This window comes from Paraburkholderia hayleyella (genome assembly GCF_009455685.1).
GTDB classification, from domain to species: Bacteria; Pseudomonadota; Gammaproteobacteria; order Burkholderiales; family Burkholderiaceae; genus Paraburkholderia; species Paraburkholderia hayleyella.
In genome coordinates this window covers 57,672-288,357 of sequence record NZ_QPES01000002.1, presented here as the reverse complement: position 1 = coordinate 288,357, position 230,686 = coordinate 57,672, and the positions used below count along the sequence as shown (strand labels likewise).

At 59.3% G+C, this 230,686-nt stretch carries 185 protein-coding genes, 1 tRNA gene and 5 pseudogenes (2 of these 191 only partly in view); 82 read left to right on the top strand and 109 right to left on the bottom strand.

Annotation, left to right across the window (positions count from 1 at the left end; all coding sequences use genetic code 11):
• The 11 genes and pseudogenes from GH657_RS15655 to GH657_RS15610 all read left to right on the top strand — a co-directional run.
• Positions 1-1,139: the 3' portion of a glutamine synthetase family protein gene (locus GH657_RS15655; RefSeq protein WP_153101968.1), read on the top strand. Its footprint begins 196 nt before the window's first position; 1,139 of the gene's 1,335 nt are visible here — the last part of the coding sequence; its start codon lies off the left edge, out of view; the stop codon is at positions 1,137-1,139.
• Positions 1,140-1,202: 63 nt separating this feature from the next.
• A pseudogene (locus tag GH657_RS15650) lies at positions 1,203-2,641 on the top strand (aspartate aminotransferase family protein).
• A gap of 88 nt (positions 2,642-2,729) precedes the next feature.
• Complete coding sequence (locus GH657_RS15645) at positions 2,730-4,022, top strand: NAD(P)/FAD-dependent oxidoreductase (RefSeq protein ID WP_153101967.1); 1,293 nt, start codon at positions 2,730-2,732, stop codon at positions 4,020-4,022.
• Between the two features lie 564 nt (positions 4,023-4,586).
• Positions 4,587-5,393, top strand: coding sequence for an alanyl-tRNA editing protein (locus tag GH657_RS15640; protein WP_153101966.1), 807 nt, complete (start codon positions 4,587-4,589; stop codon positions 5,391-5,393).
• A 5-nt stretch (positions 5,394-5,398) separates the two neighbouring features.
• Positions 5,399-6,619 (top strand): MFS transporter, encoded by a 1,221-nt coding sequence (locus tag GH657_RS15635; RefSeq protein WP_246174231.1) that lies wholly within the window; start codon positions 5,399-5,401, stop codon positions 6,617-6,619.
• Between the two features lie 278 nt (positions 6,620-6,897).
• Complete coding sequence (locus GH657_RS15630) at positions 6,898-7,587, top strand: DUF969 domain-containing protein (protein ID WP_153101965.1); 690 nt, start codon at positions 6,898-6,900, stop codon at positions 7,585-7,587.
• Positions 7,584-8,564 (top strand): DUF979 domain-containing protein, encoded by a 981-nt coding sequence (locus GH657_RS15625; RefSeq protein ID WP_153101964.1) that lies wholly within the window; start codon positions 7,584-7,586, stop codon positions 8,562-8,564. The genes GH657_RS15630 and GH657_RS15625 overlap by 4 nt, the downstream gene beginning before the upstream one ends.
• Positions 8,565-8,574: 10 nt before the next feature.
• On the top strand, positions 8,575-9,591 hold the full coding sequence (locus tag GH657_RS15620) for a DUF2891 domain-containing protein (protein ID WP_153101963.1): 1,017 nt from the start codon (positions 8,575-8,577) through the stop codon (positions 9,589-9,591).
• A gap of 742 nt (positions 9,592-10,333) precedes the next feature.
• Positions 10,334-10,615 (top strand): hypothetical protein, encoded by a 282-nt coding sequence (locus tag GH657_RS18070; protein ID WP_174770000.1) that lies wholly within the window; start codon positions 10,334-10,336, stop codon positions 10,613-10,615.
• Between the two features lie 288 nt (positions 10,616-10,903).
• Complete coding sequence (locus GH657_RS15615) at positions 10,904-11,536, top strand: hypothetical protein (RefSeq protein ID WP_153101962.1); 633 nt, start codon at positions 10,904-10,906, stop codon at positions 11,534-11,536.
• A gap of 503 nt (positions 11,537-12,039) precedes the next feature.
• Positions 12,040-12,378: a Rap1a/Tai family immunity protein gene (locus tag GH657_RS15610; RefSeq protein ID WP_153101961.1), complete on the top strand. Its 339-nt coding sequence runs from the start codon at positions 12,040-12,042 to the stop codon at positions 12,376-12,378.
• Between the two features lie 14 nt (positions 12,379-12,392).
• Here GH657_RS15610 and GH657_RS15605 read toward each other — a convergent pair whose 3' ends face one another.
• The gene (locus GH657_RS15605; RefSeq protein WP_153101960.1) at positions 12,393-16,904 is read right to left on the bottom strand and encodes an autotransporter domain-containing protein; all 4,512 of its coding nucleotides are present in this window, start codon (positions 16,902-16,904) and stop codon (positions 12,393-12,395) included.
• A gap of 566 nt (positions 16,905-17,470) precedes the next feature.
• On the opposite strand from GH657_RS15605, the gene GH657_RS15600 reads away from it, so the two are divergent.
• The 7 genes and pseudogenes from GH657_RS15600 to GH657_RS15565 form a co-directional block, all read left to right on the top strand.
• Positions 17,471-19,798, top strand: a complete 2,328-nt coding sequence (locus GH657_RS15600; protein WP_153101959.1) for a TonB-dependent hemoglobin/transferrin/lactoferrin family receptor — start codon at positions 17,471-17,473, stop codon at positions 19,796-19,798.
• Between the two features lie 58 nt (positions 19,799-19,856).
• Positions 19,857-20,933 (top strand): hemin-degrading factor, encoded by a 1,077-nt coding sequence (locus tag GH657_RS15595; RefSeq protein WP_153101958.1) that lies wholly within the window; start codon positions 19,857-19,859, stop codon positions 20,931-20,933.
• A complete protein-coding gene (locus GH657_RS15590; protein ID WP_153101957.1) occupies positions 20,930-21,838 on the top strand; it encodes a heme/hemin ABC transporter substrate-binding protein in 909 nt (302 codons plus the stop codon). Before GH657_RS15595 ends, GH657_RS15590 begins: the two co-directional genes overlap by 4 nt.
• Positions 21,839-22,082: 244 nt before the next feature.
• A complete protein-coding gene (locus GH657_RS15585; protein ID WP_153102379.1) occupies positions 22,083-23,231 on the top strand; it encodes a FecCD family ABC transporter permease in 1,149 nt (382 codons plus the stop codon).
• Between the two features lie 32 nt (positions 23,232-23,263).
• The gene (locus GH657_RS15580; RefSeq protein WP_425495770.1) at positions 23,264-24,160 is read left to right on the top strand and encodes a heme ABC transporter ATP-binding protein; all 897 of its coding nucleotides are present in this window, start codon (positions 23,264-23,266) and stop codon (positions 24,158-24,160) included.
• Positions 24,161-24,297: 137 nt separating this feature from the next.
• Complete coding sequence (locus GH657_RS15575) at positions 24,298-24,990, top strand: lysoplasmalogenase (protein ID WP_153101955.1); 693 nt, start codon at positions 24,298-24,300, stop codon at positions 24,988-24,990.
• Positions 24,991-26,574: 1,584 nt separating this feature from the next.
• A pseudogene (locus GH657_RS15565) lies at positions 26,575-27,500 on the top strand (IS3 family transposase); the annotation flags it as partial.
• A gap of 83 nt (positions 27,501-27,583) precedes the next feature.
• Here GH657_RS15565 and GH657_RS15560 read toward each other — a convergent pair.
• From GH657_RS15560 to GH657_RS15550, 3 genes are all read right to left on the bottom strand, one after another.
• Positions 27,584-28,699 carry a TAL effector repeat-containing protein gene (locus GH657_RS15560; protein WP_153101952.1) on the bottom strand — a complete coding sequence of 372 codons (1,116 nt, stop codon included), beginning with the start codon at positions 28,697-28,699 and terminating at the stop codon, positions 27,584-27,586.
• Between the two features lie 272 nt (positions 28,700-28,971).
• Positions 28,972-30,321 (bottom strand): MFS transporter, encoded by a 1,350-nt coding sequence (locus GH657_RS15555; RefSeq protein WP_246174230.1) that lies wholly within the window; start codon positions 30,319-30,321, stop codon positions 28,972-28,974.
• Between the two features lie 150 nt (positions 30,322-30,471).
• On the bottom strand, positions 30,472-31,341 hold the full coding sequence (locus GH657_RS15550) for a shikimate dehydrogenase (RefSeq protein ID WP_153101951.1): 870 nt from the start codon (positions 31,339-31,341) through the stop codon (positions 30,472-30,474).
• A gap of 127 nt (positions 31,342-31,468) precedes the next feature.
• On the opposite strand from GH657_RS15550, the gene GH657_RS15545 reads away from it, so the two are divergent.
• Both GH657_RS15545 and GH657_RS15540 read left to right on the top strand, forming a co-directional pair.
• Entirely contained in the window at positions 31,469-31,804 is a 336-nt protein-coding gene (locus GH657_RS15545) for a hypothetical protein (protein WP_425495762.1), read from the top strand.
• Between the two features lie 168 nt (positions 31,805-31,972).
• Complete coding sequence (locus GH657_RS15540) at positions 31,973-32,278, top strand: hypothetical protein (RefSeq protein WP_246174188.1); 306 nt, start codon at positions 31,973-31,975, stop codon at positions 32,276-32,278.
• Positions 32,279-32,416: 138 nt separating this feature from the next.
• Here the strand turns inward: GH657_RS15540 and GH657_RS15535 are convergent, their stop codons facing one another.
• Positions 32,417-33,160: a response regulator transcription factor gene (locus GH657_RS15535; RefSeq protein WP_153101949.1), complete on the bottom strand. Its 744-nt coding sequence runs from the start codon at positions 33,158-33,160 to the stop codon at positions 32,417-32,419.
• Between the two features lie 474 nt (positions 33,161-33,634).
• Between GH657_RS15535 and GH657_RS15530 the strand changes: the two genes are divergently transcribed.
• Complete coding sequence (locus GH657_RS15530) at positions 33,635-34,957, top strand: MFS transporter (protein WP_153101948.1); 1,323 nt, start codon at positions 33,635-33,637, stop codon at positions 34,955-34,957.
• 45 nt (positions 34,958-35,002) lie between these two features.
• Here the strand turns inward: GH657_RS15530 and GH657_RS15525 are convergent, their stop codons facing one another.
• Positions 35,003-35,275, bottom strand: a complete 273-nt coding sequence (locus tag GH657_RS15525; RefSeq protein ID WP_153101947.1) for a hypothetical protein — start codon at positions 35,273-35,275, stop codon at positions 35,003-35,005.
• Positions 35,276-35,457: 182 nt separating this feature from the next.
• Entirely contained in the window at positions 35,458-35,928 is a 471-nt protein-coding gene (locus GH657_RS15520) for an RbsD/FucU family protein (RefSeq protein ID WP_153101946.1), read from the bottom strand.
• A gap of 653 nt (positions 35,929-36,581) precedes the next feature.
• Here GH657_RS15520 and flhD point away from each other — a divergent pair.
• On the top strand, positions 36,582-36,902 hold the full coding sequence (flhD, locus tag GH657_RS15515) for a flagellar transcriptional regulator FlhD (RefSeq protein WP_153101945.1): 321 nt from the start codon (positions 36,582-36,584) through the stop codon (positions 36,900-36,902).
• 14 nt (positions 36,903-36,916) lie between these two features.
• Complete coding sequence (flhC, locus tag GH657_RS15510) at positions 36,917-37,486, top strand: flagellar transcriptional regulator FlhC (RefSeq protein WP_153101944.1); 570 nt, start codon at positions 36,917-36,919, stop codon at positions 37,484-37,486.
• 252 nt (positions 37,487-37,738) lie between these two features.
• Here flhC and GH657_RS15505 read toward each other — a convergent pair whose 3' ends face one another.
• The 3 genes from GH657_RS15505 to pdxR form a co-directional block, all read right to left on the bottom strand.
• Entirely contained in the window at positions 37,739-38,653 is a 915-nt protein-coding gene (locus GH657_RS15505; RefSeq protein WP_153101943.1) for a cation diffusion facilitator family transporter, read from the bottom strand.
• Positions 38,654-38,732: 79 nt separating this feature from the next.
• Positions 38,733-39,821: a selenide, water dikinase SelD gene (gene selD, locus GH657_RS15500; protein ID WP_153101942.1), complete on the bottom strand. Its 1,089-nt coding sequence runs from the start codon at positions 39,819-39,821 to the stop codon at positions 38,733-38,735.
• A gap of 140 nt (positions 39,822-39,961) precedes the next feature.
• A complete protein-coding gene (pdxR, locus tag GH657_RS15495) occupies positions 39,962-41,548 on the bottom strand; it encodes a MocR-like pyridoxine biosynthesis transcription factor PdxR (protein WP_153101941.1) in 1,587 nt (528 codons plus the stop codon).
• Positions 41,549-41,677: 129 nt separating this feature from the next.
• Between pdxR and GH657_RS15490 the strand changes: the two genes are divergently transcribed.
• From GH657_RS15490 to GH657_RS15475, 4 genes and pseudogenes are all read left to right on the top strand, one after another.
• Positions 41,678-42,955 carry a 4-aminobutyrate--2-oxoglutarate transaminase gene (locus GH657_RS15490; protein WP_153101940.1) on the top strand — a complete coding sequence of 426 codons (1,278 nt, stop codon included), beginning with the start codon at positions 41,678-41,680 and terminating at the stop codon, positions 42,953-42,955.
• Positions 42,956-43,235: 280 nt separating this feature from the next.
• Complete coding sequence (locus GH657_RS15485) at positions 43,236-44,717, top strand: NAD-dependent succinate-semialdehyde dehydrogenase (RefSeq protein WP_153101939.1); 1,482 nt, start codon at positions 43,236-43,238, stop codon at positions 44,715-44,717.
• Between the two features lie 328 nt (positions 44,718-45,045).
• Positions 45,046-47,321 (top strand): annotated as a pseudogene (locus tag GH657_RS15480) (patatin-like phospholipase family protein).
• 479 nt (positions 47,322-47,800) lie between these two features.
• Positions 47,801-48,973 (top strand): metallophosphoesterase, encoded by a 1,173-nt coding sequence (locus GH657_RS15475; protein ID WP_153101938.1) that lies wholly within the window; start codon positions 47,801-47,803, stop codon positions 48,971-48,973.
• A 178-nt stretch (positions 48,974-49,151) separates the two neighbouring features.
• Here GH657_RS15475 and GH657_RS15470 read toward each other — a convergent pair whose 3' ends face one another.
• A complete protein-coding gene (locus GH657_RS15470; RefSeq protein ID WP_153101937.1) occupies positions 49,152-49,715 on the bottom strand; it encodes a phospholipase D-like domain-containing protein in 564 nt (187 codons plus the stop codon).
• 964 nt (positions 49,716-50,679) lie between these two features.
• Here GH657_RS15470 and GH657_RS15465 point away from each other — a divergent pair.
• The 3 genes from GH657_RS15465 to GH657_RS15455 all read left to right on the top strand — a co-directional run bounded on the left by GH657_RS15465 (position 50,680) and on the right by GH657_RS15455 (position 52,067).
• Positions 50,680-51,387 (top strand): MgtC/SapB family protein, encoded by a 708-nt coding sequence (locus GH657_RS15465; protein WP_153101936.1) that lies wholly within the window; start codon positions 50,680-50,682, stop codon positions 51,385-51,387.
• Between the two features lie 231 nt (positions 51,388-51,618).
• Complete coding sequence (locus GH657_RS15460; protein WP_153101935.1) at positions 51,619-51,879, top strand: GlsB/YeaQ/YmgE family stress response membrane protein; 261 nt, start codon at positions 51,619-51,621, stop codon at positions 51,877-51,879.
• Entirely contained in the window at positions 51,879-52,067 is a 189-nt protein-coding gene (locus GH657_RS15455; protein WP_153101934.1) for a hypothetical protein, read from the top strand. The genes GH657_RS15460 and GH657_RS15455 overlap by 1 nt, the downstream gene beginning before the upstream one ends.
• Here GH657_RS15455 and scpC read toward each other — a convergent pair.
• From scpC to GH657_RS15440, 3 genes are all read right to left on the bottom strand, one after another.
• Positions 52,025-53,533 (bottom strand): succinyl-CoA:acetate CoA-transferase ScpC, encoded by a 1,509-nt coding sequence (gene scpC / locus GH657_RS15450; RefSeq protein ID WP_153101933.1) that lies wholly within the window; start codon positions 53,531-53,533, stop codon positions 52,025-52,027. The genes GH657_RS15455 and scpC overlap by 43 nt on opposite strands.
• Before the next feature lie 930 nt (positions 53,534-54,463).
• Complete coding sequence (locus tag GH657_RS15445) at positions 54,464-54,913, bottom strand: copper chaperone PCu(A)C (RefSeq protein WP_153101932.1); 450 nt, start codon at positions 54,911-54,913, stop codon at positions 54,464-54,466.
• Positions 54,914-55,139: 226 nt separating this feature from the next.
• Positions 55,140-56,483, bottom strand: a complete 1,344-nt coding sequence (locus tag GH657_RS15440; protein ID WP_174769998.1) for a M23 family metallopeptidase — start codon at positions 56,481-56,483, stop codon at positions 55,140-55,142.
• Positions 56,484-57,252: 769 nt separating this feature from the next.
• Here GH657_RS15440 and GH657_RS15435 point away from each other — a divergent pair.
• Entirely contained in the window at positions 57,253-57,597 is a 345-nt protein-coding gene (locus GH657_RS15435; protein ID WP_153101930.1) for a hypothetical protein, read from the top strand.
• A 125-nt stretch (positions 57,598-57,722) separates the two neighbouring features.
• The gene (locus tag GH657_RS15430; protein ID WP_153101929.1) at positions 57,723-59,585 is read left to right on the top strand and encodes a hypothetical protein; all 1,863 of its coding nucleotides are present in this window, start codon (positions 57,723-57,725) and stop codon (positions 59,583-59,585) included.
• A 113-nt stretch (positions 59,586-59,698) separates the two neighbouring features.
• Here GH657_RS15430 and GH657_RS15425 read toward each other — a convergent pair whose 3' ends face one another.
• Positions 59,699-60,751 (bottom strand): hypothetical protein, encoded by a 1,053-nt coding sequence (locus tag GH657_RS15425; protein WP_153101928.1) that lies wholly within the window; start codon positions 60,749-60,751, stop codon positions 59,699-59,701.
• 414 nt (positions 60,752-61,165) lie between these two features.
• Entirely contained in the window at positions 61,166-61,576 is a 411-nt protein-coding gene (locus GH657_RS15420) for a hypothetical protein (RefSeq protein WP_153101927.1), read from the bottom strand.
• Between the two features lie 546 nt (positions 61,577-62,122).
• On the opposite strand from GH657_RS15420, the gene GH657_RS15415 reads away from it, so the two are divergent.
• Entirely contained in the window at positions 62,123-63,685 is a 1,563-nt protein-coding gene (locus tag GH657_RS15415; protein ID WP_153101926.1) for a hypothetical protein, read from the top strand.
• Positions 63,686-63,788: 103 nt separating this feature from the next.
• Here the strand turns inward: GH657_RS15415 and GH657_RS15410 are convergent, their stop codons facing one another.
• The 3 genes from GH657_RS15410 to GH657_RS15400 are packed head-to-tail and all read right to left on the bottom strand — an operon-like array spanning position 63,789 to position 65,032.
• Positions 63,789-64,289 carry a lysis system i-spanin subunit Rz gene (locus GH657_RS15410; protein ID WP_220094864.1) on the bottom strand — a complete coding sequence of 167 codons (501 nt, stop codon included), beginning with the start codon at positions 64,287-64,289 and terminating at the stop codon, positions 63,789-63,791.
• Positions 64,290-64,293: 4 nt separating this feature from the next.
• A complete protein-coding gene (locus GH657_RS15405; protein WP_153076881.1) occupies positions 64,294-64,605 on the bottom strand; it encodes a phage holin family protein in 312 nt (103 codons plus the stop codon).
• Position 64,606: 1 nt separating this feature from the next.
• A complete protein-coding gene (locus GH657_RS15400; protein WP_153101924.1) occupies positions 64,607-65,032 on the bottom strand; it encodes a glycoside hydrolase family protein in 426 nt (141 codons plus the stop codon).
• 187 nt (positions 65,033-65,219) lie between these two features.
• Here GH657_RS15400 and GH657_RS15395 point away from each other — a divergent pair, with 187 nt between their 5' ends.
• Positions 65,220-65,540, top strand: a complete 321-nt coding sequence (locus GH657_RS15395) for a transcriptional regulator (protein ID WP_153076879.1) — start codon at positions 65,220-65,222, stop codon at positions 65,538-65,540.
• Positions 65,530-65,817: a helix-turn-helix domain-containing protein gene (locus tag GH657_RS15390; RefSeq protein WP_153076878.1), complete on the top strand. Its 288-nt coding sequence runs from the start codon at positions 65,530-65,532 to the stop codon at positions 65,815-65,817. Before GH657_RS15395 ends, GH657_RS15390 begins: the two co-directional genes overlap by 11 nt.
• A 224-nt stretch (positions 65,818-66,041) precedes the next feature.
• On the opposite strand, the gene GH657_RS15385 is transcribed toward GH657_RS15390, so the two are convergent.
• From GH657_RS15385 to GH657_RS15340, 10 genes are all read right to left on the bottom strand, one after another.
• Positions 66,042-67,141 (bottom strand): IS3 family transposase gene (locus GH657_RS15385; protein WP_425495761.1). Its coding sequence is split into 2 segments (ribosomal slippage): positions 66,042-66,880 and positions 66,880-67,141, totalling 1,101 coding nucleotides; the frame shifts between segments, so codons are not numbered across the junction.
• 378 nt (positions 67,142-67,519) lie between these two features.
• Positions 67,520-69,190 carry a hypothetical protein gene (locus GH657_RS15380; RefSeq protein ID WP_153101922.1) on the bottom strand — a complete coding sequence of 557 codons (1,671 nt, stop codon included), beginning with the start codon at positions 69,188-69,190 and terminating at the stop codon, positions 67,520-67,522.
• Positions 69,191-69,779: 589 nt separating this feature from the next.
• Positions 69,780-70,745 carry a hypothetical protein gene (locus GH657_RS15375; protein ID WP_153101921.1) on the bottom strand — a complete coding sequence of 322 codons (966 nt, stop codon included), beginning with the start codon at positions 70,743-70,745 and terminating at the stop codon, positions 69,780-69,782.
• Positions 70,746-71,385: 640 nt separating this feature from the next.
• A complete protein-coding gene (locus GH657_RS15370; protein ID WP_153101920.1) occupies positions 71,386-71,787 on the bottom strand; it encodes a hypothetical protein in 402 nt (133 codons plus the stop codon).
• Positions 71,784-72,263, bottom strand: a complete 480-nt coding sequence (locus tag GH657_RS15365) for a phage protein NinX family protein (RefSeq protein WP_174769995.1) — start codon at positions 72,261-72,263, stop codon at positions 71,784-71,786. The genes GH657_RS15370 and GH657_RS15365 overlap by 4 nt, the downstream gene beginning before the upstream one ends.
• On the bottom strand, positions 72,260-72,589 hold the full coding sequence (locus GH657_RS15360) for a hypothetical protein (RefSeq protein ID WP_153101918.1): 330 nt from the start codon (positions 72,587-72,589) through the stop codon (positions 72,260-72,262). The genes GH657_RS15365 and GH657_RS15360 overlap by 4 nt, the downstream gene beginning before the upstream one ends.
• Complete coding sequence (locus tag GH657_RS18065; protein ID WP_174769994.1) at positions 72,586-72,882, bottom strand: nuclease domain-containing protein; 297 nt, start codon at positions 72,880-72,882, stop codon at positions 72,586-72,588. The genes GH657_RS15360 and GH657_RS18065 overlap by 4 nt, the downstream gene beginning before the upstream one ends.
• 167 nt (positions 72,883-73,049) lie before the next feature.
• Positions 73,050-73,265 (bottom strand): DUF3310 domain-containing protein, encoded by a 216-nt coding sequence (locus GH657_RS15350; RefSeq protein ID WP_153101916.1) that lies wholly within the window; start codon positions 73,263-73,265, stop codon positions 73,050-73,052.
• A 21-nt stretch (positions 73,266-73,286) separates the two neighbouring features.
• Positions 73,287-73,736, bottom strand: coding sequence for a hypothetical protein (locus GH657_RS15345; protein ID WP_153101915.1), 450 nt, complete (start codon positions 73,734-73,736; stop codon positions 73,287-73,289).
• Between the two features lie 19 nt (positions 73,737-73,755).
• Positions 73,756-74,307: a DUF1064 domain-containing protein gene (locus GH657_RS15340; RefSeq protein WP_246174186.1), complete on the bottom strand. Its 552-nt coding sequence runs from the start codon at positions 74,305-74,307 to the stop codon at positions 73,756-73,758.
• Between GH657_RS15340 and GH657_RS15335 the strand changes: the two genes are divergently transcribed.
• The 3 genes from GH657_RS15335 (at position 74,263) to GH657_RS18325 (ending at position 76,557) form a co-directional block, all read left to right on the top strand.
• Positions 74,263-75,018, top strand: coding sequence for a DUF2303 family protein (locus GH657_RS15335; RefSeq protein ID WP_246174185.1), 756 nt, complete (start codon positions 74,263-74,265; stop codon positions 75,016-75,018). The genes GH657_RS15340 and GH657_RS15335 overlap by 45 nt on opposite strands.
• Before the next feature lie 544 nt (positions 75,019-75,562).
• Positions 75,563-76,153 carry a hypothetical protein gene (locus GH657_RS18330; protein ID WP_246174184.1) on the top strand — a complete coding sequence of 197 codons (591 nt, stop codon included), beginning with the start codon at positions 75,563-75,565 and terminating at the stop codon, positions 76,151-76,153.
• Between the two features lie 38 nt (positions 76,154-76,191).
• Positions 76,192-76,557 (top strand): site-specific integrase, encoded by a 366-nt coding sequence (locus tag GH657_RS18325; protein WP_246174183.1) that lies wholly within the window; start codon positions 76,192-76,194, stop codon positions 76,555-76,557.
• Positions 76,558-76,629: 72 nt separating this feature from the next.
• Here the strand turns inward: GH657_RS18325 and GH657_RS15325 are convergent.
• From GH657_RS15325 to fdnG, 7 genes are all read right to left on the bottom strand, one after another.
• Positions 76,630-76,725 (bottom strand) — tRNA-Sec (locus GH657_RS15325).
• 35 nt (positions 76,726-76,760) lie between these two features.
• Complete coding sequence (gene selB, locus GH657_RS15320; protein ID WP_153101914.1) at positions 76,761-78,686, bottom strand: selenocysteine-specific translation elongation factor; 1,926 nt, start codon at positions 78,684-78,686, stop codon at positions 76,761-76,763.
• The gene (selA, locus tag GH657_RS15315; RefSeq protein ID WP_153101913.1) at positions 78,683-80,122 is read right to left on the bottom strand and encodes an L-seryl-tRNA(Sec) selenium transferase; all 1,440 of its coding nucleotides are present in this window, start codon (positions 80,120-80,122) and stop codon (positions 78,683-78,685) included. The genes selB and selA overlap by 4 nt, the downstream gene beginning before the upstream one ends.
• A 33-nt stretch (positions 80,123-80,155) precedes the next feature.
• Positions 80,156-81,085 (bottom strand): formate dehydrogenase accessory protein FdhE, encoded by a 930-nt coding sequence (gene fdhE, locus GH657_RS15310; protein ID WP_153101912.1) that lies wholly within the window; start codon positions 81,083-81,085, stop codon positions 80,156-80,158.
• Between the two features lie 259 nt (positions 81,086-81,344).
• Entirely contained in the window at positions 81,345-81,971 is a 627-nt protein-coding gene (locus GH657_RS15305; protein ID WP_153101911.1) for a formate dehydrogenase subunit gamma, read from the bottom strand.
• The gene (gene fdxH, locus GH657_RS15300; protein ID WP_153101910.1) at positions 81,961-82,911 is read right to left on the bottom strand and encodes a formate dehydrogenase subunit beta; all 951 of its coding nucleotides are present in this window, start codon (positions 82,909-82,911) and stop codon (positions 81,961-81,963) included. The genes GH657_RS15305 and fdxH overlap by 11 nt, the downstream gene beginning before the upstream one ends.
• A gap of 8 nt (positions 82,912-82,919) precedes the next feature.
• A complete protein-coding gene (gene fdnG / locus GH657_RS15295) occupies positions 82,920-85,991 on the bottom strand; it encodes a formate dehydrogenase-N subunit alpha (protein WP_153101909.1) in 3,072 nt (1,023 codons plus the stop codon).
• 167 nt (positions 85,992-86,158) lie between these two features.
• Here fdnG and GH657_RS15290 point away from each other — a divergent pair, with 167 nt between their 5' ends.
• Positions 86,159-87,466, top strand: coding sequence for a YihY/virulence factor BrkB family protein (locus tag GH657_RS15290; protein ID WP_153101908.1), 1,308 nt, complete (start codon positions 86,159-86,161; stop codon positions 87,464-87,466).
• A gap of 387 nt (positions 87,467-87,853) precedes the next feature.
• Positions 87,854-89,020 (top strand): porin, encoded by a 1,167-nt coding sequence (locus tag GH657_RS15285; protein ID WP_153101907.1) that lies wholly within the window; start codon positions 87,854-87,856, stop codon positions 89,018-89,020.
• A gap of 1,774 nt (positions 89,021-90,794) precedes the next feature.
• On the opposite strand, the gene ccmI is transcribed toward GH657_RS15285, so the two are convergent.
• The 17 genes from ccmI to GH657_RS15200 all read right to left on the bottom strand — a co-directional run bounded on the left by ccmI (position 90,795) and on the right by GH657_RS15200 (position 105,016).
• The gene (gene ccmI / locus GH657_RS15280; protein WP_153101906.1) at positions 90,795-92,078 is read right to left on the bottom strand and encodes a c-type cytochrome biogenesis protein CcmI; all 1,284 of its coding nucleotides are present in this window, start codon (positions 92,076-92,078) and stop codon (positions 90,795-90,797) included.
• Positions 92,075-92,632 (bottom strand): cytochrome c-type biogenesis protein, encoded by a 558-nt coding sequence (locus tag GH657_RS15275; protein WP_246174181.1) that lies wholly within the window; start codon positions 92,630-92,632, stop codon positions 92,075-92,077. The genes ccmI and GH657_RS15275 overlap by 4 nt, the downstream gene beginning before the upstream one ends.
• Positions 92,604-93,164, bottom strand: a complete 561-nt coding sequence (locus tag GH657_RS15270; RefSeq protein ID WP_153101905.1) for a DsbE family thiol:disulfide interchange protein — start codon at positions 93,162-93,164, stop codon at positions 92,604-92,606. The genes GH657_RS15275 and GH657_RS15270 overlap by 29 nt, the downstream gene beginning before the upstream one ends.
• Positions 93,161-95,155 (bottom strand): heme lyase CcmF/NrfE family subunit, encoded by a 1,995-nt coding sequence (locus tag GH657_RS15265; RefSeq protein ID WP_153101904.1) that lies wholly within the window; start codon positions 95,153-95,155, stop codon positions 93,161-93,163. The genes GH657_RS15270 and GH657_RS15265 overlap by 4 nt, the downstream gene beginning before the upstream one ends.
• Positions 95,152-95,646 (bottom strand): cytochrome c maturation protein CcmE, encoded by a 495-nt coding sequence (ccmE, locus tag GH657_RS15260; protein WP_153101903.1) that lies wholly within the window; start codon positions 95,644-95,646, stop codon positions 95,152-95,154. Before ccmE ends, GH657_RS15265 begins: the two co-directional genes overlap by 4 nt.
• Positions 95,636-95,806: a hypothetical protein gene (locus tag GH657_RS15255; protein ID WP_153101902.1), complete on the bottom strand. Its 171-nt coding sequence runs from the start codon at positions 95,804-95,806 to the stop codon at positions 95,636-95,638. Before GH657_RS15255 ends, ccmE begins: the two co-directional genes overlap by 11 nt.
• On the bottom strand, positions 95,803-96,546 hold the full coding sequence (ccmC, locus tag GH657_RS15250) for a heme ABC transporter permease CcmC (RefSeq protein WP_153101901.1): 744 nt from the start codon (positions 96,544-96,546) through the stop codon (positions 95,803-95,805). The genes GH657_RS15255 and ccmC overlap by 4 nt, the downstream gene beginning before the upstream one ends.
• Before the next feature lie 5 nt (positions 96,547-96,551).
• Positions 96,552-97,220 carry a heme exporter protein CcmB gene (gene ccmB, locus GH657_RS15245; protein WP_153101900.1) on the bottom strand — a complete coding sequence of 223 codons (669 nt, stop codon included), beginning with the start codon at positions 97,218-97,220 and terminating at the stop codon, positions 96,552-96,554.
• A 20-nt stretch (positions 97,221-97,240) separates the two neighbouring features.
• Positions 97,241-97,912: a cytochrome c biogenesis heme-transporting ATPase CcmA gene (gene ccmA / locus GH657_RS15240; RefSeq protein ID WP_153101899.1), complete on the bottom strand. Its 672-nt coding sequence runs from the start codon at positions 97,910-97,912 to the stop codon at positions 97,241-97,243.
• Positions 97,913-97,928: 16 nt separating this feature from the next.
• Entirely contained in the window at positions 97,929-98,546 is a 618-nt protein-coding gene (locus tag GH657_RS15235) for a NapC/NirT family cytochrome c (protein ID WP_153101898.1), read from the bottom strand.
• Between the two features lie 8 nt (positions 98,547-98,554).
• Positions 98,555-99,046 carry a nitrate reductase cytochrome c-type subunit gene (locus tag GH657_RS15230; protein WP_153101897.1) on the bottom strand — a complete coding sequence of 164 codons (492 nt, stop codon included), beginning with the start codon at positions 99,044-99,046 and terminating at the stop codon, positions 98,555-98,557.
• Positions 99,047-99,055: 9 nt separating this feature from the next.
• Entirely contained in the window at positions 99,056-101,539 is a 2,484-nt protein-coding gene (gene napA, locus GH657_RS15225) for a periplasmic nitrate reductase subunit alpha (RefSeq protein WP_153101896.1), read from the bottom strand.
• The gene (locus tag GH657_RS15220) at positions 101,511-101,873 is read right to left on the bottom strand and encodes a chaperone NapD (RefSeq protein WP_153101895.1); all 363 of its coding nucleotides are present in this window, start codon (positions 101,871-101,873) and stop codon (positions 101,511-101,513) included. Before GH657_RS15220 ends, napA begins: the two co-directional genes overlap by 29 nt.
• Before the next feature lie 59 nt (positions 101,874-101,932).
• The gene (gene napE / locus GH657_RS15215; protein WP_153101894.1) at positions 101,933-102,082 is read right to left on the bottom strand and encodes a periplasmic nitrate reductase, NapE protein; all 150 of its coding nucleotides are present in this window, start codon (positions 102,080-102,082) and stop codon (positions 101,933-101,935) included.
• Positions 102,083-102,366: 284 nt separating this feature from the next.
• Complete coding sequence (locus tag GH657_RS15210; protein ID WP_153101893.1) at positions 102,367-102,810, bottom strand: HU family DNA-binding protein; 444 nt, start codon at positions 102,808-102,810, stop codon at positions 102,367-102,369.
• Between the two features lie 255 nt (positions 102,811-103,065).
• Entirely contained in the window at positions 103,066-104,601 is a 1,536-nt protein-coding gene (locus tag GH657_RS15205; RefSeq protein ID WP_174769993.1) for a peptide MFS transporter, read from the bottom strand.
• Positions 104,602-104,695: 94 nt separating this feature from the next.
• The gene (locus GH657_RS15200; protein ID WP_153101892.1) at positions 104,696-105,016 is read right to left on the bottom strand and encodes a hypothetical protein; all 321 of its coding nucleotides are present in this window, start codon (positions 105,014-105,016) and stop codon (positions 104,696-104,698) included.
• Between the two features lie 344 nt (positions 105,017-105,360).
• Here GH657_RS15200 and GH657_RS15195 point away from each other — a divergent pair, with 344 nt between their 5' ends.
• From GH657_RS15195 to GH657_RS15165, 7 genes are all read left to right on the top strand, one after another.
• A complete protein-coding gene (locus GH657_RS15195; RefSeq protein ID WP_153101891.1) occupies positions 105,361-106,977 on the top strand; it encodes a peptide ABC transporter substrate-binding protein in 1,617 nt (538 codons plus the stop codon).
• Between the two features lie 17 nt (positions 106,978-106,994).
• Positions 106,995-107,933, top strand: a complete 939-nt coding sequence (locus GH657_RS15190) for an ABC transporter permease subunit (protein WP_153101890.1) — start codon at positions 106,995-106,997, stop codon at positions 107,931-107,933.
• Between the two features lie 2 nt (positions 107,934-107,935).
• Positions 107,936-108,856 (top strand): ABC transporter permease, encoded by a 921-nt coding sequence (locus tag GH657_RS15185; RefSeq protein ID WP_153101889.1) that lies wholly within the window; start codon positions 107,936-107,938, stop codon positions 108,854-108,856.
• Position 108,857: 1 nt separating this feature from the next.
• On the top strand, positions 108,858-109,871 hold the full coding sequence (locus tag GH657_RS15180; protein WP_153101888.1) for an ABC transporter ATP-binding protein: 1,014 nt from the start codon (positions 108,858-108,860) through the stop codon (positions 109,869-109,871).
• Entirely contained in the window at positions 109,868-110,869 is a 1,002-nt protein-coding gene (locus tag GH657_RS15175; protein ID WP_153101887.1) for an oligopeptide/dipeptide ABC transporter ATP-binding protein, read from the top strand. The genes GH657_RS15180 and GH657_RS15175 overlap by 4 nt, the downstream gene beginning before the upstream one ends.
• A gap of 164 nt (positions 110,870-111,033) precedes the next feature.
• Complete coding sequence (locus tag GH657_RS15170) at positions 111,034-112,527, top strand: OprD family outer membrane porin (protein ID WP_153101886.1); 1,494 nt, start codon at positions 111,034-111,036, stop codon at positions 112,525-112,527.
• 206 nt (positions 112,528-112,733) lie between these two features.
• Positions 112,734-113,939: an F-box protein gene (locus tag GH657_RS15165; protein ID WP_153101885.1), complete on the top strand. Its 1,206-nt coding sequence runs from the start codon at positions 112,734-112,736 to the stop codon at positions 113,937-113,939.
• On the opposite strand, the gene GH657_RS15160 is transcribed toward GH657_RS15165, so the two are convergent.
• Entirely contained in the window at positions 113,929-115,188 is a 1,260-nt protein-coding gene (locus tag GH657_RS15160; protein ID WP_153101884.1) for a flavin-dependent oxidoreductase, read from the bottom strand. The two genes, GH657_RS15165 and GH657_RS15160, sit on opposite strands and share 11 nt — an antisense overlap.
• 302 nt (positions 115,189-115,490) lie before the next feature.
• Between GH657_RS15160 and gtdA the strand changes: the two genes are divergently transcribed.
• From gtdA to GH657_RS15135, 6 genes and pseudogenes are all read left to right on the top strand, one after another.
• Positions 115,491-116,543 (top strand): gentisate 1,2-dioxygenase, encoded by a 1,053-nt coding sequence (gene gtdA, locus GH657_RS15155; RefSeq protein ID WP_153101883.1) that lies wholly within the window; start codon positions 115,491-115,493, stop codon positions 116,541-116,543.
• A 69-nt stretch (positions 116,544-116,612) separates the two neighbouring features.
• Entirely contained in the window at positions 116,613-117,311 is a 699-nt protein-coding gene (locus GH657_RS15150) for a fumarylacetoacetate hydrolase family protein (protein ID WP_153101882.1), read from the top strand.
• A 94-nt stretch (positions 117,312-117,405) separates the two neighbouring features.
• The gene (maiA, locus tag GH657_RS15145) at positions 117,406-118,053 is read left to right on the top strand and encodes a maleylacetoacetate isomerase (protein ID WP_153101881.1); all 648 of its coding nucleotides are present in this window, start codon (positions 117,406-117,408) and stop codon (positions 118,051-118,053) included.
• Positions 118,054-118,602: 549 nt separating this feature from the next.
• Positions 118,603-118,725: pseudogene (locus tag GH657_RS18575) on the top strand (ESPR-type extended signal peptide-containing protein); the annotation flags it as partial.
• Positions 118,726-118,998: 273 nt separating this feature from the next.
• Positions 118,999-124,485 (top strand): YadA-like family protein, encoded by a 5,487-nt coding sequence (locus tag GH657_RS15140; protein ID WP_425495769.1) that lies wholly within the window; start codon positions 118,999-119,001, stop codon positions 124,483-124,485.
• A 346-nt stretch (positions 124,486-124,831) separates the two neighbouring features.
• Positions 124,832-125,317 (top strand): MarR family winged helix-turn-helix transcriptional regulator, encoded by a 486-nt coding sequence (locus GH657_RS15135; protein WP_174769992.1) that lies wholly within the window; start codon positions 124,832-124,834, stop codon positions 125,315-125,317.
• Between the two features lie 74 nt (positions 125,318-125,391).
• Here GH657_RS15135 and GH657_RS15130 read toward each other — a convergent pair whose 3' ends face one another.
• On the bottom strand, positions 125,392-126,975 hold the full coding sequence (locus GH657_RS15130) for an ABC transporter substrate-binding protein (protein ID WP_153101878.1): 1,584 nt from the start codon (positions 126,973-126,975) through the stop codon (positions 125,392-125,394).
• Positions 126,976-127,377: 402 nt separating this feature from the next.
• Between GH657_RS15130 and GH657_RS15125 the strand changes: the two genes are divergently transcribed.
• Positions 127,378-128,457 (top strand): porin, encoded by a 1,080-nt coding sequence (locus GH657_RS15125; protein ID WP_153101877.1) that lies wholly within the window; start codon positions 127,378-127,380, stop codon positions 128,455-128,457.
• Positions 128,458-128,632: 175 nt separating this feature from the next.
• On the opposite strand, the gene GH657_RS15120 is transcribed toward GH657_RS15125, so the two are convergent.
• A complete protein-coding gene (locus GH657_RS15120; protein ID WP_153101876.1) occupies positions 128,633-128,899 on the bottom strand; it encodes a hypothetical protein in 267 nt (88 codons plus the stop codon).
• Between the two features lie 103 nt (positions 128,900-129,002).
• Between GH657_RS15120 and GH657_RS15115 the strand changes: the two genes are divergently transcribed.
• Entirely contained in the window at positions 129,003-129,227 is a 225-nt protein-coding gene (locus GH657_RS15115; protein WP_153101875.1) for a hypothetical protein, read from the top strand.
• On the opposite strand, the gene GH657_RS15110 is transcribed toward GH657_RS15115, so the two are convergent.
• The 16 genes from GH657_RS15110 to GH657_RS15040 all read right to left on the bottom strand — a co-directional run bounded on the left by GH657_RS15110 (position 129,208) and on the right by GH657_RS15040 (position 144,485).
• On the bottom strand, positions 129,208-130,179 hold the full coding sequence (locus GH657_RS15110) for a hypothetical protein (protein ID WP_153101874.1): 972 nt from the start codon (positions 130,177-130,179) through the stop codon (positions 129,208-129,210). The genes GH657_RS15115 and GH657_RS15110 overlap by 20 nt on opposite strands.
• A 75-nt stretch (positions 130,180-130,254) precedes the next feature.
• Positions 130,255-130,377, bottom strand: coding sequence for a hypothetical protein (locus GH657_RS18430; protein ID WP_281349416.1), 123 nt, complete (start codon positions 130,375-130,377; stop codon positions 130,255-130,257).
• 9 nt (positions 130,378-130,386) lie between these two features.
• The gene (locus GH657_RS15105) at positions 130,387-131,376 is read right to left on the bottom strand and encodes an ABC transporter ATP-binding protein (protein WP_153101873.1); all 990 of its coding nucleotides are present in this window, start codon (positions 131,374-131,376) and stop codon (positions 130,387-130,389) included.
• Positions 131,373-132,374, bottom strand: coding sequence for an ABC transporter ATP-binding protein (locus GH657_RS15100; RefSeq protein WP_153101872.1), 1,002 nt, complete (start codon positions 132,372-132,374; stop codon positions 131,373-131,375). The genes GH657_RS15105 and GH657_RS15100 overlap by 4 nt, the downstream gene beginning before the upstream one ends.
• Positions 132,371-133,360 carry an ABC transporter permease gene (locus GH657_RS15095; protein ID WP_153101871.1) on the bottom strand — a complete coding sequence of 330 codons (990 nt, stop codon included), beginning with the start codon at positions 133,358-133,360 and terminating at the stop codon, positions 132,371-132,373. Before GH657_RS15095 ends, GH657_RS15100 begins: the two co-directional genes overlap by 4 nt.
• 25 nt (positions 133,361-133,385) lie before the next feature.
• Complete coding sequence (locus GH657_RS15090; RefSeq protein ID WP_153101870.1) at positions 133,386-134,363, bottom strand: ABC transporter permease; 978 nt, start codon at positions 134,361-134,363, stop codon at positions 133,386-133,388.
• 196 nt (positions 134,364-134,559) lie between these two features.
• Positions 134,560-135,696, bottom strand: coding sequence for a histidinol-phosphate transaminase (hisC, locus tag GH657_RS15085; protein ID WP_153101869.1), 1,137 nt, complete (start codon positions 135,694-135,696; stop codon positions 134,560-134,562).
• A 72-nt stretch (positions 135,697-135,768) separates the two neighbouring features.
• Positions 135,769-136,533 carry an HD domain-containing protein gene (locus GH657_RS15080; protein WP_174769991.1) on the bottom strand — a complete coding sequence of 255 codons (765 nt, stop codon included), beginning with the start codon at positions 136,531-136,533 and terminating at the stop codon, positions 135,769-135,771.
• 94 nt (positions 136,534-136,627) lie between these two features.
• The gene (locus GH657_RS15075; RefSeq protein ID WP_153101868.1) at positions 136,628-137,296 is read right to left on the bottom strand and encodes a 4-carboxy-4-hydroxy-2-oxoadipate aldolase/oxaloacetate decarboxylase; all 669 of its coding nucleotides are present in this window, start codon (positions 137,294-137,296) and stop codon (positions 136,628-136,630) included.
• A gap of 46 nt (positions 137,297-137,342) precedes the next feature.
• Positions 137,343-137,993: an RraA family protein gene (locus tag GH657_RS15070; RefSeq protein WP_153101867.1), complete on the bottom strand. Its 651-nt coding sequence runs from the start codon at positions 137,991-137,993 to the stop codon at positions 137,343-137,345.
• A gap of 3 nt (positions 137,994-137,996) precedes the next feature.
• Positions 137,997-138,713 carry an RraA family protein gene (locus GH657_RS15065; protein WP_153101866.1) on the bottom strand — a complete coding sequence of 239 codons (717 nt, stop codon included), beginning with the start codon at positions 138,711-138,713 and terminating at the stop codon, positions 137,997-137,999.
• Between the two features lie 17 nt (positions 138,714-138,730).
• Positions 138,731-139,738 (bottom strand): DODA-type extradiol aromatic ring-opening family dioxygenase, encoded by a 1,008-nt coding sequence (locus GH657_RS15060; RefSeq protein ID WP_174769990.1) that lies wholly within the window; start codon positions 139,736-139,738, stop codon positions 138,731-138,733.
• Positions 139,739-139,783: 45 nt separating this feature from the next.
• Entirely contained in the window at positions 139,784-140,842 is a 1,059-nt protein-coding gene (locus GH657_RS15055) for an amidohydrolase family protein (RefSeq protein WP_153101864.1), read from the bottom strand.
• A gap of 58 nt (positions 140,843-140,900) precedes the next feature.
• Positions 140,901-141,686 carry a FadR/GntR family transcriptional regulator gene (locus GH657_RS15050; protein ID WP_153101863.1) on the bottom strand — a complete coding sequence of 262 codons (786 nt, stop codon included), beginning with the start codon at positions 141,684-141,686 and terminating at the stop codon, positions 140,901-140,903.
• A 10-nt stretch (positions 141,687-141,696) separates the two neighbouring features.
• Entirely contained in the window at positions 141,697-143,145 is a 1,449-nt protein-coding gene (locus tag GH657_RS15045) for an NAD-dependent succinate-semialdehyde dehydrogenase (protein WP_153101862.1), read from the bottom strand.
• A 29-nt stretch (positions 143,146-143,174) separates the two neighbouring features.
• Positions 143,175-144,485: an aromatic ring-hydroxylating oxygenase subunit alpha gene (locus GH657_RS15040; protein ID WP_153101861.1), complete on the bottom strand. Its 1,311-nt coding sequence runs from the start codon at positions 144,483-144,485 to the stop codon at positions 143,175-143,177.
• A 280-nt stretch (positions 144,486-144,765) separates the two neighbouring features.
• Here GH657_RS15040 and GH657_RS15035 point away from each other — a divergent pair, with 280 nt between their 5' ends.
• From GH657_RS15035 to GH657_RS15025, 3 genes are all read left to right on the top strand, one after another.
• Entirely contained in the window at positions 144,766-145,716 is a 951-nt protein-coding gene (locus tag GH657_RS15035) for a PDR/VanB family oxidoreductase (RefSeq protein ID WP_153101860.1), read from the top strand.
• A gap of 255 nt (positions 145,717-145,971) precedes the next feature.
• Complete coding sequence (locus GH657_RS15030) at positions 145,972-146,718, top strand: FadR/GntR family transcriptional regulator (RefSeq protein ID WP_153101859.1); 747 nt, start codon at positions 145,972-145,974, stop codon at positions 146,716-146,718.
• Positions 146,719-146,746: 28 nt separating this feature from the next.
• The gene (locus GH657_RS15025; RefSeq protein WP_153101858.1) at positions 146,747-148,201 is read left to right on the top strand and encodes a cytochrome P450; all 1,455 of its coding nucleotides are present in this window, start codon (positions 146,747-146,749) and stop codon (positions 148,199-148,201) included.
• A 9-nt stretch (positions 148,202-148,210) separates the two neighbouring features.
• On the opposite strand, the gene GH657_RS15020 is transcribed toward GH657_RS15025, so the two are convergent.
• Positions 148,211-149,632 (bottom strand): aminotransferase-like domain-containing protein, encoded by a 1,422-nt coding sequence (locus tag GH657_RS15020; RefSeq protein WP_153101857.1) that lies wholly within the window; start codon positions 149,630-149,632, stop codon positions 148,211-148,213.
• Between the two features lie 230 nt (positions 149,633-149,862).
• On the opposite strand from GH657_RS15020, the gene aptA reads away from it, so the two are divergent.
• Positions 149,863-151,191: an omega-aminotransferase AptA gene (gene aptA, locus GH657_RS15015; RefSeq protein ID WP_153101856.1), complete on the top strand. Its 1,329-nt coding sequence runs from the start codon at positions 149,863-149,865 to the stop codon at positions 151,189-151,191.
• A 195-nt stretch (positions 151,192-151,386) separates the two neighbouring features.
• Here the strand turns inward: aptA and GH657_RS15010 are convergent, their stop codons facing one another.
• From GH657_RS15010 to GH657_RS14985, 6 genes are all read right to left on the bottom strand, one after another.
• On the bottom strand, positions 151,387-152,742 hold the full coding sequence (locus GH657_RS15010) for an MFS transporter (protein ID WP_174769989.1): 1,356 nt from the start codon (positions 152,740-152,742) through the stop codon (positions 151,387-151,389).
• Positions 152,743-152,904: 162 nt separating this feature from the next.
• Positions 152,905-153,300 carry a 4-carboxymuconolactone decarboxylase gene (gene pcaC, locus GH657_RS15005; RefSeq protein ID WP_153101855.1) on the bottom strand — a complete coding sequence of 132 codons (396 nt, stop codon included), beginning with the start codon at positions 153,298-153,300 and terminating at the stop codon, positions 152,905-152,907.
• Positions 153,300-154,088, bottom strand: a complete 789-nt coding sequence (pcaD, locus tag GH657_RS15000; protein WP_153101854.1) for a 3-oxoadipate enol-lactonase — start codon at positions 154,086-154,088, stop codon at positions 153,300-153,302. The genes pcaC and pcaD overlap by 1 nt, the downstream gene beginning before the upstream one ends.
• 50 nt (positions 154,089-154,138) lie before the next feature.
• Complete coding sequence (locus GH657_RS14995) at positions 154,139-155,506, bottom strand: 3-carboxy-cis,cis-muconate cycloisomerase (RefSeq protein WP_153101853.1); 1,368 nt, start codon at positions 155,504-155,506, stop codon at positions 154,139-154,141.
• Positions 155,507-155,693: 187 nt separating this feature from the next.
• Positions 155,694-156,338 (bottom strand): 3-oxoacid CoA-transferase subunit B, encoded by a 645-nt coding sequence (locus GH657_RS14990; protein ID WP_153101852.1) that lies wholly within the window; start codon positions 156,336-156,338, stop codon positions 155,694-155,696.
• Between the two features lie 13 nt (positions 156,339-156,351).
• Positions 156,352-157,068 carry a 3-oxoacid CoA-transferase subunit A gene (locus tag GH657_RS14985; protein WP_153101851.1) on the bottom strand — a complete coding sequence of 239 codons (717 nt, stop codon included), beginning with the start codon at positions 157,066-157,068 and terminating at the stop codon, positions 156,352-156,354.
• A 485-nt stretch (positions 157,069-157,553) separates the two neighbouring features.
• On the opposite strand from GH657_RS14985, the gene folE reads away from it, so the two are divergent.
• Positions 157,554-158,189 carry a GTP cyclohydrolase I FolE gene (gene folE, locus GH657_RS14980; RefSeq protein WP_153101850.1) on the top strand — a complete coding sequence of 212 codons (636 nt, stop codon included), beginning with the start codon at positions 157,554-157,556 and terminating at the stop codon, positions 158,187-158,189.
• Between the two features lie 91 nt (positions 158,190-158,280).
• Here the strand turns inward: folE and epsC are convergent, their stop codons facing one another.
• Complete coding sequence (gene epsC, locus GH657_RS14975; protein ID WP_153101849.1) at positions 158,281-159,219, bottom strand: serine O-acetyltransferase EpsC; 939 nt, start codon at positions 159,217-159,219, stop codon at positions 158,281-158,283.
• A 707-nt stretch (positions 159,220-159,926) separates the two neighbouring features.
• On the opposite strand from epsC, the gene GH657_RS14970 reads away from it, so the two are divergent.
• Positions 159,927-160,631 (top strand): helix-turn-helix transcriptional regulator, encoded by a 705-nt coding sequence (locus tag GH657_RS14970; RefSeq protein WP_174769988.1) that lies wholly within the window; start codon positions 159,927-159,929, stop codon positions 160,629-160,631.
• Here GH657_RS14970 and GH657_RS14965 read toward each other — a convergent pair.
• Positions 160,615-160,944, bottom strand: coding sequence for a helix-turn-helix domain-containing protein (locus GH657_RS14965; protein WP_246174179.1), 330 nt, complete (start codon positions 160,942-160,944; stop codon positions 160,615-160,617). The genes GH657_RS14970 and GH657_RS14965 overlap by 17 nt on opposite strands.
• A gap of 164 nt (positions 160,945-161,108) precedes the next feature.
• Between GH657_RS14965 and GH657_RS14960 the strand changes: the two genes are divergently transcribed.
• Together GH657_RS14960 and GH657_RS14955 are read left to right on the top strand one after the other, a co-directional pair.
• Complete coding sequence (locus GH657_RS14960; RefSeq protein ID WP_153102366.1) at positions 161,109-161,699, top strand: acyl-homoserine-lactone synthase; 591 nt, start codon at positions 161,109-161,111, stop codon at positions 161,697-161,699.
• Between the two features lie 122 nt (positions 161,700-161,821).
• Positions 161,822-162,328, top strand: a complete 507-nt coding sequence (locus GH657_RS14955; RefSeq protein ID WP_153101847.1) for a universal stress protein — start codon at positions 161,822-161,824, stop codon at positions 162,326-162,328.
• Between the two features lie 104 nt (positions 162,329-162,432).
• On the opposite strand, the gene GH657_RS14950 is transcribed toward GH657_RS14955, so the two are convergent.
• The 5 genes from GH657_RS14950 to GH657_RS14930 form a co-directional block, all read right to left on the bottom strand.
• Positions 162,433-164,682 carry a TonB-dependent siderophore receptor gene (locus tag GH657_RS14950; protein ID WP_153102364.1) on the bottom strand — a complete coding sequence of 750 codons (2,250 nt, stop codon included), beginning with the start codon at positions 164,680-164,682 and terminating at the stop codon, positions 162,433-162,435.
• A gap of 197 nt (positions 164,683-164,879) precedes the next feature.
• Positions 164,880-166,280: a lysine N(6)-hydroxylase/L-ornithine N(5)-oxygenase family protein gene (locus GH657_RS14945; protein WP_174770025.1), complete on the bottom strand. Its 1,401-nt coding sequence runs from the start codon at positions 166,278-166,280 to the stop codon at positions 164,880-164,882.
• Between the two features lie 74 nt (positions 166,281-166,354).
• On the bottom strand, positions 166,355-167,398 hold the full coding sequence (locus GH657_RS14940; RefSeq protein WP_153101845.1) for a GNAT family N-acetyltransferase: 1,044 nt from the start codon (positions 167,396-167,398) through the stop codon (positions 166,355-166,357).
• Positions 167,388-172,457: a non-ribosomal peptide synthetase gene (locus tag GH657_RS14935; RefSeq protein WP_153101844.1), complete on the bottom strand. Its 5,070-nt coding sequence runs from the start codon at positions 172,455-172,457 to the stop codon at positions 167,388-167,390. Before GH657_RS14935 ends, GH657_RS14940 begins: the two co-directional genes overlap by 11 nt.
• Positions 172,458-172,468: 11 nt before the next feature.
• On the bottom strand, positions 172,469-182,632 hold the full coding sequence (locus GH657_RS14930; RefSeq protein WP_153101843.1) for a non-ribosomal peptide synthetase: 10,164 nt from the start codon (positions 182,630-182,632) through the stop codon (positions 172,469-172,471).
• A 440-nt stretch (positions 182,633-183,072) separates the two neighbouring features.
• On the opposite strand from GH657_RS14930, the gene GH657_RS14925 reads away from it, so the two are divergent.
• The 4 genes from GH657_RS14925 (at position 183,073) to GH657_RS14910 (ending at position 189,721) form a co-directional block, all read left to right on the top strand.
• Positions 183,073-184,884: a cyclic peptide export ABC transporter gene (locus tag GH657_RS14925; RefSeq protein ID WP_153101842.1), complete on the top strand. Its 1,812-nt coding sequence runs from the start codon at positions 183,073-183,075 to the stop codon at positions 184,882-184,884.
• A gap of 217 nt (positions 184,885-185,101) precedes the next feature.
• Positions 185,102-186,823: a methyltransferase regulatory domain-containing protein gene (locus GH657_RS14920; RefSeq protein WP_153101841.1), complete on the top strand. Its 1,722-nt coding sequence runs from the start codon at positions 185,102-185,104 to the stop codon at positions 186,821-186,823.
• A 195-nt stretch (positions 186,824-187,018) separates the two neighbouring features.
• A complete protein-coding gene (locus GH657_RS14915; RefSeq protein ID WP_153101840.1) occupies positions 187,019-188,191 on the top strand; it encodes an ankyrin repeat domain-containing protein in 1,173 nt (390 codons plus the stop codon).
• A gap of 219 nt (positions 188,192-188,410) precedes the next feature.
• Positions 188,411-189,721, top strand: a complete 1,311-nt coding sequence (locus GH657_RS14910) for an ankyrin repeat domain-containing protein (RefSeq protein ID WP_153101839.1) — start codon at positions 188,411-188,413, stop codon at positions 189,719-189,721.
• Between the two features lie 125 nt (positions 189,722-189,846).
• On the opposite strand, the gene GH657_RS14905 is transcribed toward GH657_RS14910, so the two are convergent.
• A complete protein-coding gene (locus GH657_RS14905) occupies positions 189,847-191,112 on the bottom strand; it encodes an ankyrin repeat domain-containing protein (protein WP_153101838.1) in 1,266 nt (421 codons plus the stop codon).
• A 341-nt stretch (positions 191,113-191,453) separates the two neighbouring features.
• Between GH657_RS14905 and GH657_RS14900 the strand changes: the two genes are divergently transcribed.
• Both GH657_RS14900 and GH657_RS14895 read left to right on the top strand, forming a co-directional pair.
• On the top strand, positions 191,454-192,860 hold the full coding sequence (locus GH657_RS14900) for an ankyrin repeat domain-containing protein (RefSeq protein ID WP_153101837.1): 1,407 nt from the start codon (positions 191,454-191,456) through the stop codon (positions 192,858-192,860).
• A 251-nt stretch (positions 192,861-193,111) separates the two neighbouring features.
• The gene (locus tag GH657_RS14895) at positions 193,112-194,650 is read left to right on the top strand and encodes an ankyrin repeat domain-containing protein (RefSeq protein WP_153101836.1); all 1,539 of its coding nucleotides are present in this window, start codon (positions 193,112-193,114) and stop codon (positions 194,648-194,650) included.
• Positions 194,651-194,822: 172 nt separating this feature from the next.
• On the opposite strand, the gene GH657_RS14890 is transcribed toward GH657_RS14895, so the two are convergent.
• From GH657_RS14890 to GH657_RS14860, 7 genes and pseudogenes are all read right to left on the bottom strand, one after another.
• Positions 194,823-195,941, bottom strand: a complete 1,119-nt coding sequence (locus GH657_RS14890) for an ABC transporter substrate-binding protein (RefSeq protein WP_153101835.1) — start codon at positions 195,939-195,941, stop codon at positions 194,823-194,825.
• Positions 195,938-196,753 carry a siderophore-iron reductase FhuF gene (gene fhuF / locus GH657_RS14885; RefSeq protein ID WP_153101834.1) on the bottom strand — a complete coding sequence of 272 codons (816 nt, stop codon included), beginning with the start codon at positions 196,751-196,753 and terminating at the stop codon, positions 195,938-195,940. The genes GH657_RS14890 and fhuF overlap by 4 nt, the downstream gene beginning before the upstream one ends.
• Positions 196,754-196,764: 11 nt before the next feature.
• Positions 196,765-198,942: a Fe(3+)-hydroxamate ABC transporter permease FhuB gene (gene fhuB, locus GH657_RS14880; protein WP_153101833.1), complete on the bottom strand. Its 2,178-nt coding sequence runs from the start codon at positions 198,940-198,942 to the stop codon at positions 196,765-196,767.
• Positions 198,939-199,871, bottom strand: coding sequence for an ABC transporter ATP-binding protein (locus GH657_RS14875; RefSeq protein ID WP_425495760.1), 933 nt, complete (start codon positions 199,869-199,871; stop codon positions 198,939-198,941). The genes fhuB and GH657_RS14875 overlap by 4 nt, the downstream gene beginning before the upstream one ends.
• Positions 199,871-200,877: pseudogene (locus tag GH657_RS14870) on the bottom strand (TauD/TfdA family dioxygenase). Before GH657_RS14870 ends, GH657_RS14875 begins: the two are co-directional and overlap by 1 nt.
• Positions 200,878-200,959: 82 nt before the next feature.
• A complete protein-coding gene (locus GH657_RS14865; RefSeq protein ID WP_153101832.1) occupies positions 200,960-201,244 on the bottom strand; it encodes an MbtH family protein in 285 nt (94 codons plus the stop codon).
• Between the two features lie 155 nt (positions 201,245-201,399).
• Positions 201,400-202,080, bottom strand: a complete 681-nt coding sequence (locus GH657_RS14860; RefSeq protein WP_153101831.1) for an RNA polymerase factor sigma-70 — start codon at positions 202,078-202,080, stop codon at positions 201,400-201,402.
• A 451-nt stretch (positions 202,081-202,531) separates the two neighbouring features.
• On the opposite strand from GH657_RS14860, the gene GH657_RS14855 reads away from it, so the two are divergent.
• Together GH657_RS14855 and GH657_RS14850 are read left to right on the top strand one after the other, a co-directional pair.
• Positions 202,532-203,614 (top strand): hypothetical protein, encoded by a 1,083-nt coding sequence (locus tag GH657_RS14855; protein WP_153101830.1) that lies wholly within the window; start codon positions 202,532-202,534, stop codon positions 203,612-203,614.
• Positions 203,615-203,691: 77 nt separating this feature from the next.
• A complete protein-coding gene (locus GH657_RS14850) occupies positions 203,692-204,879 on the top strand; it encodes a branched-chain amino acid ABC transporter substrate-binding protein (RefSeq protein WP_153101829.1) in 1,188 nt (395 codons plus the stop codon).
• A gap of 27 nt (positions 204,880-204,906) precedes the next feature.
• Here the strand turns inward: GH657_RS14850 and GH657_RS14845 are convergent, their stop codons facing one another.
• The 7 genes from GH657_RS14845 to GH657_RS14815 all read right to left on the bottom strand — a co-directional run bounded on the left by GH657_RS14845 (position 204,907) and on the right by GH657_RS14815 (position 213,784).
• Positions 204,907-205,680 (bottom strand): 4'-phosphopantetheinyl transferase family protein, encoded by a 774-nt coding sequence (locus GH657_RS14845; RefSeq protein ID WP_246174178.1) that lies wholly within the window; start codon positions 205,678-205,680, stop codon positions 204,907-204,909.
• A 36-nt stretch (positions 205,681-205,716) separates the two neighbouring features.
• On the bottom strand, positions 205,717-205,938 hold the full coding sequence (locus tag GH657_RS14840; RefSeq protein ID WP_246174228.1) for a DUF2783 domain-containing protein: 222 nt from the start codon (positions 205,936-205,938) through the stop codon (positions 205,717-205,719).
• Positions 205,939-206,062: 124 nt separating this feature from the next.
• Positions 206,063-207,553 (bottom strand): efflux transporter outer membrane subunit, encoded by a 1,491-nt coding sequence (locus tag GH657_RS14835; protein ID WP_153101827.1) that lies wholly within the window; start codon positions 207,551-207,553, stop codon positions 206,063-206,065.
• 32 nt (positions 207,554-207,585) lie between these two features.
• Complete coding sequence (locus GH657_RS14830) at positions 207,586-209,577, bottom strand: MacB family efflux pump subunit (RefSeq protein WP_153101826.1); 1,992 nt, start codon at positions 209,575-209,577, stop codon at positions 207,586-207,588.
• The gene (gene macA / locus GH657_RS14825) at positions 209,577-210,734 is read right to left on the bottom strand and encodes a macrolide transporter subunit MacA (protein WP_153101825.1); all 1,158 of its coding nucleotides are present in this window, start codon (positions 210,732-210,734) and stop codon (positions 209,577-209,579) included. The genes GH657_RS14830 and macA overlap by 1 nt, the downstream gene beginning before the upstream one ends.
• A gap of 192 nt (positions 210,735-210,926) precedes the next feature.
• Positions 210,927-212,738, bottom strand: coding sequence for an FAD-dependent oxidoreductase (locus tag GH657_RS14820; RefSeq protein ID WP_153101824.1), 1,812 nt, complete (start codon positions 212,736-212,738; stop codon positions 210,927-210,929).
• An 86-nt stretch (positions 212,739-212,824) separates the two neighbouring features.
• Positions 212,825-213,784, bottom strand: coding sequence for an MBL fold metallo-hydrolase (locus GH657_RS14815; protein ID WP_153101823.1), 960 nt, complete (start codon positions 213,782-213,784; stop codon positions 212,825-212,827).
• 320 nt (positions 213,785-214,104) lie between these two features.
• Between GH657_RS14815 and GH657_RS14810 the strand changes: the two genes are divergently transcribed.
• Both GH657_RS14810 and GH657_RS14805 read left to right on the top strand, forming a co-directional pair.
• Positions 214,105-214,950 (top strand): IclR family transcriptional regulator, encoded by an 846-nt coding sequence (locus GH657_RS14810; RefSeq protein WP_153101822.1) that lies wholly within the window; start codon positions 214,105-214,107, stop codon positions 214,948-214,950.
• A gap of 32 nt (positions 214,951-214,982) precedes the next feature.
• On the top strand, positions 214,983-215,951 hold the full coding sequence (locus tag GH657_RS14805) for an IclR family transcriptional regulator (RefSeq protein WP_153101821.1): 969 nt from the start codon (positions 214,983-214,985) through the stop codon (positions 215,949-215,951).
• Positions 215,952-215,955: 4 nt separating this feature from the next.
• On the opposite strand, the gene GH657_RS14800 is transcribed toward GH657_RS14805, so the two are convergent.
• From GH657_RS14800 to GH657_RS14790, 3 genes are all read right to left on the bottom strand, one after another.
• Positions 215,956-216,168 carry a hypothetical protein gene (locus tag GH657_RS14800; RefSeq protein WP_153101820.1) on the bottom strand — a complete coding sequence of 71 codons (213 nt, stop codon included), beginning with the start codon at positions 216,166-216,168 and terminating at the stop codon, positions 215,956-215,958.
• A 628-nt stretch (positions 216,169-216,796) separates the two neighbouring features.
• Positions 216,797-218,257, bottom strand: coding sequence for a hypothetical protein (locus tag GH657_RS14795; protein ID WP_153101819.1), 1,461 nt, complete (start codon positions 218,255-218,257; stop codon positions 216,797-216,799).
• A gap of 45 nt (positions 218,258-218,302) precedes the next feature.
• A complete protein-coding gene (locus GH657_RS14790; protein ID WP_153101818.1) occupies positions 218,303-219,496 on the bottom strand; it encodes an ankyrin repeat domain-containing protein in 1,194 nt (397 codons plus the stop codon).
• Positions 219,497-219,989: 493 nt separating this feature from the next.
• Between GH657_RS14790 and GH657_RS14785 the strand changes: the two genes are divergently transcribed.
• From GH657_RS14785 to GH657_RS14770, 4 genes are all read left to right on the top strand, one after another.
• Positions 219,990-220,472: a VOC family protein gene (locus GH657_RS14785; protein ID WP_153101817.1), complete on the top strand. Its 483-nt coding sequence runs from the start codon at positions 219,990-219,992 to the stop codon at positions 220,470-220,472.
• 121 nt (positions 220,473-220,593) lie between these two features.
• Positions 220,594-221,013: a DUF3564 family protein gene (locus GH657_RS14780; protein WP_153101816.1), complete on the top strand. Its 420-nt coding sequence runs from the start codon at positions 220,594-220,596 to the stop codon at positions 221,011-221,013.
• Positions 221,014-221,140: 127 nt separating this feature from the next.
• A complete protein-coding gene (locus GH657_RS14775; RefSeq protein WP_153101815.1) occupies positions 221,141-221,887 on the top strand; it encodes a DNA/RNA non-specific endonuclease in 747 nt (248 codons plus the stop codon).
• The gene (locus GH657_RS14770; RefSeq protein WP_153101814.1) at positions 221,880-222,140 is read left to right on the top strand and encodes a hypothetical protein; all 261 of its coding nucleotides are present in this window, start codon (positions 221,880-221,882) and stop codon (positions 222,138-222,140) included. Before GH657_RS14775 ends, GH657_RS14770 begins: the two co-directional genes overlap by 8 nt.
• Here GH657_RS14770 and GH657_RS18060 read toward each other — a convergent pair.
• Positions 222,131-222,775 (bottom strand): ankyrin repeat domain-containing protein, encoded by a 645-nt coding sequence (locus GH657_RS18060; RefSeq protein WP_174769987.1) that lies wholly within the window; start codon positions 222,773-222,775, stop codon positions 222,131-222,133. The genes GH657_RS14770 and GH657_RS18060 overlap by 10 nt on opposite strands.
• Between GH657_RS18060 and GH657_RS18055 the strand changes: the two genes are divergently transcribed.
• On the top strand, positions 222,770-223,021 hold the full coding sequence (locus GH657_RS18055) for a hypothetical protein (protein ID WP_174769986.1): 252 nt from the start codon (positions 222,770-222,772) through the stop codon (positions 223,019-223,021). The genes GH657_RS18060 and GH657_RS18055 overlap by 6 nt on opposite strands.
• 854 nt (positions 223,022-223,875) lie before the next feature.
• Here GH657_RS18055 and GH657_RS14760 read toward each other — a convergent pair.
• Entirely contained in the window at positions 223,876-224,172 is a 297-nt protein-coding gene (locus tag GH657_RS14760) for an acylphosphatase (RefSeq protein WP_153101812.1), read from the bottom strand.
• A gap of 156 nt (positions 224,173-224,328) precedes the next feature.
• On the opposite strand from GH657_RS14760, the gene hpnA reads away from it, so the two are divergent.
• Together hpnA and GH657_RS14750 are read left to right on the top strand one after the other, a co-directional pair.
• Positions 224,329-225,336 (top strand): hopanoid-associated sugar epimerase, encoded by a 1,008-nt coding sequence (hpnA, locus tag GH657_RS14755; RefSeq protein WP_153101811.1) that lies wholly within the window; start codon positions 224,329-224,331, stop codon positions 225,334-225,336.
• Positions 225,337-225,482: 146 nt separating this feature from the next.
• Entirely contained in the window at positions 225,483-225,962 is a 480-nt protein-coding gene (locus GH657_RS14750) for a hypothetical protein (RefSeq protein ID WP_153101810.1), read from the top strand.
• Here the strand turns inward: GH657_RS14750 and GH657_RS14745 are convergent.
• Entirely contained in the window at positions 225,959-226,507 is a 549-nt protein-coding gene (locus GH657_RS14745) for a transglycosylase SLT domain-containing protein (RefSeq protein WP_425495759.1), read from the bottom strand. The genes GH657_RS14750 and GH657_RS14745 overlap by 4 nt on opposite strands.
• Positions 226,508-226,852: 345 nt before the next feature.
• Here GH657_RS14745 and GH657_RS18145 point away from each other — a divergent pair, with 345 nt between their 5' ends.
• Positions 226,853-228,004 carry an ankyrin repeat domain-containing protein gene (locus tag GH657_RS18145; protein ID WP_220094863.1) on the top strand — a complete coding sequence of 384 codons (1,152 nt, stop codon included), beginning with the start codon at positions 226,853-226,855 and terminating at the stop codon, positions 228,002-228,004.
• A gap of 49 nt (positions 228,005-228,053) precedes the next feature.
• Here the strand turns inward: GH657_RS18145 and GH657_RS14735 are convergent, their stop codons facing one another.
• Together GH657_RS14735 and hpnC are read right to left on the bottom strand one after the other, a co-directional pair.
• Positions 228,054-229,256, bottom strand: a complete 1,203-nt coding sequence (locus tag GH657_RS14735) for a glycosyltransferase (RefSeq protein WP_174769985.1) — start codon at positions 229,254-229,256, stop codon at positions 228,054-228,056.
• Positions 229,253-230,119, bottom strand: coding sequence for a squalene synthase HpnC (gene hpnC / locus GH657_RS14730; protein ID WP_153101808.1), 867 nt, complete (start codon positions 230,117-230,119; stop codon positions 229,253-229,255). Before hpnC ends, GH657_RS14735 begins: the two co-directional genes overlap by 4 nt.
• Positions 230,120-230,601: 482 nt before the next feature.
• Between hpnC and ispH the strand changes: the two genes are divergently transcribed.
• Positions 230,602-230,686, top strand: the 5' end (the start) of a protein-coding gene (gene ispH / locus GH657_RS14725; protein WP_153101807.1) for a 4-hydroxy-3-methylbut-2-enyl diphosphate reductase. 860 nt of this gene lie beyond the right edge of the window; only the first 85 of its 945 coding nucleotides appear in the window; it begins with the start codon at positions 230,602-230,604; its stop codon lies off the right edge, out of view.

Below are 230,686 nucleotides of genomic sequence, written 5' to 3'. Positions count from 1 at the left end.
GCGTCACAGATCCAGACATGGTGTGCGTGCCCGACCCCTCCACCATTCGCCTGATTCCCTGGGCGGTCGATCCAACCGCCCAGGTGATTCACGACTGCGTGCATTTCGACGGCACGCCAGTGGCGATCTCGCCGCGCTGGGTATTGCGCCGGGTACTGGCGCTCTACAAGGCGCGGGGCTGGAAGCCCGTGATCGCGCCTGAACTCGAGTTCTATCTGGTGGATATGAACAAGGACCCGGATTTGCCGCTCCAGCCGCCCATTGGCCGCACAGGCCGGCCAGAGACTGGACGTCAGGCTTATTCGATCGAAGCCGTCAATGAATTCGATCCGCTTTTCGAAGATATCTACGAGTACTGTGATATTCAGGAACTCGAAGTGGATACGCTGATTCACGAAGTGGGCGCGGCGCAAATGGAGATCAACTTCATGCACGGTGATCCGCTTAATCTGGCTGACCGGGTGTTTCTGTTCAAGCGCACGGTGCGCGAAGCAGCCTTGCGTCACAAGATGTACGCGACCTTCATGGCCAAACCCATGGAAAACGAACCAGGCTCGGCGATGCACATCCATCAGAGCCTCGTCGATGAAGGAACCGGACGCAATCTCTTTACGGACAGCGAGGGGCAACCAACCGAGCTGTTTCATGGCTATATCGCGGGGCTGCAAAAATACACCCCTGCCCTGATGCCAATCTTCGCGCCCTACATCAACTCATATCGACGCCTGTCACGTTTCATGGCGGCGCCGATCAACGTTCAGTGGGGCTACGATAACCGCACCGTGGGCTTTCGCATTCCGCATTCGGGGCCCTCGGCGCGACGCATCGAAAACCGTATTCCTGGCGTAGACGCCAACCCCTATCTGGCGATAGCGGGTACGCTGGCCGCAGGCTACCTGGGCATGACCCAGCAACTCAAGCCGACGGAGCCGCTCTCCAGCGATGGCTACGAATTGCCTTACCAGTTGCCGCGCAACCTCGAGGAAGGGCTCACGCTCATGGGCGCCTGCGCCCCAATGGCAGAGATCCTTGGAGAGTCATTCGTCAAAGCTTATCTGGCACTGAAAGAAACGGAATACGAAGCATTTTTCCGCGTCATCAGCTCATGGGAGCGCAAGCATTTGCTGCTCCATGTCTAACTAACGGATCAATCAGCCCGGATACCGGGCTGCGCAAGCCGTACAACTGTAAAGAGGTCTCACATGAACCGGTTTGAACCAGACAGTGCCTATGTGCTTCCTGCACAAAGTGTGCCCAGCGCGGCCAGTACGGCGCCACAACGCAGTACCGCCGAATACCGGGCACTCGATGCAGCCCATCACGTTCATCCGTTTTCCGACATGGGCGCGCTGAACCGCGCAGGCAGCCGCGTCATCGTCAAGGCGAAAGGCGTGTATCTCTGGGATTCCGACGGCACACAGATCATCGACGGCATGGCCGGACTATGGTGCGTCAACGTCGGTTATGGCCGCAAGGAGCTGGCAGACGCGGCTTACCAGCAGATGCAGACACTGCCCTTTTACAACACGTTCTTCAAAACCACGCACCCGCCCATCATCGAACTCTCCGCGCTGCTGGCGGAACTCACACCCGCGCCGTTTACGCATTTTTTCTATTGCAATAGCGGCTCGGAGGGCAACGACACGGTATTGCGCCTCGTCCATCAATACTGGGCGACACAAGACCAGCGCAGCAAAAAGTACGTCATTTCACGCAGGAACGGCTATCACGGCTCAACCATCGCAGGCGGCACGCTAGGCGGCATGGGCTACATGCACGAGCAAATGCCCTCCCAGGTCGAACACATCGTTCATATCGACCAGCCTTACTACTTTGGCGAAGCCCAAACGGGTGAAACCCCTGAAGCATTTGGTCTGGCGCGTGCACAGCAGCTCGAAGCAAAAATTCTTGAACTGGGCGCGGAAAATGTCGCGGCTTTTATCGGTGAGCCTTTCCAGGGAGCGGGGGCGTGATCTTTCCACCGTCCACCTACTGGCCCGAGATTCAGCGCATCTGCCGCAAGTACGACATCCTGCTCGTGGCCGATGAAGTGATCGGAGGTTTTGGCCGCACGGGCGAATGGTTCGCTCATCAGCACTTTGGTTTCGAGCCCGATCTGATCACACTCGCCAAAGGCCTCACCAGCGGTTATATGCCGATGGGTGCGGTCGGGCTGCATCAGCGTGTGGCGCAGGCGATCATCAACCATGGCGAGTTCAATCATGGTCTGACGTACTCCGGCCATCCGGTTTCAGCGGCGGTCGCGGTGGCCAACCTCAAGCTGCTACGTGACGAGAAAATCGTCGAGCGCGTCCGGAATGACACAGGGCCTTATTTCCAGCAGCAGTTACGCGAAACATTCAGCCAGCACCCGCTGGTGGGTGAAATCGCGGGCGCTGGGCTCGTGGCGGGCTTGCAACTGGCGCAGGAGCGCAACAGCCGGAAACGGTTCGCCAATAGCGATGAAGTCGGTTCGCTGTGTCGTGATTTCTGTTTCAACAGCGGCCTCATCATGCGTGCCTCGGGCGACCGGATGCTGCTGTCGCCGCCACTCGTCATTAGCAAAAGCGAAATCGACGAGATTGTCACCAAGGCCAAAGGCGCGCTAGACGCCACCGCCCAGCAACTTGGCCTGGCGTGACAGACATGACACGTCGATGACGGCGGGCCAGGCGTCAGGCATAACGGCCGCGCCAGGCCCCGCCTTCAAGGATAAGAATCGTCAACTTATGCTTCCTTTCTCGAACCAGCCTCACGCCGCGTCGTACTACGCTGCAACGGCCAACGACTCCACGCGTCATGCTCCGCTCGATCAGGCGATCAGCGTCGATATCTGTGTGATTGGCGCGGGGCTCACTGGCATCTCAGCGGCGCTGAACCTGGCAGAACGGGGGTTTTCGGTTGCTGTGCTCGAAGCCTCCCAGGTCGGCTGGGCTGCAAGCGGACGCAATGGCGGCCAGATGATTGGAGGCTATGCCTGCGAGATCGCCACCTTTAAGCCGTACTTGTCACCCGACGAACTCCAACTGGTGTGGCGCCTAGGCCAGGAATCACTGAGCCGAATCCGCCAGCGTGTGGAGCGTCATCAAATTCATTGCGATTTAACTTCAGGCTATCTGAGCGTAGCGAATAAACCGCGTGATACGGTCGCGCTGCATCGCATACAAGACGAGGCGCTAAAGCACTTCGGCCATGACCGCCTGCGTTATGTCGAACGCGATAACCTCGGACACTACGTGCAGTCTGAACGTTATCTCGGCGGCCTGTTCGACCCGGACAGCGGACACTTGCATCCGCTCAACTACACGCTGGGGCTGGCGCGTGCCGCGGTCACATCAGGTGTGCGGATCTTTGAGAACAGTTGTGCGCTAAAGCTACTGAACGAAAACGGTGGACATCGTGTCGAGACGGCTCAGGGCAGCGTGCGCTCACGTTTCGTCGTCCTCGCCTGCAACACATGGCTTGGAGCGCTGGCGCCCGACATCGCCCGCAAGATCATGCCGGTGGGCACCTATGTCATCGCCACCGAAATGCTCGATCCAGCGCGCGCCCAAGCGCTCATGCCCGCACATGCAGCCATCTGCGATAGCCGTTTTGTCCTCGATTATTTCCGGCCACTGCCTGACAAACGCTTGCTCTGGGGCGGCAAGGTCAGTTATTCGACGCTTGAGCCCCGCCATTTAGGCCATGCCATGCGCCGCGACATGCTCAAGACATTCCCGCAATTGGCCGACGTGAAAGTGGACTATGCGTGGGGTGGCTTTGTCGATATCACCATGAACCGGGCACCTCATTTTGGCCGTCTCGCACCTACGCTTTATTTCGCCCAGGGGTTTTCCGGCCATGGGGTGAATATCACCGGGCTCGCAGGCGAACTGATCGCTGAGGCCATTCACGGTCAGGCAGAACGCTTTGATTTGTTCGGCCGGGTTCGTCATCGGGATTTTCCTGGTGGGCGCTGGCTCAGAACGCCTTTACTCGTTCTGGCGATGGCGTGGTACCGGATGCGGGACTGGCTATGAATACGGCTCCGTAAAGACTCGCGCAAAAGCTCGTCTGGCCGTGCAAGACTGTAATCCCGGCTCACGGCCATCTCATCATCTGACCATTCTCCCATCCAGAATCATTGCGCCCGCGAACGTCGCTAGCGGCCTTCGCTAGTGGCTTTTGCACGCCTTTATTCACATCCCGTCATTTGACAAAAATGGTCTGCCAAGTCATATTCATCAGTTCTGATTCCTATGCAAATTAAAGACATCTGAGATATTTCCTAACTTCACAAAAAGCCTTGAAACGCCGTACGCCATTCATTCCGCCCTAAATGGCTAGCGAAACTTAACTACCCCACTTCAGCCAGAATATCCCGCATCCTCCAACTCGGATAACGCCGCTTCGACTCTCATGCAAACTGCATTGATTGGACATTGATGAAGTGCATTCCGCCTGGAATGATCCGGATGGCCACTGCCCACCTCCTATTTGATGAAACATTTAATGTCGTGCTCAAGCCTGGAAAACAGGTCTTTCGTGCGGACCCTGGCTTCACGCACACTGAGCCAAAAAGCTTTTAAAAGGACTCTTCACTCATGCTTCCCTTTCCCCGCTGTACTGACCGTCTTTATTATTCGGATGCCTTTTTATATAAAACCAAAGCAAGCATTTCAAAAATCGGCAAAGACTACGTTGAACTGGACGCGACACTCGCCTACCCGGAAGGCGGCGGCCAGGAATCCGATATCGGCACATTGACGTTGCCCAACGGCACCGCAATCCGTTTTATTCACGTGCGGAAAATGTACGGGCAACGCGCCAACATCCCTGACTTCCCAGACATTCAGCTTGGCGGGGTTGTCGAACACCTCATTCATCCCGACGACCTCCCCCATCTTGCGCTCCTGAAAAATGGCGAACAGGTACAGATCAGCATCGACACCCTGCGCCGGGCGCAACTCTCCTTGAGCCACACTGCGTCACACCTGCTATATCTCGGCGTCGAACAGATCCGTCCTGATGCCACCGAGTGGACGCTTGGCTGTCATATCCGGCCCGATGGGGCACGCTTTGATTTCGGTGTCAGCCATCGCTTTACACCCGAAGAGGTGTTCGCTATCGAGCAAATCGCCAACGATTTGGTCACCCGCGGCAGCCCGGTTCTTACCTACGCCCATTCAGACCATATCGATGCCCGTTATTGGGAATGCGAAGGTCATATCATGCCGTGCGGCGGTACGCATATCGGCAGCACGGCCCCGATTGGCCGTATCGCGGTACGCCGCAAAAGCATGGGCAGCGGCAAGGAACGGTTGGTGTGCCAGTTCGATCATGCCCGCTTCGACACCTCGGCTTTCCACGCAACTTCATGCACCGACGCTTTGCCGGAGGCGTCATCGTGACACGCATGACCGGCCTTGATTTGAATTCAGGCGAACTAGAAAAGCTACCCGGCGGCACTTATCTTTTAACACTGTGCCAAGCTATTAACCTGACTACGGCTGTGGTGTCCGTCACTATTGCCGCGCTTGTCGGCAGCATGCTCGCACCCAGTCATACATGGGCGACCGTGCCATACGGCGTCCAGTTTGCCGCTGTCGCCATGGTCACTTACCCGGCTTCGAGTTTCATGCGGCGCTACGGCCGCAAACGCGGGTTCCTGCTCGGTGCTATCTGTCTGATTGCCGCAGGATGCATCGGCTACATGGCAGTCGTTCACTCCAGCTTCGTGCAGTTAATCATCGCGCACGGCTTACTTGGCATGTACGTCGCATTCGCCAACTTCTATCGCTTTGCCGCAGTCGATGGGCTCGTGCCCAAAATGCGCTCCAAAGGCGTGTCGCTCGTCGTTGGCGGCGGCATCGTTGCCGCCATAAGTGGGCCACTTCTATCGATTGGCCTTAAAGATGTGCCGGGATTTGCACCTTTTGCATTGTGTTATGCCTCGTTTATCGTTCTCGGGATCGGCACCATTGCCTTGATTGTCTTTTGGCGTCCCGTTGCATCCGTCAAGCCTGCTGCAGCGCCAGCCGAAACGCCTGCCGCAATCACGGCGGCCGCACCTGTTACGGTCGCCGTGATTGCGGCAGCGCTGAGCTACCTGATCATGAACATGATCATGATTCAGGCCTCGTTGCTCATGGCATCCATGTGCGTAGCCTTCGATACCAGTTCATTTGTCATTCAGGGGCACGTGATCGCCATGTTCGCGCCATCGTTCGTGACCGGCATGATTCTGCTCCGCGCAGGTCACCGAAATACCTTGCTAGCCGGTTATCTGTTTTTGGCTGGATCCGCGGTATTGGGCATCTGGGGATGGGGTTTAGGGGCCATCGTCTCAGGCCTCATCATGCTCGGCATCGGCTGGAATTTCGGCTATGTCGGCGGAGGAGCCTTGCTGGCCTGCTCGCTCACCGAACACAACCGCCATCGGCTGCAAGGGATCAACGATTTGATCATCGCTATCTTTGCGACGGCTGGCGCGTTTTTGCCCGCCATACTGCAAGCCACGATTGGCTGGCAAAACACCAACCTGTTGTGTCTCATTCTTTGCGTGGTGGCGGCCTGCCTGACATGGTTTGGCTTGAAGGCTCCCCCTTCTTCGGCTGGAAAGGCATTCGGCACATGACAGTCAATTTGGCAAACGAACTCATGGCGCCAGGAACTTGCACGGCGCAATAGCGAGCGGCGACATTATTCCCTCACAAACCACCGTAATCGGGAAGCCCCGCATCCATCTAAAACCAATATAACCAGAAGCCCTGCTTTTATAACGTAATCCTGATCTTGACTTACCCGTAATGATTGCGAGCTCATACAGGGCTGTTCAGCGTAGTTTCTCCGTGATAGATTTTTGCCGCAGAGTGCAAACCGTGCGGATAAAACGATTAAAGACGGGAGAAAGCCATGCTGGTGTTAATTGGCGTGCCGATCGTTGTGATCGGTTTTGCATTGCGCTTTAACGCGCTTCTGGTAGTCACGGTCGCGGGCATGGCTACCGGCCTCGCGGGTGGCCTCGATCTGGTCGGCATTATCAGCGCCTTCGGCAGCGCTTTCGCCGAAAACCGTTATATGGGCCTGATCTGGCTCACGTTACCCGTAATCGCACTGCTCGAGCGCAATGGGCTCAAGGAGCAGGCCAGCCGCTTGATCTCGCGCGTCCAGATGGCCACCACGGGCCGTGTGCTGATGCTTTACTTCGTGATTCGCCAGGTCACCGCAGCGCTCGGGCTGACCTCATTAGGCGGCCATGCACAAATGGTACGTCCACTCATCGCGCCCATGGCCGAAGCCGCTGCAACCAGCCAGCATGGTGAGTTACCCGGCAGCGTGCGCCAGCAAATCCGTGCGCATGCCGCAGCAGCCGACAACATCGGCGTTTTCTTCGGCGAAGACATCTTCATTGCGATTCAGTCGATTCTGCTCATCAAGGGTTTTCTTGAGCAAAACGGCATCACCGCCGAACCCTTGCATCTGGCGGTCTGGGCCATTCCTACAGCGGTCGCTGCGCTTGTCATCCACTGCACGCGGCTGATGCTGTTCGATCGGCACCTCGCATCGCAGCTCAGTCTCGCGGCACGGAGCGCCAGACGATGATTAAACTCGATTCGCTTTATCTCGTTGCCGGGCTGATGTTCACTGCATTTGCGTTCTATGGCCTGATGGAGCGCGCAAATGGACGGCGCTTCGTCAACTTTCTGTTCTGGGGCATTTACGCGGCAACATTCCTGCTGGGCAGTGTGCTGCCGCACTTCGTCACCGGCTGCATGGCGATTGCCCTCGCGCTCATCGCGGGTTCAGGCAAGCTGGGGCAAAGCGCAATCCGCAATGACGGTAACGACAGCCGGGTTGATCAGGCCGCAGCCAATGCGCTCATCACTCATCGGGAAAGACAGGCGCGCCGTTTCGGCAACCGTCTATTTATTCCCGCACTTCTGATTCCACTGGTCACGCTGGCTGGAACCTTCACGCTGAAATATCTGCCATTCGTCGAGAGCAAGAACGTCACCCTGATCTCGCTCGTCCTCGGCACGCTCGTGGCCTTCGGTGTCGCGCTGGCCATGTTGCGCGACTCGCCCACGCAAGCGCTCAAGGATGCGCGTCAAATCATGGATGCGGTCGGCTGGGCGGCAATCCTGCCGCAGATGCTGGCCGCGCTCGGTGCGCTCTTTGCACTTGCAGGCGTAGGGGGTGTGATCTCCGGGCTCGTACAGGCATGGATACCACTCAGTTCCGCATTTGCCGTTGTTCTCGCCTACGCGCTTGGCATGGCGCTCTTCACGATGATCATGGGCAATGCCTTCGCCGCTTTCCCGGTCATGACGGCAGGTATCGGTTTGCCGCTGATCGTGCATCAATTTGGCGGCAACCCCGCCATCATGGGTGCGATTGGCATGCTCTGCGGTTTTTGCGGCACGCTCATGACGCCCATGGCCGCCAACTTCAACATCGTCCCCGCCGCCCTGCTCGAGCTCCACGATAAAAACGGCGTAATCAAGGTGCAAATCCCAACAGCGTTAATGCTGCTAGCCGTCAACGTGGTGCTGCTCTACTTCCTCGTATTCCGTTTCTAGCGAGACTCTGATGACGACTCAACTCACTACGCGCATTGCCGCCCAGTTCGCCACGCTTGCGCTCGATCATCTGAGCCGCGAGTACCCCAACAAGCTCACCCATGCACTCGCGGGCCCCGAGGATGTCAAAAGCCCCCGTGCGCTTCATCCGGTGTTTTATGGCAGCTACGACTGGCATTCGTGCGTGCATGGCTACTGGCTGGTGCTGCATCTACTGCGCCGCTGTCCTGATCTGCCACAGGCAGCACGCATCATTGACGTGACGCAGGTGCATTTCACCGCGGCCAATATCATGGCCGAGCGGGCCTATCTGGATTTACCGCATAACCGGGGGTTCGAGCGTCCTTACGGCTGGGCATGGCTGCTTGCGCTAGCGGGCGAACTCGATACGCTCAAGCTATCGCTGCCGCAAGCCCGCGTCTGGGCCAGCGCGCTGGCGCCGCTCACCGAGGCCATCATCGAACGCTTTCTTGAGTTCTTGCCGAAGGCGACGTATCCGCTGCGTGTCGGCACGCACTTCAACACAGCATTTGCGCTAACACTGGCGTTCGATTTCGCCACTCAAACGCAGCATCGGGCGCTCACCCGCGTCATTGCCGAAACCGCCCGGCGCTGGCATGAACACGATCGCGCATGTCAGGCGTGGGAACCCTCGGGCGATGAGTTTCTTTCGCCGGCATTGATGGAGGCTGAACTGATGCGGCGTGTGCTGCCCACGGCCGAATTCATCGCGTGGTTCGATGACTTTCTGCCCGAGCTGGCGGTACAGCAACCGCGCACGCTGTTTGTACCCGTAACAGTCACCGATCGCAGCGATGGCAAGATCGCGCATCTGGATGGCCTCAACCTGAGCCGCGCCTGGTGCCAGCGGGCGCTGGCGCGTGCGTTACCTGAAAATGATCCACGCGCTGAAGTATTACGCGATGCAGCACAACGGCATCTGGCATGTGCCTTGCCGCACGTCGCAGGCGATTATATGGGCGAACACTGGCTTGCTACGTTTGCCACATTAGCGCTTGAGGCATAGTAAAACAAAAAAATACATTATTTATAGACATAGATATGCAGCATCTGGCAAATCGTATTTAACTTATTCTGCAATCTCCTCTAACCATGAATTAACTCAGGAGATTAATTATGCAAGGTATTCAATCAGCAACCCGTGTAGCCAGCCAGACATCGCAAGCTGATGCTCCTTCAGACAATTCAGGCAGCGCGCGTCGTGCCAGTGATACCCCTCCCATTCGCCGCGCCGATACCGACACTATTTCATCTCACACGAACATGCATGGCCCGGTTAAGGCGGAGATTCCTCCCTCCACGCCTTCCACTACCCCCACTTCCCCCAACATGCACGGCCCGGTTCAGGTAGATATTCCCGGACAGTCCTCAGGGAACAAACAGACGGATATCCCAACGACTCATTAAAATAACAAGCTGAAACAACGAGACTGCTGCAGATATTCTGCGGCAGTCTTGACGTCGGATCACGCGAAACCTGACGTCCACTTTTCCCGCCCCTTCGTATTCTTCCACTGCCATTACACGTCTGTTACCAACGACAAAATTTACATTAAGCAAACGATATATTTAAATGCAATACGGCATTTAAATATATCGTGCCAAGATTATCTCATTAAAACCACCGCATTCAAAAATGCGAGGCAGCAGTCGTATATAAATATCAAATATCTATGCGATATATGGCGGCTCTGAATAAACGTATTCTGTATACTCCTTTAATAAACCATTAACATAGGAGACGAATCATGCAAGGTATCCAATCCACACTTTTATCGGCTGTCCAGGCAGCGCAAGCTGAAGCCAACACTGATGCACCCGCGGCAAACGCATCAGGCGCGTGTAGTTCCGGTCAGCCAGCTATTTCACAAGATTCAAGCAACGTGGCGCCGGATAACCCTTCCCCTTCCTCTGCAGCAGGGAGCGATGCCCCAGCCGACAATAACCCGTCCATTCTGGACAAGTTGATGAGTAGCCTCTCAGCTGGGATGAGCACGCTGTTAAAGGGCTTGTTAGAGACCAAGGCTTGATTCCCAATAAACTACCGTAGTACCTCAATCACGACTTGAAACAACCGGGGCCCTGCAGAAGTTTTGTAGCGGTCCCGGCGTCAGGTCGTCGACGCTACCCAACACCGGCGTTTCGCACAGCCTTGTCGCCGGGTTCCCCTCTACCCATCTCAAACTCATGTCTGCTCCAGGGCATCCATGCGCTTTCATCGCGCTGCACGTCATTAGACATTTACAGCCCTAGCTATGTAGCATGCCAACACCCAAAAATCGCCTAGCATGAAGTCCCCGTTCAGTAGGAGACCCAACATGCAAGGTATTCGGCCAACCAAACCCTCGTCTCTTTACAACGTTCAGACCGATGACCCTGAACAGGCCAGTGAGCAACAGAACCATGCCACCAGGCATCCGGCAAAACCACCCCAGCAATCCTCATCCGACAACGGCACGATGGACTACCTGCGTGGCCAGCAGCCGCACTATTCAGGTAACCAGATCTCCATGACCACCAGCGATGGGCAGCGAATCAACATCAGCCTGAGCGGTGGTACGAACAAGGGCGCCGAGACTAAAAATAATCAGTGGTCTAACACGATTATTAGCAACGACGCCAATGGCACGAGCATCACCAGCAACAATGCCTTTGGCAGCACGTCCATCAAAAATAATTCTGACGGCACCACCATCATCAATAGCAGTACAAGTGGTACCACTGCGATCTGCAATCAGGGGCATAACGTCGGTGCTGGCAGCGAAGCAGCGTCTGGCAACCTGAATAACACAGCAGATGCGCATGGCCCTGCGAACACGAACACCGCCCAAACCCATAGTGAATTCAACCCCGCCTGGCTCCGGGCCGCCAGCGGTGATGACACACATGCCGGAATTGATAGAAGTGGCGCGAATAGCCTCGCCGATCCGGACAAGAAAGACTCCGTATAGAGCACGGTCCAAACAACGATGTGGGCACAAAACCATGAACCATGGCAGCGTGTATGGCCGAAACCCGCACTCGATGACAACCCCTTCATCGCAGTGATGCTCCTGGGCCGCGCATTCATCCAGCGCGGCCATTTTTATGGCTAGCGTTACACCCGGCTCAGGCGACCCGCTCAGGCAACCCGCTCAGGCAACCCATATTCTGTCTTGCTACGTTTGCCACATTAGCCTCAAGGCATAACACCCTGCAAAACAGACTATTTTTAATGGCGAACGATAGTCAATGGTCCGGGCCAAAACGTGGCAGGCAGGCAGGGCTCCAGGCCCACCGGGCAAAGAGGGGGATGTTTGCCGCAGTCCTGGCATCGAGGCCGCATGAACCCGAGCGGTTTTTTATTTTTGACTAGCCGCGTTTCAGCCGCACCGGCCACGCAATAAAAAGATGCGCTCATACGCTCCGCGCGTATAGTTTCCCGCACCTTTATTCAAGCGAAGCCGAAACCACGATGAAACGCCTCTCCTGTCTCGTTGCGCTCAGTTGCGCGCTGGTTTCCAGCGGCGTAGCCGCGCAAGGACTCGAAAACGCCGCGACGTTCTACAACGCCTGTAAAACCCCGGAAAACCTCGACCTGTGCGCGATGTTTCTCGCGGGCTATACCAGCGGTGCGCGCGTGCAAGCCGTGGTGAGCCGCCAGCGCGAGCTGTATTGCATGCCGCCTGACACCACGCACAAACAAAAACTCGACACGGTGCTCAGTTATATGAGCACCGTCCCCGCCGGGCAAACCCAGCCGACCGCATCGCTGGTCTACAAAGCCTTCGTTCGCGCATGGCCATGCCGCTAGAAGCGGTAGCGGTACTAGAAGCGGTATGTCAGCGACAGCCTGAGCGCCTGGCCCGACACATTACCGGTATGAATCAGCGTGTCGTAACCTGCGTTCAAATCGAGCGTCTTGCGCAGCGGCAGCTTCACCCCTAACCCCGCGCTCAGCATGCCGCGCGACGAGGTCGCCCCGGGCACGATAAAGCTTGTGCCATCGGCCGCCGTGACCGCCATCGAACGCGACGGATCAAGCGTTTCGTAGGCATAGCCCAGGCGCGCTTCCACCAGACCGGGCCGCTCCCCCAGCAGCATGAACGGATAGCCTGCGGTCACGCCCACATAAGGTTGCAAGCTCTTCAGGTTTTGCATGCCAACCACGAGATTCTGGCTGGTCGGGCCGGATTCATCGAACGCATGCCCATGGAAGTACTGATATCGCAGACCCGCACGCGGTGTCACGAGCAACGGGCCCACTGTCAGCGGCAGGCTGACCTGCGCACCCAGATGCATCTCGTCGCCCTGGCTATTGCCATCGGCATTGCCGAAGCTGCCAAAGTTACGGCTCGAGGCAAGAAAATCATGGGCATAGCCCCACGTCCCCGCAATATTCACCGGCCCGAGCGAGCGGCCACCGTAACCCGCGATGCGTAGCGTATCGATCTTGCCGCTACTACCCGTTTGCTGTTCCGTGATGTCGGCATGGCTATAGCCTGCCGCCACGCCGACTGTCCAGGCATTCACCTGGCGCTCAATCCCCGCGAGAAAACCATAACGGCGATCGGTATAACCTGGCGCGCCGCTGTTGCCGCCCACTTGCGCAATCGCGCCGGTCGTCTGTACCCACGCATGGCGGCCCAGAGGCAGGCAACCCGCAACGGACGCGCTGGCATCAGCGCACAAGCGGCTCATCCGCTCCAGTAGCAGATCGTTGACCTGCTGGCCCTCGCGCATCGCAGCCGAACCCAATGCGCCAAACAGCGTGGCATTCGTTGGGGCGACCACAACCGGCCCAGGCGGCGTATCGGGCGGGTTGGGATTAATCGGGGGCGTGGGTGGCCCCGGTGGATCCGGTGGATCCGGTGGATCCGGGGGCACCGGCGGAGTCGGCACGCCTAACGACAGCACCACCCCGGACTGGCTCAGATTGATGCTGCGTTTGAGGTTTTGCGGTTCGCTGCCGTTCGTGCTGACGTTGCTGAAATCGCCGCTCAAACCCTGTGAACTGACGATCTGATAGCTGATCGTGCGATAGGTGCCCGGCGCATAGAGCAGCGAGAGCGTGCCCCCCAGTGCCGCTGAGCCGCCCACCTTGAGTTGCGAGGCGCTCGTCGGGCTGACGTCGATTTGCAAAGTGCCGTTCGCGCCCTGCTGATAATTGCCGCCCACCGATAACGTACCGGTCGGGCTACCCGGCCAGACCAGGCCCTGGTTCACCACCGAGCCACCCACTGCGCCATAACCGCGTAATGTCCCAGCGGCGCTCACTTGCACATCGCCCGCCGTACTGGCATTCAGGTGGGTGATGTCGCCGATGGTCAGCATGCCCTGCGCAATGTTTGTGCCACCGGTATAGGTATTGATGCCATTGAGCGTCAACGCGCCGCTCCCCGTCTTGAGCAGCGTGCCGCCGCTGCCGCCATCGTTGATCGCGCCATTAATCACATCGTCGCGGTTCAGCCCACCCAGCGTCAACGTGCGGCTCCCCAGTGCCACCGAACCCTCACCCGCGAGCGATCCGATCGCCGTGCCGCTCGCCGTCAACGCACTAATATCCACGAAACCGCCCGCGTTATTCGTGACTGTCGCGCCTGGCGCCTGTGCCGCGCCCGCCAGCATCAGCCGTCCCTGAGCGTTGAGGATCAGTTGCGCGTTGCCCGCCACGCTATGGTCATCGAAGATCGTCGTGCTCCTCGCACCGGTGGTAATGGTCAAGCCATCCGCGCTACTGTTTCCCACGAAGCGCAGCATCGCGCTGGACGAGACGCCCGCCGCCACATTCACCGTGTTCAAGCCACCGCTTCCCACCCCGAGACCGTGATCGCTGCTATCGACAGTAAGCATACCGGCGCTGATCAACGTGCCGCCCGTGTAGAGGTTCTGCCCTGTCAGATAGAGTTCACCGTTACCTGTTTTGCTCAGCCTGCCCGCGCCGCTAATCGTCCCATTCCATGTCAGGGTTTCCGACGCGGTGTCGATCATGCCGCCCGTGCCGTTGAGCTGCAGCGTGCGGTTCGTCGAGAACCCGTTCAAGGTTCTCAGGATGCCGCTATTGAATGTCAAGCCGCCCGTCGCGGTACCCGCTGCACCCAGGTTGTTATCCGCACCGAGCTCGAGCGTGCCGCCGTCGAGCACTGTCCCGCCGGTGTAAGTGTTGTTGCCCAGCAGCGTGAGCGTACCCGCGCCAGTCTTGGTCAACGCGCCGTCCCCCGAGATCTCGCCATTCGCCGTCAGCGCGGTAGCAGCATGCGTGTCGATTGTGCCCCCGCCGCCTTGCAGGGCAATCGCGCGCGCCGTGGCAAAAGTCCCGCTGGTATTGAGCGTGCTGTCATTGAGTGTCAGCCCGCCAGCGCTGTTACCGAGGTTGGTGTCAGCGCTCACCGACACCGTGCCCTCCTGAATCACCGTGCCGCCCTCGTAGGTGTTGTTGCCCGACAGGGTCAGCGTGCCCGCACCCGTTTTGGTCAGGCTGCCGTCACCCGAAATCGCACCGTTGGCCGTCAGCGCGGTGCCCGAGTTGGTATCGATCGTGCCGTTTGCCTGCGTGATCGTGATCGCGCGCTGGGTCGCAAAGGTCCCGGTGGTATTGAGCGTGCCACCATTGAAAGTCAGCGTGCCGTTACTGTCGCCGAGGTTGTTATCGGCTCCGATCGACACCGTCCCCTCCTGCAAGACCGTGCCGCCGCTGTAGGTGTTGGCCCCGGACAGCGTGAGCGTGCCCCCACCGTTCTTGGTCAGGCGGCCGTCACCCGAGATCGTGCCGCTGGCCGTCAACGTGGTGCCCGCATCGGTGTCGATCGTGCCGTTTTCCTGCGTGATCGAAATCGCCCGTGCCATTTCGATGCTGGCGCGGGTATTGAGCGTGCCGCCATTGAAGGTCAATGTGCCCGAATCCGCGCCCAGGCTGCGATTCGCGCTGATCGACAACGTGCCGTCGTTCAGGGTCCAGGGCGTGACCTCAGTCGTGCTGCCGGTCAGCGTCCAGGTACCGGCGCCATTTTTCGCATATTGCTGAAAGCCGAGGTACTGGGCGCCAATATCCTCAACCCTGAAGGTTGCCGAGGTGCCGCTGTCGCCGCCTAACGCCAGGGTATTCGTGCCGCCCGACGCCGCAGTCGCATCGACATTGCCGATGACATTGCCGCCCGCATCCAGCTCGAACGTGTTGCTACCGCCCGTAAAGGTCACCGCATTGGCACGCCCGCCATCCGTGTTCACCCCTCCGGTGATCGTGCCCGCGTTGATGATATTCAGATTGGCCCCAGCAATGCCTGCGCCTCCCACGCCGTTTGGGGTCGTGGTTCCGGCGTCCCCTCCTGCCTGCCCGGCGCCGCCCGTGATCGTGCCGGTCTGGCCATTGTTAATGGTCGTGGGCTGGGTATTGCCGCTCACCCAGATCCCCGCTCCGCCATCACCGCCCGCACCCCAGCCCGGTGCCGTCGTTCCACCCTGGCCACCCTCGATGCTCCCGTTATTGTTCAACGTGCCGCCCGCCATGGCGACACCGTTGCCGCCCGCCCCGGCGCTCCCGCTAAAATATCCAGGTGACGAAGCGCCGTTTCCGCCAGCGCCCCCCTGAATCGAGCCGCTATTGGTGATCGTCACCGGCTGGCCTTCGCCTGTTCCGGTGGTCACCAGTCCATCGCCGCCCCCGCCTCCGTTGCCGCCGTTCCCGCCGATATCCCCGCCTGCACCACCGGCGCCACCCGCGCCACCCAGCACGACACCGTCATTGGTCACGGTTCCATAATCCAGCGCGATGCCACTGCCGCCCCCGCCCCCACCGCCTCCATTGTCGTGAACGCTCGCGCCCCCTGCGCCTCCCGCACCGCCCTCTGCTGTCGCTCCGGAAAGATTCGACAACGTCGTGCCAGACGTCTGAACCCAGATGCCGCCACCACCACCGCCACCACCGCCACCCCCATCGCCGCCACCGCTGTTATCCGGAGCCCCTGCGCCGCCGTTGCCGCCGGCCGATACCGTGCTGTTCTCGGCCGAACTGCCATTGATGACCGTACCCGCCGCGCCGTCCTCGCCATACGCCCAAGCCGCCTCTAGCGGCAGCATCAGGGCCGCGAGCAGAAAGCAGGTCATCACGGCGCCATGCCGTGGATGAAGTTTGATGAAGCGCGGCCGGGCCAGCGCCGCATTGCCCAGATGGGCGCGGCCAAAGTGGCGAACGCGGGCCAAACCTGAGGAACCGGTGCGGGTGCCGCCAACGCCACGCACACGCTTGCGTCCCGGCTTGCCACCCCGTGAACGAACCTGTTCAGAAGCGACCTGGAGCAAACGCAACGTGGAGTTCCAGACGACGCTGTAAATACGGTTCATAAATAAATTCTCTTCGAGCTAGCAGGAGATGAAGGTGTCAATGAGCAATGAGCCGCGGCATGGAAGGGAACAAGAACCTGGGGTTGGATAACCCGGCGAATAGCGCAAAAACGGCGCTGACCGGCAAAGCAGCAACAAGCAGCAACAAGCGATCCGTCCCAGCCAGCGGGCCATACCCTTCCGGCCCTCTATGCCTTTTGACTCGCCCTATAAGTAACAACACGTAACGCTTCGTTCCATCCGCGCCCGCCGTGCGAAAAAAAACCCCGCAACACCGCCATGGCACTGCATCGCAGCAGGAATTTTCCAAAATAAAAAACAAAAATTCCGATTAAAAAATAGGAACTTCCCAATGCATGACGCATTTCTTTCAATTGACAATGATTCTCATTCCAAATAGAGTGGCGCGTCCGTTGGTACTCGTCCTGTACTCATAGGCTTGCCGTGCAGCTGCACGCACAGGCCCACGGATTCCTAGCCAGGTGCCGTTTTTCATTCGCCCAGCCAATCGCTTTTGCTTTTTTCGTCGCAGCTATTGACAGATCATTTCGATCGGGAGAATTAACGTGCATCACATTCATCTGGCGCGGCGTCCGCTGTCCATCATGCTGTTTGGGGCGTTTGGCCTCTGGGCTGCGCCAACCCACGCCGAGAGCAGCACGGACAACACGGCTCCGGTTCAGGACACGTCCACGCAGCAAGTCGGCGCAACCGCCGGCATTCAGCCGTCCGCCGCCAGCAGCACCGGCAATCTCCCTCGCGCAACCAGCAACGGGGCACTGCTTGAGCCGGTCACCGTCACCGCCACGCGCACCGCCACCCGCGTCAGCCGCACGGCGGCGAGCATCTCGGTGATTACCGCTGAAGATCTGGAAGAGCAGCAAGCCAATAACATCAAGGAAGCCTTGCGCTACGAGCCGGGCGTCACGGTGCGCCGCACCGCCTACCGGCCCACCAGCGCGGCCACGGGCGGGGGGCGTGATGGCGATTCCAGCATCAATATCCGCGGCCTCGAAGGCAATCGCATCCTGCTGATGGAAGACGGCATCCGCATGCCCAGCGCGTTCTCGTTTGGGCCGCTTGAAGCCGGCCGCGGCGATTACGCCGACATGAGCACCCTGCAACGCATCGAAATCCTGCGTGGGCCCGCCTCGGCGCTGTATGGCAGCGACGGGCTGACCGGCGCGGTCAACTTCATCACGAAGAATCCCCGCGATCTGCTTGAGATTTACGGCAAGCCCACTTATTTCTCGGCACGCACGGGCTACGATTCCAGCGACCGCAGCGTGGGCGGCACGCTCACGGCTGCGGGTGGCAACGACCTGATTCAGGGCATGCTGATCCTGGATGGCCGCCTCGGCCATGAAACCGACAACAAAGGTTCGAACAATTCAGCCGGTCCCGCCCGCACCACAGCCAATCCGCAACACACCTATGCGGAATCGGCGCTGGGCAAGATCGTCATCACCCCCACGCCCTACGACACGTTCAAGTTCACGGTCGAAACCGTGCGTCAGCGCGTCAGCACCAATGTCCTGTCGGCAATCAAACCGCCCACTACGCTGGCCCTCGAAGCGAACGACAGCATGACGCGCAACCGCTACAGCTTCGATTACGACTTCAGGAACGACGCCGCGCGCTTCTTTCAGAACGCGCACGTACAGTTTTATTACCAGGAAGCGTCGCAAGACCAAAGCTCGTTCGAAACCCGTGGCAATGCGCCTTCGCGCAGCCGCTTTGGCACCTACAGCGAAAACATGATCGGCGGCTCGGCATTTGCCGAAAGCGGCTTTAGCACGGGCATCTTCAAGCACAAGCTGCTGTATGGCGGCGATGGCAGTCTCGATCGCATCTCGGCGCTGCGCAACGGCGCGGTGCCAGGGGTGGGCGAATTGCCTTTCCCCAACAAGCCCTTTCCCGATACCAACTACACCTTGCTCGGGGCCTTCATCCAGGACCAGATCAGCTATGGCGCGCTGAGCGTCACGCCCGGCCTGCGCTTCGACCACTACAACCTGGGCGCCAAAACGGGCAACAAGCAATACGCGGGCACGCCGGTATCCTCCGGCGATCACGCGCTGTCGCCGCGCGTCTCCGTGCTGTATGAAGTCTCGCCCGCGCTGGTGCCCTATGCCCAGTACGCGCACGGCTTTCGCGCGCCATCGCCGGATCAGGTCAATAACGCGTTCGCCAATCCGGTTTATGGCTATACCTCGGTCGGCAATCCGAACCTCAAGCCGGAAACCAGCGACACCTTCGAAATCGGTCTGCGCGGCAAGCTCGGCACCGGTTTGGGCCCGTTACGCTATAGCGCCGCGGCGTTCACCGGACGCTATAGCGATTTCATCGCGCAGCAGACCATCGGCGGTGCGGGCACACCCGGCAACCCGCTCATCTTCCAGTACGTGAATTTTTCGAAAGCCCATATCCACGGCTTCGAAGGCCGCGCGGAGTGGTTCCTGCCACAAGGCTTCTCGGTCAAGACCGCGCTGGCGTTCACCAAGGGCAGCGTCGACGGCAGCAACGTGGCCAGCCAGCCGCTCGATTCGATCAATCCATTCTCGGCGGTGTTTGGCCTGCGCTACGAGCCCAGCGAGCGCTGGTTCGCCCAGGCTGACCTGCTGTACCAGATGTCGAAAAAATCGAGCGATATCGGCACCAAATCATGCACGCCGGCACCGTGCTACGCCCCGCCGTCGTCATTCGTGGTCGACCTGCGCGCCGGGTACCGCTTCAACAAACACGTCATCGCCTATTTCGGCATCCTCAACCTGTTCGATCGCCGTTACTGGAACTGGTCCGACGTGCGCGGCATCGCCGATGCCTCACCGATCAAGGATGCTTACACCGCGCCTGGCCGCAGCGTCTCCGCCAGTCTGAAAGTTGATTTCTGATACTGGCCGCGGCTTTTGTTGCTTGATTAATGTTCTATTTCATTCCGAGGAAACTGACATGTTGACTTCCACGCTCCCCAACACAGCGGCACTGCAGCAGCTCCAGCAAGATTTTCTCAAGCTCAAGGAAACGCAAAAACTGCGCAACCGCGAGGCCGCGCATGCGCTAGGCATTAGCGAAGGCGAAGCCCTCGCCGCGTTTGTCGGCGACGAAGTGATACGGCTTGAACCGCGCTTCATCGAGATCATGGAAGAGATTCCACAGTTGGGGGCGGTGATGGCGCTCACGCGCAACGAGGCCGCCGTACACGAAAAAGACGGCCCCTACGAAAAAATGAGTCATGACGGCATGGTCGGCCTGGCATTGGGTGAGCATATCGACCTGCGGATTTTTTACCATAGCTGGGCCTCGGGGTTCGCGGTGCTCGAAGACACCCCGCGCGGCAAGCAAAAAAGCCTGCAGTTCTTCGATACCCATGGGCATGCCGTGCACAAGATCTACCTGCGCGAGCACAGCAACCACGCGGCCTTCGATGAGCTGGTCCAGCGCTGGCGCATGGCGGATCAGGTGGGCGGCCTGAGCGTGGTCCCCGCGCCTGAGGCCACCGCACTCAAACCGGATGGCGAAGTCGATGTCGCCGCCTTCCACGCCGAATGGGATGCGATGACGGATACGCACCAGTTCTTCGGCGTGCTGCGCAAGTTTGGCCTGGCGCGCACCCAGGCGCTGCGTCTCGCGCCGCGCAGCTATGCCCAGGAAGTCGCCAACGACGAACTGCAAGGCCTGCTCGAAAGCGCAGCGCAAATCGCTTTGCCGATCATGGTGTTCGTCGGCAACCGCGGCATGATCCAGATCCACGGCGGCCCCGTGAAGAACATTCGCGTAATGGACAACTGGCTCAACGTGCTCGATCCGGGTTTCAACCTGCATCTGCGCCAGGACCTGGTGGCCAGCACATGGGTGGTGCGCAAACCCACCAGCGACGGCATCGTGACGTCGCTCGAACTGTTCGACGCCAACGGTGAAAACATCGCCATGCTGTTCGGTGTGCGCAAGCCCGGCGAGCCGGAACTCGAAGGCTGGCGCGATCTGATCGCGGGCCTCGCCCCATTGCGCGAGAAGGCATTCGCATGAGCGCGGGCCACCTCGACCGGCAACGCCGGCGGCTATTGGGCAGCGGCAGCGCGTTGCTGCTGCTGGGTGCGTTAGGCCGTGTGGCGCAGGCCGCAACGGCTGAGCCGCGCGTGATCGTCGTCGGCGGCGCGCTGGCCGAAGTGGTCTATGCGCTGAACGCGCAAGGCGGCGCGCACGGCACGCTGGTCGGTGCAGATACCACTTGCACCTATCCGGCTGCCGCGCGGGCCTTGCCCAAAGTGGGCTATCAGCGGGCGCTGTCCGCTGAAGGGCTGCTCTCGCTGCGGCCCGACCTGATCCTCGCTTCCGCTGAAGCCGGGCCGCCTGCGGCGCTCACCCAGGTCAAACAGGCCGGCGTCAAGGTGATTTCATTTGCCGAGCAGCACAACGTCGAATCAGTGCTGGAAAAAATCACGGGTATCGCCCAGGCACTCGATGCCAAGGCGGCGGGCAACGCTTTACGCGAGCGCGTTGCAGGCGAGTGGCAGCAAGCCCGGGCTGAAGTGGCGCGCTCGTCGCTGGCAAGCCGCGCCAAGCCGCTCAAGGTGCTGTTCGTGCTGAACCATAGCGGCAACCAGCCGATGGTCGCCGGGCAGCGCACGGCGGCTGATGCCATGCTCGGTTATGCCGGGGTGCGCAACGCGATGCAGGGCTTCAACGGCTACCGGCCACTCTCGGCGGAAGCGCTGGTCAGCGCCATGCCCGATGTCGTCCTGACCACCGACGAGGGCCTGAGCGCCTCAGGCGGTGCGGCGAAGATGCTGGCTAGCCCAGGCTTTGGCGCAACGCCCGCGGGACGCGCCCAGCGCGTCGTCGCACTCGATGCGCTGTTTTTGCTGGGCTTCGGCCCACGCTTGCCGCAAGCGGTGATGACCCTGAACCAGCGTTTACAGCAAGCAGGTTGAACTTGAATCCCGCTTGGTGCCAGCTTGGTGCCAGCTTGGTGCCAGCTTGGTGCCAGCTTGGTGCCTGCCTGGTGCCAGCCTGGGTGCGCGGGCCTGGCCCACGCGAAACCGCCACTGCATTGCCGGACCCGATGCGCAGTGGCGCTTGTGCTGGCGCGCTGCAAGAACGCTCCCGCGCGCCCTGCCATGACGCTTCGTGCCGCGTAACCTCCTTGATGCCTCTCACGTGCCTTCGCCTTCTCCGATGAGCTTCGATACCGCTTCCTCCGCGCCCCCCTCCACGCCGCGCGTCACCGCCGCCCCGCCGTCCCCGCCCGCGACAGCCTCTACCCCTACCCTTGGCGACAGCCTGGCCGAACGGCGGCGGCGCGCGGCGTTACGGCTCTTTATCGGCCTGGGTGCGGCGCTCGTGCTCATCACCCTGGCGGCGATCTGCATCGGCGCTTACGCGCTCACGCCAGGCCAGGTCTGGAGCGCCTTCCTCGCCCGCGAGGCCGAGGTACAGGCCAGCCCCGCGCTGCAACAAGCCCAGGCCGTGCTGTGGCATATCCGCCTGCCACGCATCGTGCTGGCGCTGCTGGTCGGCGCAGGCTTCGGCGCAGCGGGTAGCGCCTTGCAGGCGCTCTTTCGCAATCCGCTAGCCGACCCTGGGCTCATCGGCATTTCGAGTGGCGCGGCACTCGGCGCATCGACGCTGATTGTGCTGGGGCCGATGCTCGGCGCGGCCACGCTCGGGCTGCTGCCGCTCGCCGCTTTTGCCGGGGCCTTGCTGGTGTCCGCGCTGGTATACCGCCTGGCCGCCGCGCGCGGCCGGCTCGCACTGCCCCTGCTGCTGCTCGCCGGAATCGCCATCAACGCGCTGGTGGGTGCGGCTATCGGCTTGCTGACCTACATTGCCGACGATGCGCAACTGCGCTCGCTCACGTTCTGGAGCCTCGGCAGCCTCGGCGGCGCGCAATGGCCGATGATCGCCACGATCCTGCCTTTCGTGCTGCTCGGCGTGGGGCTGATCGCCCGTCACAGCTACGCGCTCAACGCGCTGCAACTGGGCGAAACCGAAGCGCAGCATCTTGGCGTGCCTACCCAGCGGGTCAAACGCACGGTGCTGGTCGCGTCGGCGCTGGGCGTCGGCGCGCTCGTATCGTGCACCGGCATCATCGGCTTTATCGGCCTCGTCGCGCCCCACTGCGTGCGGCTGGCGTGTGGCCCCGACCAGCGCATCGTGATGCCCGGCGCGATGTTGCTCGGCGCGACGCTCACGGTGCTGGCCGACCTGGTCGCACGCACCATCGCCACCCCTGCCGAAGTACCGCTCGGCATTCTCACCGCGCTGCTCGGCGCGCCGTTCTTTCTCGTCTTGCTGTGGCGCAGCCGCAGCCAGCTTGGCCTGTAAGCCTGTAACTTCGACGGAGCCCGCCCCCGATGCTGAAGACTCTCAACCTGAGCGTGACACGCGGCAGCAAACCCGTGCTGCGCGACCTGTCGCTTGAAGTCAGGCCAGGCCAGCTCACCGCACTGCTCGGGCGCAACGGTGTCGGCAAAAGCACGCTGCTGAAAGTGTTGGCGGGCGAACTGAGCGCGCCCCCTGCCCCATCCCGGCCTGTGAGCAAAACCGGCAAAGCCACAACCGGGGGAAGCGTCTCCGGGGCCACGACGCTCAATGGCGAAACGCTCAGCGCCATCGGCCCGCAGCGCCTCGCCCGGTTGCGCGCGGTTTTGCCTCAGGCATCGCAGCCCGTGTTTCCCTTTAGCGTGGATGAAATCGTGCTGCTCGGACGCTATCCGCATATGGCCGGTGGCACGCCAACGCGCCAGGACCGCGAGATCGTCGGCGCAGCGCTCGCGCTCGCCGGTGCCGACACGCTCAGCGGGCGCGAAATCACAACACTTTCCGGAGGCGAGCTGGCGCGCGTGCAGTTCGCCCGGGTGCTGGCCCAGCTTTGGCCGGTAGCGGATGGCGCGACGGCTTCAGGCGCGACGTCAGCGGCCACGGCGCCTGGGTCATCTCAAGCAGCCGCACCGCGTTACTTGCTACTCGATGAACCGACCGCTGCGCTGGATCTGGCGCACCAGCACCGGTTGCTGGCCACGGTGCGCACGCTGACGCGCGATTGGGGTATTGGCGCGCTCACCATCGTGCATGATCCGAACCTCGCCGCGCGTCACGCCGACACCCTGGCGCTGCTGGCCGACGGCGCCATCCTCGCGCAAGGCACGCCGCACGAAATGATGCGGCCGGAGCTGATCAGCCAGTGCTTTGGTTTTACGGTGCGCATGATTGATACCGGGCACGGCAGCGCCCCGGTAGCGGTGCCCGCCTGAGGCTTCGTCCGAAATCTCAGGCAGCGCCTCTTGCAGCAAGACCACACGCGAAGTTGAAACGCCAGCGTGAATCTGCTGCCGCTGTCAGCGAGGCCTGTCGCGGCTGCTAGAATTCACCGGTTTTAGCCGCTGCCCCCATGAAAACGAAAAATAACCTCGCTGCGCCTGATACCGGCACGTTCTACACAGTGCTCGCACTGTGGCTGGTGGCGGCCTGTACCGCTGTGAACTATGGCAGCACGCTAGCAGGGACAGGGCTCGCGCCCGATCCCCGGCAGGCGATCGGCAAAGCCCTGCTGTGCGCGCTGTTGCTGGCCGCCACCGCGTGTGCCACGTACCGGCCCCGGCGCGAACGCCTGGGGCTGGGCCTCGGGCTGCTGGCAGCGATGGTCGGGGATGTCGTGCTGGCGTTACCGCTCAAATGGTCGTTGATCGGCGGCCTTGGCGCCTTCTTTATCACGCATCTGGCGTACTGCATGGTGCTCGCGCCGCTGCGCGGCCAACCTCGCCTCTGGCAACGCCGCGCGCGGCCCCTGCCATGGCTCGCGGCAAGTGTGTTGTATGTCCTGTTCTGGCCGCGCCTGCATGAGCTGACGGTTCCTGTCGCGCTTTACATCGTGGCGCTCTGCGCAATGGCCAGCCTTGCGCTATCTGCACGCCACGCACGGTTGTGGCTTGGCGCCGGTGCCGCGCTGTTCGTCGCCTCGGACGCGATGCTCGGCATCGAACGCTTTCTCACGGCATTTCCAGGCAGCACGCCTGCGATCTGGTTTGCCTATGCCGCGGCCCAGCTTTGTCTGGTGGCGGGCTTGCTGCGACGTCCTGACTGAGGCCGCCCGCTGCGCGAGGCTGCGATGTTCATTTGCCAGAACCTTTTGGCCGCAAAAGTTACCTAGCCTGCAGACAATCAGGCGATCAGCCAGACTTATCGTTTTAGCAAATTCATGACGATCTTCTTTTAATTTTTCTTAATTTATTTTTTTTATCTTAAAAATATGCTCTCTCTATTTCGAAAAATTTCTCCGGGCACTAATAATAACATTACCCATGAAACTACAGGCACTACGTCAGTCCAACTATTAACCAGCGGCGAGCCCAAAACAAGCCATTATTCGCAAAGATATTCCCAACGCCTCCGCGCTCCAAAACGGGAATACTCCATCGCTCCTTCTTCCTTTACCAATCATCCAGCCTGTCAAAATATACTTTATGGAGTAAACCACAGCACTTCTGATACCAGACAATCAGAATCTATGGAATTAATTTATTTTTTCCTTAAAGAAATGCCCCGTTTTTTCAAGGCACAAACACCCCCACAAGAAGAAATAAAATCGCCGGTTACCAAAAATATTTTCGTGGATATGCCGGTACCTGATCCGACAATCAAATCCGAGACCACAGCAACGCCAGCCGTGGAAAATCCTTATGATTTCGTTCTCGACCTGTATCCACAACTTGAATTTATCGAAACCCAGCTACTCCCCGAGCGTTATCAACTCGCCGATCTGGTCCACAATCGAAAGGCCGAGAGCAACAGAACCCAGATACTAGGCAAGATTCCCTCGAATCTGCGGCCCTCCATAAAACTCCAGCTATTCAATTCTAAAATTTACAATTTAAAAACAACAGGAGAATTCCTGGAAAAAATAATAAAAATCCACGATATATTTTCGACTGAATATATCGACAACATCAAAACCCAGAAACTGAGCGACGCCTTCGGAAATTTGCAGGACGATGACGCAAAGCTGCTCAACGCGGTTAAAGATCTCTATCTGAACATAAACCGTACCGCGACCCGCCTTCTGGCGGAAGCACAGATTACTTTTAATTTTCTTGAAAAAAAAGACGAAACCGAATCGAATCTTTTAATTTTTCAAGAAATCGCTGAATCATTCGGTCATATTGCAGAATACATCTTCACCGAGCCCGACGAAAACTTTAGCAAAAAAACCCGGGAAAATTTCCAGCAATCTCTCCAGGAATATAGCGGGGCCAAAGATCGATTTCCCGAGCAATTTAAAAAACTATATAACTACATTACACATCCGGACATTAAGCCCGAAGATATCTATCCGCTACTCATCTGCATCAGAAACCTGCTAACTTTTAAACTCGAGAATATTCAGACCAAAAAGCAATCCCACAAGGTCTATCTGTCAACGGATCACCTCAAACAAGCCATCGAAACGGCCCTCAAGCCTTTTAAAAACAGGGAAGAATTGATCGACGAAGCGGTTCTTGGCGCCTGCTATACGATGCTCCGGGTCATCAATAAATTAGTGTGTTTGCCGCCGCTGAATGCGGACAACATCACGCACTTTTCGAAAACCTCCACCTTTTCCCGCACCCAAAAATTCGAAAACTTATTGGCGAAGGCGCTCCTGTCCTCCAGGGAACGCAAAAAGGAATGGCGCATAAAGGAGCTGGAGGCGGAGAATGACCGGCTTCGCAAGATGTACATCGAGGAGAAGCTCAAGGCAGAGATTGCCTCGGAAGCACTGCAAAAAAAGTTCTGAAACCATCTCGTCGGCGCGAGATGGCAAAGCAGGTTGTGCAACAGCGCCGCGTGTCGATTCGTGTGGCGTGCGCGGTGTTCGGCATCAGCGAGTCGTGCTACCGGTACGAGGCGAAGTTGAACACGGAGAACGAAGAGATTGGCGACTGGCTGCTGCGTATCACGGGCTGCCATCGCAACTGGGGCTTTCTGCTGTGCTACTTCTACCTGCGCAACGTGAAGGGATTTGGCTGGAACCACAAGCGCATTTACCGGATTTACCGCGAGCTGGAACTGAACCTGCGTATCAAGCCGAAGAAGCGCCTGGTGCGGGAGACGCCACAGCCGCTGTCGGTGCCGCAGGCCATCAATGAAGTGTGGTCGATGGACTTCATGCATGACCAACTGGCGGACGGGCGCAGTATCCGGACGCTAAACGTAATTGATGATTTCAACCGGGAGGCGCTGGGCATCGAGGTGGATTTCTCGTTGCCATCGGAGCGGGTGATTCGCACGCTGAAGCAGCATCTGGAATGGCGAGGCAAGCCGAAGGTTATCCGGTGCGACAACGGTCCGGAATATCTGAGCGCGGCTATCGTGACGTGGACGCAAAGGCAAGGCATCCGGCTGGAATACATCCAGCCGGGCAAGCCGCAGCAGAACGCGTATATCGAACGGTTCAACCGGACTGCGCGATACGAATGGCTGCCGCAGTATCTGTGGGAAGACTTGGAGCAGGTGCGCGAAGCGGCGGCCGACTGGATGTGGACTTACAATCACGAGCGCCCGAATAGGGCATTGGGCGGTTTTACCCCGAAGCAGCGGCTGGCCATGGCCGCTTAGTTTCTACTTCTGCCTGCCTTGGAAAACGGGGGCATTACCGCAGGTCAAACCCTGTCCTAGCCGCCTCGCACCCATTGCGCGCCCTAGCCGCTCAACACGTACGCCGTCCGTAACGCATCCTCGCGCAGCACCGCCAGCTGCGCGATCTCATCGCGGTTGTAACCTTGCGCGCCCAAATCCGCGTGCACCTGCTTCACCTGACCCAGCGCAGATGCGCCGCCTTCAGCGGCCACCTTGACAATTTCGGCGCGCGTATAACCCAGCGCGATCAGCCCCGCATGCAGCACCCAGACCTTTTCCAGCGCCAGCGCCCCGCCGGATGCAATCTTCAGCACGCCGCTTCGGGTGTAGCCCAACGCAACCAGCGCATCGTGCATCGTCGAGAGTTGCTCCAGGGTGCGAGCGGAGCCAGGACGCACCGCGATTCTGACGATTTCAGCATGCGTATAGCCCAGTAGCCTGAGCGTCGCATGCAAGGTCCATAGCTTCTCCAGCGCCGCCGCACCACCCACGTTGCCCGCCACTGCCACAATCTGGAAGCGGCTATACCCCAGCGTCGTGAGCCCGGCATGCAGCGTCCGAACCTTGCCCAGCGCCAGCGCGCCGCCTGCGTTCCCCGCCAGCGTCACAATCTGCTCGTTCGAATAGCCCTGCTGCCCCAGCCCAGCGTGCAACGTGCGCACTTTTTCCAACGCGAGCACGCCGCCATCGTTGCCCGCGATGCGTAAAATTTGCGCCTTCGTCAGACCATACGGCGCCTGGGTCAGCAATGAGCCATGGCGGCTCAGCCAGTTCAATGCCATCCGCCCGCCAAAAATCGCCTCGATGGGTGCCCGCTCGGCCAGCGTCAAGGACAACCCGCCTGCAGGGCGACCCATGTCAGGCACCGCTAGCGTGTCCGTACTCGCGGCCGCATGCGCCAGCGCCATCAGCCCGGATTCGCCGCCTGGTGCCTGGGCGCCCGGTGTCATCCGGGGCGCGACATTGCGCGGCTGACCCGCCGGGATCTGCGCCTCACCCTGCAACTCGTGCGAGGCTGCCGCGCACTCGCCGCCCCCGGGTTGCAACCGTGGCGGCGCCAGCGCCGTATCCACTTCACCCCATTGTTGCTGGCAAACCGGACAAGCGGGCGAATGAGACGGTAAGAAACGGGATGGGCACGGTGTACCGCGATCCTCTGCGCCGGATGGCTCGGACATGAAAAAACTTCGCTATAAAACAGTACGGCCGGATGGCCGGCGATGGATATCGACCGTCATCTCACGCGGCGGGTTGATGGCTCGCGCAATGTCAGTGACGGCATGGCTTGGAAGTGCTGCTGTATTGCTGCGCACCTGGCGTGCAGCGAACACGGTGCGCTCACCTGACGTGACATCGCTAGGTAACCAAACGAGTCGCAAGGGTTCCATGCACGCTTGAATGGCGGCCGCCAAGGCGCGAGACGATTGAAGATCTGGCTTTGCTTCAAGCCTCAGGCTGCGTGCTCAGGCTGCACGTTCGTCAGCACGATCCGCTCGATATCGCCGACGACAAAGAGATAAGACAGCGCGCCGATCAGGGCGATCACGCCAATAAAGAACAACGCCCCGAAAAACGAGCCCGTCTGGGCGACGATCACACCGATCACCAGGGGCGTCACGATGCCCGCCAGATTCGCGGCGAAGTTGAAGATGCCCCCCGTCACGCCCAGCAACCCCTCAGGGGCGATATCCGACACGAGCGTCCAGCCGAGTGCCGCCATGCCCTGGGCGAAAAACGCCAGCGACAGGATCGCAATCACGAGCCCATCGTTATCCGCGTAGTTGGCCAGAATAATCGTCGAAGCCAGCAACAAGCCCGCGATAATCGGCAACTTGCGCGCGATATTGACCGAAATCCCCCGGCGCAACATCCAGTCCGAAACAAACCCGCCGAACATCACCCCCACCGAGGCCGCAATGAACGGCAACACGGCGAAAAAGCCCATCTTGAGCCAGCCCATGTGGCGTTCGGTTGCCAGATAAGTGGGAAACCACGTCAGAAAAAACACCAGGGTCGAATTGCCCGCGAACTGCCCAAGGCAAATACCGGCCAATTGCCGTTGCCGCAACAACTGGCCCATCGTGCGCCACTGAAAACCGTTGGCCTTGGGGGCCGCTGTGGCTGCACGTTCATTCCCGTTGTCTGGCGAAGGCTGCATCAGGCCACCGCCTGCCGCGATGTAATCGAGTTCCGCCTGGTTGGCCGCGGGATGATCGCGCGGTTCACGGTAACTGAACCACCAGACCACGCCAAACACGATCCCAGCCGCACCCACGACGTAAAACAGCGAGCGCCAGCCCAACGCCCCCATCAGCGCAAACAGCACGGGGCTGAAGAATGCCAGACCGATGTACTCGCCCACGGTATAGGTACCGGTGGCCATCGCCCGTTCGCTTTGCGGAAACCATGTGGCCACCACCCGGCTATTGGTGGGAAAGCATGGCGCTTCGGCCACACCGAGCCCGAGACGGCAGGCGAAGAGCGCGCCCACGCCATGCACAAAACCCTGTAGCAAGGTCATCAGCGACCACAGCGTCAGCGACAGGAAGTAAGTGAGCTTGCTGCCAAAGCGATCGAGAAAGAGGCCGCCGGGGATTTGCGCGGCGACGTAGCTCCAGGAAAACACCGAGAAAATCAGCCCCATGAGCGCGGCGTTAATCCCGAGCTCATGGGTCAGTTGCGGCGCGGCAATGCCCAGCACCGTGCGGTCGAGATAGTTGATCATCGTGCCCACGGCGAGCAGCGCGAGAATCTGGTAACGCGCTCTGGAGCGGCGTGGTACGGGTGTGGTGATGGTCATCGTAGTGCTCACCGTGGTGGCAGTGACACCCGTACCCGCATCAGGCATACCCGAGGAACCGGATGGCACGGAGGAGGGCATGTCTGCTCCAGGTCTATGAGTTTGACGGATCGGTTTGACGGAGCGGAACGGGCCGCGCTGGCCCCCGTGCTAGCACGGCAAGAGCGTCTGAAAATGGGCACTCATGCGTGCCGCGTCAGGCTCTTGCCGGGTGAACAGACGAAACGCATCCACCGCCTGAGCGACGGCCATGCCGCCTCCGCTCATGGTGAGACAGCCGAGTGCCTGAGCCGCCTCAAGCAACGCGGTACGCAGCGGAAAATAGACGATATCGGCCACCCACAAATCACGATGCAGCCACGCGGCAGGCAACGGCAAACCGGGGAGTTTCGCCATGCCTGTCGGGGTCGCGTGGATCAGTCCGCAGGCTCGCGCGAGGGTGCTTTCGAGCGCCTCGCCCGCGCGAACCTCAACGTCTGGAAAGCGCTGCTGCAAAACCTCGGACAGAGCGGCAGCACGCGCCGTATCGACATCGAACACGCTTAGCCGGCGCACGCCGAGCGTCAGCGCGGCATGCGCGACCGCCGCCCCCGCGCCCCCTGCTCCGAGCTGCACGACATGATCTAGCGCCACGCCTGGCAGCCCTTGCTGAAAAGCGCGGGCAAAACCCGAGCAATCCGTGTTATGTCCGATACGTTGCCCGTCACGCAGCAACACGGTATTCACCGCACCCAACGCTTGCGCCTCGGGCGCCAGGGAATCGAGCAAGGGAATCACACTTTGCTTGCAGGGATAAGTGATGTTCAGGCCATCGAAGCCCATCTGCTCCGCTGCCCGCAGCAGTTCGGGCAGCAGGTCAGGCCGCGTCCGGGCATCGCGCTGCAGCAAATCCAGGTCAATACGGCGATAGACGCACTGCAGCCCTAACTGCCGCGCTTCTTCTTCGTGCATCGCGGGGCTCAATGAGCCGCCGATACCCGCACCCATCAGGCCGAGCAAATATGATTTTTTTTCAGGCATGTTTGACTCTCCGGAATCGCTCACGGGTAAGCCGGTCCTCGGCAATGCACCGATATAATGCGACACCGCGAGTGTCCCATGCCGCACCTGAACTACATGAACTACCGGAGAAAAAATGAAACGAGTCATGATAACGTTCGTCACGCTATGCCTGCCATTCGTGCTGACAGGGTGTGCGTGGTGGCAAAACCCGGATGCGGGCCAGCCCATGATCGACACCACGACGCAAAGCCCGGTTGCCAACGTCATCGTCTGTCTGATCACCGAAGCGAACAAACATCACGCCAAGTTTCAAATCACTGGGATACCGCAAGGCTCGATGCTTGATTTCGGTGATTCGAACATCGTGAAAATTCGCAGCGACAACGACACGACCACTTACCGGTTCTATGCGGGCAAACGTCATCCCGGAAATTTATGGCTCGAAAATGCAGGAAAAACTTGTGCCCCTTCGGCCTCGTAATGCACCCTGAATCAAGTAAAGCCCAGTAACAAATCTCGCGGCAAACAGTAAAAAGGGGCGAATGAAGCCCGGGTATGATGGACGCCAGCCATTCTGCCTTGGCTCAACCTTGGTTCCGGGGCAAAATCCGCACGATTCATTTCACCCGAACTGCCGGAGATCCGCCCAATGACCGCTCCAGACCACACGTGCGCCGATCATCTTTCGGCGCCAGCCAGCAAAGACATAAAAAGCAAACGGCCCACGATCTTGCGCCGCCTGCTGAGCCACCATGAACTGGCAACCATGCTGCTGTTGCTGCACGCCCCCATCGACGCAGCGGCCAAACCTGAAATCCCGCTACTGGAAGAAGCCGGCCTGGTTGAAATGGCCCAAGCGGAGACCGGAAGCCCGGTCATTCGTCTCACGCCGGAAGGCAATGCAGTACTGCGTGGCCTGGGCGTCGTATCAGGCGATCGTCTGCACAACACCTGATCGTTGCAATGGGCCATGCAGGCCCTGATCTGGCATCAGACGCTGCAGCCTGTCTTTCGGGCGCTGCCTCAATGGCTAAAAACAATGGCTAAAAACAATGGTCAAAAACAATGCCAAAAAGCATGGCCAGATGACGCTTCAGGCAGCCCATTCTTCTTCGAGCGGCACGTGATCACCCGTTCCCGCGGTTTCGCCCTGACGCAGATGCAACAACCGGTAACCGCTCTTGTATACCGGTTGTAGATGAAAGCCGTTTTGCGGCTCGATTTCGAGCATTAAACGCAAACGCGACACATGGCTGTCAATCGTGCGGGTCGATTCCCGGAACTCACGCCCCCAGACCATGGCAAAAATATGATCGCGCGACAACACGCGACCAATGTTCGAGAAGAACAACGATGCCAGCCGGTATTGTGTGCCCGATAACGGCACGACCTCACCTCGCAGCTTCACCTGCTGGCGCGTGGAGTCAAACTGGTACGGGCCGACCTCGAAGCCTGAGGCGCCGCATAGATCAGGGTAGGCACGCCGCAGCAACGCGTTGATACGCTCACGAAACTCGGCGGGACGCATTGGCAAGGTCACGTAATCGTCCGCACCCAGCGATAAGGCGCGCACCGCGCTGTCTTCCGAGGCATCCTGCGACACGAACACCACCGGCACCCATTCGCCACCCACCGAACGAACCGCCTTCAGCACCTCCGTCCCAGACATCCGTGCGCCCTGCCAGTCAAGTACCAGTAAATCGACTGTTGAACGCGCTCGCGCCTTGGATAACGCGAGGCCGTCATCAAAGGCCACACAACTATGGCCTGCCTGTACCAGAACCTGCTTGATCAGCGCGCTCTGGTAAGGGTCGTTCTGAAGAATGGCAATACGCATGGAAGAACTCTCGAATCAACTGTAACTGGGTAACTGGTTGTCGATTCTCAAAGGGGGGTCTATTGCCGCACATAGGAACAATCTGAATTTAGCCGCGTGTTTTACCTATCTACTAAGACCCAGAAATTTCAACAAAATAACTAGGAATTTTCCATGCAAAAACAATTCCATTTCCTGCTCGCATACGGAGATTTCATACTCCATGCGGATTGACTCATTGCCTCGTTTGCACAACGTGGCATCGTGATGCTTTTCTCCCAGACAAGTGATTGTCAGATAGACCGGCAACAGCTGCTGTAAAATCGCGCGCTGGCCGTCGTCATGGGCGCGGGAGCCATTTTCTGCTGTCCTGCTGTCCTGCTGCCCTGCTGCCTTGCTTGCCCTGCTGCGCCATTGGCACTCGACGCATCCGACGACGCGCCTTAGCCCACGCCTTGCGCGTGGCTTTCGTGATTCCCTGATAACGGCATTGCAATGCAAGCGACAGAACAGCCCGACGCGCCTTCCGCGCGTCCCGCGCCCGCACCCCGCGCCCTTGGCCGGAGCGATTACAAAACCCTCGGCCTGGCGGCTTTGGGTGGCGCGCTGGAGTTTTACGACTTCATCATCTTCGTTTTTTTCGCCACCACCATTGGCCAGCTGTTTTTCCCGCCGGCCATTCCAGACTGGCTGCGCCAGTTGCAAACTTTTGGCATCTTCGCCGCGGGCTACCTGGCGCGCCCGCTAGGCGGCATCATCATGGCGCACTTCGGCGACCTGCTGGGACGCAAGCGGATGTTCACGCTAAGCGTGCTGTTGATGTCGGTGCCCACGCTGCTCATGGGCTTGCTGCCCACCTATGCCAGCATCGGCCTGCTGGCGCCTGTACTGCTTTTGCTCTTTCGTGTGATGCAAGGCGCAGCGGTCGGAGGAGAAGTGCCCGGAGCCTGGGTATTCGTCTCCGAACACGTGCCCTCGCGCCATATTGGCTACGCCTGCGGCACACTGACCGCCGGACTGACAGCGGGCATCCTGCTCGGCTCGCTGGTGGCATCGGCGGTGAACCGGCATTTCCTGCCGGAAGAAATCCTCGCCTATGGCTGGCGCGTGCCCTTCTTGCTGGGTGGGGTGTTTGGGCTCTTTTCGGTGTATTTGCGCCGCTGGCTGCATGAGACGCCCGTCTTTGCCGAAATGCAGCAGCGTCAGTCACTGGCTGCTGAAATTCCGTTGAAGGCCGTGCTGCGCGACCATGGCCGCGCGGTGATCGTATCGATGTTGCTAACGTGGATGCTATCCGCCGCGATCGTAGTCGTGATCCTGATGACGCCCACCCTGTTGCAAAAGCAATTTCACGTGCCGCCTGCCACCGCACTGCTCGCCAATGCGCTCGCCACGCTGTGCCTCAGCGTGGGCTGTGTCGTCGCGGGCACGATCGCGGGCCGCTTTGGTGCCCGCCGCACGATCTTTATCGGCGCGCTGCTGCTTGCCACGTCGTACTACCTGATGTTTCAGCAAGTCGCACTCGACGTCTCGACACTCTTGCCGCTTTATGCGCTGACGGGGTTTCTGGTCGGTGTGATCGGCGCGCTGCCGTTCGTCATGGTGAAGGCGTTTCCGGCCGTGGTCCGGTTTTCGGGCATTTCGTTTTCATACAACATTGCCTATGCCGTGTTTGGCGGGCTCACACCGGTAGTGGTCTCGCTCATGATGAAGTCGAACCCGATGGCGCCCGCGCTTTATGTCGCCGTGATCTGCGCGATTGGCGCGCTGACGACGTTTTTCTTCCGCGATGCGCCGGAGGATCCGGCTCATCGCTGAACGCCGGGCATCGCGCCTGGCGCCTGTTATCGCGCCTGTTGAATGCTAAAGCGCCGCTTCCTGGATCTGCCCGGTTTCGAGCGCGCGTTCGATCAAGCTTTCGTCACGCACCTTGACAATGGCGTTGGCGATCAGCTTCGCCGGTTCTTCAAACTCGACCTTAAGCGCGCCCAGCAAACCCGATGCATCGAGTACCACCAGCGTCTGCGCCGAGCCCGCCTCGCTAATGAGCACGCGATGGGGCGTCGCCCCCTCGCCGAGGCTCGCGCAAAACTGCATGGTCTTGCCGCCAATCGACTGTTCGAAATTTTGAATCATGATCTGCTCCTGGTTATGGCTTCATTCAATCGGACTGATTCAAGCCGTAAAACGTAAAACAATTCCGCGCTGCGCATACGGGCTGGCCACGCAAGCGGCCCTGGCGCGCGGCACACATGCCATCAAGATGGATCCATCCGGGAAGTTGCGGCGAAGATCGCAAAACGGTCTGCGCCGCCGGCCTAGCGGCTTGCAACGGGTGCATCCCGAGCCAGCAACACGCCTTTGCGCAAGATAAAGCAGCCGTAGCCGCGCTGCTCGCCCGTGACGATCACGCCATACGCCTTGCCTGCGCGCTCATAAAACGCAAAGCGCTCAAGCCCGGCCAGCTTCACGGCGCGGCCTTCGGCGGCTTCGATTTCAATCAGCGCTTCGCGCTGCACCTGAGGCAGCGTGTCCGGCTCGCCCACCACTTCCATGCGCCATGCCGGGCAATCGACGAACGTATCGAGCGGCAATACTGACAATACCGCCCGCAGCACTTCGACCGTGTTCGCACCATCAAGACGCAGTGCCTGCCCCACGACCGTGGAGCGAGCCACCGCGGCACCCGGAAAATTGGCGTCGCAGATCACGAGATCATCGCCATGTCCCATCGCACGCAACACGTGCAGCACATCGGCATTCAGCAGCGGATTCAGATTCTTCAGCATGGGGGGGTGTTCAGGGGCTCAAGGTTTGTCAGGTCGGCCAGTGTGGCCAATGAGGCCAATGTGGTCACGCAGCCATGGGGCGACGGCGCAAACGGAACGCGCCGGGCTTCACGATAACCGATCATCTGGCGCTCACCCGGGATGCCGTGCCACCGCGCAGGTTATTTGTAACAACACCACAGATTTTAATTACAACCGGCGATTCACGTTACATAGACTCAAAACTTGTATTTTTTACTTATTGAGCTGCTCAGGCCCTCCATGCAAACGTGGCAAAACGTATCAGATACCTCACAACCCGGCCCATCAAAGTTTGCATGCTTTTATACAAGATCCAATCAGCGTAAGCATCACAGGACTTTTTTGAGAAAAATCCCAAGCCTTGGAGAGTATTTTGAGAACACCATACATTACGCTGCAATTATTACCGTAATCTGACAAATAAATCGTTGAACTTTTTTGAGAAAATGATTGATTTCTCATAAATCGCTTCATACAATCGGCCGACGTGTTACGAATTGTAACGACCGTATTAAGCCGCTTCTTTCTGCCAAGGAAGCGTTCTAGCCCGGGTAGCGCACCACCCGGAAAGGCACAAAAAGCATAACGGCAGACAATGCTAGCAAGCCGTTTGGGGCTTCGGAAACGAAAAAATGGACCGTAGCAGCGAAACACTCGATTCAATCCGTGAAATCAACCTGTCCTACGTCATGCTGGCACAGCGCATGCTGCGTGAAGACAAGGCAGTGGGCATGTTCCGTCTGGGACTGTCGTCGGAACTGGCAGACCTGCTGGCCGGGCTCACGCTCGCGCAGTGCGTCAAGCTGGCTTCCTCGGGACAGCTTCTGTGTTTTTTCCGTCTGACCGATCACGCGATGCTCGCGGCGTTGACGCAAACCTCGCGGCATGCCGAAGTGGCGCCAACCCACACCGCGATTTTGCTGGCGGGCCAGCAAGTTGAGCAATTCGCCTGATGAAGGGGTCTCTCATGCTCAAGCGAAGCCTGGCCGAAGACGCCCAGGAAGTCTTCCGCGCGATCGCACTCATCGAGCTAGGCGCGCGTATGCAAGTGCTGGAAAGCGAGCTGACACTCTCGCGCGACCGGATGATTCGCCTCTACCGCGAGGTCAAGGGCGTCTCGCCGCCCAAAGGCATGCTGCCGTTTTCCGCTGACTGGTACATGACGTGGCTCGCCAATATCCACGCCTCACTGTTCTACAACATCTATCTCTTCCTCAAACATGAAGCGCAATGTTCGCATCTCGATGCCCTGACGAAGGGCTATCGCCTGTATCTCGAACATTGCCGCAACAGCGCAACCGAAGCCGTGCTCGATCTGACGCGGGCGTGGACGCTGGTGCGCTTTTTCGATGCGGACATTTTGCAGCTGACGGCTTGCTGCCGCTGCAATGGCAAGTTCGTCGCGCATCGTCATGATCTGCAACATAACATCGTGTGCGGTGCGTGCCAGCCGCCTTCGCGCGCGGGCAAAACCCGCAAGGCAGCCGCTGCGGCACGACAACAGGCGCTGGAACTCGCTGGCAGCGCGTCATCCTGAGGCCAACCTGATCCCCACCGCGAACGCTCCCTGGCCAATGCATTGAAGCTGGCCGAAACGGAGCGCCCCCTGTAGACGCCTGCGCGGATACAGATCCCGTCAGCCGGGAGCGTCTGCCACCGCGCTCCGCAAAAGGCCTGGATGTGACAAACACCCTGCCCGCGCGCGAACTATGAGTCAAACCCTTCGTCAGGAAGCCTGGAAACGCCCACCCTGGCGCAATAGCCGGCGTAAAGCAAAAGCCTCGCCCGGTTAGCCTCGTTCCTCGCGCTGCACCTCGGGCTCGAAGAACACCCATTTCACCTGGGGGAAGGCCTGCTGCAAATCCTCTTCAATCACATTGATCGCATCGATCATCGCGCGCCCGCTGGGGTAATCGGCCATTTCCGCCTGCACCGCCACCACCACGTGGCGCCCCCATTGCAACGTAATGAGATTGACGAGGCCGCGCACTTCCGGACGAGCGCGCAAATGCGCTTCGATGGCGCCCCGCACAGCGGGACTGGCGGATTCGCCGAGCAGCATCGATTTCACTTCACGGGCCACCGCGTAGGCGATCACCATCAACAGCAGCCCCACACCGATCGACCCCAGCGCATCGAATACCGGGTTGCCGGTCAGCATGGCCAGCAGCACGGCGATAAAGGCGATCACCAGCCCGGCGAGTGCCGCGATGTCTTCGCCCGCCACCACCAGCAGCTCGGATTCGCGCGTCTCGCGGAACCAGCGCCACAACGGCTGCCCCGGGTTGTGCCGGCGGATCTCGCGCAAGGCGCCCGCTAGCGACAGCGCCTCGAGCACGAGCGACACCCCCAGCACCAGCAACGCCACATAGGCATTCGACAGCGGCTCATGAGCCACGAGCCGGTGCACGCCCTCATAGACCGAAAAAGCCCCGCCGACAAAAAACAGCAGCAACGCAACGATCAGCGCATAGAAATTGATTTCGCGTCCCGCGCCAAGCGGATGCAGCGCGCTGGCAGGTTTGCGCGCGGCGCGCAGGCCCAGCAGCAGCAAGATCTGGTTGCCGCAATCGGCGCTCGAATGAATCGCCTCGGCAAACATCGAGCCGGAGCCGGTGAACGCGGCGGCCACGAACTTGCACACGGCGATGCCCATGTTGGCGGCCAGCGCGTAAATAATGGCTTTCGGAGATTCTTCTCGCATCGTTGGGAAACCCTGAATTAAACCGGCATGACGGGGGCATAGCCTGCATTCACATTCACACTGGCACTCAGATTGACACTCACACGACTTCGACCTGCGCCGCACCTGCGCGCATCTCACCGATCACGGTGGCAGCGGCGAAGCCTTGCTCATAAAACAGCGTCAGCACATCAGGTACCGCTTCGGGCGCGCAAGCCACGAGCAGGCCGCCCGAGGTTTGCGGATCGGTCAGCAGCGCCTGGGCGATAGCGGGCAAGCGGGGCGCGAGCGTCACGCCCGTGCGGTAAGCATTCCAGTTGCGCCCGGAAGCCCCTGTCGCAATACCCGCCTGAGCGAAGGCTTCGACGCCGGGCAGCCACGGCAAGGCGGCATAGCGCAAACGCGCGGTAAGTTGCGCGCCGCGCGCCAGCTCTAGCGTGTGACCGAGCAGGCCAAAGCCCGTCACATCCGTCAGCGCGTGCACCTGGGGCAGCGCAGCGAGCGCGATACCGGGCCGGTTGAGCTGGGTGGTGGTGGCGATCAGCGCGGCATAGCCTGCCGCATCGAGCTGGTTCTGTTTCAACGCCGCGGCGAGCACGCCGACACCAAGCGCCTTGCCCAGCACCAGCACATCACCGGCTTGAGCGGTGGCGTTGCGTTTGACATGCTGCGGGTGCACGAGGCCGAGCGCGGCCAGGCCATAGATCGGCTCAACCGAATCGATCGAATGCCCGCCTGCGATTGGAATCCCGGCTTCGGCGCACACGTCTTCGCCGCCGCGCAGCACGGCGGCAATCGTGTCATGCGGCAGCACGCTGATCGGCATGCCCACGAGGGCCAGCGCGAGAATCGGCGTGCCGCCCATGGCATACACGTCGGACAGCGCATTGGTCGCGGCAATGCGGCCAAAATCATAGGCGTCGTCAACGATAGGCATGAAGAAATCGGTCGTGGCGATCAGCGCCTGCTCGTCGTTGAGCCGGTAGACAGCGGCATCATCAGCGGTATCGGGGCCAACCATCAAATGAGGAAAAGCGGGCAGCGGCATATGCCGCTTGAGCAGGTTGGCCAGCACGCCGGGGGCGATCTTGCAGCCACAGCCCCCGCCATGCGAGAGGCTGGTGAGACGGGGCACGGTAGCCACCGGGAGGAAGCCGGCAGGAACGGCAGCGGAAGCGGATTCGGTCATGGCAGAGGTCCAGCAGATGAGCGTCGAATGAGCGGGGCCTCATTATGGCGAATCTACGGCTACCCGTACTTTTTCGGAGCACATAGGCATCCGTTCAGCGCGGACGCTCCGCAACCCGCCGTCGTGCCCCCGCGCCCCGCTTACCCCAGCCCAAGCCGCTCATCGAGCGCCTGGGAGAGGGTGGCGAAGGCGGGCACGATCTCTTCGTCAGGCACGCAGGCGTAGCCCAGCAAAAGCCCCGGCTGGGCCCGTGCCGCCTCGGCGTAATACCCCGACAACGCGCGCACGACGATGTTGCGCTCCAGCGCTGCCGCGGCTGCGGCCCGGTCATCCGCCCCCGGGGGCAACTGCAGCACCAGATGCAAACCCGCATCGCCGCCCAGCACCGGCAAGGTGGTGCCATAACGTTGCGCCACGGCCTCCAGCAGCGCGCCACGCCGCTGCCCGTATAGCGCGCGCATCTTGCGGATATGGGAAGTGAAATGCCCTTCCGCGATAAATTCGGCCAGCATCGCCTGTTGCAGCAATTGCCCTTCGCGGTAGAGCTCCGCGCTCGCGGTCGCAAAGCGCTCGGCCAGCGCGGCGGGTGCCACCAGATAGCCGATGCGCAAACCCGGAAACAGTGTCTTGCCAAAACTGCCGACGTAGATCACCTGCCCCGCGCTATCCAGCCCTTGCAACGAAGCCAGCGGCCGGCTGCCATAGCGAAACTCGCTGTCGTAATCGTCCTCGATGATCCAGCACTGATGCTGGCGGGCGTATTCGAGCAGCATGCGGCGGCGCTGCAGGCTCATCACCATGCCGAGCGGGTACTGATGCGAGGGCGTCACCAGCATCAGCTTCGGTGGCTGAAGCAGGTCATCGGGCCCGGGGTTGATTCCTTCGTCATCGACCGCGACCGGCCGGACTTCGAGCCCCGAGACTTGCAGCACGCTGCGCACGCCCCAGTAACACGGGTCTTCGGTCCAGATCACGTCGCCCACGTCGGACAGCAGCCGGACCGCCAGATCAACGGACTGGTGAATGCCGGTCGTGATGATGATCTGCTCGGGCGCGCACTGCACCGAGCGCGCCGTGCGCAGGTAATCAGCCAGCACGTGGCGCAGCCACGCCTGGCCGCCACCGGGCGCGTAAGTCAGCAAATCGGGACGCAAGCGCCGCCAGTATTTGTTCTGCAAGCGACTCCACACCCGCGCGGGAAAGCGTGTCACATCCGGCACGCCAGGCATGAACGCGCCACCTTGCCGCTTCGATACGCCCGCCCCCGCAACCAGCCGCGCGCCACGCCGCGAGAGGGCGCGCTCCGGCGCCAGCGGCGTGCCTGAACGGGCTAGCCGGGCTGAGCCAGGCGCAAACAGGGCTTGCCGTAACGCCGCGTCCGGCGCGCCGCGCGTGGCATCGGGGAGATTGGCGGCATCAGGAGCAGCGGAAGCATCGGGCGTGCCGATGATTTCATCGGGCGCGCTATCCGCGACGAAGGTGCCGCGCCCCGTCGCGGAACTCACATAGCCTTCCAGCACCAGTTGCTCATAGACCTGCGTCACCGTGTTGCGCGCAATCCCGAGTTCGGCGGCCAGCAGCCGTGAAGACGGCACTTTGCTGCCCGCAGGCAGCTCACGTGACAAGATGGCCTGTTGCAAAAGCCGGTGCAGCTGGCGATACAACGGCTGGCCGTTACCCCGGTCCAGATGCTGCGCCAGCCAGTCGGAAAGCACGCTCGCGCGCATGATTGGCCCCTAAATATTTATCGAAATGGCTCTAATTTTGAGAGCCAAACCTGATTATAGTCTCGGCACGAGCTGCTTTTCGCGCGCATCCGGCGCGCATCCAACAACCCAGGAGTGATGGAGCCCACCATGAAAAATACTGACCTGCAAAACCGTAAAAACGCTGCCACCCCGCGCGGGGTGGGTGTGATGTGCGATTTTTACGCCGAGCGCGCGGAAAACGCCGAGCTCTGGGACGTCGAAGGACGCCGCTTTATCGATTTCGCAGCAGGTATCGCCGTGTGCAACACAGGCCACCGGCACCCCAAAATTATCGCCGCGATCCGCGAACAGCTCGACCGCTTCACTCACACCGCATACCAGATCGTGCCCTACGCCTCGTATGTCGAACTGGCTGAAAAAATCAACCAGCGCGCCCCTGGCAAATTCACCAAAAAAACCGCGTTCTTCACCACGGGCGCGGAAGCCGTCGAGAACGCCATCAAAATCGCCCGCGCCGCCACGGGCCGCCCCGGCGTGATCGCCTTCACGGGCGGCTTTCATGGCCGCACGATGATGGGCATGGCACTCACTGGCAAAGTCGCGCCCTACAAGATCGGCTTTGGCCCGTTCCCCTCGGACGTGTTCCATGCCCCGTTCCCGAACCCGCTGCATGGCGTGAGCACCGCTGATTCACTCAAAGCCATCGACACCCTGTTCAAGGCCGACGTCGATCCCAAGCGCGTCGCGGCCATCATCTTCGAACCGGTGCAAGGCGAAGGCGGCTTCCAGCCAGCGCCGGCTGATTTCGTCCGCGAACTGCGCCGCCTGTGCGACGAACACGGCATCCTGCTAATCGCAGACGAAGTGCAAACCGGTTTCGCCCGCACGGGCAAGCTCTTTGCCATGGAGCATTACAACGTCACGGCAGACCTGATGACCATGGCCAAGAGCCTGGCGGGCGGCATGCCGCTGTCGGGTGTGGTGGGCCGCGCCGAGATCATGGATGCCGCAGCGCCTGGCGGGCTGGGCGGCACTTACGCGGGCAACCCGCTGGCCGTGGCCGCCGCGCACGCCGTGCTCGACATCATTGACGAAGAAGACCTGTGCCAGCGGGCCAGCGCCCTGGGCGACAAGCTCAAGACCAAGCTGGTCGCGCTGCAAGACAACGTGCCGCAAATCGCCGATGTGCGCGGCCCGGGCGCGATGGTCGCAGTCGAATTCTGCAAGCCCGGCAAGCAGGAACCCGATGCCGCATTCGCCAAGCTCGTGCAAACCAAAGCGCTGGAGCGAGGCTTGCTGCTGCTGGTGTGCGGGGTCTATAGCAATGTCGTACGTTTCCTGTTCCCGCTGACCATCGAGAACGCCGTGTTCGACGAAGCCCTCGCCATTCTCGAAACGGTGCTGAAGGAAACCGCGACCGCCTGATACGGTCCATGGTGTAAAGCCCGATGCTCACGGGCTCGCGTGGCGGCATCCTGCGCTACGCGGGCCGGGCCCAGCGCCAGGCAGGCTTATCGTTCATGTTTGTGCCTGATGTTTGTGCCTGATGTTTGTGCCTGATGTTTGTGCCTGATGTTTGTGCCTGATGTTTGTGCCTGATGTTTGTGCCTGATGTACGTGTCTGGTGTATGTGCCTGCATTTGCCGCGCCGCGGTCGTCGCGGGCGACGGCTTCCCGTTCACGCCCTCTTCTTTTCTTCGCCACCATGAACTCTTCAAGCGCTTCAATCGCCTCAATCGCATTGAAAGACCCCGCCCTGCTCAAACACCAGGCCTATCTGGCCGGGCAATGGCAGGCCGCGGACGACAACACCACGCTCGACGTCGTCAACCCGGCGACGGGTGCGCACCTTGGCACCATCCCGCGCATGGGTGCGGCGGAAACCCGCCGTGCCATCGATTCAGCCAACCAGGCATGGCCCGCGTGGCGCGCACTCACGGGCAAGCAGCGCGGTGCGATCCTGCGTCAATGGCACGACCTGATGCTGGCGCACGCCGATGATCTCGCGCTGATCCTCACCACCGAACAAGGCAAGCCACTGGCCGAAGCCAAAGGCGAAATCCAGTACGCGGCTTCGTTTCTCGAATGGTTTGCCGAAGAAGCCAAGCGCATCAACGGCGACACCATCCCGACCGTCGCCAGTGACCGGCGCCTCGTCGTGACGAAAGAGCCGATCGGTGTGTGCGCGGCGATCACGCCATGGAACTTCCCCGCCGCGATGATTACCCGCAAGGTCGGCCCGGCACTCGCCGCAGGCTGCCCGATCATCGTCAAGCCCGCCGAAGCCACACCGTTCTCGGCACTCGCGCTGGCCGTGCTGGCGGAGCGCGCTGGCGTGCCGGCCGGCATTTTCAGCGTGATCACCGGCGAGCCCAAAGCCATTGGCGGCGAGATGACCAGCAACCCGGTCGTGCGCAAGCTGTCGTTTACGGGTTCCACCGCCATTGGCCGCCTGCTCATGGCGCAATGCGCCCCCACCGTGAAAAAGGTCTCGCTCGAACTCGGCGGCAATGCCCCTTTCATCGTGTTCGAGGATGCGGACCTGGACGCCGCCGTAGCCGGTGCGATTGCCTCGAAGTACCGCAACAGCGGCCAGACCTGCGTCTGTACCAACCGCTTTTATATCCATGAACGGGTCTATGACGCCTTCACGGCCAAGCTGAGCGATGCGGTGAAACAGCTGAAGGTCGGCTTGGGCACCGACGCGGGCGTCACCCAGGGGCCACTGATCAACGAGGCCGCAGTGCTCAAAGTCGAAGCGCATATCGAAGACGCGCTCGCCAAAGGCGCGCGCATCGTCGTGGGCGGCAAACGTCACGCGCTAGGGCACGGCTTTTTCGAGCCGACCGTGCTGGCCGATGTCACCCCCGCGATGAAAGTCGCCCGCGACGAAACCTTCGGGCCACTGGCACCGCTCTTTCGCTTTTCGTCGGATGAGGACGTCATCCAGATGGCCAATGACACCGAGTTCGGCCTCGCGTCGTATTTCTACAGCCGCGATATCGGCCGCGTCTGGCGTGTCGCGGAAGCGCTCGAGTACGGCATGGTCGGCATCAACACTGGGCTGATTTCAAATGAAGTCGCGCCCTTTGGCGGCGTCAAGCAATCTGGCCTAGGCCGCGAAGGCTCACATTACGGCGTCGACGATTACGTCGTCATCAAATACATGTGCATGGGCGGGCTGTAAATTTTCACACCCAGCGGTGCTGGCGCAGACAGGCCTGCGTCACACCGCTGGCGGCAAAATATCAAGAGGCAACCGGTTGCGGCCACGTTACTATTCCTGCCGTTCACCTACTACATCCTGATTTTGCCGAACGGCGTGAAATTTACTGGATAGGACCATGAAGCCCTGTCACCTCTTGCCCTGCCTACTGCCTATCACGCCCCTGATACAAACGCAGCACCGTTTCAGCATGGCCTTTGCGGCCGCTCGTCGCCTCATTTCTGTTGTCGTTGCCGTTGCCGTTGCGGTTACCGTTGGCTTCCTGCTGCAACGCGTGCTCCAGTGGCGCATGCTGCCGTGGCTTGCCGGCATCCTCACTGCCTTTATCACTTTCACCACTTTCATCACCCCAGCGCAGGCGGCCGAACCAGCTTGCCCGGCAAGCGTCACCGGACAGCCGAGCGTCGGCCTGGTGCTATCGGGTGGCGGTGCACGGGGTTATGCGCATCTGGGCGTGCTCAAAGTGCTCGAAGACAACCGCATCCCCATTGACTGCATCGCCGCCACCAGCATGGGCGCGGTGGTCGGTGGCCTGTATGCCAGCGGAATGAACGCGCATGAGATGGAGCAGCGCCTCTCCGGCATCAACCTGAGCGATATCGCCTTCGACACCAGCGAACGGGCGGCGCTACCACAAGGCCAGCGCGAAGACGAGCGGCTTTACGTCAGCAGCCTCTCACTGGGTTTTGGGGCAAAAGGCATCAAATTGCCCGCCGGGCTAGTCCAAGGCAACCAGTTGCAAGCGCTGCTGCAAGACTGGACCCGTTCCGTGGCAGAAATTCATGCGTTTAACCAGTTGCCAATCCCGTACCGGGCCATCGCCACGGATTTGCAAACCGGTGAGAAGGTGGTGCTGGACCATGGCTCGCTGGCCCAGGCGATCCGCGCCAGCATGGCGATGCCCGGGCTCTATGCCCCCGCCCAAGTCGATGGCCGCACGCTCGTGGATGGCGGTCTGGTTAGCAACCTGCCGGTCGATACCGCCCATCAGATGGGCGCGAACGTGGTCATCGCCGTCGATATCAGCTCGCCGCTGCGGCCCCTGACTGACCTGGCGTCGCCCACCTCGGTCATGCAACAGATGATCGGCATCCTGATCAAGCAAAACGTGGCGCACCAGCTCAGCCTGCTCAGCCCACGCGACACCTTGATCGTGCCGGAGCTCGGCTCGCTCGGCTTCACTGATTTTTCCCAGCCCAACGAGGCCATCGCGGCAGGCGAAGCCGCCGCTCGCGCCATGTTGCCCCAGTTAAAACATCTGGCACTCACGCCCGTGCAATATGCGCAGTACCGTGCCATGCACACCCAGCCCTCGACCCCGCCCATGCGCATTTCCAGTGTCGAAATCACCTCGCATGGCGCGGTGCCGGAAAAGCATTTGCGTCATGCGCTCCACGTCAAGCCAGGCGACATCTACGATGCCAAGGCGATCGATAAAGACCTGCTGGCACTGACCACTGCGGGCACGGTCGAAAGCGCCAGCCAGCAACTCGTGCGCAGCGGCGACGACTATCGTCTGCTCATCGACACGCGCGATAAAAACTGGGGGCCCAACTTCCTGCTGTTCGGCCTCGGCCTGTCGAGCAGTTCAAGCGATGAAGGCGGCTTTCGTCTGCATCTGGGCTACCGCCGCCCGTGGCTGACCGAATCCGGGCTGGAGGGGCGTATCGACAGCACGCTTGGCAACAACCTGATTAATGTCCATGCCGAACTGCGTCAGCCGTTGTCGGACTCTCTGGGTTATTACGTCGCGCCCTATGTCGAATTCCAGCAGCGGTACGCCGATCTCTACGATAACGACACGAACCAGAAAGTCACGCAGCTCAAGATGCCCACCGAGCGGGCGGGCCTTGATTTCGGCTTGCCGCTCTCGCATCTGGGCAATTTCCGCATTGGCCTGGCCTACGCGCACGGCTCGGCCGCTTCGCAGTACAACCTGGGGGCGGACCGGCTTCTGAATTACTCCGGACACATGGTGAGCGCACGGGCACGTCTTGTCATCGACCAGCTCGACGATCCCCTTTTCCCGCGTAAAGGCTATTTCACCGAACTGCGCGGCGAACAGTCATTGTTCGCCTCTAAAACGGAACTGCGCGATGCACAGTCATCGGTCTCCTCTAGAAGTGGCTATACCGAGGTGTACGGCAAGGGCATGGTTGCCACAAGCTTTGGCCGCCATAGCCTGAATGCGAGTATCGAAGGCGGCACTGATTTCGGCGCGCCTAACCCGACCAATCTGCTCAACTTCACGCTGGGCGGGTTTCAGCATCTGTCCGCTTATGCTGCGGACCAGTTATCAGGCAGTTCGATGGCCTATGCCCAGGTCACCTATATGAATCGGTTGGCAACGTTTAGCTCGCAGCCTATCCGCGCGCTCTATGCCGGCGTCAGCCTGGAAGCGGGTAATGTCTGGAATCAGATCACACTGGACGGCAACTCGTCATTCAAGCGCGGCGTGACCGTTTTTACCGCAGCGACCAGCGCCTTCGGTCCGCTATATATTGGTGTCGCGTTCGCTCCGGGGGGCGCTACAACTTTTATTTCCAGCTGGGACGCACCTATTGACGGCCGGCGCCTGACGGCCATGCCTCTGGCACGGCCGGGCAGGATCACGGTGTTGGCGTCAATCGCCCGCGACCCGCGCAAACAACCGACGCTCATCCTCGGCTGGCAGAATCCGGAAAAGCATAACCGTTCGATGCAAACAAGAAACCGGTCTGTTATCTGGCGCCGTCTCCCGGCGCCGGTTCATTCAATCGTTGGCAATATGCCGTTAGCATGAACCGGCCTTGAAGCCTGCTTCAAGGCTATTTAAGAATATTCGCCGCCGAATTCGACAACCTTATGCGCATAAACTTTATTAATTTTTATTCTTATTTTCTACGCAACAATCCTTATTCACGATAGGCCTTACCGGGCAGGCCGTTAAAATAGCGGGCCCGTTCTGAAGCCACTAGCTCATCCACGCTCCCACGCTCAGCCCATCGTCCTGGCCCCACTCCGAAAGAGGGTGTCCATCCCCGTTCTGCTATTGCTATTCATTTATGCCCCGTCGCTCATTGATATTTCGCATCATCTGCATCGGTATCCTGCTGCATCTTTACGTCGGATTGCGGCTGATTCCCGATCTGCCTGGCGGATCTTTCAGCCACGGGCTCGCCGTTGCCTGGTTAGCGTTCTCATGCGCGCTGATTCCTGTTGGCATGCTGGCCCGCTCCATCGAACAGCAACGACTCAGTGCCCCATTCGCCTGGATCGGCTTGCTGGCGATGGGGTTTTTTTCCTCTTTATTGATTCTGACGGCGCTTCGTGACCTTGTGCTGCTCGCGCTGGGCGCCGTTAATCTCGTCTGGCCCCACACGCTTGACCTGGCAAGCTGGCGCAGCCGCTCGGCAACCCTGGTGCTGGGCCTGGCCGGGTTAGTGACAGCACTGGGCTTCGTCAATGCACGGCGTCGCGCTCGCGTCGTCGACGTCAAGGTACCGATTGCGCATCTGCCACCCGCGCTCAATGGCTTCACCCTCGTCCAGATCAGCGATATTCACGTCGGCCCCACCATCAAACGCGGCTATGTCGATGCGATCGTCACGGCGGTCAACGCGTTACAACCTGATCTGATCGCCATCACGGGCGATGTCATCGATGGCAGCGTGCCGCAACTCGCCCGCCATACCGCGCCATTAGGCCGCCTGCATGCACGCCATGGCGTTTATCTGGTAACGGGCAACCATGAGTACTATTCGGGAGCCAACGCATGGATCGCCGAGTTCAGACGTCTTGGCCTGACCGTGCTGCTCAACCAGCACGTGGTGATCACCCATGATGGCGCACAGGCCATCATCGCAGGCGTGAACGATTATTCGGCGGGCCGCTTCGATCCGGCGCACCAAAGCGACCCCGTCGCTGCGCTGGCACATGCGCCGCAGGACATCACGCTTAAGATCTTGCTGGCACATCAGCCGCGCAGCGCCGCAGCCGCGGCAAAAGCGGGCTTCACGCTACAGCTTTCGGGCCATACACATGGCGGCCAGTTTTTTCCGTGGAATTATTTCGTGCGTCTGCAACAGCCGTTCACCGCAGGCCTGGCCCGCTGGGATGCCCTATGGGTTTATACCAGCCGTGGTACGGGTTACTGGGGCCCGCCAAAGCGGCTAGGTGCGCCCTCTGAGATCACGCGGATCACACTCGTGCTGGATAGTGCTCACGATGCCGCATAAAAAAACTGCCGGTTAAAAGCGCCGCACTGTTTGCGACGACCTTTAACCGGCAAGCATAAGCCGCCCGGCAGGCATAAGCTGCGATACGAAGATCACCTGGCCACGTGGCCGCTAATGCTTATGCGTGACAGGAAAGTGACAGGAAAGCTTCACTGCGAGGCCTCACTTACTGCACGCCTTACTGCGCAAGCTCCACGGAAACCGACACTTTAGGCGCCGGCACGAGGATCAGTTGCATACCCGGCTGGAGGCTTGCCATCTTGAGCGGATCGCGGCCCTTGATGCGGGTCGCCGAGCCATCGGCCTTTTGCAGGACGACCACGCCCGAACTGTGATTGATGGACTGAATCAGCGCGAGCGTACTTTCGCTATTGCCCGGCAAACTGATCTTGGTTTGGCCAGCAGAGCCTTTCGCCAAGCCCAGAATGACCTCACGCGCCATCAGCAGGCGAACCTTGCTACCGCGTTTGATCTGCGCGAGATTGCCGCCATTCGGATCGATGTCGAACGTTGCTTCGTTATGCAGTTGCGGATCCGTCACGGTCACGCTGCGCCGGGCCTGGTTGACTGCCTTGACGATACCTGGGGCTTCGAGTGTCGACACGCCGACAAATGGCTCGAACACATCAATCTGAGCGACTGGGGCAGCCTGAGTGGCCTGGACCGAGGGTGCCGCCATGGCAAAACCCGAAGCCATCGGAATCAATGCACCTGCAATCATGCTCATTAATGTCTTGTTCATGCAAACCTCTATCGAATAGATTAAAAAAACCGGTTGACGACTGTCATGCCCTCATTCCAGTGCACGGCAAACCGTCGTAATAAAAATGGTTAGCATCCAGTCCAGCCTCCGCCGGAGTACGGTCACAATAGATGACCAGAAGAACAGGCCGGGAAGAACAGGCCAGAAATTGACGGTGCCCAACGCAACAGCTCAACAACGCAACCGCCGGAAACAGGCCCGAAACAGGCCGGAAACAGGCCGGAAAACCCGAAGCGGCCTGAAGAACAGAGCAGGCTGGCAAGCAACCTGGTGCCCTCGGCATGAGAGACGGTTCGAAATCACACACATGGCCCGATGCCAATGTGGCGTCCTGCTTGCACCACTTAACCAGATTTAATAACCGGCTAGTCTGTTTTTCAGGATGATCATTGTCAAGCATAGAAATACAGTTTTATATCAAGATAAAAAATCGTAATGATTAACTTCTGATTATTGATTTGCGGAATTTTTTCATCTGGCCTGCGTTTTTATCCTTTTTTATCCCCTTTATCTTCCTTTTATTCTGGCTTGTTCTGACGCATGAAGTCATGCGAGGTGATTGACTTCGAGGAAGGGCACCCCCTAAAATCCGGCGTCCATTTTGAGATGCACCGCGATAGTCCGTAAGTGGCCCCGCGTCATGCCCGACCGCGTGAAATACCCATGAAGCGGCCAATCAAGCAATAAGCAAGCGGAAAGCAAGAAAAAAGCAAGCGGCAAGACCGCCCTGCCCGCGCCATCCGCCCCGGTCTTGACTGTCAGGCAAACCACCTGTGCCGTTCGTGGTTCGTGTTGCCCCTCAGCCTGGCTCACCTTGGCCCAAGTCATGCCGCCCCGGCCGTGCACGACGCCTCAACCCGTCGCTGCGCTCACGCCGTGCACGATGCTCATGGCCAGTGCGCCCTAACCCGTGCCTTGCACACCTCACTGGAGACGCCTCACCATGAGCGTCGAATTCATCTTGCGGCTGCTCGCAGCCTTCTCCTGTGGCGTCGCCATCGGTATCGAGCGGCAAATGCGCCAGCGCATGGCCGGACTGCGCACCATTACCCTGGTCGCCAGCGGCGCGTGCCTGTTCGTCACGCTAGGCGTGCTCACCGGCAACGGCACGGCGGGCGTCACGCAGATTGCCGCCTATGTCGTGTCGGGCGTCGGCTTTCTGGGCGGCGGCGTCATCATGCGCGACAAGGGTTCCGTGCAAGGCATCAACACCGCCGCTACGCTCTGGTGCTCAGCCGCAGTGGGCGTGCTGTGCGGCTCGGGGCACTATGGTCCGGCATTCGCCGGCACGGCCACGGTCTTGCTCACGAACACCTTGCTGCGCGAGGTCAGCCGCCTGATCAACGCGAGCTCCGTGAGCAACGCCGATCTCGTGCGCGAATACGTGCTGACCGTGGTGTGCCGCGATGCCGACGAAATCCACATCCGCACGGCGCTATCAAACTCGATGTATGCAACGCCGCTGTCGTTCCAAAGCCTCACCAGCGAAGCGCTACCTGAGCAGGAGGCACGCGTGCGCGTGCGCGCACATCTGAAACTGCATCCCAAGGATCAGCCGAAGCTCGAGCGCATGGCCAGCCGCCTGAGCATGGAAAAAGGCGTTTCGAGCGTGAGCTGGGAAGCCAGCGAAGCCGAACCTGCTGCCGAATGACGCGTCATCCGGGCCCACGATGATGTCCCCTGCCCGCAGCGCCCCAGCCATGGCTGTACAACATGACAACATGAGAAACGCATTCAGCCAGCCACGATGAACATGTACTTGATGCGCGGCCCAGTGTGATCGCCGTTGCTCATCGGCAGGCGAAATCTGGACTCTGCGGGAGCCTTCGACTAAGCTCGGTCTTCGTGAAGAATCCTTCACGCTCAACCATGGAGGTTAAAAATGGAACATAGCATCATTGCCTGGCTCATCATCGGCGCAATCGCTGGCTGGCTAGCAGGTGTACTTGTCAAGGGCGGCGGATTCGGTTTGATAGTCGATATCATTGTCGGGATCGTCGGCGCTTTCATTGGCGGCTGGCTGGCGGGCGTCCTCGGCATCACGCTGGGCGGTGGCTGGATTGGCACCATCATTACCGCAGTCATCGGCGCGGTCATCCTGCTTTTTATCCTGCGGCTTTTCAAACGCGGTAGCAGCAGTTAATGCATCACGCCGGACGTGAACTCTCGTCCGGTGTTTTTCTGTCCGCCGCGCGTTTTATCGCACTCTTTATTGCGCTCTTTATTGCGCTCTTTACCGCGTTTTTCACGCTCCACCGCCGCCAATCGGCAGCACGTTTTTCGCGCTACTACACCGCGTGCAACGGCAGCATCGAACCCGTCTCGTTGTAGCGCATGTGCCATGCAAACGCCTGCTCCAGACAATGCGGGGTTTGGCCGCCACGCCGCTCACCCTCCTTGTAATAATCGCGCAGCAAATCACGATAAAGCGGATGCGCACAGGTGTCGATAATCCGCTTTGCGCGCTCACGTGGCGCAAGCCCGCGCAAATCCGCCAGCCCCTGCTCCGTCACCACCACGTCCACATCGTGTTCGTTGTGATCGCAATGCGGCACCATCGGCACCACACTCGAAATACGCCCGCCCTTGGCCATCGATTTCGTCGCAAAGATCGCGCATGACGCATTGCGCGAGAAATCACCCGAACCCCCGATGCCGTTCATCATGTGCGTGCCACCCACATGCGTCGAATTCACATTGCCGTAGATATCGAATTCGAGCGCGGTATTCAGCGCGACCAACCCCAGGCGCCGGATCACTTCGGGATGGTTGCTGACCTCCTGCGGCCGCAACACGAGACGCTCGCGGTAGCGCGCCAGGTCGCCAAACACTTGCTGCTGGCGTGCCGCCGACAGCGTGATTGACGCGCCCGAAGCAAACGTTGCCTTGCCCACATCGAGCAGATCGAACGTCGAATCTTGCAGAACTTCGGAGTAAATCGGAAAGGGTTCGAAGGGTGATTCGGCGAAGCCCGCCAACACGGCATTGGCGATTGTGCCGATCCCGGCTTGCAGCGGCGGCAATGGCGAGGGCATGCGTCCGTGCGCGATCTCGTGTTGCAGGAAGTCGATCAGATGCGCGGCGATCAGTGCGGTTTCCTCGTCGGCGGGCAACACCGTCGATGGGCTGTCCGGCATGTTCGTGATGACAATCGCGGCGATTTTTTCTGGAGGAATCGGTACCGTGATCGTGCCCACGCGGTCTTGTACCGACACAATCGGCAACGGCTCCCGGTGCGGCCGCTTTCCTGGAATCCAGATGTCGTGCAGGCCTTCCAGCGCCAGCGGCTGCGCCAGGTTGATCTCGACGATGACCTTGTCCGCGAGAATCGCAAAGCTCGCGGAATTACCCACTGAAGTCGTGAGAATCAGGCCGCCGTCTTCGGTAATGGCCGTGGCTTCGATGATGGCCACATCGAGCCGGCCCAACTGGTTGGCGCGCAGCATCTCGACGGTTTCAGACAAATGCTGGTCGACAAACATGACCTCACCGCGATTGATCGCCTGGCGCAGCGTCGTATCCACCTGAAAGGGCATCCGCCGCGCCAGCACGCCCGCTTCGGTCAGTGTCCGGTCCACGTCATGCCCTAGCGAGGCGCCGGTAATCAGTGTGATACGCAGCGGACCGGGTTCGGTGCGCGCCCGTTCCGCCAGCGCGAGCGGCACCGCTTTGGCGTCACCCGCACGGGTAAAGCCGCTGGCCCCGACCCACATGCCATCCTGAATCAGATACGCCGCTTCAGCGGCTGAGGTGATCTTGCTGCGTAAGGCAGGGCGACGAATCCGGTCTTCGTACATGGAGATTATCCTTGTGAAAGAAACGAAGCGATTCGCCGCGTGGGCCCAGAATGAATGTCCCGGTGCCGGCATAACGAACCACGAAAAGCCGGATTATCTCATCGGATTAACAAATTGTGATTTTGCGTTACTGGCTGACTGGTTTTCTCTAACTTGTCAATAGATATACGAGCGCCAGCCCCCTTTCCTGAAATTTTGTCAAAAAACAGACAAATCATGATTTCCGGCGATTCACTCAAGGCTCGGCCTGGATTTTTATTTTTGCGTCACTTTAATCTCGAATATTTTTATATCAAAAGATATATTTTATTATCCAGTAGCATAAGAAAATATAATTCCCCCCAGACGAATTTTTATCGACAAATCAATTTCAGCCATGCCTCATGGCAGGCCAGTATCGCCATACTCAAACCATTATTGCCATTAATTTTATTACCGCCACCACCTGCATCCCGATTTTATCGATTATTCTGTTCCAGGATAGCAGAGCCATGATTCTTCAATTGCAATCGGGGTAAATTATTTCGTTTATTGCGTTTATTTCGTTATTAAGCGGCTGCACGATTACACGCGAATAAGAAGGTGATATTTATTTTCGCAAACCACCCTGAAACAGCATGCTGCAATGCCTACAGGCGTCCAAGCGGCGACGGTATTTTTTAAACTGGAGTTCCACTCATACCCGTTCCATTAAAAAATTCGCCCGGCCATCCCAGATAATCTTTTTATATCCGGCGTATTCCATGATTCATGCCAGCAGGAAACGCCTGCCCCCGTGCCTGGTAACACATCTCCCTTCCGATGGGTGTGCCCTGCCGGGCGCACCAAAAAAATTGGCCCTCATCAAGGAGGGCCAATTCCGGCTACTTCTGATTACTTCCGGCTACAAAAGCGCTCGTCACCCGCGCCGAACCCGCTGCATTCAATGCGTCATTGTCCCATCGTCATCGCTGACTTGGCCTCGCAACTCACACTGACGCTGGAGTTGTTGTCGAAGGTCAAGGTCAGCGGCAGCATGCTGCCGACTTTCAGCGGCGGCGCGACAGGGTGTTCCAGCATCACGTGATAGCCCTTGGGCGCGAAGCTGACCGTGCCATTGGCGGGCACCGGCACCGAAGCCACATGCACCATCGTCGAGGTGCTGCCATTGGTCTGCGTCTGATGCATCATCGCCATGCCAAAGGCCGAAGATTTGACGCCCGTCAGCGTCCGCGTGTCAGAACTATCGTTATGCAATTCGAAGTAGGCCGCCGAGGGCACCGAGGCAGGCATCGCGCGAATCCAGCATCGTTCGACCCGCACATCCGCAGCCTGGGCGCTGAACGCCGCGCATGCGCCAGCCAGTACCGCGCCCAGTTGAATCAGCTTGTATCGTTTCATTTTCAATCTCTCCGTTAAAAATGCGGGATGACAGAGCAGCGCCAGCAAAATGGCAAAGATGCCTGCCAAACTACCCGTTTTTTGCCGGTAACGACGCTGCATGCCAAGGAAAACCGGAAGGAAAACCGCCCGGATTATGCCATGCGCGACGGGCATGCCGCGCACAACTTGGCAGGCAATACAGCCCAGGAGAGAAAGATCGACGCTACCCGCGAACTGGCACGGCTTAAAACTGCCCGGCGGCCGAATGCATGGCGCTATAAGCGGGCGGAACCGTCACCGCCGCCAGTTGCCGTCGTGAATGACCGGCGTCGAAGTTAAAGGCGATGAGTTGCTCGCCCTCCAGCGCGGGAGCCGCGAAACGCCCTGTCAGCCGCAATGGGCTGGTGGGTTCGTTATTCAGCCGCACTTCGAAATGCAGATGCGGCCCGGTTGCCGCCCCGGTGCTGCCCACGAGGCCCAGCCGCTGGCCCTGGCGCACGCGCTCGCCCACACGCAGGCCTTTCACGAACGCCGACAGATGTGCGTAGTACGTCGTATAACCCGACGCGTGACGCACCACGACGTATTTGCCATAGCCACCCTGCTCCATTCCGATGTATTCGACGATACCCGGCGCAGCGGCCAGAACCGGCGTGCCCTTCGGCGCGGCAAGATCGACACCAGTGTGGATGTGGCTTGTCCCGGTGATCGGATGCACGCGCATGCCAAAGCGCGAACTGATGCGCTGGTAACGAACGGGCATGGCAAAAGGCAGGGCGGCAAAGGGCTGGCCGTCAAACGCGTAGTAATCGCCATGGTCCTGACCTGGCGGCACGAACCACAACGCACGATAGGTCTTGCCTCCTGAGCGCACGTCGAACGCGGTCAGGCGAAACGGGTCTGCCGCCCCCGGCGTATCGTCGCGGCCGTAGACGATGCGATAACGGTCACCCGGATGAGCCTTCGCCATGGCGTTGACGCGGCCATGCAGAAGACTCAGGGCCTGCGCCCGCACTTCAGCAGGCAGGCGAGATTGCATCAGCGCCTTGTGCAACGTCTGCGTGATGGCGCCAGCGGCCACGGTGGTTCCAGCGCCTGCGGCTCCGCCTTGCAGCTCGAACGCCTGCGACTCGGAAAGTAATGCCGTATGCGAGCCGGCACGAGACGCGACGGCGGGCGCGGCGACTGCCATGGCGCTCGTCATGACGCGGCCGCTCCATTGATGAACCGGCACGGAAGGTTCAGCCGGCGTGCAAATAGAAGGATGAATCTGGCACATCGAGGCCAGCACGGATTCGTCAAGCGAAAGCGCAACGCGTGGCACGGCACGAAGATCTTCTGGTACAGCAGGCTTGACGTGATTCATCTTGAGCGAAATGGGATCGGCCTGCGTGCGCAAGGTGGCCCGTTCAGGCGCGAATGTCCTGTTAAGCTCTTGTGCCGTCGTGTCGGGCTGACCAAGACGGGCCATCGATGCGGCAAAATCGTTCGCCACGTTGCTGGCCTGGGAGGTGGATGCCGTCTGATCCAATTGGGCGGCCGGGCTGGGCGGCATATTCGCGGCATGAACAGAAGCCATGCCCAGCATGGCAACGGCGCCTGAAAGCGTAGCCGGCCTCAACAACGCACCCAAAGTAGTTTGACGTTTGCATGGCACGGCAAAGCCTGCAGCCACGGCAAACGCGCGCGTTGGTTCGCCTGCAGGAAGATCGCGTCGATATGACCTCATAAGGAAGAGTCTCGCAGTCTGGAACAAAAGGCTGCCAGCGTTACTGCTACGCCCAGAAAAACACAGCAGCGGCACCATTTAACCAGGGCAATTCGTATCACAAAGCCTGACGAATGCCCCTTTGCACCGGAAAAGTCTGACAACAGGAAGCCCGAGTTTAATGGCATCGTTTTATCTTAAAAATAAGATTAGTCTTGTTCTTTAAGAAAAATCGCGCTTACAAGATAGTTTCGGGCCAAACGCCTGGCCGCCCTGTCTTGCGACAAAATCCCTGTCAAATCAAGCCTTTTAAGAAGAGTCTCATTTCATTCGAATCCTGTGACTCCCACAATGCCGGCAGCCGTGCGGCCCTTTCACCACAGAACCCGTTCCCATGCATCAATCGACCCGTTTAGGATTCCCCAAGGTGAAAACAACCTGGCTTCATGGCTGCACCGGCGTGTGCCTGGTATTGCTGCTGTCAGGTTGTTCCTGGCCAGGCTTGGACGGGTTCAGCCCTCACGCTTCGAGCCCTGCGTCCGTGCCGCCTCGTCCAAACGGCACGCTGGCCGTCGCACCCGCCGCCAGTTTCGTCTACCTGCCTGCGCGAACTGGACGCGTCTCATCCAACCGCATCGCCAACAGCGCGATGACCAGCATCATCCTGAAACAGAACATTAATGCCGCCGTGCGTGATGCCGTGAAAGCCAGCCTCATGACGGTAAAGGTGCCCGTTGGCGGATCGGCGAAAAGCCTCAGTGGCCTCATCGAGCAGTTTTCAGTTGACGACGGGCATTTCCCTGCCACGTGGACGCTGAAAATACGCTATCTGGTCACCGACAGCACCACCCGGAAAGTCATCTATCAATCCAGCCATATCGTGCATCAGCGCAGCGCCAAGTTCACAAGCAACGAAGTCGCGTTGAGTGACGCGGTCAATCTCAGCGTAAAAAAACTGGTCAGCGACCAGGCTTTTCTTAACGCTATTCGCTAGAGCCCCGGGAGCGCGGGCGGCGAAAAGCAAGCAGTCATTGCCGGGCCGCGGTGCCCGGCTCATTGTCCAGGAACGACTGGACAGCAAATGTTACTTATCGTGCTCATTCCATTTGCATAAAAAAAATGACCACAATAAAACGCCTGCGTTCAAGCAGTAACAACAATCCTGCAACAAACGGCCAAACTAAAAAATACAAACAAGAAAACACGACGGACACGTCACTTTCAGTCCGGGCTCAAAATTTACCGAAATTGCCGCTAGAAATCGAAGATTTAATCTTTACCTACTTCATCGATCCGCATGATATCGGTCAGGCCCGCTCCCAGATAGATACGTTGCGTCAGGTTGATCACGACCTCGGCGGAACGCCAGGCAAACATTCATTTATACCCAATGATGCAAAAATCCATCGCCTGATCCGTAACCACACGAAACTGAAAACCACTCTTCTTGACTTCATTCTCAAACGCCAAATCAACAGGGCAATTTCAAGATGGAATGCAAACCTTGCAACCGACGACAAGCAAGTTTTTCCACTTTTACCAGCACCCGCCGCAATGCGCCCGCTATTCGTTGATGAAGACCTTACCGTGCTCAAGGATTCAATTATAAATTTCGGCGGAATTTATCTGAATTTTTTTAATTTTAGTCAATCCCATCTTGTCGAGATTTTTAATTTTATTAAAGACAATATCACTTGTTTCGACGGAAGGAGTATTTTCATTCGATACTCGATGGCACGGGATGATTATTGCCACATCCAAACACTAAATTCTCTTTTCAGATTATTTCATGAAAACTCTATAAAATTCAATAGCCTGAAAATTAACGCCCATCACCGCATAAATTTTACAGGCGAAACCTTCAACATTCTTGATATGCCGCCCCCCACATTTCTCACCATGTCCGACACCGTAAATTTCAGCGCCGATAATCTGGCGTACCTGAAAAAAAATGACATGATCAAAATAATCATGGAAGATGACTATCTGGCGCGCGCTGATTCAATCATAAATTATTGCACCAGCGGCGCCCCTATTATTGAAATGACAATCACATCGAGTCTTCTCGGCAAACTTTTTGCCACGCGAAATTTTTTACTCAATGACCCAGCCTACCAGCAACTCAGCGCCGATGAAGCGCTTAAACTCATTTCGCCAAGCCTTAAAAAACTAATTCTGAGTGGCATTAATTTCAAAGACTCTAACAACTTTTTTTCCAGCCTAAAAAATACCTCATGGATTACCCTGGATAGTTGCCAGCTCCAACTTTATAATTTTCATTCGCTTAAATTTAACACTCATATTCACCGCCTGGATTTATACAACGACCTGATAGTAGCAGGCATCATGGGCATCATCAGCAAAACCAATATCACTACCCTTTCATTATGCAACATTCAACCGGATTCAGCGGCATACCAGGCTAGCTATAATCAGGAAAATTCCCGCCCCGCTTTTATCTGGGCAAAAGAAGCCTCTCTGCCAAAGCTGCAGCAACTTAATCTCCTTGATATAGAAGTCAATCAAGAATTATCTGCCTGGATCAAAACCAATAAAAATCTCACCGAACTAACCATCAAATACTCAAAATATAACCAGAAAAATTCTATTTATCCATTCGAAATAGCGCAAGACACATCCCTCTCCAGGTTATCCATTAACTGCGCTGCACTGAGTTATTTTAATATCACCTGCCTGGCCCGCGCCTTCATTAAAAATTTATCGCTGACCGAGTGCAAGCTCACGAACAGTTTATTGGCTCTGCTGGCAAAAAATCCAACCCTTATAACGCTCGATGCAAGCGGCAATCCCGCACTGGATTCGGGCATTTTCAAGTCATTTGATAACAGCCGTAGCCCGATTAAATTCCTTGACGTAAGTGAAACAAAAATCACGCTTAAGGACGTCGAATACTGGCAGCAACAACGCAAAGCGCTCGGGCTGCCTCCCGTGTATGTAAAAGTTTCGCCAGAAGGGCCGTGATTTGGGCTCAGACAGCAGCGTGGCCGCTGACCGCCTGAATCAAGTTCAATCAGGTTACGATTAATCTGGTGCCAAAAATAAACCATCGCCCAGAATTACCTGAGCATGCCGGTTTAACCCAGGTTATATTTTTTCTTAATGTGAAACTCATCGCTACAGCGCCCGCTATCACGCAGCTTCTGTAACAGTGCAACCCGATGCGACGCTGTGGGCTCGATTTTAGATAACTGTGTCAAGTAGTCCAGTGTTGTCTGTTTTTCCCGATTACGCGTATTGACATGCTTGCCGCCATAAATAAAAGCGTCAACGAACCGAGAGTCAGCATGCAAACCATGTTGATCCAAATGGTCAATCACCGCAAACAGTAGTGGAGACACTTTGTAGTCCACCTCAATCATCGCTGGAGACATGACTTTTAAATAAACAAAAAGATTTTGTGGCTTTTCAAAAACAAAATCAAGTAACGAAATTTTGCCATTATCCTTTCTCTCCCGATGTTGAAATATCGGCAGTTTTGCCCCTGCGTTTAGCTTCTCATCCGCGAGGGAAAAATTATTGTTTTCCATGGCCTGATCAAATTCGGCCTGAATTTCATCCATTTCCCGCCCCCTGCGCTCCACGTCAAGAATATATCTTAGTGTTTCGCCCGAGGCTCCCACCCCTATATAATCAATATTTTCGTTTTTTGCTTTTTTAATAGCCGCCAAAATGATATTGTCGAATTTATCTTTTACCTTACAATCCCGGCAACACAAAAGAGCCATGTAATGCAACCCTGTGTGCGCCCCCGAACGCAAATTTCCATTAATTTTTGGCACGTTTTTAACATGGAAAAAATCGGGAATAGACAACAAGGAATTAATTAACTCACCGGTTACTACACAATTATTTTTATAAATATCATCTATTTTGTCGAATATAACGTGACCATTCCTGGAAAAATCCTCAAGCTGGACAGGGTTTTTTATTTCCTCATGAAAAAATACATTTTCTTTTTCATCTTTATTTCGCGGATTAGCAGAAGACTCTATAATTTCAAGAGAAATATTTCTATCGAGAAATTGACTGTCTTTTTCTCCCACTCCAAGCTTACAAGCAAGCTTATTTTTATCACTATTTTTATCACTATTTTTATCACTATTTTTTAAGCTGACAACTCTCACCATACACTCCAAATTTTGATTGAGCCTCCTTAAGTAACTAGCATGCCGGTTTAGTTCACTTAAAACCCCAGCGCGATCAAACTATTCCATCAAAATAAAATGACAGACTCACTGCCAACGCTTCATGCACTTCTTCCAGATCCCGGATCCCGCCTGGCTGACACAAATTAATTCTTAGCCAATATAGCTTCTACCCTTTCAGGCGTATAACCCTGGTTCATTCTTTCCAGCTGATCTGGTGGATGAGTCGATCAAAGGTAGCTCGCGGTGGTGCTCAAGAACCGGCGAGAACACGTGAGCGCCTTGAATGGCGGAAGGCAGCCGGAGTCGAGCCGACCAGGGAGTGTCTGACACCCCCTACTGGATTTGAAGACCGATACCACTGTACGAACAATCAGTTGACAGGCTTGACACCCCTTATTTCATAAGGGCGTCACCTTCTGACGACGCTGTAAATGCGTACAGTGGTACGCAATTTGACGGCAGAAAAACCCACACTTTTTTCCCGCGCTCGAAAAAGTTCGGGGCATTTTTTTCATCTGCGGAGCGCAATTCGCACCCCACCGGTTTCGCCAGCGCATCCGAATCCGCGAATTCAGGCAGCTCACCTAGCTCCAGCGCGACTTTTCCCGACCGGGCGCCTAAATGCAAACGATCCTGCCAGCTGACCCGTGCTCCGTTGCCATTCGCCCAGATGTTCAGCCACTCCACAAGATGGCCAGTGCGCAGCCACTCGCCTGTCCGCGCCCGCGCAACCAGCTGCCCCGCCACCAGGCAACACAGCCGTTCGGCGCGGGCTTCGTCGTCAAGGTTATTCAAACGGGTCATCTATCGTTCGCTACGTGGATGAATGAACAGCACGCGAAATTCTGATTCTACGTGCGCCAGGCACGACCTGACGGGCCATCCTTATCGATATTCTGCGTGTCTCTCGCCAGCGGCTGGCAAACTTCCGGAACGATCTGGATTGCCGGGTTACTCAGCCGTCACTTGCGAAGCAATACTGCCGCGATTTTTCGCGGTCCGGGTTTTTATAAAAACCACATCCAGCCTACAAATACCCCCATTTCCAGTTTTTAAGACTTCAACAAATATGACTAAAAAATGACTAAAAATTCGCCGAGCTCGAGCCGCCAACCATACGGTAGGGGCCGCTACGGGCCTTATACCTCCCCCCAGCAGGCGAACACCGGAGCGACGAACACCGGAGCACCACTTCAGCAGCGAGCCGGGACCCCGCCAGGGTTTGACGCCCTCTCTGGAAAGCCGTTATCAACTTGCTCCAGCGAAGCGCGGCCGTCCAATGTCCGAAGAAGTGAGACACGCGAAGTGTCTACGAACGTCGGGGAGGCTACGCCCGCGACAGGCCATAGTGTGAATGACCCCAAAAAACTGATGGAGCCCCCCTATTCGTTTACTCGAGTTGAATATCTCCAGATAAACAGCGCAGGCTGGGATGTGACGAATAGCGTCATGAACCACTACGCTCTGCTGAGGGAGCTCGGCTTCACGAATGCCAGTATTGCGAAGATGGTGGGGCAAAAAAGGGGCTGCACTATCCTGAGAGCCGTGATCCAACAGTTTCCGCACCTTCGCTATCTGGGCTACACGCCCGCCGACATTGAAAAGATCGAAACAGGCCAATATCGCGACAGTATTCGCGACAGTATTCTGGCGAATGTCGTAAAGCACCACGCTAGGCTCGCGTATCTGGGATACACGCACACTGATATTGTTGGCAAGGCGGCAGGGGAAAATCCACGCAAACAACTGGAGACGACCACCGAAAACCCGGAAGCAACTGCTGGTGCTGTCGACCGCAATGGGAACCCACTTCTCAGCCTGACGGATGACGAAATTGACAAGCTTCTGACAATCTCCGGAGGCAAATTCGCGCTTGATGTCATCTATATGCGTGGCTATGACCTCACCCAGCCGCCCCTGTCATTCACGTCCGCCCAGATTTTCAGGATCGCTTCAAGGCGGGCAGGAGGTCATACACTGGAGACGCTCTGGAATCGGCGACAGTCCCTTGTCGACAAGGGATATTCTTCATACCTGATTTATTCTATTTTGAAGAGTATGCCCTGTGGTGGTTCCGGCTTACTATATCGCCTTGATACTCGACACAGCGAATTTTTAGCGCTGGGTTATTCGATTGGTCACCTCGTCACAATAGCCAAACGGACTAACCACCCAGCCTCGCTTCAATCCATTCTGTCTAATAAGATCAATGCGGGTAGCGCCATTGGACAGCGCCTGATCAACGAAAACCTAACTGGGCTGGAGCTTAAAGCGCTGGTCGCCCCCCCGGAGCAGGCAAAAAAGCTGCTCACACAACAGCAAGAGGCGGCCACGCAACTCCCGTGGCCTGCGCTGCAGGTACAGGTCACGGACGAGCGACCCATGAACCTCGTCCCTTCAGCGGATCTTGAATCAAACGGCAATTTGACGTCGCCTGCAGACTATTCAGTACACCCTGCAAACAGGCACAAAGAAGCGCCGCACATCCCGGATAACCCCTATCAAGACGCGTTCCTGCCGACTCAAACCACGCCGCCTGTCGAGAACCAGCAAACCCGCCAGGGGGCGCTGAATGATGCATCCACATGGCCGAACTTGTCCGGGCAGCCTGCGCAAGAATATGATTTCTTGACGCAGTCATGGCTGACACCTGTTCTGCAGCCCAATGAACTGGTCACCCACCCGTTCTTACTAATGCCCAGTATTACAGACTATCAGCAAAGCAGCGCAGCACTGGTTCAAACAGATACGTTCAATGGCATGGTCACGCCACCCGGGGATATAACCGATCGTGCCTCACATTCACCAGACACGCCCCTGATCGGGTTCACGAATTCTGGGGTTTTTGCGGCCGACTCAGGAGACTGGCAGCCCATCGATAACTGGGAGCAGTTCATTGGCAACACGGAATAGGGCTTTCGTTCACGAGTCGCTGACACACCCTGAAAGTTGAACGGCGCACGCCCTATCCTGGTGGCGGAACCTTGATAAAGTTCATCAACCACCTTTCGCCCACCTATTGCCCGCCGCACACTCGCTGCGCTTCCCGCGCATAGGCCTGCAGCGCCGCTACTTTGCGCGCAGCCCGGTCTCCGTCTGCCGCGACGCCAAGAAGCGCGCCAGCACTCGCTGCGTCAAGTTCGGCGTTTCCGTCTCCATCAGCTCCGGCGGAGGCGCTGCCAGCACCGGGCACGCCACCGCCACCGGTTGAATCACAGCGTGCGGCGACGCGCAGCCGCACAGCACCAGCACGCACGTCGGCGCGCAACGCATCCATTGTCTTTTTCGCATCGCTATTTTCCCTCCGGTACTGGCTCTCGAGTGCTCCAATCTCCGCGGTTGCGCGCGCCGTTTCCCGCTGCGCAGCACCCGCTGCTGACACAGCCTCATCGGATATCGTCTTCATCACCACGGCATGCCGGGTGCGAATCGCCGCGAGCTGCGCACCCAGTCTCCATTGCTGGCCAACGCCCGCCACGATGCCGCCCACCACCGCCGCTGCGGCAAGTGCCATCATTGTTTTACCGGGCATCCGGCACCCCGCCCTTCTTGCCGGGCAACCTGCCGACGAACTTCTGCACCGCCGCCTCCAGCACAGACTGGCCCAGAATCCCGAGTGCGGAGGCCACCCCGGTCAGCGCGACTGGCGTCAGGTCATGAAACATCACGAGCGCCGCGCCAGCGCTGGTCGAAAGCGCAGCGCCAATGATCATTCGCCCCATCACGATGCGTGCTGACATGCGCTCGCCTCCCACCAGAAGCTTGCCGAGCGCAATCACGGCGCCAATGATGAACAGCGTCAGCAACTCCTTTTCGTTTTCGTTCAGCTGCATCTCACGTGCTCCCGTTTTTCATCATCGTGGCCAGGCGCTGCGCCCGTGCGCCTACCTGCACTGCCCACTTCGACGCCAGCATGCCGTCTGCCGCACGCCTGTATTCACCGTGCTGTGTCGCGGCAAGCATGCTGGTAAATGTCAGCAGGCCCGCGCCCAGGTTGAATGCCATGTTCAGCAGCACGCGCTGGCGCACCGCGTCGAGCTGGCGCCACCACGCCAGATTGCGGTCGAGCCATTCAGCCGTCCGGTCAACGTCAAGCTGCAGCATCGCATCACACTCAGCGTCCGAAATGCCGACGTCGGTCAGGTTTCGCCCAACGCCAATCGTCGTTTTGCCAACCGTGTCGAGATACGGCTTCAGTCGCCGACCTTCGTCGCGGTCTAGTTCCGCCAGCAGCATCGGCAAGTCAAATTTTTCAGGCATATCAGTCTCCAGATGTCATGTCGTAAATGAAAGAACCCGGCGCAGTGGCCGGGTTCGGTGGGGCAAGTCGAGATCATTTCATCGATTCGGGGCGTTCGCCTCCCTGCAGCTCAATCACAAAACTGCAAGTCGTAAAAAATCCACCCGGGCGGGTTGTTAAAATACGGCATTGCCGTATAATTTCGCTATGTTATTGACGATCATCGAGACCCAGACATTCCAGCACTATGCCGCTGGCATATGGCGCGAAAATGAGCGCCATGAGTTCATCAAATGGATTGCAGGCAATCCGCTAGCCGGAGATGTGATTCCGGGAACCGGCGGCTTGCGCAAGGTTCGCTGGGGGCGCGCCGGAATGGGAAAGCGTGGCGGTGCCCGCGTTATTTATTACAACCTGCTGGACGACGGAAAAATCTGGTTGCTCATTGTTTATACGAAGTCAAAATTTGACAACCTGCCAGCCGTTTTCCTGAATCAACTTCGCGAGGAAATTAACCATGGCGGATAAAGAACTGGAGCAGTTCAAAACCGATTTACTGCAATCGGTTCGGGATATGAAGGCAGGTCGCGCTGCTCACACCACTGTAGTTGAGCCGACTGTCGCTGCCCTTGCCCGTGCAAAAGCAGGTCTGTCGCAAAGCGCATTCGCGGCATTGCTCGGCGTCTCGGCGCGCACCCTGCAAGACTGGGAGCAGGGACGCCGCAACCCGACCGGAGCGGCTCAGACTCTTCTGCGTGTAGCGGTGAAACACCCAGAAGCGCTGCGCGACCTGATGCCCGTCTGATCACGAAAAAGACCTGCAAATAGAACTTGCACCGCTGCGCACCGACCTCACGCGTTTAAAGCGAATGCCCGGCGTCATCACGGCAGGCATCGCCGCGCTCGTTCTCAAAGCATTTTTCTGAATTTCAGGTGCCCAAAAAATGACCCCGGTCGCGCTCGCGTACCGGGGTTGCTTGCTGCGGCTCCGTGCCTGTGACCTCCCCCCGGATAACCGAGCACTTTGGCCTAGAGAGTTCCGGCTTCAAGGTGGGCAAGTCGGAACTCACCCGGAGTCAAATCGCCTAGCGAACTATGCGGTCTGAAGTCGTTGTAATCCTGTCGCCAGCCTTCGATCTTTTCTCGGGCATCGTCCAGTGACAGAAACCAATGCACGTTCAGGCATTCATCCCGAAAACTGCCGTTAAATGACTCGATGAACGGATTGTCCGTGGGTTTGCCAGGACGGGAGAAGTCCAACGTTACGCCATTTTCATACGCCCAGTGATCCAGCGCATGAGAAATAAATTCGCTCCCGTTATCGACCTGTATCCGTTTCGGGGCACCTCGCAGCGCTTTTAGATGTCCCATCGTTGCCACCACATCGGCAGCCTTCAAGGCGTAATCGACGGTAATCGCCAAGCTCTCCCGACTAAAGTTATCGACCACAGTTAAGGCCCGGATTTTCTGCCCGTTGAACAACGGATCGGCCACGAAATCCATGCTCCAGCACGCATTCACCGTAGAGATTTCGGGGCGCTCCATACGGTGTGCGGCAGCGACACGACGGCGAGGCCGCTTACGCCTCAGGTTCAGCCCCTCTTCACAGTAGATTCGGCAGGTTTTCTTGTGATTGATCAACCAGCCTTCGCGGCGCAGCAGAACGTGAATGCGCTCTACGCCGTAACGTATCCGAGTTTCGGCAATCTCCCGGATGCGCCGGCGCTCGGCACGGTCATCACGTGGGCTCGGCACATAGAAGTACGTGGCCTGGCGTAGCTGCAATAGTGCTGTCGCACGCCGGATGCTCACCCGATACGCTTGAATCAAAAAATCAGCCAGCTCGCGCTTACGGGCTGGCTTCACAGCTTTTTTTGCACCACCTCCTGAAGCATTTGCTTGTCGAGGCTTAGGTCGGCCACCATGCGCTTGAGTCGGGCGTTCTCCTCTTCGAGTTGCTTTAGGCGCCGCAACTCCGAAACGCCGAGGCCGCCGTACTTCTTCTTCCAGTTGTAGAACGTGGCTTCGGAAATACCCATCTTCCGACACACTTCTGCCACCGGGGTACCCAGTTCGGCCTGCTTCAGCGCGAACGCGATCTGCTCTTCCGTGTACCTGGATTTCTTCATGCAAACCTCCCGCCCGTCAGGGCTTCAAATTTGCCAGAAATCTCTACTTCTCGCCGCTACGTTTTTTCGGGGGGAGGTCAGGACGCAGCGGACGGACAGGCATCGCAAATACACCCGGCAGCAAGTGTTTCAGCCAGTAAAAAACCCGCATCGCTTGCGCTTTGCGGGCTACGGAGGCAGTGAGACAGCCTTTCAGAAAGAGTACGGAAAACAGCCCAGAGTGTATAGCGCTATTTTGTAGACAGATTGGTCTACAGGGTTAGCCCTTGCTACGTCCGCCGCCCTCAAGGACTGTGCGTAGAAACACGAGAGATGGAAACTTCTTCAAGCCGGACTGGATGAAACATTTCAAAGCATTGCTTTGGGCTGGTAAAGGCCTTAATTAATAGTCGTAAATTCGCAGCCCGCGTTAGAGAGCGCTAGCCCTGCTTCCGAGTCGGTGAGCCACTTCACCGTGGTGGCATCACCAGTCATGCGACGCAAATTTGGAAAAGGATTAAATCCGCTCGCAAGGACGGGGGGATGTTCCAAGTTTTGAGGTATAGTCGACGATATATATAGATCGGTTAAATTTGGCATTTGCAGCTCCCCGAGCTGACCATAGTCGGCGATTTGCATTGCAACACCTTCCAGACGACATGTCGTCATTTTTTGCATATTTCCAAGATTTTTTAACACATAGCGAGAGATACTTTTACCAAAATTTTCCGGAAGAACAAGGCTAAAATTTTCAAGACATTTCATCTCTTGAAAATTTCCGGAATAACAATTATCCTCGTCGTTAGAATTATCCAGGAAAGAGCGTCTTCCCGGAGGTTTTTGACAGATACTCAAGGATTTCAAAAATTTTGCATTGGGAAAATTTTCAAAATTTATCCGCCCCCCATCAACATAGTAACTCAAAGAATAATTTTTAATATTTTCAAACTTTTTATAACATCTTAATCCGAGTGTAAAATAATGGTGCCCGCCAGTGTCATCAAATTCCATTTTGAGACTTTCGAGCGACTTCATTTCTGAAATTTCAGTGGAAAATTTTCTTGGCAAACCGTTGTGTTGAAGCGTGGAAATACTCTTAATTTGATTAAAATTTTTCAAAGTTAAATTTTCGTCGTTAATTAAACTTCCGCCAAGTGTCAAACCAACAGATTTATCTTTTAAATGTACTGCAATGGCTTTAAGCAGATCAACTGAATTTATCACTTCCAAACCAAACTGAACATCAACCGGATATTCTATCAAACCAATAATTTCACACAGGGCGATTAAATTATTTCTATTTTGTGACTTCGCATAAGAAACACCCTCATCCGGTTTCACCGAAAATTCGACACGCAACTGGGCAGGTTCAGATTTTTTAGTTGCAGCGAGAAGCAGTTCGCCAAGACGCCGATTTTCGTCGCCAGGAAATACCGTGACAACAATTTCTTTCCCAGACAGATCGCCAAGCCAGGAAAATGGATTATTTTTAGAGTATTCTTCGTCGCTGCCGCAGTCTAATACAATCCTGACACAATTAAAATTATTAAAAATTTTTGCCATTTTAAAATTAGGTAACTCAGGAGCCGGTACATTATCAGGAGCCGGTACATTATTAAAAAAATTAAAAATTCTAGACAGGAATGGTAACCTGACCGTTTTTTTCAACACAGCCTTAGTCATTTTTTCCGTTATGGCAAGCTGGTCTTTTTTATCAAGAATCTTGCTTGAACGGGCGCTTATATTTTTGGTTAAAACTTGAAACGTTTTCCATTGCTCCATGGGCACTGAATTTTTATAAGTCGCATCAATTATTTTATCCAGCACTACACTGTTATGAAACACTTTCCTCACTAGTTCTTTAGATTTTTCAATTTGTCCATCAGGTATTTTTGAGTTTTCCACTCGCAACTCTTCCAGAATTACCAATTTTGCCGCTCTGCCCTCTAATTTTTCCGCATTTGATATTGATGCAGACTTATTATTTATTGAGGATGACCCATCATCATTGCCAGCACCAGAATTTATTAAAAGCGAATTATTGCCAATATTTTTTACAATTTTACTCATAATTTCCTCAAAAATATAAATTAAATAAAAACAAGGCAATATTACGGAATACAAATAATTTCACGAATTTTCATTCTAATTTCAATTAAAAAGCCGTACTACCAAATGATTATTTGGGTTGTTTGCCTCTCCTAGTCGCTAGGTAACAATTTTAATGTTTTAGTTCCATTTCGCCTCCTGTTACCCGAACCTGGAGTCATCTGCAGCCACTAACCGGGGTGATTATTCAGCGGGACGATCACTTGCGAACCGTCTTAACCCACGCAACCCTGTTCCCGCCCAGCGTGAGCGCCCCGCTTCATTCGCTCGCAGGCGGTATAGGCGTTCACCCTGAAGCGCTTCATCGCCTTGTAAAAATCATCCCGAGCTCACCGGCTCAAAGGCTTTCGCCTGGTTGATTCCGGCTGATTTTCTCAGCAAAACCTGGGCTATCCGCAGCCATAGAGTGAGCCTGTGCAAATCTCCGGCTAAACCTTTACTTTGTGTTCAGTTTCAGTTTCCGTGCCTTGCATAAAGCATGTTTTGCATGCGTGACGTTACCTTCACGCTCCTTCTGATATAACAAGCCGGGAACCATCCGGACGCGTCATCACCTCATTTTTATCGATGACAACATATCTTCACATGATTTCAGATCAGGAAATTCCTTAAGCACCTCAGCGCTAGAAAGAAACGTTGGCACCTCCCGAAACTTGGAGTCATCTAATGCTTTTTGAAAAGCAGATTTTGCGAGATTTTCAATCTTTTCCAGAACATCTCTATCACTCACACGACTTTCTTCCAGAGTCGCCGCATCAGAATCACTGTTCTTTAAAATCCGATCATAAATTTTAATAACACTAAAAAACCCAAAATACTTCAATCTGATTATTTTAATATTCATATTTTCCAGCGCCGAATCCAGAAAAACGCTGAAATTCACATTTTTTATTTCTAAGTCCAGTGCTGTTACGCTAGAAAGCACAGTCAAATTTAAATTTTTCGTAAAATCTTGATTCGTTTTGAGGCTGAGCACTTCAATGTTCGAATGTTTGACCTGACCAAGTAAATCTTCGGCCAATCTTTCGTTTCCAGGAAATACTTGACGCCCTCCCTTCTTTATCGACGAATTTTCCCCAAGCCTTGCAAAAATGACACTATCCGTTTTTTGTGAAAACTGGAATTCTTGCAATTTCTTCCAGTTTAAATAATCGCAAGGTATATTATTATTGCCACATAAAAATCCTCTATCGATAACTGAGATCGAAGAATAGGCAATTTCATCATTAAAATTAAATTCCTCGTCACCCCATTTATGGATAATGTCGACAGTCAGTTTACCCTTATGATTTTCGCCGGACCGCGGCGCGGAAAAAAATATCTCGTTCAAATCTTGTATTCCTGCACCTTTGGTCAAGCAACCCATCAGACTTAGATGAACATCGTCACAATATTCATATATACATTTCAAAACATATAAAGTATTTTTCTTTATTAAATCGGGTGATTTTTGACCGAACTTTTTTTCAATTAAACAAATCAATTCTCCACCAACAAAAGCGGAAAAAGTTTGCATCGATTTTTCATCTAAATATTCTTTGCAAATTTATGCAAAAAAATCTTTACGACATCTTTCCAATCTTATTTTTTTCTATCTCGTTATTCAAATATTTATTGTTCAGCACTTCCTTTATTAATTTTACTGCCCGATTTTGGTCGACGCCGATAGCTACGGTACATCCCTTACGAACAAGAAATTCCGATGCTTTTAATGCTTCCTTATCGGTAATATGCCGATGCTCACTTCCATCGGTTTTCTCGATTGATACGACTTTTTTTCATCGTTTACCGTTAATGAACCGTCACGATCCGATTGAATATTTCCAGACTGACCTGGCGAATTTGATACGAGGCTGGAACTGTCTATTCTGGTCATTGAAATACCTGCGCTGAGTCGTTGACTAAACTAACCAGAGCCACTAGAGGCGTGAATGCGATTCCTGTCTGTCCTGCAAACGGGTATCCCATTGAAAAATCTGTCTCCAGCGCCTGGTTTCAGCAGCGGCATAACCTCCAACGGTTTTGCTCTTTGCTAAATGCCAAGTAACAACTCCGGTCTTTTAGTTCCATCTCGCCCCCTGTTACCCGAACCTGGAGTCGTCAGCAGCCACTAACCGGGGTGATCATTCAGCGGGACGATCACTTGCGAACCGTCCTTAACCCACGCAACCCTGTTCCCGCCCAGCGTGAGCGCCCCGCTTCATTCGCTCGCAGGCGGTATAGGCGTTCACCCTGAAGCGCTTCATCGCCTTGTAGAAACCATCGCGCGTCATCCCGAGCTCACCGGCCATCCGTTTTGCTGGCCGGTCACGCCGGAGATAAAACGCGTGGAACGCCGCCCTGGCCGTGTCGTCAGGCTGCGCGTTCACCGCCGCATTGAACAGCATCATGTCCCGGTCAGCCAGCGCATCGGGTTCAGCCCCGCCGCCCGCAGTGTGCAGCCGGGCCAGCACGTTGCGCGGCGGAGGTGGCGCGTAAAACTTCCTCGTCCGGTGCCACTCGGCCCACTGCACACAAAGCAGGTTCAGCCCCACGTTATCGATGTCAGCATCACTCACCGCTCGCTCCCTGTCTGGTTTGCGCTGCCGTACCGGTCGCATACGTCCGATGCGTTCCCTACATCCGATGCATCCGCTGTGCGATCCAGCATGTACCGCCCGGCTGCCGCCTCGGCCACCCGCAGCAGGCAGACCGCCACGAGCGGCGACGCATCCCGCTCGATGCCGTAAAACACGGTGCTGGCCTGCGCCTCCGCAATCCAGACGCCATCCGGCACCAGCGGATAAAGCGTGTAGCGCTGTCTTGCCACCACCGGTCCCACCCGTTGCCACGAGATGCTCGGCTGGTAGACCTGCGGCCCGCTGCCATAGACGTCAATCACGCAAACGCACACCCCACCTATGGCCTGCACCCACGCGTCATAGCCTTCGGCCCGCGCCACCCGGTAGTCCAGCCAGGCAAGGTCCAGATTCACTGGGGGATCCCGCTTCGCTGTGCTGCCTGCAGTACCTGCCGCTGTGCTGGCGTCTCTCATGCCGCCTCCGGGATATCCCATTGCGCGTCACCACTGGCGAGAAACGGCGCGCGCGTCCGCTCATTGCCCCTGATCGCGGCCCGCGTTCGATACACCCCGGGCTCAACCCATCGCGGGTCCGTGGCGCGGATGCTGGCCCGGGTACCGTCCCGATAGCGCTCAGGAATCCAGGCATCGACCTCCACCCACTCCGGCGAGCCGGTGCGCCGGACGCGCCGCACCGTCGTACACAGCAGCCGGGTTTTCTCAAAGTCGGCAAACTCGCCCCGACCGCGATACCGCCGGTAATACGCCATGCCATCCGGGATGCGCACCGTCAGGATCATGCGTCGCCCTCCCCGCCCGCATTCACAACCGCGGCACCGGCACCATCACGCGCCGCCACCCAGCGTAAAAACGTCGCATCCCACAGCGCGCGGCGTTCGGCGCGCAGCAGCCGCCGCCCCTGGTCATATTCAGCATGGCATTCACCGCACGCGGGCACCGTCAGGCGATCTGGCGTCTTGAGCCCCAGACCCTTGCCCTCGTTGCGGTGCGTCGGCACGCTCGATGCGCCACCACCCGTACACACCCCGGCAATACGCAGGTAGCACGGCTGGTCGCGGCACGCGTGGCGCATACGCCTGTCGTCACCCGGCTTTGGCTTGCGGGCGCACCGCCTGAACGGCTGCATGAGCGGTGCCCTGAGCGCCGAACGGTGCAGCGCGGCTTTCCGGGGCACCAGCCGTGAGCACGGCGTGGCTCGCCTGCAGCGAAGTGCGGTGCGCGCCACGAGCGCAGTGCGCTTCATCGCGTCCGCTCCACCTCAATCCGGGCGATCTCGTCCTTCAGGTACTCACACGCCTTTTGCAGGTCCGTGAGCGCATCGCCCTTGAGTCCCGCCCGCCAGATGTACTTGATCGCGTTGCCCCGGTTGAAATTCATGTGCCGCACAATCTCGATGCACTCCACCCCGCTCGAGTGCTGGTGGTAATGCGCTACGCGCGATACCACCTCATTCATCGCCTGCTCCTCCGCGTCAGTTCAGTCACCCGATACTCGCTCAGCTCCCGCGCGACAACAATTGACCACTCGCCGCTGGACACCCGGGACACCCGAAACCCCCGGAGCCCGATCACGCTCCCCACCGCCTGCGCGTGACACACGCGCCATCGCATGCATGGCCGCGGCGATACCGGCCAGCCGCACACTGCGCGCCGCCCCCCGTGCCAGCGCTTTTGCCCGGGCGACCCGCCGTCTCGCATACACCGCGTTCAGCCGGTACGTTGCTGACGGCGCAAACGGCCTCCCACTCACCCTGAAGCGCAGCGGCCGGCGCGATTCCCCCGTCACCAGGTAGCCCCGCGCGACCAGCACCTGTGTCGCACACTTCACCCCGCTGCGGCTCAGCCCGCTCGCGCCAACCAGCCCGGCACGGGTCACGCCCGGATGCACCGCCACCCATTCACAGATCCGCCTGTGCCCCAGACTCATTGTTTGCACCTTCGCCATGTCAGACAACCTCCCTGATGGAAATCCGGTGAAGCCACAGCATCAGCTTTCGCTTGATGCCGTAGGCCGGGTTTTTTTGCGTAATCTTTGACTTGACGTCCTCCACGACCAGCCCGCCCGCCGCGTTCCGGTACGTGAAGTCCGCGATGTACCCGGTCTGGCGCTCTGCTGTGCCGTCCGCGTGCGTCTGCTTCGGAATCAGCGCGAATGGCACCTGGCACTGCAGCTCCGAGATCTCGCCTTTGGCCTGCATCACGACCAGCTCGTTGAAACGCTTGAGCTCGCGCCGGCTGTCGAACTTCTGCCCGTCCTGCTCGCACTTCGTGTTCCGGTACTTCGGCGGCTTCTTCGGCTTTGCTGGCTTCGGCAGCACAGTCGGCGGAGAGTTATCCACCCCTGCCGCAATGTCATCGAACTCGCTCGCCGGCTGAGCACCGAGGCGGCGCGCGAGATCAAACAGCCACTTGAGATCGGCTCGAACACTAACGCCGCGATTCGTCGCATCGGCGTGCCACCCGGCTGGAATCTGCGCGAATACGACGATTCGAAGCACCTCGCCACACCTCAGCGCAAGACGGCCTCGGTGCGCCTGCGGACTGCCGATGACTTTATCGGTTACGTGAAGCGCCACGGCTCGCTCACCGACTCGACAATCTGGTGCGAGGCCAACTATCCAAAGGGCGAAGTCGCCTTTACGTCCATCCTTAATGACAACGGTGAAAATCCCGAAGCCGCTGCGTGGCGAGACCACCGCGCCTATTTCCAGCCGGAATTCAGTGAGGAATGGCGGCGCTGGATCAGCGGCCACAAAAAAGCGATGACCCAGATCGAATTTGCAGCGTTCCTTGAAGAAAACCTGAAGGACGTCGCGGGCCCGTCCAGTGACGAAAATCTGCCGACTGGCGCACAGATGCTTGAAATGGCGCTGGCATTCGAGGCCACCCAGGACTTCCGTTTCAAAAGTGCAGTCCGCCTGTCAAACGGTGGCGTCAATCTCTCGTTCGTTCAGGACGACGATGGCGCGACGCTGCAACGCATGCAAATGTTTGAGAAATTTGCGATTGGTATTCCGGTATTTCGTAACGGCGATGCATACCACGTCGATGCGCGGTTGCGCTACCGGGTGCGTGACAGCAAGCTCACGTTCAATTACGAGCTTGTCCGCTTCGACAAAGTGCTCGAAGCCGCGGCAAACGGCGTCATTGCGACGATCCGCGAAAAAACTGGCAATCCATTCTTTTTTGGCGATCCGTTTTCCTCGTAATTCCTCGCTGCCGCGCATCAAGCGCGGTGCTTTAACGGGCGGCTGGCATAGCACCCGCTTTTTCCGGAGAAATTTAAATGAAAATAATTTTTGATCGAGCGGGGAATCGCTGTTGGCAGCGCTCAGCGCGGCAGCCCGCGTGGTCTGATTCGGGCCGACTGCGTCATCGGAAAATGGCGCAATTTGAACGACGCTGACCGAGGCAGTCCTGATGGAACGATGACTGGTGACATGCGACTCGGGCCGGTCGCAATTATGCTTCAAGGTGACGAATCGGATTATTCCATCGCCGATCACATCAACGATGCTCATAACGAATTCCCTGGGGCTTAAATGAACCTGAAAGCCACATATAAACATTGGGGTGAGGCATGGACATAGCAAGAGGAAAACAAATAAGCGCAACCGAGGCCACACAAATACTGGGTGTGCCGCGGTACGCGATCAGCCGGGTCGACGGTGCCTGCAAGATCATCAAGCGATACAAAATCGGGCACAAAACGCACGTCTACGAACTCGAATCACTCTATAAATTCCTCGCATCATGCCAACCGAAACCATCACAAAAAATGGATGCAAACGTTTCCGCTGGACGTTCGAGCGCGTCATTGACGGTACACGAATCCGCAAAACAAAACTCATCCCTGCAGGACTTTCTGCGCGCGAAGCTGATGAACTAGGCAGAACGTGGGACGCAGCAGCTTACGCCGTCTCTACAGGCACGCGAAAACCAATTTTCACTATCGGGGATTGCGTTCGAGTGCACGTTGCAGACAAAAGCGCAGGCTGGAAAAATAGAAAGATACGGCTTCAAGTTCTAGCACAATACGCACCGGAATATGAAAATCAGGACGCACAGGATTTGCACGCCTGGTCAGTTAAATTTTCTGGCTTCATGCGATCAAGCGTCAGTCATCAAGGATTCCGGAAAAACCCCAGTGCAGACGGGACGATTCACAATGTGCTCGGGTATCTTCGAGCTGCGATCAAATATGCACACAAAATCGGTAAGATCGAATACGACCAAACTGCAAAAATGGTTATCCCGAAGCAGAGCGACGAGCGACACGTATACAAAGCAAAGAGCGCCGCGAAATGCTGGAAATCGCAAAAGCATGTACCCACAAACAAGTGAGAGCGGCTATTCGAGTTGCGTTCTACTCGGGAATGAGAATGAGCGAAATTTTGCGTGCCGTCCCGACAAAGAGCGGATTTTCATTAGGACGAACAAAGAACGGGCAACCCAGACTGATTCCGATTCACCCGCGAATCGCCGTTATCGCGCGCCGAGTGAAATTTACGGTGTTACCGTGGAAAGTTAAATCAGAGTGGGTAAAAACGCGAAAAAAATCAGGACATCCCGACATTAGATTTCACGATTTGCGACACAGCGCAGCATCGGAAATGATTAATGCCGGAATAGATCTTTACACAGTAGCAGGCGTGCTGGGGCATAAAACAACGGCATCTACGAGAAGATATGCACATCTCGCAACCAGCAGCCTCGCCGCCGCCGTAAAAAAAATAGGTCAATCATAACGGGCAGAAAAACCCACACTATCACGCAATGAAGCGACGTCCGGCAGACCGCCGAAAACCCGCAAACCTCCATGGCGGAAGGCAGCCGGAGTCGAGCCGACCAGGGAGTGTCTGACACCCCCTACTGGATTTGAAGTCCAGCCGCACCACCCGATGCGTATGCCTTCCGATAAAGATGTCGGCCAGAGCCCCTGGCCTAAACGTCAAGCCTCGCTATAAAGCAGGCTATCTGTGCGCAAAACATGGACTTCACGCTGGAAGCGAGTATAGCCAACACGATCGAAGAACTCCAAAATCTGGATCGCGCGTTTGCGCCCGAGCCCGGTCATATCACGAAACGCCGCCGCGTTAAGCCCCGCGCCCTCATGGCGCTCAACCCATTGCGCGATCAGCCGCGCCAGCTCACATATCACCTCATGGGGATAAAACAGGTCGCGCACGACCTGATCCACCTCACCTTGCCGTGCCAGTTTGCGCAACAGCGCGCGCACGCGCTCCTCGGGTAGCGGAATCGCCGCCGCCAGATCACGTACCCATGGGGGATCGAAACGCCCTTGAAGCAGCAACGGCAACACGCTTGCGGCGAGCGTTTGCTCCGTAGCATCGAGCGTCACGGAATGGGCCGGCAAATGGAGCCATGGCCCGCTCCGGCTCACCTTGCGCGCGGCCAGCAAGGCTTCTACTGCCGCATGCCATAACGCTTCGGGCAGCAAAGGCGCGGTGCTGCGCCGCAGCCGTGCCATGTCAGCGCCAGGCTCGTCGGGAAAGCGCGTATGAAACTGCTGCAACGCCATCACGATGCGCTCGCCCCATGCCATCCAATGCGTCTGCAAGATCACTAGCGCATCCGCAGCGGCCTTGCCGTGCAGGGGGATTTCACGCGCCTCGCCCGGCAAGTTCAGTGAACCTGCGCCCTGTCCACTCAAGCGCATCAGCCGTGAACGCAACATGCCGCAGGGCGCCTGGGCTAACAAGCGTTCAAGGCGGCCATCATCGAGCCAGCCTTGAACAGCGTCGAGCCAGGCCCGCCGCTCCGGCGTGCGGCGCTTGCGCGCCGGAGCAAAGGGGTCGAGCACCCGGCCACCGCCTACGGTGCGGCTCGCCTGGGCATTGCGCACGATAAAACGGTCACCTGGCAGCGCGCAGAGCGGCGCGGAAAAAACCAGTTGAACGCGCGCCATGTTGCCCGCTTGCAGCGTATCGCCCTCAAGCAACGTGACATGAGCGACCTGATGTGTCGTCCCCAGATGCACGTGCAACGGCGTCCAGTGTTGCAACGTGAGCCCTGCATCGGGCAGTAGCCTGAGTTCGACATCGAGCCGCACGGAAGTCTCGCCCAAGGCCTCATCGACAATCCAGTCGCCGCGCGCGAGGGCCTCGCGCTCGATCCCCGCGAGATTGAGCGCGCAACGCTGTCCGGCATGACCGCTTGCGCTCGCACGGTTTTGCGCGTGCAGACTGCGGATTTTCACCCGCTTTCCGGCAGGCGCTAACAGCAGCGTCGCACCATGGGCCACCTGACCGGCGAACACGGTTCCAGTGACCACCGTGCCCTGGCCCGCGAGCGTAAACACACGATCCACCGCGAGGCGGAACAACCCGTCATCACGACGCGTGCGCATGCGCTGCGCGGCCTGGTGCAAGGCCTCGCGCAACCGTGATACGCCGGGGTCATCGGGCTGAGTAGCGCAGGTTTCGAACACGGGCGCATGCGCCAGCGGCGTTGCCGCCAGCCAGGCCTGTATTTCCGCACGGACTTGCTCACGGCGCGCGGCGTCGACCCGATCGGTTTTGCTCAGCGCCACCGCCCCTTGCGTGACGCCTAGCAATTGCAGGATCGCCAGATGCTCGCGCGTTTGCGGCATCACGCCATCGTCGGCGGCAATCACCAGCAGGGCGAAATCAATGCCGCAGGCGCCCGCGGCCATCGTATGCACCAGTTTTTCATGACCCGGCACGTCGATCACCCCGAGAACCTCGCCATTTTCCAGCGGCGTGTAGGCATAGCCCAGTTCGATCGAAATACCGCGTGTTTTTTCTTCCTTGAGGCGATCGGTATCGACCCCCGTCAGCGCCCGCACCAGGGTGGTCTTGCCGTGGTCAATATGGCCCGCGGTTCCGACGATCATCGCGTCACCGCTGCGCACTGGGCGATGAAGAGCGCTTCATCGCCGGATTCAAGGCAGCGCAGATCGAGCCAGAGCGTGTCGTCCTTGATGCGGCCCAGCACCGGGCGTGGCCACGCGCGCAATGTCGTTTCGGCCTCTAGCAGCAGACGGCCACCGCGTTTGCCTCCCGCCCGGCGTACCGCGAGGCCGTAGCTCGGCAGCAGGTCGACCGGCAACGCCCCGCTGCCGATCTGGCTCAGCATGGGCTCGACCTCCACCGTGAACCGCTCGCCTAGCGCGCGTTGCAACACCGGCTGCACACGCAGCGCGGCGGCCTGCATCGCAGAAGCAGGGCGTGTCAGCAAGCGCAAGGTGGTGAGCCGCTCGCCTAGCAGCTCGGGCGCGCGATACAGCTGCAACACCGGTTCCAAGGCGGCAAGTGTGAGCTTGCCCACGCGTAACGCGCGCTTGAGCGGATGGCGCCGGATTTTGCGAATCCATTCTTCGCGCCCGACGATCAATCCGGCTTGCGGCCCGCCTAATAGTTTGTCGCCGCTGAACGTCACCACATCAGCGCCCGCCGCAATCGTGTCACGCACGGTCGGCTCGCCTGGCAAGCCCCACTGCGTCAGATCGGCGAGCGTGCCGCTGCCAAGATCGACCACCACCGGCACGCCCTGCTGCCGTGCCAGCGGCACGAGTTCATCGAGTTCGACGCTTTGGGTAAAACCGTTGATCGCATAGTTGCTGCAATGCACCTTCATCAACAGCGCGCTGCGCGGGTTGAGCGCCTCGGCGTAATCGCGCAGATGCGTGCGGTTCGTCGTGCCGACTTCGCGCAGCCTGGCCCCAGCGCGGTTCATGATGTCCGGGATGCGGAAAGCGCCGCCGATCTCCACCAGTTCGCCGCGCGACACGATGACTTCTTTTTTGCTCGCCAGCGCGGACAGCGTCAGCAGCACGGCGGCGGCGTTGTTGTTCACCACGGTGGCGGCCTGGGCACCGGTCAGCTCGCATAACAGCGCTTCGACCAGATCGTCGCGCTCGCCGCGGCGGCCGGTTGCAAGATCGAACTCGAGGTTCAGCGGCTGCGTCAGCGCGGTCACGACAGCTTGCACCGCCACGTCGGGAAGCAACGCGCGGCCAAGATTGGTATGCAACACGGTGCCGCTCAGATTGAACACGCTGCGCAAGCGCGGCTGGGCGCGCACGCTCAGGTGCTGCACGGCTTCATTGAGAACGGACACCGCCTCGCAGGCGGCCGACGCCAACGCCGCCCCCGCCCGCCACGCATCTCGCCTGGCATCGAGCGCCGCACGCACTGCATCGAGCACCTGGCTGCGGCCATAAAGGGCAACGGGCTCGCTCGCTTCAGCGAGCGCCATCACACGTTCCACCGCAGGCAAACGGGCCAAACCGCTCAACTGTTCTTGTCGTTCAGGTGCTGCCTTGCTCATGCGCGAAGCCTTGTGCGGAAAGATTGCGAGGAATCAGGCGTCAGACGGCGCCTCAGGCCATAACAGCGGATTGGGCCCTGCGCGCTGATAACCGGCTTCATTCATCAGCAAGTCGAGCGTGAGGCTGGCAAGGTCATCCGCGAGCGGCTCGAAATCGAAGTCTTTTTCCTGGTAGCCGATCTTGCGATAGGTGTGGCATGCATCGCACGATTCGGCCTTGAGCGCTGCGTTCCCCCCTTCGATACCGTGATAAGCAATGCCCTTGGTCGAATCGCAAGCCGAACATTTGGCGCGCACGACATGCCACTCGCTCGTACACAAACCGCACTGAAGATAGCGATAGCCATCGTACTGAGCGCCGACACGCACGATGCTCGCCACCGGCGCGCCGCCGCAAACCGGGCACACACCGGGCGTCTCGGGGTAAGGCACCGCACGCGCGTCGAGCTGGCTTGCCAGATCGGTCCAGATTACCTGCAACGCCGCCATGATGAATGGCGCACTAGCCGGCTGGATCTCGCTGAAACGTTGCGCGAGCAGCGCGTCGGCTCTGGCGTTCAGTTCGGCGGCGGGCATCGCGCGCAAGTTGTCCAGCACGTTGGCGAGCGCGGGGGTCACGGCGCCCGCGGCCTCGATGCGATCGAGCAGGCGGGGCAGCACAGCGTGCCAGGCATCACTGCGCTCAGACGCCTGGGCGGCAAGGAGGGGCAGCGCATGCGTCTGGGCGGTGGCCATGGCGGCGGCAGGCAATGCTGCGCGGCTGTGCGCCAGCGCCTGCTGCTGCGCTTCGGCTAGCACCGCCATCAGGCGAACGTAACCGCCGATCGGGTTGCTGCCTGCCAGTTGACGCAGGCGCGCCGCGCGAGCCGCGAACACCGTGGCGCGCTCGGGCAGCCGAAGACGAGGGATCGCGGAGTGATCGAGCGCTTCTATCTGGCCCGGGTCGAGGATGCGTTGCACCATGGTTTGAATGAATCCTTAGGCGTTCTGGCGTTGCGGGTTGATCGGTGGGCGATGAGTTGCGCAGGGCCGCTGCCGCTGCCGTTATTGCTGCCGTTATTGCTGCCGCTACCGTTACCGTTGCGGTCGAAACGCCAGCGGCGCGCAAAAAAGCAAACGCCACTCAATGCAATTGTGCAATTGACACATTGAGTGGCGGCGCCAATCTTAAACCACGCGGCAATGAGCTGAACGGGGCAGAGCGGCCCGGCAAGCGCCAGGACTACTTCACCTTCTCGCGGAACCAGCGCACGTGATGCTTGCGTGCCCACCCAAGCGTGACCGTGCCGCGCACCATCGCACCAATCGAGCCCTTCACCCAAAACCCCGCATAGACGTGCACGACAATGCCGACGATCAACGCGAACGCGGCCACCGCATGTATGTCCGACGCCAGCCGCACGGCGTTCACTGGAAAATAGAACGAGAAGTACCGGCGCCAGATCACAATGCCGCTCGCCAGCAACAGCACGAGGCACAGCACCATTACATAGAACAGCAGCTTTTGTCCCGCGTTGTAGCGCCCTACTTCAGGCAGCTTCTCCTCGCGGTTCGCCAGCACGTCGCCGATCTGCCGCAGCCATTGCGCATCGTTGCGATCGAACGCGTTGTGGCGCCAAAAACGCAGCGCCAAAAGCAGAAACGAAACGAACATCACCAGCCCGACAAACGGATGCAGAATGCGTGTCCACTGTCCACCGCCAAAAAGCGTGCTGAGCCAGAACAGCGACGGATGAAACAGCGCCAGCCCAGAGAGCGCCAGCAGCACGAACGTGATCGCGGTGATCCAGTGATTCGTGCGCTCGTTCGGCGTGTAGCGCACGATCAGGTTCGGGTCTTCAGGTTTCATCAGCGTGCTCCTCATGTTGCCCTGCGCCACGTGCGCGGCGGCGGATCAGGTCGGCTTCGTCGCGTGCGGCCTGCTCCTCCGCCTCGCTCACTTCGTTCGGGCCCATGCGGGTGTAATGGAACAAGCCACCCAGCGCCGCCAGCGCAATGCCCGCCACCGCCAGAGGCTTGGCCAGCCCCTTCCATAGGCGCACCATCGGGCTGATCTTCGGGTTCTGCGGCAAGCCGTGATAGAGCGTCGGCTGATCCGCGTGATGCAGCACATACATCACGTGCGTGCCGCCGACACCCGCCGGGTCATACAGCCCGGCCTGAGCGAAGCCCCGTTCTTTCAGATCGTCGATGCGTTCGGCGGCGTGCTGCTTCATGTCCTCTTTCGTGCCGAACACAATCGCGCCGGTTGGGCAGGTCTTCACGCATGCGGGCTCCTGACCGACCGCGATGCGATCCGAACACAGCGTGCACTTGTACGCGCGATGATCCTTCTTTGAAATGCGTGGCACGTCGAACGGGCAACCGGTCACGCAGTAGCCGCAACCGATGCAGTTTTCTTCATGAAAATCGACGATGCCATTGGTGTACTGCACGATGGCGCCTGGCGCGGGGCATGCCTTCAGGCAGCCGGGGTCCTCGCAATGCATGCAGCCGTCCTTGCGAATCAGCCATTCGAGATCGCCCGCCGGGTTCTCGTACTCCGAAAAACGCATCACGGTCCACGAATGCTCGCTCAAGTCGAGCGGGTTGTCGTACACCCCGACGTTCTCGCCGATTTCGTCGCGCAGGTCATTCCATTCCATGCAGGCGGTCTGGCATGCCTTGCAGCCGATGCACTTCGTGACGTCGATCAGCTTGGCGACGCTGCCCGTGACGGGTTCGCGCACGCCGGGCGGCGGCACGGTAGTGGCCGACAGGCGTTTGATATCCAGTGATTGCAGTGCCATGTCGCCCCCTATGCCTTTTCGACCTTGACGAGGAACGACTTGAATTCCGGTGTCTGGGAATTGCCGTCGCCCACGACAGGCGTGAGTGTATTGGCGAGATAGCCGGGCCGGGTCAAGCCGGTGAAGCCCCAATGCAACGGAATGCCAACCGTTTGCACTTTCTTGCCGTCGATCATCAAGGGCTTGATACGTTTGGTCACCACCGCGACGGCGACGATATGCCCGCGGTTAGACGACACCTTGACGCGCTCACCCGCTTTCACCCCAACGGCTTGGGCCAGCTCTTCGCCCATTTCGACAAACTGCTGTGGCTGAATGATGGCGTTGAGCCGGGCGTGCTTGGTCCAGAAATGGAAATGCTCGGTCAGACGGTAGGTCGTTGCCACATGCGGAAAATCAGCGGCGACACCGAACGCTGCCCGGTCATCCGGGAACACGCGCGCCGCCGGATTGCTGGTGGCTTGCGCGTTTTCCGGGTGCAGCGGGTTGTAGCCCAGCGGGTTTTCAAACGGTTCGTAATGCTCGGGGAACGGCCCTTCGTTCATTTGCTCGCGGGCGAAAAAACGCGCCACACCTTCGGGATTCATGATGAAGGGGCCCATGCCGTTTTCGGGCGGCTCATCGGCCTTGTAATCGGGAATATCGGCGCCGCTCCATGTCCGGCCATTCCAGCCGATCAGCTTGCGGGTGGCATCGAACGGCTGGCCCGCCACATCGCACGAGGCGCGGTTGTACAAAATGCGCCGGTTCGCCGGCCAGGCCCATGCCCAGTTGAGCGTCTGACCGATACCGCTTGGGTCGGCGTTGTCGCGCCGGCCCATCTGGTTGCCCGCCTGGGTCCACGCGCCGCAGAAAATCCAGCAGCCGCTCGCCGTGGTGCCATCGTCCTTGAGCTGCGCAAAACCGGACAGTTGCTCGCCACGCTTGAGCACCACTTTGCTGGGATCTTTCGCATCGGTCAGGTCCGCCAGCGCGCGGCCGTTGTATTCCATCGCCAGCTCTTCGGGCGTGGGGCTTTCCGGGTTCGCGTAGGGCCAGCTCAGCTTGAGAATCGGCTCGGGATACTTGCCGCCGTGCTCCTGATAGGCGCGGCGCATGCGCAAGAACAAGCCCGACATGATCTCGAGATCGCTCTTCGCCGCGCCCGGTGGCTCCGCGCCTTGCCAGTGCCATTGCAGCACGCGGCTCGAACTCACCAGCGAGCCGCGTTCTTCCGCGAAGCAGGTGGTCGGCAAACGGAACACCTCGGTCTGGATCGAGGCGGGATCGACATCGTTGTACTCGCCGTGGTTCTGCCAGAACTCCGAAGTTTCGGTCGCCAGCGGATCCATGATGACGAGCCACTTGAGTTTGGCGAGGCTCGCGGCCGTCTTGGCCTTGTTGGGCGCCGACGCGAGCGGGTTGAAGCCTTGCGCGATGTAGCCGTTCATCTTGCCCTGGCTCATAAGTTCGAGCACTTGCAGCAGGTCGTAGGGACGATCGAGCTTGGGCAGGAAATCGTAGCCCCAGTTGTTCTCCGCGGTGGCCGCATCGCCCCACCAGGACTTCATGAAGCTGACGAAAAACGCCTTGTAGTTCTTCCAGTAGCTCAGCTGGTTGGGACGCAGCGGTTGCGGCGCGCGCTGGCTGATATAACCGTCGAACGCCTGCTCGGCTTCGTTGGGCAACGTCATATAGCCTGGCAGCAGGTTCGACATCAGGCCCAGATCGGTCAAGCCCTGGATGTTCGAATGCCCGCGCAGCGCATTCATGCCGCCCCCCGCGATACCGATATTGCCGAGCAGCAGTTGCACCATCGCGCCCGTGCGGATCATCTGCGCGCCCACCGAGTGATGCGTCCAGCCAAGCGCGTAGAGAATCGTGCCCGCGCGCCCAGGCACCGCTGTGGTGGCAAGCATCTCGCACACCTTGAGGAATTTATCCTTCGGCGTGCCGCAGGTTTTCTCGACCATCTCCGGCGTATAACGCGCGTAGTGCTGCTTGAGCAGCGTATAGACGCAGCGTGGATGCTGCAGCGTCGGATCGGTGCGCACATAGCCATCATCGCCGCGCTCGTAGTCCCAGCTGGACTTGTCGGGATAGCCGTGTTTTTGCGCGTCGTAGCCAGAAAAAAGACCCTCGCCGAACGCGTAGTCCTCGCGCACGATGAACGGGAAATCCGTGAAATTCTTCACGTACTCGTGCTGGATCTTGTCGTTTTCCAGCAGGTAGCGGATCACGCCCCCCAGAAAAACGATATCGGTACCCGTGCGAATAGGCGCATAAAAATCGGCCACCGATGCCGTGCGCGTAAAGCGTGGGTCCACCACGATCAACCGCGCCTTGCGGTGGGCCTTCGCTTCGGTCACCCATTTGAAGCCGCACGGATGCGCTTCAGCGGCGTTGCCGCCCATCACGAGAATCACATCGGCGTTCTTGATGTCGACCCAATGGTTCGTCATCGCACCACGGCCAAACGTCGGGGCAAGACCTGCCACCGTCGGACCGTGTCAGACACGCGCCTGGTTGTCGAACGCCAGCATGCCCATGCTGCGAACTGTTTTGTGCGTCAGATAGCCCACTTCGTTGCTGCCCGCCGAGGCCGCCAGCATGCCCGTGGTCAGCCAGCGGTTAACGCGTTTGCCATCTTCGGTGGTTTCGATGAAGTTGGCATCGCGGTCTTCTTTCATCAGCCGGGCAATGCGGTCGAGGGCATCGCCCCATGCGATCGGCTGCCAGGTATTTGATCCAGCGGCACGGTATTGCGGCTGGGTCAGGCGGCTTGGGCTGTGAATAAAGTCGATCAGGCTCGCGCCTTTCGGGCACAGGGTGCCGCGATTGACCGGATGATCGGCGTCGCCTTCGATGTGAATGATGCTGGAGACCGCGTTTTTCGCGCCATCGCCCAGGCCGTAGAGCAGAATGCCGCAACCGACTGAACAGTAAGGGCAGGTATTACGGGTTTCGGTGGTGCGCGCCAGTTTGTATTGTCTGACCTCGGCAAGCGCGGGTTCTGGAGAAAAGCCCATCAATGCAAGGCTCGATCCAGCTAGCGTGGTTGCCGTGATTTTCAGGAACTGGCGCCGGGACAGTTGCAGCATGGTGCCCTCGGCTATGTTGTTGTGGGGGTGGCGCAAGTATAAGACTTTTCTCAACAAGCAAAAACCTGAAGCCAGCCGGGGCTGCGAAGCCGTATGACGCGGCGGTGCCAGGCTATAGTGGCGCCTGCCACTCCCACTCCCATCACATTCCCGCACAGAAGGACTACATGGATCTGGATGCTCTTTCCGCCGACAAACTGCAAACCACCGCGCGCCAGCATGCTTCCTGGGTTGTCGGCGCGCTCAAGCAGTTTGCAGAAGACCGCTGCGCGGCGATGGCCGCCAGCATTGCGTTTTATGCCGCGTTTTCGCTCTCGCCCATGCTCGTCATGGTGATCGCCGTGGCGGGCTGGTTTTTTGGCGCGGAAGCAGCACGCGGCGAGCTCTTCAATCAGGTGCATGGGATGCTGGGCAACGAGGCGGCCAGCAGCGTGCAAACCATCGTGGAAAATGCGCATCGCAGCGGCAACGCGGGAGGAATCGCCGCCCTGATTTCGCTGCTGATGCTGGCAGTGGGCGCCTCCGCGACCTTCTCCTCGCTCAATAGCGCGCTGAATATCGTCTGGCCCACGATGCTCTCGCGCACTTCCAGCGTGCTCGCTCTGGTGCGCGTGCGGCTCATCTCGTTTGGCCTGGTGCTGGGTGTGGCTTTCCTGCTGATCGTCTCGCTGGTGCTGGACACGGTGCTCACGTTCCTCGGCCAGTGGCTCTGGGGTAACTCGCCCTATATGGTGCTGAGCAACCTGCTGCAATTATTCGTGGGGGGGCTGGTACTGGCGCTCGCGTTTGCCGCGTTACTCAAATTCTTGCCCGATGCGCGCGTGCGCTGGCGCGATGCGCTGGTGGGCGGCATCATCGCAGCGCTGCTGTTTTCGCTCGGCAAGAAGCTGTTCGCCCTGTATCTGGCTCACGCGGGCATGGCCAGTACGTTTGGTGCCGCCGGATCGCTGGCGGTGCTGTTGATGTGGCTGTATTTTTCGGCAGCCGTCTTGCTGCTGGGGGCGGAGTTTTCCGCGGCACGCGGACGGCTCAACGATCCGCGTGGCGTCTGGGGCCTGATGGACAACGATCCGCCCCCAGGCAGCCGGGCCGCGCTGGCTTCGGCACTCGCGGCATCGACGCGGGTCAGCGCGGCTCCGGTTATGTCCCAAGCCACGACGACGCTCACGACGCTCACGACAGACACCGCACTCGCCTGCGCTGACGGCACGCTGGCCACGCAGGCCGCCAGAACCGCAACGGCGGAAGCCAGCGCAACGCGCCCGATCAGCCAGCGGCTAGCCGAGGCCAACACCCAGGCGATACATACGATGGCTACGATGATTGAGCAGGCGAGCCATCTCACGACAGAGGCAAATCGTCACTTGAAGCGCCAGCCATGGGGGCCGCTGACGCTCGCGGCAGGGCTCGCATTCGCGTTCGCCAGCCGCGCCAGCCGCCGTGGAAATCGCGCTCGTTCGCGGCCTACTCAATAGATAAGCAGACAGCCTGGTGCGCCAGGCGCCAACGCCCGTTTCAAACAGCGGGCCTAGGGTGAGCGCGTCAGAAATGATCCACTTAGCATAAATTCCCCCTTGTTTGATGGATCGTTTAAAAAAAATAGCCCGTCATTCTTCCGACCATTTCGCCCGGCCCACCGCCCTCCCCCATTAGGATTTTTTCGCAGCAAAAGACGGCGTGATTCGACGTATATAACGACATTTAGCCACTCCTCCAGAAACAGGCCTCGCCGTCTGGCTCATGCCGCAGCAGCAAATTGTTACTTTTTTAAGACACTATTTTTTTCATCTTTTTGCATCGCCAAGCCCTACGCTATTCTCCAACCCGCAATAACGAAACCAATCATCTGCGTGGAGAAATGGATGAAACGAATCGCACTAACTGGCCTCTCACTGGCCCTGCTGGGCGTTGCAGGTGTAGCGCACGCGCAAAGCAGCGTCACCCTGTACGGCGTGATCGACGAATCGATCCAGTACGTACATAACGCCAATCCGGCCGGCGATAGCCAATGGGGCCTGTACCAGGGCAACCTGTCGGGCAGCCGTTGGGGCATGAAGGGGTCGGAAGATCTGGGCGGCGGTCTGAAGGCCATCTTCCAGTTGGAAAACGGCTTCGATCCAAATAACGGCCGTCTGGGCCAAGGCAACCGCATGTTCGGTCGTCAAGCCTACGTTGGCCTGTCGCACGATGCATGGGGCACGTTCACCGTGGGCCGTCAGTACGACCCGCTGGTCGACATGGTTCAAGGCCTCACGGGTGACAACTACTTCGGTAGCGCATTCGCCACGGCAGGCGACGTTGACAACAACGACAACAGCTCGCGTACCAGCAATGCACTGAAGTATGTTTCGCCGGTATTCGCTGGCTTCCAGTTTGAAGGCATGTACGCCATGGGCGGCATCGCTGGCCAAACGGGCGCAGGCCAGACATGGTCGGCAGCGGCTTCGTACAACAACGGTCCGTTCTCGATCGCAGGTGGCTACTTCGCTGCCTCGAACCCAGCTGGCAACGTGGTGACACGGACAGGCTGGTCGTCGTCGGCAACGTCGGATGGCACGTTTGACGGCAGCAATATCAACGCCGCTTACGCCAGCGCCAAGTCGATCAACATCGCCCGCGTGGCAGCGCAATACGTTACAGGTCCGTTCACGTTCGGCCTGAACTACAGCAACGCGCAATACAAGAGCGATGCGCAATCGGGCTTCGCTAGTTCAGAGAAGTTCAACACGGGACAAGGCTTCCTGAACTACCAGGCTACACCAGCCATGCTGGTGGGTGTGGGCTACAGCTACACGAAGTCGACGGGTGACACGGGTGCGACGTACCACCAGGTTTCGCTGGGTGCGGACTACTCGCTGTCGAAGCGCACGGATATATATCTGGTCGGCGCATGGCAACATGCAAGCGGCACGACACGCGATGGCAGCACCGGTGCAATCGTCGATGCCCAGGCGTCGATCGGTTCGTATGGTTACGGTGGCAAGAGCTCGCAAGAGCTGGTCAACCTGGGCCTGCGTCACCGCTTCTAAAAAGCTGGGCTGAAGTTTTCCCCAGTTAGCATCAATTGAAAAAACCAGCTAGAGGCGTCAAGCCGATAGCTGGTTTTTTTGTTTGCACTGCTGGCATGAGACTAGCCAGCTTATGTAGGCATCATCCGGGTCATTCGGCTTTTTTCAACCTGTCTCTGTTATCGGTTCGCTCTTGTATCGCCTCTTTGTATCGTCTCTTTGTATCGCCATTGAGTAAACCGCTGTACTGACTATGCCTCTAGCCAGATACCGCTTTACCACCTTGAGCTTGAACTGCTCGTCGCGCTTCGACATGAAAAAACCCCCAAGGGATGGATCAGTGTCCAAATCTTGGGGTTCAGTTCATCTGACGGCTTTTCTGACTACCCGGGCACTGCTTCCGTGACGACGGGCCAGTATGCGAGTTATCTCGTCTAGCGGTATTTTGGAGGTGAAAACTGGAACCGAAAATCCATTTTTTCACACGAATTATTTACGCTTGCATACTTCTCTCTTCAGCAGAAGCCGGCGCTGGTATTTCTGGCATGTTGTTGTAACCTTGTACTGGCTCGTTTACCCGGCAAGGGTTCTTTCCTCCGCTGAATCCACGGGCTTTGCACCTGATAAATCTTCTGGGAGCGGCAGAGGTTCTGATTTAGACGGATGGGGCATGGATTGTACGGATGGAGCATGGGTTGAATTGATGGGCCCGTACGGATCAACTTTAGTACCGGGACTTGGGCGAACTAAAGAACTGGCAACACCCGACTCGTCTATAACACATGGACCGACTTCAGTACCGGGACCACCTGGAGCACCCGGACCGCCTGGAGCACCCGGACCACCTGAAGTGCCCGGACCACCTGAAGTGCCCGGACCGCCTGAAGCGCCCGGACCGCCTAGAGCACCCGAACCGACTGAAGTGCCCGGACCGCCTAGAGCACCCGAACCGACTGAAGTGCCCGGACCGCCTAGCGCACCCGAACCGACTGAAGTGCCCGGACCGCCTAGCGCACCCGAACCAACTGAAGTGCCCGGACCGCCTAGAGCACCCGAACCGACTGAAGCGCCCGGACCGCCTAGAGCACCCGAACCGACTGAAGTGCCCGGACCGCCTAGAGCACCCGAACCAACTGAAGTGCCCGGACCGCCTAGAGCACCCGAACCGACTGAAGTACCCGGACCGCCTAGAGCACCCGAACCGACTGAAGCGCCCGGACCACCTAGAGCACCCGAACCGACTGAAGCGCCCGGACCACCTAGAGCACCCGAACCGACTGAAGCGCCCGGACCACCTGGAGCACTCGGACCACCTGGAGCACCCGGACCGCCTGGAGCACCCGGGCCACCTGGAACACACGGGCACTGCATTCCCAATGACGGGTTCAACTTCTGCTGCGGCATATTGTCGGGCTTTGCGCCCAGGGAATACACTGAATGCGGTATATTTTGCAGCCTTGGAATAGGCATCTGAGCCGTCGTTTTCTCAGAGCCCTGCTCATTCTTGGCCCATAATGCCTGATTTCCTTCCGCTTTATTAATTCGCATCTCAACACCTCGCTAGTTTCATGGGTCATGCCCATATGGTTTTCAATTACAGACTCCATCTTCAGATTCATTCTCCGCAATTCCGGTTGAATTTCCCTGATCTGGAAAATGAATATTAAATCCATGAAAACCAGCAATGTGCCAATTCTTTCGCTATATATATAACTTAAATTTATCCATAAAAAATGCAATAACAACAATTGCATCTTTATATTATTAACGCAATATCAACCAGCCAAATCAACCATTAATTGACCTTCTGATTAACCACAACATCAATAATTTTTTTATCCATCGCAAGCGGCCCACTCTGGCCCAGCAAATCGCCCTTTTTCGGCCGGGCCTCGCCACTCGCCGACACATGCGCCTCGACCTGCACACGCTCGAACGCCGACAGGCGCAATTCGGGGGTCATCGCCATCGAATCATCAAGCCGTACCGTGACAGGCAAATCAGCAAGACGCAGACGTTGCACAGCCAGCGGCATGCGTGGTCCATCCACCGCACGTGCCACCACAAACACCGTGTCATCCGGCTTTGCCTGCATGGCAAGCGTTGGGCTCAAGCTCACATGAACTTCTAGCGCTCGTGGGCTTACCGCGGTAGCAGGCACGGAAGCCATGCCCGGAACCTTGTGCATCAGGCTTTGCATCTCTGCGATCTGCCGGCCCGCCTGAGCGGCCATCTCTGGCGGGACACCAGGCACCTGCGCCAGGCGCTGCCAGAAAGTGATCGCCTGGCGGTAATCGCGCTGCTCCAGCGCCATCGCTCCCGCCAAAGCCAAGGCCTTCGGCTGCATAGGATCCAGCGCCAGTGCCGCATGAATCTGCATTCCCGCGAACTCATCGAATGTCCCGCCATTCGCGCTCACTAGTGCGTCGGCATAATCGGCGAGCAGCGCAGGGTCTTCTGGCGTCAACGCCAGCGCGCGCTGATAGGCCACCACGGCATCATCCGGGCGAGCCAGCACGATATAGGAGCGCGCCAGCATCGACCAGCCTTGTGCGTCATCAGGCTGACGCGCCAGCCGGGCGGCGAGACGGGCCACCATCGCATCCAGCGAAGCCGGTGAATCAGCGTGACGTTCCGCCTGATCCGTTGCCTCTCCACTTTGCACAAGCGCCGCCACGGGATTGCCCAGCTTCAGGTACAACAAGAGCGCAGCGGATGGCAGCAAGGCCAGCAACAACGCCGCCATGCCCGCACGCTGCCATAGCTCGGCGCGCGGGCTGGCGCTGCGGGCCCGTGATACAGCAGCGTCATGCCCGTCGTCGGCACCCTTGGCCTCATCCAGCAAACGCTGCTCAAGTTCACGTTCCACCTCGGCGTATTGCTGCGGCGAGAGCTGACCGCTGGCCAATTCCTGCCCCGCCTCGGCCTGCTGCGCCCGATACAGTGCCACTGCAAGCTCGCGGCGTTGCGGCTCGCGTGCGCCGCCGCGTCCGTTGACACCCGGCCGCAGCAAAGGCGGAATCACGCATGCCAGCGCCACCAGCAACATCGCACCCATCACGAGCCAGAGAATCGTCATCGGCGGGAATCCTGATCAAATGTTTCAAGCAACTTTGCGGCGCGCTGGTGCGCGTCGTCGTCGAGCGTGGGTAATGCCGCGACAGCAGCGCGATGGCGCCTGAGCGCACGCCACAGGATGCAAGCCCCTAAGCCCAGCGCGATAAACGGCCCGAACCAGAGCATCCATGTCGCAGGTTTAAGCGGCGGCTGATACAAAACGAAATCGCCATAGCGTTGCACCATATAGGCTTCGATTTGTACGTCAGTCGCACCTTGACGGACCTGCTCACGGATTTTTTCACGCAGATCGGCCGCCAGATCCGCATTCGAATCGGCCAGTGTCTGGTTCTGGCACACAAGGCAGCGCAAGCGCTCCGCGAGGTGCCGGACCCGTTCCTCCACCACCGCGGCTGACGGTTCAGGCGTTACGTTTGGAACGGCGCCCAGCGCAACACCGGGCGCCCTGCCTGATACCAGCATCAGCGCCAGCACTAGCGCCAGTAGAATCAGCGTCCATGCGCCCCTGCGCAGCCGCTCAGGCCCATTAATGAACAACCGCTGCCGCTGTGACATGCGCATCCTCACCCTGTAGCTGCCGCACCAGCGGCAAGATCACTTCGTCCAGCGTGGCCCGCGTCAGTGGCCCTGCATGGCGATAACGCACACGTCCCGCGCGGTCGATGACGAAGGTTTCCGGTACGCCATACACGCCGTAATCAATTCCGGTTTGCCCATTGCGATCCACCAACGATGCGGTATAGGGGTCCCCCGCCAACGCCAGCCATTGCAGCGCGGGCGCGCTTTCATCCTTGTAGTTCAGGCCATAGACCGGCACCACGTGACGCGCCGCCAGCTCGAGCAGCAACGGATGTTCTTCGCGGCATGATGTACACCATGAGGCCCAGACGTTCAGCAACCACACCTGGCCGCGTAACGTATCCGAGGCAAGACGCTGCCCAGGCGCGTGCAAAAGGGGGAGATCAAAGCTCGGCGCGGGCTGTCCGAGCAACGCGGAGGGCAGCTTGCGGGGATCGTGTTTAAGCCCGGCAGCCAGCAAACCCAGCAGCACGACAAAAGCCAGTAACGGCAGCAAAAAACGCTTCATCGCCCCGTACCTTCGGCATTTGCGGCAGCCGGCTTTTGCTGCGCGGCAGGTTTGCGCCGCGCAGGCAGTAGCCGATAGCGACGATCACTCGCGGCGAGCAGGCCGCCTGCCGCCATCAACAGACAACCCGCCCAGATCCAGCGCACGAACGGCTTGATATGAAGCCGCACCGTCCATCCCCCCGTTGCAATCGGCTCGCCCATGGCGACATACAAATCACGCAGCACGCCGTGGTCGATCGCGGCTTCGGTCATCGGCATCTTTTGCACGAGGAAGATACGTTTTTCAGGGTGCAACGTGGCGATCCGCTGGCCCGCCCGGCTCACGGTAATCGTGCCGCGCTGGGCTTCGTAATTGGGCCCGCTCACACGGCGCACGCCATCCAGACGGAACTGATAGCCCCCCAGCTCCGCACTTTCGCCAGGACGCAGTGGCACATCCCGTTCGGACTCATAGCCTTTGACCAGCGTCACGCCAACGATAAACACCCCAATGCCCGCATGCGCCAGCCACATGCCGTAAGTCGAGCGCGGCACACGCCGCAACTGGGCGAAAAACGAGCCACTGCCATGCCGCAGACGCTCACGCACACTCACCGCAATCGTGGTGAAGGTCCACAGTGCCAACAACAACCCGAGGCTCACGAGCGAGTGCCACTCACCCAGCAAAAATGGCAGCACAAGCGCAGTGAGTACGCTGACCAGTGCCGCCCAGCGCAAGCGCACCGCCAGTTCCGGCAAACGCGCGGCTTTCCAGCGCGCCAGGGGCGCCACGCCCATGAGGAAAATGGCGGGCGTCATCAGCGGTACGAACACGCTGTCGAAATACGGTGGCCCCACCGAAATCTTGTCGAGCCCCAATGCGTCCAGCAGCATCGGATACAGCGTGCCGAGCAGCACGGCGGCCAGTGCCACCATCAGCAACACGTTGTTCGAAAGCAGCAGCGCTTCTTTCGAAACCGGCTCAAAGCTGGCGCCGAGGCCAATCTGCGGCGCGCGCCAGGCAAACAGCAGCAACGACCCGCCCACAACCAGCGCGAGGAAAGCAAGAATAAATACGCCGCGTGCCGGATCGCTGGCAAAGGCATGCACCGAAGTCACCACCCCCGAGCGCACGAGGAACGTCCCGAGCAAGCTCAACGAGAATGTGCAGATCGCCAGCAGGGCTGTCCAGGCGCGGAAGCTGCCGCGTTTTTCAGTGACGGCGAGCGAATGAATCAATGCCGTGCCCGCCAGCCAGGGCATGAACGAAGCGTTTTCGACCGGGTCCCAGAACCACCAGCCACCCCAGCCCAGTTCGTAATACGCCCAGCCGCTGCCCAGCATGATGCCGAGCGTGAGAAAGACCCAGGCGGCGGTGGTCCACGGACGCGACCAGCGCGCCCAGGCCGCATTCAGTTCCCCTGAGAGCAACGCGGCGAGAGCAAACGCAAACGCTACCGAAAACCCAACGTAACCCATGTACAGCATCGGCGGATGAATCACCATGCCGGGGTCTTGCAGAAGGGGGTTCAGGTCACGCCCCTGCATCGCGGGCGGGATGAGACGCGTGAACGGATTCGACGTGAAGAGCAGGAAGAGCAGGAAACCTGAGCTAATCCAGCTCATCACCGCCAGCACTCTCGCCACCAGCGCCTGCGGCAATTGCCGGCTCAGGCAGCTCACGGCCACCATCCACAGCGCGAGCAACGTCACCCAGAGCAACAGCGAACCTTCATGGCCGCCCCACACGGCAGTGAAGCGATAGATCGCCGGCAACGCCGAACTGGAATTGCTCGCCACATAAACCAGCGAAAAATCGTTATTCAGAAATGACCAGGCGAGGCAGCCAAACGCCAGCACAATAAAACCAAACTGACCGCGCGCCGCGGGCCAGGCGAGACGCATCCAGCCTTCGATGCCGCGTTGCGCGCCCACGAGTGGCACGACAGCGCTGGTCAGCGCCAGCATCAGGGCCACGATGAGCGCGAAATGGCCAAGTTCGGGAATCATTTCGAGGGTTCTTCATGAGTGAGACGTGCCGCATCCAATGCGGGTGCACGCGTTTCGTTGGCCGCGCTGCTACGTGCGCGGCGCACGGCTTCGGCCGCTTCAGGCGGCATGTATTTTTCGTCGTGTTTGGCCAGGACTTCATCAGCACGAAAACCGCCGTTGGCATCCAGCCGGCCCTGCGCCACCACTCCCGCGCCTTCGCGGAACAAGTCGGGCAGCACGCCCTGATACGTCACCGGAATAGCCTTGACGGTATCGGTCACGATAAAGCGCACGGTGAGCCCGTCCGCGCTGCGCTGCACGGAACCCGCCTCGACCATCCCGCCCAGACGAAAACGTTGTTCAGCCGATAAATTGCCCGCGGCAATCTGGCTTGGGCTAACGAAGAACGTCACGTTGGCGCGAAACGCATTGAGCACCAGCGCACAGACAAGCCCCAGCGTCAGCACGCCCCCCATCACCCAGGCCAGACGCCGGTATCTAGCACGCATCGTGGCGCGCCTCCTGATGAACGGGTGCCACGTCGCCACGCTTGCTGGCGCGCCACACGAGCCAGGCTTCTAGCGCCAGCAGGGCAAAGGTGCCGAACAGGGCGACAGACAAATAGAGGTTTTGCGCGAACATGCGCGGCAAGTCGATCCAGTGATTCATGCGGCACGCTCTTCCAGCAAAGCTTCCCAAGGTGCATCGTTCGCCCGCTGCCGGATCAGCGTGCGAACGCGCGTGAGCACCACCGCCAGCGCATAGGACCAGAACCCCAGCGTCATCACCACCAGGCCCCATGCCATCGAAGCACTCATTGATACACCGCTGCCGAAACTCAGCGACGGCCCCTGGTGCAACGTGTACCACCACTGCACCGAAAAATAGATCACCGGGATATTCACCACGCCGATCAGCGCGAGCACGCCGCATGCACGATCGGCACGACGAGGGTCATCAATCGCGGCATGTAGCGCCAGAAAACCGATATAGAGAAACAGCAGGATCAGCTCGGACGTGAGCCGCGCGTCCCAGACCCACCATGCGCCCCATGTCGGCTTGCCCCACAAGGCGCCGGAAGCCAGTGCGATAACGGTAAAGAGCGCCCCGGTGGGGGCCAGCGCACGGGCCAGCATGGCGGCAAGGCGCGCATTGAAGATGAGGTTCACCGCGCTCCAGCCCGCCATCACAAGGTAGATCAGCATTGACATCCATGCTGCGGGCACATGCACGAACATGATGCGATACACCTCGCCCTGACGCGCATCGACCGGTGCCAGCACAAAACCCAGCATGAATCCGGCGAGCATCAGCAGCAGCGCCGCCCAGGCAAAGAACGGCACAAGCCGTGCGGCAAGTGGTGCGAAAGTACGTGGCGACGCGTAATAAAACCAGTTCAGGCGCGGCATCCGGGTTACTCCATGGCGATTCTCAATGCGGCTGCAGTGGCCCATGGACAAAGCCATACAGCCACACACAGCGCTGCGCCGAGCAATGAAAAATTGGCTTGCGACCAGGCTGCGACGCGGGTGGAATCAGCCGCCGCAACACCGAAGATCAGCACCGGCACATACAGCGGCAAGATCAGCAGCGCGAGCATCACGCCGCCACCGCGCACGCCCAGTGTCAGCGCGGCACCCATGGCGCCCAGCAAACTGAGTAACGGTGTCCCCAGCAGCAGGGAGGCCATCAGAAGCCAGGTACTGTGCCCATCGAGACCGTATTGCAGCGCGACGAGCGGCGTCAGTAAAACCAGCGCGAGCCCACTACCCATCCAGTGCGCGAAAATTTTTCCCAGCACGATGACGGACAACGGCTGGGGCGAGAGCAGCATCTGCTCAAGCGCACCGCTCGCAAAATCCTGTCCAAACAGATGACCTGCCGCTAGCATCGCCGCAAAAAGCGCGCTCATCCATAGCACACCAGGAGCAATCAGGCGCAACAGTTGCGGATCGGGTCCAAGCGCCAGAGGAAAAAGACTGGCAGCGATGACGAAAAAAAGCAGGCTGCCCAGCGTCACGCTGCGCCTGCGCCAGCTCAGTGCCAACTCACGGCGCACCACGCGCGTGAGGATCCCGCTCACAGGAAGGCTTGCTGCGCGGCTCACTGCGTGCTCCGCGCCAGATCGAGGTAACGGGTACGTTCGGTGGCGATGGCCAGAGGCTGATGGACGCCTGCCACCACCATGCCTCCCGCTTGCAGATGCCGCGCCAGCGCTTCATGAAACCACAGCGAGGCTGTGTGATCCAGCGCCGTGGCCGGTTCGTCGAGTAACCAGAGGGGTTTGCGCTGCAATACGAGGCGCACAAGCGCAATGCGTCGCCGCTGGCCTTGCGAGAGTTGCCCAGCGCGCGCGTGGCGCCAACGTTCTAGCCCGGCATGCGCGAGTATGTCGCCCGCATCGAAGGTATCCGCGCATTCCAGCCCGCTTGCGCCTGTGGCGCCTGTGTCTGCACGGGCAGTGCCGCCGTCAAGCGCGGCCGCAAAATCCAGGTTTTCCTGCACCGTGAGATCGTCGCTGACGCCGTTGGCATGCGCGACATAGCTCAGCACACGACGCCAGCGCGAAGGTGACACGCGCGTGTCTTCTCCATTCCAGCGCACGGTGCCAACGCTCGGTGCAAGCAGGCCGGCCAGCATACGCAACAACGTGGTCTTGCCGCTCCCGTTAGGCCCCCGAACCTGCAAGGCCCAACCCGGTGCAACTTCAAAACCGATATCGCTGATAACCATCCGGCCAGCACGCCCCAGCCCCAAACGCTCAACCTTCAGCATCGCTGCCCACACCCGCTCATTTCTGAACCTTGGCCTGGCGCGCCAGTTCATCCATCTGAGCCTGCTTCATATCCGGCAACTGGTGCGCAATGCCCTTATGGCAATCGATACAGGTTTTCTCGCCCGTGCCCAGATAACGCTGGTGCGCCTCTTGAGCGCGCGGACTTTGCCGGCTGAAATCCATGTAGTCGAACGAGTGGCAATTACGGCACTCAAGCGAATCATTCGCCTTGAAGCGAGCCCATTCATGTTCGGCCAGATCGAGGCGTTTCGCTTCGAACTTCTCGCGCGTATTCACCACGCCAAACACCTTGGCCCAGACTTCTTTCGACGCCTGCATCTTGCGCGCGATCTTGTCAGTCCAGTTATGCGGCACATGGCAATCGGAACACTTGGCATGCACCCCACTGCGATTGCTGAAGTGAATCGTGCTCTTCAGTTCGGCATAGGTGTTGTCGCGCATCTCATGGCAACTGATACAAAAGGCTTCGGTATTGGTCAGCTCCATCGCGGTATTGAACGCCCCCCAAAACACCACACCCGCAATAAAACCGCCCAGTGTGAGAAACCCCAGGCTGAAGTACGCACTTGGACGATTGATGGTCCGCCAATAGCGTTTGATCAGGTCACGCATGCACACCTCTATTTCTGTTTCTGCTTACTCTGTGACGGCGAACTGGCTGGCAAACGAATATCAGCCACATCGGTGAATGTATTGCCGACCAGCGGCTTGGCATCGGCCTGCGGCACATGACACTGCGTACAGAAATAACGTCGCGGCGCAAGATGCCCAAGCGTATGGCCATCACGATCGGTGTAATGCGAAATGGCCAATGGCACAGCACCGCTCTCCGCTGCGCGGCTGCGCGCGTGACAGGCCAGACAGCGGTTCGCATTGCGGTCGAGCTGATAACCGTCGATTTTGTGTGGAATGGTAGGCGGCTGCTGCGCATAGGCGCGGCCACGAATCACGTCACGATTTTCAGTCGGTGCAATCAGTGGCGGCTTCGCCTCTTCGTTAAGCGGCGTCGTGCCGCGTAACGGATCGTGGAACGGCACCGGTGGAACTACCGGCTGTGCCTGCACAGTAAGCGACAACAGCGAAAGGACAGCGAGGACAATCCAGACCCGCATGACGTACCCCTAAACTTTAACGATTTTAACGGCGCACTTTTTGAAATCCGTCTGCAACGAGATCGGATCCGTTGCATCCAGTGTCACCTTGTTGATCAACTGGCTCGAATCGAACCACGGCACGAACACGAGGCCACGCGGTGGCTTGTCACGGCCGCGTGTTTCGACGCGGGTACGGATATAACCACGCCGCGAGACCACCTTGACCTCGACGCCGCGGCGCAAACCCAGCGCTTTTGCATCGTCGGGATGCATGAAGCACACCGCGTTCGGGAAAGCCCGGTACAACTCGGGCACGCGTCGCGTCATCGAGCCCGAATGCCAGTGTTCAAGCACGCGTCCCGTTGAGAGCCAGAACGGATATTCCTTGTCAGGCGCTTCGGCAGCTGCCTCGTAGGGCAGTGCGTAAATCACGGCACGGCCATCCGTATTGCCGTAAAACTGCCAGCCCGTACCCGCTTTGACATAAGGATCGGTACCTTCGCGGTAACGCCAGAGCGTCTCCTTGCCATTCACGACAGGCCAGCGCAAACCATGCGCCTTGTGGTAATCGTCGAACGGCGCCAGGTCGTGGCCATGACCCCGGCCAAAAGTGGCGTATTCCTCGAACAAGCCCTTTTGGGGGTAGAAGCCAAATGCCTTGGCCTCATCATTGTCATAACGGCTATCCACGTCCTTGAGCGAAAACTTGTCGACCTGCCCGTTGCGATACAACACGTCGTAGAGCGTTTTGCCCTTGTATTCCGGTTTTTTTGCCAGCAGATCGGCAGGCCAGACTTCCTCCACCTTGAAGCGCTTCGAAAACTCCATCAGTTGCCACAAATCGGAGCGTGCCTCGCCAGGCGCTTTCACCAGTTGATGCCAGAACTGTGTGCGACGTTCGGCATTGCCATAAGCACCTTCTTTTTCGACCCACATTGCCGTAGGCAAGATCAGATCGGCCGCGACCGCCGTAACCGTGGGATACGCATCGGACACCACGATGAAGTTTTCTGGATTGCGATAACCCGGCAGGCCTTCCTCGTTCATATTGGGGCCTGCCTGCATGTTGTTGTTCACCTGCACCCAGTACGCGTTGAGCTTGCCATCGCGCAGCATGCGGTTTTGCAACACGGCGTGATAACCCGGCTTCTCGGGAATCGTGCCGGGAGGCAGCTTCCAGATACGCTCGGCTATGGCCCGGTGTTTGGGATTGGCCACCACCATATCGGCGGGCAAGCGATGCGAGAATGTGCCGACTTCGCGCGCGGTACCACATGCGGAAGGCTGGCCAGTCAGCGAAAACGGACTGTTGCCCGGCGTCGCAATCTTGCCCGTGAGCAAATGCAGGTTATAGGCCATGTTATTGGCCCATGTACCCCGCGTGTGCTGGTTGAAGCCCATGGTCCAAAACGACATGACCTTGATCTTCGGATCGGCATACAACTCGGCAAGCTGATCGAGCTGCGCCTTGGGGACGCCGGAAAGTTTGCTGACATACGCGGCGTCATACTTCGAGACAAACTTGGCAAAGGCCTCGTAAGTCATCGGCTTCGAGCCGTTCGGATCACCCGCGTTTTTCGCCGCTTTTTGCAACGGATGCTCAGGCCGCAAGCCGTAACCGATATCGGCATTACCTTCCTTGAATATCGCGTGCTTGTTCACGAAATCGTGATTAACCCGGCCTGTCTTGATGATGTAGTTGGCGATGTAGTTGAGAATCGCCAGATCGGCCTGCGGGGTGAAGACCAGCTTCTGGTCAGCCAGCTCGAAACTACGATGCTCGAATGTCGACAACACGACCACTTTGGTTTTGGGCTCGCTCAAACGGCGGGAAGTCACACGGGTCCACAACACCGGGTGCATCTCGGCCATGTTGGAGCCCCACAGCACAAATGCATCCGCTTGCTCGATATCGTCATAGCAGCCCATGGGCTCGTCCATGCCGAACGTGCGCATAAAACCTGTTACAGCCGATGCCATGCAGTGCCGTGCATTCGGATCGATATTGTTGCTGCGAAACCCGGCCTTCATCAATTTGGATGCGGCATAGCCTTCCCAGACCGTCCACTGCCCCGAACCGAACATGCCAACGGCAGTCGGCCCTTTGGCTTTCAGCACGCGCTTGAACTGCCCCGCCATCTCGTCGAAAGCACGGTCCCAGGACACAGGTGCAAACTCGCCATTTTTGTCGTACTTGCCATCTTTCATCCGCAGCAGCGGCGTGGTCAGACGATCCTGGCCATACATGATCTTCGACAGAAAGTAACCCTTGATGCAGTTCAGGCCGCGGTTCACTTCCGATTTCTGATCCCCCTGGGTGGCAACCACCTGGCCATCTTTCACCCCCACGCTCACGCCGCAACCTGTACCGCAAAAACGGCAGGGTGCCTTTGACCAGGTAATGTCATCAGGCCCGGCAAGCGCGGACGCGCCAGGCAATACGACGCCAGCAGCGGAAGCAGCCGTGGCGGCGGCTGTCTGCTTAATAAACGCGCGACGGGTGAGCGTCATCAGCTAACTCCTTGTTCAACGATTCGAGATCTTCATTGTGCTGATAAACCAGCGCTACCGAATAAACTCCAGGCAGTACATGAATAGCGTTAATTTGCTGGGTCACGTTAACCGCGCCTGGTCCTTCAAGCGTCACCACCAATTTGCCCAACTCGCTCACCGCATGGACCTCAGCACCTGGCAACAGGCCGATAGCATGACGAATTGCCTCGATAAATGCCGGCTGCGCCTGCACTACAATGCCGGCAATATGTAATTCACCAGCGACTTCATCTTTATAGGATTTACGCGGCACAAATGAAAGTGGAATAGCACGCGCTTGGGGATCAGACATATGAATACCCTCAGATTAATACCTGCCTTTAATGATCCAGTCAGATTGTTGATATTTAATTAGCTCGGTGGACCGCCAATCAGGATTTGATAAAACCATACGGCGAAGCCATAGCCAGCAATGACTAGAACAGTAAGTACCGGCACCATCACTGCGGTAAGAAACAGAAAACTGCGCAGTTCTTCCGATTTACGTAAGTCATCGGCCATAAAGCATGCTCCACGGAAAGGCAGGGACAATTGTTAATAATTACGAATGATTTTCAATGAAATCATTTACTCTCGTCAAGGAGAATTTCCACAGAAAGCATGCGACAAATGCGCGCTGCATACCCTTCGCTTATCGCAAAACCCCAAATAAGAATTAAATGCAATTGTAATATCAGGATGCGCAAAAACATAAAAAAACCTCCTGCGCAATAAAACGCAGGAGGTTTTTCAAATACAAGACAAATATAAGACCCGAACGCCCGAATAACAGGCTACGACGGGATTTAAAGCGCCGCGTCTTTTAGTTTTTTCAGCGGGCGCGCCTTGATCCGCACGCTAGCGGGTTTGGCCGGGAACCAGCGCTCTTCACCTGAGAACGGATCTTTGCCAAAACGCTTTTTCTTGGCGGGCACTGTCTGCACGATGATCTTCAGCAAGCCGGAGAGCGTGAATTCACCCGCGCCCTTCTTGTGCACCGAACCCAGAATTGTCTCTTCAAGTGCTGCCAGCACGGCCTTCGCCGCCTTCAGTTCAACTTCGGCACGCTCTGCAACATGAGCGGCAAGCGATGCCTTGGTGAACGTGTCCTTGATCGGCGTGGGCGTGCCCACTGCCTTGACGGCTACTTTTTTGGCAACGACTTTTTTAGCAGGCGCTTTCTTCGCGGCTACTTTTTTAGCGGGTGCAGCGGCAGCCTTTTTGGCCACTTTTTTTGCGGAAGTCGACATGTTTCTCCTACCTGTTGTGTGGTCGTGGATGCACGAAACGCCCATCGCATATGGGCGTTTCAACGCCGGATTCTACAAGTGCCCCGGTATTTCGCGCGAATCATTTATGCGTTGCCTGAACCATTTGTTGCGCGCGGCAGACTGTATTGAATGGTTTACGCCGCGCCAGGCGCCACTCATGCCCGCATCATGCTCGCCTCACGCGCTGGAAAACAGCGTGTGCCCGGCATAGGCATAAAGGGCAACCTGGCAGGTTCATTTTGCCGATGTGGGTGCAACCGTTACGCCCGCATCCAGTGCAAGTTGTGCGTCTCGCACGGCATCACCCGCCAGTTCATGCGCCAGCGACAAACGTCGCATCAGCGGCAGCAACAGCAGGGCCACGCCCGCACCCAGCAGGGCTAGCCAGCCCAGGCCCATGAACAGACTGGTATAAAGCGGCAGCGATTCCACCGCGGTCAGGTCCCCGGACGGCATCTGGGCAAAATTGGCCACCACGCTGCCCAGATACTGCGAAACGCCCGTCGCCACAAAATACGCACCCATCATGAAACCGCTCATGCGGACTGGCACATAACGCGCGATCATCGCCAGCCCGAGCCCACTCACCAGCAACTCGCCCAGCGAATACAACCCGTAGCCGCCGACCATAAACCACGACGACACCTTGCCATCCACCGCATAGCGTCCACTCAGGGCGTAAATAAAGAATCCGACCGCCACACAGACAAAGCCAATCGCATACTTGGCCGCGACCGACACATCACGCTTGTGCTGCGCCAGCTTCGAATACAGCACAGCCAGCAGAGGGCTGAGCACCATGATCCAGATCGGGTTGAGCGCCTGAAACTGCGCGGTGCTCCAGACAAACAACGGTGTTCCAAACAGCGAGAACTGATGATCCACATTGCGTAACGCAAAAAGCGTCAGCGACGTGGACATCTGCTGATAGAACACAAAAAACAGAATGACTTGCAGCGTAAGAATGAGTGCGGCCAGCAGCCCAGCCCGTTCCGCACGCTCGCATTTTCTCAGCATGTAGCCAAAGATCAGCAGGATCGCCGCGCCCGCGGCATACACGCAGGCCACGGCAATCGCCTTGTGCTGCAACACGAAGATCGTCGCCCCTGCCAGCACGATGGCGCCCACCACCACGGTCAGCAAGCGTGTCCAGTGAATGGGTTCGGCATCCGGCGGCGAGCCGATATGCGCAATCGAACGGAACATCAGGAAATAGTTCAGCATCGCTAACAGCATGCCGCCACAGCAGACGGCAAAGGCCGCATGCCAGCCCCAGTGATCCTTGATCCAGGGTGTCGCCAGCATGGAGGCCATCGACCCGATGTTGACTGCCATGTAATAGATGGTGAAGGCGCTGTCGATCCGCCTGTCATCGCCGTCGTAAATGCGGCGCACCAGATTGGCCGCATTCGCCTTGAAAAGACCATTGCCGACCACGATCACGCCAAGCGAGGCATACATGTGATTCAAATGCTCGTTAGGCAGCGCCAGCATCAGATAACCCGCCGCCAAGACACCGGCGCCAATAATCATCGTGCGTCGCGTGCCGAGAATTCGGTCGCCAATCCAGCCGCCAATTGAAGGCGAGGCATAAACCAGCGCGGCAAATGCCCCCCAGGTGAGATTGGCGTGGCTATCGGTAAAATCAAAGCGGTCGATCATGAACAGGACAAGCAGCGCTGCCATCCCGTAGTAACCAAAACGCTCCCACATCTCGATCAGAAAGACCGTCGCAAATGAACGTGTCTGGGATACCGGTGTGCTCATCATGGACCTCATATGCATCTTGTTCATACGCGGGTGACAGCGCAGGGAGCGCGCAACCTTGCGTACAGACCACTAGAAATGTAAGGGACGAGCCCGATCAGGCTCCATTGAAACGGCGCCCATGATATAGCAATCCAGCCTGTTCCCGGCGCTTAATTAACGAATAGAAAAGGCTGAAAGTAAAAGCCGTTCCCGCAATTCGCCAGACCATGCCGCCAGCGCAATGAAAATCAAATAGAAATAGCCCGGGAAAGCCATAGGAAATGAAACAGTAATTTAAAACAGAACATCCAATGAAATGGATGCCTATATTTTCAAACAGCATCGCTACCACACAGTTTCCTGCTTGCAGGCAGCCAGATACGATATCCAGATATGTCAAACGAAATAAAAAATATCTGCTTAAAATAAACTTCATCAGACATAACATTCTTTCTGCATAGTTAATTAAATATTTTTGACGCGCAGGATAAGTCCTGTTATGTTCTGCAAAATTTTAATCAGTACAGGATTAATTCCCCGTACTGCTTACAGAGATAATAGGTAACTCAGGCAGGAGACAACGCATATGGCGAATTCATATAACAGCGCAATCGCGCCATGCAACAGCGCAATCGCGCCATACCGGTTACCGCATCTGTTTTTTGCTTCTGCTCAAGGCAGGTGCCAGGCCACGCCCTGGACTAATCACATGCTCATTGATTAGCCCGAGCCCCTCCAGGCTCTGATTCTTCCCCTTCACTCTTTTCACGATCCCCAACGATGAAGATCAAGTTCGTCTGCGCGACGGCGCTGAGCGCTTTCGCCCTGCTATTTCAACTCACTGTTTATGCCGTGGTCGTGCCGCCCGGTGTCATCCTGGCCAGCCATCAGGATCTCACCCGCCAGGTGCCCGGCGAAGTCGAATCGCTCGATCCCGCCCATATCGAATCCTGGACCGGCAACACCATCGGGCTCGATCTTTTTGAAGGATTGACGCGTCTCGATGCCGCCGGTCATGTCGTGCCTGGTGTGGCGCTTTCCTGGACGCGCACCGCACCGGATACATGGATCTTCAAATTGCGCCGCGATGCGCGCTGGAGCAATGGACAAAACGTCACCGCGGCAGATTTTGTTTATGCGTGGCAACGTGTGGTCGATCCGGCAACCCGCTCGAAGTACACCGTGCTCGTCGAATTCGTGAAGCATGGCAAAGACATCATTGCGGGCAAAGCCAGCCCCGAGCGCCTCGCGGTACGTGCCCTCGATCCGTACACGCTGGAAGTGACAACCGCTGTACCCGCCTCTTTTTTCCCGCAGCTCACGGCCATGGCAACCATGGCCCCCGTGAATCGCGCCGTGGTGACGAAATCCGGCAGCATGTGGACACGTCCGGGCAACTGCGTCAGCAACGGTGCTTATACGCTGACCGACTGGCAGCCGGGCAACCGCCTCGTCGCCGTGAAAAACGATAAATACTGGAACGCCAGCAAAGTGGTCGTGACCAAAGTCACGTACCTACCGGTCGAGAGCGACGAAACCGCGATGCGTATGTATCAGGCAGGCCAGTTCGATTACACCTACACCATCCCATCGGGCATCTATGCCCAAGCCCAGAAAACCTTCGGCAACGAACTCAAAACGGGCCTGCAGATCGCCACCTATTACTACAGCCTGAATAATCTCGACCCCGTATTCCGTGACAAACGGGTCCGCGAGGCGCTCTCGCTCGTGATCGACCGCGACCTGCTCACCGCCAGGCTGACCGCCAGCGGCGAGCTGCCCATGTATGGCCTGATCTCCCAAGGCACCGAAGGCGCGGCTGTGTACCAGCCTGAATGGGCCACCTGGCCGATGGCCAAACGCGTGGCTTACGCGCGCCAGCTGCTGGGCGAAGCAGGCTACTCCAGCACGAAGCCCCTTGAATTCACGCTCACGTACAACACCAACGACATGCACAAGAAGGTCGCCCTGTTCGTCACCTCTGCATGGCGCACCCAGCTAGGCGTGAACGCCAAGATGGAAAACGTCGAATACAAGGTACTGCTCAAGGAGCGGCATGACGGCAAGCTGCAGATGTCGCGCGATGGCTGGTTCGTCGACTACAACGATGCGATGTCCTACTTCGACCTGATCCGCTGCGGCAGCGTGCAAAACGATCAGCATTATTGCAACCCGAAGGTGGACGCGCTGGTGGTCCAGGCCAACCAGCAGCTTGACGAGACACGCCGCACGGCGCTGCTCACCCAGGCGCACAACATGGCCATGAACGACTATCCGCTGATCCCGCTGTTCCAGTACTCCGCTGTGCGTCTGGTCAAACCTTACGTGGGCGGCTACATGACATCGAATCATCTCGACCAGCGCGCGTCGCAAGACATGTATCTGACCCGGCACTAAGCGCAGGAGCATCCGTCATGCTGGCCTATACCTTGCGCCGCGCGTTGTGGGCGATCCCAACGATTCTCGCCGTCATCACCGCCTGCTATCTGCTACTGCATCTCACCCCGGGGGGGCCGTTCGATTCCGAAAAGCAGTTGTCGGCAGCGGTACTGGCCAACCTCAACGCGAAATATCACCTCGACGAGCCGCTCTGGCAGCAGTACTTGCATTACCTCAGCGCGCTGCTGCATGGCGATCTGGGCGCGTCGTTTCGCTACGCCGACTGGTCCGTCAACGATCTGGTCTGGAGAGCGTTGCCGGTGAGCCTCGGTATCGGTGGCCTGTCCGTGCCGCTCGCGTTATTGCTGGGCGTCACACTCGGCACCTTGTCCGCCGTGCGCCGCGACAGCAGGCTGGACCATGCCGTGATGCTGTTCGGCAATCTCGGTAACGTCGTTCCGCCGTTTGTGCTCGGCCCGTTGCTGGTATGGCTCTTTGCCATCCTGCTGAAAACCCGCGACGGTCACGGCTGGCTGCCCGCGGGTGGCTGGGGTGAAGGGGAATGGCGCTACCGTGTTCTGCCCATCGTGCTACTCACGCTCATCAACATGGCTGCGATAGCACGCGTCATGCGCGGCAGCATGATCGAAGTGCTCTCCAGCCACTTCATTCGCACGGCGCGTGCCAAAGGCCTCCCCGGCCATACGATCGTCTTGCGCCATGCACTTAAACCCGCGCTCATGCCAGTGGTATCGCTGCTGGGCTCGGTGTGTATCTCGTCGATCACCGCAGCGGTCGTCACCGAATCGGTCTTCGCGCTACCCGGGCTGGGACAACTCGTGGTGAATGGCGCGATCAACCGTGATTACACGCTGGTCCTCGGCCTGGTGGTGCTCAGCACTGTCGTCGCGGTACTTTTCAACCTGCTGGTCGACCTCGCCTACGCCTGGCTCGATCCGCGCATCCGGTACTAATCATGTCTCGCTGGCTCCCCTCTTCCGCGGCCGCGGCCACGCCTGGCATTCCGGGCACACCCGCCGCCCCGACGCACGCGCGCAGCCCATTTGCCATCGCGTGTAGGCGCCTCGTGCGCAACCGCGCGGCCCGCATTAGCCTCGTGCTGCTCACAGGCATCGTGCTGGCCTGCTTCATCGGCCCATGGTTTCTGCCACATGATCTGCTGGAAAACGATTGGACCGCGCTCAGTCTCGCCCCCACCTGGCAGAACGGGCACTGGTTCGGCACCGATGAACTGGGCCGTGATCTGCTGGCCCGCACGCTGGCAGGCGGACGCGTGTCGCTCGAAGTCGGCTTGCTCGGCACCCTGGTTTCGGGGGGCATCGGCATGGCCTACGGCGCAACGGCGGGTTATCTGGGTGGCCGTGTGGACGCCGTGATGATGCGCATCGTGGACATGATGTACGCGATCCCCTACATGCTGATTGCGATCCTGATGATGACGCTGTTCGGCCGTGCTTTTTTTCTTGTGGTCCTGACGATTAGCGCTTTCTCATGGCTCGACATGGCGCGAGTGGTACGTGGCCAGACCCTGTCATTGCGTTCGCGCGAATTCGTCGATGCCGCACGCGCCACAGGTGTCACGTCACGCACGATCATCGCGCGCCATATCGTGCCCAACCTGATCGGTGTGGTGGTGGTCTACGCCACCGTGACCGTCCCGGCCATCGTGCTGACTGAATCCGTGCTGTCGTTTCTTGGTCTGGGCGTACAGGAGCCGATGACAAGCTGGGGCGTGCTGATCCAGGATGGCGCGCAAAAACTGGAATCCATGCCCTGGCTGCTGCTCTGCCCAGCGCTCATGCTGTGCCTGACGCTTTACTGCGTGAATTTTATCGGCGATGGCTTGCGCGATGCCTTCGATCCCAAGGACCATTGAGATGCCCTTACTCGAAGTGAGAGACCTCAGCGTGCGCTTTAGCCGCCGCGAAGGCGCAAGCGTCGAAGCCGTGCAGCGTGTGTCGTTTACGCTGGAGCCCGGCCAGACGTTAGGCATTGTCGGTGAATCGGGCTCGGGCAAAAGCCAGACCGTGATGGCGCTGCTCGGGCTACTTGCGGCCAATGGCGAAGCTTCCGGCACAGCACGCTACGCTGGACAAAACCTGCTGACGCTGAACGAAGCCGCCCTCAACCGCATTCGTGGCAACCGGATTGGCATGGTGTTTCAGGATCCGATGACGTCGCTCAACCCGTTCCTGACAATCGAACGGCAAATGACTGAAGCCTTGCAGTTGCATGCCGCAATCTCGCGCAGCGAAGCGCGGCGCCGGGCCATTGAAGCGCTCACTCAGGTACGCATTCCGGATGCCACGCAACGCATTGGCCACTATCCGCATGAATTTTCCGGCGGCATGCGCCAGCGCGTGATGATTGCGATGGCACTGCTCTCGAAGCCCGACATTCTGATCGCCGATGAACCGACCACCGCGCTCGACGTCACCGTTCAGGCACAGATCATCGAACTGCTCCGCGAACTGAACCGCACCTGCGGCACCGCGATCATTCTGATCACGCACGATATGGGTGTCGTGGCGGGCCTGTGTGACGAGGTCATGGTGATGTATGCCGGACAGACCGTCGAGCAAGCGCAGGCAAAAACGCTCTTCGCCCGACCCACGCATCCCTACACGATGGGTTTGCTCAATGCCCTGCCGCGCCTGAGCGACCCCGACGACGATACGCCCTTGCGCACGATTCCCGGCAATCCTCCCTTGCCAGGCGAGGCCGGCCCAGGCTGCGCCTTCGCGCCACGCTGTGCCTACGCCACGGCACATTGCCATGCAACGCGCCCGGCACTTGCCGCATTCATCGCACAGCCCACTATCACTACCCTGTCAACGACGCTGCGCGCATGCCATCGCCTACCGGACGCACTCCAGGAGAGCCTCGCATGAACGCTCCCACTTTGCTCTCGGTCAACGATCTTCATGTGCAGTTCAAGATCCGCCAGGGCGGCCTGCCATGGTCTGCCAGCACCACGTTGCGTGCAGTGAATGGGGTTTCGCTGGATATCCGCCAAGGCGAAACCGTCGGTCTCGTCGGCGAATCCGGCTGCGGCAAATCCACGCTGGCACGTGCCATCATCGGCCTCACGCCCGTCAACCAGGGCAGTGTGCGCTGGCTCGGGCAGGAAACCGTGCTGGGCGCACAACGCGATACACGGCGGTTACGACGCGACGTGCAGATGATTTTTCAGGACCCGCTCGCCTCACTCGATCCCCGCATGACGATTGAACAGATCATCGCGGAGCCTTTGCGCACGCATCAGCCCGAACTCGCGCGCAGCGAAATCCGCGCCCGCGTGCAAACCATGCTTGAGCGCGTCGGCCTCAGCGCACAGCATCTGCGCCGCTATCCGCATGAATTCTCCGGCGGCCAGTGCCAGCGTGTCGGCATCGCACGCGCATTAATCAACGAGCCCAAACTGGTGATTTGCGATGAGCCGGTCTCGGCACTCGACGTTTCGATCCAGGCGCAGATCGTCAACTTGCTGCGGGATCTGCAACGCGAACGCTCGCTCTCGCTCCTTTTTGTCGCCCATGATCTCGCTGTGGTGAAAGCGATCAGCCAGCGTGTGCTGGTGATGTACCTCGGCCGGGTCATGGAGTTCGGTACACGCCATGAGGTCTACGCCACACCGCGCCACCCCTACACACGGGCCTTGCTCGCTGCCGCCCCAGTGCCAGACCCGGCACTCGAACGCAACCGCGCACATGTTTTGTTAAGCGGCGATATCCCCTCGCCTCTTCATCCGCCATCGGGCTGCGCGTTTCGCACGCGCTGTCCGGAGGCCCTCCCCGCCTGCGCGAGTGCACTCCCTCCTCTCGTCAGCCATGGCGTCCATGCGACCCACCAGGTCGCATGCCTGCGCGCGGAGAAAGACACACGCTAGCGTCTTGCATCACAACCTTATCCGTAACACCCTTTAAAATTCCGGAACCCTGACAATCCGGAACAGAGAGACTCCGTGCGCGACTTAAAGCATGCAGCGCACGGCATAACGAGACCTGGCTTTAAGCCAGTCACTTCCACTAAAACATCAAAACTGAGACATTCATGAGACGCAAGGGATCACAATCAGGTGCAACAAAAGTTCTTTGGCTCGCCCTGGGCCTACCGCTCTGTGCCACCACGACAGTCCGTGCCGACGAGGCCGCTCCTGCTCAAGACACGGCTCCCCGGGTATTGCTCGCGGCGGATGTGCCTGACATGTCCGGCACATCCGATATGTCGGATATGCCCGATATGAACAGCCCACTCATCAAAGTAGAAAAAAACCGGGTGGATTTACCCGCAACACCGCTTTCAAGCCAGGCGAAAAGCAAGGGGTTGATCGATGACAGCCACCTCAACTTGCTGTTGCGCAACTACGCGGATTACTTTGAAATAAAAGACAGCGGTCATCGTCATGCATGGGTTCAAGGTGTTCAGGCTAACTATGAATCGGGCTATACCCGCGGTCCAGTTGGCTTCGGCTTCGATGCTTCGCTCTTTGCCGCACTCAAGCTCGATGGCGGCCAGGGCGCGGGCAACATGGTTCACGTAAGCAAGAACGGGGGAGGGCAAAACCAGCTCGCGTGGGCTTACCCAGGCATGTACGACATCAAGGCACGTATTTCTGAAACGGTGTTGAAGTACGGCCTACAGATTGTCTCTAACCCGTTTCTCGATCCGCACGACAACCGCGCACTGCCGCCGACATTCCTGGGTGCCTCGCTCGTCAGCAAGGACGTTCAGAACATGTCGCTTGAAGCCGGGAGCTTCACCAAGGTCGATGCACGCGGCCATACCCATCTCTCGTCGCTCTCCACGTCATACGGCGGCGTGAAATTCGACCGCCTGAGCTACTTCGGCGGCAGTTGGGATTACGCTCCAACCGGTACGTTATCGCTCTATGCCAACCAGGCTGATGATGTCTGGCGTCAGTATTACGCATCCGTTTCCCATTCGATCGGAGACCCAGGCACAGTGAAATGGAGTGGCATGGCTAACCTCTATTCAACCCATGACACCGGCGCCGCACGCCAGGGGCGCATCAACAATAACGCCTACAGCCTGACGCTATCGGCCCAACATGGCGCACATGGTTTGTTGCTGGGCTATCAGCAAGTGCTCGGCGACCAGTTCTTCAATTACGTCAACGAAACCAACGGCATCTATCTAGGCAACTCGATGGACGTCGATTACAACGCGCCACACGAGCGCTCGCTGCAATTGCGCTATACGATCGACGCCAGCTATCTGGGTCTGCCCGGCCTGCGCGCCATGCTGTGGGGCCTGACAGGCTGGGGCGCGGATGCTTCAGCGGAGGCCGCTCGCAACGCTTCGGCGTCGAGCCCGTTCCACGATCTCTACTGGAAAAATGGCGAGCCCGTGCATGGCCGGCATCATGAAATTGGTTTTATCCCCAGCTATACCTTGCAAAGCGGGCGCTTCAAGGACACGAAAATTACCTTCATAGCCATGTGGCACGTCGCGCAAGCGCATTACTCCGATAACAGCAACATGGAATATCGGCTCGTGGTGAATCTGCCCATGAAAGTGTTTTGATGAGCTTATTTTGATGGGCTTATCCAGGGACGGGTGACTGCGACATGGCCTATGCGGCAAGTGAGGAACGGCTTGAAATAAAGAGTTACTCAAGCTTGTTCCTGTCTCTTCTCATGCTTTTTTGCCGCTCATAGCGAGTACACTAAAAAAACATCCCGTCGCGCGGCTCAATCCATGAAAATTTTCATCACTATCGGAGTTAATACATGTTTGTATCCTCCAAACCCCACACCTCTTCATCAGAAATTTTTACCCGCACCGGCGCCAAAACCGATAAAAAATACAAGTGTCGCAATCGCTACCTTGCATTAATTTTTAATAAAATATTTGCCTTGGGCAAAACGACACAACAATCTGATACAGGGCATCTCACACCCCGGGCTAGACAAACAATAGAAACCCTTCAGCATGATTCCGGCGATCTTTGGGGCCAATTACCCCTTGAATTAATAGACGAAATTATTTCTCATCTCCCATTGCAAGGCGTACCGCCTCTATCTCAAATTGCAGGGAAACGCAGTCTCTGGTTAGAAAAATCATACCAATATTTCGCCCGCCATCTCCATCATTTCGCCAATCATGAACTTGAGCACCATATTTTCAAAAAATCCATTGAGCAGATTTTTTCTGGCGTTCACCCCAATTCAACTTCCATGAAAATAGCAGCGGATCTTTCAGCGCTCACTCCGGATGAAGCGGCACTCGTCCTTGACCGCATTGGAGGGCCACCGAAACACCATATTGCCGAAATAAAATTAAAAATAAAACTTCATCTGGAGAAAAAATTCCAGATTTTTTCCGATAAAAAAGAAAAAATTATCACGTTATTTTTAGATTCAGAAATCGGCAGAAAGAAAGTTTCCACGCTTTTTTTCGAAAGCAGCTATTTTACCCGTGACACATGGGATTTTTATATTCTTGAGACCAGGCCGGAATCACTCAACCGGGTTATTTTTTCAGAATGTGAATTTCAGTCTTCGCTGTACAAGGCGCCCGCTTTCAAATTACGCTGCCAGCACGTTAAAACACTTGAAATCAGAAAAACCATTGATCCGGACGCTTATATTTTCCGCAGTTTCCCTGCAATCGAGCAGGTCACGATCACACTGGATAATCATGTGACGCGAACCCAGCTCAACGCCATGGCGCAAAGCAAATATCTGCGGCTGGTCAATTTCGAACTTGAATCTCAATCAGGCACGGCCGGGACAGTCCTGCTCCCCGAACGCTTTGACACCCAGATGCGCAACAGCTTGCGCACGATGCGCTCACGCGGCTGTGTGATTACGCTGACAGGCCACGGCCGCGTGATTGACCGGCGTGCCTTCGAACACGAACTCTCCCTGCCATCAGGCCCAGAAGCAAAAGAACCGCTTGGACCTGCCCGGGCCTCCGCAAAGCCTATTCAGTAGCCGGCGCCGCAACCTTCAGATCATCGAGGTGAAAACCTGCAACACGTTTGTACTGGTTCGCAATCTCGCTTAACTCAGCGGCGCTTGCCACGTCCTCGATACGCTCAAAGCGTTCGCCCTTCGTGCGCTCGTAGATAACCTGCAAGATTTTGTCCGGCGGAGCCTTGCGGTTCATCAACACGACGTCGCCCGTTGCCTTCACGCGTGCGCGGTCGTACTCCACCAGCGCCTCCTCGCCAACGCCTAGCGCCGCACACCGCTGCGCCAGATACTGCGCATCGAGAATCGCCTGGCCCGCACCGTTCGAGCCGCGCGGCACCATCGGATGCGCGGCATCGCCCAGCAATGTAATGCGGCCAAAGGTCCAGCGCGGCAGCGGATCCTGATCGACCATCGGGTATTCGAAGATGGCTTCGGTCGATTCGATCATGGCTGCCACATCAAGCCAGTCAAAATGCCAGTCGGCAAACGCCGGAAAAAAGTCCGCCAGTTTTCCCGCACCGTTCCAGTCGCGCTTCGCCGGTTGCGGGGCTTCGATCTCGGCCACCCAGTTCAGCAGTTGATTGCCTTGTGCATCGACGTTATTGCGGATCGGATAGATCACCATCTTGCCGTGTGTCAGCCACCCGGCTCGCACCATGCTCGCGCCACTCAGAAACGGCGGTGCCTTGATCGTGCCGCGCCACATGTTGACGCCCGAATAACGAGGAGCACCTTCGGTAGGGTAAAACTGTTTGCGAATCACCGAATGCACCCCATCGCACGCGACGACTGCGGCACCGCTCGCACGCGAAACGACACCCGCGCTATCGGCAAACTCCGCCGTTGCACCCTGAGCGTCTGCCGTCACGCCGAGGCAACGCCGGTCGGTTACGACGCGCTCGGCGCCGAGCCGCTCATGCACGGCATTGAGCAGCACGGTCTGCAAATCCCCACGATGGATTGAGAACTGCGGATAGTCATAACCGGCAAAGCGCCCGGCCGCCTCACGGTAAATCAGTTGGCCATGGCGATTAAAAAAGGCGGATTCCTGGGTCGTCACCGCGCGTGCGGCGAGCGCATCCAGCAAGCCGAGATCAGCCAGCACGGCGGTGGCGTGAGGCAACAGGTTGATGCCAACGCCTAGCGGCCGAATCTCGCGTGCGGCCTCGAACACGCGGCATGCAATACCCGCCTTGTGCAAAGTCAGCGCCAGTGTCAGACCACCAATGCCCGCGCCAACAATAATGACTTCGCTGTTGTGTTTCATCTGTCTGCTCCCTGTAACGCGCGTAAGTTGCGCTTGCCTGCTGTTGCTTCAGTCTTCGACGACGTCTGGCAGGCTGCTCATACAACCTGCCATTTACGCAGACGTCTGCTTATTTGACGACGAAATATAGCCAGCGCAAATTGATCCGTCAAGCCGCATCAAGGTTGCTCGAAATGACGCAAGAATTCGATTGACAGTCTCCGCGAGATTCACTAATTTCAGCATACGTGTGTTTAACAGACGTATGCCTTATTGATGATGAAACAGCGCTCAAAACCCGCGCCCGCCCTAGAGGAGACACCATGACCGCCAGCCCTCCCAGCACTGCCCGGCAAGCGTTCTACGACGAAATCAGAAAGTTCAGCATGACTCCGCTATGGGAGTCGCTTAGCACCCTGGTGCCGCACACACCCAATAGTCCGTGCGTGCCGGCACGCTGGCGTTGGGACGACGTCCTGCCGTTTATCGAGCAAGCCGGCACGCTAATCAGCGCCGAAGAAGCGGTCCGCCGCGTCCTCGTGCTGGAAAACCCTGCGTTGCCTGGCAAGGCCAGCATCACGCAGTCCCTGTATGCAGGGCTACAACTGATCCTGCCCGGCGAAGTCGCACCGGCCCACCGTCATGTGCAATCGGCGCTGCGCTTCATCGTGCATGGTCGCGGCGCTTACACCGCCGTTGATGGGGAACGCACCACCATGCTGCCAGGCGACTTCATCATTACGCCGGGCTGGACCTGGCACGATCATGGCAACGAGGGCGTCGATGGCCAGAGCGAGCCCGTGGTCTGGCTCGACGGGCTGGATATACCGATGATTCGTTTCTTCGATGCCGGTTTTGAAGAGAAAAGCGCAGCGCTATCGCAACGTGTCTCTCGTCCCGAAGGTAATGCCCTTGCGCGCTACGGCCACAACCTGCTGCCAGTCGATTACCAGCCGACGTCCCCCACTTCACCGCTTTTCAACTACCCCTATGCCCGCACGCGCGAAGTGCTTGAGCGCCTCTACCGCGATCACGAACTCGACGCCTGGCACGGCGTGAAGCTGCGCTATGTCAACCCCGTTACCGGTGGCTGGCCGATGCCGACGCTGGCGACCTTCATGCAGTTCCTGCCCGCAGGCTTCGCCGGAAAGCCCTTTCGTAGCACCGATGGCGCGGTGTATTCGGTCGTGGAAGGACGCGGCCGGGTGATCGTTGACGGCCAGAGCATGGCATTTGGCCCCAAGGACCACTTTGTCGTGCCGTCGTGGAAAACCTTCACGCTGCACGCCGATGAAGACGCTGTGCTGTTCAGCTTTTCGGACCGCCCGGTACAAAGCGCATTGAATATTCTGCGCGAAGAAAAACTCGACGCATGACACGCTGTTGCAGCATCTCTTCGACACATTCACATTCACTATTTCACTATTACTAGATGGAGTCCTTCGATGAACCTGGTTTTCTCCCCGCCCCCATCAGTCACTGTCCCCGTCGCAGGCTCAAACGATGCCTTTCCCGTGCGCCGGATTTACTGCGTCGGGCGCAACTATGCCGCCCATGCCCGCGAGATGGGCTTTGACCCTGACCGCGAACCGCCATTCTTCTTTTGCAAGCCTGCCGACGCCATCGTGTATGTCGCGCCGGGCACGACCGGACAGTTCCCGTATCCCGCGCAAACCGAAAACTGTCATTACGAAATGGAACTGGTGGCGGCAATCGGCCTGGGTGGACGCGATATCGCGCCAGACGATGCGCTTGAACATGTCTTCGGTTATGCGCTGGGGCTGGATATGACGCGCCGCGATCTGCAAATGGAAATGCGCAAGATGGGCCGCCCATGGGACATCGGCAAAGCCTTCGACCACTCCGCGCCGATTGGCCCGATCCATCGCGCGGCGCAAATCGGGCATCCGTTGCAAGGCACGATCTGGCTTGAGGTCAACGGCCAGACTGTGCAGCGTGCGGACATCGCGCAACTGATCTGGCCCGTCGCCGAAACCGTCGCCTATCTGTCGCACTTCTTTGAACTCGTGCCCGGCGACCTGATTTATACCGGCACGCCAGAAGGCGTTGGTCCAGTCATCAAGGGCGACACGATGCACGGCGGCATCGAGGGCCTCGGTGAGTTTCGGCTCGATGTGGTTTAAGCCACAGCCTTTCGGATCGTTCGGCTCATTCAACTCATTCAGCTCATTGCGTCATCACCCTGGCGCGACCCGCGCTGCCCACCTCTGACAAGTCATGCAACTTCATAATTTTTTTCGCAGCTCGGCGTCGTACCGGGTGCGCATCGCCTTGAACCTCAAAGGCCTCGCTTACACGTATCTCGCCGTGCATTTGTCGCGCAACGGTGGGGAGCAGTATGCCCCGGCTTTTCGGGCATGCAATCCGCAAGCGCTGGTTCCTGTCTGGCAAGACGGTGAGATCTCGCTCCATCAATCGCTAGCGATCATCGAGTATCTGAATGATCTGCACCCCGCTCCGCCCTTGCTGCCCGCCGATCCGCTGGGACGCGCAAAGGTCAGGGCGCTGGCGCTCGATATCGCCTGCGAAATTCATCCGCTGAATAATCTCAGGGTGCTGAACTATCTGGGCGGGCCCGGCGGGCTGTCGCCAGAAGCGCGTCACGCGTGGTATCACCATTGGGTTCATACAGGCTTTAGCGCACTCGAAGAACGTCTGGCCGGCGCGTCCACGACGGGCCTTTATTGCTATGGCGAAACGCCGACGCTGGCGGATATCACGCTGGTGCCGCAAATCTTCAATGCCCAGCGCTTTGAGGTCGATCTCCGCGCCTATCCCACCCTCATGCGCATCCATGCGCAATGTCAGCAAATACCCGCGTTTCTCCAGGCCGCCCCCGCTCTTCAGCCTGATGCGCAGCCTTAAAGCGCTGACGCAACCCAACCTGGAATCCGGAAATTTTGCTCGCCCTGTTTTGCCCGACGATCGATACGGCCGCCCTGAAGCGGTATGACTCAAACCGGGCAGCGCCGGGTGTGCGTGAGTTGCTGTCCAGATGCACAGATCTTGATCGGCCAGGAATGATCTGAAGGTATCGAAAGACTTGAATGCGACCTTCGTTTTCGGCCCGTTTGATTCTTCGTTGCAATACACCCCGTGAAATCGGGATAAGACAAATCTTAAAAATATCGTGGCTTTGATTGGCCCGGACTGTTGCCAGACGGCAAGGGCGACGGGCTATTTTGTTGCGCAATCTCAAATTTTTCAGAATAAATTGCTATGAAATTGGGCGTTAAGGATATTAATCTTCTACTTCCGGAGTAGAAGTTATTGTATTGAAAGGGTTTTCTGCTATGTGAAGAAATGTCAGTGAATGATTGACAGGGTCTTTTATTAGGATTGGTCCTATTCATTCTTATTCCGTAAAACACGATATTCAACGCATTGAATAATCACTCTTTTCCGGGATAAGGCATGAATAAGGTCTATCGTGTCGTTCGTAACAAGAAGACTGGTGTGTGGATCGTTGCGCCTGAAACTGCAACTAGCAGTGGAAGAACAAAAGCCGCTGTCCATCTTGCTTCTTCTATAGCTTTGGCTAGTTGTATATTGGGCATCCCGTTGGAGGCGCATGCTGCGGCAGGCACACAACTTGGCACCTGCGCAACCGCATCAACCAGCTCTGCAATTGCAATTAGCTCTACTTCATCAACTCAGTGCGCAGTTGCGGCTGGAAGCGGAACCGGTACGTCTGTCGGAGGAGCAGGACCGGGCGACTGGAATCAGGTTGCTGTAGGCGCTGGCTCTACTGCTTCAGCGGCATCAGCGCTTGCGCTTGGTACGGGCGCTACCGTTACAGGAATTGCTGCTGTGGGGGTAGGGCTGGGTGCGAAGGCAACCGGAAATTCGGCAATTTCGCTTGGGGAGTTCGCCACAGCATCAAGCTTGGGTAGCACAGCCATTGGGGCATTTGCCAATGCTGCTGCGAACAATGCAATGGCGTTCGGACGCAGTGCCACGACTTCGGGAGTCAGCTCCACGGCTATTGGGTATAACGCGAATGCCTCGGCCACCAGTGCCGTTGCCCTGGGCAATGCGGCCACCGCGGACCGCGACAATTCGGTATCGATTGGCTCGTCCACCCTGAAACGCCAGCTCGTCAACATGGCCGCAGGTACCGCTGATAACGACGCGGTCAACGTCGGCCAGCTCAAGGGCATCACCACGGCGCTGGGCGGCGGTGCCACCGTTGCCGCCGATGGCTCGATCACGGCGCCGTCCTATGTTGTTCAAGGCGGCACCTTTGGCAATGTCGGCGCGGCCCTCTCCAGCCTGAACACCGCGACCAATACGGCGCAGACACAGCTCAACACGCTGGATGGCCTGGCCGTGAAATACGACAGCACCTCGAAAGACAAGGTGACACTGGGCGGCGCAGGCACGACCGGCACCGTGACACTCAGCAACGTCAAGGCAGGCACGGCTGACACCGACGCAGTGAACAAGGGGCAGCTCGATACGGTGAACACAGCACTGAATACCGCGGTGACGAAAGCCCAAACGACAGCGGACAAAGCCCAGACAGGGCTCGACACGCTCGACAGCCTGGCCGTGAAATACGACAGCACCTCGAAAGACAAGGTGACACTGGGCGGCGCAGGCACGACCGGCACCGTGACACTCAGCAACGTCAAGGCAGGCACGGCTGACACCGACGCAGTGAACAAGGGCCAGCTCGATGCGGTGAACACGGCGCTGAATACGGCGGCGACAAAAGCTCAAACGACAGCGGACAAAGCCCAGACAGGGCTCGACACGCTCGGCGGCCTGGCCGTGAAATACGACAGCACCTTGAAAGACAAGGTGACACTGGGCGGTGCAGGCACGACTGGCACGGTGACACTCAGCAACGTCAAGGCGGGCACGGCTGACACCGACGCGGTGAACAAGGGCCAGCTCGATACGGTACAAACGGCTGCCGACAAGGCGCAGGCCGGATTGAGCACGCTCGACGGCCTGGCCGTGAAATACGACAGCACCTTAAAAGACAAGGTGACGCTGGGCGGTGCAGGCACGACCGGCACAGTGACACTCAGCAACGTCAAGGCAGGCACGGCTGACACCGACGCAGTGAACAAGGGCCAGCTCGATACGGTACAAACGACTGCCGACAAGGCGCAGGCCGGGATGACCACGCTCGACGGGCTGGCCGTGAAATACGACAGCACCTCGAAAGACAAGGTGACACTGGGCGGCGCAGGCACGACCGGCACCGTGACACTCAGCAACGTCAAGGCGGGCACGGCTGACACTGACGCGGTGAACAAGGGGCAGCTCGATACGGTACAAACGGCTGCCGACAAGGCGCAGGCCGGGATGAACACGCTCGATGGCCTGGCCGTGAAATACGACAGCACCTTGAAAGACAAGGTGACGCTGGGCGGTGCAGGCACGACCGGCACCGTGACACTCAGCAACGTCAAGGCGGGCACGGCTGATACTGACGCGGTGAACAAGGGGCAGCTCGATACGGTACAAACGGCTGCCGACAAGGCGCAGGCCGGGATGAACACGCTCGATGGCCTGGCCGTGAAATACGACAGCACCTTGAAAGACAAGGTGACGCTGGGCGGTGCAGGCACGACCGGCACCGTGACACTCAGCAACGTCAAGGCGGGCACGGCTGATACCGACGCAGTAAACAAGGGCCAGCTCGATACGGTACAAACGGCTGCGACGAACGCCCAGACAGGTCTGAACACGCTCGACGGCCTGGCCGTGAAATACGACAGTACCTTGAAAGACAAGGTGGCACTGGGCGGTGCAGGCACGACCGGCACGGTGACACTCAGCAACGTCAAGGCGGGCACGGCTGATACCGACGCAGTAAACAAGGGCCAGCTCGATACGGTACAAACGGCGGCGACGAAAGCCCAGACAGGGCTCGACACGCTCGATGGCCTCGCCGTGAAATACGACAGCACCTCGAAAGACAAGGTGACACTGGGCGGCGCAGGCACGACCGGCACGGTAGCACTGGGCAACGTCAAAGCAGGCCTCACCAGCAATGACGCAGTGAACGTATCGCAACTGAAGCCGATGGTCGATGCCCTGGGCGGCGGCGCGACGATGGACACCAAGACCGGTGCGGTGAGCGGCCCCTCTTATGGCATCCAGGGCAGCACCTACACCACGGTAGGCGATGCGCTGGGCAAGCTGGACACCATCACAACCAAAAACACCGGCGACATCACCACGATCAACGGCACGCTGAACAATCTCACTGGCGGCACAGCAGGCCTGGTGCAGCAGGACGCGACGACCAAGGCGATCACGGTAGCCAGTGGTACGGCAGGCACGACGGTGAATATCGCGGGCACGGCGGGAGACCGCCAGTTGAAGGGCATGGCCGCAGGCACCGCCGACACCGATGGCGTGAACCTGAAACAGCTCAAGGGCATGGGTTTGACCACGGACACGGCAGGCAATGTCACGAACGCCTTCGTAGCCTACGACAGCACGTCGAAAGACAAGGTGACGCTGGGCGGTACAGGCACGACCGGCACGGTAGCACTGGGCAACGTCAAGGCAGGCCTCACCAGCAACGATGCAGTGAACGTATCGCAACTGAAGCCCATGGTCGATGCTCTCGGCGGCGGCGCGGCAATAGACGCCAAGACGGGCGCGGTGAGCGGCCCCTCTTATGGCATCCAGGGCGGCACCTACACCACGGTAGGCGATGCGCTGGGCAAGCTGGACACGGCCACGACGAAAAACACCACGGACATCACCAAAAACACGGGCGACATCACGAACCTGTCGACGACGGTGAACACGCTCCAAAACGGCGGCAGCCGCTACTTCAAGGCAGCGGGCAAGAACGACGACACGGATGAGGCGAAGGCAAGCGGCAAGAACAGCATCGCAATAGGCGCGAACTCCGTGGCGGAGCGTGACAACAGCCTCTCGGTAGGCCGCGCGGAAATCAAGGACGGCACCGGTACGGTGACGCAGACGGAGATCACACGTCAGATCACGAATGTGGCCGATGGCACGCAGGCGAAAGACGCGGTGAACAAGGGTCAGCTCGATACGGTAAACACAGCGGCAACGAAAGCACAAACGGCCGCGGACGCGGCAAAGTCAGGGCTCGACACGCTCGATGGCCTGGCCGTGAAATACGACAGCACGTCGAAAGACCGGGTGACGCTGGGTGGCGCCGGTACGAGCGGCACGGTGACACTGGGCAACGTCAAGGCAGGCATCGCCAGCAATGACGCGGTGAACGTATCGCAACTCAAGCCGATGGTCGATGCCCTCGGCGGCGGTGCGACGATGGATGCCAAGACCGGCGCGGTGAGCGGCCCGTCATACGCAATCCAGGGCAGCACCTTCACCACGGTGGGCAGCGCACTCGGCAAGCTGGACACCATCACGACGAAAAACACCGGCGACATCACCACGCTCAACAGCACGCTGAGCAACATTACCAGCGGCACAGCAGGCCTGGTGCAGCAGGACGCGACGACCAAGGCGATCACGGTGGCCAGCGGCACGGCAGGCACGACGGTGAATATCGCGGGCACGGCAGGCGAGCGCCAGTTGAAGGGCATGGCCGCAGGCACCGCCGACACCGATGGCGTGAACCTGAAGCAGCTCAAGGGCATGGGCTTGACCACCGACACAGCGGGCAATGTCACGAACGCCTTCGTGGCCTACGACAGCACCTCGAAAGACAAGGTGACACTGGGCGGTGCGGGCACGACCGGCACGGTAGCGTTAGGCAACGTGAAAGCAGGCATCGCCAGCAACGACGCGGTGAACGTATCGCAGCTCAAGCCCATGGTTGACGCTCTCGGCGGCGGCGCGACGATGGATGCGAAGACAGGTGCCGTGAGCGGCCCGTCGTACGCCATCCAGGGCGGCACCTTCACCACGGTGGGCAGCGCACTCGGCAAGCTGGACACAGCGACGACGAAAAACACCGGTGACATCACCAAAAACACCGGCGACATCACGAACCTGGCGACGACGGTCAACAACATCAACGCAGGCACGACGGGCCTGGTGCAGCAGGATGCGAAGAGCCTCGACGTGACGGTAGCCAAGGCGAGCGGCGGCAACAAGGTGGACATCGCGGGCACTGCGGGCGTGCGGGTGCTCACCGGGGTGAAAGCCGGCGAGCTGTCGGCGGCCAGCCACGACGCGGTGAATGGCGCGCAACTGTACGAGACGAACACGAACGTGACGAAGAACAGCGGCGACATCACGACGTTAAACACGACGGTGACGCAGATGTCGAACGACATCAAAAACGGCGGGTTGGGCCTGGTGACCCAGGACAAGCAGACGGGCAACATCATGGTGGCCAGCAACCTGGGCGGCAGCCTGGTAAACGTGAGCGGCAGCGGCGGCGCACGGGTGCTGACGGGCGTGGCCAATGGCACGAATGACCGCGATGCGGTCACGATTGCCCAGCTCAAGGCGGTAGGGCTGGTCGATCCGTCCGGCAAGACGCTGGGCGCGGTGGTCTACGACGATCTGAGTTTGGGACGCGCCACGCTGGGCGGCACGAACGGCACGGTGCTGGGCAATGTCGCCAACGGGCTGATTGCCACAGGTAGCCGGGAGGCCGTGAACGGCGGCCAGTTGCATACGATGCAGCAGGATTTCCAGCAACAGTACAACAAGCTGAACGGCCGGGTCGACGATCTGAATACCCGGGTTGAGAGCAACCAGGTCAATGGAGGCGGCAATGGCGGCAAGCCCGGGCAAGACGGCAACGATACTAGCGACAATGGCCTGGTCCAGGTCGGTAAAGGCGCGGGCAGCCTGATCGTTGATCCGACAGCCAATGCAAGCGGCAATAAAGGAATAGCGATGGGCGCGAACGCCTCGGCAGCGGGTGATCAAAGTCTGGCGCTGGGCGCCGATGCGTCTGCCCCGGCCAGCCGCTCGATGGCAATGGGCCAAGGTTCAGTGGCGGACCGGGACAATACGATCTCGGTGGGCTCAAAGGGCAATGAGCGGCAGATCACGAATGTGGCGGCTGGCTCGGCCCCAACCGATGCGGCGAATATCCAGCAGTTGCAAGGTGTTCAGGGCCAAGTCAACGATGTCGCCCGGCGGGCTTATTCGGGTGTCGCAATGGCCATGGCGATGTCCGGCACTTACCTGCCGCAACTCGGGCCCGGTGAGAAAACGCTGGGCGTGGGGGTAGGCGGCTTCAAAGGCTATGGTGCCCTGGCCGTGAACTTCAAGGCGCTTGCCAGCAATGGCCGTCTCAGTTGGGGCGCTGGGGTAGCGAGCAGTGGTCACGACGTGGGCTTCAATGCGGGTGCTGGATGGAAGTGGTAACAGCCCAGGCCTAGACCTGGATCATGCAGCGTGCGCAGCAATCCGTTTTCAACACGGGCCGCGTGCCTTTAGAAAGCACTACCTGATTGCTGGGCAAGCAGGTGGTGCCAGCCAGGCGGGACGTTCGGGTAACCGGCGTCCCGTTTTTTTTGCCTTGCGCCTTGCGCTATCGCGCGGCGGCGATCATCGTCCCCAAGCCTCCCGGCCCTCTTCTGGCGCATCCCGCGCCAGGCGATAATGGCGGCCAGCAACAACCCTCGTGCCATGCAGCAAACCTGCACCAGGCCGGACGGGACAACGCACGGTAATGCACAGTAACGCGCCGTACCCACCTTCTGATGTTCATATGACAAAGAAAACAACACGCGAGCCGCGTCTGAGCCCGCTGGACCAGTTATACACGCGGCCTGGTTTCATGATCCGGCGTGCGCACCAGATCTCAACCGATCTTTTCATTGAGGCCTGTGCAGCGTTCGATATCACGCCAAGCCAGTATGGGGTGCTATACATCCTGTTTCATGACGGGCCACTTGAACAGATAGGCATTGCCCGGCTCATTGGCCTCGACCGCTCGACAACCGCGCTGGTCGTGAAGATTCTCGCGGAGCGGGGCCTGCTGGAAAAAACACGCAGCGAAACCGATCAGCGCAAGGTGGATATCTCGCTGACCGAGGCGGGAAAACAGTGTCTACGGCGCTGCGAACGCTGCGCGCAAACTTCCATGGAAGCGCTGCTTGCGCCATTCGATACGGCTGAGCGCCAGCAGTTTCTCGCGCTGCTCAGCAAGTTCGTCGCCCACTTCAATGAGCACACACGCGTGACGCTAGGGTAAATTCAAAAAGCAAAACAGCGGGCACATGCTGCATGTACCCGCTGCTATTTTGCCTGGCTCAGATCCGGCCTGGCTTACTTCGCTGGCGCGGCATCAAACCCGTACATCTGAGAATCAATGCGCGGCACAACATGAATTCCCGCACGCGCGGCAAATGTCGAAACCTGCAGATGAGTCGGGATGATTCCGACTTCATCATGCAAGACCTTCGAGGTCTCACGATACAGCGCTTCGCGTTTGACGTTATCGACAGTGGCCAGACCCGCATTCAACGGCTTCCAGAAGTTCGGTGAATCGTAGGTCTGGATGTTGATCTTGCGGAACGGGTTGTTGGTCGGATTAGAAAATAGCGATTCAAGCTGCACCCCCATATCGCCCGCATCCGCACCCCAGCCGATCATGAAAAAGCCCATCTGCAACTGGTTCACACGTGAAATAAACGTGCCCATCGGCTGCGTTTCGACCTTCGTGCGGCAACCGACTCGCGTCAACATTTGCGCCACGGCCTGCGCCAATTGCGAATCATTCACATAGCGGTCGTTCGGCGCAAAGAGCGTCAGCGAGAAGCACTCCGGATAACCGGCGGCGGCCAGCAGCTTCTTCGCTTCTTCAGGTTTGTACGGCTCGGGCGGCAACGCCGGGTTGTAGCCGAACACCGTGCTCGGCACGCTGTTTTGCGTGGCAACGCCGAGCCCTTTTAGCACTCGCTCCACCAGCACCTGACGATTGATCGCCAGCGAAAACGCCTCTCGTACCCGCACATCCTTGAACGGATTCTTGCCAAGCGGCTTGCCGTTGTTGTCGGTCACGTAGGGGGCGTTGTCATTCAACTGGTTCATCACCCAGAACACCATCAACGTACTAGGCCTCGTGTACACCGTCAGTTTCTTGTCGGCCTTGATCCGCTCGACATCGGCGCTTGGCACGTCAATGACTGCATCGACGTCCCCTGAGAGCATCGCCGCGACGCGTGCTGCCGAGTTCGGCAAGATGCGCACCGTTACTTTTTCGTAGGCGGGTTTTTTGCCCCAGTAAGCGTCGTTACGCACCAGTTCCACCCGGTCACCGCGCTGGAACCGCGAGAACTTGTAGGGGCCGGTGCCGACCAGGCCCTTGCCTGTTTCAAAGTCGTCCCCTTTCAGGCCTTGAGTGTCTTTCTTCGACAGCATGAAAATCATCGACAGATAATTCGGCAGCACCGCCAGCGGCCGCGCCGTAGTCAGGCGCACCGTATACGGATCGACGGCCTGCACCTTGACGATGTCTTTGGTGAACACGCCGAAGGTGGCCGGTGAACTGGTCAGCGTATCCGGACGCGCGAGCGAATACACGACGTCCTCGGCGGTGAACGCCTGGCCGCTCTGGAATTTGACGTTGTGCCGCAGCTTCAGCTCCCATGTCTTGTCGTCGAGCGGCTTCCATGATTCGGCCAGACCCGGCTGCAACCTGCCGTCGGGCGACATATCGATCAGCGGCTCGAAGACATTGCGCGCGACATTGCGGTTGCCCGGCAAGTTGGCGAACTGTGGATCGAGCGAAGTCACATCGGCGCTCACCCCATACCTGAACTCCGCTGCGCCCGCCTGCTGCGCGAACCCCGCTGCCAATGCCCCGGCTATCACTGCTAGCCGGCTCCAGTTGCGCAAAGTTGTTCTCATCTCCGTCTCCTCTTCCTCTATGCGCGAGAGCCCCGTAGCGCTCCCGCATTTTTAAGGGGGCCGTTTGCAACCCCCGCCTGAAATGTCTCACCTCACTTCAACAACGTTCAACAACGCTGGCTCACCCGGCTCATCCTGTTGCCACAGGAACACGTGTTTACCATTATCCAATAGGCATAAATTTATTTCTGTATAACTATATTATCGTTATACACTTAAAACGAAGTCAAGCGTTGCTCAAGCAAGAAACAGAGGAGCGCGAAACCTACCTACGATAAGCCGGTTGATGGAGGGGCTTGTCGTAGGAGAAACATGTGGCGCGCGAAAACTGCGCACGACGCGCCGCACACAGGCAGCACTTTTAAAAACCTGGCGCAGACCATCCACGAATGGAGACAAGCAATGAGAAAGTCCCTTGCGGCACCCCTCGCCGCGGCATCGCTGTGCAGCTTTGCCATGACAGCGCAGGCCCAAAGCAGCGTGACGATGTACGGCATCGTCGATGCGGGCCTGACTTACGTCAACAACAGCAACGGGCATGCCGCGTGGCTCACCGACACGGGTGTGCAGCAAGGTAACCGTCTGGGTTTCAAAGGTACCGAAGATCTGGGTGGCGGGCTCAAGGCGCTGTTCGTCCTTGAAAGTGGTTTCAACCTGAGCACGGGCGCGATGAACAACGGCGGCATCTTTGGCCGCCAGGCGTATGTGGGTTTGTCCAATTCATACGGCACGCTGACCATGGGCCATCAATATGACTTCATGGGGGACGTGATCGGCAACTATTCGATCGCCTACGTTGCCGGGGTCTACGCGTTTCACCAGGGCGACTATGACCGTATCTCCGGCGACCGCCTGGACAACACCATCAAGTTCGTCAGCAAAAGCTTTGGTGGTCTGACAGCGGGAGGGATGTACAGCTTTGGCAATGTCGCGGGCGATTTCCGCAAAAACAGTGCGATGAGTTTCGGCCTGACCTACGATCAGGGCTCGCTGAGCCTGGGCGCCGCATACACCGGGATCAACAATTTCCGTATCAATCCGACCGGCGATCTAGGCGTGAGCACCCTGTTTGGCCAGCCGCTCTCGGGCACGGCTTTTGTTGCGGACAGCATGAAGACCTGGGGGTTGGGCGGCAGCTATTCGTTTGGCAAGTTCGGCGTAATGGCCAACTACACCGGCACGCGCATTGCGTACCAGGGTAACGCCGCCACGCTGACCTCCGTGGAAGGCAGCTTGCTGTATCACTTCACTCCGGCGTTAGTGGGTGGGGCAGGCTATACCTGGTCGAAGCTGGAAAACTCGCACTGGGGCCAAACCGCCATCGGTCTGGATTACTCGCTCTCCAAACGCACCGACGTTTACGCCGAGGCGAACTATCAGCAAGCGAGCGGCGATGGCACCCAGGCGGTGGTGTTGACCTTGCCTACATCGAGTACGAACAAACAGTTGGCGATGCGTATCGGCATGCGCCATCGTTTCTAGATGCGTCTTTGAGTGAAGGCATTCACCCTGGCATGCAAGGCGGTTCCAACGCATGCCAGGGTTGTGTCCGATGCGGATGACTGCCGGGTTGCAAAAAGCGAATGACAAAGTCTGCGGAGCTTTCATTCAGATGAAGCACGGCAGACGTCATAGCGCTTGAAGTAGCGCCCATTTTTTACGTTGCTTCATTCATGCTGGCGGAGGTCTGCAAGTCATTTTTTCCATCGAGTATATCGATCAAGTCCATGATTTCTGAAGCCAGAGATTCTTCAGAGACGAACGCGTCATTGAATTTCGTATTGTTTTGTTCCCCGCTTAATTCATTAGCAACAAGTTGCCGATGTCTTGCTATGAGAGGCGGAGATCCAGATGAAGGCGCCTGGTTCACGACTCGATTCAGGGTAATAAAACTCGCTTGTTGCTGGAATAAATCATGGTTCACTGCGCTATGCCACGTTCTTGGCTCCACCACCGCTTTTGAATCATATTCGCAGGAGTTTGACAACGATAACGGTGAATAAGGCGTTCCCGAAGGCGAATAAGGCGTGCCTGAGGTTCCCGAGAATGAGGAAGGCGTTCCCGAAAACGAGGAAGAGGTTCCTGAAGACGAGGCGTCCATCGATGAACTTAATCTTAATGGTGAAACTGTCAAGAAAATTTTTGAAGGACTCATTTCACATTTACAAAGTGTTAGGCATACAGAAATAGCCGTCATGAAGCAAAACGGCCGGCATCATATTTTTATGGTTTTTAACCAAGAGAGAATTTAACGTCTTCTTTTTTAACAGCAGGCGTCCTCGGCTCCGAGCTAGCGAGCAACGCGGGAGAGTTAACAATCCACGCGGGAGAATTATTAAAATCAGGAGGAGTTGAATGATTATTGAGTGTCACCAGCCGCGTAAACACTTCAGAAAGTTTTTTCGAACTTGTTGGAACAGGAGAAAGATATATTTTATTATTTATCGTTTTCGGACTAAAATCTGGCTGCTGCCCTTTTAAAAAACCAGATGAAACAACTGGAGACATAACACCCTTGTTTGGAACAAGGGTTGGCGTCAAGATAAAATCTTCTTCCGTTAAAAGAAAATCATTATTCTGCTCTTGCGGCCCTGCCTGCTTGCCACCCCTCAGAGTATAATTTAAAACAAGATTAAACCTTATCCCAGCCAGCTGACCCACGAAAAACTGCGGAGATAAAGAATCAGAATTAATCGAAGGCGAGTTACGGAACGCATATTCAAAAATATCCCCACTATTTCCCTTGACATAGGGCAGATTCCTGAAGATTGAAGCGTCATATAACAGCGCCGGCTCATGATCGGGTAAAAAAACCACAGGCACAACAGGACTATAAGGGAAACTCACCTCAGATTTATTCTGTCCTGCCACCTGAGATGAATAGTCATTATTCAACCAATCAGGCACCGAAGATAATTGCGAATTTCCAGCCCGGTCAGGATTTATTTTTTCAGAAGACTGATTGTTTTTTTCTGAATTATAATAATTCAACGAACTTAACTGCATCCCCAAAACATTATTTTCATCAGAACCAGATGGGGAAAATGTTTTCGGCCAGATGCATTGAAAAATCCCGCACCCCCGATTTTTACCTGAAGGCGCCTGCGTTTTTTCTGTTTTTTTTACACCCTCAGGCGCGTTGTTATATGCAGCTCTTGAAGCATGCTGAAATCTGGATACGAGCGCTTCTGGTATACGTGTCATGTTTCACACTCCTCAAATCCCCCGGATTCTGATGCGCGTCGAATATAGATGTCAAGTTTAATTCGTTAATTTTTTCTATTTCATATCGCTGCCATAATCAACAAACTCCGCTTCACGCATGAGACATAAGGCATTAAGCGGAATTAACCAGTCTGTTTTAAACATGTCGCAGAAAAAATCCCTGCCAATATCAGGCATGACATTATTTCATTCCATCAAATGACATGCTGCAAGCTGTCCACCGCCGACATCGCGCAGTTCAGGGGCCAGCGCTTTGCATAGCGGTAGCGCATGCGGACAACGGGTATGAAAGTGACAACCCTCAGGCGGATTGAGCGGCGAAGGAATTTCGCCCTTGATGCCAATAAACGTTTTCTTGCGCTTGTCGAGCGAGGGCACTTCCGCCAATAACGCCTGGGTATAGGGATGGCGCGGATTTTCATAAACCGTTTCAGTAGGCCCGGATTCGACAATCCGCCCCAGGTACATCACGACAATTCGATCTGCGATATGCCGCACCACACCAAGATCGTGGCTGATAAACAGGTACGTCAGACCCAGTTCTTCCCGCAGCCTGATAAACAGATTCAACACCTGGGCCTGAATCGACACATCGAGCGCCGCGACCGATTCGTCACAGACCAGAAATTTCGGCTTGACCGACAACGCACGCGCAATGCCAATCCGTGCGCGCTGTCCACCCGAGAACTGATGCGCAAACCGGTCCATCGAATCCGGATCCAGGCCAACCCGTTCAAACAATCCGGCCACGAAATCCCGGACCTCATCGCGGCGAATCAAACCGTGCACATACGCCCCTTCGGCAACGATATCGGCCGCGCGCATGCGCGGATTCAGCGAGGCATACGGGTCTTGAAAGATCATCTGGATTTCCAGCTCGGCCTGATCCCGCTCCCGGCGCGCAAGCTGAGCCAGGTCCGTGTCCTGCCAGTAGCGCTGGCCACTCGTCGGCCAGTACACGCCGGCTGCCAGACGCCCTACGGTCGACTTGCCACAGCCGGATTCGCCGACCAGCCCCACCACTTCGCCCGCATGCACACTCAGGCTCAGATTACTCACCGCTTGCACGCCGCGAGGCCTGGCCCGGCCGGTCAGCGCACTGACAATCCGGCCAGTCACATCCTGGCGGGGAGCAAAAGTCTTCGTGACCTGGCGTAGTTCAAGCAACGGGGTCATGCGATCTCCTGATGGGCCTCTACGGCATGAATGTCACGCGCGGGACGAATACAGCGAACCATATGGCCCGCCTCGGCTTGCACTTCAGCAATGGGCTGCGCGCATTCCGCCACAGCAAATTCACAACGCGTGCGAAACGCACACCCCTCACCCAGCGCCAGCAACGAGGGCGGTGCGCCGGGAATCTGGCGCAGCATCTGGCCTTTGGGATTGCGGCTCGGAATCGAATTCATCAGGCCGCGGGTATAGGGATGGAGCGGCGCGTCGAGTACCTGCGCGACATTGCCGTATTCGGCGATACGTCCGCCATACATCACGCACACGCGATCCGCGAGCCCGGCTACGACCGATAAATCATGCGTAATCCAGATCAATGCCGTGCCTGAGTCGCGGCACAATTGCTGAATCTCGCCCAGGATCTGCGCTTGAATCGTCACATCCAGCGCGGTGGTGGGCTCGTCGGCAATCACCACTTCAGGCCGGTTGATCAGCGCAATCGCAATCGCCACGCGCTGACGCATGCCGCCGGAAAGCTGGTGCGGGTAACACTTGAGCCGCTCGTCTGGCGCCGGAATTCCCACCTGGGCCAGCGCCCTGCGCGCCTCATCGAGCGCCACATGGCGGCTCACCGGGCGATGCGCCAGAACCGCTTCGATCATCTGCGTGTCGATCCGCAGCACCGGGTTGAGCGTCATCATCGGGTCCTGGAAGATCATCGCAATCCGGTTACCGCGAATCTTGCGCCATTGCGCTTCGCGCAAACCCGCCAGTTCCTCGCCCGCGAGCCGGATGCTGCCTCCCACCACCTTGCCTGGTGGATCGATCAGGCCCATCACCGAATAACCCGTCTGCGATTTGCCCGAACCGGATTCCCCCACCACGCCGAGAATCTCGCCGCGGGCCACGCTAAAGCTCACTCCGTTGACCGCTTTGACGATGCCGCGCGGCGTCGTGAAATGTGTCGAGAGATCGGTCACTTGCAGGACTGGCTGAGTCATTTTTTCAACCTCGGGTTAAGCACGTCGCGCAGGCGATCGGCCATCAGGTTCAGGCATAGCATCAGGAGCAGCAACGCGACGCCCGGGAACACACTGATCCAGTACGAGCCGGATAACAGATAGTTGTAGCCATTCGAGATCAGCAGGCCCAGCGAAGGCTCGGTGATCGGCAGCCCTAGCCCGAGAAACGACAGCGTGGCTTCGAGCGAGATCGTGGTGGCCATCTGCACCGTCGCCACCACCAGCAAAGGCGGAATGCAGTTCGGCAATACGTGACGAAAAATGATGCGCATGTCGCTGAGTTTCAGGCAGCGCGCGGCTTCGACGTATTCCTTGCGCAGCTCGACCAGCGCCGAGCCGCGCGCGGTACGCGCATACACCGCCCATTGCACCAGCACGAGCGCGTAGATAATCTTGTCGACGCCTTTGCCAAACGCGGCGATGAACACAAGCGCAATCAGGATCGACGGAAACGACAACTGGATATCGGCCAGCCGCATGATGAAAGCATCGACCCGGCGGCCATAGAACGCGCCCGTCAGCCCGAGCGCCACGCCAATGGCGAGCGCCAGCACGGTGCAAATCACGCTCACATAGAGGCTGGTGCGCATGCCATACAGGATCGCCGAGAGCATGTCGCGGCCTTGATCGTCAGTGCCGAGCCAGTAACGGTGTGCGCCTGACGCGGCATGCGCGAGCGGCGCGAGTTGCGAATCGCTGATATCGATCTGCGCCAGGTCGTAAGGATTTTGCGGGGCGATCCAGGGCGCAAACACCGCGAGCGCGGCAATCAGCGCGAACAGCACAAGGCCCGTAAGCGCCAGCCTGCTTTGATAAAACTCGCGCCATAGCGCGCTCAGTTGTCCGCCGATGCGGGCCAGACGATGGGGCCGGTTGAGCGGCGGCGCGGCAACCTGTCCCGCGAGCGGTCCTGGCACCGGGCCTGTGGCCACAGCCGGGTTTGACTTGATACCGGTTTCAGCCATGGCGGTTCCTGTTGTATGTCCCATCTCAGCCCTCTTGCGCCGCCACCGAGATCCGCGGATCCAGCAACGAATACAGAATGTCCACCACGAGATTGATCAGCATGTAAATCACGGCGACGGTGAGCAGATACGCGATCACCACAGGCCGGTCGAGCGCATTGATCGAATCGATCAGTAGCTTGCCCATGCCGGGCCATGCAAACACGGTTTCCGTCACAATCGAAAAAGCGATCAAGCCGCCGAGATTGATACCAATCACGGTAATCAGCGGAATCATGATGTTCTTCAGAATGTGCACCCCCACGATGCGCGAAGCGCGCAGTCCTTTGGCGCGAGCGAACTTGACGTAATCGGTGAGCGCGGTTTCGCGCGTGGACGAATACGCGAGGCGGATGATCAGCGCGATATTGAAGAGCGCCAGGTTGAAGGCTGGCAAGAGCAGATGACGCCAGCCATCGAGCGTGAGAAAGCTCACCTGCATGCCCAGCCACGATGTCGTCGCGCCGCGACCGCCCGAAGGCAGCCAGCCAAACAGCACCGAACACACGAGAATCAGGATCAGGCCGACCCAGAAAGTCGGCAGACTAAACCCTATCGTCGATGAAGCGGTGATCAGGCGCGAGGTGAATTTCTCAGGACGCAACCCGGCGTACATCCCCAGCGGAATGCCCAGCAGCATCGCCATCAGCATGGCGATGAGCGCCAGCTCGAGCGTGGCGGGCATGCGCGTGAGGATCATCTGCGCGACGGGTGCGCCGGTCAGGAACGAAGTGCCAAAATCCCCTCGCACTGAATGGCTCAAGAAATTCCAGTACTGGAGCCATGCGGGCTGATCGAGCCCGAGTGCCGCGATGATGCGGGTACGCATCTCGGGGGTGGCGCTGTCGGGCACCATCAGCGCAATCGGATCCCCCACCACATACACGCCAGCGAACACCAGCAGTGACATCACCCACAGCGCCAGCACGCTCTGGGAGAGTCTGCGCAAAATAAACTCGAACATGGAATGTCTCGCTCCATCGGGGGAATCGCATCAAGCGACAGGGTCTTTTGTGCGCCTGTTTGTCACATGCGGTGTAGTACGGACACACCGCATGCGGGGGCTTTGATGCAAACGATAATATAGTTAAATTTATGCTATTTCAAAGAGTCAAAAATAAACTGGGCGATAGCGCACATCCTGTATCGCGTCCGCCTCTTTAAACGCTGAGCGCCACCAGTTCGCGCAACGCCGAGAAAAAGCGGGCGTTTTCTTCGGGCAGGCCCACCGTGACGCGTAGCCATTCGCCAAGACCGTAATCGGTCACCTTGCGCACGATGATGCCGCGTCGCAAGAGCGCATCGAACAACTCGCCCGCATGGCCCACCTTGATGACAACAAAGTTGCCCTGGCTTGCGACATACTCCAGCCCGAGTTCGGTGCACAACGCGTAGAACTGGACGATGCCTTCACGGTTCAGCCGGTATGACGCGTTGAGATAGGCCTCGTCACCCAAGGCTGCGATCGCAGCAGCTTGTGCCAGCGAGTTGACGTTGAAGGTCTGGCGCACACGGTTGAGCAGATCCGTCACGTAAGGCGTAGCGATCGCAAAGCCGACGCGCAAACCGGCGAGGCCAAAGGCTTTCGAGAACGTGCGCGACACCACCAGATTCGGATAGCGGCGCACCAGTTCCGTGCTGTCATAGCGCAAGGCAGGTTCGAGATACTCGTTGTAGGCCTCGTCCAGCAACACCACCACGTTGCCCGGCACACGCTCCATGAAAGCGCGCAACGCATCGAGCGTGAAGAACGTTCCCGTGGGATTGTTCGGGTTGGCGAGATACACCACCCGCGTGCCCGGCGTGATGGCCTGCGCCATGGCGTCCAGATCGTGGCCGTAATCTTTGGCCGGCACCTGGATCAGACGCGCACCGGTCGCCTTCACCGCGTTTTGCCAGGCCATGAACGCGTACTGCGACGACACCGCATTGCAGTCCGCCTCCGGCGTTGCGGCCTGAAGAAACGCGCGCGCCACCAGTTCAAGGATGTCGCTCGAACCATTGCCGAGCGTGATCCAGTTCTTCTCGACCGCGTAGCGTTGGCTGAGCGCGGTTTTCAGCGCGTGGCCGTTTGGGTCTGGGTAACGCGCACCGCCATGGAGAATCGCGTCAATCGCGGCGCGTGCAGCAGGCGGCATGCCTAGCGGGTTTTCGTTTGAAGCCAGCTTGATGATGCTGGCTTCGGGCAGGCCGTACTCACGAGCGGTTTCTTCAATCGGCTTGCCCGCCTGATAAGGTTTGAGCGAGCCAATATAGGCGGGAGCAACGGGACGCAGTTCGGTTGTTTCGGTTGTCATGGGGAAGACCTTTTTCGCAGCTAAAGAAGAGGGAATCACGCGGCAAAAACAGCAAAACACGAGGACCCAGCGTTACAGAAACTTCGTCGGCCAGATGATCGTGCGCCAGATATGCGCCGAGGGGCTGCCATCAAAACCCAGCCCTTCCTTCGGCTGACGAAAGTTGCGGCCGATGATGTCGGTGAAATCATCGAGGTTCACCACCGCGTTGGGATCGAATGAATAGATATCGTGCAGCGTGATCGAGCGGCTCGACATGTACCACTTGTGATTGCGTGCGTATTCGTAATCGCGCCGGATGTAGTCCTCGGGCTCGTACTCCTTGCCGAAGTAGCGCAAGTACGCTTCCGGGTAGCCATAGCCCACGGTTTCATCGGCGAAAAAGCGCAGCGCCTGGTGATACTGGATGGCCCAGCTCACTTCTTCGTCGACATACGGTGCAATCATCTGCGCGCCCCAGTAACCGTGATCGCCGCGAATAAAACCGGCCACGCTGATGTCGTGCAAGAGGCAAGCCAGTACGACCTTCTCGCTTTGCCCGGCCTTCAGCGCATGGGTTGCGCTTTGCAGCACGTGATTGGCGGGGCCGAAGCGGTATTTGAAAAAATCCGCGAGCGTTGGGGCCGCAGGCATGACCTGCAACCGGGGATCGTGGCCCATCATGAAGTGGCCGGTGCCCGGCGGGGGCGGTACCGCCTGGGTGGGATCGCGCTCGCCCGAGGTGTAGATCACCGATTTCACGACACGCTGGTCCAGCTCCGCGATCATCTTGTGTTCGAGTGCGTCGGCCCGCTCGGAGAGGGTCAGCGACGGCTCCGCTGGGGTGGGGTGGCTCATCAGAATAGCTCCATGTATGACGCGTGAATGGCTTGATAGTGGCGCGTGGCAAGTGGCGAATGGCGGGCGGCGGCCTGAATAATGCGGGCTGCGTCTAGCGATTCCAGCCGTAGATATCGAGCGTGAGTTCGCCTGCGGTGATCCGCTGCAAAATCTGCGCTTCGAGGTCTTCGCGCTCGCGGGCAGCACGTAACGTCGCGCCCAGTGATTCTTGCGCCAGCACCACTACGCCATCGGCATCGCCCACCACCAGATCGCCCGCGCGCACCGGCACCTCGCCGATACGCACGGGATGATTGATCCAGCCACGCGCGGCAAAATCCTTCGTCGTGCCGCGAATGCACAGGCCACGCGAAAACACCGGAAAGCCGATTTGCGCCAGCAGTTCGGCATCGCGTACGCAACCGTCGATGACCAGGCCCGCAATGCCGCGCGCCTTGGCGGCCGTGGACATGACTTCGCCCCAATAACCCGCTTCGTGAAAATCGCTGGTGTACACCACCAGCACATCACCGGGCTGCGCCACCACTAGCGCGCGATGCAGCCACAGGTTGTCGCCTGGCGGCGAATGCACCGTGAGCGCCGGACCGCAGACGCGGAACGCCGGACTCACCGGCTTGATCGCCGAGGGCAGCGCGCCCGTCTTGTTGGCCGCTTCGAGCAACGTGGCGGAGGGAAAAGCACGGGCGGCGTCGATCACTGCCGCAGCGGGCCGCTCAATCGTGGCGGTCACGAGCGGCGACTCGATAAAGGGGTACGGCATGATGTCTCCTTGATTAACGTTCTGACTGCGGGGCGCACGCCAAGGCTCAGGTTTTCGTTTGCAGCGCGTGATAGCGATGCTGGGCGCGCGCCTCATCGAGCCGCATGCCCTGGCGCGCCGCCTCGCGGATCGCGTTTTCCGCGGCGTGAATTTCTTCGGCCGCAGCCAGCACCCGCGCCTCATGCGCCTGTGGAATCACGATCACGCCATCGGCATCGCCCACCAGCAAATCGCCAGGCGCCACCCTGACATGGCCAATATTCACGGGCACCTGGGTACTTTCCACCTGAACGCGGTCCTTGCCGGTACGCATCCAGTGCCCCTTGCTGAACACGGGATAGCCCAGCGCGAGGCACAGGCTCACGTCGCGGCAAATGCCGTCGATCACGGTGCCGGCGATCTTCCGGCGATGGGCGATCTCCGTCAGGATGTCGCCCCACACGGTGCAATCTTCGCGCCCTGCGTTATCAAGCACCACGACGCCCCCTTCCGGCACATCGTCGATGTAATCGCCCACCGTTCCTGGCGGGCTCGAAGGCGGGCCGTAGAGGATCGTGAAAGCGCGTCCGCACAGGCGGAAGCTGGCGTCGCGGGGCTTGATCCCGGTGCACTGGCCAATGATGCCGAGCCGGTCCAGGGCATCGCTCAGGGTCGCGGTATCCAGGCCCTGCGCGCGTGCTGCATTCGTATCGCTCATGATTTATCCGTGGTTGGCCAGCATGTATTCGTAATCGGCGCCCATCACCTGGGCAATCGGCACGCCATTCAGGAGCTTCTTGGCCATGGCGGCTTCCTTGCCTGCGATGTGTTCGGCGGCCGTCAGCACGCGCTCGATGTGTTGCACGGCAATGAAGATCACCGCGCTGTTATCGGCGATGACGTAATCGCCTGGGCTCACGCTCACCGTGCCGACACTCACCGGCACGTTGGTGCCGGCTTCCGCGACCCGGTTGCGTGCCGTGAAAGCCGTCAGGGCTCGCGCAAAAACCGGGAAACCGTATTGCCGCGCCTCGTCGATATCGCGCACCGGGCCATCGGCAATCACGCCTTCGATGCCGCGCAGCGATGCCCCTAGCGACAAGATCCCGCCCCAACTACCCGCGTCGAGGCCGGTGTGCTGCTCGACCACGATCACATCGCCGGGGCCCGCGAATTCGATCGCGGTGGTGCCCAGATGACGAGGTGCGGTACTGACGCTGCCGCCTGTGACATTCGCGGCCTGTGCGGCCTGTGCGGCGGCATGGGCCTTGGCCTCGATCAGCTTGACCGTCACCGCGCGGCCCGCAATCCGCTGCGTACCCGAGCGTTGCGGCAAACCCGTCACCGTTCCGGCCAGCCCGAGCTTGTCGAGCGCATCCGACACCGCGCAGCAGTCAAGCCGCTTCAGGCGCCGGGTGTAATCGTCTTCGTGATGCATGGTGAGGCTCTCCGTGGTCATTCCCAGCAGGCGAACGCCATGCCCGAGCCGGTCCCGGCCTCTGAGCGATAGCACGCCACGTAATCGATCAGCTTCATCGTTAGCCCAGCGCTACGTGCAATACCCACGAGCGGCAGCCAGCTTTTGATCTCTGAGGTGTTGCCGTTGAAATACGGCTCGGCAATGCCGCGCAACGTGTCTTCGTCGCCCAGCGCCAGGGCTTGCAATACGGTCTGGTCCAGCGCCTCGTCGACCACGAAATGGCTCATGCCACCCGAGGCCACCACGGCGACCCGCAAGCCCTCCGGCAAGCCGCGTAACGCGGTGCCCAGCGCATGACCGAGTGCCAGACAGCGCGCCACGCGAGGCTGGTTCGGCGCCACGCCGACGTTGAGAAAGAGCGGTATCGAAGGCGGCGGTGCATCGCGCATCACGCGGCGATAGACGAAACCAAACGCATGAGGAATGCCGTTTTGCCGATCACGGCCTTCGGGCAGGCGGCTCGATACCGCGATATCGAAGCCCGCCTCGCACAACGCTTCGACCAGTTGCGTCGCCTGTTCAGGCGCGCCGGGATACGTTGCGCCTTCGGGCGGGCAGTGCCCGTCTTCCGCTTCGGCGATACCCGGCGGCAAGCGCAAACGCTGGGCTTCGGCGAGCGGAATATTGTCGATCTGCGCGCCATTGAACAGCGTGATAGCCGGTGTCAGATCGTCCTTGAACACTTCGCGCTGATCGTTGCCCAGCACCAGCACCAGATCCGGCCGTGCAGCGGCAAAGCGTTCTGCTAGCGTGTCGAGGGCACGCTGGCAGGCGGCAAAACGCGCCTGCTTTTGTGCCTCGCTCGCGGCAGCGGCAAAACCGGGCGCGCGCGCCGCGAGCAGTTGCGCATAGTCATACACGCACCCCTGAAACCAGTGCGACGGATTCTTCATGTCGGCACCCGAGCGCAGATGCCACAACTCGGGGGGCATCGACAGCAAGGGGCCATGCGAAGCGGCAAACGCACCGACTAAGGTCGCCATGCGCATCTCCTGTGGACTAGTAAGGTCATCGCTACACGCCTGCGGTCAGGCGGCACGCGCGCTGCTGGAAACAGCACCAGCACCAGCACCAACGTCATCAAGGCGGAACACCTTGCGGGCATTGCCCGAAAAAATCTGCTGCTTCTCGGCGGCGCTCAGCCATTCGAAGCTTTCGATCAGCGGCCCGATATCATCGAGCCAGCGGCCTGTCTGCGGGTCTTGCACGGTGCCCACGCCCGGGCGCTCGGCACCGAAAATACAGCGGTCCGCCCCGACCGTTTTAATCAGCAGACGCAACGCTTCTGCCGAATACAGCACGGTGTCGTAATAGAGCCGGCGCAAGCTGTCGAGAAACGGCTCGCTGGCTCGCCCAGGACGCAGCGAGGGCGCCTGGAAGCGGCCAAACTGGTACGGCACCGCACCGCCGCCATGCGACACGACGATCTTCAGTTGCGGGAAATCCCTGAACACACGCGAGCGCGCCAGCGCCATCACCGCGACCGTTTCTTCGTTGATGAAGTGCAAGGAATAGTTATGCCGCTCGGAGCGGCACCCCGCCGAATGCAAATACGCGGGCACATCGAGCTCGACCAGCTTTTCGTACAGCGGATACCAGTACTCGCTGCCCAGATCGGGAACGTCATGGGTAGCGAGACCTTCGCTCGGATCCGTGTTGAGCAGCACGCCGACCAGACCCAGCTCCTTGATGCAACGTTCAAGCTCGGGCAGGCAACGGCTCACCGGTTCGCCATACGCTTGCGGCAAACCGCCGATGCCGCGAAACGTTTGCGGCACGAGACGCGCTTGCTGCGCGATGATGTCGTTGGTCTCTTCGGTGAACCAGTGAACGATCTTCGCCGGCTTCTCGCTATGCATCATCTGATATGGACGCGGCGAAATCAGTTGCAGGTCCGTGCCGATCTCGCGCAACTGCTCAAGGTGCGATTTGCTGCCGAAGGTCGGCGCATTGAGTACCGCGAGCATCTCGTCATCGCTGATTTGCGCGCTGCCACGGCCATGCGCGCCCCGATGGGAAACGAGGCCGGACTTCCAGACGTAAAGCGAATCGGGCGCGGTAACGTGCGCGTGCGCATCAATAATCATGAATGTCTCCATCAGTTTATGTATTGGGGGGAAGCACAGGCTGGGCTTGGGCCTGGGTTTAACTCACGCTACGGCTCCAGGCGGGCATGAAGCGCGCGCGCACGGTTTCGATGCGCGCCTGCATCAGTTGCCGCGCGAGCGCGACCTCGCCGCCGCACACGGCCTCAAACAGGCGGCGATGCGAAGCGATCACACGTTCAGCCGTATCCGCGTCGGTGAACGCCGCCAGCAGCGGCATCAGCATGAAGCGCAGCGCCTTGAACTGCGCCAGCAGCACACGGTTGCCGGAGGCTTCGACCAACGCCTCATGAAAACGCAACGAGGCCTCGGTAAAAGTATCGAGTTGCGTGCGCGCTGCCTCCACGGCATGCAATGCGTTTTCCAGGTTCTCGCGCTGCGCCGTGGTCATCCCCTGGGCGGCTTTTTCCGCAGCCAGCACTTCGAGCGCCATCTGCGCCTCGAACACTTCCAGCGCCTTCGCCCCGATCAGGCTCAACTGCACCGACAGCGCATCGGCAAAGCGTTCGAGATTGGCGGCGGCGATCCACGCCCCGCCCTTGGCGCCCATCCGGATCTCGACGATGCCGACGGCTTCCAGCGAGCGCAGCGCATCGCGCGCGGCCGTGCGGCTGACGCGGAACTGCTGTGCCAGCGAGGCTTCGCTTCCGAGAAAATCGCCCGCTTTCACCTGACGCGAGAAGAGCGCGGCGCGCACTTGCGCGGCAATCCGCCACGACAGTTTTTCCATCTGCACGGATTCCCAGACAGCAGACGCCGCGCCAGAACCGGCAACCTGTTCGTTGCTCTGTGCTAATCCGCGAGGCAGGAGTAAGGCTTCATCCATGACAGCCTCCTCACAACACCGCTTGCTGCACGAATTTGGTCACGAGATACGCCTGCAAACCTTCGATACCGTTTTCCGAACCGATCCCGCTTTCCTTCACGCCGCCAAACGGCACCTCGGCCCCTGACACCAGCATGCTGTTAATCCCGATCATGCCGGCCTCCAGCCCATTCGACAGTTGCAAGGCGCGCCGGTCCGAGCCGGTGAAGGCATAGGCGGCCAGGCCGTAATCGAGACGGTTCGCGCGCAGCAATACCTCTTCGATCGTGTCGAAGGCGCTCATGGGCACAACAGGGCCGAACGGCTCTTCATTCATGATGCGAGCGCTTTCCGGGACATCCGCCAGCACCGTCGGGGCGTAAAAGAAACCGGCTCGCTCAAGCCGGTGCCCACCCAGTGCGAGCCGTGCGCCGTGTGCCAGGGCATCCTGGACGAAAGCATCGGCCGCCGCGAGACGGCGCGCATTGGCGACGGGGCTGGCCTGCACGCCAGGTTCGAACGCCGAGCCCAGCTTGAGCTTCGACGCGACGTCCACGAAGGTGTCGAGAAACACGTCATACACGCCGCGCTGAATATAAAAACGCGTCGGCGAGATGCATGCCTGCCCCGCCTGACGAAACTTCGCTTGAGCCGTCAGGGTGGCAATGCGCTTCACGTCGACGTCATCACACACGATCATCGGCGCGTGCCCGCCTAGCTCCATCACGAGCTTTTTCAAACCGTTGTGCGCTGCAAGGCTGGCCAGATGCTTGCCCACCGGGATCGAACCCGTAAACGCCACCGCCTTGATCACGTTCGAGGCGATCAGATGCTCCGATACCTGAGCGGGCACGCCGAACACCAGGTTCAGCACGCCGGGGGGCAGGCCTGCGTCTTCGAAGCAGCGCACCATCGCTATCGTGGAGCCCGGGGTTTCTTCTGCAGCCTTCAGGATCACCGAACAACCCGCCGCCAGGGCCGCGGCCACCGTGCGCGCGGGGATGCGCACAGGGAAATTCCATGGCGTCAAGGCGGCGACAGGCCCCACCGGCACTTTCAGCACGAGCTGGCGCGAATGCGGCAAGGGCCCCGGCACGATACGGCCGTATGCACGCCGCCCTTCTTCGGCAAACCATTTGACGATATCGGCTGAGCTATGCGCTTCCTGCAAGCCATCGGCCAGCATCTTGCCGTGTTCGAAACTCATCAGCGTGCCGATCTGGTCGGCGCGTTCGTGCATCAGCGCGGCGGCTTGCTCCAGGATGCCGGAACGCTCGAGCGCACTCATCCGGGACCACACGGCAAACCCGGCAGCGGCAGCAGCCAGCGCGTCGTCGAGGTCGGCCACGGTGGCCAGCGGCAGATGCGCCAGCACGGTTTCATCGGCGGGATTGATGACAGGCTGCGTGGCGCGCCCCGTGGTGCGCCACTCGCCGTTGATAAACAACCCGAGTGGGATGTCGTAGTGTCTGCTGTGCATCTGCGTCTCCGATAAGCCCGATCAGGCACTCAAGCGTTATGCGCGGCAGGTTGCGCGCCATCGTCCAGGTTTGGGCTGGGCTGAGGCTCAAGGCCCATCGCGTCCAGAAAAGCACGGCGCACACGCTCGGGCTGCCCGGCCTGGAAACGGAAATCTTTCAGGTGATGACGCCAGAGCGGGTGGCTGGCGACTTCGGCGCGCGTCATCCCTTCAACGAACGTCGCACGCGCGGCGATCGGCAACTCGACACATTCATTGCGTTGCGGATCGCGGATCAGCCCCTTCGGCTCGCCGCCCTTCGCAATCACATCGAGCTCTTCAAAGAAGCGCCGGCGCAACATCACGATGCCGCGATCGCTGCTGCCGAGGTTTTCCTGAGTGCGGTCAGCAATCACGCCCTGCCCCGCCCATGCCACGAAATCCTGATTCATCACGTGGCTGGTAATCCATCGGCCCGTTTGCGGATCGGTCACCGGACCATGCCAGGTGGGGATGCTCGTCTGGGTGAAGGGCTCGCTTTCTTTCGGTACGCGCGTGAACGCCCAGGTCACGCTGAGCGTACGGAAATCGTCGATAGGGACGCGCCATTCAAAATGCTCGCCAAGGAAAAACGCATTCGGCCAGAGGCACACACGGCCAATCGACCAGAGCGGATCGTTCTCGTCGGCATCGCCACGCAAACGTTTGTAGATGAAACCGTATTCGAATTCGTCGAAATCGAGCTGCTTGTGGGTGGGCGAGTACGGACCTGTAGCGCCATTCAGGCGCGTCGTCCAGTTGTTGTGCATCCATTCGAAGTGGATCGGATCAATCGAATTTTCCTGGCATTGCAGCCAGTTACAGGGCACTTCGGAAATAACGATCTGGATAAAACCGTTTTGCCACGAGAACGGCTCCCAGTTCGGCACGAGCGGGGCCGGCTGCGGCCCAAGATAAGCCCATAGCATCCCGGCTTTTTCCTGCACCGGATAAGCCTTGATTTTCACGCGCTCCTTAAGCTTGAGCTGCGGATGGGCAACGTCTTCATACGGCTGCTCGGCACACTTGCCATCCTGCTCATAAAGCCAGCCGTGATAGTTGCAGCGCAAGCCACATTTTTCGACAAAGCCATAAGCCAGATCGGCACGGCGGTGCGGGCACTGGCGATCAATCAGGCCAAAGTTGCCGCTCAGATCCTTGTACAGCACGAGGTCTTCGCCCAGCAACCGCACGGGCTTGACGGAGACTTCATCGAATTCGCTCACGCCGGCGATGGGCATCCAGTAGCGGCGCAGCAGTTCGCCCATGGGCTCGCCAGGACCGACCTTCGTCAAAAGCTCGTTTTTTGCTTGGGACAACATTTTTTTCAGTCTCCATTGTTATCGCGGGCCGGCTTGTCGTCAGCGGATGGCCAGCTCTAGCTACGGGCAAACAATAATACACATTAAATATGTAGACATGCTGGGTAGAACCCTTGGTATCGGCTGCTTTTACGTCAAGGGCAAAAGCTTGCTCGTGCCATGTTGATAATATATATTATAGATATACACATGTGCAATAAATTTGCAGCACACTGCCCTCAAGGCTCGGGACAGAGCCAGCAAATCGAAGGCAACGAAGGCGACATACAGGAAGGAGACTATGACTACGCTACAAGTGCGGCTTCACGCGGTCACCTATGAGGCACCCGCGATCAACACCTACGAACTGCGCGCCGCCGATGGCGCCGCGCTGCCCAGTTTCACGGCTGGCGCGCATATCGACGTGCATCTGCCCAACGGCATGACACGGAGTTACTCGCTATGCAACGCGCCGCATGAGACCCACCGCTACGTGCTGGGCGTCAACCGTGATCCGGCTAGCCGGGGAGGCTCGCAATACCTGCATGAAACCTTGCGCACAGGCACGCTGTTAGCCATCAGCGCGCCGCGCAATCATTTCCCTCTGGTTGATGACGCGCCACACACCGTACTGATCGCAGGCGGCATCGGCATTACGCCGCTGCTCAGCATGATCCAGCGGCTTGAACAGCTCGGACGCTCATGGGAGCTGCATGACTGCACACGCACCCGCGCTGCGGCAGGTTTTGTCGCAACCCTTGAGCCTTACGGTTCACGTGTGCACTGGCATCACGATGCCGAGCCCGATGGTGTACAGCTCGATCTGGCGGCACTGCTCAAACGCCATGCACCCACCACGCACTTTTACTGTTGTGGCCCAACGGGCATGCTGAAGAGCTTCGAAGCGGCGGCCGCCACCTGCGACGGCGCACGCGAGCGCTTTCATGTGGAATATTTCGCCGCGAGGGAAGCCCCCGCTGCGGACGGCGGTTTTACGGTGCAGCTCGCACGCTCCCAACGTCTGATTCAGGTCAGCAAGGGCCAAACGATTCTGGATGCGCTGCTTGGAGCAGGCGTGGAGGTCAGCTATTCGTGTTCACAAGGCGTGTGCGGCACTTGCGAAACCCGTGTACTGGAGGGCCAGCCGGACCACCGGGACATGGTGCTGACCCAAAGCGAACAGGACACCAACCGCTCGATGATGATTTGTTGCTCGGGCAGCAAGAGCGCGTGTCTGGTGCTAGACCTGTAACAACGCGCGAGCAAGTAGCGTGTAATTGATAATCTATATAACCGTATGATGATTTGTCTGTCATGTTAACATCTCGCCTGCCTAACCGGGCTACAACGCGCGGGCTACAACGCGTGCGGGCTACAACACGCAGGCTACACGCGGATAACCATGCGGAGCAATCCAGCAAGGCAACACAGCACAGTGCAGTGGCACAGCCGTGCGCAACCCGCCGCCGGTTCATACAACACAAATGCTTAGGCCAGGAGAAACAATTTGAAAAATGACGCCGTTGGAGTGGCGCCGCTCTGGGAGCCGGTACAGACGGAAACCCTGTCCTGGCGCATCGTCTCGCAAGTCAGAAGCGCGGTTTTTTCCGGCCAGATCAAGGCGGGAGAGTTTCTGGGTAGCGAAACCTCGTTATCCGCCCAGTTCAATGTCAGCCGCATGGCCGCGCGCGATGCGCTGCGCACGCTCGAAGCGGTCGGCATCGTGCAGATTCGCATGGGCGCCAAGGGCGGTGCCTGGATCGCACCGGGCAATCCCGAACGCTTCGCCGATGCACTCGCCATCCAGTTGCATCTGATTGGCGTCAGCGCTGAAGAAATCTTCGATGCGCAAGTCGCCATTGAAGTCACCTCCGCGGAACTCGCCGCGCAAAACGCCACGCCCGACGATCTCACCAAACTGCAAACCGTGCTCGCCGAACTCGAGGCGTTGCGCGCCGAGCCGCTGACCTTCACCGATGCTTCCATGCGCTTTCGTGAGGCGATTGTCGAAGCCTCGCATAACCGCGTGCTACTGGCGCAATTTCGTGGCCTGCGTTTCGTCCTGCAACCCCTGCTCGAACCCAACACCACGCGTACCATCGCCACGCGAGTGATCCGCTCGCACAAGGCCGTGCTGGACGCCATCGCGGCACACGACAGCACCCTGGCACGTGAGCTCATGCTGGAGCGGGTCAAGGCGATCCGCTCGAAGGTACTCTCCGGCACCGCCACGCTCCATGCCGAAGACGAATAGCACGCACCGTTAATTGATAAACCTCACCATGCGTAATTCATCTAATACGTCTGAGGCTTTACGCGCGCTGCGGCAAGTCGCCGATCTGCCCTGCCCCCCAGGCTTGCCCTTGCTGGGCAACCTGCATCAGATCATCACCAGGAAACAGCATCTGACGCTGGAGCGCTGGGCGGCTGACCTTGGCACACCCTATCGCCTTCGGATCTGCGGCAAGCCCATCATCGTCTGGACCGACGCCGAACTGTGCCAGGCCATTTCGCGCGAGCGGCCTCATCGTTACCGCCGCTTCGCGCCGCTCGAAACCGTGCTGGAAGAAATGGGCTGCAATGGCCTCTTTTCCGTTGAAGGCGTGGCCTGGGAGCCGCAACGCAAGCTCGTGATGCAAGCGCTGTCGATACCCAACATCAAGTCGTTCTACCCCACACTCCACGACATCACTCAACGGCTACACGCACGTTGGCAACGTGCCGCCGCCCGCGGCACGACGGTCGAAATGACCGAGGACTTCAAACGATATACCGTCGATATCACCAGCGCGCTGGCATTCGGCGAAGATCCACGCACGCTCGATGCCGAAGGCAGCGTGATCCAGGAGCCTCTGGCGTTGATCCTGCCCACAGTGATGTCGCGTACCAATACGCCGTTTCCGTACTGGCGCTATCTGAAACTGCCGCGCGACCGACGCGTCGAGCAGGCCTTAACCGAACTTCATCGATATGTGCGCCAGTTGATGCAGCGCGCCCGCGAGCGCATGCAAAACGAGCCCACCGAACACCCGCGTCATTTTCTCGAAGCGATGCTGCGTCTGCGCGACACGCCCGGCTCTGGCCTCAGCGACGACCAGGTCGCGGCCAACGTATTCACGCTGTTGCTGGCCGGAGAAGACACCACGGCCAACTCGCTTTCATGGACTTTGTTGTACGCCACGCAAGCCCCCCTGCAACAGCGCCTCGCCGATACAGCCCGCGCGGCGCTGGGCACCCATACGGTTTGCCCTGACTACGCGGGGCTGAAAGCGCTCGATCTGTTCGAAGCCGTCTGCACCGAAGCAAGCCGCTTCCGCCCGGTCGCGGCAGTCAGCACCTTCGAGCCGCTCGAAGACGTCTGTCTGCAGAACGTGCAGATCCCGGCGGGCACCACGATGTTCTTTCTGAGCCGGCCCTCGATGCAGGACGAACGGCATTTCGCCGAGCCGCAAACATTCGATGTCGAGCGCTGGCTACGCGAACGCGATGCACACTCCGGCGCGCATGACCCGCGCGCCTATCTGCAGTTTGGCGCGGGACCGCGTGTGTGCCCAGGACGGCATCTGGCCAACGTGCAAATGCGCCTCGCGCTTTCGATGCTGTTCGCAAACTTCGACGTTGAACTGATGATTGATCCCGCCCAAATCAAAGAGACCAGCGCCTTCACGATGATGCCCGATACCGTACCCGTGCGGCTGACGGAGCGCCGCCGCCCAACCTCAAGCCTTAACGCTTGACCTGAAGCGTTAAGCCTCACGCTCCAGCTTTAAGCGTTTGATAAAACGCCACAACGCATCCCCTGTCGAATACGGCACGTTAAAGCGAAACCATGCGCTAGGCGCATCCGCTGGGCGGAAGTACGCACCGGGCGCGAGCCAGATGCCATCGGCCAGCGCGGCGGTCGCCACGGCCGTGGCACTAGCGGGATCGACCGGCAGCCGCGCCCAGACGAACAGCCCTGCACGGGGGCGATGAAACACCGCCAGTCCCAGCTCATCGAGCCGCTCTTCGACAATGGCATGAGCGCCGCGCAAGCGCTCGGTGAGCGCCTCGACATAATGCGTGTGACGCCCTTCGAGCAACACCTTGTCCACGATCCGCTCAGTCGCCTCTGACGAGGTTAGCCCGACCGCCATCTTGAAGCGCGCCAGCTCACGCAGCACCTCACGCTCGGCCACGATATAGCCGCAACGCAGCGCCGGTGTCACCGTCTTTGAAAAACCGCCGACATAGATCACCCGTTGCAAGCCATCCAGCGCTGCGAATAACGGCGCGCCCACCGGAGCAAGCTCACGGCTGACATCGTCTTCGATGAGCCACATCTGCTCACGCTGCACCAGCCGCAGCAACTGGAAAGCACCCGCCATGCTGTAACTCGCACCGGTCGGATTTTGCAGCGTGGTATTAACGAAAATCGCTTTCGGCCGGTGTGCGGCAACCAGCGCTTCCAGCTCCACGAGATCGACCCCGCTGGATGTGCGTGACACGCCATGCACTTCAAGACCCGCCAGCCGAAGAATCTGCAGCAGGTTGCAATAACCCGGATCCTCGACAATGACCCGATCCCCCGGACGTAGCAGCGTGCGCACGATCAGATCGAGCGCCTGGGTCGCGCCTTGGGTCAAAAGCACATCCGCTACATCGAGCGGTAGGCCATAGCGGTCGAGTTGCGCCACGATACGCTCACGCAGTGGCGCAAAACCACAGGGCTGGCCGTAATCGCCCAGACGCACCGCCGGCACCCGGCTCACGGTGCGTAGCGCCTGTTGCAAGCCGCGCTGGTTGAGCCATTCGTTCGGCAACCAGCCCCCTCCGGCTTTCACCGGCACCGAATGATCCGCGAACACATCCGATAGCAGCCACGTCGCGCCGAGGCTGGGCGGCTGCCATTCGACGGCGCGCGTTGAGCGTCCGGGAGTGTCACGGGGCAAGACCCGGTAACCGGACCCCCGCCGCGCCACCACCAGGCCCGCCGCTGCGAGCCGGTTATACGCTTCCATCACCGTGAAGGTGCTCAAGTGATGCAGGCGCGCCAGTTGCCGCACCGAAGGCAGCCGGGCCCCGGCACGCAGCGTCTGCTTTTCGATCGCCTCGGTAAAGCCCTGCACGAGCTGCTCGACCAGCGTATGCGGCGCGCCAGACTCACGTTTGAGTTCAAGTTCGATCATCGGAAACCCGGATAAAACCACTGCGGACAATCAAAGCCACGGCCAGGCCACAACCGGGCAATGAACCAAACAGAAGACAGAAACGAATAAGGATCATAAGGACCAAAAGCAGCACCAGCACAGTTATCGCGTACCGGACAGTACAGTTATTAGCACCAGCGCAGCAACTGTTTATGTCCAGCCTTTGCCCCCCAACGCTACAGTGGCCGTTACTTTTGGAGAAGAAACCGATGACTTCACAGCCCATCAGCGACGATCTGTCTGCATTCTGGATGCCATTCACCGCCAACCGCCAGTTCAAAAGCGCCCCGCGTCTACTGGCGTCGGCTAAAGGCATGATTTACCGCACGCCGGATGGACGCGAAGTACTCGACGCTTGCGCGGGGCTGTGGTGTGTCAACGCGGGCCACTGCCGCGAGGAAATTATCAGCGCGATCACGCAGCAACTCGCCACGCTTGATTTCGGGCCCACCTTCCAGATGGGCCACCCCGTCGCGTTCGAAGCCGCGACTCAAGTCGCGGCCTTGATGCCCGCAGGGCTCGACCGGATCTTCTTCACCAACTCGGGCTCTGAAGCAGTGGACACCGCGCTGAAAATCGCACTCGCCTGGCATCGGGCACGCGGCGAAGGCCAGCGCACCCGTCTGATCGGCCGCGAGCGCGGCTATCACGGTGTGGGTTTTGGCGGCATCTCGGTCGGCGGCATCGCGCCCAATCGCAAAACGTTCTCCGGCGCCCTGCTACCCGCCGTCGATCACCTGCCGCATACGCATAACCTTGAACACAATGCATTTACCAAAGGCCAGCCCGGCTGGGGCGAACATCTGGCGGATGAACTGGAGCGCCTCGTCACCTTGCACGACGCTTCGACCATCGCCGCGGTGATCGTCGAACCCGTTGCAGGATCGACCGGAGTACTCATTCCGCCGAAGGGCTATTTGCAAAAATTACGCGACATCTGCACGAAGCACGGCATCTTGCTGATTTTCGACGAGGTGATTACCGGTTTTGGCCGTCTCGGCGCACCCACGGCAAGCACGTATTTTGGCGTTACGCCGGACCTGCTGACAATGGCCAAGGCCATCAACAACGCGGCGATTCCGATGGGAGCAGTCGCCGCTAGCCGCACGATTCACGACACCATCATGAATAGCGGTGCGCCGGGGGCCATCGAACTCTTTCATGGCTATACCTATTCGGCCCATCCCGCTGCGGCGGCCGCCGCCGTGGCAACACTGGAGCTGTATCGCCGCGAAGACCTGTTCGCACGCGCCGCCACGCTTGCGCCCACGTTTGAAAACGCCGCCCATGCGTTACGCGATGCCCGACATGTCAAAGACATCCGCAATCTGGGCCTCGTGGCGGGCATTGAACTGGAGCCTCGCCACGGCGCTCCCGGCGCACGCGCCTATGAAGCGTTTGTCAAATGCTTTGAGGCGGGTGTGCTGGTGCGCTTTACGGGCGATATTCTGGCGTTTTCGCCGCCGTTGATCATCAACGAAGCACAAATTGCGCAGGTGTTCGAGACGGTGCGCAAGGTGCTGGCAACGGTCGAATGAGCGGTCGAATGAGCGCTTGAATCAACGGCTGGTTCGCGTGCGGGTTTCGGCAGGAAAGAAACTGAAGGAACGTGCGGAACAGCGTGCAATAGCGCGAAAAGCTGGGACGGCGCGCCTGATCTGGACAGGTGCCGCCCCATCCCAGAGCCGCAATGGCGCACCATGATGCGTCTATCCGTTGATCTCTCGATCTCTCTATACCGGTTTGGCCGGCGCATTTCGTGAATGCATGCGCGACGTAAGCGCATGCTTAACCAGCAGCGCTATTGCCGCAACCAGTGCGGGCAACGACAGCCACGAGAAAATCGCGCTGAAACCGAAATGCGCCTGCAGCAGCAAGCCTCCAGAAAATGCCCCCACAATGCCGCCCACTCGCCCCATGCCCAGCATCCATGCCACGCCAGTGGCCCGGCCACTGGTCGGATAAAACCTGGAAGCCAGCGTGGGCAACGATGATTGCGCCCCGTTCATGAACATACCTGCCACAAACGTGACGCTTGCCAGAAACGGCAGATAATCGACCTCCTGCCCCACCATCCAGACGAGAAGCGCAGTCAGACCAAAACCCGTCGCAATCACCCGATGCGGCTCAAAACGGTCCATCAACCAGCCCATGCCAATCGCGCCAGGCACGCCACCCAGCTGAAAGAGCGCGGCCACGAGGACACCTTCGTGTGCAGCGAAGCCCTCTTCGTGCATCAGCGCAGGCAGCCAGCCCGTCAGCAGGTAATACACCAGCAGGCCGTTAAAGTAAGTCAGCCAAAGCATCGCCGTGCCGCCCCTGAAGCGTCGTGACAACACCACCGATAGCCCCGATAGCCGGCGCATCGGAGCCTCGCCGGACAATACGAACCGTGTCTGTCCGAACGATCTGTCAGGTGCCAGGCGCCGCAACACCAGAGCGACTTTCGTTGCAGGAAAACCTCGCAGCACCATGAAGCGGATGGATTCCGGCAGCGCCAGCGACACCACGAACAGCACCAGCGGAATCATGCCGCCCAGAAGGAACGTACTGCGCCAGCCGTAAAGCGGAATCAGCAGCGCTGCAACGAGCCCCCCCGCCGCCGCCCCCAGCGTGAAGCCACAAAACATGGTGTTGACCAGCAACGAGCGGCAACGCGCAGGCGCAGATTCGTACATGAGTGCCGTCATGCAGGGCATCGCCGCGCCTAACCCAAGGCCCGTCAACAGCCGGAGCACCAGCAACTCCGTGAGCGACCCGGCAAAGGCACACGCCAGGCTGAACGCAGCGAAAAGCAGCACCGCACCCAGCAGCACCTTCTTGCGACCTATCCGGTCAGCCAGTGGGCCGGCGACCAGCGCGCCTGGTGCGAGACCCACCAGCGCAGCGCTCATGACCGGTATCAGCTCAACGATCGACAGATCCCATTGCGTGCTAAGCGCAGGCACAACGAAACCCATGGCGACGGTATCAAACCCATCCATCACGATGATTAGAAAACACAACGTGAAAATGAACCATTGATACGGCGAGAACCGCAGTTCATCGATGAACTGCTGCACATCGAGCGTGTGAGGCATGGCTGCCATATGGGCCTCCTTTTGCCCTGCCGCTTCTGGCCAGGGCGAATCTGGAGTCATGCGGTTCTGGCTGCGCGGCTGCGGTCACGCTGTTTCAGATCGTCGGATCGCCCCAGCCTGAAACGGCATCGCCATTGTGCCCGCCAGCAGCATGCACTCCTGCACATTCATTCAGATGGCATTGCTTGCGCTATCGTCTTCGGCAAATATCCTGTCGGCCAGATGAAATGCTGAATTGGCCGCCGGCACACCGCAATAAATGGCGGCTTGCAACAGGACTTCCTTGATTTGCATACGCGTCACGCCATTGTTTTTTGCCGCGCGCAGATGCAGCGCCAACTCCTCGCTGCGATTGAGCGCCACCATCATCGCAATCGTCAGCAAGCTGCGCGTATGGCGTGGCAAACCGTCCCGGGTCCAGATCTCGCCCCACGCATAGCGCGTGATCAAATCCTGGAACTCGTGATTCATCTCCGTGCGCGTCGCCAGTGAACGCTCTACATGAGCCTCGCCCAACACAGCACGGCGCACGCTCAGACCCGCCAGGTAGCGCTCTTCGTCGTTCATTAGCGTTCCTTGAGGAAGTTCAGCACGGTCTGCGTGAATAATTGAGCTTGCTCGATATTCGACACATGCGCGGCGTCAAGTTCGACATAACGCGACCCGGCAATGCCATCAGCCAGCTCACGGCCCTGCCCAGGTGTTGTAGCCCGATCATGCATACCTGCCAGCACCAGCGTGGGCGCGGTGATACGTGAGATCTCCGGGCGCAGGTCAGCGGCGTTAAGGGCATCGCAATTTGCCGCATAGCCTTCGCCGCTGGTATGCACGAGCACATCGCGCATCGCGGCCAGCACCAACGGCTCCCGGGCAATAAAGCTGGCTGAAAACCAGCGTGGCATCAACACATCAACCAGTGCAGCCAGCCCTTCGCTACGGGCTTTCGCGGCCCGTGGCAGCCACACCTCGGACGTACCAATACGCGCCGCCGTATTGCACAACGCCACACGAGAAAAACGCGACGCATGCCGCGCTGCCAGCGCGATGCCCGTCAGGCCCCCCATGGATAATCCACAAAAATGCGCCCGTTCAATCTTGAGATGATCCATCAGGCCAAGCACATCACCGCTCAATTGTTCAATCGTGTAGGGCCCCGGCGGCACATCCGAATGGCCATGGCCACGCGTGTCGTAACGCAACACGCGAAACTGCTGTGCCAGCGCCTCAATTTGAGGCGCCCACATCGACAGATCACTGCCAAGCCCATTCGACAGGATGACCCAGGGAGCATCGTGTTGCTGCTCACCATCGAGCCGGTAATGAAGCTGGATACCGTTAACTGCGGCGTAAGGCATATCGTCGACTCCTGCGTTAAATGACAAAGTACTTAAGACGTTTCAGACCATCAGGTGCAATTGGCACGTGCGGTATAGAGGGCGAGCACGGCATCGACCTGCGCGCACGCCTGGCCGATGTAATGAGCGGGGTCCAGAAGTTGCCTGAGCTCGGACGGTGGCACATGTTGTGTCACCGAGGGATTGTCCGCGAGGACTTCAAACAGCGTGCGCCCGTTTTGTAGCGCAGCTTTCGATGCCTGCTCAACCAGCCGGTGCGCGTCGAGCCGCCCGATTTGCTCACCCAGCGCAAGCATTACGGCTTCGCCGAGAATCAGCCCATGCGTCATCTCAAGATTGGTAGCGAGACGTTGCTCGTCCACTTGGAGCCCAGCAATGATTTGTCCGGTTTGCGCCAGCGCACCGCCAGCAATCCGCGCGAGATCGGGCAACGCCTCCCACTCCGCTTGCCAGCCACCCAGCGCGCGTTCATGCTCTTGCACCATGCCTGCCAGCACCGTGGCAACCAGCCCTGGCGCACGCATCGCCGCGCTCAGCACCGCCGCGCAACCCACTGGATTGCGCTTGTGCGGCATCGTGGACGAGCCACCCTTACCCGCTGCCGCAGCTTCGGCCAGTTCGCCAACCTCGGTTTGCATTTGCAGGGAGAGATCGCGGGCTACTTTGCCCAGCGTACCCGTCAGCATACCCAGGTAAGTCGCGGCTTCAGCAATGCGGTCACGCTGCGTGTGCCACGGTAATGTGGGAAGCGCCAGCCCAAGCTCCGCAGCCAGCGTTTGCGTTACAGCAGGCGCTGCATCGCGCAAGCTGGCCAGGGTGCCTACCGCGCCGCCGAATTGCAGCACCAGCATGCGCGTGCGCAACGCTTCGAGACGCTCACCGTGACGCAGCATCGCGTCCAGCCATTGGGCAAACTTCAGCCCCAGCGTAACCGGCAATGCCTGCTGCAGCCAGGTACGGCCTGCCATGAGGGTCGTCCGATGCGCCTGCGCTTGCCTTGCCAGCGCGGCACAGGCTGCCCTCAAGCCTTCGTCGAGCAGCACAAAGGTATCGCGCAGTTGCAGCACCGTGGCGGTATCAATGATGTCCTGGCTCGTCGCGCCCCAATGGACGTACTTCGCCGCGGCGGCATCAAGCTGCTTCACCCGCGCGGTGAGCTGCTTCACTAGCGGAATCGCCAGATTACCGGCCAGCGCGGCATCACGCGCCAGCGCCTCGGCATCAAGACAGGCGGCATCGCAAGCCGCTTCAATGAACCCCACCGCACCCGACGGGATCACACCGTGCGCCGCGCAAGCTCGTGCCAGCGCAGCCTCGACATCCAGCATGCGTTGCAAGGTGACGTGCGGCGACCAGATGTCGTTCATCAGCGGCGTGCCGCAAATCAGGCGAGTCAGGCGAGCGCTGGTATCGGGCATGGAAATAAAGACCGGAAAGAAGAAAAGTGAAAGTGCCCAGCGTAGCCAGGAGGACCATGCGGCTGCGAGGCCTGGCGCGCTGTGAATGCCGGCACGCCACGCCACGAAGCTCAAACGGACAACAGGGCCTTAAGGCGTGTCTGCCCGCTTATCAGATAACGTTGCTGCCATTGCTGCCGTTGCTGTATTAAGTTGTGGCATCAATGAGCGGCACGCCTGTCAGCCGGGACAATTCAGCAAAATCAATATCGGAGAATATTTCCCGGACAACGAGACCCTCGGCTGTCACATCCAGCAGCGCCAGATCCGTGTAAATCCGGTCCACGCAGCCCACGCCAGTCACTGGATACGAGCACGCGGCCGCGATCTTGCTCTCGCCCTGTCTGGTCAGATGCTCCATCATCACGTAGACCTGCCTTGCACCTAGCGCCAGATCCATCGCGCCGCCAACCGCGGGAATCGCGTCCGGTGCGCCGGTGTGCCAGTTCGCCAGATCGCCTGTAACCGACACCTGGAACGCGCCCAGCACACAAAAATCCAGGTGACCGCCACGCATCATCGCAAACGAATCAGCATGGTGAAAATACGCGCCGCCACGCAGCAAGGTGACGTACTGTTTGCCAGCATTGATCAGTTCGTCATCTTCCTCGCCGGGAGCCGGAGCCGGGCCCATGCCTAACAGGCCATTCTCGCTATGGAGGAAGATTTCACGCTCAGTGCCAAGGTGATTGGCCACTAGCGTCGGCACGCCAATCCCGAGGTTCACATACGCGCCCTCGGGAATATCCTGGGCCACACGTTGGGCCATTTGATCGCGGGTAAGTCGTTTCATTGCCGGTTCCTCCTCAGGCGGACGTCATGGAGCGATGCGCCGAAACGCCCTGTACCGCATGTGCGACCTGCGGCACTTCAACGACCCGTTGCACGAAGATGCCCGGTGTGATGATGACCTCGGGGTCCAGCACACCAAGCGGCACAACCTGGGACACCTGTACGATCGCGGTTTTGGCCGCGCTGGCCATGATGGGCCCGAAATTGCGAGCTGTCTTGCGATATACCAGATTGCCCCAGCGATCGCCCTGATACGCCTTGATCAGAGCGAAATCAGCGGCAAGCGGTGTCTCAAACACATAATGACGGCCGTCGATCAGCCGGGTTTCCTTGCCTTCGGCCAGCTTTGTGCCATAACCCGTTGGAGTGAAAAACCCACCAATGCCCGCGCCCGCAGCACGAATCCGTTCGGCCAGATTGCCTTGAGGTACGAGCTCCAGCTCGATCTCACCAGCGCGGTACAACGCATCGAACACGTAAGAATCCGTCTGGCGCGGAAACGAACAGATGATTTTGCGCACACGTTTAGCTTTGAGTAGCGCCGCAAGGCCGATCTCGCCGTTACCGGCATTGTTATTGACAATCGTGAGATCGCGCGCACCCTGTTCGATCAGCGCGTCGATCAGTTCAGACGGCATACCTGCCGTGCCAAAACCACCGATCATCACCGTCGCACCGTCGTGAATATCAGCCACAGCGGCCTGAAGTGAAGCAAAAATCTTGTTAACCATCCTGGATTCCTTTTAAAACACTGGAATTGACCACTGGGTGCGCATGCAACTCCGTGAATCTTGTTCGCGTAGAAACATTGCTTCGCTTAACGAATTTACCGGCGCATTATCTGTGTCGTCCAGAAGCACTGTCAAGGCAACTCCGAGCCAGCCTACCCGCGTTTCATGTCAAGCTTTATTGTGCAATTCGGCCTGAAAATACGGCCCTGCGCTGCTTTCCACCTGGTGCCTGCACCATCGCCTCCAAACAGCTCGGATACTGCGAATTCATCTGCCCTAACCCGCACATGTTGCTTCGGACAACATGCAATTTATGATACGTCCCAGCGTTACGGGAAGCAGAGTGGCAGGATCACGACCATACAGGGTAGGAGTTTGAACGCCGCCGGGACACCTGGCCAAATGGCCAGCATCGCGTTGCCACGCATCCCAGGCACGGCCAAAACATGGAACAATGCCGCTCAGTTATTTACTGGAGATCATCGATGAGCCGCGACGCACAGCCTGTCAATCCTTCTGGGGCACTCGTGCGCCCCACCCGGGAAGAAGCCGAGGACGCCGTGCGCGTGCTGTTGCGCTGGGCAGGAGACGATCCGCAACGCGAAGGCCTGCTCGACACGCCCGCCAGGGTTGTCCGGTCATATGAAGAATTTTTTTCGGGCTACAGCGTTAACCCGCACGAAATTTTATCGCGGACGTTTTCTGAAGTAGATGGCTATGACGAAATGATCGTGCTGAAAGATATCCGCTTCGAAAGCTATTGTGAACATCACATGGTGCCGATCATCGGCCGTGCTCATATCGCTTATCTGCCGGAGCGGCGGGTCGTGGGCATATCGAAGCTGGCGCGGCTCGTCGATGCGTTCGCCAAGCGCCTGCAGATTCAGGAAAAAATGACAGTGCAAATTGCCGATGCATTAAACGACATCCTGCAACCCAAAGGGGTGGGGGTCATGCTCGAGGCTTCACATCAATGCATGTCGACCCGCGGCGTACACAAGACAGGCGTGGCCATGGTCACTTCGCGCATGCTCGGCGCTTTTCGCACCGATGCATCGACGCGGCGGGAATTTCTCGCCATTATCGGCAACCCCATGGCAATCAATGTCTCGAATACCTAGATGCCTGGCCTGTCTGCCAGGCTAGGCTAGGCCAGGTGAGTGGGCAGCGGCATAACGGCCGCACACTCACCAGCACGCAACGCAGCAAGTCTTAGCCCGTCTGTAAGCCCGAGGCGGCGTCGGTACGCTCGCCTTCGCGGATTTTTCCCTGCGAAACGCTACTGCCGGGTGGCACGCTATGCGTCAGCCAGACGTTGCCGCCAATCACAGAGCCACGCCCAATCGTCACGCGGCCCAAAATCGTGGCGCCAGCGTAGATCACCACGTCATCTTCGACCAGCGGATGACGTGCATTTCCCTTCACTAACGCACCGTTAATATCTGCGGCAAAACTTTTTGCCCCCAACGTCACAGCCTGATACACACGCACATGTTCACCGATGACAGCGGTTTCGCCAATCACAACGCCAGTGCCATGGTCGATGAAAAAACTCGGCCCTATCTGCGCACCCGGGTGAATGTCAATGCCGGTCGCTGAATGTGCGATTTCGTTAATGAATCGTGCCAGAAGCGGAACGCCCAGCCGATACAACGCATGAGCCAAACGATGATGCGTCATGGCACAAATGCCCGGATAGCACAGCAGGATCTCAGTAATATGCTGCGCAGCAGGGTCGCCCGCGAACGCCGCCTGGATATCGCTGACGAGCAGCGCACGAATGCCAGGTAACTGCTTGGCGAATTCAGTAGCAATCGCATACGCCTGCAAACGCAATTCGAGCTCGGAAGTGTCCGCATATTCAGGCAAGAAGCGCAAGGCGCGCCGGATCTGCTCAGCCAGCAGGCGCAAGGTGCTTTCAAGCGTATGCCCGACGTAATAATCAACCGTTTCGTCAGTGAGATCCGGCGCGCCATAATGCGTCGGAAACAAGGCTGCACGCAAACCATTCACGATATTGACGACCGAGTCACGCGATGGCAGCTCACGGATACCGCGTGGATGACGAGTGCGGTGCAGTTTTTCACGCGATGCGCGCAATGCGGCGACAATCGGCTCAAGGCCCCAGTGATGAGAAGGTACGTTGGACATAATCGGACGGCCGCCGCAATACAGGCGCGGTTCAGAGTGAAGTGTCCCGACAGGGTACCGTGTTTCCGGTGCGGTCGCGCAGTACTCCGCGCGATAAACGTTTCGCACAGTTTCAGGTTGGCAGCCGGCGCACGTCGCGGCGGCGTTCAATTCGATCAATAACCACGCTAGCTAAAAGTTGTATCGGCATATATGAATGACGTATTTCAGACACCCTGTTCAATACGACGACATAAACTCTCGTAAACCAGAGCGAGTAAACCTGTTGCTGCAAACCATGATTAGTTTGAATATCCGTTCCATTGAAACAACTAACACGTTTTCTATTATTTTTACTGCACCTTTGTGTATCACTCTGACTGAAAACGATACCCTGTAAAAAACGCACCGTCATTGAAAATAACCATAAATTATTGGAATGAAAACAATTCAGGCTAAATTGATCTTAATAAAGAATGTTGGGAAAGAAATTCTATCTGACAAATTGTCAGCTTAGGGCTTTTTCTCTGCATTATTTCAAACGACGGTCCCTACGGATGGACTTCACGAAATTACGATAATTTTCACGAGACGCTGTTATGCCAGCGAAAAATAATGTTAGATTATTGCAACAAAATCGTTTGTCAGACGCGTGGCGTCGACTGTACCTGCAGCGTAGCCTGCTGCGACTTTAGAGAATAATAATGTCGCTAAATTTTATTGAGCAGATGTCTCCGATGCTCAACGCGACCGACGAAGCATCCTGGTTCGGGGCGGTGTCGCAATTAACAGCAGCATGGGGATTTGAACAGGTGCTCGTGGCTGTCTTGCCGCGGCCGGGCCTTCGGCTCGAAGATGCCTATATACGCAGCACCTATTCAGAATCATGGCTCCAGGTTTACGTCAAGCAGGGGCTGGCGCACATCGACCCGACAGTCCAGCACTGCGTGAGCAAATCGAGCCCACTTATCTGGTCGCCTTCGATTTTTTCTACCCAGCCACAGCAGTCCATGTATGAAGAGGCGCGTGCCCATGGACTACGCGCGGGCGTCACACTGCCTATTCATGGACCTAAACAGGAAGCGGGGATGCTGTGCTTTGTCAATGACAGCAACCCGACCGACGCTTTTTGGCGTCATCTGGATAGTGTGTTGCCGAATCTGGTTTTATTGCGTGATCTGGTCATTGATACCACTCAACAATATCTGAGTACGCACGCTCAGGCGTTGCTGCCCAAACTTACACCGCGCGAACGCGAATGCCTCAAATGGACGGCGCGCGGCAAATCCACATGGGAAATTTCGCATATCCTGAACTGTTCGGAAGCCGTGGTCGACTTCCATATGAAAAATATCAGCACGAAATTTGGTGTGAATTCGCGGCGCGCAGCAGCCGTGATTGCAACTCAGTTAGGCCTTATCGACCCTGGCTAACCATTGAAGCTGGCCCCCAGCTATACAGCAACCGCTCAGCGCGACCTAAATCGCCATCGGAAACTGTTTTCGTAAAATACAACCCCAGCAATATAGAGACGGGTGCAGGAATATCTGCGCCCGCTTCAAATCGGCTTCCCCGCGATTGGGTTACACCGAAACGCGCCCAGAACCGGCGCTGACTTTCTTTTTTCTTCTTTCTGTACTCAATGATGCGGGCGCGGTCCACTGTGGATGGTGAACGTTCTGACGGTGCAACTGGCATCATCCGGTTAAGGGCGCTCTCTTGCCGATGCATTTCTACTAATTCCATTTCATCCCTCGCCATTTAGTGTGGTGTGTTTGGCTGCCTCTCAGATGCCATTTTGCTGGAGTATGAAGAGATTCACACCTACTCATATAGATAGGTGTGTGACTCATCCAAAATGCATAAATTTCCATGTGTGCTGACTCACAGAATACACACAGGAGAAGATGATGCGAACGGCAATTCGAATTGGTATGCGACAAGAATTTGACAATCACGATATTAACGAAATGTACCGGCTGCGAGCACGGGTCTTTCACGAACGGCTAGGCTGGGAAGTCCCGACAATAGCCGGTCTGGAGGTCGATGGTTATGACGCGCTGGGCCCGTACTACATGCTGATTCAAAATCAGGAAAAAGAAGTCAAGGGTTGTTTGCGTCTCATGCCAACAGAAGGCCCCAATATGTTGAAAGACACATTCCCCCAGGTTCTGCAGGGAGCAGAAGCGCCAAGGGGACGTCATATATGGGAATTAAGCCGCTTTGCCATCGAAGCGGGAAAAGAACAGGGATTTGGTTTCGCCGAGTTAACCCTGAATGCCATACACCAACTCGTGACATTCGCTGACCAAATGGGCATTACGCGTTATGTCACCGTCACAACCATCGCCATCGAGCGCATGCTACGCCGCACTGGAGTCGAAGTCACACGGCTCGGGCCACCCGTCCAGATCGGCATAGAGCGGGCCATAGCCTTGAATATCATGGTTAGTCCACAAACCCGCATCGCGCTCCTTGGACCGCTGCCAATGGCCGCATGATCCTTGTTTGATGCGGTTTAACACTGCATCGTCTCTCCTGTTCCTATAAGCTCTATCTAGCTGGAATCCGTCGTGGCAGTGCTTGCCACGACGGCCCTTTCCATTTAGCCCCGGAGCTTTCCATGTACACACGTATTCTGGTTGCTGTCGATGGTAGTCAAACCGCCCGCCGGGCCTTCGACGCAGCGCTCGACCTTGCACGTTCAAACGGTGCCCGGTTGCAACCGTTTTATGTCATAGAAAACATCCCGATGTATTTCGAGGCGCCAGGCTACGATCCGTCCGTCCTGCGCAACAACATGATCGAACAAGGGAAAGAACTCGGCACCCAGTTTGCGCAAGCGATGCGCGAACAGGACGTCGAAGGCGAGCTCCTCACAGGCGAAGCGTCATCGCTAGATGATGTGTCAACCGTGATATTGCGCGCGGCCACGCAATTCGGAGCAGATTTGCTGGTGCTTGGCACCCACGGCCGGCGCGGTGTCCAGCGGTTAATCCTCGGCAGCATCGCGGAGCGCTGCGTGCGCCAGGCCACGCTGCCGGTTCTGCTGATTCCAGCCGCCGCTGTTCTAGCCAACCTTCCGGCCGACGAAAAAGCAGATCATCCGGACAGCAGTGCCCCTGCCTGAGCAGCCCGTGCGGACGTGGTCAACGGCACACAGCTTTGCCACGGCTCATAAAAACCGGACGTATCGTTCAGCCAGGACCGGCAGCAGCGCTGCCGGGTACCCCCTCACCAGTCGTACTTCGCGGTCGCCAGCACCGTGCGCTGATTGCCATAAAAGCACGTCGAGGTACTCTGGCATCCCGTCACCACACGCCGGTTGAACAGGTTCGAAGCATTCACCGAAAAACGCCAGTTCCGCACGTCGTAATGCACCGCAGCGTCGTACACGGTGTAACCAGGCACACGCAACGTGTTGTCTGGCGCCCCCGCAATCGCACTCGAGTAACGCAAGCCCACACCGATACCCAGCCCCGTCAGCACGCCGCTGTGCCAGGTCCAGTCAGCCCATAGCGAAGCGCTCTGGCGCGGCAGTGGTATCGACACGGGCCAGTTGTTGCGCGAGGCATCGTTGGCGGCAATGTTCTTCACGTCCTGATACGCATACGCCGCAATCAGGCTCAACTCCCGCGTCACATTGCCAACCGCGCTGAACTCGATCCCACGCGAGCGCACCTCGCCCGTTTGCACGCTATAAGTATTGGTCGGATCAGTCGGGTCAGGGGTCGATACGTTGGTCTGGTTGATCTGATAAATCGCCGCATTCAGCATCAAGTTTTTGTGGAAGGGCTGCCAGCGCAACCCCGCTTCGATCTGGCGGCCACGCGAGGGGGAAAACGGCGTGCCGCCGTGCGTCACGCCCAACTGCGGATTAAATGACGTCGCATAGCTGAGATACGGCGAGAGCCCGTAATCGCCGAGATACACCGCGCCCACGCGGCCCGTAAATGCGTGATCGTTTTGCCGCGTTTCGCTGCTGGCGACCAGGTCGTGTGTCGTGCTGCGGCTCCAGTCCTGACGGCCGCCCAGTGTCACCACCCAACGCGGTGTCAGTTTGATCTGGTCTTGCAAGTACAGGCCAAAGCTATCCAGCGTTTGTTGGGTCGCGGTTCGCGGATAGGCGTTGGGCCCAGAAAAAATCGCCGTCGTGACCGGCGTGTACACCGGATTGAACAGGTTCAGGCTCGGCGCCAGCGCGAGCTGTTCGCTATCGGTCGATTGCTGGCGGTTGTATTCGAAACCCACCAACACGGTGTGCTCGATCGGGCCCGTACGGAATTTCGCCTGAGCCTGGTTATCGACATCCACCCGGCCGTAGTTCGGCTGAAAGAGGCCGGCATAACGCGTCATCGTGGCATTGGTCGGGTCGGATGAATCCAGCCCGCCGCCATACACCGTCGCGTTATTCACCGACAAATGCATGTAACGGGTGTTCTGGCGCAAGGTCCAGACTGAATCGAGTTTGTGTTCGAACTGGTAACCCACTGACCATTGACGTTTGTCGTAGCGCGCAAAACTCGCCTCGCCAGTGTAGAGGTTGCGCGAGATCACACCGTTCGGATTGGGCAAGATCGTGCCCGACGCGGGCAGAAAATTATCCGAGACATCCGTGTTATCGCGCAGGTAAGTCGCGTAAAGCGTCAGCGAAGTGGCCGCGCTCGGCTGCCATTTCACCGAGGGCGCGAGCAACAGGCGCTGGTCTGCATGCGGTCCGGTGGGCATGTTGCCATCGCGGCCGACGCCGATAAAGCGGTAGGTCAACGTGCCGTTCTGGTCGACCTTGCCACCCAGATCGAGGCCGATCTGCTTACGGGCATCGTTTCCAAGCTGTAGCTCGATCTCGCGCACGGCATCAGCGCTGGGTTGCTTCGTCTGAATATCGACCAGCGAGCCGGGATCGCCCTGGCCGTACAGCACCGAAGTCGGTCCACGCAGCACCGTGATGCTTTGCACCTGATACGGATCGACACGCCAGCTGGCAAGATTCAACGTGTTCGGCACTTGCAAGCCATCGACAAAAACGCTCGGCGTAAAACCACGCAAGGCGGTGTACCAGTCCGAGCGGGTACTTGAGCCATATGAGGAAAACCCCGGCACGTAGCGCAGCGCTTCGTTAATCGTGGTCGCGCCTTGCTGTTCGATCTGCTCACTGGTGACGATGTTGACCGTTTGCGGCACCTCGTCGAGTGGCGTATCGGTTTTGGTCGCGGTATACGTGCGATGCGCGACCAGCCCAAGCGTGCCATCACTGCTGCCATGGCCTTCAATCTTGACCACGGGCAGCGTGCTACCGGGCGCGGTATCACTACTGGCGCGGCTCACGACACGATTGCCACCATTGCCACCATTACCGCCGTTGTCTTTCGTGCCTGTTGGCACGGTTGCGGACTGCGCCAACACATGGCCTGAAGCTACCACGAAGAACGCCATGCTGGCTGCAACGGCCAGCACGCGTTGTTGCGTGCCACGCCGATGCATGTTGCACCCGCGCGTATTACGGCGATGCGTCCTGCGATGGTGCGTCCTGTTTACCCACTTCATTTCATGGCTCCATTGACGATAAAAATTCGACAGACAGCATCAGTGCGCCGTCTGGTGTTGACGTTAAGACGTTAGGTTGAAGGTTGAGGAAAGTCGCAGGAGCAACGCACAGGAATCGACGCTCAAAACCCCACTCAAAATACGGATGCCAGACGCTGGGTGTGGGATGCTTCCACTTCATTCGCTGTACAACCGGCATCTGTCGTTGCCCCGGCTGCCATGCCATGCACGGCTTCATCGAGCGAGCCGGCGATTTCATCGGCGCGCCGCGCCAGCACTGAAAGCAACGTGTCACTCAAGCCGTGGCTGTCCTCGCAACAGCCCTGAAGATAAACAGGCGGTTGAAAATGCGCGGGCGTGACCAATTGATAATCGCGTGCCACCTCGCATTGCTCAACCGCTTGTCCCAATGCGTCGGCCAATCCCGCCAGCAATACGTGATGACCATCGCGGCGGTAACCCGTGGCCAGCACCACGACATCGAAATGTTCGCTGACCGCCTCACCACCCAGACGGTCGCGCAAACGCAGTTCCAGTGCACCACGGGCGTCGTTCGCGTGGTGCTGCACCGCTTCGATGGCGCGATTGGGCAGCAGCCGGTGCCGTGCCGCACCACTCACGCTTTGCACGTACAGCATTTCGTAAATCTGCTCGATCAATGGCCGGTCCACCACCGAATAATTCGTATCACGAAGCGTGTCGAGCAAAGACTGGCGCGCGCCTTTCGGCTGTGCGTACACCCGATCCGTGAAATCCGGATTAAAAATCTCGTTGACGAATGGGCTGTCATCAGCCGGCCTGAGCGCTGGGGCACGCATCACCAGCGTTGCCTCCACCTGCGGATAACGGCGTGTCAGATCAATAAACACCTCGGCCGCGCTCTGACCACCGCCAATCACCGCAACCCGCCGCCGTGTCCTGGCCTCACCCACGGGCAAGCCAAGCGCCGGGTCGATTGCACCGAGATAGTTCGACGAATGCAGGACCGGGGCCTCATGCAACGCGGCAAACGCAGGCGGCATCTGCGGCGCGCCACCCATGCCAACCGACAACGCACGGGTCAACCGCTGCCGTTCATGGCCCTGTGCATCGTGCGATACCACGCGCAATTGCGTCACGACACGTGAATCGTGCGCGGCCATGACCGGCTCGATCGCGCTCACGTGTTCGCCGTAATGCACCTGCTCATCGAAGGCGCGCGCCACCCAGCGCAGATAGTCTTGAAACTCGACACGCGTCGGACAAAAATTCTTCAGGTTGACGAAGTCCTGCAAGCGGCCGCATTCGAACAGATAGTTGATAAACGTAAACGGGCTCTTCGGATCGCGCATCGTAACGAGATCCTTGAGAAACGAGATCTGCATGCGGCTGTCGTCCAGCAGCATGCCGCGATGCCAGCCGAACTCGGTCTGGCTTTCGATAAAGCAGTGCGCGGCGCTGGCCACCCCGGCGCGTTCCGCCAGGCGCACGGCCAACGCGAGATTGGATGGGCCGAAGCCAACGCCGATCAGATCATGAACATGCTCTCGTTGAATCATGAAGCGCTCCCTCAAACAAAATTGGTGCTTGTTATTACGGAAAAAAATGGCATGACAGGCAACGCTCTGCCTCACACATGCCGTCCGTCGAAAAATTCCCGACGCGTGCTGCGCACCAGCAGCGCGCGTTTGTGTGGAAAGTCGAAGTGATGCAAACCCGTGAAGCCGTGTTGCTCCAGATACCCAATCATGCGCAGGTTGTCGTGACGCGGCTCGCAGAACACGGCAGCAGTACGGGGGTCGTCGAGAAACAGGTAGTGAACGAGCGAAGGCAACCAGGCGGCCACGCAGGCGGGCCCACGCCAGCGCGTAGCGCCAACCAGCATGTGCAGCCCCCGGTCGTAATCGCCTGGCGCGGCAAACGGTGCGATCCGGTCTTCCTTAGCCCAGTAAGCCTCGAAATAACCGAAAGGCTCGCCATCGAAAGCGCCGATCAACGGATGCGTATGCGGCGATGCCAGCACTCCGTGAAGCCAGGCTTGCACTGCCTCAAAGGAGCCCGCTTCGCCCCAGAACGCATTCACGCGCGGCTCGTTCATCCAGGCATGCAAGCGCTCGGCATCGTCTGTGAGGGTCGCGGTGCGTAGCGTGAAGCGGTGGCCAAACGCAGGAATATCGCGCTCATACACCACCCCAGGCAAACGGGGCGGACGGCGCGGATGACGTAGAGCGCCGCCCGCTGTCGCGCTGGCATGGCTCGCTGCCGTCACGTCGCTGTGCGCACACAGGGGCAACGTCCGTGGACGGGTCAGCCATAACGATGGCTGTTGGGCCCATGCCTCACGGATACACTGCCCTGCAGCAGTCAGCACGCCGCTATGCAACAAGGCGTGATGCACTTCGGGATGCAGACGGGAGGAATCCAGCATAACCACCGCTACACCTGGCGCAGACATGAAAAATCCGCTCAGCGCGGCCAGCACCGCACGGAACTGCTCATCGGCCGACAACCCATGACATACCTCGTCAGGCTTGATACCCTCGGCCTCGCTGCAGCTCGCCTGAAAGATGATGCGATCCGCGCAGCCTTCCTCAGCAACGAGTAGCGTCGTGCCTTCACGTATCGCCACAAGCTGCGGTGCGCCCACTAGCCGAATCGTTGCGTTACTGCGCATCACGCACCTCCAGGGGAGCACTGTCACGGTGCTTCGCGCTCGTCATCACCAGCCACCGGGCAAGGCTTGCAAGTGTCTGATGACGGAACACATCCGCGATCGACAAACGATGTCCTTCGGCTTGCGCGGCATCGACAAAGCGCACCACGTCGAATGAACTCGCCCCGGCTTCAAACAGATTGGTTTCGGGCGTCAGCGTGGTGTGGCCAAACGCCGTAGCGGCGAGGCGCTGCAAATCATGGCAGCGTGCGTCAACGCCTGGTAGCGCAAGCGCTGTTGCGGGCTCCACGCTCGCGCCCACGTGCGTCACAGCGTCAACCGGAAGGATGTCAACCCGCTCCCTGGGCGCTTCGATAAACCGCTCGGCAAGCGCCAGGTATTCATTCATCAAGCGCAACACGAAATGCTCATCGAGCTTCTCGCGCGCATAAGAAAATGCCCCTGTCACGCGACCATCGGGATGCTCGACGAGATCAAGTTCGAGATCGAACACCACACGATGACGCACCTCGTTAAAGCCCTCGAGCGTCAAGCCCTCCCAGTGGCGCACGCCGCTGACCGCTGGGCGCATGTAGTTGAACATCACCTGGAATAACGGATTGCCATGCGCGGCCCGTTCGGCGCGCAATGCTTGCACCACTTGCGCGAAAGGCGTGCTGGCGTGGGCATAAGCATCAAGCGCGGCATCGCGCACGAGCGCCAGCACCTCAAGCGGGCTCACCCCGCGAGGCATCCGCGTGCGCACGACAACGGCGTTGATAAAGAGACCCAGGGTTTTGTCCTCGCCGGGCTCACGCAACGAGGCCAGCACACCGATCGCCTGATCGTGCACCCCGGTCAGGCGCAGCAATGCGGCGTTCAGCACCGCATGAAACAGCATGGGCAACGTCGCGTGAGTGTGCTGCGCAAGCGCCCGGGCGCGTGATGTCAGCGCGGTATCGAAAGCAAAGGCGAAGCGGCCAGCCTGCCATTGCGGCGCCGGGTCTGCTGCATCTGAATGAGTCATGCCCCCGGTGGCGGCGCAGGCCGATGCGGCGGCCCGCGGCAGCGGCAAGGCTTTCAGTCCGTCCAGCGTCGTGCGCCAAAACGGCATGTCGCGCGCTGTTCGGCCCATTGGCGCTGGGTGCGAAGCGCCCGCTGACCCAGCCAACCCCACGCGCTTCGGCTGGAGGACTTCGCCGCGCAGCGCCGCGCCATACGCGTGATGCAAATCATCGAGCCAGGTTTCGAGCGATTGCCCATCCGCGATGATGTGATGAATCACTATGGACAGCACATGATCGTGTTGGTCCAAACGCAGCACACGGGCCCGCCATAACGGCGCGGTATACAGATCGAAGGGCTGTAGCGCATCGGCGTCCGTCAGGCGCAGGGCTTGTGCTTCGCGCTCCTCGAACGAGGCTTGATCGTCCAGGCCGACATACGTCAGGGCAATCCGCTCGATCATGTCAAAGCCGAGACGCGGCACGCCGTTGGCACCTGGCATGAGCGTGGCGCGCAGCACCGGATGGCCATGCGCGGTGAACTCAAACGCGGCACGCAGTGCGTCGAGATTCAGCGCTCCGCGCACCCGCAGCGCCAGCGGAATGTTGTAAGCCGCGCTCTCCGGCTGATTGCGCCACAGGAACCACAGGGCGCGTTGGGCTTCGCTCAGGGGCACGCTGTCGCCAGATGCGCTGCCAGATTGAGCCTCAGCCTCAATCTCGGCCACCGCCTCAGCGTGCGCGGACACGAGCGCTACACGCGGCGCTTGCACCACGTGCTGCGTATAAGCGTCGAGCGTCGGCGCTTCGAACAACGCACGCACGGCAACCTCATGTCCCAAACGCTCAGCGACACGCATCGCCACACTCACGGCCGCCAGCGAATGTCCGCCCAGCTCGAAGAAATGATCCGCACGCCCCACGCGCTCCACACCCAGCACCTCGCACCAGATGCGCGCGAGCGCCGTTTCAGCCCCCGCGGCCGGTGCGACATAAGCCCTTGCGACACGCACGGGTGCAGGCAGCGCCGCGCGGTCGATCTTGCGATTAGCATTACGCGGCAGTGCCTCCATCACGACGATCTGCGCGGGCACCATATAGTCCGGCAGCGTGCGGCGCAAATGCGCGGCAAGCGCCTCGCCATCCACCTGGGGCAGGCATCGTGCCGCCTGCTCGCTAAGTTCGACATACGCCACCAGCAGCGCCTCGCTGCCCTGACCTCGCACCAGCGCCACCGCATCGCGGACAGCATCATGTGCCGCCAGACGCGCTTCGATTTCACCCAGTTCAATGCGCAAGCCGCGCAGCTTCACCTGATGATCGATTCGCCCGACGAACTCCAGCACGCCATCCGCATTGCGCCGGACCAGATCGCCGGTCTGATATAAACGCGCGCCAGGTGCGCCCAATGGATCAGGAATAAAACGCTCGGCCGTCAGCGCGGCCCGCGCGTGATAGCCGCGCGCGAGGCCCGTGCCTCCCAGATACAGCTCGCCCGTCACGCCTGGCGGCAACGGCTGCAACTGGGCATCGAGCACGTGCGCCGTGCGCTCGCCCACGGGCGTGCCAATCGGCAAATACGCCGCAGCGATACCCGAGGCATCGGCCTCGGCGTCGATCATCCATAACAGCGGCGTGATGACGGTTTCGGTTGGGCCGTAGCCGTTCACGATGCGCGCGCGCGGAAACGCACGCCGTAACGCAGCAAAAGCTTCGCGTGAGGTCGCCTCGCCGCCGACGGTCAGCGAGCGCAGCGCAGGCGGTGCGCCATGCTGGCTGGCCCATTCGCCCATCTGCACGGCGTAGCCGGGCGGGAACGCGGCGAGCGTCACACCTTCATCGGCCATCGTTTGACAGGTTTGTCCTGGCGACCACAACGCGTCATCGGTAATGCGCAAGCTGATGCCCAGGGTCAGCGGCGCCATCCAGCATTCGTGCGCGCCATCGAAATTGATCGACATGAACAGCAGCACGCGGTCGTTTTCGTTCAGCCCATAGCGCGCGACGATGGCCGCGATGTGCATCGCCAGCGCGCCATGCTCGACCACGACGCCTTTGGGTTTGCCCGTCGAGCCCGAGGTGTAGATCAGATACGCCGCCTGGGTGCGGGCAAACGCCACAGGCAAGGGCGTGGCCTGGTCGGGATCCGTGCCGGTGCCGCTCTCGCCCGTTTCGATCGCGTCGGTCAACCAGACGCGCACACCCGGGCGCAACGGTAACTGCGGCACATAACGCCGCTGGGTCACCACGTGATCGATGCCGGCATCGGCGACGATGTATGCGAGGCGCTCGCGTGGATGAGACGGATCGAGTGGCACGAAGGCGCCCCCCGCTTTCAGGATCGCCAGCAGGCCTACGAAGAGTTCCGTCGAGCGCCCCACCGCAATACCGACGCGTGTCTCAGCGCGCACCCCGGCTGCAACCAGCCGCCGTGCAAGACGCTCGGCACGCGTATCGAGTTCGGCGCGTGTCAGGCTGCCTGAGGCATCGTTCACGGCAAGCGCATCCGGTTGCGCTTGCGCCATACGCGCAATCTGCGCCTGAACCGTAGACCATTGCGCGTCCCCTGCTTCATAGGTATTCCACACTTGAAGTTGCCGCTGTTGCGCAGGGCTGAGCCACTCGAGCTCGCTGATGCGCGTCCCGGGCTGCGCCAGCGCATGCGTCACCAGTTGCGTGTATTGCGCCGCAAGCTCAGCGATAGTCGCGGCATCGAACAGATCAGTGGCATAAACCAGCACCGCATCGAGCGCCCCGTCTTCGCGCTCTTCAAGCCCGAGCGCCAGATCGAACTTGGCATATGGCGCGCCGCCAGGCCTCTCGCTCACACGGACTTCGCCTAACGCCGGCAAGGCACGGCGCACCGCATACGAGGCCATCACCTGAAACAGCGGATGGTGGCTCGTGCTGCGCGCCACGCCCAGTGTTTCGACCACCTGTTCGAACGGTACGTCCTGATGCGACTGCCCTTCCACGAGTGCGAGCTGCACCGCCTGCAGCAGTGCGCGAAACGTCATGTGCGGCGCAACCCGCACGCTCACCACGAGCGTATTGACGAAAAAACCAATGAGCCCGGTGGTCTCGGGCCGTTCGCGGTTTGCCGCAGGCACGCCCACCTGAATCTGTGACTCGCCACAGGCACGCGCAAGCCATGCGTGCAGTGCCGCGAGCAGCACGGCGAAGGGCGTGACGCGCTCGGCATCGGCCAGCACACGCACCTGGCGAGCTAGATCCGCCTCGAAGCCAAAGTCATGACGGCCCCCCCGCGCGCTACGCTGTGTCGGACGGGGACGGCTGCCCGGCAAGGCCAGTACCCCGGCTTCCGGGCTCACCTGGGTACGCCAGAACGCCAGTTGCCGTTCGCCCTCGCCCGCCTCCAGCCAACGCCGCTGCCACAGCGCGTAATCGGCGTACTGCACCGCCAGTGGCGCCAGCGCGACCGGCACGCCCTGGGCATAGGCACGATAAAACAGCGCCAGCTCGTCGAGCAGCACATCCATCGACCAGCCATCGGCCACGATGTGATGCAGCGTCAGCACCAGCCTGTGAGCCGTCCGGCTGAAGCTGAGCAGATGCACACGCAGCAACGGATCGCGCGCCAGATCGAAGGGCTCCGCTTGCGCACTCGCGGCGATGCGCTGCGCCGCGGGTTGCCGCTCGGCCTCAGGCAGCGCGCCCAGATCCGTGCTACGCCAGGGGCAACGCATCGGCGCGTGAACATGTTGCTGGACGCCGCCACCCAAGCCCGCTTCGAACGTCGTTCGTAATGCTTCGTGACGTGCGATCAGCGCATCGAACGCATAGCGCAGCGCATGGGCGTCGAGCGGCCCGTCGAGTTGCAGGCAGCCACTCACGTGGTAGGCCGCCGCTTCATCGACGATACGGGCATGCAGCCATAACCGGCTTTGCGCGAACGATGCGGGCACCGGCTCCGTCCGCCGCGCACGCGGAGGAATGGGCAGCAGACGGAAATCGATTCCCGCAGCGTCCAGCTTTCGCATGAACAACGCACGCTGGGCTTTGGGCAACTGGGCGAAACGGCTGGCTAACGCCAGCAAGTCAGGCGTGGCTTTCATTCAAGGCATCCTTATTGCGCTTCAAGTTCGCCGAGCAGCGCGTCGATGGCGCTGGCCGCGTCATCCAGCGCATGCGCGCCGCGCGCCTCAAGGGCGTGATCAATCGCAGCGGCGTACTGCGCCAGCGTGCGGGTATCGAACAGCAAGCGCAGCGGCAAAGCCAGCGACCAATGCAGATTGACCTGGGCGTTGACCTGCGTGGCCAGCAGGGAATGGCCGCCTAGCGCGAAGAAATCGCTATCGCGGCGCAGCACGGCAGAAGCCTCCAGACGCAGCACGCGCTGCCAGATCGCAGCGAGTTCGGCTTGCGTGCCGCTCTGCGGCAGGTTCGCGGCAGCCTCCATGCCGGCATCGGCCTTATCGGCCTCATCGGCCTCGCGTGACGGTGCGGGTAATGCCGCGCGGTCGCACTTGCCGTTCGGGGTCACGGGCAGCATGGCGAGTTCGATCAGATGCGCGGGAACCATATAAGCCGGCAACTGGGCGCGCAGCACCGCGAAGAGCGCGGCCCGATCGAGCGTGCCAGGCGTGCGGCAAGCGACGTAGCCCAGCAGTTGCTCATCGCGCACGATCACAACCGCGTCGTGCACACCGGGAGCCGCTCGCAGGAGCGCTTCGATTTCACCCGGTTCGATGCGTTGGCCGCGCAGCTTGACTTGTTGATCGATACGGCCGAGGTAATCGAGCACGCCATCATCACGACGGCGCACCCGATCCCCCGTGCGATAAAGCCGCGCGCCAGACGTGAAGGGATCGGGCACGAAGCGCTCGGCAGTCAGTGCCGGGCGGCCCAGATAGCCGCGTGCCAACCCCACGCCACCGAGATACAGCTCGCCAACGGCGCCTGGCGGCAAAGGCTGGCCTGCGTCATCGAACACATGCAACTGGAGATTGGCGATGGGCTCGCCGATGGGCACGGATGCAGCAGAAGCCGGCACAGCAGAAGCCGGCAGGCAGCACCAGTGCGAGACGTCGATCGCGGCTTCGGTCGGGCCATACAGGTTGAAGAGTTGCGCCTGCGGCAATAACGTGGCGCAACGCGCGACGAGTTCCGTGGAGAGCGCCTCGCCACTCGAGATGATGCGTGTCAGGCTCGCGCAGCGCGTAGTGGCGTCAAAGTCCTCGAGATACGCGAGAAACACGCCCAGCATCGACGGCACGAAATGCAGCGTGGTGACACGCTGGGCTTCGATCAGGGCAACCAGCCGTGCGGGATCACGATGATCGCCTGGCGCGGCGATAGCGAGCCGCGCGCCATAGGCGAGTGGCCAGACAAATTCCCACACGGAGACGTCGAAACCAAACGGCGTTTTATGCAACACCACGTCGTCCGGACGCAAACGGTACGCCTCTTGCATCCACGCGATGCGGTTAGCGAGCGCGCGATGGGTATTCCCCGCGCCTTTGGGCTTGCCCGTCGAGCCCGAGGTGTAGATCAGATACGCGAGCTGTTCGGGCGCCAGCGGCGCCGCGCCGTCTGCCGCGCTGTCTGCCTCACTGCCAGCCCAACTGCCGGCAGCAGGCGCGGCGTTCATTGACAGCCAGTCTTCCATGCAGATCACGGGCAGTGTGGCATCGGGCACCGCCTCACGCACGCGCTCGAACAGCGCATGCTGCGTCAGCACCAGGGCAGGCCGTGCATCACCAAGCAGATAGGCGATGCGCTCAGCCGGATAGTCGGGATCGACGGGAACATACGCCGCTCCGGCACGCATCACGCCCAGCAACGCGATCACCATCTCCAGCGAGCGCTCAACGCATAACGCCACGAGGCTCTCCGCGCCCACACCTGCCGCGCGCAGCAAGGCGGCAACGCGCGCCACCCGCTCATCGAGCTCAGCGTAACTCAGCGCCTCATGCACCGTGCCATCCAGCCCTTGCGCGCAACTCATCTGCAATGCAATGGCCTGCGGTGTGGCCCGTGCCTGCTGCGCGATCTGTTGCGGCAACGGCTGCTGTTGTGCCTGCGGCCAGTCGAACTGAGTCTGGTTGAAGCGCGCGAGCGCGGCGCGATCAGAAGGCGTTGTCAGCGTCACGCTGCCAAGCGCAGCGAAAGGATCAGCGACGAAGGCTTCGAGGCAGGCGGCGAACGCCCGCTGGATCGCCTGGGTTCGCGCCAGATCGACGCGTGCGGTATCGAAGCCGTAATCCAGCGTGAGTGTGGTACCCGTCTGAACCAGCAGCGTCAGCGCAAAATCCGTCGCTTCGATACTGCGCACGTCACGCAAACGCAGTGCACGCTCGCTGCGCTCGGACCATACGGCATCGACAGGATAATTTTCGAAAACCAGCAAGGTGTCGAAGAGCGCGCCACCTCCTGCCTGAGCCCATCGCTGAATCTCATAGAGCGGCGTATGTGCGTGCCCGGTACTCGCGGCATGAGTGCGCTGCAACTGCATCAGCCAGTCAGCAATGCGTTCGTGCGGCGCGGGGGCCGTGATGACCGGCAGCGTATTGATGAACAGGCCCAGCACCTGCTCGATGCCCGGCAGCGCGTCCGGGCGGCCTGCCACGGTTGCGCCAAAGGCCACGCTGCGCTGATGCGTGAACCGTTGCAACAACAACGCCCACGCGCCCTGGATCACCGTATTGAGCGTCAGCTTCAGCCGACGGGCCAACTCCACGAGGCTCGCCGTGGTTTGCGCATCGAGTTCCGCGCGCCATGTCATATGCCCTTCAGGCCGCACGTTCGGCTCATGAAGCGCCACCGCCTCGCGCTGCGCGATCAGCGTCGGCGCGTCGAACTGCGTCAGACGCTCACGCCAGAACGCTTCGTCCGCGGCGGTATCGCGCGCCGCCAGCCACGCGATGAAATCGCGGTAACGCGGCCCGGCGCTCGCAGGATGCAGCCGCGCGGCAGCAAACGACGACGGGCGTGGCCCATCCTGCTGATAATCGCGCAGTACTTCGGCAAACATCTGCGCGCTGCTCCAGCCATCGAGCAACAAGTGATGGCGAGTCCACACCAGCCGCCAGGTGTGCTCATCCATCTGGATCAGCGTGACGCGCATCAGCGGCGCCTGTGTCAGATCAAAGCCCGCTGCGCGATCGGCAGCAAGCCATGCGGCAAAAGCCGACTCAGCGTTATCGTGCTGCTGCGCCCGATCCGCCGCCGCGCGCCAGTCGAGTCGTTGCAGCGGTAGCGTCGCCTGGCGATGAACGATTTGCAACGGCAACGCGGTGCCATGCCAGAAGCTGGTGCGCAAGATGTCGTGCTGCGCCATGCGCCGGTTGAAGGCCTCGCTCAAGCGTTCGATGTCTGGCGTATCGAGTGTCGCCACGAGCTGGTTCACGTAAGTCGATTGCTCTGGGGCATACAGCGCATGAAACAGCAACCCCTGCTGCATCGGTGACAGCGGATAAATCTCGTCGATGCCACGCAAGGCGTGTGGCAAACGTTCCAGCATGGGTTGCGTGAGGCCCGCTTGCGCCGCCAGAGGGAAATCGCCTGATGTCGCGCCCGCGCCGTGTTGCGCCACGCGTTCGACGCATGCGCCAAGCAGTGTCCGCAACGTCGCGTCGAAACGCTGCATCAACGTTTCAATCGTCGCGCGCTCGAACATCGCCGTGCTGTACACCCAGTGCACGCTCAAAGTGCGGGCCGCGTCGATATGCGCATGCAGCGCCAGCGCATTCGAGAGCGGCCCGGCGGGATCTCGCTCAGCACCCACCCCACCGAATTGCGGCAGCAACGCCGCCTCGCGCGCGGCCTCGAACTGCCCCAGATAGTTGAACGTGATGCATGGCCGGGGCAAGGCAGCTAACGCCGCGCGCGTCGGCGCATCGCCGAGATAACGCAGCACGCCAAAACCCAGCCCTTTATGCGGCACCGCGCGCAGCGTGTCCTTGAGCGCGCAAAGCGTATCGGTAACCCGCTCGCACACGGGCAGCGCCACGGGGTAATGGCTCGTGAGCCAGCCTAAGGTCCGGCTCAGGTCGATCTCGTCGAACAGCGCTTCCCGCCCATGGCCTTCGAGTTCGAGCAGCAACGGAGAAGACGGCGCTGCCTCGCCTGCTTCTGCTTCCGGATACGGTTGGCGTTGTGCTGGCGCCAGTGCCTGCACCAGCGCGGCCAACAGAAGCTCAAGTGTTTGCGTACGCCAGGCGGCATTGGCTTCGGTCAATAAAACACGCGTCAGGTCAGCATCGAAGCGCTGCTCGAACGTCGCGCCTTGCGCGATCGTCATGGCGCCCTGCGGATGATCGCAGGGCAAGGTGGCGCTGAGCCCCTGCAAACGCATCCACCAGGCCAGTTCACCGGCAAACGGCGTCATGGCAGCGGTATCGTGATTCGCTTGCTGGGCAGCCTGCGTCAGGCGCGCGGCCCATGCGGGTGCAGCGCTACCTTGAGCGGCAAGGCGCACGGGGCGGCGCTCACACGCCGCACGATAGGCGCTTTCCAGATCATCGAGCAGCACGCGCCACGACACGCCATCGACAATCAGGTGATGCAACGCGACGAAAATGCGGACTTGTCCCTCTGCGAGCCATGCCACCATCGCTCCCGCCAACGGCCCCCGTTCAAGATCGAAGCTGCATTGCAGCGCATCGAACTGGCTCAAGGCATCGGCCTCATCGACGAAGGTCTCGCCCATCTCGTTCATGGCGAGTGGCAACACGTCATAGGCGCGTTCGGCGTAAAACGCGCGCCATGAGTTCGCCTGAGGGTGAGCCTGTCCGGCTGGCCGCGTGCGGCTAAAGCGCAAACGAAAGCTATCGTGATGCCCCAGCAGCGCAGCGAAAGCCTCGGCAAACGCGGCAGCATCGAAATGCCCTACCGGCGTGAGTGTGATGGCCTGATTCCAGTGCTGAGGCCTTGGCACATTCAGCTCGAAAAAGCGCTGCTGCGCGGGTGTCAGCGTAACCTCAGGCTTCTCGTTCAAAGGGCCTGCGGAGCTTGCCCCGGCTGCGGCTGCGTTTGAATTTGCTTCCTGCTGCGGGCTAACGGCGGCATCGACACAGAGCGCAACGGCTGCCAGTTCTGCGATCGTCGGGCGGTCGAATAGTTGCTTCGGCGTAAAACGCACGCCCCGTTTGCGCGCCCGGGCGATCACCTGCAAGGCCAGGATGGAATCACCGCCTAGTTCGAAAAAGTTATCGTCACGCCCCACCCGAGCCGTGCGTAGTACACCTTGCCAGACTTCCGCCAGCACGCTTTCCGCGCCAGGCTGCGGCGCATCGCCCGCGGCGGCCACCGGTGCAAAGGCCATGCCCCATTCACGCAACTGCGCCCGGTCGATCTTGCCGTTCACGGTAACCGGCAACACCTCGCGCACCTGGAGTACGGCAGGCACCATGTAATCCGCCAGGCGCTCGTCCAGTTGAGCGCGCAGCGCGGCTTCATCGAGCCTCGCTGCGCGGCCCGCCGCGTCCAGCACGACGAACGCCGCCAGCCGTGTGCGGCCCGCTTCGTGCAGCGCCACCGTCTGTGCCTGGGCCACCCCCGCGAGGCCGCACAACACGCCGCTAATCTCGCCAGGCTCGACCCGGTAGCCGCGAATCTTCACCTGATCGTCCAGCCGTCCGAGGTAATCCAGCGCGCCATCGGCGCGCAGCCGCATGCGGTCTCCCGTGCGATAGAGACGGCTGCCAGGCATGCCCGATGCGTCCGGCACAAAGCGTTCGGCGCTCGCACCCGGGCGACCCAGATAACCCCACGCGATACCCGGCCCCCCCAGATACAGCTCGCCTGTTGCACCGACAGGCACGGGTGCGCCATAGGAATCGAGCACATACGCTCGCACATTCGGCAAAGGCCGCCCAGTTGGCACGCCCGATCCCGTCATGGCATCGGCGCGCAACGTGGCAGATGCGGCAGACGCGGCAGCCGTGGCGTCGAACGTCAGCACGCCGACTGTCGCTTCGGTCGGACCGTAGTGATTAATCACGCGGCACGCGGGCGCGAGTGCGGTGATGCGCTTCACCAGGCTCCACGGCAAAGGCTCGCCTCCCAGCACCAGCGCGTGAAGCGGCAATACATCAGCGGCCTGCTGCGCTTCCAGCAACGCTTGCAGATGGCTCGGCACGATCTTCAGCACCCCCACCTGGCGCTCGCGCATTACGCTGGCGAACCGGTCTGGATCGAAGGCACATTCGGCGGGTAGCAGATGCAGGGTGCGGCCGGAATACAGCGCGCCAAAGAGCGTTGTATGGCCCAGGTCCGCCGCCACGGTGGACACCATCGCCATGCTGGCGTCACTGGCGAAGGCCAGCTCGCTCAGCATGCCATCGACGTAATCGGCCAGCGCGCGGTGCTCGATGACGACACCCTTCGGTATGCCGGTCGAGCCTGAGGTGTAGATCAGATACGCGGCCTGGGCCGGGTTCGGTAGCGGCATCAAGGGTGTCGCGCCAGCCTGCGCAGGCAGCGCGGCGAGGTCGATGACGGCATGCATGTCATGCGTGTCATGCTTGTTGCCCGCCGGCTCCTCCAGGCTCTTCCAGCTGGAATGGGCCCGCGCGCCGTGAACCAGCATGCAGCGCGCCGCGCAAGCGCGCACCGCAGCGACGAGGCGCTCGCGCGGCATGGCGGGATCGAGCGGCACGGCCATTGCCCCCGCCTTCAGCACACCCAGCAGTGCCACGACAAAGGGCACCGAGCGCTCGAGGCAAAGCGCCACCGCGTCTCCGGCGACCACACCACGTTGATGCAAAGCCTGGGCCACCTGACCGGAAGCGGCATCGAGCTCGGCAAAGCTCAGCCCAGTGTGCGCATCGGTGACGGCGGGATGCTGGGCCCTCGCTTGCGCATGATGAGCAAACGCTTCCACCACAGTGGTAAAGCGTGGCGCCTGAAAGCGGCCGCACAACGCTGCGGCGCGGCCCACACGTAACGCCGTGAGCCTCTGTGAGGGCTGCGCGACCCCCGCCTCCAGCAACATCACGAAGCTTTCGAGCCACGCGTGGGCCGTGGCATCGTCGAGACAATCGGTGGCCCAGGCGGCAACCAGTTCGATACCGCGCGGATCATCGGTGAAATCGAGGGCGAAATCAAAACGGGCGGCCACGTCAGGACCCGGCGTGAGAATCGCGCTGGCCTCCGGCAACGCCACCGGAGTGTCAAAGACAAACTGTTGTGCGAATTTCACCCGCAGCCAGTCTTCGCCGCGGCGCACAGGCGGCGCGACCGCATCGAACACCTGATCGAAGGGCACGTCCTGATGCGCGTAGGCCGCCAGTGTCGTGCGGCGCACCTGGTCAAGCAAGGCGCTAAACGGCGCGAGTGGATCGAGGCGGGTGCGCAACGCGACGGTATTGATGAAAAGACCTAACAGCGGCGCGACTTCGCTGCGCTGACGGTTTGCCACGGGCAACGCGACCACCAGATCCGTCGCGCCACTCAGGCGATACAGCCAGGCGTTGAACGCTGCCAGCAGCACCATGAAAGGCGAAGCCTGGTGCTGACGCGCCAGCTCGCGCACGGCCCTGGACAACTCGGGCGAGAGCCGCTCGGCACGACGCGCGCCGTGCAGCGTGCGTTGTTGCGGCAGCGGACGATCGGTCGGAAGCGGCACCGCACCCGGAGCCTCACGCAACGCCTCACGCCAGTAGCCGAGCTGGTGTTCACGCTCGCCATGAGCCAGCCATGCGCGCTGCCAGCGCGAAAAATCCGCGTATTGCAGCGGCAACGCCGGTAATCGCGGCGCTTCGCCCGCATGCAAGGCGGTGTACGCCGTGGCCAGTTCAGCAAAGGCGCAGCGCGATGACCAGCCATCGCTGATCGCATGATGGGCCGTGAGCATCAGACGGGACGCGCTATCGCCAAGACGCACGAGCGCCGCGCGCAGCAACGGGCCACGGCTGAGATCGAACGCCGCACTCGCGTGCTGCACCGCGAGTTGTGTCGCGGCCTGCGCTCGCTCGACGGCGCCCAGATCATGCAGATCATGTTGTACCAGTGGCACCGGCAGATGAGCATGCACCCGCTGCAGCACGATGCCTTCGTCATCTTCAACGAGCGTCGTGCGCCAGGCGTCATGGCGTTCGATCACACATGCCAGTGCACGCTCCAGCACCTCTGCATCGATCCGGCCGAACAGGTCCCAATGCGCGGCAATGTGATAGGCACTCCCGGCATCGCGCGTCTGCGCCAGCACCCAGAAGCGCTGCTGCGCATAGGACGCGGGATGATCGACAAACGCCGCTTGCCGCTGCGTCTGGGCGGAGCGCGCAGGCTCAGCGGCAAGCGGCATGAAGCCGGCTTCCCCGGCCGGACTGGCGGCGATCAGCGCGGCCAGCTCAGCCAGCGTGGGATCGTCGAACAAGACGTCGAGCTGGAGATTGACCTGGCATTGCTGGCGAATCGCGGCTTGCATCTGCATGAGCGCGAGCGAATCTCCGCCCCAGGCGGCAAAGCGGTCGTCACGGCCAGGCGCCGTCTCGCTGGCAAGAATGCGCTGCCAGATCGCAGCCAGGGTGTGTTCGAGGCCGCCTACCGGCGCGCGGTAAACAGGGCGCGGCGAGGCTTCAGGTGCCACCGCAAGCGTGGCGCGCAAGGCTTCGCGGTCGAGCTTGCCGTTGAGGGTATAGGGTAAGGCGCCCAGTACAACCAGCCGCTGGGGTTGCCATGCCGACGGCAGATGCTGCGCGAGATGGGCACGCAAACGGGCTTCGATATCGCCGTGGGCTGGTGCGTCAGACTGAATAGAAGCCACCGGGGCCTCATCGGCGGCATTCAATACGGCGCATGCAATGAGCCGCACCTGCCCTGCCACCGTGTCGCCCAGCACCGCTGCATCATGCACGTCACGATGCGCCCGCAGGCATTGCGCGATCTCGCCGGGCTCAACTCGCACGCCGCGAATCTGCACCTGATCGTCAATCCTTCCCAGGTATTCGAACGCTGCGGGTGCCAGCCCCGCCTGCGGCACGCGCACCCGGTCTCCCGTGCGATAGATTCGCGCGCCAGGCTCACCGGCTTCATCGGGAATAAACTGCTCGGCGGTCAGCGCGGCGCGGCCATGATAGCCCCGCGCCAGGCACAGCCCGCCGAGTAACAGCTCACCACCCCGCTCACCACCCCGCCCACCGCTGGGCTCACCATGGCCATCCGCCATCGGCGCGGCGCTCACATCAACCGCAACCGGTGCGACACGTGCCACGCGCGGCCCTATCGGCCAGCCTATGGGCAATGCTGTCGCGGCCTCTGCCCCAGGCGCGTCAATCTTCACCCCGACATCGAGTGGCCACAGCAGCGGCGAAATAACCGCTTCGGTCGGGCCATACCCGTTGATCATCCTGACCAATGGGAAGGTGTCACGCACCGCGGCAAACACATCGCGCGGCATGGCTTCGCCGCCGAACGCGAGAATCCGCAACGTGGGCGGCACACCGGCACGTGCGGCCGCTGCGGCGAAGTCACGCAGATAAGCCGGCGGGAACGCGGCAATCGTCACGCCTTCACGCTCCACCCGATCGCGCACGGCATCAGGCGTGACAGGCGGCGGATCGGTCAGCACAAGGCTCGCGCCCGCGAGCAACGGCGCGAGCCAGTATTCATGCGCCAAATCGAAATTGACCGAGGCGAAATGCAACACGCGGTCCGACGCACGCATCGGATAAGCCGCCACCACTGCGGCGCAATGTGCTGCCAGCGGCCCGTGTTCGACCACGACCGCCTTCGGCACCCCGGTCGAGCCCGAGGTGTAAATCATGTACGCCGCCGCGCGCGGATGCACGGGAGCTGCCGCGAAAGCAGCCGCCTCAGCGACAAGCGCCAGCATGCCGGCTGGATCACGGGATGCAGCACCGGCACCGGCACCAGCACTGGCATCTGCCTCGGCGTGAACGTCGAGACAATGCATCAAGTGTTCACGCAAGACAGGCGGCGCATCGTGGCCCAGCACACCGTGTTGCAAGCCCGCATCGTGGAGCATCCATTCCAGCCGCGCCAGCGGTTGACGCGGATCGAGCGGTACCATCACGCCACCGGCTTTCAGCACTGCCAGCAACGCCACGATCAGATCGCACGAACGCTCGACACACACGCCCACGCGCACTTCCGTGGTCACGCCACGCGCGCGCAGCTGGGCGGCGATCGACGTCGCGCGCCGCTCCAGTTCAGCCCGCGTGAGGCGCACGGTGTGCGGCACGAACGAGGCGAGTGCGGCAGCGTCGGGCGCGCGGCATGCCAGTTCTCGGATCTGTTGATGCAAGGCGGGAGCAAACGTCGTCATTCGCGGTCAATCCTTCGGCTAGAGCCACAACGTGGCCGCTAAAAAGTATCCGGTGGACAACCCCGTACTCGCAGACCGGAGTTCATGCGCGCCGGATGGCAGCGGCTTCACTCAGGTGACGAACCACTCGCCCAGATTTTTACCCCGTAGATCAAACAAATCACAAAAACTCATTGCGCATTCGTTTCGCATCACAAATAAAATTGGCTGACTGACTGATTGCGGCTTGCTGGGCTCATGGCTCAAGGTCGCGGCTCGTTCAAGCCTGTTAAATATTCCGTGTGCTGGTTCGTCTCACTCTTTGAGCCGGCCGCTTGTGCGCTTTTTTTGTTTTTATTCTGGATGCCGCTGGATACCACCCGCACCGAACGCTGCTGCACGCCTTTCCTGACTGGCACCTTTTTGTGCCCCGCTCGCCTTCGCCCAACTGATTGATGCCGATGACTGCCACACCCACCGCTTCTTCTGCTTCTGCTGCCTCCGCCGCCCGCCCTCATCGCGCCACCACGACCCCAGCCCGGCCCGCCACGCGTTTGCTGCTAACGTTGTTACGCCGCTCACGCGGCACGCTGGCGCTGGCGCTGCTCGCCTGTGTCGCCAACGGTGCCTCGAGCGTATTGCTGGTCGCCACGCTGAACCAGGCGCTACGCTCGCCCATTGCCGCCGATGCCACGCTCGCCTGGCGTTTCGCGGCATGCGCCATCGTTGCGCTGCTGGCGCGCATTCTGTCGGGCGTGCTGTTCGCCGGGCTCTCGCAAGACACCATGAGCCAGATGCGCAGCCACGCCGCCACGCGCGTTGCCGCCGCGGAGCTGCGCGACGTCGAACGCGTCGGCGCCGCCCCGGTCCAGTCGATCCTGACCGACGATGCCACCAACGTTTCGATGCTGTTCTTCGCCTTGCCCAACATCGTGATGCACGGTTCACTCGTCGTGGGCTGCCTCGCTTATCTGGCATGGCTCTCATGGCCCGTATGCGGACTCGCGCTGGGTGCGATCCTGGTGGGCTCGCTGGGCTATCGCCTGGGCGATAGCCGCGCACTCGCCGCGCTCGAAGCAGCCGGACATGCGCAAGACCGTCTGTTCGGCTATCTCGGCTCGCTCTTTGCCGGGGCCAAGGAACTCAAACTGCACCGCGCACGGGCGCAGCAATTCATCGAAGGCCAACTGGGCACAGCCATTACCGAAGTGCGCGACCATCGCCGTCGTGCCTTTGTCGCTTATGCGATTGGCGTCGGCTGGATCGTCTTTCTGTTTTATGTGTTTTTGGGTGTGGCCACATTCTGGCCATCGCTCGGCGTGCAGGCCAATCCACAGGCTGCCGCGAGTTACGTGATTGTGTTTCTGTTCATGCTGGTGCCGCTCGATGGCCTGCTCAACAACCTGCCGACAGTCAACGCGGCGCGCGTGTCACTCGAGCGCATCGAAACCGTGCTGGCCCAATTCGATCCGCCTGCTTGCGCGGCTCATGCCAGCGCAACGGATACGACGCTGGCGGCCACAACAACAGCCACAACCCCGGCCGCCTTCTCCACCCTAACGCTACGTGGCGTGACACATGCGTATTTCCATGAACGCGATGAGCGCATGTTTCGCATCGGCCCCATCGATCTGACATTCCGGCCGGGCGAACTCGTCTTCATCGTGGGCGGCAACGGCAGCGGCAAAACCACGCTGGCGAAGGTCATCACCGGGCTATACGAACCCGAAGAAGGCGTGATCGAAGTGGATGGCGTAGCGCTTACGCCTTCGACTCGGGCGGCCTACCGCGAACGCTTTGCGACGGTATTCAACGATTTCCATCTGTTCGATGCGCTGCTCGGCGTGGTCGACCCGAATGCGGCATCACGCGCCAGCGTCGATGCCGCGGCTAATGCCCTGCTCGCCCAGCTCGCGCTGGAACACAAGGTTCAGGTCGTGGATGGCCGCTTCACGACGCGTGCGCTGTCGACGGGCCAGCGCAAACGGCTAGCGCTCGTCGTCGCCTATCTGGAGGACCGGCCGTTCTATCTGTTCGACGAATGGGCGGCCGATCAGGATCCAGCGTTCAAGGCGGTGTTCTATGAAAAGCTCTTGCCCGAACTGCGCGCGCGCGGCAAAACCGTGGTGGTGGTAACGCATGACGACCGTTATTTCACGCTCGCCGATCGCGTCCTGAAACTCGACAACGGCGCGATCATCAACGAAACCCTCGGCAAACCGCGTGCACTACCTGCGACCATGAGCCCCGCTCCGCGTGCGGTGCAGCCGTAACGGCTGGCTCATCCGCGCATCATTGCGGAACAACACGCTGATTTGCCATTCGGGGTCAAATGATAAAAATACTCGCCCGGTCTTGGCGCATGATGCGCGCGTGGATTTAAAGGGCCCTAACACACATGCGGAAGAATGAGACAAATCTTATTGCGGAGCGCATTCGCCCCAAATATAAGAATGGAACACTCTTATACGTAACAGGGCCACATTCCATATGTCTTCCGTACAAACCGAAACCATTGCCGCCGCCTACGACAACGTTCCTTACCAATCAAACGCTTTATGGAAAACCGCGCCCGAACATCTTCGCGCCGTTGCCAGCCTGTTTTCCATTGACACGCCAGCACCCGATTGCGCCCGTGTTCTTGAGCTCGGCTGCGCAGCGGGCGGCAATATCATTCCGTTTGCCATGCGCTATCCCCATGCTACGGTAGTCGGTGTCGATCTCTCATCGGTTCAGATTGCGGCCGGACGACGCGCCATCAAGGCCACCGGTCTGCAAAACATCAAGCTCATCCAGGCGAACATCGCCGATCTCGACAAGAGCCTCGGCGAGTTCGACTACATCATCTGTCATGGTGTTTATAGCTGGGTTCCAGAAGAAGTCCGCGCCGACATCCTGCGCATCGCCAGCGAATGCCTGAGCCCCGACGGCGTAGCCAATATCAGCTACAACACCTATCCTGGCTGGAAAGCCAAGGAAATCATCCGCGATGCGATGCTGTTGCGCAGCGAAGGCCAGACTACGCAGCAAGAACGCCTCGCTTACGCGCGCGGCATGATCGACTTCATGCACGACATGGCAACGCCTGGCAGCCTGATCAAGCACGTCATGGAAGATCACATCGACACCATTCGTCATGCCGAGACGTACTATCTGGTTCACGAATTTCTTGAAGTGTGCAATAACCCGTGTTACTTCAAAGACTTTCTTGCCGCCGCAAAACCTTATGGCCTGGGCTATCTGGCTGAAGCCAACATCATGCAGATGTTTCTCAGCAACTTCCGCGAGCAGATCGCCGAGCCCCTGCGAGCCGAATGCGGCGACAACCAGATCATGCTTGAGCAGTTGCTGGATTTCCTCGTTAACCGCACATTCCGTCAAACGCTTCTGATCCATGAAGAACGCACTAAAAAAATCAATTACGTGATCACGCCGGAACGGATCCGCCCGCTTCATATCGCCTGCAACCTCACGCAGGATCCCGATAACCCCGGCATCTGGCGTACCGCGAACGACGTCACGCTCAATACTCACCGGATTCCCGCTGTGACCCAGATCATTGATCGGCTCAATGCGGCATGGCCCGGCACGGTTCCTGTCGCAACGCTCCTTCAGGAAGCCATGCAAACGCTCGAAGCGCATCCCGAGCAGAAAGAATTCGTGGAGCAATCCCTGCTTCGAACGATCCAGACAATGGTGATAAGCGATACGGCAAGATTCCGTCTGGAGCCGGTCACGGTAAGCCATGCCGAGGTTACTCATCCACGAGCGCCGCAAGCCTTGCGCGCGCTATCCGAACTGCTGGCTGACGCCAGTGTTCCGCTTACGCTCGCCAATCGCTGGCACGAACCCGTTGTCAAACAGAGTCCGTTCGAACGGCAAGTATTTAGCTTGATGGATGGGAGTCGTGATCTCGATGCCGTGACCGAGGCGATCTATGCCGCCACCCCATCAATCGAGTTTCCACTAGTGGTGGATGAGAAAGTGTACGAAACCCGTCAGGCACTCATGGAAACGCTGCGCACAGATATTGAAATCGTGATTGCCGGATTCTCGCAGATGTCCCTGCTGGGCCCCGCCGAAGAGACCACCCCGACACCTACTCCCCCGGTGCCGGCACAGACTTCGGCACCGGCACCGGCCCCCTCATCGCGGGCGAAAAAATCCGGGTCCACGGCAAAGAAAACCCCCCGTAAAAAACCGGTTGCATAACCCGGCCTGAGTCATCGGCTCAAACCCATCCTCATGCCCGGCTTTTCGCCGGGCTTTTTTTCGCCATTGCCTCACGCTCCCACCCAGGCCGTCTGATTCCTGGCCAAATAACAGCGTTTTCGTGGAACGTTTAATCCCTTTGGCGTTACTCACAAGCTTCCCAAAACATATAACTCAAACCGAAAAGGGGCTCGCATGGTCTTTTCCGTCAATCGTTCAAGCTCACTTCAATCTGGGCGAACCCCTGATACAGGCATTCATTATCCGGCGATGGTCGGCAGAGCGATCGAGTCTGTTCCGCCAGAAACCAGGCCGCGCGCGAACTCGTGGCGACATCACCCCTATCCGCTACGCTCACGCCATCCGCAGCCAGCCCCGACGCCCACGGCCCTGTTAGAGGAGGCGCTCTTGCGCAACGACGTCGGCCTTGCAAGGCATGCACTGGAAAAGATAGAGAACCCCAACGTGCCACTGTCCTCAGGCCACTTGCCGTTGCACTATTCGCTCTATCACGACCGCGCCATCACGCCTCTTCTGCTTGGCCATCCTGACATTGACCTGAATGCGAGAGACCAGAATAAAAATACGGCATTGTTGATCTCGCTCATGCTGGGAAGGATGGATGCCATCAGCCGGCTAATCTGCCCCACCAATGTGAATACGCCCAATGATTCCGGCTTATGGCCGTTGCGGATGGCCTTGAAGCTAGCGATAGCGACACAGAACACCCAACCGCTGCAGCAGTTGCTGCGCGCAGGTGCATACCCGAATACCGCATGGAGCGGAAACGAGGCCCCTGGTTCGATTACGCCGAAGGCTCTCGCGCCTTTTCTGTTTCACGCGATCACACGCGACGACAAAAACCTGCAGGAAAAAATCGAGCAGCTTGCGGGCCCAGCCTTTACGCCGGAATACTGTCTGGACCAGTATCTTGATGCCGACGAGGAAAACCGGAAAAAACTCCGCGATGATTTACACGCAAAGCTGCTCAATACGGCAAAGCGAACATCGTTGCTGGATTACTTTACTTTTGCGGAACACGACAGGCAGATTCCTGCGACCTACGAAAACGACTTGATTAAACGCGAGCTGCATTTGATCAGGCTCTTCCGGCTATTTAAAGACGATGCCTTAACGGCTTCAAGACGTTTTGTCCCGTTACCCAACCTCCTGATCCGTCAACTAGAACAAAAGTTGGAACAGCAATCACAATACAACATGCCCCCTGGCGAGAGCGCGCCTCTTCGTGACAACCCGCTATACCGGATGGCCTTGACAAACTATCTCAAGAACGCACTGAAAACGCTGAACAGACTTCTGGATTTCGATTTGGAGGAGACGCGGTTAGAGACATTCGAAATACGTTAATCACAACAAGATCAGTCACCGTTAGCTGGAGCCCCTCCCAGACGCGCCCAGCGTAAAAAACATGAGAAACGACCAGGCACATTGAGCGAATAGCCGATTTGCAGTTGCGACAAAACCCCACCCATAGCCGTGCATGTATCACGGCAAAAACAAAAATAAACAAGGAAGTGCCACCTTCACCTGTAAGGCGGGCCATTTCCTTCACTGAGAGCGCTCACCATGATCCGAAACTCGATATCAGCCGACAAATCCGACAAATCCGACCAATCCCACCAATCCGGCCAATCCCGCCAACCCGCATCCTCTTCGCACACGGAACACGACGGCCGTCCAGGCCGCCGCCAGCTCGCCCCTCGCCCGGGAAACAGCAGCGTATCTGAACATATACAGTGGCAATGGTTAAGCCCGATTTCCCAGGGAACGCCCGTCACACAAGAGACGGTACCCGGCTCAAATGCAGTCCGGCACCAGAGCAAAACAGCCGAACCCGATCCGAAAAGAATTAAACGTTCGCCGCCCCTCGACGAGACGAACGCCAGCACCCACTCATCCAGCAAGAACAAGCCTCCGGGCCATAAACCGCTCTATCCCATTCCGTTTGATGGCAAGGGCAAACCGTTTCTGAATAGCGCGATCGAACAATGCGACTATCCCGCCGCCAAATTTCTTCTGAATGCCAAAATTTCGCCCAGGCTCACGGATCGTAAGGGCCGCAATGCATTACATGTGGCGCTCAAAACCCGCAGCCTGCCTATCATCAATCAAGTGCTCCGGCATGACCCGTCGACAGCCAACGCCCCAGATCACTGTGGTAATACACCGTTCCATCATGCGATTCTCAAACACAACGACGACGTGATCTGGCTGTTCCGTAACTATGGCGCCGATCCCACGATGAAAAATCATGATGGGCTCACGCCGGCAAATTTCGTCGTCAATCAGGCGGCACTGTCATTGCTTAAAAACTCGCAGGCCAACGCACACGAGGAGCATTACGAACGTGGCGTGAAACGTGCCGAGAAGATGATTGCCAAGCGTGACCTGGAAAATCTCGCTGTGATCGCTCCCTTGCTCAACCTGCAGCGCAGGCCCGACACGCAGATACGGCTCTTGCATGCCGCCAGCGAAGTCATCTACCTCCACCTCGATCACCAGCCACTTTTGCTCTTGTTTGATATTGACCTCAACCAGGGAGAGACACAAAAACTGGCTGCACTGCTTAAGCATGAAATACCGTTACCGGTTGCCACCGCGCTCATTTTCCAGGCCATTGCGAACAACAATCCCCTATGGCGGTTATGCTTTGAAAATATCGCTAAAAATGATTTTTTTCCCGATTTTTATACGATGCGCTACCGCACGCTTCCGGACCCCATGCAGAAAATACTGCAAAACGATTTAGCCAAAAAACTGGAATTCCCAAAAAACCAGGCGCGTTTCATGCGGCATCTGGAAGAAATCGTGCCGCCTGGCGCAGGTGAAAATACCCGCGCCAGGCCGGCATCGCATAAACAAAAAAACCCGCAGTAAGCAGATAGCAATACGGCGCGGGCTTCTGCGCCGTTCATGTTGCTTCCGGTCGGTCCGCGTAACCTCTCTGGTGCCCCAGGCCAACGGCCCTACGCGTTCGACCGGTTATCTGGCCATGGCTTGCATCACTTCAGACGTGCCAGCATGCTTGCACTGATCCCTTGCTCGATTTCCGTGATCAACTGGCGAATCAAGTTCTGGTCAGCGGGGTTTAGCTTATTAAAATTAGCCAATACATGCTGGTCGAATTTACACAAATTATCTATATCCAGAAATTTTTCCATTAAATCTTCTTTGAGATATTGCCGGCCATCGGCATTCGCATGGAAATAACGTTCCACATAAAATTCCGGGAAAAATGGATTGTTAAGCTTTTGTTCAAATGCCTTTTTCAAATCCTTTTTCCCAGAAACACATCCGTAAAATACAAACTCAGTCACGATAGGCACAGGCACATCATTTCTTTGTAGCAGGGTCCGTAAAAAATCTTCCTCAGGGCATGCGCCTTTGGCTAACAATTGTCGCAAAGGAAACAGGATTTTCTTAATCTTTGAAAGCTCGTGCGACAAAAGTTGCTTGAATTTCTTTTCAATGTAGTAAACGGCAATGGATAAAGGGGTGTGCCAGACACGCGCTCCGCCAGAACAGCTTATGAACTGGCCTTTACTGAGGTCAACCAGATCCATAAGCCGAGCGAGCGTCTCTGCATCATTGCCAGCAATCACGTCATACAATACCAGGCTACTTTGTTCCTGTAACACACCCGGCGTGACGTTCTGCAGCCAGGCGACTGCAGAATGTGGCGACCCCGGCCACAGTTCCGACGGTGTTTTGCCTTCGGCATTTGTAAGCTTAGGATTCGCACCATAAAAAACCAGCGCCCACGCGGCTTTCGGGTTTTTCTTGAGAATAGCCAGATGCAGCAAGGTATTCCCCCACTCATCCGTTTTATTGATCACGGCGCACGGCAAGCGCTTGAGTTCCCCCAGCAGCGCCGCATGGTCCCGCGCGCTAATTAACGAGGCTATCCCAGAACGCGAAATTTCTAACGCTTTCTCATCGTAATTAAGCAGTGTGGAAATCTGCATTGCAATTCTTTCGAGATTCGGCGTATACATCCCGAACGTTATTTCAGCTTGAGACGGTAAAGCGTTAGGCACAATCTGGGCAGAAGCCTGGTTAAAAATATCCATTCCGGAAAAATGAAGCGGCACGATGCCGTTTGCCCGCCATTCGCCTTCCGCCTGCACTTGATGCATGCCGCTCCACCTCCAATCAATTTGGGTATTCGGTACATCCAGTAAATTCTTTGTGCCGTCACTTACCGATAACGAACTGTTACGTAAATCAACGTTACGGCCCAGGCCCAAACCCTTCGAAGGATTAATCATCTGCACACGGTCTCAATCAAGTAAGAGGAATAGCCAGGCAAGAGGGATAGAACGAACGCCCTGTCCTGACGCAGGGTATGTAACAAAAGCCCCTTCATTTGTTCCTCCATCCTTGTCGGAATGCTCGCCCATTGCCAGAAAATAGCGGTGACAACATTGAGATCAAACTCACCGGCAAGAACAGCATGCAAGTGGACACGGGGTTGTGCTGAAAGCAGGTCATCTTCCAAAAAATGTCGATTTCGTGCATCAACCGCCAAATTTAATGGAACGTTTTATATGGCCCCCGTTACTTAGTGATCCAGATAGCGCAACATCTGCATCCCGATACAGGAATATGAATGTCCAGCAAGAACGTTTTGCCCATCTCCTCCCCTCACTCTCCACGGCCCAACTTCACCTCGTCCACCTCGACGAATCCTCAAGCGAATGGCACGGTTTCGTTGCCGCCACAGGGTCCGCCACGGACTCATACAACGGAAACGCGAATTCCAGGCACAGGTCCGCTTAATTGCAAGCAATCCGGCGCGATTAAAAAAGCCTCAACTACTGTCCGGGATTATTCTCAGCAGAACAGGCGCTTGAAGAGCGGCGAGCCTGTTCAGCAGAGCAATGCCGATATCGTCCGCGAAGCGCTAAAGTCGCCCGTCAATGCCCATAAACTTCCGCCCGCATCTGACATTCAACTGCTGCAATCAGATAATTTTCCGTTGCATCTCGCACTCCAGCACAACCTCTCCAAGAGTGTCCAGTGGCTGCTGGATAATCCGGCGATTAAACCCAACGAAATTAATTCCCATGGCGAGACGGCCCTGCGCGCCACCATCCGCTGCGGCAACCTGCAATACATCGAGATGCTGGTTCAGCACGGCGCGTATGTGGACCCCGAGAACAAGAAGAAAAATAGCCTGGTCAGTGAATTGCTATTCAGCCAGCCCATAACAGACAGCGTGGCGTTCACCACAGCGGTATCGTTTTTACTCGATGATGGCGCGGATTTGGAGTTTGTCCTGACGTGGTATCTGGATAGTGGCTTTGACGCACTGGCAAAAAAAGAAACTCAAAGACTCCAGCTCCAAAACAAGTTGGCACAGAAACTCGTGCAATCGATGGACCCGAACACGCTCTTTGCGAGGCTGTTCGAAATTCAGCCCGAAAAACGCAGCGCAGAAGATTTTTGCCGCTCCATCCAGCAGATGGAAACACGGGTAAAAGTGTTTTACGCGTTGTTAGAAAAAACCCCTTGTGCCCTGTCAGACACCCGCTGCATCGATGCTTGCCTGGCTGACCTCGAAACAATGTTGAAAAAGTTCGGGCTTTATCCCGCCTCGACCGATCAGCGCCAGGGCGGATTCGGATTCGAATTCAATGCAGGCCCAGAACATTTCACGATGATGGAAAACTATCTGCATGAGCGTCTTAACGTGATTTTGAAGTGCGTCGAAATGAAAGAATCTGCAGCCTTTAGCGTACTCAACACGTTGACGGGCATGATGAATCAACTTGCCAGCGCCCACGCCAAAGTTCAGAGAAAAGACGCGCGGAGCGCTGATATCGCGTTGCAGTATCTGCGCCTCGCGCGTGCGCTGGGCATACTCATTGACCACTCGACGCATCTGTCTGACAAGACGAATCTGTCCGCGCTGAAGAAAAAACTTGAAATGATGAAAAAGCCATCATTTGATCCACAAAAGTCCATCAGTGAAATTAGCCCGCTCATGGCCAAGATAACGAGTTCCCCGTTTTGATGAACGTTTGACGAACCGGTAACAGCAAGAAAAGCGCGGCTATCCGGGCAACGCCGCACCCCTGCTTTTTCCCCGTATTGCGCCGGGGAATAAACCCTTCAAACCCCCACGCCATGTCATTCATCTCCAGCAATCCGTGCTGAGGGGAGGGCATGGTCACGCCCTTCGAATAATCGTTACTTCATGAATTAATCATGAAGTAGCAGTGTGTTTTACCGCGCTTTAACAGGAATCTTGCAGTGACAATAACTATGCAGCGTCGTCAAGCGACCCATCCGCTCACGGGCGCTCAAGCGCAGGACGTCATAACACGGACGCATCAGATCGGCGCTGAAGAAGAAGGTAAAGCCTCTCTCGTTCCCCAACTCTATCTGCGTAAATACGGTTTTCAATGCGTTCCTGAAAATCCGGCAGATAACGATGAGTCTGGCGACAGCTTGAACGACAGCCATAAAAATCACGTCACACCAACCGTGATTGAGCCACCGAAAGCCAGCCACGCGCCCCAAACGGTCAAGCCAATAAAGTGCTGGCACGAAGTGCCGGGATACACGCGGAAACAGGACTGGATAACGGCATACAATCTGCATCAAACCGTTAAATTCCAGAGGCCTGACCTGCTCAAACAGTTTTTAGATCACGGTGCCAATCCGAATACCGTACTGCCGCCGTACACCGCACTTGAGAACATGGAGCCTGACGGGATGGGGTTACCGCTCGATCCGGATGCCGAGATCGACGAGCGTAGCCCGCTCCTGCATACCGCGCTCAAGACTGGCAATGCCGACATCCTGACACTACTGCTCAAGTGGCCCAATCTCTGCCTGAACCTTAAGGACCGGGCGGGAAGGTCACCACTCCATGTGGCTATCAAGTATAAAAACCGGATGTCCGATTCCACTTTTACGATGCTCATCCGGACCTTGAGCAAACGGAAGCTCGGACTCGTTGATCAACCTGATAACAAGGGCAATACGCCTTTGCATTACGCGGCAAGAAACGATGATATCCGGACGGTTTTAACGTTGCTGAAAAAGGGAGCCACACCATGGCTACGCAACAAGACACATCAAACCCCGTTGAATCTCAATTACGGCTCAGGAATAGCGGAGCCGGCCGACGATCTGATTACCGCTATCCGGACACGAGGCATGAGCGCCATTTGTACCGGCGAGGTCAGCCTGCTGGCTGATGCGATATATCACAACGACGTGATACTGCAGCAGATTCTGTTTAGCTTTGGTTTTGTTCAAGAGGGCAAGATCCATTTTCCGCTCGCGCCGCTCGCATTGATGGAAATCGCCATCAAGCTGAACGAATTTCAGCCACTCAATAACTATCTGTCTTTTTATCCTGTCAAAGAGTTGCATATTCAATTGCAGAATTTGCTGACGAAAATCCGCCCGCTTTTGAAAATATCATCCGCCGCTAAACAGATAGCGTTTGAAAAAATACTGGCGCACATCATGTTGCATGCCATCGTCACAATCGACCAGTCACAGCCTGATGGCTTGGCTTATGTGACATGGCTGGAGTCATACCTCAAAGATTCGGTTTATCCCGAGATGTACCTCGAGCTTTTTAAAAATCCTTTCAACCCGGATGAGGCCCAACCCGCTCCAGAAATGCAGTGGCTCAAAGGCAATCTGATGAAAAAAATGGAGCATGCCGGTCACGCCAGGGCCATCCGTGAGTACATGAGCGAGCGTCGTCTATGGACCCCTCCACGCCTCATCGCACTCGGCATTTACACCGCGAGCGTCGCAGCGTCTCTTCACACCACACAATAGGAAAACACGATCCGGCCGCGCGTGACGCACCGCCGTTTCAGTCATGCCGGTCAGAAACCTCAAGAGAGCGTCGAAGGCCGAGCGCCAGCAGCATCTGGAACAAATCGCGTCAATGAACCTGTCAACGAAAGCCCCCACTTCGAGAACCGAAATCGGCAAGCGCCTTCCCGGCTCATTCGCCCTGGGGCTGGACGGGCACAGGCGCCAGGGTTGAGGGGGGCGGCAACGCCAGCAACGCATCGGTCATGGTATCGGCCAGCCGCAAGGCAGACATCAGCCCGCCAAAGCCCCACACGTTACGTTCGATCAGCGCCACCCGGCCTGCACGCCGCGCGGGAACGAAGCGCCAGACCGGTGATGTCAGCTTCGCGGCGAGCGCGACCTCCGGCCCCGTCGCGCTCACCATCAACACCGTGGCCTGCGGCTGCCGCAGCAAGTCTTCGGACGTGACGTAACGCGTGCCTTCGCGGCTCGGCTGGCGGGGCCACAACGGCAGCCCGAGCACGCGCGCCACACCGCCCGCCATGCTGTTGCCGGTATAGGCCCAGTAGCGGTCGGGCAAGCCCAGCTCCTGTAGCAGCACCAGCGGTTCGCCTTGACGGTGTGCCGCAGCCAGCCGTCGCGCATCGCGCGCGAGGCCTTCGTCGAGCATGCGTTCAACCCGGCGTGCCTCGGCTTCGCGCCCGGTCATGCACGCTATCGTGCGGAAAATCTGCCGCGCCCAGTCAAGCTGGGTCGTCACCGCTGGGCCGTCATGCGCGGGTTGATGCGCGGGCCTAACCGGGTCTGGGCTGAACTGGAACAGCACCGTTGGCGCAATCGAATCGAGCGCGGCAAAGATCGGTGCATGACGAAAACCCACGCCAATCACAAGATCGGGCTTAAGCGCTGCAATCGCTTCGAGGCTAGGCTCCTGACGCGTGCCGACGTCGGGCACCGTGTGCAAACGCGCGTTGTCGTAGCCAATCCAGCTGGGGTAGTACGCGACATCGACCATCCCCACGGGTGTCAGATCCAGCGCAGCCAGCGCTTCGGCAAACATGAATTCCAGCACGACGATGCGCCGGGGCCGAGACGGCAATGCGGCACTCGCCTGCGATACCGTGGGATTGCGTGCCAGCGGCAGGCAAGCCGGAGCCGGAGCCGGAACCTCAGCGGCAGAGTGCGATGTCATGCGGGCGTCTGCTTGCGCGTGGGCTGCCGTTGCCGTCACGAGCATGGCCACGAGCGTCAATGTCAGCCTCGCCCGCCGCGCCACGGCAGCCAGGGTTCGACGTGGCGAGCCGCTCATTGCACCGCCTGCTGGCGTGCGAGTTCGTCTTCGCTCAGCGTTAATAGCAGCGGGCAACTTGAACACAGCGAGTCTTCTCCTGGGATTTCATAGCGCACGCAGCACACGCGGCGCACACGAAACGGCGTGGGGAGTTGCGTCGAACATGGCGTGACCCAGCGCACGGGGCAGCGCAGCGGGTTAGGTTCAGCATTTGAAGCCAGCGTGCGCGCACTGAAGAGCCATGCCGCGTCACGTTCGGCATCCGGTAGCGCGGCGCATTGCTCGAAGAGCCAGTCCAGCAGATTGCCCGCATTGCTCCACAGCACGCGCGGCGCGATGTGCGTCAAGCTCGCCAGCATGCCGATCACCGCAGGCAAATGCGTTTCACACAACGAGGCGTAACGCTGCGCCGGATCGGCCGTGACCGCCCCCAGCGCATCGGCGCTGAGATAAAGCGCATCGGGCAGGCCATCGCGCAACACCAGCGTGCATTGCGCGGGGCTCATGCGCAGGGGGCGTTGCAGCACCAGCGCAGCCAGCAGCGCAGCAGGCACGACCAGGCGGAAATAGTATTTGCTCCATTGCGAGAGCAGCGCCCGCGCATGCCGCTGCGGGTCGCCGCCGTAATGCTGCACCATCGTCTCAAGCAGTACCTCGCGTTGTTGCGCGAGCTGTGCCAGCGGTATGCAGACACTGTCTCGATCCTGCTGCACGGCCTCCGGCACCGGGCCCAGCCACACGCCTGCGGCATAGTCCGCCAGGGGTGAGGCGGACAACCATGCCGAGAAGGGCTGCGCGCGAGGAGCAGAGCGTGGCGTCCGTTGTCCCATCGGCCACCCACTCACCGGCCACGCGCGCGTTCGCGGCGCGTCTGCCGTACCAGCAAGGCGAGCAGATAAGGCGCGCCCACCAGCGCGGTGAGCACGCCGGCAGGGATTTCTCGCGGTGCGAGCAGCGTGCGCGCACCGATATCGGCGACCGCCAGGACCAGCGCCCCCAAGGCAGCGGCCAGCCACAAGCGCACGCGATGCGTGCGTGCACCGAGTAACGCGGCCAGATGCGGCGCCATCAAACCCACAAAACCGATCGGCCCGACTGCGGCAACCGCCGCACAGGCAGCCACGGTTGCCAGCAACAGCGCCAGCGGCCGCAATGCGGCCACCGGCAAACCGAGCGCGGCGGCCTGATCGTCGCCCAGCGCCAGCAAATCGAGCGGCCGCGCCAGCAACGCAAAGGCGGGCAACGTCAGCACACACCACGGCAGCAAGGCACGGACATCGGCCCAGCTACGGCCATAGGTCCCGCCCACCAGCCACACGACAAAGCGCGCGGGCTGCACGCTTTCCTGCACGATGATCCATTGCGCCAGCGTCGTACACAGCGTGCCGATGACAATCCCCGTCAGCGCCACTGCCAGCGGCGCATAGCGCGTGCGCCGGTTGAGCCAAAGCGTGACGGCGAGCGTCGTGCCGCCGCCCAGCAGTGACGCCGCCGCCATCGTGCTGTGCGTCGCCAGCGGCCAGAACAGCAAGGCGACGAGCGTCGCCAGCGCCGCGCCCTGGGTCACCCCTAGCACCTCGGGCCCCGCTAGCGGATTGCGCACGATGCTTTGCATCAGCACCCCACTGCCCGCGAGCAGCGCCCCGGCCAGCAACGCACAGACCAACCTCGGCAAGCGCACATCGAGCACCGCGCGCGCCGTGCTATCGGCGGTGGCCCATGCCGCTGAATTCGGACTATCCGCTACCCAAGCCCCAAGCCAGCGTCCAGGGCCCAGGAATGTCGCCCCCAGCGAGCCGCCGAGCACCAGCACCAGCACCGCACCCAGTGCGAGCCCCGCCACTACCGCCCACGGCGGCAGTGCCACGAGCCATGCTCCCAGGCCTCCCCGCGCAGGCTGCACGGCAGGCGCTTCGGCCCCGCCCGGCGAGCGCGACCACACACCGCCCTGGCGAATCATCGCCAGCATCAACGGCGTGCCCACGAGCGCGATGGCGACCCCGGTCGATAACGTGCCATCGAGATCGAGCGCCAGCACAGCGCTATCGGTCGCCAGCACAAGCAACGCACCCGCCAGCGCCGACAACGGCACGAGCGCGCCCAGCCGGGCCGCATGCGCGCCGCGCCAGTGACGCAGCAGGTTCGGCGCGATGAGGCCGACGTAGGACAGCGGCCCGGCGAGGCTCACCGCAATGCTGGCAAAACCCACGGCGATCACCAGCCCGGAAAACCGGGTGGCGGGCACCGCGACGCCAATCGTCTGGGCAGCATCGTCACCGAGCGCCAGCGGATCGAGCGAACGCAGGATGAACGGCAATGCACAGAGCGGCAGCACCAGCCATGCGCTCGCGTTGATGAGGCCCGCGGCGCCAGGTTGATACAAGCTGCCGGTAGCCCAGAGCGCGACACCGGCAATGCTTTGCTCGAAAAAAGCGAGCACCAGCGTCGTGATCGAAGAGAACAGCAGCATGCAAATACTGCCTGCCAGTACCATTCGCAGCGGACTCGCGCGCCAGCCTCCCGCCGCCGCACCCACACAGGCTGCCGCCAGCAGACCGCAGACAAACAGCAGCGGCACAGAGGCGACCCCAGCGAGCGCGGGCACGAGCATCGCCGCCAGCAAACCGAGTTGCGCGCCCCCGGTAATGCCAAGCAGATCGGGCGAAGCTAGTGGATTGCGCGTCAACGCCTGAAACAAGGCTCCCGCCATACCGAGGCAAGCGCCTGCCAGCACGGCCGCCAGTACGCGTGGCAAATGCAGATCGAGCAACAGCACACGCGCCAGCGCATGGGTTTCGCTCACGCCGAGCCCCGTTGGCGCCAAGGCGAACGGCGCGGCAGGCGTGGAAGACAGCAGCCACATCCCATCAGGCACAAGACGCCATGCGGCAAGGGCCACTAACGCAAGCAGCAATGACAGTGCGAGCGCAACAACATGATTGGGCCGGGCGGTACGCCAGCGCGGAGATGCCATCGCGCCCGTGCGCGGCACGCGGCGACGGGCCACGAAGCTCATCATGCAGCGCGCTCCGCGCCGGAAGGCAGGGTCGAAGGCGCTGACGCTTCGTCATCCGGAGCATTCGCCCTATCCATCGCAACCGCAGTCTTCATCGCGGCACCGCCCGCAGGATGAGCGGGCACGCACATGGGTGCGCCCGTCTGCGGATGCGCCATGCGCAGCATCGGCACACCAAAGGTCGCCTCCAGCGGCGCGGGGTTGATGATCACATCAGGACTACCCTGGGCGATGATCTTGCCTGCGCGCAGCAGAACCATTTCGTCGCTGAACTCAGCGGCCTGGTTCAGATCGTGCAGCACCCAGACAATCGTCAGCCCGCGCTCCCGGTTCAGGCGCCGCAGTTCCGACAGGATATCGAGCTGGTGATGCACATCGAGATACGTCGTGGGCTCGTCCAGCAGCACAATCGGCGCGCGTTGCGCCAGCGCCAGCGCAATCCACGCCCGCTGCCGCTCACCGCCCGAGAGCGCCGCGACATCGCGTTCGGCGTCGTCCGCCAGGCCGCTAGCGGCGAGCGCGTCGTCCACCGCGTGACGATCTTCCTCAGCAAGACCGCGCAACCAGCCACGGTGCGCGTAACGGCCATACGCCACCAGTTCGCGCACGCTCAGGCCTGCGGGAATCTGGTTGAACTGCGACAGCAGGGTCAAGGTCCGCGCCAGCTCGCGCCGCCGGTACGACGCCAGCGGCACACCCGCTACCGTCACCGTGCCGTGCCGCACTGGCTGCAAACCCGCCAGCGTGCGCAGCAACGTGCTTTTGCCGCAACCATTCGGGCCACACAGCGCGGTCACCCGCCCGGCACGCAATGCAATATCGAGCTCATCCAGCACCACGTGATCCTGATAGCCCACCGTCAGCCCGCTCGCCGCGAGGGCAATCGAATCCGTTGCCACCTTCACGGCAGCGGCGTCGGCCAGGCGCTCCATTACAGCGCGGCCGCAAGTTGCGGCGCATGCACCTCGGAGTAGCTTTCGGCCATCGCCACGACGACTTTACGCGGGCCTTCGAAGGGATCGCGCGCATGGGCGCTCAGCATGTTGTCGAGCATCAGCACGTCACCCGTGCACCACGGAAACACCACCCGCTGCTGCGCCAGGACGCCACGAATCGCGTCCAGCGCCGCGGCTTCGAGCGGTGCGCCATCACCGTAATAGACGTTGCGCGGCACGTTGTCCAAACCCACGGCATCCACCAGCGCTTCTTGCATGTCGTCATCGAGCGCCGACAGATGGAACAGATGCGCCTGGTTAAACCACACGTCCTCCCCCGTGCGAGGGTGGCGCGCCACGGCCTGACAGCGCTCGCGCGTGCGTAGGAGCCACTCGCCCTCGTCGCCCATGCGCCACTGGCATTCGATGTCGCGCGCCGCGCAATAACGCTCAACCGCGCCGCGCTCGGCCGTGCCGAAGGCCTGCTGCCAGGTCAGATCAAGCCCCTGGCCAAAGTTACGCACATAGAGCAGCTCACGCCCCGCAAAATGCGTCACCAGCGCCGGATCGAGCGCGCGATAGATCGCCCGGCTGTCGGCAATCGGCGTCGCCCCCCCGAGCGCGCCGCCAGCGCGCAGTGAAACCAGATTCGCAGCGGCCATTCGCGCGTGTAAGCCTGCTCGTTATGCAGCGGGATCGAACGATGCGGGGGATATTCGGTCGAGGTGTACACCGCGCCTTCCACCTGGCTGCGCGGCGTCGAGGCGAATTCATAACCGATGAGCGGCTCGCCAAACGAGGCCGCGAAGTGCTGGAAAGCATCAATCGACGGCACCTCGAACCCTCTGAACAGCACGCCCCCCACGTGTTCGAGACAGTCGTCGACGATGGGCCGCAGCGCGCTCGTCGCGGCATCGAGTGTGAGTGACCCGTCCACGCGAGGCGTGATCACGAGGGGAAAACCCGGTTCGATATGCAGCTCGTCAAGCAAAGGCGATGACATAGAGTGTCCTGGTGTCCTGAATCAAGGGAATCGCGGAAGTCATGCATGCGGGCAGGCCAAGCCCTCTCGAGCAGCTCAAGGCTCAAGGCTCAAGCGCAGCCAGATGACGCCGCAGGCTAGCCGGACGCATATCGGTCCAGACCACCTCAATGTGTGCCAGGCACACGGTTTTTGTCCCGCGCACGCCCACCTCGCGCCAGCCCGCTGGCACCGCACGAAACGTCGGCCAGATCGAATACTGTTCTTCGTCGTTGATCACGACGGTGTAATCCGTCTCGCCCGGATCCGCCGCATCAGCAGCACTCGGGGAAGAAGAGGATGAAACAGGAGAGGAGGAAGCGCGGGAAGCAGACTGAGACGGGTTCATGGTTGCCGGGGTGCAGGCGTGCTGCACGCTAAAAATGAAGGGATCGGACCACGCCCATGGCGGGCGCAGCGGCGTCAACATCAATGTCAATGACCCGTGGGCCAGGCCCAGACGTTCAATACAGCTAACGTCATGCGCCATGCCAGCCGGGTTAATCAGTTGACGTTTGAGGCACGCGATTTTTTAACCCGAACCGGTACGTTCATGGCTGTCGCCGCGCGCGGCCGATGAAACGCGGTGTTGCGGCCCAGCGCACAGTCGGCGCAATGCCGGGCTGCATCGCGCACCATGAAATGCACCAGCGTTTGCGACACATTGAGCCGGCGCGCGGTTTCCTGCAGCGTCTCTTCGCTGAAGCGCACCAGCTCGAATGCCGCCCGGGTACGCTCCGGCAACTGCGCCAGCGCATCGAACGCATGCTGCAACGCGTCGCGGGTCACGAGCGCCGTTTCAGGAGTGGGTTCGGGGGAAGGCACATTCAGGCCGTCTTCTTCGCAGGCGCGCCAGGTGCTTTCCAGCGCCTGACGGCGGCAGACGTCAATGGACGCATTGCGCACCATCCTGGTGACATAAGCGCGCGGCTGACGAATCGCGTCCTGGTTCGGAAACCCGATCAGTTTGAGCAACACGTCGTGAACCACGTCTTCAGCCAGGCTCACGCAAGTGACAAACGAGCGCGCCAGATTGACCAGCATAGGCCGCTGGGCGATCAATGCCTCCACCAGCAAACCGTGATGAGCGGCATACGCCGCCGAGGGAGCGGCGCATGCCGCGGAAACAGGCAGCGAGCGCCGCCGGGTAAGACTGGGGAGCGCTTGCGCGTGTGCTTCAGCCATCGGATCAACTCCGTCATCAGGTCAGAGGTGCGCAATCTAGCATGAATGCGAATCATTCTCACTTAAGATGCGTAAATATCCCTTCGATGCATAGGTGTTATTCCGACAGAAATGTAAGAATTAATGTTGCTATTTCGCCAGGCGGACCGTGAGAGCGGGCGCGGCTTTTCGTGGCTATACCGGTTATAGCGGCTTGGTGTTTGCCGTGACGCCAAAGCGGTGAAGTTAATCAGAGCATCGCATTTTGGAACTATTCAACTGGTTTAGTTACTTAGCATTCGCATAAGCATCCTGAACCGCCAGTTTAATAGCTGCATTTTAATTCATGAACGGGCAAGGCCAGCTGATTTTAATCTAACGCTACTGCTTCAGTCAAAAAATATATTTAATTTATCAAATTTTTTATTAAAAATATTCTGATTTATTTTAATCAATACTTCTGGAGAATTAAGTGATAAAAAACTTCCTGAGATATCTTCCGCTCAATAAAAACCATCAACCCCATGTTGTGAATAACATCACCCCGGGAGGTGACGACAGCCCATATCAGATGGAAGCGGGCAAAAACCGGATTAACGTCGAAGAAAACTCGACAATCCATTTTGATTTATCCAGGCTTGATTCATCAGTTCTGTTGCAGCTTGACCCGGAAGATTCCAGCTCAATCAAGTTCAGCACCGTTGATTACAAAAATTTTCTTGATGGCCTGCATGAAAATTTAAAATTCTATACCAATAAAAACGCTTTCGAATTTCTTGAAAAAAATAATGAAACCAGAAATACCTTGTCGCAATTATTGGCGAAACATGTGACGCATGCAGCCGCAGCACCGGTACTTGATACTATTTTTAACATGATGAACAGGTACTCGAGCGCAGATACCAAAATTATTGAGACAGAAAAAAAATTGCCAGGCGACAGTTTATTGCTCGATAAAGTGTTTCCAGAGCTTGAACAGATGTATCGGGATCTTCATGAAAGCAGCCTGAAAATCGACTCATTGAACAAGGCAATAGATCAGCATAAAAAAAATATCAATATAATAAATACCGAATTAAAATACAATCACGATCTTCAGAAAGCCACACAGAAAATTTACACCGAAACAGAACAGAAAGCGAAAACACTCGATTCCCATGAGCTACAGGGCGAGCTTAGATCCCTGGAAAAAATCATGGAAGCCATCACGGCCGTAAAATATCGAATTTATTCCAGCATGGAAGATTTAAAATCCCCGCCGGACACGCCAATAGACAGCACGACGATTAACGCGAAAATCAAAGCCCTGGAACAAGAAATAAAAAATATTTCTTACATCCGCACCAATAAATCAAAAAAAGAAATCCGCAAAGCCATTGATCATATTATTAAGAATAAAATCCCATGCTCCGATATTTTAGTGCTAAAACTAGCCTTGCTCGCTCACAAGCTAAAAGACCTCGCGCTGAATAAAAATTTCCTCAAATACAAGCTTTTTATCATATCGAACCCGTCTGAAATCCGAAATTTACTGCTTGCAACAATGCGTAAATGATTAGCATAAATCCCCCTGACGCGCTTTAAGCATGGTTAACTTGCCGTTTAATCTTCTGTCACGCGAGAGTGTTTTACATGAATCGTTTATTCGTATTAGGTTGCACTGTCGTCATGCTGCTGGCGGGCTGTGGCAAAGAGTCTGAAGCGGACAAGGCCAGCGCTCGTGTCGCGGCCAAAGATGCCCCGCTGGTCATCAGGATTGGCCATGCGGGCCAGCTTACGGGGCCGCAAGCGCATTTGGGCAAAGATAATGAGCACGGGGTGGAACTCGCCATCGAGGCCCTGAATGCCGAGCATCGAACCCTCGGCGGCAAACCGGTCCGCTTCGAAATGATTTCGGAAGACGATGCGGCCAGCCCGCAACAAGCCACCGTTGTTGCGCAGCGGCTGGTTGACGCAGACGTTGCCGGCGTAGTCGGGCACTGGAATTCAGGCACCACCATTCCCGCGTCCGCCATTTACGCCAAAGCCGGTATTGCGCAAATCTCGCCCTCGGCAACCAATCCGGCTTACACGCACCAGGGCTTTAAAACGGCATTTCGTGACATTGCCAACGACACCATCCAGAGCCAGGCACTGGGCCGCTTCGCCAGCGAAACCTTGGGGGCTAAACGCATTGTGCTGATCGACGATCGCAGCGCGGCTAGTCAGGGTCAAGTGGATGAATTCGAGCGCACGGTTAAAACGCAGGGCGCAACCATCGTGGCCCATGAATATACGAACGATCATGCGGTTGATTTTCGAGGCATCTTGACCGGCATCAAGAAACTCACACCCGATCTGGTTTTTTACGCGGGAATGGATGCCCAGGCGGGGCCGCTGCTCAAACAGATGCATGGGCTCGGGATAAAAACGCCCCTGCTCGGCGCCGACGGCATGCGCACGCCCGCGTTAATTTCTCTGGCGGGGCCCGAGGTGGCGGAAGGCACTTACGCATCGAGCCCTGGCGCGCAAAAGGAAAACTTGCCTGACTACGCGGATTTTGAACGGCGCTTCCGGGCACGTTTCAATACGCCTATTCAGCTGTATGCGCCCAATAGCTACGATGCCACCATGATGCTGGCCAATGCCATGCAGGCAGCCGGATCGGCAAAGCCAGCGGACTATTTACCCAAGCTGGCACAAACTGACTATACGGGCGTCACGGGACGTATTCGCTTTGATCCGTTGGGCGACCTTCGGAACAGCGCCATCACGGTGTACCAGGTTCAAGGTGGGGTGTGGCATCCCGTGAAAACGTTTCATGGGGCTGACGCGAACTAGCGCGATTCACCGTAGCGCGCGATAGACCTATGCGCCGCGCGCCGACCACGCCAGACAGGCGCAATAGCCCTCGGGTGCGGCGACCCAGCACGCAGCAAAACCGGGCCAGCGCGCCTGCGTAGCGGCACGCCATTCGACCCGCTCCTGTTCGCCCCGACGCGGATACAGCGGCGCGATATTCAGCCCCTCCGTGATGCCTACGCCAGCGGCCTTCAATAACGCCTCCTTGGCTACCCAACTCTCGAAGAACGCCGCGCGCTGCGCTGCGGCGCTCTCGAGCGCGGCAAGTTCAGCCTGTTCCTCATGATCCAGCGTCAACGCCGCCACCGAGCGCCAGTCGAACGCTGAACGGCACACTTCGAGATCGACACCCACCCGATATCCAGAAGCCGCAGACGCCACAGACGCCGCCGTGGACAGCGCAATCAAGCCGTAAGCACCGGCATGAGAGACATTGAAATCGAGCCCGCCTGGTGCTGCCCCGGCGAGCTGGGGACGGCCATGAGCGTCACGCGTCAGCGCCAGCGTGTGCGGCGCACGGTTCAGCGCGTGGCCGAGCAACACACGCAACGCGGCGCGCACGGTGACGAAACGCAAGACGTCTTCATGGCGCTGGAAGGCCTGGGCCTGGCGCCGCTCGTCCGCCGACAGCAGCGCGAGGCACGCGGCATCGGGCACAACATCGAAGGCGCCCTCGTCCTCAGACCTCAGCGCAACCTGCCACAACGCCACTTCAGGCGGCCCTGCGTGAGTGACGCTCACGAGCCGCAGCGGCACACTCAGCGGCACAACAGCAGGCATGCGGGACGGCCCAGCGCCACGCCGGATAAGCCGAGGCTAGTCATGAGCGGGGAAACGGCCCGGTTCGGCGCCAAGCCGCGCCTGGCGCATGGCTTCGAGCAGCACCGCCTGGTCGCCGATGTGATTGGCCAGCAGCAGGATCAATCGTGCATTGACCGCCTGGCTTTGCGCTTCGTCGCAATCACGATGCATGTCGATGAGCGCTTCATAGAAATCGTCGGGATGAGTCAGATTGGGCTGGGTATTTAACGCAGGCACAGGCAACGCAGACAACGCAGGCAACGAGGGCGAGGAACTGGGTGACGTATCAAGCGGCATGACGACTCCATTGAGATAGACCTGCGGGGACCAGCATGAGCGCCAAGGCAGGAAGACCGGGCCTTTAGCCTTGCCCACCGCCCAGTGCTTTATACAAGTTCATCCGGTTATTGAGGCGGTTAAGCTGGTTCGACAACTGCGCCGCCTGGGCTTCGCGCACGCTTTGCTGCATGTCGATCCAGGGCTGGACCCCGGTCGCGCCAGCGCGAAAGCGCATTTGTGCCAGTGTCTCGGCACGCATCGCCTGGGCTAGCGCCAACGCACGTTGCTGCGCTTCGTCGTCCAGTTGCTGCCGCGCCGACAGCGCGTTCTCCACCTCGGCCAGCGCGCCATACAGCCGCTGCCTGAACAGCAGCACAGCCTCGTCGTACTGGCTTTGCGACACCTTCACATTGAGCTGCATCGTGTTCCATTGAATCAAGGGCAGCGCCAGCCCAAGGCCCAGCGTCGCCACCGGGTTTTGCAATGCGCGCACGAGCGAATCGCTGCTCGTGCCCAGATTGCCCGTTAGCGTAAAGCTGGGATAGAAGCTGCGGCGTGTCGCGTCGACATTGGCCAGCGCCACGCGCAAACGAAACTCGGCCGCTTGCAGGTCCGGACGGCGGCCCAGCAGTTCGGCGGGCAAGCCCGCTGGCACAACGGGCAGCGGGCCGAGCGGCAAAGTACGAGGTTCATCCATGCGAAATTGCGGCGGCTGATCGAAGAGAATCGCCAGCGCATTGCGGTTTTCCTCGCGCTGTTGCAAAAACTGGGTTTGCGCGGCGCGCTGGCTGGAAACACTTTGCTCGGCTTGCGCCAGATCAAGGCCCGATACCGCACCCGCGGCATAACGGCTTTGCACCAGCGCGAGGGTGCGTTCAGCCGCGACGATATTGGCTTCATTCAACGCAATCTGGCGGTTCAGATAGCCCAGTTGCCAGTACACCGATGCAGTCGTGCCAATCAGCGCAAGCCGTGCCGCATCGCGGTCTTCGTCGCTGGCCTGGACCTCCCAGGCCGCCGCATCACGTTGCGCCGCAAGCTTGCCCCAGAGATCCAGCTCATAACTCAGCGAGGCATTCAGGCTGTTGCCACGGCTCATGCGGTGCGTATCCAGCGTGCGCGCCACCTGGCCATTGGCACTTACACTCACCGTAGGCGTCAGGTTGGTATCGACCAGCCCAGCCTGCAAACGGGCCCGATACGTCCGGATACCCGCCGCAGCCAGATCGTTATTGACCACCAGCACACGGCTAATAAGCTGGTCGAGCACGGGGTCGCCGAAGCTTTGCCACCATGCATCCGTCGTCGATGCCACGGCTGGCGCGGATGGAGATGAAGGAGCAGCCGGCGGCGGCAAGGATGAGGCTGCCATGGCCAGCGTGGGGGCCGCTTCAGGCGCATGGGCCACACCCGACCACTGCAGCGGCAGGGGCACGGCGGGCACCGCCTCGCGCCCCGACGTGACGCAGCCCGCGAGCCCGGCCAGGATGCAGGCCAGCAGGACATGGCCCCATCCAGGCCACCCGCCGCCGCATCCTCTGCCAAAACCTTGAAAACCTTGAGTAATCCGCATCGATTTGCCTTCGTCCAGTCGCGCTAGTCGTGTTAGTCGCGCGCCAGCGCATCGACCGGATCGAGCCGCGATGCGTTGCGCGCGGGCACGAAGCCAAAGACGATGCCGATCAGCGTCGAGCAAATTACCGCCAGCGCAATCGACAGCCCTGAAAACACCATTTTCCATTGGTCAACCAGCAGGGAAAACAGCACACCAAAAGCAAACGACAGCGCTACGCCAATCGCCCCGCCCAGCAGGCAAACCAGCACCGCCTCCACCAGAAACTGCTGCATCACATCGCTCTGACGCGCGCCCACCGCCATGCGAATGCCGATCTCACGGGTCCGCTCGGTAACCGACACCAGCATGATATTCATCACGCCAATGCCGCCCACCACGAGCGAGATCACCGCGATCAGCGACAGCAGTAGCGTGATTGACTGGCTCGTGCGCTGCATCGTCCTGGCGACGGAGTCCATGTTGAAAGTAAAAAAATCCTTGCGGCCATGGCGTTGGGTCATCAACTGCACGATGCCCGCTTCGGCCGCCGCGCCGGGCTGGCCATCGCGCACCCGCACGGTGATGCTGTCGAGCGACTGTTGCCCGAAGAGGCGGCCATTCGCCGTGGTGTAGGGCAGCCAGAGGTTGAGGCTCTTGTTGCTGCCAAACAGGCTTTTCTTTTCGGCGGTCACGCCTATCACCACGCAAGGCAGGTTATCGACCAGAATCACCTGCCCCAGCGGATCTTCTCCGTGCGCAAAAAGCTTGCGCTGGGTGTTGGCGTCGATCACGGCCACCTGCGCCTGGCGGCGCAGATCATCGGCGCCAAACGCGATGCCTTGCGCCAGCTTGATCCCCTGCACCTGGAAAAAACTTTCGCCCACGCCATTCACCTCGGCGTTAACGTCGACGTTGCCGCGCCGCAAAAGCAGGCCACGGCTCACACCAGGCGTCACGCTATCGACGTAATACAGGTCACGCAATGCGGCGGCATCCGCGGGCACGAGCGTCAGGATCGAACTGGCGTTGATGTCGCCCCAGTCCTTGCCCGGGTAAAGATTAATCGTCGTGGTGCCCATCTCGCCGATCTCCTTGAGCATGTACGCCTTCGCTCCCGCGCCAATCGCCACGATCGACACCACCGAAGTGATGCCAATGATGATGCCCAGCATCGTCAAAGCCGTGCGCAAACGGTGCGATACCAGCGCCACCCACGCCATGCGAAACGCTTCGGCAAAACGTCCGAGACTCGCCGTCAGACGCCGCTCATGCGGTGGCAGGCGGCTTTCTGGCGCAACCGCAACGGCTTCTTCGGGCGGCTCGTTGACGCGATCGCTGACGATCACGCCATCGCTGAGTTCGATGATGCGCCGGGCGTTGGCGGCGACCTTTTCATCGTGCGTCACGATGATGACCGTGTGCCCCAGGGCATTCAGCTCGCGCAGAATGCGGATCACCTCCTGGCCGCTTTTGCTATCCAGTGCGCCGGTGGGCTCATCGGCCAGAATCACTTCGCCGCCATTCATCAGCGCCCGGGCAATGCTCACGCGCTGCTGCTGCCCGCCCGACAACTGGCTGGGGCGATGCTCCGCACGCTCTGCCAGACCGAGGCGCGCCAGCAGCGCTTCGGCTCGCGCGTGGCGCGGCCCATGCGGCACGCCTGCGTAGATGGCGGGCATCTCGACGTTGCCCGCGGCGCTCAGATGCGGCAGCAGGTGATAGCGCTGAAAAATAAAACCGAAATGCTCGCGGCGTAACTGCGCCAGCTCGTCGCTGGAGAGCTCGCCGGTCTCGCGCCCGCCCACGCGGTAGCGCCCCGTGCTGGGATGATCGAGGCAACCGAGCAGATTCATCAGCGTCGATTTGCCCGAACCGGATGCCCCCATCAAGGCAACAATCTCGCCCGCGTAAATAGTCAGGTTGATCTCGCGCAGCACGCTCACCTCGCGCTCGCCAGCGGGAAAACTGCGGCCCACGCCGATCAGCTCCAGCAGCGGCTCAGGCGGATTCGCTCCGGTGCCGGAACCCGGTGCGGCGCTCATTATTTGGCCTCCGCATCGGCGTCGCCAATCACCACCTTCTCGCCTTCTTTCAGGCCGGCCAGCACCTGCACCCGGACGTTGTTATTGAGGCCCGTGCGGACCGCCCGCGTTTGCACCTCGCCGTTCGCGCCGATCACCCGCACCGCGTAGGCACCGTTTTTATCCTTGGCCCCGAGCGCCGCCACCGGCATGCTCAGCGCCTGCTGCGCGGTGGCCTGCACGATGCTCACCTGGGCAGTCATGGCGATGCGCAGCAGGTGGCCGGGGTTCGGCACTTCAAAGAGCGCGTTGTAAAACACCGCCGTATTGCTACGCGTGGCGCCGCTCAGGCTGTTCTGGGCCTCGGCGAAACTCTGCGGCGCGGGTTCGATGGCGCGCAGCTTGCCGTGATAGCGTTTATCGGCTTCACCGAGAATCGTGAAATACACCGCCTGCCCGGGCTTCACGCGAATCACATCGGCTTCGGAAACCTGCGCCTTGACGGTCATGGTGTCGAGATCGGCCAGCTTGAGAATGACGGGCGCTTGCTGCTGCGCAATCACGGTCTGGCCTTCCTGGGTGACGATGGCCACGACTTCGCCGTCCATCGGGGCGACGATCCGGGTGTAACCGAGATTGGCCTGGGCCGTTTCCACCTGAATGCGCGCCTGCTTGACCTGGGCGTCGAGCGATGCGAGGGTGGCACGCTGCACATTGAACTGCGCCTCGGCATTTTCGAAATCCTGGCGCGAGGTGGCGTCAGTGGGCAGCATCTGCTGCTGGCGGCGATAGGCCAGCTCCGCCTGCCGTAATTGCGCAGCTGTGGCGCGGCGCTGGGCCAGCAGGCTATCGGCGCTGACCTGCGCCTGACGCAGCGCGTTTTGCGACAGCACGGGGTCAATCTCGGCGAGCCACTGGTCTTTTTTGACTGTTTCGCCCAGTTGCACCTTGAGCGATTTCAACTGGCCCGACACTTGAGCGCCGACATCGACCTGCTTGTAGGCCTGCAAGGTGCCGGTGGCCAGCACGGCGCTCTCGAATGGGCCGCGGGTGACGCTCGCGCTCAGATACTGGGGGGCGTCCTTGCGGCCAAAAAAGAACAGCGCAAGCCCGATCAGCCCAAGCAGCACAACGCCGCCGATGACGAAACGGCGCCAGCGGCGCGGAGATTTTTTCATAACGCAAAAGACTAAAAGAAAACGGAAAGCAGAAAGCAGCGCTCAACACCAGGATCAGCCACAGCATGCCCGGCGCAGCGTAACACCCGTTTCCGTACCGGTTTTAGCGGATAGTGACTATCGCTGATTCAATTCGCATTCAATCTCAAATTGTTCCGGCTCATCCGGCCCGTGGGGACCCTCTGACTTGCGCTATCTCGTGCTATCGGACGTGGGCTGCGGCTGCACGATACACCGTAACGCCTGTGCCATGGCTGCCGTGTCGAGCTGACGCCAGCGGGCACAAACATGCTGGTCCGGGCGCACGAGATACACCGTGCCAGGCCGTGCATCGTAACGCAAGGCCGCGAGCCCTTCGACGTCGTAGAGCGTGAGCGCACCGGAATCGCCCGAGGCGCGAGCAGTCTCAGCGGTCCCAGCGATCTCAGCAGTGTCAGGAACCATCGGGCCCGCTGCCATGACCAGCCGCACACGCCGCAACGGCAGTTGTGGCAGTTGTGGCAGTTGTGGCTGATGCCGCATCAGACGCGTCTCCAGTGCCTCCCATGCCGCCTGCTGCTCCTGCTCCAGGCCTTGTGGCCCGCTGAACAGCAGCACCGTGAAGTGTCCGCCCATCTGCCCGAGCAACCAGTCCGGCGCGCCTGCGGCCAGCACCGGCGCATCGCAGCAGGGCGCCCCGGGACACAGCGCGCCCGCGAAACAGGCCTCATCCGCCGTATTCAACACGGAGTCATGCAGCACCGCGGGCAGCGACAGCCGTCCGCTATTCACCAGTTGCCGCGCAAACGGCAGCTCGCGTGCCAGCGTCAGGACCGCGTCGCGGAACACCCGGCTCACCGCGCTCTTCGGCGTGATGAAATCGGTGGCACGCGTCGAATGACGAATGTTTTCATCGGCAGCGAACTCACGTTCGCTGGCATAGCTGTCGAGCAACGCCTCGCTGGCGTGCCCGGTCAGCACCAGCGCCAGCTTCCACGCGAGGTTTTCGGCGTCCTGCACACCGCTATTGGCGCCCCGTGCGCCGAACGGCGATACCCCATGCGCGGCATCACCCGCGAACAGCACATTGCCGTGGCGAAAGCGCGCCATCCGCTGGCAGGCGAAGGTGTACACGCTGACCCACTGCAACTCGAACTGCGCCTGTGCCCCAAGCAACGCTCGCACGCGCGGCAGGACGCGTTCCGGAGTTTTTTCCAGCACCGGGTCCGCCTCCCAGCCCAGTTGAAAATCAATGCGCCAGACGTTGTCCGCCTGGCGATGCAACAGCACCGACTGATTCGGATGAAACGGCGGATCGAACCAGAACCAGCGCTCCGCCGGAAACGGCGCGTCCATTCGCACATCGGCGATCAGGAAACGGTCATGGAACGTACGGCCCACGCTATCGAGCCCCAGCAGCCGACGCACCGTGCTGCGCGAGCCGTCAGCCGCAACCACATAGCGGCCGCGCAGCGTGTACGTGTCGTCATCCGGCGTCGTCACCACGAGGTGCACGCACGCGGGGGCGTGCTGTGTCGCGTGCTGCGGCTCGATGCCGCTCACCTTGTGCCCCCAGCGAATCTCAATCTCAGGCCGCGCCTCGGCGCATTCGAGCAGATAGCCTTCGACGTAGTACTGCTGCAAATTGATAAACGCCGGACGCCGATGGCCCGCCTCGGGCAACAGGTCGAAGGCGTATACCAGTTCGTCGCGCACGAACACCTTGCCGAGATTCCAGCTCACGCCTTTGTCCACCATGCGCTGGCCGCATCCGAGACGATCGAAGATATCGAGCGTGCGCCGCGCAAAACAGATTGCCCGCGAGCCGCTCGAGAGCGCATCGCCTTCATCCAGCAGCAGCACGGGTACGCCCTGGCGCGCCAGATCCAGCGCCGTCGCCAGCCCCACTGGCCCGGCCCCGACCACGATGACCGGATACGGCTCAGCCGTTTGCGCGCCTGGCGCGGCTTGTTGTTCACGGCACGGCTGGTACGCAAATCGCAACGACGGGTAATCGGGTTTCATGGGATGAGGACCCTGGAATGGAGGCATCGCCGAACACCTGAGCCCAGGCCAGGCCCGGATGTCACGCAAGGATGGGCAGGAGCCATTCAGGCCTGCAAGGCGGCCCACATCTCCTTGTCGCGCTGCGCGGTCCAGATGCGCGGATGCGTGATGCCGCTGGCTTCGTCGTAGGCCCGCGAGACATCGAACGGCAAGCAATGTTCATAGATGAACACGTGGCCGAATTGAGCATCCATCGCCGCGCGGGTGTGGGCCATCGCGGCTTTCAGGTCGAGCTTTTGCGCCACCGCTTCGCGCCCCCGCTGGAGCAGCGTCGTGACGAAATCACGGGTGTAATCGAGCCCCTTCCTGACCTCGGCGGGCGTCCGTAGCGCCGGGCCACGGCCTGGCACCAGTTGCTGCGCGTCCAGCGCACGCAACGCTTCGAGCGTGCGCGGCCATTGCTCCAGTTGCGCATCGCCGCAATAACAGGCGGCGTCGTATTCGACCAGATCGCCGGAAAACAGCACCTTTTGCCCAGGCAGCCAGACGACCGTATCGCCCTTCGTATGACCCGCGCCCAGATGCGCGATACGCACCTCGAGCCGGCCGAGAAACAGCGTGATTTCGCGCTCGAAGACCAACGTGGGCCAAGTCAGGCCAGGCACGCTTTCGACCCCGGCGAAGAGACGCGGAAAACGTTCGATCTCCGAGCGCATATCGGCTTCGCCGCGCTCGACGATCATCTCGTAGGTGCCACGGCTGGCGATCACCTGCTGCGCGCCTTCGGCCAGATACGCTGACGCGCCCAGCACACGCACGGCGTGGTAATGCGACAGCACCACATGCTTGATCGGCTTGTCGGTGACGCGGCGGATATGCGCGATCAGGTCTTGTGCCATCGCGGGCGTGGCGGTGGTGTCGACCACCAGCACGCTGTCGTCGCCGATGATGACGCCGGAGTTGGGATCGCCCTCTGCCGTGTAGGCATAGGCGTTGGCGGAAAGCTGGGTAAATGTGATCTTTTTTTGCTCAAGATCAGCCTGGGATGCGAATGCCTTGGCCATGCAAAACCTCCCTTCTGCTTGTCTGAATGTTGTCTGGATGGACTAAATAGTGTGGAGATGAATCAGGGGCGCGCCACCTTGCGCTACTTTGCGTCCCCTTTCATGAGGCACGCGCAGCCAGGCGGACAACCGCTCTCGCCCCGTCGTTTGAAGCCTGCTTGCCGCCATCGGCGGCTCAGGGTAGGCCATCTTACGGGAAGCGCAAAAATTTAGTCAATGGCTAAATTTTTAGCCATTGACTAAATTTTTGCGATGAAAATAGACGACTGCGAGTCTCCGGCATTCGTTTAACATGGCTTTTTTTCCTGAGACCCAGCCCGTTGAATTCGCCTTCCGAAAAAAACTCGTCCGTAGGCTCCAAGCCTGCGCCAGCGCAGACAAACAAGTCCCAGCGAGGGGTGCAGAGTGTCGAAGTCAGCGGGCGTGTATTGCATGCGCTAGCCCAGGCGCGCGGCGCGCTGACGCTTTCCGAACTCGCCACCCGCGCGCAGTTGGCCCCCGCTCAGGCGCATGCCTATCTGGTCAGCCTCGTGGGGCTTGGGCTGGTCAAGCGCGACACGCTAGGGCGTTACGAGCCGGGGCCGATGGCGCTCCGGTTAGGGCTATTGCATTTCGCGCAGCAGCCCGCCTTGCGCGCCGCCCTGCCACATGCCATGGCGCTCGCCGAAAACACCGGTGTCAGCGTCGCGCTCTGCGTTGCCGGACCGCAAGGGCCGACCATCGTGCGTTATCTGCATACGGGTTTTGCGCTGCACGTCAATTTGCATGTCGGCACGGTCATGTCACTGCCCATGACAGCAACGGGGCGGGTTTTCTGTGCGTTTTTGCCGGCAGCGACCTTGAACGCGATGTGGACGCACCAGTCGGGTAGCACTGGACGCGAACTAGCCACCAGCGCGGGACGGCCCGCGTTCGAAGCCGCGCTCACGGCAATCCGCGCCCGAGGCATGGAGCGCAGCGTCGATAACCCGACGCCTGGCATCAGCAGTTTGTGCGTGCCGGTGCTGGATGCCAACAACCGCCTGTGCCTGACGCTCACGCTGATTGGCGCCACGGGGGTGCTTGAGGTGCAATGGACAGGCGGGATCGCACAAGCGTTGCAGCGCGCGGCCAGCACCATTCACCAGGAACTGATGGAAGCGGCGGCACGCCGCCCCATTGCCTAAAACCACCTGCCACTGTCTGCCATCGCCTGACCATGACCTCTTTCCCACATCCGGATCCGGATGCTTCTTTTCAGCCCCATGATGCAGCGAACGCGCGCGCCGGCAGCAAACCCCAGCGCGGCGTGCAATCGCTCGACACCATGGGCCAGATCCTGCAAGCGCTGGTCGCCGCCGATGCCCCTTTGACACTCGGCGAGCTTGCCGCCACGGCAGGCATGTCAAGCGCCAAAGCTTTCCCGCATCTGGTCAGTCTGCTGAAAACCGGCCTGTTGCAACGCGATGCGCAGGGCCGCTTCAATGCCGGGCCACTGGCTTGCGAACTCGGGCTGATCGGCCTGCAACGGCTCTCGCCACCGCGCGAAGCCGAAGCCGAGATCGTCAGCCTGGCGGCCGCCACAGGCCTGAGCGTGGCGTTAGCCGTGCTGGGGCCATTGGGTCCAACGGTGATACGTCTGGAAGAATCGGTCCGGCCGGTTCACGTGAGCCTGCGCGTAGGAACGGTCGTATCGCTGGTGAAAACCGCGATAGGGCGCACCTTCGCGGCCTATCTGGGAGAAACGATGTTGCGCGATTTATTGCGCCAGGATGCGTGCCGCCTCGCGGGCGTGGCGCCCGAGGAGATCTTTCTTGCGGCAGAGCCTGAAGCGTCGAAGGGGCCTGGTGCAGCCACGACATCCGCTGCACCGGCCAGGATGGCCGCGTTGCGCTTGCGTTATGTCCAGCATCTCGCGCGCATTCGCCATGCAGGGATGGACCACGCGCTCAACAAGCCGATTCCGGGCATCGGTACGCTCAGCGCGCCGGTGTTCAACCATAGCGGTGAGATTTGCCTGGTGCTGGCGCTGCTGGGGCCGGCCAACCTGATCGACCCCGGGCTGGCCGATCCACTCACGCAAACGCTGCGGGCTGCGGTACAACAACTATCGTGGCGTCTAGGCTATTCGCCCACAGCGGGCAAGGCTGGCGAAGGGGATAAGACGAAGCACAAACCCGGTGCTTAAAACTTCACTTATGCAACTGAACCCGGCCTGTTATCAGGTCCGGCAACTCGCCCAGTGTCGCGTTCTTGTCTTTGAAAAAATTCCCCAGAACGCGCAGGAAATCAACTCCCTCATGAAACGCGCGGACCGTCAGTTCATTTTCACACTTGGTCTTATCGTCGTTGCCTGCTCCGGTTGCCGATGCCGTCGCACGGGTAGTGGTACGAACGCTAGGCATAGCTTGTCATCCTCATAAAAATCCAGTTCGTCAGTTCGTTAATTCATCTGCGGACACGGGCTACATCTTTGCAAAATGCCCATGCCGACGTCTCATGCTTTCTATGTAACCGGCCGTTACGAAACGTTCCAGAAATCTGCTGGCGGCAGACATCGAACGCTTCGTGCAACAGTTTTAGCGCTGCAAAAAGCGGGGGATCGAGGCTTTAGCCAGCCGTGCTGCTTCAAGGTCCAGCAGAATTTATTATTTTCGACTTCCACCGTCGTCAATTTTGAAAGCTGCAACCCGGTTAAATGTTTCAGGTTATCAATAGCTGAAGCCATAAAATCAATACCGGCCCCTGTGCCCTCCACACAAAGTCTTTCCAGGCCCGGGCAGACTTGTGCCAACACCTTTCCACACCCAGCGCCAGCATTAGAATCAATGGTGTTTTTACTCAAATTCAGTGACTTTATATTTTTATCTGAAGCTTCAAAATCCTGAATATCATCGCCCTGGTCGGTGAGCGCTCAGTCAATAACCTGGCGCGGCAAAACGTCCTGGATTTTTTGCGGTTTTTCTCTTCCACTTGAGCTTCATCACCGCGGCATACGCGGGCTGCCCGGCCAGCGGGCCAGCGGGCCAGGACTTAAGCGTCGAACAGGTATTGCAAGTGCGCGAGGCAAGCGCAACGTTCAGCAACCGCAACCTGGACCTCGATCACCCACTGCCGCAACGCGTGGAACTCCGCCAGATGGGCCGCGCGCTGCGCCGCAGGCAGGCCTCCGGTCAACTTGAGCACGATTGCATAGGTACGCAGGATCATATTTTCTTTGTTGTGCGCTACCTCGAAATCGGCCAGCCCGAGCGGCTGTGCCCAGAGCGCTCCGATCACGGTCAGGCACCAGGAAAACGCAATGCGGGCACACGTGTCCAGCAACGCGCTGCCCGCCTGCTCAAGCGCCCAATGATTTATTTCCTCCAGTACGTTCAGACGCTCCCCGAAGGCCTGCCATTGCGCTAGCGTTGTCATCCCGATATGGTCGGGATGGATCATCAGGAACAGGCTCTCGAACACCTCAATCTGGTTCTTCCGGCTGGATTTGACATAGGCGAGAAACTGCTTCGCCAGACGCTCCTTTCCGGATGCATCGGCATCCGTATAAAAGTCCAGCCAGGCTAGTGGGGCGAAAGCATCCCTGAGATAAAGAACCGCCCAATCCACGATAGCCGGTTCGCCTGTCGCCAGCCCAAAGGGGAAAAGCTCCGCAGCACTCGTCGGCGAAAGTGGTCTGCGATCCACGGCGAGCTGCGGGCGGCGGTTCAGGCTAGCCCACAGCGCGGCTCGCAGCAAGGCTCGCAGCGGCCTGCCGTCGGGCTGTCCGGCATGATCGCGGTAGCCGCAAGCCAATGAAAATAGAGGCAATAGATGCCCGTCGCACAAAACCGGCAAATCGAGGCGCGAGCCGTTGCACACCAGTACCTTCACGCTCGACCCATCACCACTCAGCACGGCCTCTAGCAGCGTAGTGCGGCCATTATTGGCTTTGAGCACCGCGGGACAACCATGCCCCAATAGCGCCTGGACAATGTCGGCCCGGCCATGAGCGTAAGGAGCGCCGTTCATCATGTAGCTGGCCAACGCCTGCACCTGCGCCTGCCTGCCGGGATCAGACCCTGCAGGCCCGGCGCACTGCTTCAGGTAGCGGATAAACGGCACCACCTGGCTTTCTGGAAGCTCGCGCGTCAACCAGTCAATGGCCCGGTGACCATTGATATATAACGCTCTCCCACCCTCCTGCTGGCCGATTTCGGCTTGCGGCAATAAGCGCCGTAAATCCTCGGCCTGGTGATTGAGGACTGCGGTATACAGGCTCTGCCACTGCATTGGCAACAGATATTGCAGCACGCGTGGGAACTGGCCGGAGAACAAGACCTGCGTGCGCGCTGCCTGCAAACAGAGTGGCGGCAGATGCAAATCAGAGCCGGCACGCGCAGTGAGCGCCCCCGTGTCCGCCATCTGCTTATCGATTGTTCCAATATCGTCAAAACCGCCAACCGGATCCGGATAAGCAGAGAAGGAAAAAAATCGAGTGGGACCTAAAGCCATTCAGTGCATCCTCTAATAAAAGATCAGGCGGAACAGTTTTATGTTTTATGAAAATGCAGCCACGCGCGTTCGCACGCGGTGCAAATGGGCCAGTTGCACATCGCAAGCGGCTTGCTTGCCAGGCTCATCGAGCAGTTGCGCACGGTTGCGGCTGATCTTCGCGGAGAGCCCGAGCAGCGCTTGATCCAGCCAAACCCGTTCAGCGGCAAGGCGCAGATCAACCAGCTCAAGCAGCACCTCGAGTGCCTCCCGAACCCACGTCCTGAGCAAGTCCTCGCACGCTGCATCAAACGGAAGCATGCCCTCGCACCACACCTGCTCAAGATCGCGCATCAGGCGGGGCAATAACTCGCGCTCACATCCGGCCAGCAAAAACGCACGCGCAGGCCCCTCCGCATCGCGCCGCTCTCGCCGTAACGGCGATAGCGGCGGCTCGAGACCGTCCCGGCGCATTTCATCCAATACATTCAACCGCTGGCGCCGCAAGGTTATTTCGCCACACCTCAAATGCCACATCTTTTCCGGATGAAGATCAAACAGCACATGATCGATCAAAGCCTGCTGATGTTCGGCGTTCGCGGTGATGTGCTGGGAAAAGGCCTGACGCAAGCGCATCTTGCCGTCTGCATCAACCCATTGGTAACAGTCGAGATAAGCCAGCGGCAGTGCAACCTCGGCGCGGTGCAGCTCAGCCAGGCCTTGCAGATCGGTCCGGCCCACCGCCAGCGACCACACCAGCAATTCGGCCGCCACTTCAGGCACCAAAGGCCGCCCGGCATTCCAGGCGAGCCACTGATCGACATCCGCCCCGGCGCACAGCAACGTGCGCACGGCCACACCGGCATTGCTGGGCGGCGCAATGCCACTGGCCCATGACAGCAATGACAGGCTCTCATGGCCAATACGCGCATTGGGATTAGCGTGGTAGTGGAGCAAAACCATCATGCTGGCGACATCGGCATGCCGACACGCATGCCGTAACAGCGACATGCCATCGCTATCGCAGCTATCGACAGGCATACCGCACGCCACCAGCGCACGAACCAGATCGTCACGCTGAAAGCGGCACATGGCATCCATCACGCGCGCGAGTGCGTCCGTGCGCATGGCTCCATCGAAATCCGGCGCCAGAATCTGGTCGGCCAGAATTTCACCGAGATGGTCCGGCACGCTCTGGACCAACCAGTCCAAAGCGGGCGCGCGATTGACCGTTATGCCATAGCGCGAACAGATCTCCACGGTCCCCCGCCGACGCAAGCACAAGGCCAAACTGTCCACGTCGTGCGACAGAACCGCCTCGAACACTCTCCCCCAGAATTGACGTGTGGCCTCGTCATGCACGAACAAGCGCAGAGGCTGACGGTCGAACCGCGACAGGTCATTCGCGCCTTCGCTGTCATCTACGCCTTGCGGAGCAGGCGGAGCGTGAACCCTGCCGGCCTCCTGCTGGCGGTGAAAAGCGGGAGATGTCTCGACATGACGGGGAAACGTGGGATAAACACCAGGCATAGGAACGAAAACAAGACAAAAACACGAGGCATACCCACCGCAAAACAGCGGCGGGGAAATAGTGTCAGCTATGTAACCCATCACGCATGGCCGTTCCCGCTATTGCAGCGAATTACGCATTGCACCTGTTTTATGGCGACTTACACTGACAAACGCCTCTCGCGGCCCGTTGCGCTATCCGTTCCACGATTGATCCGTCTCCCCCCCACAACAAGGAGCCTCGATGTCCTCCACTTCCGTCAAACCGATCCCCGATGGCATGCATGCGCTCACCCCCTATCTGATCTGCGAGGGTGCAGCCCAGGCCATCGAGTTCTATCAGAAAGCCTTTAACGCCACTGAGCTCATGCGTCTGCCTGGGCCGGACGGCAAGATCCTGCATGCGCTACTCAAGGTGGGCGATTCGATGCTGATGCTCGCCGATGCCTCCCCCAATTGCGGCATGTCCGGGCCCCAGGCGCTCAAAGGCTCGCCGGTCATACTTCATCTGTATGTGGCCGACGCCGACGCGACCTTGAACCAGGCCACCGCAGCGGGCGCCAAGGTCACGATGCCGCTCGCCGACATGTTCTGGGGCGACCGCTACGGCCAGGTGGAAGATCCTTTCGGCCATCACTGGTCCATCGCCACACACGTGCGCGATGTCAGCGAGGCGGACATTCAGGCCGCGATGAGCGCGATGGCGCAAACCGGCCACGGCCAGTAACGGGTCATTCCCGTCATTCTTACCGGGCAGACAAACAGGGCAGGGTCGAAAGCCGACTTGAATGCCGTGGGTTCTTTCCTAGACTACAGAGCCCACGACATCCTTTTGCCCAGGAGCTGCCATGCGTTTGACGATCTTGCTCAATGGCCCGAGCCCCCAGACGCCGCATGAATCGCGTGAATCGTGTGAATCGTGTGATTACGCGGTGCTCTGGCTAGATACCGAAGAACGCCGCTGGTCGCGGGAAGCGCATGAAGGCGTGGACCTGCCGCCGTGGGGCCGGTTGCGTCAGGAACACGGCGTGACCATGCTGTGTTCGGCAGGCAACGACGCCCCCTTGTGCACGCTGTACGACCTCAGCGTCACGACAGACGCCGATGCCGCGGACGCCGCCACCTGTTGCCAGGCACAAACACGCGGGCCGGTGGCTTGGTCTGGCCTCTCGGGACGGCATGTGCCCATTGGCGGCTCATGGCAGTTGCAAGCGATCGACCGGCAACGGGTGCGGGCCGAACACAGCGTGTTCGCTCATTGGCGTTAGCGTTGCATGGGGCCTGGCGTTGGTCCCCGTCAGGGCGCAACACGGATAAGACCGGAAAGCGAAACACGAAACGCTATACTCTCGCCCCCGCTTCATCTTTCCTGTCTTTTTATCCCTCATCAGATTCATGAAGAAATGGTTTGTCTGTTTACTGCTCACGCTGGCAACTCACGCGGCGGTGGCGTCTTGCTCCTCATTCACGCCGAACGATCAATGGCCTGTGCTGACCAACCCGAAGATGGCGCCCGCCACGCGCCTGCTGTGCTACGACGATTTCGCGGTCTTGCATTCCGGCATCACGCACGGCCCACTCTGGTCGGCTGAACATCTCACGCGCGCGCACATCGAAGCGGCCCGCGACATGGTGCGCACCAACCGCTTTTTTGCCGATGCCCGCTTGCCAGCGGGCGAGGGCGCGATGCTCACGGACTATCGCCGCAGTGGTTTCGACCGCGGCCATATGAGCCCGGCGGGCAATCGCTGGAATCCGCAAGCGATGGCGCAATCGTTCTCGCTGGCCAACGTCGTGCCGCAAAACCATTTGCATAACCAGCAATTGTGGTCGCGCCTGGAAACAGCCGTGCGCAAGCTCGCCATGCAAGACGGCGAGGTCTATGTGGTGACAGGGCCGATGTTCACGGGAGCGCAGTTGCAAACGATTGGCGAGCGCGGTGTATTCGTGCCGACGCAACTGTTCAAACTGATTTATGTGCCTTCGCGGCAACGGGCGTTTGCGGTTGTCAGTGACAATGCCAACACGCGCCGCTATCAGATCAAAACCGTGCACGAACTGGAGGCCAGCAGCGGCCTGCAATTTCCGGGTATCCCGGAATCATTGAAGGACCAGCGGCCAGGAGGGCTCAAAGGTGTTTAAAGCGTATTCGAACGACGATGTGCTGAACCTTCAGGGCGATGCACTCACGGTAAGCAATAGCGCCGCCCAGGTGGAGATCGCCGGAACGCTCGCGCTCAAGCGCGACAAACGCAGCCTGAAAGCCGCGCTCGCCTTGCATCAGGCGCTGGGCAGCGTGATCGCTGCCTTGCAGGCGCAGGCTGATTTACCGGAGCACAGCGCCGATGAGCCGCCCGCCGCCCCTCATGTCATCGACAATCCGTTTCAGCGTTGAGCCAGGCCGAGCCCGTGAGCGCGCTGCTGTTGCCCCTGGAGTAGCGCGCCATTGACTATTTCCGCGGCATAAACCTGGCAGAACCGGATATTTTCACGGGCCTCGCTCTTGCTTTCACTTCCGCCACAGGCCGCCGCCTGGCGCAATTGCACGTTGAGTTCATGCAGAAAGATTTCGTGTCCAGTCAAGAGGCCAGGAGTCCGTTTTTCACCTAAAGCCAACAAGATTTGCCGCAAGTGGCGCGGATCATTGCCGTCATAGGCAAACGCGGCGGGCTTTAATACCAGCGCGCCCAGAAAGCGGATCGTCAATAAATCCAGATCCATGACGCTATTTTTTTGCCGCGCCGCCACGATCATTTTTTCTGCAATTTTTGCCGTGCCTGTTGTGATCGCGGGATATTCATTCGTCACTTTTTGCAGCGCGAGATCAAGCGCGGATCGACCCGTGTCACTGGCCTGCAGCGGATCGGCCTGATTGGCCAGCAACAGCCCAACCATCAAGCCATCGCCTTGTTGTACCGCGCAATGCAATGGCGTCTCGCCTTGCGGGTTCATCGCATTCAATTGCGTCGAGCCTAGTTGCACCAGCGTGTCGAAAATCGCTGGCGAGGCGAAACGAACCGCATCATGCATGAGCGAATCGCCATTTTCCGCGACGGTTTCGTAGTTCACCCCATGGTGAAGCAGTATCTGGATAGGTGCCGCGCTATTCGGCCATGCTTTTTTCAGCAAAAAATGCGTCAGCGTATATCCACCTTGCAATCTTTGATCAATGCCAAGGTTGTTGGATTCGATAAAATTTTTGACCCGATCCGCGCTGCAATCTCCGGCGGCAATATTTTGCAAAATGGCGGTGCATTGAGCGGATTCATCTTTTAAATGATCGCGCCAGGCGCCATTGGCCAGGCCGTTATAGATTTCTCTTAAAAAACGCTTCGCACGCGCGCCCGGAGAAGCGGCGGCAGAGCGCTGGGGGCACCCTGGCTGTCGGGGAAAGAGAATCCCTGATAAACGAAGATAAATATCCATAATTTCTTCCGAACCCGATTATTCCGCTATCAGGACACGCTTTTGCGCTCCCTTAATCTTCAGACACAATCCAGCTACCCATGCACTTTGGGTAACAGGCGGGAGCAAAACGTTCCGTTGAATGCTGAAGTTCTTTTGCCGGAGGAGGATAGGTGACCGGCAAGCTTGATAGCGGCCAGTCAGGAGAAAGATGATCCGTGTAACGAACTAAAGTGGCATGGGGATTACCCACACAGAATCATTGAACTGACACGGAATTCATGGGTATGGGTCTCTCTCCCAGAAAAATCGTCACGACGGCAAGCAGCAAGTCAAACGCGCTTTTATACCCGGCAGAAAATGGCGCAATTGGCGCAATTGGCGCAATTGGCGCAATTGGCGCAATTGGCGCAATTGGCGCAATTGGCGAAATTGGCAAGCGGACGGCTGAGGTAATCGCGGCGCCAAGCTCTGGGTCTGGTGCAAAAACTCTGGCCATTCTGAAGAGCTGCAAAAAGAGAGCTGTCAGGAATCCAAGAAGTGCATGGAAGAGGGTTCTCAATCCCTGTTTCTGTTCACTCGCGCAAATAATCTGCCAGCCCTATTACCGCCCTACCGCCAGCCATCTTCCCGATGGTTGCTCGACTCGCTGCTTTCCTCGCCCGCTCATTCGCGTTTTGCCATGCACTGAGCGGGTTTTTATCGCCAGGCCAGGCCTCGCCTCCTCAATGCTGCTCAAACCGGGCATAACGCTTTTCCGTCATGCACTCCTCGCTGCTCACCTCCGTCACGCGCGCCGCCGGTGGCCCGTGACGCAGCCACGAAAGCATCCTGTCCACCTTGTTGGCCGGCCCTTGCAACAGCACCTCCACCGAACCATCTTCGAGATTGGCAACCCAGCCGCCTAAACCCAGCGCATGCGCCTCGCGCATCGTCGCGTGACGAAAACCCACCCCCTGCACCACGCCTCGCACCCGCGCATAACAGGTCTCGATTCGGACATCCAGATCCGGACTGCTCATTGCCGCTGCTCCCCAATATTTTTCCTGCGCGCATTCTAGCGTTGCGCTGGCCATCGCAGCGCCTCGTTTACGCCATACCGGAGCGCATCGGAGCGCGCCGGGCAACCTCGGGCAACGTACAATCCGGCCTCTGCCTCGCATGGAACCTCCTACAGCATGACTGCTCCGAATCGAGATCTCGTCCTGGTAACCGGCGCTTCCGGTTTTGTCGGCTCGGCGGTGGCGCGGATCGCGCAGCAAAAAGGCTTCGCCGTGCGCGTCCTGGTGCGCGCCTCCAGCCCTCGAGGCAACCTTGAAGGGCTGGAAGCCGAGGTCGCTGTGGGCGACATGCGCGACGAACCGTCGATGCGCGCGGCGCTGCGAGGCGCACGCTATCTGCTGCACGTCGCGGCCGATTACCGTCTGTGGGCGCCCAATCCGCTTGAGATCGAACGCGCCAATCTCGAAGGCACCGAGGCCACCATGCGCGCCGCGTTGCACGAAGGCGTGGAGCGCATCGTCTACACCAGCAGCGTGGCCACGCTGAAGGTCACAGGTTCGGGGCGATCCGCTGACGAAACCACGCCACTGGAAGCCAGCCAGGCCATCGGCGTCTACAAGCGCAGCAAGGTCCTCGCCGAGCGCGCCGTGGAGCACATGATCGCGCACGATGGCCTGCCTGCCGTGATCGTCAATCCATCCACCCCCATCGGCCCGCGCGACATCAAACCCACGCCCACGGGCCGCATCATCGTCGAGGCCGCGCGCGGCAAAATCCCCGCTTTTGTCGATACCGGGCTGAATCTGGTTCATGTCGAGGATGTGGCGGCGGGGCATTTTCTTGCACTCGAGCGCGGCAAGATCGGCGAGCGATACATCCTGGGCGGCGAAAACCTGTCGCTGCAAACGATGCTCGCCGAGCTCGCGGCGCTCAACGGGCATCGGCCGCCACGCCTTAGCCTGCCGCGCTGGCCGCTCTATCCGCTGGCGCTGGGCGCGGAAACCGTCGCGCGCTTCACACAGCGCGAACCGTTTATCACGGTGGATGGGCTGCGCATGTCGCAAAACAAGATGTATTTCACCTCGGCCAAAGCCCAGCGTGAACTGGGTTATACGGCACGGCCTTACCGCGAAGGGTTGCGCGATGCGCTCGCATGGTTTCGCGCGGCGGGCTATCTGGATTAAGCGGGTTTCGTACCGCGTTTAAGTTCATCTCCATGCCCAGCTTCGCGTCCAGGGGCGCGGTATTTTCGCGGTATTTTGTTACGCGGCAAGACGCCAAAAAGTGAGAGGCGCGAGTAAAATCGCCGCACTTATCAGAGAGCCCACGCATGAATCTTCAGGAACAGATTGGCGCACTAGAAACCGGCGTCGCCCAGCTGATCGACGCTGCGGCGGCCTCCCGGGCAAGCGCTCCAGCAGCAGAACCAACAGATCCTCCCGCACCATCACTCGAAGCCGAAGCCGAAGCACCGCCTGCCACAGGCAAGCCAACGCTCCAGGTGGCGCGGCCTGGCCAGAACGAAATCACGCTGACGGTGGGCAATCAAACTGTCTCGCTGCACCCTGAGCAAATCGACCAGTTGATTGACGAACTGGCCTGTGCCCGCGCCTCGATGCTGCCCGAAGCACCGCTCAGCCTGCCGCCTGGCTGGCGCTTTGCCGCAACGCGCAACCCGGTAATGGCCATACAAAAGCAATCGAATGGCGACCGCATGCTGATCATGCGGCACGGCGGCCACGGCTGGGTGCCGTTCACATTCTCGCCGGATCAGGTGATTCAGATGTATATGCTGCTAACCCAGCGCTAACGGGCGCTGGGCACGGTGAATGCCCGGGTGGCGGAAAGGCCGCCCGGCAAGGCCTCGTCGGGCACACCCGGCACCGCCCCGGTACCCGCATCGTCCGCGCCCGCCCCCGTTCCCACCACGCGCTCAAACCGTTTTGTACGCAGCTTGACTTTCTCCGCATAGGCCCGCGAGCCGCCATAGCTTTTCAGCCCCGCCTTCAGATCCCCACCCGCCGCTTGCACGTAACCGTGCAAAATCGCCGAACCTTTGTCGATATTGACGCGCGGCTCGGTCAAATCCTTCACCCCGCGCAGCAGCCCGCGATGCGCCGAAGGCACGACCTGCATCAGCCCCGTCGCGCCATGCGTGCCCCGGGCTTTTTCCTGAAAGCGGGATTCGATCGAAATAATCGCCAGCAGCAATGCGGGCGGCAGCGAGTATTTGTCCGCCGCGAGCTGGACCTCGCTGGCGATCAGCTCGGCTTTGGCCTGGGCGAGGCCAAATTCGCGCGAGAGATAATCCGGCACCGGTTCGGCCAGCGCCCATTGGGGCCATGCTGCGGACAACAGTAAAACACTCCGGCAAAAACGAAAAACAGAAGGCATGAGTCAGCATCCGGAATTCAACGTGCGGCCATCATCCGGCACAACGTCCGGGCGGTCAAACTGCCGGATGGCTAACGGATGGCGTTCGGATAGCGTTCGTATGGACCGCCCGTCATTCTCATGGAACGCCCCGGAAGCACGCGTTACTAACCTGCCTGCCATGCGTATTGGATATTTCGCTGCCCAGCGCAGCGATATCCTGCCCAATTTCGGAAACGAAATACAGATATGCCGATAACCGATCGATTAAATCATCCGTTTATTCCGATATGGCACGACAAAAACTTTTAATTGAGAGAACTTTTCATGCATAAGACAGCTGTATCTTCGACATCCAACGCTGCACTCAATAAAAATCAGCCAATCAAAAACCCTCAACGGCCTGCGGCCCCCAGCAAAAAATTCCGTGACAAACAGACGTCCCTGACAAATATCATGAATGGTTCGTCAACAAATCAAACTCAACCGGAAAAACAGGTATTTAATAAAAAAATCGATGCCGCAATTATTTTACCGGAAACTCCAGCACCGGCTACGCCAGAGAAAAATCTCAAAATAGCTAATGAGCTTTTCAATTTACTCTATAACGAGCTGGATGCAGCCTTCTTAAAAACACATAACCCAACGAAAAGAACACCTTTTCCATTATTAAAAGAAAAAGACCTGACTGGCATAGAAAATATACTGCAACAGTTACTTGAGCAGAATTTAGCACCGATGAAGGATTTTCTTGTGCGGGTTGCCGACCTGGACATGAAAGATAATTTTTCGCTATGCAAGCCTTTGTGGCAACAAACAGCCAGCCGCCTGAATTTGAATCGAACAAACCATGAAGGCCATACTGCACTGCATATCGCCATTATCAATGGCAATATTCCAATCTTAAAATTATTACTCGATCTCAAGGCCCATCATATTATAAAGGGAACATACAGATCGCCGCTGTCATTTGCCTGCAGGAAATTAGATGATTTAATCAATAAATTAGAATTAACATACGAAAAAAGATTTAAAACAGGTCACGACCAAACAACCAAGGCAAACTTGACGGAAGAACTTGCAACGGAATTCGCGGCAGAATTTGTAGTAGAAAAAAATAATTTACATTATCAGCCCTATAAAAAAATTCGCAACTCCATCGCACAATTACTCGCGCACGACTGCAACCGCCACGAAGTTTTCACACTAAAAAGCACCGGGAGGAAAATCACACTCTTTGAATATTATATGGCATCCGGTAATTATGAAATTTTCAAACTCCTGTTTAATAAACAAATCCAGGAGCCAGATTTCGGAGTAATGGGAAATAATCTGGTCGATTTTCTGGCAGAGGAATTACTGCGAGGCATGGCACCGCCTTCTTTATTACTGGCCTATCAAAACATGCTGACCATGTACCAGTTACATGGCATCGATCCCTCACCTCACCTGGCCCAGTCCAGGCCGCCCCTTTCATAGCGCAGCCGCTTTCCGCCGCCGCGCTGCAATCCATCCTTGACGGCCCGCCCTAACGCCCCTGCACCGGTGCCTGAACCCGCGCCTTCCACTGCCCGCCCTTGCCGCGCCAGTAACGCCATGCCGAAGCGCAGGTTGCGCCGACATAAAACAGCGCCACCAGCGGCAAGAACGGCGCCCAGAACGGCGAACGCCCGTAATAACGCAGCATCGGTGCATAAGCGCAGCACATCGCCAGCCACGCCAGCCAGCCGGGCCAGCCCAGCGGCCCCAACACCAGCGCCGCAAGCGGCGGCACCAGATAAATCAGCGCCATGCCCAGCACCGTCCCCGCCAGACGCCAGGCGCTATAGCGCAATTGCGTGAAAGCCGTGCGCGCGATCATGTTCCAGATCTCGCCCCAGCCGTCATAGGGCCGCAACGACATGCTGCGCGCCGCCAGATCCAGCCGGATCGGATGACGCCCCGCGCCCCGATGCTTGATCCGCGCGGCCAGGCTGCAATCGTCGATCAGCTCGGCGCGAATCGACTCAATCCCGCCCGCTTCCTCCAGCGCCGTGCGCCGCACCAGCATGCAGCCACCCGCCGCCGCGGCCGTGCGCCGGCGCGGATGATTGACCCAGGCGAACGGATACAGCTTGGCAAAGAAGAACACGAACGCCGGAATCAGCGCCTTCTCCTGCCATGAATCGCAACGCAGCCGCACCATCAGCGACACCAGATCGCGTTGCTCCGTCTCGGCGCGCACGACCAGTTGCGTCACCGCATCGGGCGGATGAGCGATATCGGCATCGGTGAGCAGGAGAAAATCCGCCGCCAGCCCGAGCGCGCGCGCCGCCTCGATACCTTGCGCCTGGGCCCAGACCTTGCCTGACCAGCCCGGTGGCAGCGGCTTGGCCGCCAGCACCGTCAAACGTCCGGGACACTGGAGCTGCAAGGCCGTGGCACGCGCCACATCGGCGGTGCCATCGCTGCTGTGATCATCGACGACGATCACATGAAACGCCCCCGCGTAATCCTGGCCAAGCAATGAGGCCAGCGCCTCGCCCAGCACATCGGCCTCGTCCCGCGCTGGGATCACCGCGACCACCGCAGGCCAGGCCTTCGGGGCGTCCCGAGCGTCTAATGCAAATGGCAGCGGCAGCGGCAACGCGGGCTGTGTCCGCCAGAACCCGCCACGCGCCAGCAGCAGCCCCACCCAGAGCAGCAGCGAGAGACACGCGAGGCCAAACAGGATCAGGAGCAGCACGTTCATACGCCACCCTTCACGGACGGCAGCCGCACCACGACGCGCCGCGACAGCCGCATCGCCAGCGTGCTCATCGCCACGATGCACCAGTCCACGCCGCCCAGCACCGGACGCCGGCGAAACACGTCATAACCCGCCCTTTCGATCTGCTCCAGGATGCGCAAGCCGCCCTGCACGATGCTGCACAACTCAAGCCCGAAGCGCCCCGGCAAGCGCAACGCCAGCGGCGCGCCACGCACAATCAGCGCGCGGGCGTAAGCGACTTCGTGTGCCATCAGGGCCCGCCACGCGTGATCGACGCGGCCTTCCGCGATCTGCGCCTCAGTCACGCCAAAGCGTGCCATATCAGCCAGCGGCAGGTACACACGGCCTTTTTGCCAGTCGATAGCGACGTCCTGCCAGAAATTGATGAGTTGCAACGCCGTGCAAATAGCATCGGAATCCGCCAGGTTGGCAGGCGTTGCCGCTTCGAACAGATGCAGCATCAAATGCCCGACCGGATTGGCCGACCGGCTGCAATAGTCGTTCAGCGCGGACCAGTCGGCATAGCGGACGGTCTCGATATCCTGATCGAAGGCGGACACCAGATCGTAAAACGGTGTCAGCGGCAACTGATAGTGCGCCACCACACCGGCAAGCTTGCAAAAGAGCGCCGTATGCACCGATGCGGCGCGCCCTGCGGCAACCGCATCCAGCCCGGCGCGAAAATCGGCGAGCCTGGCGTGGCGCTGAGCGGGGCTCCAGTCGCCTTCATCGGCGATATCGTCTGCGGTGCGGGCAACGTGGTAAATCACCCCCACCGGCGCGCGCAGCGCTTTGGGCAACAAAATGCTGGCAACCGGAAAGTTTTCATAATGATCGACTTCCATCCCGTGGGCCTCGGTATCCTTGAATGTTCAATTTAAATCAGCGGCTTAAAATCAGTGACCTTAAAGCGGCCCTCAAGCCGCTTTAAATCAGCAAACCTGAAATGCAAACGGCATATTGCAATGCAAGGCTACTACTGCGCCGCAACCTTGTAGTCTACGGGTTCCGCACGATCTCGGGCTTGTACTCATGCAAGCGGCGTCGTCTTTCGCGCAACATGCGCCACATGCCTGAACCTGTTTGTGTCATACGCATTACAGCAAAGGGCGGGCGATAGCGTTAGAATGCGCGTCTGATTTGCGCCGCGTTCGTACTGGAGGGTTGCGTTTCAGGAGCCCCAATCCGCTTCAGCACGGGCGGTTCAGGCACAAAAACAGCGAAAGCGGAGCGCCCGACAGCAACGCGCCACACCCATTCCAGCGAGTTCTGCTCCCGCCTTTCTTCAGATTTATTCAACCCCGCATCAGCCGGAGTTCGTTTGTCTATGCAAGTCATTCTTGCCCAACCCCGTGGCTTTTGCGCGGGTGTTGTCCGTGCCATCGAAATCGTCGAGCGCGCCTTGCAACAAC

Coding starts and splice junctions, on each gene's coding strand:
- GH657_RS14925 (WP_153101842.1), top strand. CDS start 183,073: ATGACTGCCACACCCACCGCTTCTTCTGCTTCTGCTGCCTCCGCCGCC.
- GH657_RS15185 (WP_153101889.1), top strand. CDS start 107,936: ATGTCTCGCTGGCTCCCCTCTTCCGCGGCCGCGGCCACGCCTGGCATT.
- GH657_RS15065 (WP_153101866.1), bottom strand. CDS start 138,713: ATGCATCACGAAGACGATTACACCCGGCGCCTGAAGCGGCTTGACTGC.
- GH657_RS15395 (WP_153076879.1), top strand. CDS start 65,220: ATGTTATTGACGATCATCGAGACCCAGACATTCCAGCACTATGCCGCT.
- GH657_RS14785 (WP_153101817.1), top strand. CDS start 219,990: ATGTCCTCCACTTCCGTCAAACCGATCCCCGATGGCATGCATGCGCTC.
- aptA (WP_153101856.1), top strand. CDS start 149,863: ATGACTTCACAGCCCATCAGCGACGATCTGTCTGCATTCTGGATGCCA.
- GH657_RS15255 (WP_153101902.1), bottom strand. CDS start 95,806: ATGAATCACTGGATCGACTTGCCGCGCATGTTCGCGCAAAACCTCTAT.
- GH657_RS14775 (WP_153101815.1), top strand. CDS start 221,141: ATGAAGAAATGGTTTGTCTGTTTACTGCTCACGCTGGCAACTCACGCG.
- ccmE (WP_153101903.1), bottom strand. CDS start 95,646: ATGCGTGCTAGATACCGGCGTCTGGCCTGGGTGATGGGGGGCGTGCTG.
- GH657_RS15100 (WP_153101872.1), bottom strand. CDS start 132,374: ATGACTCAGCCAGTCCTGCAAGTGACCGATCTCTCGACACATTTCACG.
- GH657_RS15645 (WP_153101967.1), top strand. CDS start 2,730: ATGCTTCCTTTCTCGAACCAGCCTCACGCCGCGTCGTACTACGCTGCA.
- GH657_RS15175 (WP_153101887.1), top strand. CDS start 109,868: ATGAACGCTCCCACTTTGCTCTCGGTCAACGATCTTCATGTGCAGTTC.
- GH657_RS15105 (WP_153101873.1), bottom strand. CDS start 131,376: ATGACCCCGTTGCTTGAACTACGCCAGGTCACGAAGACTTTTGCTCCC.
- GH657_RS15405 (WP_153076881.1), bottom strand. CDS start 64,605: ATGCAGCTGAACGAAAACGAAAAGGAGTTGCTGACGCTGTTCATCATT.
- GH657_RS18055 (WP_174769986.1), top strand. CDS start 222,770: ATGCATGAGCGAATCGCCATTTTCCGCGACGGTTTCGTAGTTCACCCC.
- GH657_RS15180 (WP_153101888.1), top strand. CDS start 108,858: ATGCCCTTACTCGAAGTGAGAGACCTCAGCGTGCGCTTTAGCCGCCGC.
- GH657_RS15530 (WP_153101948.1), top strand. CDS start 33,635: ATGCAAGCGACAGAACAGCCCGACGCGCCTTCCGCGCGTCCCGCGCCC.
- GH657_RS14935 (WP_153101844.1), bottom strand. CDS start 172,457: ATGAAAGCCACGCCTGACTTGCTGGCGTTAGCCAGCCGTTTCGCCCAG.
- GH657_RS15050 (WP_153101863.1), bottom strand. CDS start 141,686: ATGGATGAAGCCTTACTCCTGCCTCGCGGATTAGCACAGAGCAACGAA.
- GH657_RS15390 (WP_153076878.1), top strand. CDS start 65,530: ATGGCGGATAAAGAACTGGAGCAGTTCAAAACCGATTTACTGCAATCG.
- GH657_RS15430 (WP_153101929.1), top strand. CDS start 57,723: ATGACCACAATAAAACGCCTGCGTTCAAGCAGTAACAACAATCCTGCA.
- GH657_RS15220 (WP_153101895.1), bottom strand. CDS start 101,873: ATGTCTGATCCCCAAGCGCGTGCTATTCCACTTTCATTTGTGCCGCGT.
- GH657_RS15620 (WP_153101963.1), top strand. CDS start 8,575: ATGACGACTCAACTCACTACGCGCATTGCCGCCCAGTTCGCCACGCTT.
- gtdA (WP_153101883.1), top strand. CDS start 115,491: ATGACCGCCAGCCCTCCCAGCACTGCCCGGCAAGCGTTCTACGACGAA.
- GH657_RS14915 (WP_153101840.1), top strand. CDS start 187,019: ATGGTCTTTTCCGTCAATCGTTCAAGCTCACTTCAATCTGGGCGAACC.
- pcaC (WP_153101855.1), bottom strand. CDS start 153,300: ATGAACGACGAAGAGCGCTACCTGGCGGGTCTGAGCGTGCGCCGTGCT.
- napE (WP_153101894.1), bottom strand. CDS start 102,082: ATGGCCGATGACTTACGTAAATCGGAAGAACTGCGCAGTTTTCTGTTT.
- GH657_RS15265 (WP_153101904.1), bottom strand. CDS start 95,155: ATGATTCCCGAACTTGGCCATTTCGCGCTCATCGTGGCCCTGATGCTG.
- GH657_RS15230 (WP_153101897.1), bottom strand. CDS start 99,046: ATGCGGGTCTGGATTGTCCTCGCTGTCCTTTCGCTGTTGTCGCTTACT.
- GH657_RS14860 (WP_153101831.1), bottom strand. CDS start 202,080: ATGGCTGAAGCACACGCGCAAGCGCTCCCCAGTCTTACCCGGCGGCGC.
- GH657_RS15020 (WP_153101857.1), bottom strand. CDS start 149,632: ATGATCGAACTTGAACTCAAACGTGAGTCTGGCGCGCCGCATACGCTG.
- GH657_RS15560 (WP_153101952.1), bottom strand. CDS start 28,699: ATGTCCGAGCCATCCGGCGCAGAGGATCGCGGTACACCGTGCCCATCC.
- GH657_RS14995 (WP_153101853.1), bottom strand. CDS start 155,506: ATGCCCGATACCAGCGCTCGCCTGACTCGCCTGATTTGCGGCACGCCG.
- GH657_RS15125 (WP_153101877.1), top strand. CDS start 127,378: ATGAGAAAGTCCCTTGCGGCACCCCTCGCCGCGGCATCGCTGTGCAGC.
- GH657_RS14850 (WP_153101829.1), top strand. CDS start 203,692: ATGAATCGTTTATTCGTATTAGGTTGCACTGTCGTCATGCTGCTGGCG.
- GH657_RS14960 (WP_153102366.1), top strand. CDS start 161,109: ATGCGAACGGCAATTCGAATTGGTATGCGACAAGAATTTGACAATCAC.
- GH657_RS15445 (WP_153101932.1), bottom strand. CDS start 54,913: ATGAAACGATACAAGCTGATTCAACTGGGCGCGGTACTGGCTGGCGCA.
- GH657_RS15540 (WP_246174188.1), top strand. CDS start 31,973: ATGACCGCTCCAGACCACACGTGCGCCGATCATCTTTCGGCGCCAGCC.
- GH657_RS15375 (WP_153101921.1), bottom strand. CDS start 70,745: ATGCAAACTTTTTCCGCTTTTGTTGGTGGAGAATTGATTTGTTTAATT.
- GH657_RS14985 (WP_153101851.1), bottom strand. CDS start 157,068: ATGGTTAACAAGATTTTTGCTTCACTTCAGGCCGCTGTGGCTGATATT.
- GH657_RS15150 (WP_153101882.1), top strand. CDS start 116,613: ATGAACCTGGTTTTCTCCCCGCCCCCATCAGTCACTGTCCCCGTCGCA.
- GH657_RS15550 (WP_153101951.1), bottom strand. CDS start 31,341: ATGCCTGAAAAAAAATCATATTTGCTCGGCCTGATGGGTGCGGGTATC.
- GH657_RS14795 (WP_153101819.1), bottom strand. CDS start 218,257: ATGGCTTTAGGTCCCACTCGATTTTTTTCCTTCTCTGCTTATCCGGAT.
- GH657_RS15070 (WP_153101867.1), bottom strand. CDS start 137,993: ATGAGCGATACGAATGCAGCACGCGCGCAGGGCCTGGATACCGCGACC.
- fhuF (WP_153101834.1), bottom strand. CDS start 196,753: ATGGGACAACGGACGCCACGCTCTGCTCCTCGCGCGCAGCCCTTCTCG.
- GH657_RS15165 (WP_153101885.1), top strand. CDS start 112,734: ATGTTTGTATCCTCCAAACCCCACACCTCTTCATCAGAAATTTTTACC.
- GH657_RS15130 (WP_153101878.1), bottom strand. CDS start 126,975: ATGAGAACAACTTTGCGCAACTGGAGCCGGCTAGCAGTGATAGCCGGG.
- GH657_RS15520 (WP_153101946.1), bottom strand. CDS start 35,928: ATGCTGAAGAATCTGAATCCGCTGCTGAATGCCGATGTGCTGCACGTG.
- selD (WP_153101942.1), bottom strand. CDS start 39,821: ATGACCGAATCCGCTTCCGCTGCCGTTCCTGCCGGCTTCCTCCCGGTG.
- ccmA (WP_153101899.1), bottom strand. CDS start 97,912: ATGCTGAAGGTTGAGCGTTTGGGGCTGGGGCGTGCTGGCCGGATGGTT.
- GH657_RS15535 (WP_153101949.1), bottom strand. CDS start 33,160: ATGCGTATTGCCATTCTTCAGAACGACCCTTACCAGAGCGCGCTGATC.
- GH657_RS15040 (WP_153101861.1), bottom strand. CDS start 144,485: ATGTTGTCCCAAGCAAAAAACGAGCTTTTGACGAAGGTCGGTCCTGGC.
- GH657_RS15350 (WP_153101916.1), bottom strand. CDS start 73,265: ATGAATGAGGTGGTATCGCGCGTAGCGCATTACCACCAGCACTCGAGC.
- GH657_RS15555 (WP_246174230.1), bottom strand. CDS start 30,321: ATGACCATCACCACACCCGTACCACGCCGCTCCAGAGCGCGTTACCAG.
- GH657_RS15595 (WP_153101958.1), top strand. CDS start 19,857: ATGTTGACTTCCACGCTCCCCAACACAGCGGCACTGCAGCAGCTCCAG.
- GH657_RS14865 (WP_153101832.1), bottom strand. CDS start 201,244: ATGAACCCGTCTCAGTCTGCTTCCCGCGCTTCCTCCTCTCCTGTTTCA.
- GH657_RS14955 (WP_153101847.1), top strand. CDS start 161,822: ATGTACACACGTATTCTGGTTGCTGTCGATGGTAGTCAAACCGCCCGC.
- GH657_RS15490 (WP_153101940.1), top strand. CDS start 41,678: ATGAAAAATACTGACCTGCAAAACCGTAAAAACGCTGCCACCCCGCGC.
- GH657_RS18060 (WP_174769987.1), bottom strand. CDS start 222,775: ATGCATGATGCGGTTCGTTTCGCCTCGCCAGCGATTTTCGACACGCTG.
- GH657_RS15380 (WP_153101922.1), bottom strand. CDS start 69,190: ATGAGTAAAATTGTAAAAAATATTGGCAATAATTCGCTTTTAATAAAT.
- GH657_RS15630 (WP_153101965.1), top strand. CDS start 6,898: ATGCTGGTGTTAATTGGCGTGCCGATCGTTGTGATCGGTTTTGCATTG.
- GH657_RS15470 (WP_153101937.1), bottom strand. CDS start 49,715: ATGAACAAGACATTAATGAGCATGATTGCAGGTGCATTGATTCCGATG.
- GH657_RS15425 (WP_153101928.1), bottom strand. CDS start 60,751: ATGGTGAGAGTTGTCAGCTTAAAAAATAGTGATAAAAATAGTGATAAA.
- GH657_RS14965 (WP_246174179.1), bottom strand. CDS start 160,944: ATGGAATTAGTAGAAATGCATCGGCAAGAGAGCGCCCTTAACCGGATG.
- fdhE (WP_153101912.1), bottom strand. CDS start 81,085: ATGGTGCAACGCATCCTCGACCCGGGCCAGATAGAAGCGCTCGATCAC.
- GH657_RS14930 (WP_153101843.1), bottom strand. CDS start 182,632: ATGACGACGTTTGCTCCCGCCTTGCATCAACAGATCCGAGAACTGGCA.
- GH657_RS15360 (WP_153101918.1), bottom strand. CDS start 72,589: ATGATCCTGACGGTGCGCATCCCGGATGGCATGGCGTATTACCGGCGG.
- GH657_RS15365 (WP_174769995.1), bottom strand. CDS start 72,263: ATGAGAGACGCCAGCACAGCGGCAGGTACTGCAGGCAGCACAGCGAAG.
- ccmI (WP_153101906.1), bottom strand. CDS start 92,078: ATGACGATTCTCTGGCTCGTGATGGGTGCGATGTTGCTGGTGGCGCTG.
- GH657_RS15080 (WP_174769991.1), bottom strand. CDS start 136,533: ATGAGCCACCCCACCCCAGCGGAGCCGTCGCTGACCCTCTCCGAGCGG.
- GH657_RS15345 (WP_153101915.1), bottom strand. CDS start 73,736: ATGAGTCTGGGGCACAGGCGGATCTGTGAATGGGTGGCGGTGCATCCG.
- GH657_RS15485 (WP_153101939.1), top strand. CDS start 43,236: ATGAACTCTTCAAGCGCTTCAATCGCCTCAATCGCATTGAAAGACCCC.
- fdxH (WP_153101910.1), bottom strand. CDS start 82,911: ATGGCACTGCAATCACTGGATATCAAACGCCTGTCGGCCACTACCGTG.
- GH657_RS15205 (WP_174769993.1), bottom strand. CDS start 104,601: ATGATGAGCACACCGGTATCCCAGACACGTTCATTTGCGACGGTCTTT.
- GH657_RS14800 (WP_153101820.1), bottom strand. CDS start 216,168: ATGCCTAGCGTTCGTACCACTACCCGTGCGACGGCATCGGCAACCGGA.
- GH657_RS15455 (WP_153101934.1), top strand. CDS start 51,879: ATGCATCACGCCGGACGTGAACTCTCGTCCGGTGTTTTTCTGTCCGCC.
- GH657_RS15625 (WP_153101964.1), top strand. CDS start 7,584: ATGATTAAACTCGATTCGCTTTATCTCGTTGCCGGGCTGATGTTCACT.
- GH657_RS15475 (WP_153101938.1), top strand. CDS start 47,801: ATGCCCCGTCGCTCATTGATATTTCGCATCATCTGCATCGGTATCCTG.
- GH657_RS14950 (WP_153102364.1), bottom strand. CDS start 164,682: ATGCATCGGCGTGGCACGCAACAACGCGTGCTGGCCGTTGCAGCCAGC.
- GH657_RS15035 (WP_153101860.1), top strand. CDS start 144,766: ATGACTACGCTACAAGTGCGGCTTCACGCGGTCACCTATGAGGCACCC.
- GH657_RS15525 (WP_153101947.1), bottom strand. CDS start 35,275: ATGATTCAAAATTTCGAACAGTCGATTGGCGGCAAGACCATGCAGTTT.
- GH657_RS14820 (WP_153101824.1), bottom strand. CDS start 212,738: ATGAAACCCGATTACCCGTCGTTGCGATTTGCGTACCAGCCGTGCCGT.
- GH657_RS14835 (WP_153101827.1), bottom strand. CDS start 207,553: ATGCGGATTACTCAAGGTTTTCAAGGTTTTGGCAGAGGATGCGGCGGC.
- maiA (WP_153101881.1), top strand. CDS start 117,406: ATGCAACTTCATAATTTTTTTCGCAGCTCGGCGTCGTACCGGGTGCGC.
- GH657_RS15160 (WP_153101884.1), bottom strand. CDS start 115,188: ATGAAACACAACAGCGAAGTCATTATTGTTGGCGCGGGCATTGGTGGT.
- GH657_RS15465 (WP_153101936.1), top strand. CDS start 50,680: ATGAGCGTCGAATTCATCTTGCGGCTGCTCGCAGCCTTCTCCTGTGGC.
- GH657_RS14780 (WP_153101816.1), top strand. CDS start 220,594: ATGCGTTTGACGATCTTGCTCAATGGCCCGAGCCCCCAGACGCCGCAT.
- GH657_RS15045 (WP_153101862.1), bottom strand. CDS start 143,145: ATGCACAGCAGACACTACGACATCCCACTCGGGTTGTTTATCAACGGC.
- GH657_RS15170 (WP_153101886.1), top strand. CDS start 111,034: ATGAGACGCAAGGGATCACAATCAGGTGCAACAAAAGTTCTTTGGCTC.
- selA (WP_153101913.1), bottom strand. CDS start 80,122: ATGAGCAAGGCAGCACCTGAACGACAAGAACAGTTGAGCGGTTTGGCC.
- GH657_RS15605 (WP_153101960.1), bottom strand. CDS start 16,904: ATGAACCGTATTTACAGCGTCGTCTGGAACTCCACGTTGCGTTTGCTC.
- GH657_RS15640 (WP_153101966.1), top strand. CDS start 4,587: ATGCTTCCCTTTCCCCGCTGTACTGACCGTCTTTATTATTCGGATGCC.
- GH657_RS15090 (WP_153101870.1), bottom strand. CDS start 134,363: ATGTTCGAGTTTATTTTGCGCAGACTCTCCCAGAGCGTGCTGGCGCTG.
- ccmC (WP_153101901.1), bottom strand. CDS start 96,546: ATGCCGCGCCTGAACTGGTTTTATTACGCGTCGCCACGTACTTTCGCA.
- folE (WP_153101850.1), top strand. CDS start 157,554: ATGAGCCGCGACGCACAGCCTGTCAATCCTTCTGGGGCACTCGTGCGC.
- GH657_RS15285 (WP_153101907.1), top strand. CDS start 87,854: ATGAAACGAATCGCACTAACTGGCCTCTCACTGGCCCTGCTGGGCGTT.
- GH657_RS15095 (WP_153101871.1), bottom strand. CDS start 133,360: ATGGCTGAAACCGGTATCAAGTCAAACCCGGCTGTGGCCACAGGCCCG.
- fhuB (WP_153101833.1), bottom strand. CDS start 198,942: ATGATGAGCTTCGTGGCCCGTCGCCGCGTGCCGCGCACGGGCGCGATG.
- GH657_RS15545 (WP_425495762.1), top strand. CDS start 31,469: ATGATAACGTTCGTCACGCTATGCCTGCCATTCGTGCTGACAGGGTGT.
- GH657_RS14990 (WP_153101852.1), bottom strand. CDS start 156,338: ATGAAACGACTTACCCGCGATCAAATGGCCCAACGTGTGGCCCAGGAT.
- epsC (WP_153101849.1), bottom strand. CDS start 159,219: ATGTCCAACGTACCTTCTCATCACTGGGGCCTTGAGCCGATTGTCGCC.
- GH657_RS14845 (WP_246174178.1), bottom strand. CDS start 205,680: ATGCCTGCTGTTGTGCCGCTGAGTGTGCCGCTGCGGCTCGTGAGCGTC.
- hpnA (WP_153101811.1), top strand. CDS start 224,329: ATGACTGCTCCGAATCGAGATCTCGTCCTGGTAACCGGCGCTTCCGGT.
- GH657_RS15420 (WP_153101927.1), bottom strand. CDS start 61,576: ATGACCCGTTTGAATAACCTTGACGACGAAGCCCGCGCCGAACGGCTG.
- GH657_RS15060 (WP_174769990.1), bottom strand. CDS start 139,738: ATGGCGACCTTAGTCGGTGCGTTTGCCGCTTCGCATGGCCCCTTGCTG.
- GH657_RS18065 (WP_174769994.1), bottom strand. CDS start 72,882: ATGCGCCACGCGTGCCGCGACCAGCCGTGCTACCTGCGTATTGCCGGG.
- GH657_RS14750 (WP_153101810.1), top strand. CDS start 225,483: ATGAATCTTCAGGAACAGATTGGCGCACTAGAAACCGGCGTCGCCCAG.
- GH657_RS14905 (WP_153101838.1), bottom strand. CDS start 191,112: ATGATTAATCCTTCGAAGGGTTTGGGCCTGGGCCGTAACGTTGATTTA.
- GH657_RS15505 (WP_153101943.1), bottom strand. CDS start 38,653: ATGCGAGAAGAATCTCCGAAAGCCATTATTTACGCGCTGGCCGCCAAC.
- GH657_RS15615 (WP_153101962.1), top strand. CDS start 10,904: ATGCAAGGTATTCGGCCAACCAAACCCTCGTCTCTTTACAACGTTCAG.
- GH657_RS15195 (WP_153101891.1), top strand. CDS start 105,361: ATGAAGATCAAGTTCGTCTGCGCGACGGCGCTGAGCGCTTTCGCCCTG.
- scpC (WP_153101933.1), bottom strand. CDS start 53,533: ATGTACGAAGACCGGATTCGTCGCCCTGCCTTACGCAGCAAGATCACC.
- GH657_RS18330 (WP_246174184.1), top strand. CDS start 75,563: ATGCCAACCGAAACCATCACAAAAAATGGATGCAAACGTTTCCGCTGG.
- GH657_RS15270 (WP_153101905.1), bottom strand. CDS start 93,164: ATGAAGCGTTTTTTGCTGCCGTTACTGGCTTTTGTCGTGCTGCTGGGT.
- GH657_RS14970 (WP_174769988.1), top strand. CDS start 159,927: ATGTCTCCGATGCTCAACGCGACCGACGAAGCATCCTGGTTCGGGGCG.
- GH657_RS15305 (WP_153101911.1), bottom strand. CDS start 81,971: ATGAAACCTGAAGACCCGAACCTGATCGTGCGCTACACGCCGAACGAG.
- GH657_RS14940 (WP_153101845.1), bottom strand. CDS start 167,398: ATGCGCAGTAACGCAACGATTCGGCTAGTGGGCGCACCGCAGCTTGTG.
- GH657_RS15440 (WP_174769998.1), bottom strand. CDS start 56,483: ATGCTGGGCATGGCTTCTGTTCATGCCGCGAATATGCCGCCCAGCCCG.
- flhC (WP_153101944.1), top strand. CDS start 36,917: ATGCTCAAGCGAAGCCTGGCCGAAGACGCCCAGGAAGTCTTCCGCGCG.
- GH657_RS15435 (WP_153101930.1), top strand. CDS start 57,253: ATGACCAGCATCATCCTGAAACAGAACATTAATGCCGCCGTGCGTGAT.
- GH657_RS14875 (WP_425495760.1), bottom strand. CDS start 199,871: ATGGAGCGCCTGGCCGACGCCGCTGCCGTGAAGGTGGCAACGGATTCG.
- GH657_RS14830 (WP_153101826.1), bottom strand. CDS start 209,577: ATGAGCGCCGCACCGGGTTCCGGCACCGGAGCGAATCCGCCTGAGCCG.
- GH657_RS15235 (WP_153101898.1), bottom strand. CDS start 98,546: ATGCGTGACCTGATCAAACGCTATTGGCGGACCATCAATCGTCCAAGT.
- hpnC (WP_153101808.1), bottom strand. CDS start 230,119: ATGGAAGTCGATCATTATGAAAACTTTCCGGTTGCCAGCATTTTGTTG.
- GH657_RS14910 (WP_153101839.1), top strand. CDS start 188,411: ATGATCCGAAACTCGATATCAGCCGACAAATCCGACAAATCCGACCAA.
- GH657_RS15590 (WP_153101957.1), top strand. CDS start 20,930: ATGAGCGCGGGCCACCTCGACCGGCAACGCCGGCGGCTATTGGGCAGC.
- GH657_RS18145 (WP_220094863.1), top strand. CDS start 226,853: ATGCATAAGACAGCTGTATCTTCGACATCCAACGCTGCACTCAATAAA.
- GH657_RS15275 (WP_246174181.1), bottom strand. CDS start 92,632: ATGTCACAGCGGCAGCGGTTGTTCATTAATGGGCCTGAGCGGCTGCGC.
- GH657_RS15025 (WP_153101858.1), top strand. CDS start 146,747: ATGCGTAATTCATCTAATACGTCTGAGGCTTTACGCGCGCTGCGGCAA.
- GH657_RS18325 (WP_246174183.1), top strand. CDS start 76,192: ATGAGCGAAATTTTGCGTGCCGTCCCGACAAAGAGCGGATTTTCATTA.
- GH657_RS15190 (WP_153101890.1), top strand. CDS start 106,995: ATGCTGGCCTATACCTTGCGCCGCGCGTTGTGGGCGATCCCAACGATT.
- GH657_RS15400 (WP_153101924.1), bottom strand. CDS start 65,032: ATGCCTGAAAAATTTGACTTGCCGATGCTGCTGGCGGAACTAGACCGC.
- GH657_RS15635 (WP_246174231.1), top strand. CDS start 5,399: ATGACCGGCCTTGATTTGAATTCAGGCGAACTAGAAAAGCTACCCGGC.
- pdxR (WP_153101941.1), bottom strand. CDS start 41,548: ATGCGCGCGAGCGTGCTTTCCGACTGGCTGGCGCAGCATCTGGACCGG.
- napA (WP_153101896.1), bottom strand. CDS start 101,539: ATGACGCTCACCCGTCGCGCGTTTATTAAGCAGACAGCCGCCGCCACG.
- GH657_RS15460 (WP_153101935.1), top strand. CDS start 51,619: ATGGAACATAGCATCATTGCCTGGCTCATCATCGGCGCAATCGCTGGC.
- pcaD (WP_153101854.1), bottom strand. CDS start 154,088: ATGCCTTACGCCGCAGTTAACGGTATCCAGCTTCATTACCGGCTCGAT.
- flhD (WP_153101945.1), top strand. CDS start 36,582: ATGGACCGTAGCAGCGAAACACTCGATTCAATCCGTGAAATCAACCTG.
- GH657_RS15410 (WP_220094864.1), bottom strand. CDS start 64,289: ATGATGGCACTTGCCGCAGCGGCGGTGGTGGGCGGCATCGTGGCGGGC.
- selB (WP_153101914.1), bottom strand. CDS start 78,686: ATGATCGTCGGAACCGCGGGCCATATTGACCACGGCAAGACCACCCTG.
- GH657_RS14895 (WP_153101836.1), top strand. CDS start 193,112: ATGCAGCGTCGTCAAGCGACCCATCCGCTCACGGGCGCTCAAGCGCAG.
- macA (WP_153101825.1), bottom strand. CDS start 210,734: ATGAAAAAATCTCCGCGCCGCTGGCGCCGTTTCGTCATCGGCGGCGTT.
- GH657_RS15585 (WP_153102379.1), top strand. CDS start 22,083: ATGAGCTTCGATACCGCTTCCTCCGCGCCCCCCTCCACGCCGCGCGTC.
- GH657_RS15010 (WP_174769989.1), bottom strand. CDS start 152,742: ATGGCAGCCATGCCTCACACGCTCGATGTGCAGCAGTTCATCGATGAA.
- GH657_RS14815 (WP_153101823.1), bottom strand. CDS start 213,784: ATGGCCAAGGCATTCGCATCCCAGGCTGATCTTGAGCAAAAAAAGATC.
- GH657_RS15610 (WP_153101961.1), top strand. CDS start 12,040: ATGAAACGCCTCTCCTGTCTCGTTGCGCTCAGTTGCGCGCTGGTTTCC.
- GH657_RS14735 (WP_174769985.1), bottom strand. CDS start 229,256: ATGAACGTGCTGCTCCTGATCCTGTTTGGCCTCGCGTGTCTCTCGCTG.
- GH657_RS14805 (WP_153101821.1), top strand. CDS start 214,983: ATGACCTCTTTCCCACATCCGGATCCGGATGCTTCTTTTCAGCCCCAT.
- GH657_RS15200 (WP_153101892.1), bottom strand. CDS start 105,016: ATGAAGTTTATTTTAAGCAGATATTTTTTATTTCGTTTGACATATCTG.
- GH657_RS18070 (WP_174770000.1), top strand. CDS start 10,334: ATGCAAGGTATCCAATCCACACTTTTATCGGCTGTCCAGGCAGCGCAA.
- GH657_RS15210 (WP_153101893.1), bottom strand. CDS start 102,810: ATGTCGACTTCCGCAAAAAAAGTGGCCAAAAAGGCTGCCGCTGCACCC.
- GH657_RS14890 (WP_153101835.1), bottom strand. CDS start 195,941: ATGAGCGGCTCGCCACGTCGAACCCTGGCTGCCGTGGCGCGGCGGGCG.
- GH657_RS18430 (WP_281349416.1), bottom strand. CDS start 130,377: ATGCCTGATATTGGCAGGGATTTTTTCTGCGACATGTTTAAAACAGAC.
- GH657_RS14760 (WP_153101812.1), bottom strand. CDS start 224,172: ATGAGCAGTCCGGATCTGGATGTCCGAATCGAGACCTGTTATGCGCGG.
- GH657_RS14900 (WP_153101837.1), top strand. CDS start 191,454: ATGTCCAGCAAGAACGTTTTGCCCATCTCCTCCCCTCACTCTCCACGG.
- GH657_RS14920 (WP_153101841.1), top strand. CDS start 185,102: ATGTCTTCCGTACAAACCGAAACCATTGCCGCCGCCTACGACAACGTT.
- GH657_RS15075 (WP_153101868.1), bottom strand. CDS start 137,296: ATGCCGTACCCCTTTATCGAGTCGCCGCTCGTGACCGCCACGATTGAG.
- GH657_RS15055 (WP_153101864.1), bottom strand. CDS start 140,842: ATGATTATTGATGCGCACGCGCACGTTACCGCGCCCGATTCGCTTTAC.
- GH657_RS15135 (WP_174769992.1), top strand. CDS start 124,832: ATGACAAAGAAAACAACACGCGAGCCGCGTCTGAGCCCGCTGGACCAG.
- GH657_RS15110 (WP_153101874.1), bottom strand. CDS start 130,179: ATGACACGTATACCAGAAGCGCTCGTATCCAGATTTCAGCATGCTTCA.
- GH657_RS15575 (WP_153101955.1), top strand. CDS start 24,298: ATGAAAACGAAAAATAACCTCGCTGCGCCTGATACCGGCACGTTCTAC.
- GH657_RS15290 (WP_153101908.1), top strand. CDS start 86,159: ATGGATCTGGATGCTCTTTCCGCCGACAAACTGCAAACCACCGCGCGC.
- hisC (WP_153101869.1), bottom strand. CDS start 135,696: ATGACAACCGAAACAACCGAACTGCGTCCCGTTGCTCCCGCCTATATT.